This window comes from Pseudomonas sp. GW821-FHT12A04, from assembly GCF_058807755.1.
Window position 1 is genome coordinate 104,484 of the sequence record NZ_JBXAQZ010000001.1, and the last position, 230,686, is coordinate 335,169.

189 protein-coding genes, 2 tRNA genes, 2 pseudogenes and 1 riboswitch (1 of these 194 running past the window's edge) are annotated in these 230,686 nt (G+C 60.7%); of the genes and pseudogenes, 85 read left to right on the forward strand and 108 right to left on the reverse strand.

Annotation, left to right across the window (positions count from 1 at the left end; translation table 11 throughout):
• The first annotated feature begins 37 nt into the window (after window positions 1-37).
• From urtA to ureC, 11 genes are all read left to right on the forward strand, one after another.
• Complete coding sequence (gene urtA / locus AC1RS8_RS00440) at window positions 38-1,303, forward strand: urea ABC transporter substrate-binding protein (protein WP_489339669.1); 1,266 nt, start codon at window positions 38-40, stop codon at window positions 1,301-1,303.
• Window positions 1,304-1,466: 163 nt separating this feature from the next.
• Window positions 1,467-2,969: an urea ABC transporter permease subunit UrtB gene (gene urtB, locus AC1RS8_RS00445; RefSeq protein ID WP_340312279.1), complete on the forward strand. Its 1,503-nt coding sequence runs from the start codon at window positions 1,467-1,469 to the stop codon at window positions 2,967-2,969.
• The gene (urtC, locus tag AC1RS8_RS00450; RefSeq protein WP_057712188.1) at window positions 2,969-4,048 is read left to right on the forward strand and encodes an urea ABC transporter permease subunit UrtC; all 1,080 of its coding nucleotides are present in this window, start codon (window positions 2,969-2,971) and stop codon (window positions 4,046-4,048) included. Before urtB ends, urtC begins: the two co-directional genes overlap by 1 nt.
• Window positions 4,045-4,914 (forward strand): urea ABC transporter ATP-binding protein UrtD, encoded by an 870-nt coding sequence (gene urtD, locus AC1RS8_RS00455; RefSeq protein WP_489339668.1) that lies wholly within the window; start codon window positions 4,045-4,047, stop codon window positions 4,912-4,914. Before urtC ends, urtD begins: the two co-directional genes overlap by 4 nt.
• Window positions 4,915-4,960: 46 nt before the next feature.
• Window positions 4,961-5,659 carry an urea ABC transporter ATP-binding subunit UrtE gene (urtE, locus tag AC1RS8_RS00460; RefSeq protein ID WP_489339667.1) on the forward strand — a complete coding sequence of 233 codons (699 nt, stop codon included), beginning with the start codon at window positions 4,961-4,963 and terminating at the stop codon, window positions 5,657-5,659.
• A gap of 161 nt (window positions 5,660-5,820) precedes the next feature.
• The gene (locus tag AC1RS8_RS00465; protein ID WP_090452878.1) at window positions 5,821-6,660 is read left to right on the forward strand and encodes an urease accessory protein UreD; all 840 of its coding nucleotides are present in this window, start codon (window positions 5,821-5,823) and stop codon (window positions 6,658-6,660) included.
• Window positions 6,661-6,816: 156 nt separating this feature from the next.
• A complete protein-coding gene (locus AC1RS8_RS00470; RefSeq protein WP_057712192.1) occupies window positions 6,817-7,119 on the forward strand; it encodes an urease subunit gamma in 303 nt (100 codons plus the stop codon).
• A 9-nt stretch (window positions 7,120-7,128) separates the two neighbouring features.
• Window positions 7,129-7,662, forward strand: a complete 534-nt coding sequence (locus tag AC1RS8_RS00475; RefSeq protein WP_489339666.1) for a GNAT family N-acetyltransferase — start codon at window positions 7,129-7,131, stop codon at window positions 7,660-7,662.
• A gap of 6 nt (window positions 7,663-7,668) precedes the next feature.
• Complete coding sequence (locus AC1RS8_RS00480) at window positions 7,669-8,202, forward strand: GNAT family N-acetyltransferase (protein ID WP_489339665.1); 534 nt, start codon at window positions 7,669-7,671, stop codon at window positions 8,200-8,202.
• A complete protein-coding gene (locus tag AC1RS8_RS00485; protein WP_489339664.1) occupies window positions 8,202-8,507 on the forward strand; it encodes an urease subunit beta in 306 nt (101 codons plus the stop codon). Before AC1RS8_RS00480 ends, AC1RS8_RS00485 begins: the two co-directional genes overlap by 1 nt.
• Before the next feature lie 138 nt (window positions 8,508-8,645).
• A complete protein-coding gene (gene ureC, locus AC1RS8_RS00490; protein WP_489339663.1) occupies window positions 8,646-10,346 on the forward strand; it encodes an urease subunit alpha in 1,701 nt (566 codons plus the stop codon).
• Window positions 10,347-10,412: 66 nt separating this feature from the next.
• Here the strand turns inward: ureC and AC1RS8_RS00495 are convergent, their stop codons facing one another.
• Window positions 10,413-15,671 carry an NEL-type E3 ubiquitin ligase domain-containing protein gene (locus tag AC1RS8_RS00495; protein ID WP_489339662.1) on the reverse strand — a complete coding sequence of 1,753 codons (5,259 nt, stop codon included), beginning with the start codon at window positions 15,669-15,671 and terminating at the stop codon, window positions 10,413-10,415.
• Window positions 15,672-15,917: 246 nt separating this feature from the next.
• On the opposite strand from AC1RS8_RS00495, the gene AC1RS8_RS00500 reads away from it, so the two are divergent.
• Window positions 15,918-17,045: a sensor histidine kinase gene (locus AC1RS8_RS00500; RefSeq protein WP_489339661.1), complete on the forward strand. Its 1,128-nt coding sequence runs from the start codon at window positions 15,918-15,920 to the stop codon at window positions 17,043-17,045.
• A 21-nt stretch (window positions 17,046-17,066) separates the two neighbouring features.
• Here AC1RS8_RS00500 and AC1RS8_RS00505 read toward each other — a convergent pair whose 3' ends face one another.
• Entirely contained in the window at window positions 17,067-17,372 is a 306-nt protein-coding gene (locus AC1RS8_RS00505) for a chaperone modulator CbpM (RefSeq protein ID WP_057712199.1), read from the reverse strand.
• A gap of 27 nt (window positions 17,373-17,399) precedes the next feature.
• Complete coding sequence (locus tag AC1RS8_RS00510) at window positions 17,400-18,347, reverse strand: DnaJ C-terminal domain-containing protein (RefSeq protein ID WP_057712200.1); 948 nt, start codon at window positions 18,345-18,347, stop codon at window positions 17,400-17,402.
• A gap of 298 nt (window positions 18,348-18,645) precedes the next feature.
• On the opposite strand from AC1RS8_RS00510, the gene AC1RS8_RS00515 reads away from it, so the two are divergent.
• The gene (locus AC1RS8_RS00515; protein ID WP_057712201.1) at window positions 18,646-19,920 is read left to right on the forward strand and encodes an Hsp70 family protein; all 1,275 of its coding nucleotides are present in this window, start codon (window positions 18,646-18,648) and stop codon (window positions 19,918-19,920) included.
• Between the two features lie 124 nt (window positions 19,921-20,044).
• Here the strand turns inward: AC1RS8_RS00515 and AC1RS8_RS00520 are convergent, their stop codons facing one another.
• The 4 genes from AC1RS8_RS00520 to AC1RS8_RS00535 form a co-directional block, all read right to left on the reverse strand.
• Window positions 20,045-21,058: an AI-2E family transporter gene (locus AC1RS8_RS00520; RefSeq protein ID WP_056725372.1), complete on the reverse strand. Its 1,014-nt coding sequence runs from the start codon at window positions 21,056-21,058 to the stop codon at window positions 20,045-20,047.
• A gap of 249 nt (window positions 21,059-21,307) precedes the next feature.
• On the reverse strand, window positions 21,308-21,616 hold the full coding sequence (locus AC1RS8_RS00525; RefSeq protein WP_340312286.1) for a PsiF family protein: 309 nt from the start codon (window positions 21,614-21,616) through the stop codon (window positions 21,308-21,310).
• Between the two features lie 90 nt (window positions 21,617-21,706).
• Entirely contained in the window at window positions 21,707-26,134 is a 4,428-nt protein-coding gene (locus AC1RS8_RS00530; protein WP_489339660.1) for a dermonecrotic toxin domain-containing protein, read from the reverse strand.
• A gap of 101 nt (window positions 26,135-26,235) precedes the next feature.
• Window positions 26,236-27,018, reverse strand: a complete 783-nt coding sequence (locus AC1RS8_RS00535; RefSeq protein ID WP_057712203.1) for an AraC family transcriptional regulator — start codon at window positions 27,016-27,018, stop codon at window positions 26,236-26,238.
• A gap of 97 nt (window positions 27,019-27,115) precedes the next feature.
• On the opposite strand from AC1RS8_RS00535, the gene AC1RS8_RS00540 reads away from it, so the two are divergent.
• Entirely contained in the window at window positions 27,116-28,003 is an 888-nt protein-coding gene (locus AC1RS8_RS00540; RefSeq protein ID WP_057712204.1) for a DMT family transporter, read from the forward strand.
• Window positions 28,004-28,117: 114 nt separating this feature from the next.
• Here AC1RS8_RS00540 and AC1RS8_RS00545 read toward each other — a convergent pair whose 3' ends face one another.
• The 3 genes from AC1RS8_RS00545 to AC1RS8_RS00555 form a co-directional block, all read right to left on the reverse strand.
• On the reverse strand, window positions 28,118-29,008 hold the full coding sequence (locus AC1RS8_RS00545) for an alpha/beta fold hydrolase (protein WP_489339659.1): 891 nt from the start codon (window positions 29,006-29,008) through the stop codon (window positions 28,118-28,120).
• Between the two features lie 96 nt (window positions 29,009-29,104).
• Entirely contained in the window at window positions 29,105-29,410 is a 306-nt protein-coding gene (locus AC1RS8_RS00550; RefSeq protein ID WP_046039891.1) for a DMT family transporter, read from the reverse strand.
• On the reverse strand, window positions 29,411-30,049 hold the full coding sequence (locus AC1RS8_RS00555; RefSeq protein ID WP_489339658.1) for an FMN-dependent NADH-azoreductase: 639 nt from the start codon (window positions 30,047-30,049) through the stop codon (window positions 29,411-29,413).
• Between the two features lie 109 nt (window positions 30,050-30,158).
• Here AC1RS8_RS00555 and AC1RS8_RS00560 point away from each other — a divergent pair, with 109 nt between their 5' ends.
• The 3 genes from AC1RS8_RS00560 (at window position 30,159) to AC1RS8_RS00570 (ending at window position 32,815) form a co-directional block, all read left to right on the forward strand.
• Window positions 30,159-31,073, forward strand: a complete 915-nt coding sequence (locus tag AC1RS8_RS00560; RefSeq protein WP_489339657.1) for a LysR substrate-binding domain-containing protein — start codon at window positions 30,159-30,161, stop codon at window positions 31,071-31,073.
• Window positions 31,074-31,278: 205 nt separating this feature from the next.
• Window positions 31,279-32,049, forward strand: a complete 771-nt coding sequence (locus tag AC1RS8_RS00565; RefSeq protein ID WP_057712208.1) for a hypothetical protein — start codon at window positions 31,279-31,281, stop codon at window positions 32,047-32,049.
• A gap of 82 nt (window positions 32,050-32,131) precedes the next feature.
• Entirely contained in the window at window positions 32,132-32,815 is a 684-nt protein-coding gene (locus AC1RS8_RS00570) for a hypothetical protein (RefSeq protein WP_489339656.1), read from the forward strand.
• Between the two features lie 72 nt (window positions 32,816-32,887).
• Here AC1RS8_RS00570 and AC1RS8_RS00575 read toward each other — a convergent pair whose 3' ends face one another.
• On the reverse strand, window positions 32,888-34,957 hold the full coding sequence (locus tag AC1RS8_RS00575) for an AsmA family protein (RefSeq protein WP_340312294.1): 2,070 nt from the start codon (window positions 34,955-34,957) through the stop codon (window positions 32,888-32,890).
• 387 nt (window positions 34,958-35,344) lie between these two features.
• Between AC1RS8_RS00575 and AC1RS8_RS00580 the strand changes: the two genes are divergently transcribed.
• From AC1RS8_RS00580 to AC1RS8_RS00610, 7 genes are all read left to right on the forward strand, one after another.
• The gene (locus AC1RS8_RS00580; protein WP_057712211.1) at window positions 35,345-35,815 is read left to right on the forward strand and encodes a hypothetical protein; all 471 of its coding nucleotides are present in this window, start codon (window positions 35,345-35,347) and stop codon (window positions 35,813-35,815) included.
• A gap of 172 nt (window positions 35,816-35,987) precedes the next feature.
• Window positions 35,988-36,620 carry a TetR family transcriptional regulator gene (locus tag AC1RS8_RS00585; protein WP_057712212.1) on the forward strand — a complete coding sequence of 211 codons (633 nt, stop codon included), beginning with the start codon at window positions 35,988-35,990 and terminating at the stop codon, window positions 36,618-36,620.
• Between the two features lie 285 nt (window positions 36,621-36,905).
• Window positions 36,906-37,406, forward strand: coding sequence for an urease accessory protein UreE (ureE, locus tag AC1RS8_RS00590; RefSeq protein WP_057712213.1), 501 nt, complete (start codon window positions 36,906-36,908; stop codon window positions 37,404-37,406).
• Window positions 37,403-38,077 (forward strand): urease accessory protein UreF, encoded by a 675-nt coding sequence (locus AC1RS8_RS00595; protein WP_489339655.1) that lies wholly within the window; start codon window positions 37,403-37,405, stop codon window positions 38,075-38,077. Before ureE ends, AC1RS8_RS00595 begins: the two co-directional genes overlap by 4 nt.
• 23 nt (window positions 38,078-38,100) lie before the next feature.
• Window positions 38,101-38,715 (forward strand): urease accessory protein UreG, encoded by a 615-nt coding sequence (gene ureG, locus AC1RS8_RS00600; protein ID WP_090452850.1) that lies wholly within the window; start codon window positions 38,101-38,103, stop codon window positions 38,713-38,715.
• 29 nt (window positions 38,716-38,744) lie between these two features.
• The gene (locus tag AC1RS8_RS00605; RefSeq protein ID WP_349734536.1) at window positions 38,745-39,317 is read left to right on the forward strand and encodes a HupE/UreJ family protein; all 573 of its coding nucleotides are present in this window, start codon (window positions 38,745-38,747) and stop codon (window positions 39,315-39,317) included.
• A 173-nt stretch (window positions 39,318-39,490) separates the two neighbouring features.
• Complete coding sequence (locus AC1RS8_RS00610) at window positions 39,491-40,624, forward strand: AGE family epimerase/isomerase (protein ID WP_349734538.1); 1,134 nt, start codon at window positions 39,491-39,493, stop codon at window positions 40,622-40,624.
• Between the two features lie 23 nt (window positions 40,625-40,647).
• Here the strand turns inward: AC1RS8_RS00610 and AC1RS8_RS00615 are convergent, their stop codons facing one another.
• From AC1RS8_RS00615 to amaB, 10 genes are all read right to left on the reverse strand, one after another.
• Window positions 40,648-41,553 carry a cation diffusion facilitator family transporter gene (locus AC1RS8_RS00615; protein WP_154861115.1) on the reverse strand — a complete coding sequence of 302 codons (906 nt, stop codon included), beginning with the start codon at window positions 41,551-41,553 and terminating at the stop codon, window positions 40,648-40,650.
• Window positions 41,554-41,771: 218 nt separating this feature from the next.
• Window positions 41,772-42,533, reverse strand: a complete 762-nt coding sequence (locus AC1RS8_RS00620) for an SDR family oxidoreductase (protein WP_056725413.1) — start codon at window positions 42,531-42,533, stop codon at window positions 41,772-41,774.
• 297 nt (window positions 42,534-42,830) lie between these two features.
• Window positions 42,831-43,079: a hypothetical protein gene (locus AC1RS8_RS00625; RefSeq protein WP_489339654.1), complete on the reverse strand. Its 249-nt coding sequence runs from the start codon at window positions 43,077-43,079 to the stop codon at window positions 42,831-42,833.
• A gap of 293 nt (window positions 43,080-43,372) precedes the next feature.
• On the reverse strand, window positions 43,373-44,089 hold the full coding sequence (locus AC1RS8_RS00630; RefSeq protein ID WP_057712220.1) for an ABC transporter ATP-binding protein: 717 nt from the start codon (window positions 44,087-44,089) through the stop codon (window positions 43,373-43,375).
• A complete protein-coding gene (locus AC1RS8_RS00635; RefSeq protein ID WP_090452841.1) occupies window positions 44,086-44,958 on the reverse strand; it encodes an ABC transporter ATP-binding protein in 873 nt (290 codons plus the stop codon). The genes AC1RS8_RS00630 and AC1RS8_RS00635 overlap by 4 nt, the downstream gene beginning before the upstream one ends.
• The gene (livM, locus tag AC1RS8_RS00640) at window positions 44,955-46,238 is read right to left on the reverse strand and encodes a high-affinity branched-chain amino acid ABC transporter permease LivM (RefSeq protein WP_057712222.1); all 1,284 of its coding nucleotides are present in this window, start codon (window positions 46,236-46,238) and stop codon (window positions 44,955-44,957) included. The genes AC1RS8_RS00635 and livM overlap by 4 nt, the downstream gene beginning before the upstream one ends.
• Before the next feature lie 3 nt (window positions 46,239-46,241).
• Window positions 46,242-47,156 (reverse strand): ABC transporter permease subunit, encoded by a 915-nt coding sequence (locus tag AC1RS8_RS00645; protein WP_007979705.1) that lies wholly within the window; start codon window positions 47,154-47,156, stop codon window positions 46,242-46,244.
• A gap of 240 nt (window positions 47,157-47,396) precedes the next feature.
• Complete coding sequence (locus AC1RS8_RS00650) at window positions 47,397-48,530, reverse strand: ABC transporter substrate-binding protein (RefSeq protein WP_008048115.1); 1,134 nt, start codon at window positions 48,528-48,530, stop codon at window positions 47,397-47,399.
• A 362-nt stretch (window positions 48,531-48,892) separates the two neighbouring features.
• Window positions 48,893-50,176: an L-pipecolate oxidase gene (gene amaA / locus AC1RS8_RS00655; RefSeq protein WP_057712223.1), complete on the reverse strand. Its 1,284-nt coding sequence runs from the start codon at window positions 50,174-50,176 to the stop codon at window positions 48,893-48,895.
• 154 nt (window positions 50,177-50,330) lie between these two features.
• Window positions 50,331-51,821: an L-piperidine-6-carboxylate dehydrogenase gene (amaB, locus tag AC1RS8_RS00660; RefSeq protein ID WP_057712224.1), complete on the reverse strand. Its 1,491-nt coding sequence runs from the start codon at window positions 51,819-51,821 to the stop codon at window positions 50,331-50,333.
• 174 nt (window positions 51,822-51,995) lie between these two features.
• Here amaB and AC1RS8_RS00665 point away from each other — a divergent pair, with 174 nt between their 5' ends.
• The 3 genes from AC1RS8_RS00665 to nadE all read left to right on the forward strand — a co-directional run bounded on the left by AC1RS8_RS00665 (window position 51,996) and on the right by nadE (window position 55,172).
• Window positions 51,996-52,907: a LysR family transcriptional regulator gene (locus AC1RS8_RS00665; RefSeq protein WP_489339653.1), complete on the forward strand. Its 912-nt coding sequence runs from the start codon at window positions 51,996-51,998 to the stop codon at window positions 52,905-52,907.
• 206 nt (window positions 52,908-53,113) lie between these two features.
• Entirely contained in the window at window positions 53,114-54,340 is a 1,227-nt protein-coding gene (pncB, locus tag AC1RS8_RS00670; protein WP_489339652.1) for a nicotinate phosphoribosyltransferase, read from the forward strand.
• 4 nt (window positions 54,341-54,344) lie between these two features.
• On the forward strand, window positions 54,345-55,172 hold the full coding sequence (nadE, locus tag AC1RS8_RS00675; RefSeq protein ID WP_489339651.1) for an NAD(+) synthase: 828 nt from the start codon (window positions 54,345-54,347) through the stop codon (window positions 55,170-55,172).
• 176 nt (window positions 55,173-55,348) lie between these two features.
• On the opposite strand, the gene azu is transcribed toward nadE, so the two are convergent.
• On the reverse strand, window positions 55,349-55,795 hold the full coding sequence (azu, locus tag AC1RS8_RS00680; RefSeq protein ID WP_489339650.1) for an azurin: 447 nt from the start codon (window positions 55,793-55,795) through the stop codon (window positions 55,349-55,351).
• 344 nt (window positions 55,796-56,139) lie between these two features.
• On the opposite strand from azu, the gene AC1RS8_RS00685 reads away from it, so the two are divergent.
• Complete coding sequence (locus tag AC1RS8_RS00685; protein WP_057397746.1) at window positions 56,140-56,727, forward strand: cytokinin riboside 5'-monophosphate phosphoribohydrolase; 588 nt, start codon at window positions 56,140-56,142, stop codon at window positions 56,725-56,727.
• Between the two features lie 68 nt (window positions 56,728-56,795).
• Window positions 56,796-56,975, forward strand: a complete 180-nt coding sequence (locus AC1RS8_RS00690) for a hypothetical protein (protein WP_007973286.1) — start codon at window positions 56,796-56,798, stop codon at window positions 56,973-56,975.
• A 213-nt stretch (window positions 56,976-57,188) separates the two neighbouring features.
• Here AC1RS8_RS00690 and AC1RS8_RS00695 read toward each other — a convergent pair whose 3' ends face one another.
• From AC1RS8_RS00695 to rnr, 11 genes are all read right to left on the reverse strand, one after another.
• Complete coding sequence (locus tag AC1RS8_RS00695) at window positions 57,189-58,079, reverse strand: transglutaminase family protein (protein ID WP_489339649.1); 891 nt, start codon at window positions 58,077-58,079, stop codon at window positions 57,189-57,191.
• Entirely contained in the window at window positions 58,079-60,565 is a 2,487-nt protein-coding gene (locus tag AC1RS8_RS00700; protein ID WP_340312314.1) for a circularly permuted type 2 ATP-grasp protein, read from the reverse strand. The genes AC1RS8_RS00695 and AC1RS8_RS00700 overlap by 1 nt, the downstream gene beginning before the upstream one ends.
• Window positions 60,566-60,653: 88 nt before the next feature.
• Window positions 60,654-63,926 (reverse strand): transglutaminase family protein, encoded by a 3,273-nt coding sequence (locus AC1RS8_RS00705; protein ID WP_493162098.1) that lies wholly within the window; start codon window positions 63,924-63,926, stop codon window positions 60,654-60,656.
• 367 nt (window positions 63,927-64,293) lie between these two features.
• Entirely contained in the window at window positions 64,294-66,597 is a 2,304-nt protein-coding gene (locus AC1RS8_RS00710) for a YgiQ family radical SAM protein (RefSeq protein ID WP_007994999.1), read from the reverse strand.
• 188 nt (window positions 66,598-66,785) lie between these two features.
• Window positions 66,786-68,183, reverse strand: a complete 1,398-nt coding sequence (gene dnaB, locus AC1RS8_RS00715; RefSeq protein WP_007915846.1) for a replicative DNA helicase — start codon at window positions 68,181-68,183, stop codon at window positions 66,786-66,788.
• A 122-nt stretch (window positions 68,184-68,305) separates the two neighbouring features.
• Window positions 68,306-68,752: a 50S ribosomal protein L9 gene (rplI, locus tag AC1RS8_RS00720; protein ID WP_007973276.1), complete on the reverse strand. Its 447-nt coding sequence runs from the start codon at window positions 68,750-68,752 to the stop codon at window positions 68,306-68,308.
• Window positions 68,753-68,771: 19 nt separating this feature from the next.
• Window positions 68,772-69,665: a YybS family protein gene (locus AC1RS8_RS00725; protein ID WP_056725445.1), complete on the reverse strand. Its 894-nt coding sequence runs from the start codon at window positions 69,663-69,665 to the stop codon at window positions 68,772-68,774.
• Window positions 69,666-69,701: 36 nt separating this feature from the next.
• Window positions 69,702-69,932: a 30S ribosomal protein S18 gene (rpsR, locus tag AC1RS8_RS00730; RefSeq protein WP_002551829.1), complete on the reverse strand. Its 231-nt coding sequence runs from the start codon at window positions 69,930-69,932 to the stop codon at window positions 69,702-69,704.
• 28 nt (window positions 69,933-69,960) lie between these two features.
• Window positions 69,961-70,383 (reverse strand): 30S ribosomal protein S6, encoded by a 423-nt coding sequence (gene rpsF / locus AC1RS8_RS00735; protein ID WP_008048087.1) that lies wholly within the window; start codon window positions 70,381-70,383, stop codon window positions 69,961-69,963.
• Window positions 70,384-70,688: 305 nt separating this feature from the next.
• Window positions 70,689-71,456: a 23S rRNA (guanosine(2251)-2'-O)-methyltransferase RlmB gene (gene rlmB / locus AC1RS8_RS00740; RefSeq protein ID WP_007973273.1), complete on the reverse strand. Its 768-nt coding sequence runs from the start codon at window positions 71,454-71,456 to the stop codon at window positions 70,689-70,691.
• Window positions 71,453-74,080, reverse strand: a complete 2,628-nt coding sequence (gene rnr, locus AC1RS8_RS00745) for a ribonuclease R (RefSeq protein WP_056725446.1) — start codon at window positions 74,078-74,080, stop codon at window positions 71,453-71,455. Before rnr ends, rlmB begins: the two co-directional genes overlap by 4 nt.
• A 225-nt stretch (window positions 74,081-74,305) precedes the next feature.
• On the opposite strand from rnr, the gene AC1RS8_RS00750 reads away from it, so the two are divergent.
• The 4 genes from AC1RS8_RS00750 to AC1RS8_RS00765 all read left to right on the forward strand — a co-directional run bounded on the left by AC1RS8_RS00750 (window position 74,306) and on the right by AC1RS8_RS00765 (window position 77,494).
• A tRNA-Leu gene (locus AC1RS8_RS00750) sits at window positions 74,306-74,392 on the forward strand.
• 167 nt (window positions 74,393-74,559) lie between these two features.
• Window positions 74,560-74,646: transfer RNA gene (locus tag AC1RS8_RS00755), tRNA-Leu, on the forward strand.
• A 272-nt stretch (window positions 74,647-74,918) separates the two neighbouring features.
• Complete coding sequence (locus AC1RS8_RS00760; protein ID WP_150811888.1) at window positions 74,919-75,929, forward strand: extracellular solute-binding protein; 1,011 nt, start codon at window positions 74,919-74,921, stop codon at window positions 75,927-75,929.
• Window positions 75,929-77,494, forward strand: coding sequence for an ABC transporter permease (locus AC1RS8_RS00765; RefSeq protein ID WP_489339647.1), 1,566 nt, complete (start codon window positions 75,929-75,931; stop codon window positions 77,492-77,494). Before AC1RS8_RS00760 ends, AC1RS8_RS00765 begins: the two co-directional genes overlap by 1 nt.
• A 120-nt stretch (window positions 77,495-77,614) precedes the next feature.
• On the opposite strand, the gene AC1RS8_RS00770 is transcribed toward AC1RS8_RS00765, so the two are convergent.
• The 12 genes from AC1RS8_RS00770 to AC1RS8_RS00825 form a co-directional block, all read right to left on the reverse strand.
• Window positions 77,615-79,549: a methyl-accepting chemotaxis protein gene (locus AC1RS8_RS00770; RefSeq protein ID WP_340312317.1), complete on the reverse strand. Its 1,935-nt coding sequence runs from the start codon at window positions 79,547-79,549 to the stop codon at window positions 77,615-77,617.
• Window positions 79,550-79,699: 150 nt separating this feature from the next.
• Complete coding sequence (locus tag AC1RS8_RS00775) at window positions 79,700-80,989, reverse strand: adenylosuccinate synthase (RefSeq protein WP_057712238.1); 1,290 nt, start codon at window positions 80,987-80,989, stop codon at window positions 79,700-79,702.
• A gap of 54 nt (window positions 80,990-81,043) precedes the next feature.
• Complete coding sequence (locus tag AC1RS8_RS00780) at window positions 81,044-82,231, reverse strand: ATP phosphoribosyltransferase regulatory subunit (protein ID WP_007973265.1); 1,188 nt, start codon at window positions 82,229-82,231, stop codon at window positions 81,044-81,046.
• Window positions 82,232-82,543: 312 nt separating this feature from the next.
• Window positions 82,544-83,413 (reverse strand): protease modulator HflC, encoded by an 870-nt coding sequence (hflC, locus tag AC1RS8_RS00785; RefSeq protein WP_057712239.1) that lies wholly within the window; start codon window positions 83,411-83,413, stop codon window positions 82,544-82,546.
• The gene (gene hflK, locus AC1RS8_RS00790) at window positions 83,413-84,588 is read right to left on the reverse strand and encodes an FtsH protease activity modulator HflK (RefSeq protein WP_057712240.1); all 1,176 of its coding nucleotides are present in this window, start codon (window positions 84,586-84,588) and stop codon (window positions 83,413-83,415) included. The genes hflC and hflK overlap by 1 nt, the downstream gene beginning before the upstream one ends.
• A 96-nt stretch (window positions 84,589-84,684) precedes the next feature.
• The gene (hflX, locus tag AC1RS8_RS00795; protein WP_057712241.1) at window positions 84,685-85,986 is read right to left on the reverse strand and encodes a ribosome rescue GTPase HflX; all 1,302 of its coding nucleotides are present in this window, start codon (window positions 85,984-85,986) and stop codon (window positions 84,685-84,687) included.
• A gap of 12 nt (window positions 85,987-85,998) precedes the next feature.
• The gene (gene hfq / locus AC1RS8_RS00800) at window positions 85,999-86,259 is read right to left on the reverse strand and encodes an RNA chaperone Hfq (protein ID WP_003221112.1); all 261 of its coding nucleotides are present in this window, start codon (window positions 86,257-86,259) and stop codon (window positions 85,999-86,001) included.
• A gap of 93 nt (window positions 86,260-86,352) precedes the next feature.
• A complete protein-coding gene (gene miaA, locus AC1RS8_RS00805) occupies window positions 86,353-87,324 on the reverse strand; it encodes a tRNA (adenosine(37)-N6)-dimethylallyltransferase MiaA (protein WP_150812098.1) in 972 nt (323 codons plus the stop codon).
• Complete coding sequence (gene mutL, locus AC1RS8_RS00810) at window positions 87,324-89,234, reverse strand: DNA mismatch repair endonuclease MutL (RefSeq protein WP_423502387.1); 1,911 nt, start codon at window positions 89,232-89,234, stop codon at window positions 87,324-87,326. Before mutL ends, miaA begins: the two co-directional genes overlap by 1 nt.
• Window positions 89,231-90,661 (reverse strand): N-acetylmuramoyl-L-alanine amidase, encoded by a 1,431-nt coding sequence (locus tag AC1RS8_RS00815; RefSeq protein WP_150811893.1) that lies wholly within the window; start codon window positions 90,659-90,661, stop codon window positions 89,231-89,233. The genes mutL and AC1RS8_RS00815 overlap by 4 nt, the downstream gene beginning before the upstream one ends.
• Window positions 90,662-91,132, reverse strand: a complete 471-nt coding sequence (gene tsaE, locus AC1RS8_RS00820) for a tRNA (adenosine(37)-N6)-threonylcarbamoyltransferase complex ATPase subunit type 1 TsaE (RefSeq protein WP_007973252.1) — start codon at window positions 91,130-91,132, stop codon at window positions 90,662-90,664.
• Window positions 91,120-92,619, reverse strand: coding sequence for an NAD(P)H-hydrate dehydratase (locus AC1RS8_RS00825; RefSeq protein ID WP_489339646.1), 1,500 nt, complete (start codon window positions 92,617-92,619; stop codon window positions 91,120-91,122). The genes tsaE and AC1RS8_RS00825 overlap by 13 nt, the downstream gene beginning before the upstream one ends.
• A 63-nt stretch (window positions 92,620-92,682) precedes the next feature.
• Between AC1RS8_RS00825 and queG the strand changes: the two genes are divergently transcribed.
• Window positions 92,683-93,762, forward strand: a complete 1,080-nt coding sequence (queG, locus tag AC1RS8_RS00830; protein ID WP_057712246.1) for a tRNA epoxyqueuosine(34) reductase QueG — start codon at window positions 92,683-92,685, stop codon at window positions 93,760-93,762.
• Here the strand turns inward: queG and AC1RS8_RS00835 are convergent.
• Together AC1RS8_RS00835 and orn are read right to left on the reverse strand one after the other, a co-directional pair.
• Complete coding sequence (locus AC1RS8_RS00835) at window positions 93,744-94,355, reverse strand: trimeric intracellular cation channel family protein (protein WP_090452809.1); 612 nt, start codon at window positions 94,353-94,355, stop codon at window positions 93,744-93,746. The genes queG and AC1RS8_RS00835 overlap by 19 nt on opposite strands.
• A 194-nt stretch (window positions 94,356-94,549) precedes the next feature.
• Window positions 94,550-95,092: an oligoribonuclease gene (orn, locus tag AC1RS8_RS00840; RefSeq protein ID WP_008035288.1), complete on the reverse strand. Its 543-nt coding sequence runs from the start codon at window positions 95,090-95,092 to the stop codon at window positions 94,550-94,552.
• 107 nt (window positions 95,093-95,199) lie between these two features.
• Between orn and rsgA the strand changes: the two genes are divergently transcribed.
• The 5 genes from rsgA to AC1RS8_RS00865 all read left to right on the forward strand — a co-directional run bounded on the left by rsgA (window position 95,200) and on the right by AC1RS8_RS00865 (window position 99,100).
• Window positions 95,200-96,231, forward strand: coding sequence for a small ribosomal subunit biogenesis GTPase RsgA (gene rsgA / locus AC1RS8_RS00845; protein WP_007978809.1), 1,032 nt, complete (start codon window positions 95,200-95,202; stop codon window positions 96,229-96,231).
• A gap of 199 nt (window positions 96,232-96,430) precedes the next feature.
• The gene (locus tag AC1RS8_RS00850) at window positions 96,431-96,838 is read left to right on the forward strand and encodes a TIR domain-containing protein (protein WP_057712249.1); all 408 of its coding nucleotides are present in this window, start codon (window positions 96,431-96,433) and stop codon (window positions 96,836-96,838) included.
• A 2-nt stretch (window positions 96,839-96,840) separates the two neighbouring features.
• Window positions 96,841-97,800: a caspase family protein gene (locus AC1RS8_RS00855; RefSeq protein ID WP_057712250.1), complete on the forward strand. Its 960-nt coding sequence runs from the start codon at window positions 96,841-96,843 to the stop codon at window positions 97,798-97,800.
• On the forward strand, window positions 97,800-98,291 hold the full coding sequence (locus AC1RS8_RS00860) for a toll/interleukin-1 receptor domain-containing protein (RefSeq protein ID WP_102669283.1): 492 nt from the start codon (window positions 97,800-97,802) through the stop codon (window positions 98,289-98,291). Before AC1RS8_RS00855 ends, AC1RS8_RS00860 begins: the two co-directional genes overlap by 1 nt.
• A 374-nt stretch (window positions 98,292-98,665) precedes the next feature.
• Window positions 98,666-99,100: a hypothetical protein gene (locus tag AC1RS8_RS00865; RefSeq protein ID WP_489339645.1), complete on the forward strand. Its 435-nt coding sequence runs from the start codon at window positions 98,666-98,668 to the stop codon at window positions 99,098-99,100.
• Window positions 99,101-99,209: 109 nt separating this feature from the next.
• On the opposite strand, the gene motB is transcribed toward AC1RS8_RS00865, so the two are convergent.
• Both motB and motA read right to left on the reverse strand, forming a co-directional pair.
• The gene (gene motB, locus AC1RS8_RS00870; protein WP_154861130.1) at window positions 99,210-100,250 is read right to left on the reverse strand and encodes a flagellar motor protein MotB; all 1,041 of its coding nucleotides are present in this window, start codon (window positions 100,248-100,250) and stop codon (window positions 99,210-99,212) included.
• Window positions 100,251-100,253: 3 nt separating this feature from the next.
• On the reverse strand, window positions 100,254-101,105 hold the full coding sequence (gene motA / locus AC1RS8_RS00875) for a flagellar motor stator protein MotA (protein ID WP_015093220.1): 852 nt from the start codon (window positions 101,103-101,105) through the stop codon (window positions 100,254-100,256).
• Between the two features lie 167 nt (window positions 101,106-101,272).
• Here motA and AC1RS8_RS00880 point away from each other — a divergent pair, with 167 nt between their 5' ends.
• The 3 genes from AC1RS8_RS00880 to asd are packed head-to-tail and all read left to right on the forward strand — an operon-like array spanning window position 101,273 to window position 104,547.
• On the forward strand, window positions 101,273-102,811 hold the full coding sequence (locus tag AC1RS8_RS00880) for an HDOD domain-containing protein (protein WP_489339644.1): 1,539 nt from the start codon (window positions 101,273-101,275) through the stop codon (window positions 102,809-102,811).
• A 41-nt stretch (window positions 102,812-102,852) separates the two neighbouring features.
• The gene (gene rhdA / locus AC1RS8_RS00885) at window positions 102,853-103,668 is read left to right on the forward strand and encodes a thiosulfate sulfurtransferase (protein ID WP_057712254.1); all 816 of its coding nucleotides are present in this window, start codon (window positions 102,853-102,855) and stop codon (window positions 103,666-103,668) included.
• An 18-nt stretch (window positions 103,669-103,686) separates the two neighbouring features.
• Entirely contained in the window at window positions 103,687-104,547 is an 861-nt protein-coding gene (gene asd / locus AC1RS8_RS00890; RefSeq protein ID WP_095964686.1) for an archaetidylserine decarboxylase, read from the forward strand.
• Window positions 104,548-104,675: 128 nt separating this feature from the next.
• Here asd and serB read toward each other — a convergent pair whose 3' ends face one another.
• Complete coding sequence (serB, locus tag AC1RS8_RS00895) at window positions 104,676-105,890, reverse strand: phosphoserine phosphatase SerB (RefSeq protein ID WP_057395688.1); 1,215 nt, start codon at window positions 105,888-105,890, stop codon at window positions 104,676-104,678.
• A 135-nt stretch (window positions 105,891-106,025) separates the two neighbouring features.
• On the opposite strand from serB, the gene AC1RS8_RS00900 reads away from it, so the two are divergent.
• A complete protein-coding gene (locus tag AC1RS8_RS00900) occupies window positions 106,026-107,543 on the forward strand; it encodes an AhpA/YtjB family protein (RefSeq protein ID WP_154910352.1) in 1,518 nt (505 codons plus the stop codon).
• 252 nt (window positions 107,544-107,795) lie between these two features.
• On the opposite strand, the gene AC1RS8_RS00905 is transcribed toward AC1RS8_RS00900, so the two are convergent.
• From AC1RS8_RS00905 to AC1RS8_RS00945, 9 genes are all read right to left on the reverse strand, one after another.
• A complete protein-coding gene (locus tag AC1RS8_RS00905; protein ID WP_102669292.1) occupies window positions 107,796-108,509 on the reverse strand; it encodes a PqiC family protein in 714 nt (237 codons plus the stop codon).
• Between the two features lie 175 nt (window positions 108,510-108,684).
• Window positions 108,685-110,952, reverse strand: a complete 2,268-nt coding sequence (gene parC, locus AC1RS8_RS00910) for a DNA topoisomerase IV subunit A (RefSeq protein ID WP_057712258.1) — start codon at window positions 110,950-110,952, stop codon at window positions 108,685-108,687.
• A gap of 7 nt (window positions 110,953-110,959) precedes the next feature.
• Complete coding sequence (locus AC1RS8_RS00915; protein WP_057712259.1) at window positions 110,960-111,484, reverse strand: retropepsin-like aspartic protease family protein; 525 nt, start codon at window positions 111,482-111,484, stop codon at window positions 110,960-110,962.
• Window positions 111,481-112,470, reverse strand: a complete 990-nt coding sequence (locus AC1RS8_RS00920) for an esterase-like activity of phytase family protein (RefSeq protein ID WP_489339643.1) — start codon at window positions 112,468-112,470, stop codon at window positions 111,481-111,483. Before AC1RS8_RS00920 ends, AC1RS8_RS00915 begins: the two co-directional genes overlap by 4 nt.
• Entirely contained in the window at window positions 112,470-114,374 is a 1,905-nt protein-coding gene (gene parE, locus AC1RS8_RS00925; protein ID WP_090452794.1) for a DNA topoisomerase IV subunit B, read from the reverse strand. The genes AC1RS8_RS00920 and parE overlap by 1 nt, the downstream gene beginning before the upstream one ends.
• A gap of 50 nt (window positions 114,375-114,424) precedes the next feature.
• Window positions 114,425-115,033 (reverse strand): YqiA/YcfP family alpha/beta fold hydrolase, encoded by a 609-nt coding sequence (locus tag AC1RS8_RS00930; protein WP_057712262.1) that lies wholly within the window; start codon window positions 115,031-115,033, stop codon window positions 114,425-114,427.
• Window positions 115,034-115,305: 272 nt separating this feature from the next.
• Window positions 115,306-116,121: a 3',5'-cyclic-AMP phosphodiesterase gene (gene cpdA / locus AC1RS8_RS00935; RefSeq protein WP_057712263.1), complete on the reverse strand. Its 816-nt coding sequence runs from the start codon at window positions 116,119-116,121 to the stop codon at window positions 115,306-115,308.
• A gap of 112 nt (window positions 116,122-116,233) precedes the next feature.
• Entirely contained in the window at window positions 116,234-116,686 is a 453-nt protein-coding gene (locus tag AC1RS8_RS00940; RefSeq protein WP_007977461.1) for a DUF1249 domain-containing protein, read from the reverse strand.
• The gene (locus AC1RS8_RS00945) at window positions 116,677-117,294 is read right to left on the reverse strand and encodes an NUDIX domain-containing protein (protein WP_489339642.1); all 618 of its coding nucleotides are present in this window, start codon (window positions 117,292-117,294) and stop codon (window positions 116,677-116,679) included. Before AC1RS8_RS00945 ends, AC1RS8_RS00940 begins: the two co-directional genes overlap by 10 nt.
• Window positions 117,295-117,519: 225 nt before the next feature.
• On the opposite strand from AC1RS8_RS00945, the gene AC1RS8_RS00950 reads away from it, so the two are divergent.
• Window positions 117,520-118,266 carry an RsiV family protein gene (locus AC1RS8_RS00950; RefSeq protein WP_102669298.1) on the forward strand — a complete coding sequence of 249 codons (747 nt, stop codon included), beginning with the start codon at window positions 117,520-117,522 and terminating at the stop codon, window positions 118,264-118,266.
• On the opposite strand, the gene cytX is transcribed toward AC1RS8_RS00950, so the two are convergent.
• On the reverse strand, window positions 118,235-119,527 hold the full coding sequence (gene cytX, locus AC1RS8_RS00955; protein ID WP_489339641.1) for a putative hydroxymethylpyrimidine transporter CytX: 1,293 nt from the start codon (window positions 119,525-119,527) through the stop codon (window positions 118,235-118,237). The two genes, AC1RS8_RS00950 and cytX, sit on opposite strands and share 32 nt — an antisense overlap.
• 152 nt (window positions 119,528-119,679) lie before the next feature.
• Window positions 119,680-121,569 carry a phosphomethylpyrimidine synthase ThiC gene (gene thiC / locus AC1RS8_RS00960; protein ID WP_008063536.1) on the reverse strand — a complete coding sequence of 630 codons (1,890 nt, stop codon included), beginning with the start codon at window positions 121,567-121,569 and terminating at the stop codon, window positions 119,680-119,682.
• A gap of 165 nt (window positions 121,570-121,734) precedes the next feature.
• Window positions 121,735-121,840, reverse strand: a riboswitch (TPP riboswitch).
• 205 nt (window positions 121,841-122,045) lie between these two features.
• Between thiC and AC1RS8_RS00965 the strand changes: the two genes are divergently transcribed.
• A complete protein-coding gene (locus tag AC1RS8_RS00965) occupies window positions 122,046-123,479 on the forward strand; it encodes a TolC family outer membrane protein (protein ID WP_150811905.1) in 1,434 nt (477 codons plus the stop codon).
• A 119-nt stretch (window positions 123,480-123,598) separates the two neighbouring features.
• Here AC1RS8_RS00965 and waaA read toward each other — a convergent pair whose 3' ends face one another.
• Window positions 123,599-124,891, reverse strand: coding sequence for a lipid IV(A) 3-deoxy-D-manno-octulosonic acid transferase (gene waaA / locus AC1RS8_RS00970; RefSeq protein ID WP_489339640.1), 1,293 nt, complete (start codon window positions 124,889-124,891; stop codon window positions 123,599-123,601).
• Window positions 124,892-124,902: 11 nt separating this feature from the next.
• Window positions 124,903-125,805, reverse strand: a complete 903-nt coding sequence (locus AC1RS8_RS00975) for a LysR family transcriptional regulator (protein WP_191622243.1) — start codon at window positions 125,803-125,805, stop codon at window positions 124,903-124,905.
• 102 nt (window positions 125,806-125,907) lie between these two features.
• Between AC1RS8_RS00975 and AC1RS8_RS00980 the strand changes: the two genes are divergently transcribed.
• The 4 genes from AC1RS8_RS00980 to AC1RS8_RS00995 all read left to right on the forward strand — a co-directional run bounded on the left by AC1RS8_RS00980 (window position 125,908) and on the right by AC1RS8_RS00995 (window position 129,424).
• Complete coding sequence (locus tag AC1RS8_RS00980) at window positions 125,908-126,240, forward strand: DMT family transporter (protein WP_150811907.1); 333 nt, start codon at window positions 125,908-125,910, stop codon at window positions 126,238-126,240.
• A gap of 201 nt (window positions 126,241-126,441) precedes the next feature.
• Complete coding sequence (locus AC1RS8_RS00985) at window positions 126,442-127,617, forward strand: NAD(P)/FAD-dependent oxidoreductase (protein ID WP_057712272.1); 1,176 nt, start codon at window positions 126,442-126,444, stop codon at window positions 127,615-127,617.
• On the forward strand, window positions 127,614-128,426 hold the full coding sequence (locus tag AC1RS8_RS00990; protein WP_057712273.1) for an aldo/keto reductase: 813 nt from the start codon (window positions 127,614-127,616) through the stop codon (window positions 128,424-128,426). Before AC1RS8_RS00985 ends, AC1RS8_RS00990 begins: the two co-directional genes overlap by 4 nt.
• A gap of 32 nt (window positions 128,427-128,458) precedes the next feature.
• Window positions 128,459-129,424: a hypothetical protein gene (locus tag AC1RS8_RS00995; RefSeq protein WP_057712274.1), complete on the forward strand. Its 966-nt coding sequence runs from the start codon at window positions 128,459-128,461 to the stop codon at window positions 129,422-129,424.
• A gap of 182 nt (window positions 129,425-129,606) precedes the next feature.
• Here the strand turns inward: AC1RS8_RS00995 and hldE are convergent, their stop codons facing one another.
• Both hldE and msbA read right to left on the reverse strand, forming a co-directional pair.
• On the reverse strand, window positions 129,607-131,031 hold the full coding sequence (gene hldE, locus AC1RS8_RS01000) for a bifunctional D-glycero-beta-D-manno-heptose-7-phosphate kinase/D-glycero-beta-D-manno-heptose 1-phosphate adenylyltransferase HldE (protein WP_057712275.1): 1,425 nt from the start codon (window positions 131,029-131,031) through the stop codon (window positions 129,607-129,609).
• Window positions 131,032-131,241: 210 nt separating this feature from the next.
• The gene (msbA, locus tag AC1RS8_RS01005; protein WP_057712276.1) at window positions 131,242-133,044 is read right to left on the reverse strand and encodes a lipid A export permease/ATP-binding protein MsbA; all 1,803 of its coding nucleotides are present in this window, start codon (window positions 133,042-133,044) and stop codon (window positions 131,242-131,244) included.
• 154 nt (window positions 133,045-133,198) lie between these two features.
• On the opposite strand from msbA, the gene AC1RS8_RS01010 reads away from it, so the two are divergent.
• Both AC1RS8_RS01010 and AC1RS8_RS01015 read left to right on the forward strand, forming a co-directional pair.
• The gene (locus tag AC1RS8_RS01010) at window positions 133,199-135,061 is read left to right on the forward strand and encodes an O-antigen ligase family protein (protein ID WP_493162149.1); all 1,863 of its coding nucleotides are present in this window, start codon (window positions 133,199-133,201) and stop codon (window positions 135,059-135,061) included.
• Window positions 135,061-136,284: an acyltransferase family protein gene (locus AC1RS8_RS01015; protein WP_057712278.1), complete on the forward strand. Its 1,224-nt coding sequence runs from the start codon at window positions 135,061-135,063 to the stop codon at window positions 136,282-136,284. The genes AC1RS8_RS01010 and AC1RS8_RS01015 overlap by 1 nt, the downstream gene beginning before the upstream one ends.
• Window positions 136,285-136,350: 66 nt before the next feature.
• Here the strand turns inward: AC1RS8_RS01015 and AC1RS8_RS01020 are convergent, their stop codons facing one another.
• The 15 genes from AC1RS8_RS01020 to glnE all read right to left on the reverse strand — a co-directional run bounded on the left by AC1RS8_RS01020 (window position 136,351) and on the right by glnE (window position 154,434).
• A complete protein-coding gene (locus AC1RS8_RS01020; RefSeq protein WP_102669306.1) occupies window positions 136,351-137,235 on the reverse strand; it encodes a glycosyltransferase in 885 nt (294 codons plus the stop codon).
• Window positions 137,232-138,386 (reverse strand): glycosyltransferase family 4 protein, encoded by a 1,155-nt coding sequence (locus AC1RS8_RS01025; protein ID WP_150754789.1) that lies wholly within the window; start codon window positions 138,384-138,386, stop codon window positions 137,232-137,234. The genes AC1RS8_RS01020 and AC1RS8_RS01025 overlap by 4 nt, the downstream gene beginning before the upstream one ends.
• Window positions 138,383-139,825, reverse strand: coding sequence for a PIG-L deacetylase family protein (locus tag AC1RS8_RS01030; protein ID WP_489339637.1), 1,443 nt, complete (start codon window positions 139,823-139,825; stop codon window positions 138,383-138,385). The genes AC1RS8_RS01025 and AC1RS8_RS01030 overlap by 4 nt, the downstream gene beginning before the upstream one ends.
• An 8-nt stretch (window positions 139,826-139,833) precedes the next feature.
• Entirely contained in the window at window positions 139,834-140,730 is an 897-nt protein-coding gene (locus AC1RS8_RS01035; protein WP_340312339.1) for an antimicrobial resistance protein Mig-14, read from the reverse strand.
• On the reverse strand, window positions 140,730-141,860 hold the full coding sequence (locus tag AC1RS8_RS01040; protein WP_489339636.1) for a glycosyltransferase: 1,131 nt from the start codon (window positions 141,858-141,860) through the stop codon (window positions 140,730-140,732). The genes AC1RS8_RS01035 and AC1RS8_RS01040 overlap by 1 nt, the downstream gene beginning before the upstream one ends.
• Window positions 141,844-143,601, reverse strand: a complete 1,758-nt coding sequence (locus AC1RS8_RS01045; RefSeq protein WP_057712283.1) for a carbamoyltransferase family protein — start codon at window positions 143,599-143,601, stop codon at window positions 141,844-141,846. Before AC1RS8_RS01045 ends, AC1RS8_RS01040 begins: the two co-directional genes overlap by 17 nt.
• 166 nt (window positions 143,602-143,767) lie before the next feature.
• Complete coding sequence (locus AC1RS8_RS01050; protein ID WP_489339635.1) at window positions 143,768-144,103, reverse strand: YceK/YidQ family lipoprotein; 336 nt, start codon at window positions 144,101-144,103, stop codon at window positions 143,768-143,770.
• Window positions 144,104-144,331: 228 nt separating this feature from the next.
• Entirely contained in the window at window positions 144,332-145,783 is a 1,452-nt protein-coding gene (locus AC1RS8_RS01055; protein WP_489339634.1) for a lipopolysaccharide kinase InaA family protein, read from the reverse strand.
• A complete protein-coding gene (locus AC1RS8_RS01060) occupies window positions 145,783-146,535 on the reverse strand; it encodes a lipopolysaccharide kinase InaA family protein (protein ID WP_090452769.1) in 753 nt (250 codons plus the stop codon). The genes AC1RS8_RS01055 and AC1RS8_RS01060 overlap by 1 nt, the downstream gene beginning before the upstream one ends.
• Window positions 146,532-147,266 (reverse strand): lipopolysaccharide kinase InaA family protein, encoded by a 735-nt coding sequence (locus AC1RS8_RS01065; RefSeq protein ID WP_218495204.1) that lies wholly within the window; start codon window positions 147,264-147,266, stop codon window positions 146,532-146,534. Before AC1RS8_RS01065 ends, AC1RS8_RS01060 begins: the two co-directional genes overlap by 4 nt.
• Window positions 147,266-148,072 carry a lipopolysaccharide core heptose(I) kinase RfaP gene (rfaP, locus tag AC1RS8_RS01070; protein WP_489339633.1) on the reverse strand — a complete coding sequence of 269 codons (807 nt, stop codon included), beginning with the start codon at window positions 148,070-148,072 and terminating at the stop codon, window positions 147,266-147,268. The genes AC1RS8_RS01065 and rfaP overlap by 1 nt, the downstream gene beginning before the upstream one ends.
• Window positions 148,073-149,194, reverse strand: coding sequence for a glycosyltransferase family 4 protein (locus AC1RS8_RS01075; protein WP_046039743.1), 1,122 nt, complete (start codon window positions 149,192-149,194; stop codon window positions 148,073-148,075).
• Complete coding sequence (gene waaC / locus AC1RS8_RS01080; protein WP_046039742.1) at window positions 149,194-150,255, reverse strand: lipopolysaccharide heptosyltransferase I; 1,062 nt, start codon at window positions 150,253-150,255, stop codon at window positions 149,194-149,196. The genes AC1RS8_RS01075 and waaC overlap by 1 nt, the downstream gene beginning before the upstream one ends.
• A 1-nt stretch (window position 150,256) precedes the next feature.
• Window positions 150,257-151,291, reverse strand: a complete 1,035-nt coding sequence (waaF, locus tag AC1RS8_RS01085; protein ID WP_489339632.1) for a lipopolysaccharide heptosyltransferase II — start codon at window positions 151,289-151,291, stop codon at window positions 150,257-150,259.
• Window positions 151,292-151,494: 203 nt separating this feature from the next.
• Window positions 151,495-154,434 (reverse strand): bifunctional [glutamate--ammonia ligase]-adenylyl-L-tyrosine phosphorylase/[glutamate--ammonia-ligase] adenylyltransferase, encoded by a 2,940-nt coding sequence (gene glnE, locus AC1RS8_RS01090; protein ID WP_493162157.1) that lies wholly within the window; start codon window positions 154,432-154,434, stop codon window positions 151,495-151,497.
• A gap of 383 nt (window positions 154,435-154,817) precedes the next feature.
• Here glnE and aceE point away from each other — a divergent pair, with 383 nt between their 5' ends.
• The 5 genes from aceE to msrA all read left to right on the forward strand — a co-directional run bounded on the left by aceE (window position 154,818) and on the right by msrA (window position 164,906).
• On the forward strand, window positions 154,818-157,463 hold the full coding sequence (gene aceE / locus AC1RS8_RS01095) for a pyruvate dehydrogenase (acetyl-transferring), homodimeric type (protein WP_057712293.1): 2,646 nt from the start codon (window positions 154,818-154,820) through the stop codon (window positions 157,461-157,463).
• A gap of 11 nt (window positions 157,464-157,474) precedes the next feature.
• Window positions 157,475-159,439 (forward strand): dihydrolipoyllysine-residue acetyltransferase, encoded by a 1,965-nt coding sequence (aceF, locus tag AC1RS8_RS01100; RefSeq protein ID WP_489339630.1) that lies wholly within the window; start codon window positions 157,475-157,477, stop codon window positions 159,437-159,439.
• A gap of 275 nt (window positions 159,440-159,714) precedes the next feature.
• Window positions 159,715-161,109: an alkaline phosphatase D family protein gene (locus AC1RS8_RS01105; RefSeq protein ID WP_489339629.1), complete on the forward strand. Its 1,395-nt coding sequence runs from the start codon at window positions 159,715-159,717 to the stop codon at window positions 161,107-161,109.
• A gap of 234 nt (window positions 161,110-161,343) precedes the next feature.
• Window positions 161,344-164,037 carry a putative bifunctional diguanylate cyclase/phosphodiesterase gene (locus tag AC1RS8_RS01110; protein ID WP_090452761.1) on the forward strand — a complete coding sequence of 898 codons (2,694 nt, stop codon included), beginning with the start codon at window positions 161,344-161,346 and terminating at the stop codon, window positions 164,035-164,037.
• A gap of 218 nt (window positions 164,038-164,255) precedes the next feature.
• Window positions 164,256-164,906: a peptide-methionine (S)-S-oxide reductase MsrA gene (gene msrA / locus AC1RS8_RS01115; RefSeq protein WP_090452759.1), complete on the forward strand. Its 651-nt coding sequence runs from the start codon at window positions 164,256-164,258 to the stop codon at window positions 164,904-164,906.
• A gap of 110 nt (window positions 164,907-165,016) precedes the next feature.
• Here the strand turns inward: msrA and AC1RS8_RS01120 are convergent, their stop codons facing one another.
• Together AC1RS8_RS01120 and putP are read right to left on the reverse strand one after the other, a co-directional pair.
• Window positions 165,017-165,856: a 23S rRNA (adenine(2030)-N(6))-methyltransferase RlmJ gene (locus AC1RS8_RS01120; protein ID WP_057712298.1), complete on the reverse strand. Its 840-nt coding sequence runs from the start codon at window positions 165,854-165,856 to the stop codon at window positions 165,017-165,019.
• A gap of 179 nt (window positions 165,857-166,035) precedes the next feature.
• Window positions 166,036-167,520, reverse strand: a complete 1,485-nt coding sequence (gene putP, locus AC1RS8_RS01125; protein WP_057712300.1) for a sodium/proline symporter PutP — start codon at window positions 167,518-167,520, stop codon at window positions 166,036-166,038.
• Between the two features lie 461 nt (window positions 167,521-167,981).
• On the opposite strand from putP, the gene putA reads away from it, so the two are divergent.
• Both putA and AC1RS8_RS01135 read left to right on the forward strand, forming a co-directional pair.
• Window positions 167,982-171,932, forward strand: a complete 3,951-nt coding sequence (gene putA, locus AC1RS8_RS01130; protein ID WP_489339628.1) for a trifunctional transcriptional regulator/proline dehydrogenase/L-glutamate gamma-semialdehyde dehydrogenase — start codon at window positions 167,982-167,984, stop codon at window positions 171,930-171,932.
• A 257-nt stretch (window positions 171,933-172,189) separates the two neighbouring features.
• Window positions 172,190-173,992 (forward strand): acyl-CoA dehydrogenase, encoded by a 1,803-nt coding sequence (locus tag AC1RS8_RS01135; RefSeq protein ID WP_489339627.1) that lies wholly within the window; start codon window positions 172,190-172,192, stop codon window positions 173,990-173,992.
• Between the two features lie 142 nt (window positions 173,993-174,134).
• Here AC1RS8_RS01135 and AC1RS8_RS01140 read toward each other — a convergent pair whose 3' ends face one another.
• From AC1RS8_RS01140 to AC1RS8_RS01155, 4 genes and pseudogenes are all read right to left on the reverse strand, one after another.
• The gene (locus AC1RS8_RS01140; RefSeq protein ID WP_493162327.1) at window positions 174,135-174,980 is read right to left on the reverse strand and encodes a methyl-accepting chemotaxis protein; all 846 of its coding nucleotides are present in this window, start codon (window positions 174,978-174,980) and stop codon (window positions 174,135-174,137) included.
• Window positions 174,981-174,998: 18 nt separating this feature from the next.
• Window positions 174,999-176,072 (reverse strand): annotated as a pseudogene (locus AC1RS8_RS01145) (HAMP domain-containing protein); the annotation flags it as partial.
• Window positions 176,073-176,172: 100 nt separating this feature from the next.
• Window positions 176,173-176,475, reverse strand: a complete 303-nt coding sequence (locus tag AC1RS8_RS01150) for a cell division protein ZapA (protein ID WP_057712304.1) — start codon at window positions 176,473-176,475, stop codon at window positions 176,173-176,175.
• Complete coding sequence (locus AC1RS8_RS01155) at window positions 176,472-176,702, reverse strand: hypothetical protein (protein WP_090452750.1); 231 nt, start codon at window positions 176,700-176,702, stop codon at window positions 176,472-176,474. The genes AC1RS8_RS01150 and AC1RS8_RS01155 overlap by 4 nt, the downstream gene beginning before the upstream one ends.
• Window positions 176,703-177,103: 401 nt before the next feature.
• Here AC1RS8_RS01155 and AC1RS8_RS01160 point away from each other — a divergent pair.
• From AC1RS8_RS01160 to trxC, 6 genes and pseudogenes are all read left to right on the forward strand, one after another.
• Window positions 177,104-177,859, forward strand: a pseudogene (locus tag AC1RS8_RS01160) (MCP four helix bundle domain-containing protein); the annotation flags it as partial.
• Complete coding sequence (locus AC1RS8_RS01165; RefSeq protein ID WP_371318461.1) at window positions 177,851-178,714, forward strand: methyl-accepting chemotaxis protein; 864 nt, start codon at window positions 177,851-177,853, stop codon at window positions 178,712-178,714. The pseudogene AC1RS8_RS01160 and the gene AC1RS8_RS01165, both read left to right, overlap by 9 nt.
• A 218-nt stretch (window positions 178,715-178,932) precedes the next feature.
• Window positions 178,933-180,675: a potassium/proton antiporter gene (locus AC1RS8_RS01170; RefSeq protein ID WP_057712307.1), complete on the forward strand. Its 1,743-nt coding sequence runs from the start codon at window positions 178,933-178,935 to the stop codon at window positions 180,673-180,675.
• 34 nt (window positions 180,676-180,709) lie between these two features.
• Complete coding sequence (gene mscK / locus AC1RS8_RS01175) at window positions 180,710-184,078, forward strand: mechanosensitive channel MscK (RefSeq protein WP_489339626.1); 3,369 nt, start codon at window positions 180,710-180,712, stop codon at window positions 184,076-184,078.
• 48 nt (window positions 184,079-184,126) lie between these two features.
• Entirely contained in the window at window positions 184,127-185,590 is a 1,464-nt protein-coding gene (gene selO / locus AC1RS8_RS01180; RefSeq protein WP_489339625.1) for a protein adenylyltransferase SelO, read from the forward strand.
• 73 nt (window positions 185,591-185,663) lie between these two features.
• The gene (trxC, locus tag AC1RS8_RS01185; RefSeq protein WP_489339624.1) at window positions 185,664-186,098 is read left to right on the forward strand and encodes a thioredoxin TrxC; all 435 of its coding nucleotides are present in this window, start codon (window positions 185,664-185,666) and stop codon (window positions 186,096-186,098) included.
• A gap of 129 nt (window positions 186,099-186,227) precedes the next feature.
• Here trxC and AC1RS8_RS01190 read toward each other — a convergent pair whose 3' ends face one another.
• The gene (locus AC1RS8_RS01190; protein ID WP_015093167.1) at window positions 186,228-186,998 is read right to left on the reverse strand and encodes a ParA family protein; all 771 of its coding nucleotides are present in this window, start codon (window positions 186,996-186,998) and stop codon (window positions 186,228-186,230) included.
• A gap of 355 nt (window positions 186,999-187,353) precedes the next feature.
• Between AC1RS8_RS01190 and AC1RS8_RS01195 the strand changes: the two genes are divergently transcribed.
• From AC1RS8_RS01195 to AC1RS8_RS01290, 20 genes are read left to right on the forward strand one after another with little or no spacing between them, the layout of a single operon-like run.
• A complete protein-coding gene (locus AC1RS8_RS01195; protein ID WP_090452742.1) occupies window positions 187,354-188,079 on the forward strand; it encodes a beta-ketoacyl synthase chain length factor in 726 nt (241 codons plus the stop codon).
• Entirely contained in the window at window positions 188,055-188,867 is an 813-nt protein-coding gene (locus tag AC1RS8_RS01200) for a lysophospholipid acyltransferase family protein (protein WP_057712312.1), read from the forward strand. The genes AC1RS8_RS01195 and AC1RS8_RS01200 overlap by 25 nt, the downstream gene beginning before the upstream one ends.
• Window positions 188,845-189,120 (forward strand): phosphopantetheine-binding protein, encoded by a 276-nt coding sequence (locus AC1RS8_RS01205; RefSeq protein WP_057712313.1) that lies wholly within the window; start codon window positions 188,845-188,847, stop codon window positions 189,118-189,120. The genes AC1RS8_RS01200 and AC1RS8_RS01205 overlap by 23 nt, the downstream gene beginning before the upstream one ends.
• 9 nt (window positions 189,121-189,129) lie before the next feature.
• Entirely contained in the window at window positions 189,130-189,384 is a 255-nt protein-coding gene (locus AC1RS8_RS01210; protein ID WP_007992314.1) for an acyl carrier protein, read from the forward strand.
• Window positions 189,381-189,926 (forward strand): COG4648 family protein, encoded by a 546-nt coding sequence (locus AC1RS8_RS01215; protein ID WP_218495221.1) that lies wholly within the window; start codon window positions 189,381-189,383, stop codon window positions 189,924-189,926. The genes AC1RS8_RS01210 and AC1RS8_RS01215 overlap by 4 nt, the downstream gene beginning before the upstream one ends.
• A complete protein-coding gene (locus tag AC1RS8_RS01220; RefSeq protein WP_489339623.1) occupies window positions 189,923-191,602 on the forward strand; it encodes an ApeI family dehydratase in 1,680 nt (559 codons plus the stop codon). Before AC1RS8_RS01215 ends, AC1RS8_RS01220 begins: the two co-directional genes overlap by 4 nt.
• Window positions 191,595-192,329 (forward strand): glycosyltransferase family 2 protein, encoded by a 735-nt coding sequence (locus AC1RS8_RS01225; RefSeq protein WP_057712316.1) that lies wholly within the window; start codon window positions 191,595-191,597, stop codon window positions 192,327-192,329. The genes AC1RS8_RS01220 and AC1RS8_RS01225 overlap by 8 nt, the downstream gene beginning before the upstream one ends.
• Window positions 192,326-193,267 carry a lysophospholipid acyltransferase family protein gene (locus AC1RS8_RS01230; protein ID WP_218495224.1) on the forward strand — a complete coding sequence of 314 codons (942 nt, stop codon included), beginning with the start codon at window positions 192,326-192,328 and terminating at the stop codon, window positions 193,265-193,267. Before AC1RS8_RS01225 ends, AC1RS8_RS01230 begins: the two co-directional genes overlap by 4 nt.
• The gene (locus tag AC1RS8_RS01235) at window positions 193,248-194,792 is read left to right on the forward strand and encodes an HAL/PAL/TAL family ammonia-lyase (protein ID WP_489339622.1); all 1,545 of its coding nucleotides are present in this window, start codon (window positions 193,248-193,250) and stop codon (window positions 194,790-194,792) included. Before AC1RS8_RS01230 ends, AC1RS8_RS01235 begins: the two co-directional genes overlap by 20 nt.
• A complete protein-coding gene (locus AC1RS8_RS01240) occupies window positions 194,785-195,210 on the forward strand; it encodes an acyl-CoA thioesterase (RefSeq protein ID WP_057712319.1) in 426 nt (141 codons plus the stop codon). Before AC1RS8_RS01235 ends, AC1RS8_RS01240 begins: the two co-directional genes overlap by 8 nt.
• Window positions 195,207-195,911, forward strand: coding sequence for an outer membrane lipoprotein carrier protein LolA (locus AC1RS8_RS01245; RefSeq protein ID WP_218495226.1), 705 nt, complete (start codon window positions 195,207-195,209; stop codon window positions 195,909-195,911). Before AC1RS8_RS01240 ends, AC1RS8_RS01245 begins: the two co-directional genes overlap by 4 nt.
• The gene (locus tag AC1RS8_RS01250; RefSeq protein WP_489339621.1) at window positions 195,895-198,234 is read left to right on the forward strand and encodes an MMPL family transporter; all 2,340 of its coding nucleotides are present in this window, start codon (window positions 195,895-195,897) and stop codon (window positions 198,232-198,234) included. The genes AC1RS8_RS01245 and AC1RS8_RS01250 overlap by 17 nt, the downstream gene beginning before the upstream one ends.
• Window positions 198,231-199,391 (forward strand): sodium:proton antiporter, encoded by a 1,161-nt coding sequence (locus tag AC1RS8_RS01255; protein WP_489339620.1) that lies wholly within the window; start codon window positions 198,231-198,233, stop codon window positions 199,389-199,391. Before AC1RS8_RS01250 ends, AC1RS8_RS01255 begins: the two co-directional genes overlap by 4 nt.
• Window positions 199,378-200,625 carry an NAD(P)/FAD-dependent oxidoreductase gene (locus tag AC1RS8_RS01260; RefSeq protein ID WP_489339619.1) on the forward strand — a complete coding sequence of 416 codons (1,248 nt, stop codon included), beginning with the start codon at window positions 199,378-199,380 and terminating at the stop codon, window positions 200,623-200,625. The genes AC1RS8_RS01255 and AC1RS8_RS01260 overlap by 14 nt, the downstream gene beginning before the upstream one ends.
• Window positions 200,622-201,347 carry a class I SAM-dependent methyltransferase gene (locus AC1RS8_RS01265; RefSeq protein WP_340312382.1) on the forward strand — a complete coding sequence of 242 codons (726 nt, stop codon included), beginning with the start codon at window positions 200,622-200,624 and terminating at the stop codon, window positions 201,345-201,347. Before AC1RS8_RS01260 ends, AC1RS8_RS01265 begins: the two co-directional genes overlap by 4 nt.
• Window positions 201,347-201,964: a hypothetical protein gene (locus tag AC1RS8_RS01270; protein ID WP_489339618.1), complete on the forward strand. Its 618-nt coding sequence runs from the start codon at window positions 201,347-201,349 to the stop codon at window positions 201,962-201,964. Before AC1RS8_RS01265 ends, AC1RS8_RS01270 begins: the two co-directional genes overlap by 1 nt.
• Window positions 201,961-203,157, forward strand: coding sequence for a beta-ketoacyl-[acyl-carrier-protein] synthase family protein (locus tag AC1RS8_RS01275; protein WP_489339617.1), 1,197 nt, complete (start codon window positions 201,961-201,963; stop codon window positions 203,155-203,157). Before AC1RS8_RS01270 ends, AC1RS8_RS01275 begins: the two co-directional genes overlap by 4 nt.
• Window positions 203,154-203,612 (forward strand): hotdog family protein, encoded by a 459-nt coding sequence (locus AC1RS8_RS01280; protein WP_057712326.1) that lies wholly within the window; start codon window positions 203,154-203,156, stop codon window positions 203,610-203,612. Before AC1RS8_RS01275 ends, AC1RS8_RS01280 begins: the two co-directional genes overlap by 4 nt.
• On the forward strand, window positions 203,612-204,340 hold the full coding sequence (gene fabG, locus AC1RS8_RS01285; RefSeq protein WP_489339616.1) for a 3-oxoacyl-ACP reductase FabG: 729 nt from the start codon (window positions 203,612-203,614) through the stop codon (window positions 204,338-204,340). Before AC1RS8_RS01280 ends, fabG begins: the two co-directional genes overlap by 1 nt.
• Entirely contained in the window at window positions 204,340-205,566 is a 1,227-nt protein-coding gene (locus AC1RS8_RS01290) for a beta-ketoacyl-ACP synthase (protein WP_090452718.1), read from the forward strand. The genes fabG and AC1RS8_RS01290 overlap by 1 nt, the downstream gene beginning before the upstream one ends.
• A 139-nt stretch (window positions 205,567-205,705) precedes the next feature.
• On the opposite strand, the gene AC1RS8_RS01295 is transcribed toward AC1RS8_RS01290, so the two are convergent.
• The 3 genes from AC1RS8_RS01295 to AC1RS8_RS01305 all read right to left on the reverse strand — a co-directional run bounded on the left by AC1RS8_RS01295 (window position 205,706) and on the right by AC1RS8_RS01305 (window position 208,062).
• Window positions 205,706-205,969, reverse strand: a complete 264-nt coding sequence (locus AC1RS8_RS01295; RefSeq protein WP_489339615.1) for a DUF6124 family protein — start codon at window positions 205,967-205,969, stop codon at window positions 205,706-205,708.
• A gap of 708 nt (window positions 205,970-206,677) precedes the next feature.
• Entirely contained in the window at window positions 206,678-207,061 is a 384-nt protein-coding gene (locus tag AC1RS8_RS01300) for a type II toxin-antitoxin system PemK/MazF family toxin (RefSeq protein ID WP_057712330.1), read from the reverse strand.
• A gap of 98 nt (window positions 207,062-207,159) precedes the next feature.
• On the reverse strand, window positions 207,160-208,062 hold the full coding sequence (locus AC1RS8_RS01305; RefSeq protein ID WP_057712331.1) for a LysR family transcriptional regulator: 903 nt from the start codon (window positions 208,060-208,062) through the stop codon (window positions 207,160-207,162).
• A gap of 118 nt (window positions 208,063-208,180) precedes the next feature.
• On the opposite strand from AC1RS8_RS01305, the gene AC1RS8_RS01310 reads away from it, so the two are divergent.
• Entirely contained in the window at window positions 208,181-209,461 is a 1,281-nt protein-coding gene (locus AC1RS8_RS01310; RefSeq protein WP_150811946.1) for an MFS transporter, read from the forward strand.
• Here AC1RS8_RS01310 and AC1RS8_RS01315 read toward each other — a convergent pair.
• From AC1RS8_RS01315 to aroB, 18 genes are all read right to left on the reverse strand, one after another.
• Window positions 209,454-209,885, reverse strand: coding sequence for a type II secretion system protein M (locus AC1RS8_RS01315; RefSeq protein ID WP_489339614.1), 432 nt, complete (start codon window positions 209,883-209,885; stop codon window positions 209,454-209,456). The two genes, AC1RS8_RS01310 and AC1RS8_RS01315, sit on opposite strands and share 8 nt — an antisense overlap.
• Entirely contained in the window at window positions 209,882-210,988 is a 1,107-nt protein-coding gene (gene gspL / locus AC1RS8_RS01320) for a type II secretion system protein GspL (protein WP_489339613.1), read from the reverse strand. The genes AC1RS8_RS01315 and gspL overlap by 4 nt, the downstream gene beginning before the upstream one ends.
• Complete coding sequence (locus tag AC1RS8_RS01325) at window positions 210,985-211,836, reverse strand: type II secretion system protein GspK (protein ID WP_489339612.1); 852 nt, start codon at window positions 211,834-211,836, stop codon at window positions 210,985-210,987. The genes gspL and AC1RS8_RS01325 overlap by 4 nt, the downstream gene beginning before the upstream one ends.
• Window positions 211,833-212,375 (reverse strand): type II secretion system protein GspJ, encoded by a 543-nt coding sequence (locus AC1RS8_RS01330; RefSeq protein WP_489339611.1) that lies wholly within the window; start codon window positions 212,373-212,375, stop codon window positions 211,833-211,835. The genes AC1RS8_RS01325 and AC1RS8_RS01330 overlap by 4 nt, the downstream gene beginning before the upstream one ends.
• Complete coding sequence (gene gspI, locus AC1RS8_RS01335; protein ID WP_489339610.1) at window positions 212,368-212,751, reverse strand: type II secretion system minor pseudopilin GspI; 384 nt, start codon at window positions 212,749-212,751, stop codon at window positions 212,368-212,370. The genes AC1RS8_RS01330 and gspI overlap by 8 nt, the downstream gene beginning before the upstream one ends.
• Window positions 212,744-213,211, reverse strand: coding sequence for a type II secretion system minor pseudopilin GspH (gene gspH, locus AC1RS8_RS01340; RefSeq protein ID WP_154910322.1), 468 nt, complete (start codon window positions 213,209-213,211; stop codon window positions 212,744-212,746). Before gspH ends, gspI begins: the two co-directional genes overlap by 8 nt.
• A 3-nt stretch (window positions 213,212-213,214) precedes the next feature.
• The gene (gene gspG, locus AC1RS8_RS01345) at window positions 213,215-213,670 is read right to left on the reverse strand and encodes a type II secretion system major pseudopilin GspG (protein WP_057712339.1); all 456 of its coding nucleotides are present in this window, start codon (window positions 213,668-213,670) and stop codon (window positions 213,215-213,217) included.
• Between the two features lie 3 nt (window positions 213,671-213,673).
• The gene (gspF, locus tag AC1RS8_RS01350; RefSeq protein ID WP_057712340.1) at window positions 213,674-214,879 is read right to left on the reverse strand and encodes a type II secretion system inner membrane protein GspF; all 1,206 of its coding nucleotides are present in this window, start codon (window positions 214,877-214,879) and stop codon (window positions 213,674-213,676) included.
• Between the two features lie 3 nt (window positions 214,880-214,882).
• On the reverse strand, window positions 214,883-216,355 hold the full coding sequence (gene gspE / locus AC1RS8_RS01355) for a type II secretion system ATPase GspE (RefSeq protein ID WP_489339609.1): 1,473 nt from the start codon (window positions 216,353-216,355) through the stop codon (window positions 214,883-214,885).
• Window positions 216,356-216,359: 4 nt separating this feature from the next.
• Window positions 216,360-218,279, reverse strand: coding sequence for a type II secretion system secretin GspD (gene gspD, locus AC1RS8_RS01360; protein WP_489339608.1), 1,920 nt, complete (start codon window positions 218,277-218,279; stop codon window positions 216,360-216,362).
• An 8-nt stretch (window positions 218,280-218,287) separates the two neighbouring features.
• Window positions 218,288-218,830 carry a hypothetical protein gene (locus tag AC1RS8_RS01365; RefSeq protein ID WP_407515045.1) on the reverse strand — a complete coding sequence of 181 codons (543 nt, stop codon included), beginning with the start codon at window positions 218,828-218,830 and terminating at the stop codon, window positions 218,288-218,290.
• A gap of 4 nt (window positions 218,831-218,834) precedes the next feature.
• Entirely contained in the window at window positions 218,835-219,383 is a 549-nt protein-coding gene (locus AC1RS8_RS01370) for a cytochrome b (protein WP_057712344.1), read from the reverse strand.
• Between the two features lie 77 nt (window positions 219,384-219,460).
• Entirely contained in the window at window positions 219,461-220,927 is a 1,467-nt protein-coding gene (gbpA, locus tag AC1RS8_RS01375) for an N-acetylglucosamine-binding protein GbpA (protein WP_057712345.1), read from the reverse strand.
• A 290-nt stretch (window positions 220,928-221,217) separates the two neighbouring features.
• A complete protein-coding gene (gene hemE, locus AC1RS8_RS01380) occupies window positions 221,218-222,285 on the reverse strand; it encodes a uroporphyrinogen decarboxylase (protein WP_057712346.1) in 1,068 nt (355 codons plus the stop codon).
• Between the two features lie 253 nt (window positions 222,286-222,538).
• Entirely contained in the window at window positions 222,539-223,957 is a 1,419-nt protein-coding gene (locus AC1RS8_RS01385; protein WP_007997363.1) for an FAD-dependent oxidoreductase, read from the reverse strand.
• Window positions 223,958-223,989: 32 nt separating this feature from the next.
• Window positions 223,990-228,435, reverse strand: coding sequence for a glutamate synthase large subunit (gltB, locus tag AC1RS8_RS01390; protein ID WP_057712347.1), 4,446 nt, complete (start codon window positions 228,433-228,435; stop codon window positions 223,990-223,992).
• Window positions 228,436-228,784: 349 nt separating this feature from the next.
• Window positions 228,785-230,386: an AAA family ATPase gene (locus AC1RS8_RS01395; RefSeq protein ID WP_489339607.1), complete on the reverse strand. Its 1,602-nt coding sequence runs from the start codon at window positions 230,384-230,386 to the stop codon at window positions 228,785-228,787.
• Window positions 230,387-230,396: 10 nt separating this feature from the next.
• Window positions 230,397-230,686 carry the 3' portion of a 3-dehydroquinate synthase gene (gene aroB / locus AC1RS8_RS01400; RefSeq protein WP_057712349.1) on the reverse strand. The gene runs 811 nt beyond the window's last position, so the window shows 290 of its 1,101 coding nt (coding positions 812-1,101); its start codon lies beyond the right edge, outside the window — the gene reads right to left on this strand; it ends in the stop codon at window positions 230,397-230,399.

The window sequence follows — 230,686 nt, forward strand, 5'->3', positions numbered from 1 at the left end:
CAACCAAGAAAACTCATAAGTTCATGGAGATCGCACAATGAAGCGTCGCAGTTTGATCAAGGCTTTCACACTCTCGGCATCCATTGCCGCGATGGGCATGACCTGGACTGTCCAGGCCGCCGAGACCATCAAGGTCGGTATTCTGCATTCGTTGTCCGGAACCATGGCGATCTCCGAAACGTCGTTGAAAGACATGGCGCTGATGACCATCGACGAGATCAACGCCAAGGGCGGCGTGAACGGCAAGATGCTCGAGCCGGTAGTGGTCGACCCCGCCTCGAACTGGCCGCTGTTCGCCGAGAAGGGTCGTCAATTGCTGACCCAGGACAAGGTCGCCGTGGTGTTTGGTTGCTGGACTTCCGTATCGCGTAAATCGGTACTGCCGGTGTTCGAAGAACTCAACGGCTTGCTGTTCTACCCGGTGCAATACGAAGGCGAAGAGATGTCGCCGAACGTCTTCTACACCGGCGCTGCGCCGAACCAGCAGGCGATCCCTGCCGTTGAATACCTGATGAGCGAAGAAGGCGGCAGCGCCAAGCGCTACTTCCTGCTCGGCACCGACTACGTCTATCCGCGCACCACCAACAAGATCCTGCGTTCGTTCCTGCACTCCAAAGGCGTGGCCGACAAGGACATCGAAGAGGTCTACACCCCGTTCGGTCACAGCGACTACCAGACCATCGTCGCCAACATCAAGAAGTTCTCGGCAGGCGGCAAGACGGCGGTCATCTCCACCGTCAACGGCGACTCCAACGTGCCGTTCTATAAAGAACTGGCCAACCAGGGCCTGAAGGCTACCGACGTGCCGGTCGTGGCGTTCTCGGTGGGCGAAGAAGAACTACGTGGCATCGACACCAAGCCATTGGTGGGCAACCTCGCGGCGTGGAACTACTTCGAGTCGGTTGAGAACCCGGCGAACAAGAAATTCGTCGCCGACTGGAAAGCCTACGCGAAGAAACACAACCTGCCGGGCGCCGACAAAGCGGTGACCAACGATCCGATGGAAGCCACCTACGTCGGCATCCACATGTGGGCGCAAGCGGCTGAAAAAGCCAAGTCCACCGACGTCGACAAAGTTCGCGAAGCCCTGGGCGGCCAGACCTTTGCCGCGCCGTCCGGATACACCCTGACCATGGACAAGACCAACCACCACCTGCACAAGCCGGTGATGATCGGCGAGATCCAGGCCGACGGTCAGTTCAATGTGGTGTGGCAGACCGAAGGCCCGATCCGCGCCCAGCCGTGGAGCCCGTTCATTCCGGGTAACGACAAGAAACCGGACTACGCGATTAAGAGCAACTAAGCCACTGGATGTCGGCGCCAGGCTCAGTGCCTGAGGCCGACACAACTCCCTGTGGGAGCGAGCTTGCTCGCGATGAGGTCGGCACATTCGACATCTCTTTGACTGGGCCACCGCTATCGCGAGCAAGCCCGCTCCCACAATGTCCGCGTCAAGGCGACTGTCTATGCCCACTGCCCTTTACCGCATCATTTTCGCCATCGCACTCTTGCTGCCGATGGCCACTTTCGCCGGCGACGCCGAAGACTTCGTCGCCGCCAATCCCGTGCAGCAAGCCAGGCTGCTGGAAGCCTGGGCCGCGCAGCCCGATCCGGCCCGCATCGAATTGATCAACGCCCTGCAACAAGGCGAATTGACCGTCGACGGCCAGCCGAAAACCTTGCGCCTGAACAATCGCTTGCGGGGCTTGATCGACACCGCCCTGGCCAGCCACCAACTGCTCGCCGCCGACGCCAAACTGCGTCTGGCCGCTGCGCAGCAACTACAGAAAAGTGCCAAACCGGCGCAGTTGAAATTCCTCGACCAACAGCTGGCGGGCGAAAAGGACGAAGGCGTCCACAGTGCCCTGAGTCTCGCCCTGGCCAACCTGCAATTGGTCGACAGCGACCCGGCCGTGCGCCTCGCAGCCGTCCGCCTGCTCGGTGAAACCGGTGACCCGCTGGCCCGCACCCGTCTCGAAGGCTTGCTCGAGCCTGGCGTTGAAGCCGATGCCACCGTACGCACTGCGGCCGAAACCAGCCTCGCTCAAGTCAAACGCAAACTGCTGGTCGGCGAGATGCTCGGCCAGGCATTCAGCGGTATGTCCCTGGGCTCGATTCTGCTGCTCGCGGCCCTGGGACTTGCGATCACCTTCGGCCTGCTCGGTGTGATCAACATGGCCCACGGCGAGATGCTGATGCTCGGCGCCTACTCGACCTACGTGGTGCAACTGATGTTCCAGCGCTTCGCCCCGCAGGCCATCGAGTTCTATCCGCTGATCGCGCTACCGGTGGCGTTTTTCGTCACCGCGGCCATCGGCATGGCGCTGGAGCGCACGGTGATTCGCCACCTCTATGGCCGCCCACTGGAAACCCTGCTCGCCACCTGGGGCATCAGCCTCATGCTGATTCAACTGGTTCGTCTGGTGTTCGGCGCGCAGAACGTCGAAGTGGCCAACCCCGCGTGGCTGTCGGGCGGCATTCAAGTGCTGCCGAACCTGGTGCTGCCGTACAACCGCATCGTCATCATTGCCTTTGCGCTGTTTGTGGTGGTGCTGACCTGGCTGCTGCTGAACAAGACTCGCCTGGGCCTGAATGTTCGCGCCGTCACCCAGAACCGCAACATGGCCGCCTGCTGCGGCGTGCCCACCGGACGCGTAGACATGCTCGCCTTCGGTCTCGGTTCGGGCATCGCCGGTCTTGGCGGCGTGGCCCTGAGCCAGATCGGCAACGTCGGCCCGGACCTCGGCCAGAGCTACATCATCGACTCGTTCCTGGTGGTGGTGCTCGGCGGTGTCGGTCAGTTGGCCGGTAGCGTGCTGGCGGCGTTTGGCCTGGGGATCGCCAACAAGATTCTCGAACCGCAGATCGGCGCCGTACTCGGCAAGATCCTCATCCTCGCGCTGATCATTCTGTTCATCCAGAAACGTCCGCAAGGCCTCTTCGCACTCAAAGGACGGGTGATCGACTGATGAACCAGCCCCTGCTCGTTACCGCGACCCAAAAAGCCGGCCCTAAAGCCTCGATTGCCGTCGGTGCAGTGATTCTCGCTCTACTGTTGGCGCTGCCGCTCCTGTCGTTGTTACCGGTAGACAGCACGCTGCATGTTTCAGCTTATACGCTGACCCTGGTGGGCAAGATTCTTTGCTACGCCATCGTCGCACTGGCGCTGGATCTGGTGTGGGGTTACGCCGGCCTGCTGTCCTTGGGGCACGGCCTGTTCTTCGCCCTCGGCGGCTATGCCATGGGCATGTACCTGATGCGCCAGGCCTCGGGCGATGGCTTGCCGGCCTTCATGACGTTCCTGTCGTGGACCGAAATGCCGTGGTTCTGGACCGGTACCAGCAGCTTCCTCTGGACCCTGTGCCTGGTGGTTTTGGCGCCGGGGTTGCTGGCCTTGGTGTTCGGCTTCTTCGCCTTCCGCTCGCGGATCAAGGGCGTGTATTTCTCGATCATGACCCAGGCCCTGACCTTCGCCGGGATGCTGCTGTTTTTCCGCAACGAAACCGGCTTCGGCGGCAACAACGGCTTCACCAACTTCCGCACGATTCTCGGCTTCGGCATCACCGAGCCGGGCACCCGCGCGGTGCTGTTTTTCGCCACGGTGCTGTTGCTGGTGGCGAGCCTGTTTATCGGCTGGCGCCTGGCGCAAAGCAAATTCGGACGGGTACTGACTGCGCTGCGCGATGCAGAAAACCGCCTGATGTTCTGCGGCTACGACCCGCGCGGGTTCAAGTTGTTTGTCTGGGTATTGAGCGCGGTGTTGTGTGGCCTGGCCGGTGCGCTGTACGTGCCGCAAGTGGGGATCATCAACCCGAGTGAGATGTCGCCGACCAATTCTATCGAAGCAGCGGTGTGGGTGGCCCTTGGCGGTCGCGGCACCTTGATTGGTCCGTTGCTCGGTGCCGGTGTGGTCAACGGCATGAAGAGCTGGTTCACCGTCGCGTTCCCCGAATACTGGCTGTTCTTCCTTGGTGCGCTGTTCATCGTCGTGACCCTGTACCTGCCCAAGGGCGTGATCGGTCTGTTGAAGAAAAGAGGTGAGCAATGAGAGTCACTGCAACCGCTGAATTCATGCTCGAACCGGCGTTTTTTCCTGTGGAGCCCAACAAGGACGCCGGCAGCAGCCGCGATGCCATCGGCCTCGGCCAACGTGCCGGCAAAGGCCTGAACACGCGCCACGGCACCATCCTGACCCTGGAAGACATCAGCGTCAGCTTCGATGGCTTCCGCGCATTGAACAATCTGAACCTGTACATCGGCGTCGGCGAACTGCGCTGCATCATCGGCCCCAACGGCGCGGGCAAGACCACCCTGATGGACGTGATCACCGGCAAGACGCGCCCCAGTCACGGCAAGGCCTGGTTCGGCGAAACCCTGGACCTGACGCAAATGAGCGAAGTACAGATCGCCCAGGCCGGTATCGGCCGCAAGTTCCAGAAGCCCACGGTGTTCGAAGCCTTGAGCGTGTTTGAAAACCTTGAGCTGGCGCAGAAAACCGACAAATCCGTTTGGGCCAGCCTGCGGGCGCGCTTGATCGGCGAGCAGAAAGACCGCATCGCCCAAGTGCTGGACACCATTCGCCTGACCTCGTCGGTCAATCGCCCGGCTGGCCTGTTGTCCCACGGCCAGAAACAATTCCTGGAGATCGGCATGCTGCTGATGCAGGACCCGCAATTGCTGCTGCTCGACGAACCGGTCGCGGGCATGACCGACGCCGAAACCGAATTCACCGCCGAGCTGTTCAAGAGCCTGGCCGGCAAACATTCGCTGATGGTGGTGGAACACGACATGGGCTTCGTCGGCTCGATTGCCGACCACGTCACGGTGTTGCATCAGGGCAGCGTGCTGGCCGAAGGGTCGCTGGAGCAGGTGCAGGACAACGAGCGGGTGATCGAGGTGTATCTCGGTCGCTAAACCTGCAAACACCTATCCAACTGTGGGATCTGAGGAGAATCTGGAAATGCTGCAAGTCGAAAAGCTGCACCAGTACTACGGCGGAAGCCACATCCTGCGCGGCCTGACGTTTGACGTGAAGGTCGGCGAAGTCACCTGCCTGCTCGGCCGAAATGGCGTGGGCAAGACCACCCTGCTCAAATGCCTGATGGGTCTGCTGCCAGCGAAGGAAGGCTCCGTGAACTGGGAAGGCAAGCCGATCACCACGTTCAAGCCACACCAGCGTGTGCATGCCGGCATCGCCTACGTGCCACAGGGCCGGGAGATCTTCGGTCGCCTCACCGTGGAAGAGAACCTGCTGATGGGCCAGTCGCGGTTTCCCGGCAGCGAGGCGAAAGAAGTCCCGGCGTTCATATATGAGCTGTTCCCGGTACTGCTGCAAATGAAACAACGCCGAGGGGGTGACCTGTCCGGAGGCCAGCAACAACAACTGGCCATCGGCCGTGCACTGGCCAGCCGCCCTCGCCTGCTGATCCTCGATGAGCCCACCGAAGGCATCCAACCCTCGGTGATCAAGGAGATCGGTGCCGTGATCAAAAAACTCGCGGCCCGGGGCGACATGGCTATTCTACTGGTCGAGCAGTTCTACGATTTCGCCGCCGAACTGGCCGATCAATACCTGGTGATGTCCCGGGGCGAAATCGTGCAACAGGGTCGCGGCGAGAATATGGAAGCTGAAGGGGTGCGCGGGCTGGTCACGATCTGAGCTTCTGTCCACAGCGGGCTCGAAGCACTATTTTGTCGCACCATCTTCCACGCCGCGCCCCCAACTGGTGCGCGGCGACGTTCAACGGCGCTCTCCTTCCAGTGATGCCCTGCGGCACAGCCTTTGCAACCCTCCTGAGGACCTCTCGATAAGCACTGACCATGACTCTTCCTGCATCCGGCGTTTTGTTTACCCCCAGTTGGCATGCCGAACTGGAACTGGGCTACGCCCGATTCGACAACACCACTCGCCCGGTCCAGCGCCGTCACAAAGGTCCGTTGCGGGTGCAAAAGCACCTGTATGCAGAGGGGCCAGAGGTCTGCCAGCACATCATCGTCCACCCTCCCGGCGGAATAGCCGGCGGTGATCGGCTGGACATTTCGGCCAGCGTCGAGCGTGATGCCTGGGCACAAATCACCAGCCCCGGCGCGGCCAAGTGGTATCGCGCCGCCGGCCCCGCCTATCAGCAGCTGAAGTTGAAGGTAGCGGCCGGTGCGACACTGGAATGGTTGCCCCAGGAGACGATCATTTTCAGTGCGGCGCAGGCTGAACTCAGCACCGGGATTGACCTTGAAGGCGATGCCCGTTTGTTCTATTGGGACGTCGTGGCCCTGGGCCGTCCGGCCAGTGGCGAACGCTTCGACCTCGGGCATTTTCAGGCGCAACTGGATATCCGCCGCGACGGCCAGTTGCTCTGGCACGAACGCCAGCGCATTGTCGGGGCGGACGGTTTGCTCGATTCGCCGATTGGGCTGGATGGGCAACCGGTGTTTGCGACATTGCTGGTGACGGGTGAAATTGATAGCGAACTGCTGGAGCGCTGTCGCTCGCTGAGCCATGACGTGCGCGGGGATCTGACGCAGTTGCCGGGGTTGTTGGTTGCCCGATGCCTGGCCAGTGAGGCGCTGTTGGCGCGAGGGTGGTTGATTGAACTCTGGAAGTTGTTGCGTCCAGTCTTGCTTGGCCGTGAAGCCTTGCCACCCAGAATATGGAACACCTGAATTGCTTTTCTGTAGGAGCGAGCCTGCTCGCGATAGCGGTGTATCAGGCGCCATTTATGTTGAATGTGCCGACGCCATCGCGAGCAGGCTCGCTCCTACAGGGGTTCTGTGCAAGCAGATCCCACTCTTTTTAATCTGCCCGAATGGATGTCTACGATGGACCTGACCCCACGCGAAAAAGACAAGTTGCTGATCTTCACCGCCGGCCTGGTGGCCGAGCGGCGTTTGGCTCGCGGCGTGAAACTCAATTACCCGGAGGCCATGGCCTACATTTCCGCCGCGCTGCTTGAAGGCGCCCGCGATGGCCAGACCGTGGCCGACCTGATGCACCTGGGCACCACCCTGCTGAGCCGCGAACAAGTGATGGAAGGCATCCCGGAAATGATCCCGGAAATCCAGGTCGAGGCCACGTTCCCCGACGGCACCAAACTGGTCACCGTCCACCAACCCATCGCCTGAGGCCGCGCCATGATCTACCACATCCGCGATGCCGTGCATGCCGACCTGCCAGCCATCCGTGACATTTACAACGACGCGGTACTCAACACCACGGCGATCTGGAACGAGCAGGCGGTCGACCTCGGCAACCGCCAGGCCTGGTTCAGCGCCCGGCAATCCCAGGCTTATCCGATTCTGGTGATTGTCGATGCCGACGACACAGTGCTCGGGTACGCCTCGTTCGGCGACTGGCGCCCGTTCGACGGCTTCCGCCACACCGTCGAGCATTCGGTCTACGTGCGCAGCGACCAGCGCGGCAACGGCCTCGGTCCGCAACTGATGGAAGCACTGATCGAGCGCGCCAAAGGCTGCGGCAAGCACGTGATGGTCGCCGCCATCGAAAGCGGTAACGCTGCCTCCATTCGCTTGCATGAACGCATCGGCTTTATCACCACCGGGCAAATGCCTCAGGTCGGCACCAAGTTCGGCCGTTGGCTGGACCTGACTTTCATGCAACTGACCCTCAATCCTGGCGCACAGCCACCTGCCGCCAACAAGGAGTGATTGCCCATGAACCCCGCCCAACTGCGACGCGTCAATGTAGAAAGTTTCGCGCACTACCGTCAGGGCCTGATTGATCTGCTACTCGACGCCGTCGGCTATGGCGCCAGCGTCGGCTTCATGGCCGATCTCGATGCGACGCAGGCACACGCCTATTTCGATGAGGTTCAGGACAATCTGATCAAGGGCAATCTGTTGCTGTGGGTAGTGGTCAAGGACGAACAGGTGCAAGCCAGCGTGCAATTGGGGTTGTGCCGCAAAGCCAACGGTTTGAACCGCGCCGAAGTGCAGAAACTGCTGGTGCGCGAGCATGCCCGGCGGCGTGGTCTAGGCCAACAGTTGATGAGTGCGCTGGAACAGGCCGCCCTGCAACACAAGCGCGGCATGCTCTTCCTCGATACTGAAGCAGGCTCGCCCGCCGAAGATTTCTACAAAGCCCTGGGTTACACCCGCGCCGGGGAAATTCCCGATTACGCCTGCGACCCGAGCGGCCGCTACAAGCCCACTGCCTTCTTCTACAAGATTCTCCAAGGAGCCCATTGATGATTCCCGGTGAATACCAGATCCAGCCCGGCGACATCGAACTTAACGTCGGCCGCCGCACGATCAGCCTGACGGTGGCCAACAGCGGTGACCGGCCGATCCAGGTCGGTTCGCATTACCACTTTTTCGAAACCAATGACGCCCTGAACTTCGACCGCGCCGCCAGCCGCGGCATGCGCCTGAACATCCCCGCCGGCACCGCCGTGCGTTTCGAGCCGGGGCAGAGTCGCCAGGTCGAACTTGTCGAACTGGCGGGGCATCGTCGGGTGTTCGGGTTTGCCGGGCGGATCATGGGCGATCTCTGATTAATGCGTTGTCAGTACCGCCCCCATCGCGAGCAAGCTCGCTCCCACAGGGGAACGCGATCAACTGTGGGAGCGAGCTTGCTCGCGATGTGAGCGCAGCGAACGGTTTCAAATTCAATTGAATCTCAAGGCGAACACATGAAGATTTCCCGTCAAGCCTACGCCGACATGTTCGGTCCCACCGTCGGCGACAAGGTGCGCCTGGCCGACACCGAGTTGTGGATCGAAGTGGAACAGGACTTCACCACCTACGGCGAAGAAGTGAAATTTGGCGGCGGCAAAGTCATCCGCGACGGCCAGGGCCAAAGCCAGCTGCTCGCCGCCGAAGTGGTCGACACGGTGATTACCAACGCACTGATCATCGATCACTGGGGCATCGTCAAAGCTGACGTCGGCCTCAAGGACGGACGGGTCGCCGGCATCGGCAAGGCGGGCAATCCGGACGTGCAACCGAACGTGACCATCGCCATCGGCGCCAGCACCGAAGTCATCGCTGGCGAAGGCATGATCCTCACCGCCGGCGGCATCGACACCCATATCCACTTCATTTGCCCGCAGCAGATCGAAGAGGCATTGATGAGCGGCGTCACCACCATGATCGGTGGCGGCACCGGACCGGCCACCGGCACCAATGCGACCACATGCACCTCCGGACCGTGGCACCTGGCGCGCATGCTCCAGGCCGCCGATGCCTTCCCAATGAACATCGGCCTCACCGGCAAAGGTAACGCCAGCCTGCCCGAGCCGTTAATCGAACAGGTCAAGGCCGGCGCCATCGGCCTCAAGTTGCATGAGGACTGGGGCACCACGCCGGCGAGTATCGACAACTGCCTGAGCGTGGCCGACCGGTTCGACGTGCAGGTGGCGATCCACACCGACACCCTCAACGAGTCCGGTTTCGTCGAAGCCACCCTCGCCGCCTTCAAGGGCCGCACCATTCACACCTATCACACCGAAGGTGCCGGTGGCGGTCACGCGCCGGACATCATCAAGGCCTGCGGTCTTGCCAACGTGCTACCAAGCTCCACCAACCCGACCCGGCCGTTCACCCGCAATACCATTGATGAACACCTGGACATGCTGATGGTCTGCCACCACCTCGACCCAAGCATTGCCGAAGACGTGGCCTTCGCCGAAAGCCGAATCCGCCGCGAGACGATTGCCGCCGAAGACATCCTCCACGACCTCGGTGCGTTCTCGATGATCAGCTCAGACAGCCAGGCCATGGGGCGGGTCGGCGAAGTCATCACCCGCACCTGGCAGACTGCCGACAAGATGAAAAGACAACGCGGGCCGCTACCCGGCGATGGTGCAGGCAACGACAACTTCCGCGCCAAACGCTACATCGCCAAGTACACCATCAACCCGGCGATCACCCACGGCATCAGCCATGAAGTGGGCTCGGTCGAAGTGGGTAAATGGGCCGACCTGGTGCTCTGGCGCCCGGCGTTTTTTGGCGTGAAACCGACGCTGATTCTCAAGGGTGGTGCCATCGCGGCCAGCCTGATGGGCGACGCCAATGCCTCGATCCCGACGCCACAACCGGTGCACTACCGCCCGATGTTCGCCAGCTACGGAGGTTCGCTGCACGCCACCAGCCTGACCTTCATCAGCCAGGCGGCGCAGGATGCAGGCTTGCCCGAAGCCCTGGGTTTGAAAAAGAAAATCGCAGTGGTCAAAGGTTGCCGCGACGTGCAGAAAACCGACCTGATCCACAACGACTACCTGCCGAACATCGACGTCGATCCGCAGACCTATCAGGTCAAGGCCGACGGTGTGTTGCTGTGGTGTGAGCCAGCGCAAACCTTGCCGATGGCCCAGCGTTACTTCCTGTTCTGAGCCGTTTGTTGCACCCCACACAAAGGCCTCGCACCCAGGGTGTCGAGGCCTTTGTTTTTTCCGTGATTATTGATCGGCCCCAATCCGCAGTCGGTCCAGCCTGGCCCGCGTCATCGCTTCTCGGGTCAGGTTTTTCAGCTGCTGCGTGATCTGTCGGTCGATGTCATTCAAGGCTTGACCATACGCCTCTTCAGTCATCAGCCGGCCATCCGCAAAGTCAGTTTCAGGTTTGTCCAATTCGCTGCACAGCCCCTTGATTTCCAACTCCACTGCAGCCTTTTCCTCGGTGGTGAGCCGCGTACCTTCAGCCCTGCGCTGCAACGCGTCCTGCAAATCGGTGGTGGCGTCGATCCGGCGTTTCAAGCCATTCAATTCCTCGCGGTAAGTAGACTCCAGCCAGGACTTCCAGAGCGGTTGCTCAAAGACCCGGTCGATCAGCAGATCACCCTCCTCCAGCGCCTTGATCCGCTGGAGCGCTGCCTCGATCATCTCTTTGCTGACCTCGGCGATGCTGCGAAACTGCATGCCCCGTGCCTGCCACGGCAAATCCAGGCGCTGCGCCAGATCGGTCATGTAGGCCAGGTGTACTTCCACTTCATCGATAGTGCCGGTCACTTCGCCATCGGCACCGGTCCGACGGAACTGTTCTCCCTTCGCCAATCGCTCAGACACCCGGTGACGGGCGATGGCGCCGAGTTCATCGAGCCGGGATTTACCCAGGGCCAGCTCAAGCAATTGCGTCTCGATCAGATCCGCGCGCACGAGGGCGTAGGCCTCGTGAACCATCACCTGCACGCCCATGGCATTGAACAGTTGCGTCCCGCCATCCACGCATTCGGTGGGGGTTGCGGCTTCGTTGAACAACTTGATGCGCAGTTCAGTGTCGCTGGCCATGGCCTCAAGCATGCGCCAGACCTTGGCCGTCAGTTCCGACTGATAGGTATCGCCGGCCTTGAAGTCGGCGGATTGGGTGAGTTTGCGGACTTCGTTGAAAAACGGCACCGAATCGAATTCATCCTCGACGGCGTTCCAGACTTCCTGTTTTTCCTGCCATTGCCGCTCGGTCATGCCCGCCGCCCATTCCGAGCTGTCGAGCAGGCCACGGGGTGGGTAAGGGCGGTCCGGGTCCATGCCGACCGACTCGATGTAAAACTTGAGGGTGTCGAGGTTTTCCGGCGAGATCCAGTGCGGCCCCCGACTGATCACCGTGCGCGCCAGCAACTCGGCGCGAAACGATCCGGGTGCGACTTCCGGTATCCGGCTGATCGGATTGCGGCTCAGATCAATGAAAATACTGCGAGGCCGCGATTGGGAAAACAGTCCGACAGGCCAACTGTCCAGACCGGCGTCACTCAGCATCAGCACCTGCAAATGCGGCATCCGGCTGACATCAGGAATGAGCTTCAGCGGGTTGCCGCGCAGCCCCAACGACCTCAAGCGTGTCAGATTCTTCAGGCGATCCACCGCCAGCACATCCATCTCAATGCGGTTGTCGTTGAGGAACAGGTCGGTGAGATGACGCATGTCCTTCAGCCCTTGCGGAATGGCCGTCAGCAGATTGTCTTGCAGATTGAGGTAGCGCACCTGATGGAACGAGTCGAGGAACGACATGTTCCCGGAACGCAACTGCCCACCGCGCAGGCTCAGGCTGGTGACATGATCGAAGTTGGCCTCGAGCCTCGGCAGGGTTTCAAGCAGCTGGCTCAACTTGGGAATGTTGTCCAGTTTCAACGCTTGGGGCCGCACGATGCCGGAAGCCTCGATGCCCTCCGGCCCGGTGCGCTGCCAGCATTGCCTGAGCGCTTTGTAGATGTTGTTTCGCGCATGCCACTGCGCCACGCCCGCCGGGCTAAAACGAAAGGACTCGGTCGGCGAGTTCATCCAGCGTTGCATGGCACGGTTCAACTGATTGAGCTCGGCCTCCAGCGCGGCCAGGCCTTCATGGACCGAACCACCGTTTTGGCTGAACCCGGTCAACAGCGTTTCGATTTCCTCCGGGGTGAAGGCCGGATACAGCGAGCGAGCCCGCCGGCGCAACCCCATGCCGCGCGGGACCTGTTGCGCATAACCCGGCATGCCGCCGCGCAAGCGCATGACGGTCGGGTCGTAGGACGGTTTGAGCACCGGGTTGTCGCGCAGGATCGGCTCGAGCACAGCTCGATCCAGTGGCTTTGTCTTTACTGCCTGCTCAAGGCCTGCCGCGTCATGAATTTCAAAACCCAGGGCGACACGCTGGGAGTCGGGCAATGCGTGCAGCACGGCGGCATACAGATTGTCCAACCCGTGCAGGTGTTGATCGCCCGCGTCCCGTGCTTCATATCGGAGATCCGAACTCTGGATCAACACTCTGCGGATGGGCGCGTCCTGCGGGCCGAGGCTGTCGTACAGCGTCCCTGAAAAAGAATATTCACGGATTTCCAGACGCAGGTCCGAGGGCCAGCCCGGCAGGGCTGCCAGTGAGTGCAACTCCAGGCGCTCGGTGTCGGTGTTGTGCAGTTCGCCGAGGTACAGGCCTTCATACGCTCGCGCCACTCGCAGCTGGTGCGCCGCTTCCCAGGCCTGTTGGGACAACCTCAAGGGCACGCGCTGTTTCTCGGCCCAATGTTGCAGGTCCGAGGGGTGTGCGTGTTCCACAAGCGCTTGCGCCACACTGGTCGAAAGCGACGACTCGTGCCCCTTGAGCAAGCTCACACGGGGATCGTCTGCACGCTCCCGACGCTCGTACAACTTGTCGAACAAACGCCTTTTGCTGCCCCGCGCCTGCTCGGCCAGGCGATCGCGCAAGGCCTTGGTGCGCGCCGTTTTGTCTCCGGAAAACCACTTCCCCAGCATCTCGCGAAGGGCCTGTTCATCCAGGAACCCGACCACACGTGCAGGCAGCGCACCGGCGAGCAAATCCTGCCAGGTCATCTGCAAGGTATCGGCGGGCAACGCGCCGGCATAGCCCTCCTTGAACGCCGCCCCCGACAGGCCCGGCCCCTGGAACACTTCGATGGCCTTGCCCTCGGGCCAGCCCGGCAACTCAGTCATGAAGCGCACGGCAAGATCGGCCCACTCCTGGCCGACCCGGTCGGCCAGGATCTGCTCTGCGCAAGCCTCGGCGTCGGCGTACGCCTTGAAGCGCTTGAGGGTATCGGTCAGCAGCGCGGGCGGGGTTTCGTGCTCCACGTGGAGCCGGCGCAATGCATTTTCGTGAACGCCACTGACGGTCAGGATCTGCTCCAGTGTTTCATCGGTGAACCCATCCACCGAGGCGCCCAGACGCTGGAGCAATTGACGCCGATCCCATTCCAGCGGTTGATCGAGTTCAGTTTTCCACAGGCCGGTGCCGTTGTGTTCCAGCAAGGGCTGGTAGGCATCGGCTCGCGAGGGGTGTTGCAGGCGATGCTGGCCAGTGTTCGGGTCCTGTTTGACTTCGTAGCATTTGTCGTCGAGATGCAGCAGGTCCTGATCCTGGTGCCGGTACAAGCCTTTTTCACCGACGACGCCATCCCTGGGCAAGGTGACCGATTGTTGATATGACGTCAGGTCCGGATTCCACAAACGCTGCTTGCCGGCGACCTCCACAGGCTTGAGCCCTTCGACAAAGGGCGAGACCTTGATCGGCGTCAGCTGGCCGCCTGGCAACCCGTGACCGGCGCCCATGAGCGCCAACTGCGCAAAGTTGATCAGCACGCCATTGAAATAGGCAGAGGCCTCTTCCTTGTCGCCTTTGCTCCAGTCTTCGATGCCTTCGGCAACCTCGGCGAGCATCTGAGCAATCATGATGCCCAGCATCGCTTCGCCCAGACCGGGCACCAGCATCGCGGCGAAATTGAACAGGTTCCAGCCAATGTTCAGGTAACTGGTCAGGCGCTTGAAGCGGGCGCTGGCGTCCTCGTCGCCGGTCGGCACCGCGATGCGTCGGGCATCGACGATGGCCTTGTCGCGGCGTTCAACGAACAATGTCACCCACAGGTCGCCCGTGATCTGATTGGTAACGGGTTCTGCATCGGGATTCTCTACCGCCGTTTCACGCCACCATGGCCCCATGTCCAATGGCTCGCGTTGCTGCCAGGTAAACGTCTTCAGACGTTCGTTGACCCGGCTGAAAAACAGCCCCTTGTCCTTTTGCGCCACGAACCGGCTGAAAAACGCCTGGTATTGCGTGTCTCGCAGCTGACCGATCAGGGTTTTCATGAACGCGGCCAGCGAGGGGTATTCCTTGAGCGGATGTTGCGGATCATCCGGTACATAGGCGATCACGTGGCCGGACAAACGACTCTGATGGTAGATGTCGTCGCGGCGCAAAAGCTCATCGTTGAGCCCCTGCGGCCCATTGGCGAAAAACGCCTGCAGTAATTTGAACCGCTCGTACTCCGCACCAGGCAATATCGAGAGGCGCTGCGACCATTCGCTCCAGAATTTCACTGAGTCGGGGGTCAAGGCATCTATCGCCTGCTTGATCTGCGACGGATCGCTGACGGCACTGAACAGTACGATGCCCGTCAACCGAAAGCCCATCAGCGACAATCGGTGGCCATGCAGCGGCCGGTCGTACAGCGTGGTATCGGCCTGGCTTTCGCGCATCTGCCCGAGTTTGCCGTAGGCATGGTCGCTGATATCGCCTTTCAATCGGGCGACCAGTGAAGCTACCTGAAAAGCGGCTTTTTCACTGGCCACCGACTCGTCCTGCAAGGCGCGTCGCGCTTCAGCTGTGGTCGGCAGCAGGATGGATTTGATATGCCGCTGGTACTGTCCGCCAATGTCGAGGCTGCGGCACATCGATGTAAACCTGGGTAAGGAAATCGCGGTCTCAAGCGCAAGGCTGCCGCGCTCATCCTTGCGATAGATACCGGAGCTGCTGCGCCAGGCGTCTTCGGTAGTTTCTGCCTCCTCGAAATTGTGCAACGCCGCTTCCAGCAACGTGGACTGTCGAACGCGACTGGCCCCGGTATCAATGACAAAGGCAATTTTACTGGGTACTTCAAGTTGCACGCTGAGTGCGTCGAAGTTCTCCACAGTATTGAAGTTCGCCTGCATCGACGCACTGAGCAGCGGTTTGGCGAAGGCATTGATGTCGTGTTGCAAGTTGCCCAGGGTCTTGTCCAGAGTGCCTTGCAAGCGTCCCTGTTCTTCAATCAACTCCTTCAGGTATTGACGGTCGATTTCCCGTGCAGCGCTGTACCACTCGGGGATCTTGGGCCTTAGTGTTTCGAGGGTTTTCATTCTCGACATCGACGCCTTTTTTATCGCGTCGGGTATGGCGCCCAGTACACGCTCGTAATGAACGCCGTTGTTTGGGGCGGGCGTTTCCAGCGAGTTGCTTCCATGCAAATCAGACACTGTTTTTTCACCTTGATGGCTGGGTTGGAGCTAACAGACTTATCCACCCGCGCCTGAAACAAAAGTCCAAATTACTGTTGGGCCAAGGCTGAAAAAAGGCCCGCAAGGTTCGAAAATCAAGGAGCCATCGATAGATATGTACCACCAGAAATGCCTGCGGTTATGCCGCTGCATGAGCGGTCGTGTTTTTTCCGGCAAAGGGACTACTATTCGAATCGCTGTCCCCGATTTGCTCAGGTAACCGCCATGCGTCTTTCCGAATTCATCGTGTTACATGTTGATCGCATCGTCGATGAGTGGGAGCAGTTCGCCATAACCATCACCCCGGCCGCCGAAACCATGGACAGCGCTGCCTTGCGCGACCATGCCCGGTCGATCCTGCTGGCCTCGGCGCGGGACATGTGCAAGCCCCAGACACCTGCCGAACAGGCGGCCAAGTCGCGCGGCGAAGGACCGGAGAAAACCCCCAGCCTCGACGTGGCCGGTGCCAGCCACGGCGAACTGCGCCATACCGTGGGTTTTGATCTGGTGCAAATGACCAGTGAGTTCCGTCACTTGCGCGCCTGTGTCATCCGCCTGTGGGTCAACAGCCTGCAATCGTCTGACCTGACCTACTTCCAGGACATGATCCGCTTCAACGAAGCCATCGACGAAGCCTTGGCGGAGTCCACGGCCACTTATGCCGAGCAGGTCAATCGCTCTCGGGACATTTTTCTGGCGATCCTCGGCCACGACCTGCGCGCGCCCCTGCAGGCGGTGAGCATGTCCACCGAACTACTGCTGCGCAAAGCCGTGCTCGAAGGTGATGCGCTCAAGTGCGCGGTCAATATCCAGCGCAGTACCGGGCACCTGGCGGTGATGGTCGGGGACTTGCTTGAACTGGTGCGCAGCCGCCTGGGCAAGCGTCTGCCGATCGAGCCGGCGCCCATGGACCTGGCCGAAGCGGCGCGCGAAGCGATTGCCCGGGCCAGTGCCGGTCAACCGGAATGCGAACCGACCCTGGATGTACAGGGTGACACGCGTGGCACCTGGGACCAGCGCCGGCTCGATCAGATGCTGCAGAACCTGATCGGCAATGCCTTGCAGCATGGTTCAAGCAAACGCGAGGTGAAGTTGACTCTCAAGGGGGAGATCGACAGTGTCCGACTGACAGTGCACAACGACGGAGCCCCGATCCCCTCCGATGCGATCCCGACCATTTTCGACCCGCTGGTGCGCAGCGCCAGTGAAGGGCTCGGCGAACCTACTACCAGCCTTGGGTTGGGGTTGTTTATCGTCAAGGAAGTGGTCGACGCCCATGAGGGGACAATTGAAGTCAGCTCCCATGAGCTTGATGGCACGACGTTTACCGTGGAGTTGCCCAGAAAGGTCTGATGCTTTTGTGCTTGTTGGAAATCATTCGACCACCAACCGCCCCAATCGCTGCTTGAGCATGCGGTTCTCGGCCCGCAATTGCTGGACTTCTTCAAGCAGGTCCAACGCCAGGGCGACGCCTTCCCATTCCAGGTCCAGATCGCGCCGCAGCTTGGCGGCGCGCTTGGCCAGGGTCAGCTCGTAGTCGTTGAAAACCCAGTCCTTGGGCTGAGCGCCCTGAGGTTCGAGGATGCCGTGCTCGACGATTTCGATCACGTAGACGTCCGACAACTCGGTCGCCTCACAGAATTCGGCCATGTCCAGTTGAACGATCAGGGGACTGCTCATAGTCAGTGACTCCTCGGTTCCAAGGGATCAGAAATGCTCTCGCGGGTCGAACGCGGCTTTTTTCGCCAGCTCCTGCCACAGGGCCTTGATGTCATCGTCGGATTTCTTCGGCATCACAGCCTTCAACTGCACGAACAGGTAACCGCGCTCACCGGCCTTGTTCATCAGGCCATGGCCCTTGGCGCGCATGCGCTGGCCGTTCTGGCTGCCGGCCGGGACCTTGAGGTTGATCTTGCCGGTCAGGGTCGGCACGGCGACTTCGGCGCCCAGCGCCAGCTCCCACGGTGCCAGTGGCAAGGTGATGATCAGGTTCTCGCCTTCGACGTCGAACTTCGGGTGCGGCGCAAAACGGATCGTCAGGTACAGGTCGCCATTGGCCCCGCCACCCACGCCCGGAGCACCCTGCCCCTTGAGGCGAATGCGCTCACCGTCGCTCACACCGGCCGGAATCTTCACGTTCAGGCTTTTGCTGGTGTTGCTCACATGCTGGCCGGCCGCGTTGTACTGAGGTACCTGGAAGGTCACCTTCTTCGACTCGGTCGACAGCGTTTCTTCGAGAAAGACCCCAAGTTCCATTTCCACGTCCTGCCCTCGACGTCCGGTGCTGCGACGCGACTGTCCACCACCACCAAAACCTGGCCCACGGTTACCGAAGATCGAACTGAAGAAGTCCGAGAAATCGCCCGTGTCCTGGCCACCGCCACCGAAGCCACCACGGCTCTGCCAGCCCGGAGGTCCCTGGAACGGTTGGCCGTGCTGGCCATAGCGACGCAAGTCATCATATTCGGCACGTTTGTCGGCGCTTTTCAGCGCTTCATAGGCTTCCGAGGCATCCTTGAACCTGGACTCGGCATCCTTTTCCTTGCTGACGTCGGGGTGGTATTTGCGCGCAAGCTTGCGATAGGCGGCCTTGATCGCCTTGTCGTCTGCGGTCGGCTCCACACCGAGAATCTTGTAATAGTCTTTGAAGTCCATCGAGGGAATCACCATCCGTTATCAGAATCGCGCCACAGGCCACAGCATGCGCTTGTTTGCAGCCATTGGTTTGACCGATCTCAAGTTTGTGACCGGGCGGCGCAGCAGAAGTTTATCGGCAGCAGGCGGGGCTTCTTGCGAGCACTCCCGCGGCTGTCCGGTTGATGCAGGGTAGTTTGGGGGGGATGCCCCATCTTTCAAGGCATTGTCTGCGAAGAATTAGCAGATAACCGGCCTTCGAATCTGGCGCGCTCTGACATACACTGCGCGGCCGTTTTTTAACCGGAACCTGAAAGACATGAACAACGCATCTCCAGCCCGTGCCTTGGGTATCGACTTTGGCACGTCCAACTCCACTGTCGGCTGGCTGCGCCCCGGCGTGGAAACGCTGATCGCGCTGGAGGACGACAAGATCACCCTGCCGTCGGTGGTCTTCTTCAATATCGAAGAACGTCGCCCGGTGTACGGCCGGCTGGCGCTGCACGAGTACCTGGAAGGCTACGAAGGCCGCCTGATGCGCTCGCTCAAGAGCCTGCTGGGTTCCAAGCTGATCAAGCACGACACCAGCGTCTTGGGCACGGCGATGCCGTTCAAGGACCTGCTCGGGCTGTTCATCGGTCAACTCAAGAGCCGCGCCGAAGCCGCCGCTGGTCGGGAATTCGAAGAGGTGGTACTGGGTCGGCCAGTGTTCTTCGTCGACGATGACCCGATGGCCGACAAGGAAGCCGAAGACACCCTGGTAGACGTGGCGCGCAAGATCGGCTTCAAGGAAGTCTCGTTCCAGTACGAACCGATTGCCGCCGCGTTCGACTACGAGTCGACCATCGAGAAAGAAGAGCTTGTCCTGATTGTGGACATCGGCGGTGGTACATCAGACTTCTCGCTGGTGCGTCTGTCGCCGGAGCGTCGGGGTGTGGATAACCGCCACGAGGACATCCTCGCCACCGGCGGTGTGCACATCGGCGGAACCGACTTCGACAAACAGCTGAGCCTGCAAGGCCTGATGCCGCTGTTCGGCTACGGCAGCCGCATGAAGAGCGGCGCCTACATGCCGACCAGTCACCACATGAACCTGGCGACCTGGCACACCATCAACTCGGTGTACTCGCAAAAGTCGCAACTGGCCCTGGGCAGCATGCGCTATGACATCGAGGACACCGGCGGCATCGATCGCCTGTTCAAGTTGATCGAACAGCGCGCCGGACACTGGCTGGCCATGGAAGTGGAAGAAACCAAGATCCAGCTGACCCACGCCGACAATCGCCACGTGCCGCTGGATCGCATTGAAGCGGGCTTGAGCGTGGACCTGAGCCGTGCGCTGTTCGAGTCAGCCATCGAGAGCTTGCTGGAGCGGGTGCGCAACAGCGTCACCCAACTGCTGGCAGACGCCGATGTGCGGGTCGATCAGGTCGATACGGTGTTTTTCACCGGCGGCTCGAGCGGGATTCCGGCGCTGCGCAACAGTGTTTCGGCGATGTTGCCGAATGCACGGCATGTGGAAGGGAACATCTTTGGCAGTATCGGTAGCGGTCTGGCGATTGAAGCGGCCAAGCGTTACGGCTCTATGGACTGATCCAGAACCGAGGTGCCTCTATCGCGAGCAAGCTCGCTCCCACATTAGTCCTGCGAGCACAGGTCCATTGTGGGAGCGAGCTTGCTCGCGATGGGGCCAGATCAGCCAACAAAGATCCAGCGGATCAAACCATCCCCACCTGCTTCAACTCACTCTTGAGATACGCGTAGTAAATCGGCCCCGCCACCACCCCCGGCAGGCCGAACGCGGCCTCGAACACCAGCATCGCCAGCAGCAACTCCCACGACTTGGCACTGATCTGCCCGCCGACGATGCGCGCGTTGAGGAAGTATTCGAGTTTGTGGATAACAATCAGGTAACCCAGCGCCGCCACAGCGACCCAGATCGACAACGACAAACCGACGATGGTGATCAGGGTGTTCGACATCAGGTTGCCGATCACCGGCAGCAGGCCGAGCAGGAACGTCAGCACGATCAGGGTTTTGGTCAGCGGCAGCTTGATACCGAACATCGGCAAGATTACCGCCAGGAAAATCCCGGTGAAGACGGTGTTGAGCAGGGAAATCTTGATCTGAGCGAACACGATGTTGCGAAACGCCTGAACCAGCAGGTGCAGACGTTCGAACAACGCCGCGGCCAGCGGTTTGCGCTTGGTCAGGTCCGGAACGCGCTGCAAGGCAATGATCGCCCCCAGCACCATGCCGATCAGCAAGGTCACGAACATGTGCGCCGCGTCCTTGCCCACCAGTTGCAAATCACTGAGGTGTTTGCTGACCCATTCGCCAATCGCCACGCGGAACTCCGCGGCACTGGCCGGCAGATAGGCGTCGATGAACGGCGGCAATTGCCCGCGCGCGCGGTCGACCACTCCCATGAACTTGTCGAGGGACGCGCCGGGGTTTTCCGCCTCGTGCAGCAGGAAGCTGAAGGCACCGGCAAAGATCAGCGACAGCACGCTGACAATCAGAGTCCCCAGCAACGCCACCGCCAGCCAGCGCGCACGCCGGCCTTCGATCAGCCGTTGCAGTTGCGGGGTGAGCATGTTGACCAGTTCGAACACGAGCAACCCGGCGAGCAGGCTGGGCAGCAACCGCAGCGGCAGGACCAGCAGCAGTCCGCCAAAAATGATGACCCAGCTGATGACCAGCAAGACTTGACGCTGAGAAAACGTTGGCATACAGCCTCAAAAACGAACGGCGTAAAAAGGATTGGCAGTCTGCCAGCGATCCGGTGCGAGCACTAGGGATTGTGTGGGGCGACCTTAGTGGTGGTTCAGGATTTCTTGCAGCGCCTTCTGCGGCCCCATCGTCGGAGCGCCGCCCGGAGCAAGCTCGCTCCCACAGTGGAACTGAGTACACCGGACAAATGTGGGAGCGAGCCTGCTCGCGATGGAGCCAGCACAGCCACCACTGCCCTTGAACCGATCTTATTTCTTCTTCAGGCAATCACTCATGAACGCCTTGCGCTCGTCACCCTTGAGGGCTTTGGTGGCGGCGTCGGCGTTGCATGTCTTCATCTTCTCTTGCTGTGGGGTCAAGGCTTTGCCGGCATCGTTGGCCGCCGGGGTGGCCTTGAGGCAATTGCTCATGAAGGCTTTGCGCTCATCGCCCTTGAGGGTTTTTGCAGTCGCCTCGGCGTTGCAGGTGGTCATCTTGTTCTGTTGGTCTGTGGCGGCGAAGCTTTGGGAACAGAGCAGCAAACCGATCATCAACAAAGGGGCACGCATTATCTTCATGGAGTTTTCTCCGTGTCGCCGCATCGAGAGATGCGGCCTCCACGAGGAGTGTAGTCAAGCCTTGTTACACCTTCCTCCAGACATAAACGATCATTGCGCCGGGGACGTAGCCGCAGACTCTTCAGCCAACACATCCTTGAATGCCTGCTTATAGCCCGCCAAGGCTGAAATCCGTTTTTCGATCACGGATACGGGCAATCGCTCGAACGACACTCCGACTTCCCCCGACAAACAAAATTGTGTTCCCAATAGCTTCAATGACGTGAATTGGGCATAAGCCCCCGACTTGTACAGTTTATTCATTTTTATTTGCCTGAAGGTGTTGTCCCGGGAGACCTCCGGCAACGCCGCCCGTCCCGCCGGCACGTCGTTGATAAAGGCAAAGTCTGCGCTGGCGGGGCCGGGTTCAAGTGTTGCAATGGCCGGCAGTTCGAACTCGAAATAGCCCTTGTCCGCCGTATGGGCGGCTGGAAACTCCGGCCACGAATCGGCAACCACCAGTTGCTTGAGATCGGTCAAGTCATCGCCAATGACCACGTACTGATGATCGAATGCGGTGGCTTTGACGAGGTGGATCCGCGAGGTTCTCGGTTGGCTGGCCAGCAGCGCGAAGGTCACCTTGGAGTTTTCCGAACAATTGCCTCCCTTGATTTCAATGGCTTTACGCGCATGTTCGGCGAGAGACATCCGTGCTGTGAATTGACCTTCCTGCAGATCCAGTCCTCGTAGCCCCTTGATTTTCGCGATCGCTGAACCGCCGTTTTCCCAGATGCTCGGCAGCTGGTTGCCCGACAGAGGCAACAGCTCCTTGGATCGATGGATGGCACGCTGTGCCTGTCGCAGATTGGCCATGACCTGGGGTGTCACTTCGATTGGCTGCGCGGCCGTCGTGACGTCGCTTTCAAGGTCAGCGGCATACTTCTGCAATGGCACCCATCGGTCGCTGGACACCGGGAGGTTTTCCCTCACGGCGCGTTGCAGCGCCTGATATTCATCGAGACGCCCGGTTTGCTCGAGATCGCGCGCGCGGGCGCCCAGATTGCGCTCGGACTCCGTGAGCTCCACCAGGCCCTGTTTGGTGAACAACCGTTCGACCACTGCATTGAACTGCTCAGGCGACATCAGCTTTTGCAGATCGGGCAATACTTCAATACTTTGTACCGTTCGCAGATTGGCCTCGGAGCCATCGGTATTCGCCTTGTTGAGTCCATTCCAGAGTAATTTCCAGCAATCGTCGGGCAAGCTTTCTTCCATCAACTTGAGCCCGCGCAGATAGTTGTATCGTTCGAACGAGGGGACGCTCGGATGGAACGCACCATCGACAAAAACCAAGCCGCGTCGCTCGACGTCCTGCAGTTGCGCAATCTCACCGGTCACGGTGGGAGCACCTCCGCGCAGGCGCATGATTGCCGGATCGAATGTCAGAATTTTCAGTTCCGGCAAACCGGAAAGAACACTTAACAGCCTGTAGGGTTTCAGGGCATGGTCGCGCAATGCAGCCTTCAGGACCGGGCCCTGACCGATATGAATCCGCAACGCATCACGCTCGACATCGGGTAATGCCTGCAGGATTGAGGTAAACATATCACCGCCCGAATGCAGGGCATTGCCTTGCTCGTCGCAAGCCTGGAACACCCCGTTTTCGCTTAAGACGAGCGTACGCCGGATGGCGGCATCCTCGGGGCCGATGCTGTCCAGTTGTTGGCCATCGAAACGGTAGTGACGCAGCTCGATCCTAACATTGGCATTCCAGCCCGGCAGGTTTTCCAGGGAATGCAACGCCAGGGCGTCGAAGTCCGGATTGTCGACCGACTCCAGATAAAAACCCTCGTACGCACGGCTGATCCGCACGTCCCTGAGCGCCCAATCGGCGCACCCTTGCAGTCGCTCGGGAAGCCTGCGCAGCTTGAGCTCCTGCAACTCCTCCGGGCGCGCCAGCGCGACCAGCTCTTGTGCAACGACACCGGGAATTCCTGGCACCTCACCCTGGATGAACCTTGCCTCGGCACTGACGGCTTGCCCGACATCCCGGTAACGTTTGTCGAACAACGAGGCCTTGCGCCGTTCTGCCAATTGCGCGAGTTGCCCCCTCAAACGCGTGGCATTTTGTGTGCGGCTGCCGACCGGTACATCTGGCTCATCACCCAGCAGTTGTCGGGTCTCGGCATCATCGAGAAACAACAGCAAGGTGTCGATCAGGTCAGTATCCGCCAGTTGGTTCACAGAGAAAGAGACAGGTTCGTCATCGACCCCGATGGTGTACAGCACTCGTCCATCGGCCCCCTTGAGCTCAATCGCTCTGCCAGGCCACAAGCCGTCCAGCAATTGAAACTGCCAGAGCGGGTCGGCCTGCAAATAATCCTGTGCACGGGCGCTGCCGATGTTTTGGATGAAGGTGTGGATATCCCGGTCGATCCGGAACCGGGTCACCGTATCGCTGAGCAAAGGGATCGCCCGCTCGTTATCGGCGTACATGCGTACCAGCGCACCGACATCGGCACGGCTGACAGTGCGAATGTCGCCGAACTTGTCGGTCAACCCCTCCACCGACGGACCGAGTCGCTTGATCAGCGCATCGGCATCCCAGGTGTGAGGTGTTTCACCCTCGATTACAAAAGCGCCAGTACCGTTACTCTCCGCCACCGGCTGATAGGCCTCGGGACGGGTCGGATGCTGAACCCGGTGTTTGCCGGTTTGCGAATCGAACCTGAGTTCGAAATGATCATCGTCCAAAGACAGAATCTGCCGGCCCTGATGCTGATGCAGACCGTAAAGGTCAGGTTTGGAATCCGTCGCCAGACGCAGGTTTTGTTGCAGGTACGGCTGCAGATTTTTCCCCCATAGCCGCTGCTCACCGTTTCGGAGCGTGACTTGACGGGCGCCTTCGAGGAAGGACGACAACCTGGGCTTCACCACTTGAGTGGCGATAGCACCGCCCACGGCAAACGTGCCCAACTGAACCAGGTTTTCAGCGACGCCGACCAGATGCTCCGCCGCTTCAACGTACTCGCCCTGGGTGAGTTCAACGACACCTTCCACGACCCCATCTACTAGTTGATAGGCGATATACCCCAGCATGAGCTCCCCGAGCACCGGGACAAAGGGGGTCGCGACGAGCAAGGCAACCTGCATGATGTCGGAGAGCATTTTTTCCAGGTTTTCGATCCACGCCCAACGTGCGGCACTGTCCGCATCGGCGGTGGTCACGGCCAGCGCGCGCCCGTCGGCAAAAATCTTGTCAACTTGCTGCTGATAGAGATAAACCCACGGATCGCCGTTATAACGGCTGACGGTATCGTTTTCGAACGATACCGCGGCTATCCGCAAATCGGGGCGATCTACTTGAGTTTCGCGCCAGGCAGGCAGATTGGAGCCCGGTTGTGTGCCGTGGTAAGTGATTTCCCACAGTTTCGCGTTGAGCGCGGCGAAGAAATGACCACGCTGGTAATGATCCACGAATCGACTGAAAAACGCCTGATAGCTGCGCCGGGTAGCGCCGGATGCCTGATCGTTGCCCCGTAGCTGGTGAGTCAGTTCGAGCGCGAACTCGGCCGTCGAGGCATACTCTTTCAGCGGATGCTCGGGATCGTGCGGTACGTAGGCAATGACGCGCCGGACATTCGCACCGGGGATATCGAGATCGGCGGCGATCAGTACAATCCCGGTCAGACGGGTGTCGAGCATGCTCAAGTGGTAGAAACGCACGGGACCGCCATCCCACACCAGTCCCTTTTTACCCAGGACCATGTTCAACACGGTCAGGTAGGCCGCTGCCCCGATGTCCTTCTTCATCAATGCCAGATGTGCTGCAGCTTTCATGGCGCTTTTCTGACTGGCGACGATGCGGTGCTGCACCGCCTCCCGGACCATGGCACCTTCGGGAGCCAGATAACTTTCCAGATACTTTTTATATTGGGACCCAATATCCAGAGTTCGGCACAGCGTCTTGAACTGTTCGATCGTTATTCCCAACTTCTTTATTTCAAACCGCCCGATGTCGTCGGGCCTGGTGATAAATGCAGAGTCGCTGGTAAATACTTCGCCCTCGGCAAAATTTTGCAGAGACGCGTTAAGTAACGAGACAGTTCGACTGCCGACACCGCCGGTGACATTGAATGCCCAAGCGGATGTTTTAGCCGAAAAATACAACCGCAGAAAAATTTCACGAACATCGACCACTACACCGAATTGCTTCTTGAGGGCATTGGTCAGCAGTGGCTGGGCAAAGGATTCGGCATCTTGCAGCTTCCCGAGCATCCGGTCGACCTGGTTCTGCGCCTGCCAACTGACCTTTGTGGCTTCTTTCGCTGCCACATGCTCCGTATGGGACGCCGCTTTGCTCCAGGCGGGAATAACTTTGGGTGTGTTACGTAAATCACCCACCCGCTGAAGCGAAGAATCGACAATCCAGTCGGGAATGGCGCTTTTGATAAAGTTGTAGTGAGTACTGTGCTCTTGGTTTATATCGAAATAATCTTGGCTACTCGCAGACTTCAACAAAAAATTTTTCACAATCATTACTCGCAAACTTAGAGAGAGGATCGAAGCCTACAGCGCCCCAATTCTGTCCCATGAAGTTTGTTTCGGATAATGCTGTATGAAAATTCTTAACGAGTGCGTTAAAACTTCTTGTTGCGTCGATAGTAGTCGGGCGTGCACCCGGCCTGACGCTGGAACATCGCGATAAACGCCGAACCGGTGCTGTAGCCCATGTCGAAGGCGATTTCCTGAATGCTGCGATGGCTGTCCAGTGCTTCAATCGCGGCCAGGAATCGCAGACGCTGACGCCACTCACCAAAACTCATGCCCAACTCGCGGACAAACTGCCGCGCCAGGGTCCGTTCACTGACGTGAACCTGCGCCGCCCAATGCGCCAAGGGCCGGTTGTCACCGGGTTCGGCTTGCAGGGCCTCGCATATGCCCAGCAGTCCCGGTGTGCTGGCATAGGGCAGGTAACACTCATGCACCGGCGCCTGTTGCAACTGATCCACCAGAACCTGAGCCAGGCGTTTATCCGCGGCCTGCTCGGGAATCTTGACGTCACGGACGGCGAAGTCCTTGAGGATCGCCTTGAGGATGTCACTGATGGCGAGCGTGCAGGCCTGTTGTGGCAGATCCTCGCAGACCGCCGGCGCCAGGCAAACGGCACGGTAGTTGATCGGCTGGTGGCTGTAGAAACTGTGCTCGATTTCGGGGGGCACCCACACCGCGTATTGCGGCGGCGAGAGGAAACGGCTGCCGTCGACATCCATGTGCAACACCCCGTGGGCCGCATACTCCAGAGTGCCCCAGGGATGACGGTGCGCAGCGGCGAATTCGTGGGTATTGAAATCGGCGTAGCGGAAGTACACCGCCGAAGGCAATTCGCTGAAATCCAGCAGATCGATGTGTTTACTGCGCATGCTGTCCGTCATCAGGGGCCGGTTGTCTGGATCGAAGTATAGGCTTGCATCCAGACAAGCGGATAATTGCCCTTCATTAACGTTCTGGTTTTTCCCGATGCAATACGCTTATCCCCTGCTGGCCATTTTTATCTGGGCCGGCAACACCGTGATCACCAAAATGTCGGCCGGGGCGATCTTCCCCGCCGAGATCGGCTTCTACCGCTGGCTGCTGGCCGGGTTGCTGTTCACGCCCTTCATGCTCAAACCGGTGCTCGCCCATTGGTCGCAGATCCGCCCGAAACTGGGCAAGATCTTTGTCCTCGGTGTGCTCGGCATGGCGGTCTATCAAAGCCTGGCGTACTTCGCCGCGAGCCTGACCTCGGCCACCAACATGGGCATCATCCTGTCGCTGATGCCACTGATGTCGCTCGCCATGGCGATCATCAGCCTCGGCCAGCGCCTGACCATGGGTGCCCTGGCCGGTGCGGTGCTGTCGTTTGCAGGTGTACTGGTGGTGGTGTCGTCCGGCAGCCTTGGCACATTGCTCGAACACGGGGTCAACCTGGGCGATGCGATGATGCTGATCGCCACCCTGGCCTACGCGGTCTACAGCACCCTGTTGAAAAAGTGGCAACTGAAACTGCCGCCGCTGGTGCTTCTGTATCTGCAGGTGCTGGTGGCCGTGGTGGTGCTGTTCCCGCTGTTCATCGCCTCACCGAAAGTCGGCCCGACCCTGCAGAACATTCCACTGGTGCTGTACGCCTGCCTGCTGGCTTCGATGGTCGCGCCGCTGGCGTGGATGCAGGCCGTGGTGCGTTTGGGACCGAGCCGGACCACGCAGTTTTTCAATTTGCTGCCGCTGATTACCGCATTGATTGCGGCGGTGGTGCTGCATGAGCAACTGGCGATGTATCACCTGGTGGGCGGGGTGTTGACCTTGGGCGGGGTGATCGTTTCCGAGCGTTGGACGACGGTGTTGGGGCGCAAGGTCAGTGTTGCCTGATCTGACGCCATCGCGAGCAAGCTCGCTCCCACAGGTGTTGTGTCGAACCCGTCTGTTGCGAACGACCGAAAACCTGTGGGAGCGTGGCTTGCCCGCGATGAACGATAACGCGGACTAGAGCCCCGCCGCATTCAACCGCGCCGCATGCTCGACAAACAACCGGATCGGCTCAGCCCCCTTGCCCACCAGCCCTAGCGACTGGTTGACGATATCGAAGTGATCCAGCGGATACTCATCGCCAATCACCGTGCCCAGGTGCGAGCTGTAGCGCCCGACCATGCCGTCGCAATGCCCGGCTTCGCGGACGAAGGTTTTAGCGAACAGCCGGCAACTGCGGTTGGTGCCGTCCAGCAGGTTGCGCCCGCGATCGGTAATGCCCGGTTGCAAGGTGCCAGACCAGGAGTAATAGCGCACGCCGTTGACCTCCTCCGGCCCATGACCGCCCCAAGTGTCGGGCAGCCCCTGTGGATAACGCTGGTTGAACAGCGCGACGCCTGCGCTGGTGAGGGAGTGATGGGATGCATGGATATCCACCGGCAGCTTCGGCCCGCGGTAACCGGTATCCAGCCACCCTATCAGCGCGCCGACGATCCGCAGCAAAAAGCACAGCAGACGACCACGGACGCTCTCGTGGGGATAATGTTCGTGCAGGTAATCGGCGAGCTCCGAACCATGGTTCGGCCCCGCCACCGAGGTCACCGATGCCACCAGGTCCGGGCGCTTGGCCGCTGCATAACGGGCGGTCAGCGAGCCCTGGCTATGGCCGATCAGGTTGACCTTGTCGGCCCCGGTTTCCCGCAGGATTTCTTCGATACGCGCCAGCAATTGCTCGCCCCGCACTTCGTTCGAGTTAAGCGGCGAGACCTGCACCGCGAACACCACCGCACCGCCATGGCGCAACGCCTCGACGATCCCGTACCAATACGGATAAAGCACCAACCGGATGAACCCGAGCATTCCCGGGACCAACACCAGCGGGTAGCGCGGGGCAGAACCTTGCGACATGGGCGGACATCCTTGTGGTCGGGCGGTGACGCAAGGCTGGATGCAAGACATCCGCCAAGCATCACCAGCGAAGATGACAAGTCTATGTCATCCGCCCTACTTCAACCCTACCACGCCCGCCACGATCAGCCCGACCGAGACCAGTTTGATCACGGTCAGGCTTTCACCCAGCAGCGCGAAACCGAGAAACACCGTGCCCAGCGAACCGATGGCGGTCCAGATCGGGTACGCAATGCTTACCGGGAGCTCGCGCATGGCCAGGGTCAGAAAATAGATCCCGCCCACAGCGGCCACTACGGTGACCAGCGAAGGCCAGAGCCGGGTGAAGCCCTCGGCGTACTTCATGCCCATGGCGAAGGTGACTTCGAACCCGGCGGCGACCAGCAGAAACAGCCAGGCCATCTAGAACTCTCCGGCCAGCGCCAACAAGCGCTGCTCAGCCTCGGCGGCAGAGATTTGAAAGCTGCGCTCGGCGGACTCCTCGCCCTCGGCAGCCACCACGGTGACGTCCGTGATGCCAATGAATCCAAGCACCGTACGCAGTAGCGTGTCGGCATGGTTCATGGCTTCCAGCTCGCCGCCCGGGCCAAAACCGAAGCCGCCACGGCTGGTGATGATCAGGGCCTTTTTACCCAGCACCAACGGCTCGTACTGGGCCACACCATTGTCCAGGGTGTGATCGAAGGTCACCCCCACCCGCACGATCTGATCGATCCAGGCTTTCAAGCCGCTGGGGACGCAGAAGTTGTGCATCGGCGTGGAAATCACCAGCACATCATGGCCAAGCAGTTCGCCGACCAGTTCGTCGCTGAACGCCAGATCGGCCTGCATCGACAGCGGCCGAGCGGCGGGCTCAGGGTAAAACGCGGCGGCCACGAATGCCTCGGTGACCGGCGGAATCAGCGCCCGACCGACTTCGCGTCGGGTCAGTTGCGCGTGTGGATGACGGGCCTGCCAGGCCGCCAGAAACACTTCGGCCAAACGCCGGGAGTGCGAACGATCACCACGGGGGCTGGCATGAACAGCAAGAATTCTACTCATCTGTCTCTCCTCAGGGCTAAACTCAAACGGCTTGTGGTTTGCAGCTTGAGGCTCACTACCGTCCTCGCTCAAATGAGCAGAAATCAGTCTGGATGAATCCATTTCATCCATGGAGTGTTCAATGTTCGCCTCGTTGCCGCTGACCGCCCTGCGCGCTTTTGAATCAGCCTCACGCCTGCTGAGCTTCAAGGCTGCTGCCGAAGAACTCTCGGTGACGCCGACGGCGGTGTCCCACCAGATCCGCTCACTGGAAAGTTGGCTCGGCGTGCCATTGTTCGAGCGTCTGCCACGCCAGGTGCGCCTGAACGAATGCGGCGAACGGCTGTTCCAGAGCCTGCATGGGGCTTTTCTGGAAGTGGCGCAAAGTGTCGATACACTGCGTCCGCAACGCAGTGGCGCCAGCCTGACGGTCTCCACTACCGCCGCCTTCGCCGCCCTATGGCTGGTGCCAAGGTTGGGACGTTTCTACGCCCGACACCCGAACATCAACGTGCGCCTCGATACCCACTGCGAAGTCATCGATCTGCATCAGGACGCCAGTGTCGACCTGGTGCTGCGCTACAGCCTCGATGATTACCCCAACCTTTACGGCCAGTGCCTGTTCGATGAGTCCTTTGGTGTCTACGGTTCGCCTGAACAAGTGGCCCTGGCGTCGAGTCGCGCTCCGACGCTGATCAGCGTGCGCTGGCACAACTCCAAACTCTATGCCCACGGATGGGAGGCCTGGTTCGCTCGCTCCGGCGAAACCTGGCTGGGCGGTCGGCCGGCCATGCGCGAATACGACGAAGAGCATTACGCCCTGCAAGCGGCGATTGCCGGCCAAGGCCTGGTGCTGGCAAGCAATATTCTGGTGTCGGAAAGCGTGGCCAGTGGTCTGTTGTTGCCGTACCGGGGGGAAATCCAGGTCGATGGAGCCGGCTACAGCGCACTGTGCGTGCCGGGGCGTGAGCGACATCCACCGGTTCGGGCTTTTTTTGCGTGGTTGCGTGAGGAGGCATTGTTGTCCGGGCATGCGGTGCGCTGATCAGCGCCTCGACAACAGTTCAAGTGTTTCAAGTTTAACGACTGCTTAAGTTCACCACTACGAATTAGAACAATCACAAACGCCGAATAACAAACACAACTAAAACCTGAAGTTACAAACCAAAACTAGACTTTTAAATCTATAAACCTACTCTAACAACCACAGCCAGCCGGCTGCTCACACCAATAAGTAAAGGATTACTTTCATGCTACTTGAACAACGACTCGAATTTATTGATTCCCTGCCAGCATTACCTATCATCACGCAGCGCTCGGCACCTGTATTTTCTACGCTCTTGAACAAACCTGAACATGATATCAACAAACCAACTGCCAGCGTCATGCCTGATACTATCGATGCCTTCCTGCCCGGCGTTTCGCAGGAAATCATCGACGACGTCAATTTGTGCAAACTGGTCATGCAAAACGCCGCCACCAAACTCTACCCCGAAGATGAAAAACTCTTCGAGTGGTATCGCTACTATGTTGACGGCCTGAGCAAACTGGGCTGGGTGACTCAAAACCGGAACATCCAGGAGGTCACGATCAAGAGAGTTGGCCTGACGATGGATCAGGTTGCCCTGGAAGTGGCTGCAGGATTGATTGGCGGTAATGCGGCTCAAATACTGAGCAACGTTGCGAAAAAAGCAGTTGAGATGGTGCAAAACAATCCGGGTGCCATCACCATTTTTGAGAAAAACAAAAAGCTTGGCACTCAGGCAAAATTCGATATCGCACCCATCTGGGTCGATAAAAATGGGCAACCCAACATGATCCTTAACTGCATATCCCTCGATGCGAGGGAAAGCACGCGCGGTATCCTGTTCTGGAAATCGACCCGACAGTCCACCACTATCAAAACAGGTGCTGTTCGTACTCACCTTGATATTAAAACGTTCTCCGGGATACGCAACGCCGTATATAAAAAATATCAGGCAGACGGACAAAAATTCATCGAAAACCTGCCGGACTTCTAATCGCTTTACCACATATTTAAATCGGCAATAAAATTGCCGATTTAAATATGCTACCGCGCAAGCCTCTGCGCAGGAAAAACTTATGAAAAAAGCACCGTTCGATATTTACCTAGTCAATGGAAACATCACGATCTTTTGCGGCTCGCACACGGACAGCTTTAAGAAAGACATACTAGCCTCCAGCCTGCTGGGCGATCTGGTGGCCTCAAAGAAAAGTGGCAACCGTGAAATATCGTGGCCAGCTTATACAGATACCGTTCAAAAAGTCGGCTGGGCTGTTGGCAGCCGAACGACTCAGCAACTCAAGTTTGAAAACAGCAGCCTTTTAAATATTGTTGAGCAAAGCACCGGGAGTGCCCTGCCACAAGATGAACGGCTAGCGCTGGCCAACGCATTTGAGCAACTGACAAGACTCCAGCCTGACTCACTAGCGGTCAGGGCAATCGTCGAGAAACTCCAAAGTAACGCCACCGTGAGCAATGCCTACGCAGACATAGCGGCTTCCACGGCCGCATTACTGACGATCATTCGCAACAATAAGACCGTGGTAACCCTGCAAATGGCGTTCAAAACAGCTCAGGAGATTGCAATCGATATTCTCGACCAGCCGGTTTTGAGCGTCACCCACGAACACAAGACCAACATTTGGCTGATGAGTAGCGTCCTGGATGGGCGCTTTTACAATCAGGTAAGAGATGACGTTCTCAAGAAAGTGGGGCTTAACATCGAAACAAAGCTGCTGCATATCCCTGCCCCCCCGGCTTGAATTGAATGATCCAGCCTTGCAAGACGTTCAAGCGCCCCTGAATCGGAGCGTTTGAACTGTCTCCGGCAACCTTCAGTTTTTTACCGTCTTCGGCGCCTTGCCCGCCTTCATCTGCTCCAGCAACGGCGCGCACTGGTTCGGCTCGCCGCCACTCGGCGCTATCAGCGCCAACAACCCTGCCGCCGGTGCGGCGATCACGCCCAACGCGACCATCCCGGCTCCACGCAACATCAACGGCACGGCCTTGACCCCGGCATCGGGCTTGATGAACTTGCCCCGCACGTACAGCGGCGAACGCAACGAAATCAAACGCCAGCCCTTTGATTCCGGGGTGATGGTCAGGTCCAGTTGTTCGGTCGCCATGTTCGCCGTGCCATCGATGTAAACAATGGCGTTCTCGGTGTCGAACACAAACAAGCGGGTACTCGCCAGGCCGGACTGGATGCCGAAGTCGGCGGCGGCGCAGTTGATCTTCACTTCCTTGTCGCCAAAGATCTTGCCGACCACGTAGTTGCCGACGTTCAGCCCGGCCAACTCCATCAATTCGCGACTGATAGCGCCATCGTTGATCAGCATTTTCAGATTGCCATTGGCGCTGCCCAGCAGTTTAGCCACCGAATTGCCGTGCCCGCTGATATCACCGTCGCCGTTGAGTTCGCCGAAACTGGTTTTCATCGGTTCAAAGCCGGGGAACAACTGCTTGAGCTTGAAGCCTCGCGCCGTGAGTCTGGCATGGCCCTCCAGCGGATCGGTGTGGCCGTTCAGGCGAATCTGCGCATCCAGCTTGCCGCCGGCCACGCCGAAACGCAGCGGCTCGAGGCTGAGCACGCCATCGGTGAGTACCAGATGGGTATAGAGATCGTTGAACGGCAGTTTTTCGCTGTGCACGATGCGCTTGCCGGTGAACTCGACATCGGCGTCCATATCGCGCCAGCGATCGGTCTTGAACTCTTCGACCGGCAGCACTTTGTCCGCCGGTTGTTTGCTGTCACCGCCTCGGGCCTTCTGCTCGGCGTTGGAGTCGGCACCAATCAGCGGTGCCAGGTCAGCGAACAGCAATTGATTGGATAACAGCGAACCGCTGAGCTTTGGCCGTGGCTGGCTGGCCACGTAGGTCAGGTTGCCATGGATGTCACTTTCACCGATCTTGCCGTTGAATTCTTCATAGTGGAATACCGCGCCACCCGGCTCGTGTAACTTGGCGATCAGATGGCCGTCGGTGGCATAGGGTGGCGTGTCCGGCAGGATCACGCCGGTCAGCGGGTAGAGATTGCCCAGACTGGTACCGGCCAGTTTCAGGCGCAGGTCCAGGGCGCCGAGGTTCAGCGGATCGGTCAGGGTGCCGGCCAGTTCGACGCTGGAATCGGCGATTTTTACCTGTGCCTGAAGCGGAAACGGCCGTGCCGCGTCCTGCAACGCCAACAGCCCGCCAATCTTGCCCTGGCCCGCGAGTTTCTGGCCGTGGTACTGGCCGTTGACCTTGAGGGCGAATGCATAGTCCTGGGGTGACGAACCCTTCTTCTGCGCGGCCTTCGCCGCTTTGTCGCCGACGATATCGCTGAACGGAATCGGCTTGCCCAATGGATCGATCAGTACGTCGAGTTGGGTCTTCAGGTTCTGGTCGTCGAGGGTGACATGCCCCTTGTCAAAGCCGATCGCTCCGATATCCACCACCCAGCTCGAAGGCTCGGCGTCCGGGTCCTTTGGGTCGAGTTTGAAGGTCCAGTTGGCGCGCCCGTCAGCCAGGCGTTGCAGGTGGGCATTGGGCTCGGTGAGATCGATACGCGGGATCACCACCCGCTGCGCCAGCAATGCCAAGGGTGAAATACGCAGCTCCACCCGTTTGAGGGTGACCATCTGCGGCTGTTTCGACCAGTCGGGATTGCCCAGGCTCAAGTCTTCGGCCACCACATGAGGCCACGGTACCCAGGCGCGCCAGCCGCCTTCATCGGGCTCGGGTTGCCAGACCACCGACAGATTGCCGTTGATGGCGAAAGCGCGGTGCAGCTCTTCGGAAACTTTGGCGTTGAGCGGCGCTTTGATCCGGTTCCAGTCGAAGAACACGATGATCAGCACCAGCATCACCAACAAGGTAAGGAAAGTGGAAAGGGTCCAGACCAACGTCTTTTGAGTGCGCGTCATTGCACAGGGCTCCTGATACGACCGGGCGCCCCGACTGCGACGCACATGTGAAACGGTGAGCCGCAAACGGCTCGCCATGCAAATTACGACTGATAAAAACCCGACAGGTTTAATCGGTAGACCGATTTCGCCGATTTCGCCCAGTCCAATACTGACCAGTCGGTCGACCTGCGTTACCGGACCTGCACTTTTGCACAACACAGGTGGGTCGAAAACACCCACAAAAGTGCAAGACAACTCGCCGAAAACGCCCGGCCTAGGGCCTCCGCAGCAAACAATCAATTCCGTTGATTATTACCATTGCGTTTATGAACTTTCATATCGATTTATCGAGAGTAGCATTGCTCTCGTACCCACTTATTCGCACCCCCACGGAGCAAAACAATCATGAAACGCCAACTACTGCTTAGCCTTACACTTTCGATGCTGGCCAGCACTGCCTTTGCCCTGCCAGCAGCTGACCAGGCCACCCCACAAGTGAAACAAGACCACTCGGTGTTCAGCCAGACCGTCGCCGCCGATGGTTCCGACCGCACCCCACAAGGCCAGACCCTTGCCGAAGGCGGTAATGATCGCCTGAAAGAAAAAGGCCTGATTACTCAGGATGGCTCGGACCGTACTCCACAGGGCCAAACCCTGGCTGCCGATGGTTCCGATCGTACCCCACAAGGCCAGACCCTTGCCGCTGACGGTTCGGATCGCACCCCACAAGGTCAAACCCTGGCTGCTGATGGTTCCGACCGTACTCCACAAGGCCAGACCCTTGCCGCCGACGGTTCGGATCGCACTCCACAAGGTCAAACCCTTGCTGAAGGCGGTGGTGACCGCGTGATCGAACGCAACAGCGCCGTGAGCTAAGCTCCATGGCCGCCTTGAAAAAAAGCCCAATCCCCGGATTGGGCTTTTGAATTTTCATAGGCCCACTTGATAGATTCCACACATCCCCGCGTGATCCCCCCACAGTCGTTCGACGCCGGCAAAGCCGATTTGCTAGAGTGCGCCGCGTCCCTGTCCAGAAAACGCCCTTGCGATGCTGCCCCGCGCCGAACAGAAACAACAAACCCGTAACGCCCTGATGGACGCTGCCCGGCGCCTGATGGATGGCGGCCGAGGATTCGGCAGCCTGAGCCTGCGCGAAGTCGCGAAAACCGCCGGCATCGTACCGACCGGTTTCTACCGCCATTTTGCCGATATGGATGAATTGGGCCTGGTACTGGTCAGCGAAGTCGGCCAGACATTCCGCGAAACCATTCGCCTGGTACGACACAACGAATTCGTGATGGGCGGCATCATCGATGCCTCGGTGCGGATCTTTCTCGACGTGGTTAGCGCCAACCGTTCGCAGTTCCTGTTTCTTGCCCGTGAGCAGTACGGCGGTTCAGTGCCGGTGCGCCAGGCCATCGGCCGTTTGCGTGAAAACATCAGCTCGGACCTGGCGGCGGATTTGTCACTGATGCCGAAACTGCAGCATCTGGACATCGCCGACCTGAGCGTCATGGCGGATCTGATCGTCAAGAGCGTGTTCGCCACCCTGCCGGACATCATCGATCCGCCAGCCGAAGCCTTGCCAGAGCACCTGACGCCCCAGGCGAAAATCACCCAGCAGCTGCGGTTTATCTTTATCGGCCTCAAGCATTGGCAAGGGCTCGGCAGCACTGAGTAACTTTCTGTGGATGAAATCCCTGTGGGAGCGAGCCTGCTCGCGATTAGGGCATGACATCCACCATCGATGTGACAGTTCCACCGCCATCGCGAGCAAACTCGCTCCCACATTAAACCTCGCCGCTTTAACTTGGTGCGCAAACCAAAAACAACGCACCAACTTCAACCAAAATACTCACTCCATCGATACCAGTCCTACGCCACCGTCAGGCATTTCCTACACATCATGCCGATTGGCAAGCCCCTTGCTCTAGCCTGAGCATTGTCCATTGCTGGAAGCCTTCCGATGCTGGTGATTCATCGCAGAATCGACCCTCAACCCGTTTGGGCCGCCGAACTGCACCTGACGTTCGAAGCCCGCAGCAAAAGCCGATTGCGCTGTTTCAGTGCCGAGGGTGAAGACGTCGGGTTGTTTTTGGAGCGCGGCCAGCCGCCGTTGCGTGACGGCGAATGCCTGCAAGCCGAAGACGGGCGAATCGTGCGTGTCTGCGCCCGCCCCGAACAATTGCTGCACGTCACCTGCGCCAATGCCTTCGAACTGACTCGCGCGGCCTATCACCTGGGCAACCGCCATGTCGCCCTGCAAGTCGGCGACGGCTGGTTGCGCCTGCTCGACGACTACGTGCTCAAGGCCATGCTCGAACAACTCGGTGCCGTTGCCGTGAACATCGAGGCGCCGTTCCAGCCGGAACATGGCGCCTACGGCGGTGGTCATCATCATTCGCGTCACGGCGATGAAGACTTCAACTACGCGCCGAAACTGCACCAGTTCGGCGTACGCACATGAACCCGGCCTGGGCGCTGTTGCGCCTGGCCAGTCCGCAGTTGCCGATTGGCGGCTACAGCTACTCCCAGGGGCTGGAAATGGCTGTGGATAACGGCCGTGTTCACGACCCCGACAGTGCGCGACGCTGGATCAGCGATCAGTTGCTGCTGAATCTGGCACGCTTCGAAGCACCCTTGCTGCTCGCCCATTGCTTGGCCGCCAGCGAGGAAAACTGGGACGAATTGCTGCAACGCTGCGAGGAACACCGCGCCAGCCGCGAAACCCGCGAGCTGCATCAGGAGAGCCGGCAGATGGGCTACTCGTTGCAGCAATTGCTCAATGGCTTGCCGGAGCTCGACGCCCCCGCCCGCGCCTTCCTCGAACAGCGCAGCGAGCCACATCTGGCCCTGGGTTGGGCGTTGGCCGCGCGCGCCTGGCAGATCAGCCCGCAGGACGCCCTGGCCGCATGGCTCTGGAGCTGGCTGGAAAACCAGTTGGCGGTGCTGATGAAGACCCTGCCCCTGGGTCAGCAAGCCGCCCAACGCCTGACCAGCGGACTGTTGCCGCTGCTTCAACAGGCTCAACAGAACGCCACTCGAATCGATCCCGATCATTACGGCAGCGCCGCTTTCGGCCTGTCCCTGGCGTGTATGGCCCACGAGCGCCAGTACAGCCGTCTGTTCCGTTCCTAGGGCCATTTATTTTGGAGAATCACATGAACGCACAACCCCTGCGCGTCGGTATCGGCGGCCCGGTCGGCTCCGGCAAAACCGCCCTGACCCTGGCCCTGTGCCTGGCCCTGCGCGAGCGTTACAACCTGGCCGTCGTGACCAACGACATCTACACCCGCGAAGACGCAGATTTTCTGGTGCGCAACGAAGCCCTGGCACCGGAGCGCATCATCGGCGTGGAAACCGGCGGCTGCCCGCACACGGCCATCCGCGAAGACGCCTCGATCAACCTCGAAGCCGTGGATCAGCTCAACCGCCGTTTTCCGGGGCTGGACCTGATTCTCGTGGAGTCCGGTGGCGACAACCTCTCCGCGACCTTCAGCCCGGAACTGTCCGACCTGACCATCTACGTGATCGACGTCTCGGCCGGCGACAAGCTGCCACGCAAGGGCGGGCCGGGAATCTGCAAATCCGACCTGCTGGTGATCAACAAGATCGACCTGGCACCTCTGGTCGGCGCCTCGCTGGAGATGATGAACAGCGACACCCAACGCATGCGCAACGGCAAACCCTTTGTCTTCAGCAATCAGAAAACCGGCCTGGGCCTGGAAGAGATCATTGCCTTCATCGAACGCCAGGGTTTGCTGACCGCGGCCTGATCACGACTTATCAACAAGGAAGCTTATCCATGACACTCAAACGCATTTTCGGCGCCCTGGCCCTGCTGCTGACTCCGACCCTCGCCTTCGCCCATCCGGGACACGGCGACAACGGCTTGATCGCCGGTATCAGCCACCCACTTGGCGGTCTCGATCACTTGCTGGCAATGCTCGCGGTCGGCCTGTGGGCAGCACAGCAGCAAGGCGCCGCACGCTGGGCGCTGCCATGTGCCTTTGTCGGCACTATGTTGATTGGCGGGCTGTTGGGTTTTGAAGGATTGAACCTGCCGGCACTGGAGAGCGGGATTGCCGCTTCCGTGTTGGCTTTGGGGCTGGCGGTTGCCCTGGCAGTGCGTCCACCGTTGGTGATGGCGGTGGGTGCGACTGCGTTGTTTGCGCTGTTTCATGGTGTCGCGCACGGGCTGGAACTGCCGGAAATGTCGAGCCCCTGGACCTACGCCGCAGGCTTTGTTGCGGCGACGGCGGTGTTGCACGCGGCGGGTTATGCGCTGGTGCGGGTGTTGCCGCAGGCCGCAGCGCCCCTGGTGCGACTGGCGGGCGCGGCTTCGGCGGCGACTGGCGTGTGGTTGCTGGCAGGTTGACTCTCTAGTGTCTGACCCGGCCTCTTCGCGGGCAAGCCCGCTCCCACATTGGAATGCGTACACCTGTGGGAGCGGGCTTGCCCGCGAAGGCGGCCTGACAGACACAGCCTCTCTCAGCCCAGCCTCTCTGCTAACATGTCGCGCAATCGCCCCTGCCGTGACGACGCCAGCCAATGCCGCCTGTTTCCCGCTCTGCCTCTCAGCCTGAACTGACCGCCCTGTTCGCCTCGGTGCAACAGCATTTCCTGAACGTCATCGTGCCGCTCTGGCAAGGTCCGGGCTGGAACGCCGATATGGCGTTGCCCTACGAGGCGCTGGATGCCGCACACCAACCACTGCCACCGCAACGCTACCGGGCCATGGCCTGTGCGCGGCAGTTGTATCTGTTTGCCAGCCTGATCGGTCAGGTGCCGGGCGCCGAAGAGCGTGCCGCCGCGTTGTTCCGCTCCTTGCAGCGGCACTTCCACGATGCCGAGCACGGCGGCTGGTTCTACAGTGTCGATGCACAAGGTGCGCCGCTGGATCAGCGCAAGGATCTCTACACCCACGCCTTCATCCTGTTCGCCTGCGCCCATTACTGGGACAAGGTTCGCGAGCCGCTGGTGGAGTCGGTGCTCAACGCCTCGCTGGAAGTGGTCGCGCAGCGTTTCGCCACGGACGACGGTCTGTACGAAGCCACGCTCGACCGCGACTGGGCATCGCTGGACAGCGGCCCTTTGCAAAACCCGCTCATGCACCTGGCCGAAGCTTTCCTCGCCACCCTGTCGGTGCGTGAAGACCTCGACGTGCAACAGGCGCTCGTCGGGTTATGCACAGCCATGCACGCGCGCTTCATCGATCCACAGCACGGCGTGTTGATGGAAAAACCGCTGGGGTCTGTGGATAACTGGTTTGAACCGGGGCATCAGTTCGAGTGGTACTTCCTGTTGGAATCTTCGGCACTGTTGCGCAATTCGACGCTGCATGCCGATCTGGAGCGGGCCTTCGCCTTTACCGAGCAAGTGGGCGTTGATCAGCAGACTGGCGCCGTGCGGGCGATGCTCGATTTCGCAGCCGATGGCGGTACCCGGGACGCCACGCAACGCATCTGGGCCCAGGCCGAGTACCTACGTGCATTAACGCTGCGCCCGGACAGCGAAGCGGCTGTACTGCGTCAATTGCAGGCATTGCAGCAGCGCTCGCTGCATGACGGCGGCTGGTACGAGTGCCGTGACGAGCACGGAGAAGTCAGCCGCCGCGACATGCCGTCGACCACGCCTTATCACCTGGCGACCTGTTATCGCGGGTTGGCGCAGTATCTCGGCTGACTGAGTGGCAAGAGGAAATCCAATCACTCAATCCACTTGCGGTCCCCGGTAAAGCTGATGGTCAGCCATCGTGCGGCATCCGGCTCGCCAAGCTTCGTGGAGATTTCCTCGCGCAAACTGTCCAGTTGCCCCACACCATCCAGCCAGTAATCCTTCGGCAATACGATGTGAATCTCGATAAAACAGGCCCTGCCGTGTTTCTGCACGTAGGAAATGTAATCGTCGAAACCATGCTCGGCCTTCGCCACTTCCATCACCTGACGCACCTTGTCGTCCAGTTGATCCGGGACGATCCCCAGCACATCGCGCAAGGCCGGCCCGAGGATTTTGAACGCTGGGGGGAGCATGCCCAAGGCCAGCAGAATCAGGATCATCGGGTCGACATACACCGCCCACTTGTCGTAACCCTGAGTCTTGAGCAGCAGCGCGATGAGGAAGCTCACCAGCAGTCCCGCCGACAGCATCGCGTCCACCAGCCAACTGATGTTGTCGAACTGGATCAGCGATGAGTTGAGCGTGCGATTGCGTTGGCGGACGTAGAAGAAATAAATGAGCTCAACGACAGTGAAGAAGGCCGCGTAGAAAATCACCAGACCGAGTTCGACTTCCCGGCCACCACTGATGATGCCGAACACTCCGTTGAGAAAGGCATAAACGGCCACCAGGAATATGAAACTGCCTTCGATCACCAGCACCATGGGCTCCAGGTGCCAGGAACCGAACTGAAAGCGCTGGTTGCTTTCCTTGGCGATCAGCCGGGCGGTGATCAGCATCAGGACCTTGATGAAGGCCGCGATCAACGAAAAGAAGCCATCGAACAGAATGGATTGGGCGCCCGAAACAAAACCGGTGATGATCCCGGCGAATGTCACGGCGAGCATCAGGAAGGTCGATTGTTTGAGCAGCGCCTGCTCGCCTCGATTACTCACTTGATCTCCTCAGATACCTCTAGACCGCCGGGTGCGGCGGGTTGCTTGAGGGAGGAGTCTAGCTGATGTCCGGTTTTGACCGCTCTTGTAGCGAGGGGGCTTGCCCCCGTTCGGCTGCGGAGCAGTCGCAAACCGGTGGATGAAGTACATCTGAAAATTGAGCGCTATGGTTTCGGGGCTGCTCCGCAGCCCAACGGGGGCAAGCCCCCTCGCCACAATTAAGACTTACGCTCGATTGCAAAACCAGCCCAGGTCTGGCTCACCGGCATCAGCTCCAGGCTGTTGATGTTGATGTGCGCCGGGGCATTGAGCACCCAGAAGATTGTCTCGGCGATGTCTTGCGGCTGAATCGGCTCGGCGCCAGCGTAAGTGGCGTTGTAGCGCTCCTGGTCACCGGCAAAACGCACCAGCGAGAACTCGCTCTCGCACAGGCCCGGCTCGATGTTGCTGACCCGCACGCCCGTGCCTTGCAGGTCGCAGCGCAGGTTCACGGAGAACTGTTTGACGAACGCCTTGGTCGCGCCATACACATGGCTGCCCGGGTACGGGTAGTTGCCGGCGATGGACCCCAGGTTGACGATACCGGCACCTCGACCGTGGGCAATCAGGCGCGGCAACAGCAGACGGGTGCTGTACATCAGGCCTTTGACGTTGGTATCGACCATGGTGTCCCAATCGTCCAGGTCGCACTTGGGCGCCGGATCAACCCCCAGGGCCAGCCCGGCGTTGTTGATCAACCCGCGCAGTTTTGCAAAGGATGGCGGCAGATTGGCAATCGCCTCCTCCATGGCCTTGCGATCACGCACATCGAGCACCAGGCCATGGACTTCGGTCTGCTTCGACAGCTCGGCGCACAACGCATTGAGGCGCTCTTCACGACGGCCAGTCAGCACCAGTTTCCAGCCGGCCTCGGCAAAACGACGGGCACAGGCTTCACCAAAACCGGAGGTCGCGCCGGTAATAAACAGGGTGTTGGACATCGTGTTCTCCTTGCTTCGGCTGATCGCCAGCCATTGGAATAGAAAATCAGCAGGCAGCATGCCCGGCCTTGTTCACAGCGGCAACCACCGTTCAATCTGTTCAAAAAACGCTCAATCCCGGCAACCCCTTGACCAGCGTGGCCTACAGCCATGTGCGCGCACGTTATCCACAGGCCGGTCCACAGTCTTTGGGGGCAAGTGGAAAAGCTGCAAGCCGCTATCCACAAGGCTTTGCGCGGGGTTTTGAAACTTTTTTGCTTGACCCTCAACCGCCTGCTGTGTAGCCCTTGGCCATTTTCATGACTGACGGGTCAAACCGGCGATGGCGCCAAGCCAGTAACCACGGCCTTCAGCCGAGTCTTTCCAGAGTTTAGTCACAGACTTATCCACAGGCTTGTCCACGCCGATTACATGCATTTTCATCCCGAACAAAAAGGTTGACAAAGCGGCCTGCAAGCTGCGCAAAAACACCTGATCAAAAAACAACCACACCTCTGTAAGCCACGGTTTAAAAGGCCTGCAGCCAGCTACTCCCACGTTATTCACAGCCGGTTCCACAGCAAACGGGGACAAGTCAAAACCGTGACAAAACAACTATTTGCAGCGGCTTTATGTCGCGCTTTGCGAGCTTGGGAATATTGTTTTCCACAATTTCCCAGAGGCATGCCAAAAACCTGTGGGAGCGAGCTTGCTCGCGATGACTGCGGCACAACTTGCATCGTGGAGACTGACACACCGCTATCGCGCGCAAGCTCGCTCCCACAGGGTTCAGTGGTGTTTTGAAGATGTAAAAAAGCCCCGGCGATTGCGCGCCGGGGCTTGTGTACAACCACTGAAACTCAGTGCCCGCCGAGATAGGCGCTACGCACATCCTCGTTGACCAACAACTCCTTGCCGGTGCCGGTCATGCGGATTTCGCCGTTGACCATCACGTAAGCCCGGTCAGACAACCGCAGGGCGTGGTTGGCGTTCTGCTCCACCAGGAAGATGGTCATGCCGGTCTTGGCCAGTTCCCGCAGGGTGGCGAAGATCTGCTTCACCACGATCGGCGCCAGGCCCAGGCTTGGCTCATCGAGCAACAACAACTTGGGCCGGCTCATCAGGGCCCGGGCGATGGCGAGCATCTGTTGCTCGCCGCCGGACATGGTCATCGCCCGCTGGGTACGCCGCTCTTCGAGCCTGGGGAACAGCTCGAACATGCGCTGCATGTCCTCCTTGGCGTACTTGTCGCCAATGGGGATAGTGCCCATCAGCAGGTTTTCTTCGACGGTCATGTCGGGGAACACCCGCCGTCCTTCCGGCGATTGCGCAATGCCGTTGGAGGCGATGTAGTGGGACGACTTGTGGGTAATGTCCACGCCCTGATAGAGGATCTGCCCGTCCGCCGCCCTTGGCTGGCCGAAGATCGACATCAGCAGGGTCGACTTGCCGGCACCGTTGGAGCCGATCAGGCTGACGGTTTCCCCTTCGTTGATGTGCAGCGAGACACCTTTAAGAGCCTGGATCGGCCCGTAAAACACGTCCAGTTCCTTGAGCTCGAGGATGGGTTTACTCATACCACCTCCTCTTCTTCCGCGCCCAGATAAGCGGCGATCACTTTCGGGTCGTTGCGGATGTCGTCGGGGCCACCCTCGGCGATGACGATGCCGTGGTCCAGCACCACAATGTGGTCGGAGATACTCATAACCATGCCCATGTCGTGTTCGATCAGCACCACGGTCAGATCGTGCTCGTCGCGCAGCAGCCGGATCATCGCGCTCAGCGCTTCGGTTTCCTGAGGGTTGAGGCCGGCGGCCGGTTCGTCGAGGCAGATGATCTGCGGACGGGTGCACATGGCCCGGGCGATTTCCAGGCGGCGTTGCTGACCGTAGGACAGCTCACCGGCCAGGCGGTTGGCGCAGTCCACCAGATCCACCACTTCCAGCCAGTAGAACGCGTGGTCCAGCGCATCGCTTTCGGCCTTGCGGTAGCCCTTGGTGTTGAGGATGCCGGCGAGCATGCTGCGATTGACCCACATGTGCTGGGCCACCAGCAGGTTTTCCAGCACCGACATTTCCTTGAACAGGCGAATGTTCTGGAAGGTCCGTGCCAGGCCGGCGCGGTTCACCAGGTGGGTGCCGCCGAACATCTTGTAGCGCATCCGGGTGATGAAGCTTTTTGGCGAAACGAAGTCGGTCGGCTTGAACGATTCGCCGAGCAACTGGATGACATTGGTCTGTTGCCCACGCACGTTGAGTTCGATCTTGCCGCCGGAGGCCTTGTAGAACCCGGTCAGGCAGTTGAACACGGTGGTCTTGCCGGCGCCGTTGGGGCCGATCAGGGCGAAGATCGAGTTGCGCTTGACCTTCAGGCTGACATCATTCAACGCCTTGATGCCGCCGAAGTGCATCATCAGTTTTTCTACACTGAGTACGACTTCGCTCATGGCGCTACTCCTTTACGCGGGGTCACACCGGTACGGCTGATCCGAATCAGGCCGCGCGGTCGCCAGATCATCATCAACACCATCAGGATGCCGAACAGCAGCACGCGGTACTCGGCGAAGCCACGCAGCAGCTCCGGGGCGACGGTCAGCACGAAGGCTGCAATTACGACGCCTATGGTCGAACCCATGCCACCCAGTACCACGATGGCGAGGATCAGTGCCGATTCGAAGAAGGTGAACGAGGTCGGGTTGACGAAGCCCTGATAGGTGGCGAAGAACACCCCGGCCAGACCTGCCGTCGAGGCGCCAATGGTGAATGCCGAGAGCTTGACCAGCACGTGGTTCAGGCCCATGGAGCGACAGGCGATTTCGTCCTCACGCAGCGCTTCCCAGGCACGGCCGACCGGCATGCGGGTCAGGCGATGCTTGATGTGCAGCACGGCCAGGACCACCAGGAACAACACGGCGTAGATGAAGTAGTACTTCACGTCAGGGTTGTAGGCGATGCCGAAGAACTCATGGAACGGCACCCCGCCCTCTTTCGCCCTTTTTCCGAACTCGATGCCGAAGAAAGTGGGCAACGGCGCTGCCATGCCATTCGGGCCGCCGGTCAGGGTCAGCCAGTTATTGAGGATCAACCGAATGATTTCACCGAAGCCCAGGGTCACGATCGCCAGGTAATCACCGTGCAGGCGCAGCACCGGGAAACCGAGGATGCAACCGGCCAGTCCGGCGGTAATCGCCGCCAACGGCAACACCGTCCAGAAGCCCAGCCCAAGATATTGATAACCGAGCGCCAGGCCGTAGGCACCGATGGCGTAGAACGCCACGTAACCAAGGTCGAGCAGGCCGGCCAAGCCGACCACGATGTTCAGCCCCAGCCCCAGCAGCACGTAGATCAGCCCGAGGATGACCACGCCCAACAGGTACGAGTTGGAGAAAAACGGGAACACCACCGCGATAACAATCATCAGCGGGATGATCCAGCGCAGCCGGGATTTGTAATCAGGCGGCAGTACATGGACCCCGGACCCGGTGGTTTCAAAACCCTCGAGGATTCTCAGGCCCTTGGGGGTTTGCAGGAACAGGCTAAGGGCAAAGCGACCGGCCATGACGATGGCGACAATCCAGGCCACCCGGCTCGTTTCCATATTGAAGCCATAGCCATCGAGGACTACGCCGACAATCGGGCCGAACACAATCAGGGCAACCAGGCCGGCAAGAATCGCGTCAACCAGGCTTCTTTTGAGATCAATGGTTTTTTTAGTGGTTGAAGACATCGCTTACACCTTCGACACAAGAGGACGGCCGAGCAGGCCTTGAGGCCGAAAGACCAGAACGAGAACGAGCAGCGAGAAGCTGAAAACGTCTTTGTAGTCCGAGTTCACCAGACCGGAAAACAGCGACTCGGAAATCCCGAGAATGATCCCGCCGAGCATCGCGCCAGGCAGTGAACCAATCCCGCCGAGCACCGCGGCAGTGAACGCCTTGATCCCGATGATGAAGCCGGCATAGAAGTCGAATGTGCCGTAGTTCATGGTGATCAGCACGCCGGCCAGGGCCGCCATCGCTGCACCGATGATGAACACGTAGGAAATCACCCGATCGGTGTTGATCCCCAGGATCGAAGCCATCTTGCGGTCTTGCTGGGTTGCACGGCACATGCGGCCGAGCTTGGTGTACTTGATGACGTAGGTCAGCAGGCCCATCCCGACGAACGCTGCGACCAGAATGAAGACCTTGGTGTAGGTCAACTGAACGAAACCGGTACCGATATCAACGCGCCAGGCACCCGAGAGCAAAGTCGGAACGCCTTGTTGCTTCGCGCCCTGGGAGATCTGTGCGTAGTTTTGCAGGATCAGTGAGATACCGATCGCACTGATCAGCGGGGCGAGTCGAGTGGAGTTACGCAGGGGTTTGTAGGCGACACGCTCGATGACCCAGCCATACACCGCCGTGACGACGATGGTGAAGATCAGTGTGCCAAGCATCAGCAGCGGGAAAGATTCGATACCGAAGTAAGCCAGCAGAGCCAGACTGATTGCCGCGAGGTAAGCGGAAATCATGTAAACCTCGCCGTGGGCGAAGTTGATCATGCCGATGATGCCATAGACCATTGTGTAGCCGATGGCGATCAGGCCATAGACCGACCCGAGGGTCAGGCCGTTGACCAGTTGCTGCAGGAAAATACCATCCATAACGCAATCTCACGCAATGAGAACCTGCACATGTGGCTGTGCGGTTCCTCTAAGGAAAATACAGATATACGTCGGAGCAATGTCAGCCACGATCAGGCAGGCCACCACGGCCCCCTGTAGGAGCGAGCTTGCTCGCGATTGCGGTTTAACATTCAACGAATGAGTTGCCTGCAAGTCCGTCATCGCGAGCAAGCTCGCTCCCACAGGGGAACCGTGGGGTTCACCCAATTGAGTCAGCCCTTACTTCTGTTTTTCCAGCTGGTGGTATTTGCCATCCTTGTCCCACTGGTAAACCACGTAGTCGGAGATTTTCAGGTCGCCCTTGCTGTCCCAGGTCTTCTCGCCCATGACGGTCTTGACCGGGTTTTTCTTCAGCCATGCAGCCGCTTCTTCGCCCTTGTTGGACTTGGCGCCGTTGAAGGCTGCTGCCAGGGTCTGGACCGAAGCGTAGGCGTACAGGGTGTAGCCTTCAGGCTCGGTACCGGCCTTGCGGAAGGCGTCTACCACGGTCTTGCTGTCTGGCAGCAGGCGTGGGTCGGCGCCGAAGGTCATCAGCACGCCGTCAACGAATTGCGGGCCGCCAGCGGTGGTCACCAGTTCGTCGGTCACGATGCCGTCGTCGGACATGAACTTGACGTCCTTGAGGCCTTGTTCACGCAGTTGACGCACCAGAGGACCGGCTTCCGGGTGCAGACCACCGAAGTAGACGACGTCAGCGCCGGCGCCGCGGATCTTGGTCACGATGGTGCTGAAGTCTTTCTCGCCACGGGTCAGGCCTTCATACAGCACAGGCGTTACGCCGCGCTTGACCAGTTGAGCCTTGGTAGCATCCGCCAGGCCCTGGCCGTAGGTGTCCTTGTCGTGCAGCACGACAACTTTCTTGCCCTTGAGCACGTCGACGATGTAGTCGCCGGCCACGATGCCTTGCTGGTCGTCACGCCCGCACATACGGAACATGGCGCTCAGGCCGCGCTCGGTAACGGCCGGGTTGGTGGAACCCGGGGTGATGGCGATGATGCCTGCTTCGTCGTAGATCTCGGAGGCCGGAATGGTCGAGGAGGAGCAGAAGTGACCGACTACGCCGGCGACTTTCTGGTTGGTCAGGTCCTTGGCGACCGTCACAGCCTGTTTCGGTTCGCAGGCGTCATCGCCCTTGACCAGTACGATTTTTTCCCCGTTAACCCCGCCAGCCGCGTTGACCGCATCGGCCGCGGCCTGTGCACCCTTCATGTACTGTTCGCCAAATGCCGCGTTGGCGCCCGTCATTGGTCCCGCTACGCCGATCTTGATGTCAGCCTGAGCAAACGCAGAAACACCCAGCGCAGTTGCCACTGCGAGGGCCAGAAAGCCTTTCTTGTAAAACGTCTGGGACATGAGGTGGTGCTCCATGGTTTTTTTAATTGGCACTGCGACTTCACTGAATGCTCAGAGCAAGGGCCGTGCCATCGGTTTTTTATTCTGAAAAAAGTCGCTGCTTTCTTGTTATTTCGACTGTTTCGGTCCCATTTTCATTGGGCGTGCAACCGTCTAAACCGCGGAAGGTAAAACCATTTTTTATTTGAGGCGCAACCCTACTGCGCCATCATTGCAACCGCGGCTTTAAACAACGTGCAACCAGCCTGTAACAACGTGCGTCACCGAAGTGCACACTGCTGGTGCGGGACTGCTACAACCCGCACCACTACAGGCTAGCCGCAGATCGAAAAAGCGCCGCCTCCCACTGCAAAAATCAACATTCAGATCACGATCCGCAGGCACTGGCCCGCGTGATACAGCGAGAATCCCGCCTCATACAGACAGCTGCGCAACCCCACCCCGGCCAATGGCTGCATGGGTGCAAAGGGAATCGGTAGCGCTTGAGGATTTCCGTTACACAGGTAATCGGCAAAGGCCTTGCCGACCACCGTGCCCGTGGTCACGCCCCGGCCGTTGTAACCGGTGACTGCCACCAAACCGGGCGCCGGCTCGAACAGGCGCATCAAATGATCGGGGGTGAAGGCGATGCAACCGGTCCAGGTGCACTCCCATTCCACCGGTTTGAGGTACGGGAAATAGTGCTGCTGCACGCGGTCGGCCCAGGCCTTGAGGAACCAGGCCGGTTTCTGATTGCCATTACCGAGACTGCCAAGCAGCAGGCGACCGTCTTTGTCTCGACGGATACTGCTGAGCACCTGGCGGGTGTCCCAGGAACCCTGGCCACCGGGCAGAATTTGTCGGGCGGCTTCTTCGGTCAGCGGCACCGAGGCCACTTGATAGTAATAACCGGGGAAGAAATTGCGCCGCAGCTCCGTCCAGTCGCCTTCGGTGTAGGCATTGGAGGCAATCACCACTTTCTCGGCCATGACCGAGCCCTGGGCAGTCTGTACTGACCAGCGCTGCCCCTGACGTTCGAGTCGGGTGACCGGGGAATGATCGAACAATTGACCGCCCAGGCCGATGGCCGCTTTGGCCAGCCCCGTGGTGTAGGCCATCGGGTTGAGTGTGCCGGCGCGGCGATCGAGCAATGCCGCGGCGATCTTTTTCGTGCCGGTGGCTTGCTCGCAGGCCTGACCGGTGAGCAGCTCTACGGGCGCACCGCGACGTTTCCATTGTTCTTCACGACTGCGCAAGTCGGCTTCGCCACGGGCGTTATGCGCCATGTGCAGCGTGCCTTCGCGGCGCAACTGGCAATCGATGTTGTACTTGTCCACAAGGCTGAACACCAGGGAAGGCGCCGCCCCCAGCATGCGGTTGAGCTGGCTGCCAACCGCCTCGCCAAACCCGGCTTCGATCTCGTCCGGGGGAATCCACATCCCGGCATTGACCAGCCCGACGTTGCGCCCGGAACCACCATGACCGGCGCGATGGGCCTCCAGCACGCAAACAGTCTTGCCTTGCTCCAGCAGATGCACCGCCGCCGACAAACCGGTAAACCCGGCGCCGATGACGCAGACATCCACCGTGACCTCGCCCTTGAGGGCCGAATTGTCCGGCCTTTGCGGCGTCAGTTTTTCCCACAGACACTCTTCGCGTAACGGCATTGCCAGACTCCAAGCAGAAACCTAACAAACACATACTTCAAATGTGGGAGCGGGCTTGCTCGCGAAAAACGTCAGGGCAACACGGTTATGCAGCAAACACGCTTTATCGTTGACGTCCATCGCGAGCAAGCTCGCTCCTACAGGAAGGCACCTGTCAATCGAACGTGATGCCCTGCGCCAACGGCAACTCCAGCGAATAGTTCACGGTGTTGGTCTGGCGGCGCATGTAGCCGCGCCATGCATCGGAGCCGGACTCACGACCGCCGCCGGTTTCTTTCTCGCCACCAAACGCGCCGCCGATTTCCGCGCCGCTCGGGCCGATGTTGACGTTGGCAATGCCGCAGTCGCTGCCCACCGCCGACATGAACTGCTCGGCTTCACGCACGTCGGTGGTGAAGATGCACGAGGACAGGCCTTGTGGCACGGCGTTGTTCAGGCGCAGGGCTTCCTGGAAATCGCTGTAGCCAACCACGTACAGGATTGGAGCGAAGGTTTCGTGGCAGACCACATCGCTTTGCTCCGGCATTTCGACGATAGCCGGCGACACGTAGTAGGCATTCGGGAACTTGTCTTGCAGCTGACGCTCACCGCCAAACACCCGGCCGCCCTCACTCAAGGCCTGCTCCAGAGCGTCCTGCATGTTTTCGAAGCTGTGCTTGTCGATCAGCGGACCAATCAAATTGCCTTCCAGTGGGTTGCCGATACGCACTTTGGAGTAAGCGGCTTTCAGGCGAGTGACGATTTCTTCTTTCACCGATTCATGGGCAATCAGGCGACGCAACGTGGTGCAACGCTGACCGGCGGTGCCGACGGCGCTGAACAGAATCGCGCGAACGGCCATGTCCAGGTCGGCGCTTGGGCCGAGGATCATCGCGTTGTTGCCACCCAGTTCGAGGATGCTGCGGGCGAAACGCGCGGCGATTTTCGGTGCCACTTCACGACCCATGCGGGTGCTGCCGGTGGCGCTGACCAGCGCGACACGCGGATCATCGACCAGGGCTTCGCCGGCATCGCGACCACCAATAATCACCTGGCTCAGGTGCGGTGGTGCATCGCTGAAGTTCTTCAGCACGCGATCGAACAGCGCCTGGCAAGCCAGTGCGGTCAGTGGCGTCTTTTCCGACGGTTTCCAGATCACCGGGTTGCCGCAGACCAGCGCCAGCGTGGCGTTCCAGGCCCAGACCGCCACCGGGAAGTTGAACGCACTGATCACCCCGACAACGCCCAGCGGGTGCCAGGTTTCGCGCATGTGGTGGCCAGGACGCTCGGAGGCGATGGTCAGGCCGTACAACTGACGGGACAGGCCGACGGCGAAGTCGCAGATGTCGATCATTTCCTGAACTTCACCCAGGCCTTCCTGGGTGATCTTGCCGGCCTCCCAGGACACCAGCTCGCCGAGGTCGGCCTTGTATTCACGCAGGATGTCACCCAGTTGCCGCACCAGCTCGCCACGGCGCGGTGCCGGAACCTTGCGCCACAGTTCGAACGCATGATCTGCGCGACTGATGTGTTGCTCGACTTCAGCAGCGCCTTCCCAGTTGACGGCGGCGATCCTGCTGCCATCGATCGGCGAATGCACCGGCACTTTGCCGTTCTGGTACAGGGCCGGGTTCACACCTAGACGATCAAGCAATGCGGCAACCATGGGTCACTCCTCAAGCAAAAGACAGAACACGTGCAGCCGGAAAATCACGGCTGATCAGACCTGTAGTTTTAGCTGCCCGGAGGTTACTCAACAAACGACCTTTAAGAGAGATATCATTCCGTTTATTCATGCTGTGCATTGCTGGCAATAAGAAACAAGAACCAAGGACCGCCCATGCTGAATAAACGCTACTTGCCATCGATCGCTGCATTGCAGTGCTTCGAGGCCGTCACCCGGCATTTGAGCTTCACCCGGGCCGCCGAAGAGTTGAACCTGACCCAAAGCGCCGTGAGCAAACAGGTCGCGCAACTCGAAGAGCTGTTGCAGCACCTGCTGTTTCGCCGGGTGCGCCGCCGCCTGCAGATGACGCCGGCTGGCGATCTGTACCTGGTTGAGGTGCGAAAAATCCTCACGCAGGTCGAGATGTCGACCCATTACCTGCGTTCCTACGGTGGCGAAACAGAAGTCCTGCGGGTTTCGACGCCCCCCACTTTCGGTGCACGCTGGCTGGTGCCGCGCCTGAAAGGCTGGCGCCTGCGGCATCCGTCGATCCATCTGGACCTGTGCAGCGAGCAGGAAGCCGACGACCTGCTGCAAGGTCGCAGCGACCTGGCGTTCTACTTCGGCCAGGGCTCACGGCCCGGCACCGAATGCCTGAAGCTGTTCGGCGAAGAGCTGGTGCCGGTGTGCGCCCCGGGCAGCCTGCCGGACACACCGTTTACCGATCCGACACAACTGACTGACCTGGTCCTGCTGCAAAACGCTTCCCGCCCCCAGGCCTGGCATGACTGGTTCGACCATCAGGGCTACCACACCGAGCACAGCTACCACGGACCGCGCTTCGAAACCTTTTACATGTGCATCCGCGCCGCCCAGGTCGGCTGCGGCGTGGCGCTGTTACCCCGTTTTCTGGTGGAAGAGGAACTGGCCGACGGCAAGCTGGTCATTCCCTGGCAGCATGCAATGCCCAGCAGCGATGCCTACTACCTGGCCTACCCGGAGCACTCGGCGGAAGTCCCCAAGGTGCGGGACTTTGTGAAGTGGATGCTGGAGCAGATCGATAGCCCGGATGTGATGCAACATTAAACCCTTGCACAACCCCTGTGGGAGCGAGCTTGCTCGCGATGGCGTCATCACATTCAACATTTATATCGCCTGACCGGTTGCTATCGCGAGCAAGCTGGCTCCCACAGGGGAATTGCAGCGGTCAAAAAACTGCTGGCAATCCTGCCCAGTGATATGCGCCACTAGCGCCACTGATCAATACCGCTGCAACGCCGGAGATTCCCGTTATGAGCGAGAGTGTGTTTGCCGATCACATCGTGCAGAACCTGCTCGACACCGACTTCTACAAGCTGACGATGATGCAGGCGGTGCTGCACAACTACCCGAACGTCGAAGTCGAATGGGAGTTTCGTTGCCGTAACAGCGAGGACTTGCGCCCGTACCTGGCGGAAATCCGATTCCAGATCGAGCGCCTGGCCGAACTGAGCCTGAGCGCCGACCAGTTGAGCTTTCTGGAACGCATCAGCTTCCTGAAGCCGGACTTCCTGCGCTTTCTCGGGTTGTTTCGCTTCAACCTGCGTTACATCCACACCGGCCTCGAAAACGGTGAACTGTTTATCCGCCTGCGGGGCCCCTGGCTGCATGTGATCCTGTTCGAAGTGCCGCTGCTGGCGCTAGTCAGCGAAGTGCGCAACCGCTATCGCTACCGCGAAGTCGTGCTGGAACAGGCCCGCGAGCAGCTCTACCGCAAGTTCGACTGGCTGAGCGCCAACGCCAGCAGCGACGAATTGTCCGAATTGCAGGTGGCCGATTTCGGCACCCGTCGTCGCTTTTCCTACCGCGTGCAGGAAGAAGTGGTGAATGTGCTCAAGCACGATTTCCCCGGACGCTTCGTCGGCACCAGCAACGTTCACCTGTCCCGGGAGCTGGACATGAAACCCCTGGGCACCATGGCCCACGAATGGATCATGGCGCACCAGCAACTTGGCCCGCGGCTGATCGACAGCCAGATCGCCGCACTCGATTGCTGGGTCCGTGAATACCGTGGCCTGCTGGGGATTGCCCTGACCGACTGCATCACCATTGATGCCTTCCTCGGCGATTTCGATCTGTTTTTCGCCAAGCTTTTCGACGGTTTGCGCCACGACTCAGGCGATCCGGTGGTTTGGGCGGAAAAAGCCATCGCCCACTATCACAGGCTCGGCATCGACCCGATGAGCAAGACGCTGACTTTCTCCGACAGCCTGACCCTGCCCAAGGCTCTGGAGATATTCCGGGCGCTGCGCGGTCGGATCAATGTCAGCTTCGGCATCGGCACCAACCTGACGTGTGATATTCCGGGTGTCGAACCGATGAGCATCGTGCTTAAAATGACCGCCTGCAACGGCCAGCCGGTGGCGAAGATCTCCGACGAGCCAGGCAAGACGCACTGTAAAGACCCGAATTTCGTCGCTTACTTGCGACACGTTTTCCAGGTTCCTGCCGCCCTTTCAAGTACATCAAGCAAGGAGTGAATTCATGCAAGCCGTACAGCGTGAGATTGCTGAACAGCTCAAGGTCCAGCCGCCATTCGCCGACGAAGCCGCCCTTGAGGCCGAAGTCGCCCGGCGGGTGACCTTCATTCAGGACTGCCTGGTCAATTCCGGGCTCAAGACCCTGGTACTGGGCATCAGTGGTGGTGTCGACTCCCTCACCGCCGGCCTGCTGGCCCAACGGGCCGTCCGTGAACTGCGCCAGCGCAGCGGTGATGCCGCCTACAAATTCATCGCCGTGCGCCTGCCCTACGAAACCCAGTTCGATGAACATGACGCCCAGGCTTCAGTGGATTTCATCAAGCCGGACGAGCGCCACACCGTGAACATCGGTCCGGCGGTCAAATCCCTGGCCAATGAAGTGGCGGCCTTCGAAGGCAAACATGCGGTGTCGGTGGACTTCGTGCTCGGTAACACCAAGGCGCGCATGCGCATGGTCGCCCAGTACACCATCGCCGGCGCGGCCCATGGCCTGGTGATCGGCACCGATCACGCGGCGGAAGCGGTGATGGGTTTCTTCACCAAGTTCGGTGACGGCGCCTGCGACCTGGCGCCACTGAGTGGCCTGGTGAAAAATCAGGTCCGCGCCATCGCCCGCAGCTTCGGCGCGCCGGAGTCGCTGGTGGAGAAAGTCCCGACCGCCGATCTGGAGGACCTGTCGCCCGGCAAACCGGACGAAGCGTCACACGGCGTGACCTATGCCGAGATCGATGCGTTCCTGCACGGCAACCCGGTGCGTGAAGAGGCGTTCAAGATCATTTGCAATACGTACAACAAGACCCATCACAAGCGGGTGATGCCGTTTGCGCCTTGAGGCGTGAGTGAATGAAAAGGCCCGCTGAAGTGTTGAGCTTCAGCGGGCTTTTTCTTTGGCCAGAACAGGCATCGATGCTTCTGGCCCCTTCGCGGGCAAGCCCGCTCCCACAGGTACGGTGGCGGCCCTGTGGGAGCGTGGCTTGCCCGCGATGAACGATAACGCGGTGGTCAGTCTTACTTCAGAGTCACGGTGCCTTTCATCATCGAGATGTGGCCCGGGAACGAGCAGAAGAAACCGTACTTTTGAGCGGCATCGAGCTTGGACACATCGAAGGTCACCGAATCGGTTTCCTTGGCGCCGATGATCTTGGTGTGGGTGATCACGCGGGCATCGCCTTCCTTCAGGTAGTTCTTGTCGATACCGGCGCTCAGGCCGTCGGTGGCGATCGGCTGCATGTCGGCTTCTTTACTCAGCACCCAGTTATGGCCCATGACGTTCTTCGGCAAGCTGCCGGAATGCTTGAGTTCCACGGTAAACGTCTTGCAGCTCTTGTCGATTTCAATGGCCTTCGTGTCGAAAGACATCTGGTCGGTGGAGTCGACGGTGACTTTGCACTCTGCAGCCATCAATTGGCTGCTGGCCAGTGTCAACAGGGATACCGCAACAAGTTTGGCAAACATGGTGAATCTCCAAGGCAGGGTTAAGGAAATCGCGAATAAACAGAAGACTGCCTGAAAACTTCGCAAGTTCATATGACTTGAATCAAAAATTGTATACAACTTTCGCGCTATGGCACCGATGCGAAATATCTACCGGCCAAGTGTCTGGCCCGGGCCTATCATCAGGCCGCCCCCCTTCAATTGGAATGTCTGTCATGTCGATCAACAGCTTGTTGTGCAGTTTGCTGGCCGCCTACGCCTGCGGCGCCAGCGGCACGTACGAAACCCCGGAACACCAAGTCTAGCCCTTGGAGTGCCGTGCGCCTGCCTTTACTCTGTGGCCCTGATCGACCAAGGAGCAAGGCATGTCTTTAACATCCGTTTGTGTATTTTGTGGTGCCAGCACCGGCACCAACCCGGCTTACCGCGAAGCAGCCGTGGCCCTTGGCCGGGCGTTGGCCGAGCGCAAGCTGACCCTGGTGTATGGTGGTGGCGCCGTGGGCTTGATGGGCATCGTCGCCGATGCGGCCCTGGCGGCCGGCGGTGAAGTGATCGGCATCATCCCGCAAAGCCTCAAAGACAAGGAAATCGGCCACAGCGGCCTGACTCGCCTGGAAGTCGTCGATGGCATGCACGCGCGCAAGGCGCGGATGGCCGAGCTCAGCGATGCCTTTATCGCACTGCCCGGCGGCCTTGGCACCCTCGAAGAGCTGTTCGAAGTCTGGACCTGGGGCCAGCTCGGCTACCACGGCAAACCGCTGGGTTTGCTGGAAGTGAATGGTTTCTACAGCAAATTGACGTCTTTTCTTGATCACATCGTCGGCGAAGGCTTCGTTCGCGGGCAGCACCGTGACATGCTGCAAGTGAGCGAATCGCCGCAAACCCTGCTCGATGCTCTGGATGCCTGGCAACCGTCCATAGCGCCAAAATGGGCCGAGCAAAAACCCAGCTAACGGCTCGGCACCGATACAGGGCAGAATATGCGCCGCTCAACCTCACCTTCGACCCCAGAGGATCGCCCATGGCTAAACCTAATTATTCCTTCGCCAAACGTCAGAGAGACTTGGCCAAGGAGCAGAAGAAAGAGGAAAAGCTTCAGCGCAAGAAAGCTACAGCTGAAGAAGCGGCACTGAACCCTGAGGGTGAAGTGGCGGCAGAAGACGATGTTGATGCACCGAAAGACTCGGCTCCCGACGCCTGAGAACCTCCGGGCCGGTTGATCTGATCCGGCCCACCGGATCTGTGTAAAGGGTTGGCAGCTTTGCTGCCGACCCACACAGGCCAATCGAATGACCCAAACACACCGTAATTCCCTGTGGGAGCGAGCTTGCTCGCGATGACGGCCGCACATCCAATATCAAATTGACTGACACACCGCTATCGCGAGCAAGCTCGCTCCCACAGTTGATCTTCGTTAATCCAGTGGCATCACAGTGACGCGAACTTCCGGGTCGTGGTTCCCTCCCCCAAGAATCACCCCCCGCAACGGCGACACATCGGAAAAATCCCGGCCCCAGGCCAGGGTGATGTGCTCCAGTGCCGGTTGCACATTGTTGGTCGGATCGAAATCCACCCAACCCAGCACCGGGCAAAACACCGAGACCCAGGCGTGGGATGCATCGGCACCAATCAGCCGTGGCTGGCCAGGTGGCGGCTGGGTCAGCAGGTAGCCGCTGATGTAGCGCGCGGCCAATCCACGGGAGCGTACACAGGCGAGCATCAGGTGGGCAAAATCCTGGCAGACCCCGCGTCGGCGTTCCAGCACTTCCACCAGCGGCGTCGCCACCTGAGTCGCTTCGGCATCGAAGGTAAACTCGCTGAAGATTTTCTCCATCAAAGCCTGAACGCCGAGCAACAGCGGCCGCCCCGTCGGGAAGCAGCTCTCGGAAAATTCGACGAAGTTGCGCTTTAGATGCACGTAAGGTGATTCGAAACGGTAACGGCAGGCTTCAAGCAATTCGGGCGACAGTGACTGACTGCTGTAAGTCAGCGCGCTACGGGTGTCTTCCCATGCGGGTGAAAGATTGAAGTCCAGCACGGGCCGGGGAAGTACCTCGATCGTGAGGCTGGCATTGACCAGCAGCTCATCATGAGGACGTTCAAACGCCAGCCGGGTCAGCGGATTGCCGAATACATCCAGTTCATCGCGGCGCGAGGTCGGCTGCGGACTGATCTGCAATTGCCGGTCGGTGCAGCGCTGCCAGGCGCAAGGCCGCGGCCACAAATGCGCCAGTTGCTGGGCCAGGGACACCGGGCTGTCGTAGTGATAATGGGTGTCGTGGAAAATCTGGTAGTGAGCGCTCATCAGACGGACACCGTGCGCTGGCTGACATCATCGACATGGGCGAAATGCCGCAGCGCCAGGCGATCGGAAACTTGCCCGCTGGCGTCGGCGATCTCTTGCAGCAGCGCGGCCAGCCCCTCGATGGCAGCGCGAACACTCGCGTCGCCGAACAGCGGGTTTTCCAGGCAGCCCAGATCGAATCGCGCCAGACGCTCGACCAATTGCGGCAGCGCTGCTTCACGCGGCGCGCCAAAGTCATCGTTGAGGCGTTTGAGTGTGCGGGTCACCAGTTTCAATTGGAACAACACGGCGTGAGGGTTCTGCTCATCGAGCAATAGCAGGTCGAGCACCGGGATCAGCTGCGCCACCGCCAGGTATCGAGAACGGTAAGTGATGCTGCTGTTGCCCAGTTCCAGCAACCACTCCAGCCCGGCCTGATCGAAAGCCCCGGCGCCCCGCAGGAACGCCGCCAGGCTGCCGCTGAGAAATTGCAGGCGTTCGATTCGCCGACCAATCATCAGGAAACGCCAGCCTTCATCCCGGGTCATGTCGTCCAGGGCAAAGCCGGACAGCGCCGCCAGGGACATCACCAGACGATTGAGAAAATCCAGCAACTCACCGAAATCCGGCTCTTCGGTTTCCAGCTCCATGGCTTCGCGCTGCAACTCCACCAGCGCCTGCCAGTTTTCCCGCGAGAGCTTGCCGCGCACCTGCGAAGCAGCCCACTGCAAGCGTTGCAGGTTGGAACGCAGACTGAACGGCCAGTCATCGCCGAGCAGCGCCGCCAACAGGCGTTCCGGCAACTCGCCCTCATCGGGCAACAGCATCAGCCGCTCGCCGAGGTCCACCGCTGCCTGCAGGGCTTGTGGGTCGTCGCCGTCGACATAGCGCGCCAGCATGATGCGCAGCAAACGGGCGCTGTCGTCGCAACGCTCGCAATAACGACCGAACCAGAACAGGTTTTCCACCACCCGCGATGGCAGGTACGGATCGCGCCGCACCAGGTCATGCACACCGATGTTGCGTTGGGCCTTCCATTGTTCGCCGCTAGGCGCACGATCGCCCAGCACCCAGGTGTCTTTACTGGCGCCGCCGCGCTGCATCGACACCACTTCGGCATCGGCTTGGGCGGCGACCCGGGTCAAGCCACCGGGCAGTACCCGATATCCCTCGCGGCTGGCCACTGCATACATACGCATGCCGATGGCACGGGGTTGCAGTTGACCGTCTTCGGCTTGCCAGATCGGCGCCTGGGACAATTGAGCAAGTTCTTGCGCCACATAGGCATAAGGACGCGCCTGCATGCGCTCTGCGAGCTCCTTGCGCTGTTTTTCACTCAAATCACGGCCAAATACCGGTGCAAAGCTCTGGGACGGAAACGCCGGCTTGATCAGCAACTCTGGAAGTTTCTCCAGGGCCTGGGCCAGAACCGGCGCTTCACCGCACCACCAAGTGGCGATGGACGGCAGGATCAGTTCTTCGCCAAACAGGAATTGATTGATCTTCGGCAGAAAACCCAACAAACCCGGCGATTCCAGCACACCGCTGCCGAGGGCGTTGGCCACCAGAACCCGCCCCTGCCGCACAGCCTCAAGCAGGCCAGGCACGCCGAGGGCGGAGTCGGTTCGCAGCTCCAGCGGATCGCAGAAGTCATCGTCGAGCCGGCGCATGATCGCGTGGACCCGACGCAGGCCACTCAGGGTCTTCAGGTAGACCGTGGCATCGCGCACCGTCAGGTCACCGCCCTCCACCAGCGGATAACCGAGCTGACGAGCCAGATACAGATGTTCAAAATAGCTTTCGTTGAAACGCCCCGGTGTCAGCAGCACCACCAACGGTGCGTCTCCGTCACTCGGGGCCTGACGGACCAGGGTTTCCTGCAAGGTGCGGAAGAACCCGGCCAGGTGCTGCACCTTCAGATCGCGGTACAGCTCGGGAAAGGCCCGGGACACGATCGTGCGGTTTTCCAGCGCATATCCGGCCCCCGAAGGCGCCTGGGTACGATCCGCCGTCACCCACCAGCGGCCATCGGGTGTGCGCGCCAGATCCACGGCATACAGATGCAGAAAGGCTCCGTCAGGCGGACTGATGCCCTGACAGGGCCAAAGGAAGTTGTTGTGACCGAACACCAGCTCGGCGGGCAGCAGACCTTCGGCAATCAGCCGTTGCGGACCGTAAAGGTCAGCCAGCACGGCATTGAGCAACCGCGCCCGCTGAGCGATGCCGGCCGACAACTGTTGCCACTCGTCAGCCGCGATGACATGGGGCAGCAGGTCCAGCTCCCACGGCCGATCCGCGCCCTTGGGGTCGGCATAGACGTTATAGGTAACGCCGTTTTCCTGAATCTGCCGGGTCAGCAGGGCCTGACGCTGCACCAGTTGTGCCGGCGTGCTGCGTTGCAACTGTTCGAACAGCCGGCGCCAGTGCGGGCGCACGGCGCCACTGTCGTCGAGCAGTTCGTGATAGGTGCCCGCCGTCAGCGGGTAGCGGTCTAGCAGGTCAGGCATGGAAAGCTCGGCAGACAGCAATGAACGGTCAGACTAACGCAGGCTCGTGACGCCCGGATATACGAAAAACCCGAGCGTCGCGTACGGTTTAGAAACGTCGCAAATCGAGTGTCATCGGCAACTCGTCGCTGATTTCCAGATTGGGTACAGGAAACTTTCCCGGCGTGTGTCCGAGGCGAAAGAAGCGCGCCATTCGCCGGCTCTCCGCTTCGTTGGCATTCACCGGCAAACTGTCGTAGTTGCGCCCGCCCGGATGGGCGACGTGGTACTGGCAACCGCCCAGCGAGCGCTGCATCCAGGTGTCGAGCAGGTCGAACACCAGGGGCGCGTGGACCGCAATGGTCGGTTGCAGGCAGTTAGCCGGTTGCCAGGCACGGAATCTCACGCCCGCGACGAATTCGCCTACACGCCCGGTGGGCTGCAATGGCACCGGAATGCCGTTGCAGGTCAGCAGATATCGCTGGGGCGGCAAGCCGCTGAGCTTGACCTGCAAACGCTCCAGTGACGAATCCACGTAGCGCACCGTACCGCCCATGGCGCCCTCTTCGCCCAGCACGTGCCAGGGCTCGAGCGCCTGGCGCAGTTCCAGCGCAATGCCGCTGACGGCGTAGTCGCCAACCTTGGGGAAACGGAATTCCAGATGCGCGGCGAACCATTCGGCCCGCACCGGATAACCCGCGGCGTTGAGATCGACGATGACATCGGCGAAGTCTTGCTCGATAAAGTGCGGCAACAGGAAGCGATCGTGCAGCTCCGTGCCCCAGCACGCCAGTTTCGGCGGCGCATAGGGCTCGCGCCAGAACCGCGCAACCAGCGCCCGCAGCAACAATTGTTGCGCCAGGCTCATGCGCGCATGGGGCGGCATCTCGAACGCACGTAGCTCCAGCAATCCGAGGCGCCCGGTGGCACCGTCCGGCGAATAGAGTTTGTCGATGCAGAACTCGGCGCGGTGGGTGTTGCCGGTTACATCGATCAGCAGGTTGCGCAGCAGTCGATCCACCAGCCATGGCGGGCACTCCTCACCCGCTTCAGGCATCTGCGCGAAGGCGATTTCCAGCTCGTACAAGGCATCGTTGCGCGCCTCATCGACCCGCGGCGCCTGGGACGTCGGGCCGATGAACAATCCGGAAAACAGGTAGGACAGCGACGGATGGTTATGCCAGTAGCTGATCAGGCTGCGCAGCAGATCCGGGCGACGCAGAAACGGTGAGTCCCCCGGTGTCGCGCCACCCAGCACGAAATGGTTACCACCGCCCGTGCCGGTATGCCGGCCGTCGATCATGAATTTCTCGGTGGTCAGCCGAGTCTGGCGCGCCTCTTCATAGAGGAATTCGGTGCGCTCGACCAGCTCATCCCAGGTCGCGGACGGCTGCACGTTGACCTCGATCACCCCCGGATCCGGGGTGATGCGCAAGTTGCTCAGGCGTGGATCGCTCGGCGGCTCATACCCCTCCAGCAACACCGGACACATCAGCTCTTGCGCGGTGGCTTCGATGGCAGCGACCAGCTCGAGGTAATCCTCGACCCGTTCCAGCGGCGGCATGAACAGGTACAAACGGCCTTCCCGCGCCTCGGCACAGAGCGCCGTGCGGGTCAGCCAGTCGGCGGATTCGTCGATGTTTGGCGCACGGTCTTCTGCGACGCCAGCGCCTTGGCTCTGAAGCTGCCCTGTGTCGGGCAGCGGCGGGAAATCCTGATTCGGGTCCTGCGGATAAATGAACGGATACTCCGCCGCCTTCACCCAAGGCTGCGAACCCAGCGGCAAGCGATATCCGAGTGGAGAATCCCCCGGCACCAGACGGCAGTGCTCGTCGCGCAGATACCAGCGCCCGCTCTGCCATTGGTCGCCCTTGGCGGTGCGCGCCAGCGGCAGAACCTGGCCGATGACCTTGTCCAGGCCTTGACTGAAGACCTTGCGCAGACGCGCACGCTCCAATGGCTCTTCCAGGCGTGAGTCTTCGGCGCTGACGTTTTGCGGCAACATGCCTTCGCGCCAGAGGTAATAGAAATTGTCTTCGTAGGCCGGGAACACAAAGCGTGTCGGAATCTTCAAGCGTTCGGCGACACTCGCCAGAAAACGCCCGGCAAGCGCACCGTCGGCGCCATAATCCTCCTGCTCGTCGGCGATCAGCGCGCTGTTGTGCCAGATCGGTACGCCGTCACGGCGCCAGTAGCAATTGAGCGACCAGCGCGGCAGTTGCTCGCCGGGATACCACTTGCCCTGCCCGAAATGCACCAGCCCCTGGGGCGCGTAGTGCTTGCGCATGCGCTGGAACAGTTCGGCGGACAACCGTCGTTTATCCGGCCCCAGCGCCGCGGTATTCCACTCGGCGCCGTCCGGGTCATCGATGGAAACAAAGGTCGGCTCGCCGCCCATGGTCAGGCGTACATCGCCTTCCAGCAAGTCGGCATCGATCCGTCGGCCCAGGGCCTGGATCGCCAGCCACTGATCGTCGCTGTAGGGCTTAGTGACCCGTGGTGCTTCCCAAATCCGCTCCACGGACATTTCGTGGCTGAATTCGCACTCGCAGGGTTCCACCAAACCACTGATCGGCGCCGCAGAGGACGGATCGGGACTACAGGCCAATGGAATATGTCCTTCACCGGCAAACAGCCCGGAGGTTGCATCCAGGCCGATCCAGCCTGCGCCGGGCAGGTACACCTCGCACCAGGCGTGCAGGTCGGTGAAATCCACGTCGGTGCCGGACGGACCGTCGAGACTTTTGACGTCGGCGGTCAGCTGGATCAGGTAGCCCGACACGAAACGCGCCGCCAGCCCCAGGTTGCGCAGCAGTTGCACCAGCAACCAGGCGGAGTCGCGGCACGAACCGGAGGCCTGGTCGAGGGTGTGCTCAGGTGTTTGTACGCCGGGCTCCATGCGGATCAGGTAGTCGATGTCTTCGCTCAAACGCTGGTTGAGCGCGACGAGAAAGTCCACGGCGGGTAACGGTGTGCGGTCGATGCCGTCCAGGTAGGCCTTGAACTTCGGCGTCAGGGGCAGGGTTTCCAGGTACGGCGCCAGCTCCTTGCGCTCATCCTCGGCATAGGTGAAGGGGATTTTTTCCGCGTAGGGTTCGAGGAAGAAGTCGAACGGATTGAAGATCGCCATTTCGGCCAGCAGATCGACTTCGATTCGCAATTCTTCGGTTTTTTCCGGGAACACCAGCCGCGCCAGGTAATTGCCCTGAGGGTCCTGCTGCCAGTTGATGAAGTGCTGTTCGGGGGAGACTTTCAACGCATAGGACAGAATCCGCGTGCGGCTGTGGGCGGCGGGACGCAGGCGAACGATCTGCGGGCCGAGTTCGACAGCGCGGTCATAGCGGTAATGCGTGACGTGGTGCAATGCGACATGAATCGACACGGCGTGCCTCCTGCGAGCCTTGAGCGTATTGGAAAGCGCGCAAGACTTATGCCATCCAGCAGCGCTGGCGCTTTCTTCGGTTGCCTGAGGCAGTACAGCACCAAAATCGGGCGATGCGGGAAAATGGTTTGGCACAGGTGCACGTAAATGTGGCAACCAGCCAGAAATTGGTTGGCAATTCCGGCCTCTTCGCGGGCAAGCCCGCTCCCACAGGGTTTTGCTGTGAACACAAAACTGCGGACAACCCCAATAACCTGTGGGAGCGGGCTTGCCCGCGAAGAGGCCATTGGTTCCAGCACAAATGGTTGAACCCTGAAACGCAGAACGCCAACCCGAAGGTTGGCGTTCTGTTCAGTTCAAGCGAGGCTTAGCGCGGCACGACCGGCTTGCGGGTCGGCTTTGGCCCCTTGCCTTTGGCCGCATCCTTGCGTTCCTTGGCCGCCTGCTGGTTGCGGGCGAACGCCGCAGCCTTGGCCTGTTCGCGCTTGTCCCATGGGTTGCCGCCATCGCTGGCACGTGGTGGCAGGCCGGTGTGCTGGGTCAGGATCTTCGTGGTCTTTTCCCCTGCCACCTTATGGCTGCCGGCCGGCGTCGAGTTCTTGCGACGGGCGCTCTGGTAGCTGTCAGTCGACGGCTGATGCAAAGGAATCAACTGGTTCTTGCCCGGCCCGATCAGGTCGGCGCGGCCCATGCGGGTCAGTGCCTCACGCAGCATCGGCCAGCCTTTCGGGTCGTGATAACGCAAGAACGCCTTGTGCAGTCGGCGCTGCTCCTCGCTCTTGACGATGGTCACCGCGTCACTCTTGTAGGTGACCTTGCGCAGCGGGTTCTTGCCCGAGTGGTACATCGCGGTGGCGGTGGCCATCGGCGACGGGTAGAACGCCTGCACCTGGTCGGCACGGAAGCCGTTGCCTTTGAGCCACAGGGCCAGGTTCATCATGTCTTCATCGGTGGTGCCCGGGTGGGCGGCGATGAAGTACGGAATCAGGTACTGCTCCTTGCCCGCTTCCTTGGAGTACTTCTCGAACATGCGTTTGAACTTGTCATAGCTGCCGATGCCCGGTTTCATCATCTGGTTGAGCGGACCTTCCTCGGTGTGTTCGGGGGCGATCTTCAGGTAGCCACCGACGTGGTGGGTCACCAACTCCTTGACGTACTCCGGCGACTCGACCGCGAGGTCATAGCGCAGGCCGGAAGCGATCAGGATCTTCTTCACACCCGGCAATTCACGGGCGCTGCGGTACAGCTGGATCAGCGCCGAGTGGTCGGTGTTCAGGTTCGGGCAGATGCCAGGGAACACGCACGATGGCTTGCGGCAAGCGGATTCGATTTCCGGGCTCTTGCAGGCAATGCGGTACATGTTCGCGGTCGGGCCGCCGAGGTCGGAAATCACGCCGGTAAAGCCCGGAACCTTGTCACGAATTTCTTCGATTTCGCGAATGATCGACTCGTGGGAACGGTTCTGGATGATCCGGCCTTCGTGCTCGGTGATCGAGCAGAAGGTGCAGCCGCCGAAGCAGCCACGCATGATGTTCACCGAGAAACGGATCATGTCGTAGGCCGGGATTTTTTCCTTGCCATACGCCGGGTGCGGAATGCGCGCATAAGGCATGCCGAACACGTAGTCCATTTCTTCGGTGGTCATCGGAATCGGTGGCGGGTTGAACCAGACGTCGACTTCGCCGTGTTTCTGCACCAGCGCACGGGCGTTGCCCGGGTTGGTTTCCAGGTGCAACACGCGGTTGGCGTGGGCGTAGAGCACTGCGTCATTACGGACCTTTTCCACCGACGGCAGACGAATCACGGTCTTGTCACGGGTCATGCGCGGGCTGGCCAGGATCTGCACGACCTTGGCTTCCTGCGGATCTTCAACCGGACCTTTTTCCTGCTCGATGGCGCAGGCCTGGGTGTCCTGAGTGTTGACGTACGGGTTGATGATCTTGTCGATCTTGCCCGGACGGTCGATGCGCGTGGAGTCGACTTCGTACCAGCCTTGCGGTGTGTCACGACGAATGAACGCGGTGCCGCGCACGTCGGTGATGTCTTCGATCTTGTGACCGTAGGACAGGCGCTGGGCGACTTCGACAATCGCACGCTCGGCGTTACCGTAGAGCAGGATGTCGGCGCTGGCGTCGATCAGGATCGAGTTGCGTACACGGTCCTGCCAGTAGTCGTAGTGGGCGATGCGGCGCAGGGACGCTTCGATGCCGCCGAGCACGATCGGCACGTGCTTGTAGGCTTCCTTGCAGCGCTGGCTGTAGACCAGGCTGGCGCGGTCCGGACGCTTGCCGGCCAGGCCACCCGGCGTGTACGCGTCGTCGGAACGGATTTTCTTGTCCGCTGTGTAGCGGTTGATCATGGAGTCCATGTTGCCGGCCGCGACACCGAAGAACAGGTTCGGCTCGCCGAGCTTCATGAAATCGTCTTTGGACTGCCAGTTCGGCTGGGCAATGATCCCGACGCGGAAGCCCTGGGACTCCAGCAGCCGGCCGATGATCGCCATGCCGAACGACGGGTGGTCGACGTAGGCATCACCGGTGACGATGATGATGTCGCAGGAATCCCAGCCGAGCTGATCCATCTCCTCCCTGCTCATGGGCAGGAACGGCGCTGGCCCGAAACATTCGGCCCAGTACTTGGGATAGTCAAATAACGGCTTGGCTGCTTGCATGTCGATAACCGGTGTTGGCTTTCATTGGATTTCGCGGGCGCGGAATATAGCACAAATTTTGACCAATTCCGACGGCCATGGTCGGAAATTGCGGTGACCCCATCGCGAGCAAGCTCGCTCCCACAAGTTCGGCGTGATCCTTGTGGGAGCGAGCTTGCTCGCGATGAGGACCGATCAGACGCTACAAATTACTCGTCATCGTCGAAGTTATAGCTACCCGGCGCCAGGTTCTCGAAACGGGTGTACTTGCCGATGAACGCCAGGCGGATAAAACCGATCGGCCCGTTACGCTGCTTGCCGATGATGATTTCGGCGATGCCCTTGTGCTCGGTCTCCGGGTGATACACCTCGTCGCGGTAAACGAACATGATCACGTCGGCATCCTGCTCGATCGCTCCGGATTCCCGCAAGTCGGAGTTCACTGGGCGTTTGTTTGGCCGTTGCTCGAGGGAACGGTTGAGCTGCGAGAGCGCCACCACCGGACAGTTGAATTCCTTGGCCAGGGCTTTCAGGGATCGGGAGATCTCGGAAATCTCGTTGGTTCGGTTGTCACCACTGGAGCCCGGGATCTGCATCAGTTGCAGGTAGTCGATCATGATCAGGCCGACATCGCCGTGTTCACGCACCAGACGGCGGGTCCGGGCGCGCATTTCCGACGGGCTGATGCCGGCGGTATCGTCGATGAACAGCTTGCGGTCGTTGAGCAGGTTGACCGCCGAGGTCAGGCGCGGCCAGTCGTCATCTTCCAGCTGGCCGGAACGGACCTTGGTCTGGTCGATACGCCCCAGGGAAGACAACATACGCATGATCAGCGATTCGCCTGGCATCTCGAGGGAGTAAACCAGGACGGCCTTCTCGCTGCGCAACACGGCGTTTTCCACCAGGTTCATCGCAAAGGTGGTTTTACCCATGGATGGACGGCCAGCGACGATGATCAGGTCGGACGGTTGCAGGCCGCTGGTTTTCTCGTCGAGGTCGGTGTAGCCGGTGGACAGGCCGGTGATGGCGTTGTCGGTGTTGAACAGGGTGTCGATGCGGTCGATGGCCTTGGTCAGCAGGTCGTTGACGCCCACCGGGCCACCGGTTTTCGGTCGGGCCTCGGCGATCTGGAAGATCTGCCGTTCAGCCTCGTCGAGAATCTCGGCGGCAGTGCGACCTTCAGGGTTGAACGCGCTGTCGGCGATTTCGGTACTGATACCGATCAGCTGGCGCAACGTCGCCCGTTCGCGAACGATCTGCGCATAGGCCTTGATGTTGGCGACGGACGGGGTGTTTTTCGCCAGTTCACCGAGGTAACCGAGGCCACCGACTTGCGAAGTCTGACCTTCCTTGTCCAGTTGCTCGGACAGGGTCACGACATCGATCGGCATGTTCTGATCGGCCAGCTTGGCGATCGCACGGAAAATCAGGCGGTGGTCATGTCGATAGAAATCGCCGTCGGAGACTTGATCGAGCACACGCTCCCAGGCGTTGTTGTCCAGCATCAGACCACCGAGTACAGCCTGTTCGGCTTCGATGGAATGCGGCGGCACTTTCAGCGCGGCGGTTTGCAGATCGTATTGCTCAGGAGCGGAGATATCGTTCATGGCCACTTGGTTCTTGGTGATAAAAAGCAGAAGTTTCAGAAAGACAAAGGGCACGACCTGTAAACAGGATCGTGCCCGATGTTACCGGCAAGCACCCGAGGGTGCCAGCCGACAAGTGCTGCTTAAGCTGCTACCACGACAACGCGTACGGTGGCTTCAACTTCGGCGTGCAGGTGCACGGCTACGTCGAATTCGCCTACGTTGCGGATGGTGCCGTTCGGCAGACGAACTTCGCTCTTCTGCACTTCAACGCCGGAGGCGGTCAGTGCGTCAGCGATGTCGTGAGTACCGATCGAACCGAACAGCTTGCCTTCGTCGCCAGCGGTGGCAGTGATGGTCACTTCCAGCTCGGCCAGTTGGGCAGCGCGGCTTTCAGCCGATGCTTTGCGATCTGCTGCAGCTTTTTCCAGCTCAGCGCGACGCTCTTCGAACGCAGCCAGGTTGGCTGGGGTCGCAGCGGTAGCTTTGCCGTAAGGCAGCAGGTAGTTACGACCGTAACCAGCCTTAACGTTCACTTTGTCACCCAGGTTGCCCAGGTTGGTGACTTTTTCCAGAAGGATCAGTTGCATGTGAAAATCCTCTTAACTTTTAACCTTCACCGTTCGCGTTATCGGCATCTTTCGGTGCCGAACGACCGCGAAAATCAATCAGGCTGTCGACGATGGCCAGGACCACCAGCAACGGATAGATCAGTTGCATGAACAGCAACAGCGTCACGTACAACCCCACCAGCCAGAACCTGGCCAGTCGCTTCTGCGCCACCAGCCCGTGAATCAGGGCCAGCCCGGCGAACACCAGCGGTACGCTGCACAACGGCGTCAACATGGCCATCTGTGAACCGAGATTCGGCCCCAGAAGCATGCACGCCAGCAGCAACATCGCCGGCAACAGCGGGATGCGGATGGCGCGAAACTCGCGACCAAAACCGCCCGGGTTGTACAACAACGCCTGCCAGTAACGCCCGACAAGCAGGCTCAGCAAGCTGACGATTTGCAACAACGCCGCAATCAGGCCGGTCAGGACCGGTGCAATCAGGGACGCGAAACGCGCTTGTTCGTCTACCGACAACTTCTGGTAGACATCACCGAGTAACGACGGCATGACTTTGATCAAAGCCTGCGCCAGCATCTCGATCTGGGGAGCAAAAGCTGTCCCCAACACCACTGAAAACACCACTCCCATCGCTATGCTGACCAGCAGCACGCGGTTCCAGGACTCGCTTGCGCGCAAAACCAACGCAAGGCTCGCAGACCCCAGCAGCACCAGAAGTGCCCGTGGGTCGTCGGAGTAAAGCCACCAGGCCAATGCCGGCAGCAGTCCCAGAGCAAGAACGCCCAGGGCGTCCCTCAATCCGCGCCGCAGGAGCACAAGGCATCCGGCGGCAGCACCCAACCAATACAACAACGGCAATGCCGCGCATCCAGCCACTACCAGAGTGGCCTGCATACGGCCGCGCATGATGAACTCAGCTATGGCCCGCATGCATTCAATCCTTTGCTACGTGTCGACTGCCCGGTCTCAGCGGCCGTGGCTGTCGGTGTAGGCCAGCAGGGCCAGGAAGCGGGCGCGCTTGATAGCGGTGGCCAGCTGACGCTGATAACGAGCTTTGGTACCGGTGATGCGGCTTGGAACGATTTTGCCGGTCTCGGATACGTAGGCTTTCAGAGTGTTGAGATCTTTGTAATCGATCTCTTTCACGTCTTCAGCGGTGAAGCGGCAGAATTTACGACGACGGAAGAAACGTGCCATGTAATTGGCTCCTTAAAAGGTCCGTGGATTACTCGTCAGCGTTATCGCTGTTGTCGCTGTCATCACTATCAGCGCTTTCAGCGCCTTCGTGCTCAGGACGGTCGCGACGCTCACGGCGCTCACTGCGGTTTTCTTCAGCCTTGAGCATCTCGGACTGGCCGGTAACGGCTTCGTCGCGACGGATGACCAGGTTACGGATCACTGCATCGTTGTAGCGGAAGTTGTCTTCCAGCTCGGCCAGGGCCTTGCCGGTGCACTCAACGTTCAGCATCACGTAGTGAGCTTTGTGAACATTGTTGATTGCGTAGGCCAGTTGACGACGGCCCCAATCTTCCAGACGGTGGATTTTGCCGCCGTCTTCTTCGATCAGCTTGGTGTAACGCTCAACCATGCCGCCGACTTGCTCGCTTTGATCCGGGTGGACCAAAAAGATGATTTCGTAATGACGCATGAATGCTCCTTACGGGTTGTAGCCTGCCGCTCAAAAGCGGTCAGACAAGGAGTGAATGACACTTATGGACTTGCGGACGCTAGACACGTTGGTGCCTGCCATCACAGCAAGGGGCGCAATTGTAGAGAAGGGGCGAGGGAGGCGCAAGGTAATTGGTGATTATTTAAACAACCCCAATCTTTCCCTCACTACAAAAACACTGTGGGAGCGAGCCTGCTCGCGATGGGGTCGCAACATTCGACATTAATGCTGAATGTTACACCGCTATCGCGAGCAGGCTCGCTCCCACAGGGACTGCAACTGGATCAGGATTTCTTGGCAGCAGCCTTGGCTTTGACACTGCGCTGACGCTGGGCTTCGAACAGGCAGACACCCGTCGCCACGGAAACGTTGAGACTGCTGACGCTACCGGCCATCGGCAGGTTGACCAGGTAGTCGCAATGCTCGCGGGTCAGGCGACGCATGCCCTTGCCTTCGGCACCCATGATCAGGATGGTCGGGCCGGTCAGATCCTGGTCATACAGGCTGACCTCAGCTTCACCGGCCGTGCCGACAACCCACAAGCCGCGCTGCTGGAGCTTTTCCAGGGTGCGCGCCAGGTTGGTCACGGCAACCAGCGGAATCACTTCCGCCGCACCGCAGGCGATTTTTCGTACAACCGGAGTCAGAGTCGCCGACTTGTCCTTCGGCACGATCACGGCCAGCGCGCCCGCCGCATCGGCGGAGCGCAGGCAGGCGCCGAGGTTGTGCGGATCGGTCACACCGTCGAGCACCAGCAACAACGGTGCGCCGTCGGTGCGATCGAGCAGCTCGTCGAGCATCGCCTCGCCCCAGACCTGGCTCGGACTCACGTCCGCGACCACACCCTGGTGCACGCCTTCAACCCAGGCGTCCATTTCACGGCGCTCGGCCTGGCCGACCTGGACCCGGTTTTCGTTGGCCAGTTCGATCAGTGTCTGGACCCGAGGGTCATTGCGACCTTCGGCCAACCAGATCTGCTTCACGCGTTTCGGGTGGTGACGCAACAACGCTTCTACAGCATGTACGCCGTAGATCTTTTCCAACTGACTCATGGCTTGGCCTTAGGTTTACGCGCCCCGCCACTCTTGGCTGGAGCCGAGCCCGCTTTTGGCGGGCCTTTACGATGTTTGCTCGGTTTGGCTGGTTTGCCGCCGACAGCCTTGTCAGGCGTCGACCGACTGGTCTTTCCCCCAGACGCCGCTTTACCGCCGCTTTTCGCACCGGCGAGCAACGCCTGTTTCATTTCACGACTTTTGCGCACTTCGGCGTTTTTCGCCGCCGCATCGCTCGGGCGATAGGCCTCTACAGCCTTTTCCTTGGCAGGACGACGACCGGTTTTCGCCGGGGCCGGTTCTGCTTCGACTTTCGCAGCGGGTGCCGTGCTTTCGGTACCACGCTTCTTGCGGCCGATCGGCGCGCTGATGGTTTTCTCGGCCATCTCGAAGTCGATCTTGCGTTCGTCGAGGTCGACGCGCATGACGCGCACTTCCACGGTATCGCCCAAGCGGAAGCTGCGACCGGTACGCTCACCGGCCAGGCGGTGGTGCACAGGATCGAAGTGGTAGTAATCGCCCGGCAGCGCGGTGACGTGCACCAGGCCTTCGACGTAGATATCGGTCAGTTCGACGAACAGGCCAAAACCGGTCACGGCGGTGATCACACCCGGGAACGACTCGCCAACGCGATCTTTCATGAACTCGCACTTGAGCCAGTTCACTACATCGCGGGTCGCTTCGTCGGCACGGCGCTCGCTCATCGAGCACTGCTCGCCGAGTTGCTCCAGGGCCGCTTCGTCGTACGGATAGATGCGCGCTTTCGGAATGGTCATCGCACCGGCACGGCGAACGTGCGGGGTGTTCTGCTTCGAATGGATCACGCTGCGAATCGCCCGGTGCGTGAGCAAGTCCGGGTAGCGGCGGATCGGCGAAGTGAAGTGGGTGTACGCCTCGTAATTCAGGCCGAAGTGGCCCTGGTTATCGGCGCTGTACACCGCCTGGCTCAACGAACGCAGCATGACAGTCTGGATCAGGTGGAAATCCGGACGATCCTTGATGCCGGCCAGCAGTGCCTGGTAATCCTTCGGCGACGGACCGTCCTTGCCTTTGTGCAGGGACAGGCCGAGCTCGCCGAGGAACGCGCGCAGCTTTTCCAGGCGCTCCGGTGGCGGGCCATCGTGAACGCGATACAACGCCGGAATTTCGTGTTTCTTCAGGAATTCGGCGGTGGCCACGTTGGCCGCCAGCATGCACTCCTCGATCAGTTTGTGCGCATCGTTGCGCACGGTCGGACGAATTTCGGCGATCTTGCGCTCGGAACCGAAGATGATCCGGGTTTCCTGGGTTTCGAAATCGATCGCGCCACGTACGTGACGGGCCGCCAGCAACACCTTGTACAGCGAGTACAGCTGCTTGAGGTGCGGCACCACGTCGGTGTATTCACCGCGCAGCTTGCGCCCTTCGGTGGCTTTCGGCGTTTCCAGCATCGCGCTGACCTTGTTGTAGGTCAGGCGCGCATGGGAGTGAATCACCGCTTCGTAGAAGCAGTAGTCGGTCATTTCACCGGACTTGGAGATGGTCATCTCGCAAACCATGGCCAGGCGATCGACTTGCGGGTTCAGCGAGCACAAACCGTTGGACAGCTGCTCAGGCAGCATCGGAATCACGCGCTCGGGGAAGTACACCGAGTTGCCGCGAACCTGCGCTTCGGCATCCAGCGCCGAACCGAGTTTCACGTAGCTGGATACGTCGGCAATCGCCACGTACAGCTTCCAGCCGCCCGAGAACAGGCGCAGCTTGCCCGGACGGGCTTCGCAATAGACCGCATCGTCGAAGTCGCGGGCATCTTCGCCGTCGATGGTGACGAACGGCAGATGACGCAGGTCGATGCGCTTCTCTTTGTCTTTCTCTTCGACTTCCGGCTTGAGCTTGCCGGCTTCCTTGAGCACGGCGTCAGGCCAGACGTGAGGAATGTCGTAGGTACGCAGGGCAACATCGATTTCCATGCCCGGCGCCATGTAGTTGCCCACGACTTCAACCACGTCGCCTTGCGGCTGGAAGCGTGGCGTCGGCCAGTGAGTGATCTTCACTTCGACGAACTGACCGATCTGCGCGTTGGCGTTACGACCCGGCGTCACCAGCACTTCCTGCTGGATCTTCGGATTGTCCGCAACCACGAAACCGATGCCGCCCTCTTCGAAGTAGCGGCCGACGATGGTTTCGTGAGCGCGGGACACCACTTCGACGATCATGCCTTCGCGGCGACCACGACGGTCCAGGCCGGATACCCGGGCCAGGGCACGGTCACCATCGAACACCAGACGCATCTGCGCCGGGCTCATGAACAGGTCGTCACTGCCGTCGTCCGGCACCAGAAAGCCGAAGCCGTCGCGGTGACCGCTGATGCGACCCAGGATCAGGTCAAGCTTGTCCACCGGTGCATAAGTGCCGCGACGGGTATAGATGAGTTGAGCATCGCGCTCCATGGCGCGCAGACGGCGGCGCAGGGCTTCGATCTGGTCTTCTGTGGTCAGACCAAACTCTTCGACCAGTTGCTCGCGGTTAGCAGGCGAACCTCGATCAGCAAGGTGCTGAAGGATCAGTTCGCGGCTAGGAATAGGGTTTTCATATTTTTCCGCTTCACGAGCGGCCTCGGGATCGAGGGACTGCCAATCGGCCATTAGAGAGTTTTCACCTTGTCTATATGCGGGTTAGTTTGGCATAGGCGTAATGAAACGGGAAATTTCAAGCTAAGACGACCCATCTAAAGCCCTGTATCGACACCTCAAAGCTGAATTGCAGACCGTTGGTGAATTTTTTCAGGTTTTTTTGAGGCCGGGGGTTTACAGTTAAAAAGACGCTCCGTATAGTGCGCGCCATCGACGACGGACAACGTTGCCGATACTGCCCAGATGGTGAAATTGGTAGACACGCCAGCTTCAGGTGCTGGTGACCGCAAGGTCGTGGAAGTTCGAGTCTTCTTCTGGGCACCAATTTCGAGCTTGAGATTAGTTCAATTTCAAGGCTCACACAAAAACCCGCGAAAGCGGGTTTTTGCATTTTTGACCACTGGTTTATTAATTTTAAAATCAGGGGTTTACAGATCAAAACGCTCTCCGTATAGTGCGCCACATCAACAGCGGCAACGCTGAAGATGAATGCCCAGATGGTGAAATTGGTAGACACGCCAGCTTCAGGTGCTGGTGACCTTACGGTCGTGGAAGTTCGAGTCTTCTTCTGGGCACCAATTCAAATTCAAGGTTACGACCTTGGATTTCACAAAAACCCGCGAAAGCGGGTTTTTGCGTTTCTGGCATTTGAAAACATCCCCTCTCCCTTGTAGGAGCGAGCTTGCTCGCGATGGATGTACAGGCGACGCATTTCTCCAGACACCCCTCGTTTTCGTTCACGCCCATCGCGAGCAAGCTCGCTCCTACAGGATTTATCGGCGCATTTGAGAAACAATATCGTTTATCATTGTTACAAGTTTTTGCAATGTGACAGTGAGGAACCCTGCGAATGATGTTTCGAAATACCCTGCGCCGCGGCCTGATCACCACCCTCCTCGGCCTGGCACTCGCCACTCCCCTCACCCAAGCCGCCGATCCGGTTGCCCTGACCCTCTACAACGGCCAGCACAAAGAAGTCGGCGATGCGGTCGCCAAGGCCTTCGAAGCCAAGACCGGGATCCACGTCAATGTGCGCAAAGGCAGCAGCAACCAGCTCGCCAGCCAGATCGTCGAAGAAGGCGATCGCTCCCCCGCCGACGTGATCTACACCGAAGAATCGCCACCCCTGAACAAACTCGGCGAACAAGGCCTGCTGGCCAAGACCGATGACACCACACTGGCCGTTCTGCCCAAGGAATACGTCGCCGGCAACGGCACCTGGATTGGCGTGACCGCCCGGGTGCGCGTCGTTGCGTTCAACCCCAAGCTGATCGATGAAAAAGACCTGCCGACCTCGGTGATGGAATTTTCCGATCCGAAATGGCAAGGCAAGGTCGGCTTCGTACCCACCAGCGGCGCCTTCCAGGAGCAAGCGGTCGCGATCATCAAGGTGCACGGCATGGACGCAGCCGAAGAGTGGCTGACCGGTCTGCGAGCATTCGGCAAGACCTACAGCAACAACATGGTTGCATTGAAAGCGGTGGAAAATGGCGAAGTCGCCACCGTACTCGTCAACAATTACTACTGGTTCGCCCTGCAGCGTGAAAAAGGCCAGCTCGACTCGAAACTGCATTACTTCAGCGGTGGCGATGTCGGCGGACTGATCACGGTTTCCAGTGCTGCGGTGCTCAAATCCAGCAAACATCCCAAGGAAGCACAACAGTTGCTCGCCTACATGGCCAGCGAGGAAGGCCAGCGAGTGATCACCCAGACCACCGCCGAATACCCGCTGCACAAAGGCATGGAGTCTGATCGCGGACTCAAGCCATTCAGCGAGTTGCAAGCGCCGAAAGTCACGCCAGCCGACCTCGGCAATGCCGAAGAGGCCCTGGACCTGGAACGTGACGTTGGCTTGAACTGATGAGCGCATCGCTATCTGCCACCAGCCTGCGCAGTAACAACGTGCCCCGCCGCAAGCGTCCTCCCATAGGGTTGGTGTTGCCGGTATTGCTGCTGGTCGTACTCAGCTTCCTGCCGCTGGCCTATGTCGGACTCAAAGCCTGGCAAGCTGGCTGGGCAGAAGCACTGCATTTGCTTTGGCGACCTTATGTGTTCGGCTTGCTGCGCAACACACTCGCACTGATGATTGGCGTCACCATTGTTTGCGGGGTGATCGGCTTGTCGCTGGCCTGGTTGCTCGAACGCAGCAATCTGCCGGGCCGACGATTGTGGGGCGTGATTCTCTGCCTGCCGTTTGCCGTACCGGCCTTTGTCAGCAGTTTCACATGGGTTTCCCTCAGCGCTCATTTCGAAGGACTCGGCGGGGCGATCCTGGTGATGAGCCTGTCCAAGTATCCGTTGATCTTTCTGCCCGTGGCGGCAACCTTGCGTAATCTCGATCCGTCCCTGGAAGAGTCGGCTCGCACGCTGGGGCAAAATCGCTGGGGCGTGTTCTTTCGCGTCACCCTGCCCCTGCTCTGGCCTTCGCTGCTGGCGGGTTCGTTGCTGATTGCCCTGCACATGCTGGTGGAGTTCGGCGCCTTGTCGATCATCGGCCTGCAAACCTTCACCACGGCGATCTATCAGCAGTTCGAGCTGGAGTTCAGCAATGCCAACGCGGCGATGCTCTCCGCCGTACTGCTGATGTTGTGCCTGGCGCTGCTGTGGCTGGAGCTGCGTGTGCGCGGCAAGGGTCGACACGTGCGCACCGGACAGGGTGCGGCGCGACGCGCGGAACAGGTTCAACTGGGACCCTGGGCTGTGGCGGGACAGCTTTATTGCCTGTTGCTGGCAATCATTGGCAGCGGGATTCCGCTGGGGATGCTGGTCTACTGGTTGGCGGTAGGAACATCGGCAGCCTTTCCCGTAGCGGCAATCGGCGAAGCATTGCTGTCGTCCCTCGCTCTGTCGCTGGGTGGCGCTGCTCTGTGCCTGGTGCTGGCGGTGCCGGTCGGCCTGCTGGTCGTGCGCTACAAAGGCCAACTGGCGATCTGGGCCGAGCGCCTGCCCTATCTGCTGCATGCGCTGCCGGGGCTGGTCATTGCCCTGACCCTGGTGTATTTCGCCCTGCACTACGTGCCGATGCTTTACCAGACTTCGACATTGCTGCTGATCGCCTATGCCCTGCTGTTTCTGCCGCTGGCCCAGGCGCCGATCCGCACCGCCCTGAACAAGGCGGCACCGCAGCTTGAGGAGGCGGCGCGCACGCTGGGAGCCTCGTCATTCAGTGCCTTCTGCCGAGTGACACTGCCGATTATTTTCCCGGCGCTGGGGGCGGCTTTTGCCCTGGTGTTCCTGGATGCGATGAAGGAGCTGACGGCGACCTTGCTGCTGAGCCCCACCGGGCTCAATACACTGGCGACGGAAGTCTGGGCGCATACCGCGAATGTGGAGTTTGCGGCGGCGGCGCCTTATGCGGCGTTGTTGATATTGGTGTCAGGGTTGCCGGTCTATTTGCTGACGACCCGGATGTATCTGAGTCGCTAAGACCGTCATCGCGAGCAAGCTCGCTCCCACAGGTTTCGATGGTGGACACAAAGTTTGTGAACACCCCGGATCAAATGTGGGAGCGAGCTTGCTCGCGATGAGGCCATCCCTGAAACAGTATTAAGCCCTGAACTGCCCCAGGCTCGCCTTCAACTGCGCCGCCAGACCATCGAGCACCTTGCCGCTCGCCGTAGTCTCCACGACAGCTTGCGCCGCTTTCTCGGCCTGGGCATGAATGGTCTGCACCCGCCCCCGCACTGCCTGCGCGCCCTGCGCCTGATGCGCTGCAGCCTGGGTAGCCAAACCGATCGCCGCATGGACCTGCTCGACAGATGCCTGCACCGACTGCTGCAACCGTGCACTGTCACGCAGCACCAGTAAACCCTCACTGGCCTGGCGCCCGGCCTGACCAATCGCCGCCACCGCCTCACGCGCACCTTGCTGCAAGGCCACGATGTGCGCCTGAATATCGCCGGTGGAGCTTTGCGTCTTGCTCGCCAGCGCCCGCACCTCATCGGCCACCACGGCAAACCCGCGTCCGGTCTCGCCGGCACGCGCCGCCTCAATCGCCGCGTTCAGCGCCAGCAGGTTGGTCTGCTCGGCGATGCCGTGAATCACCGTCAGCACCACCTCAATTTGCTCACTTTGCTGCGCCAGGCGCTCGATCACTTGCGCGCCAGTGTTGACCTGACCCGCCAGCTCCTCGATCAGGCTGCCGACTTTCGCCGAGGTCCGGGTGTTTTCATCGGTGGCCTGACGAATGTCCACCACCTGCTTCAGCGCCGCCTGCATGGCATGGCTTTCCGACTGCGCCTCATCAGCCATTTGCGACAAGGCGCGCAAACTTTCCGCCACCTCGTCGCGCTGCATGCCAGCCGCCGCGTCCGCACCGGCGTTGCGCAAGGTCATGGCGCCGATCTCCACGCCGGTACGCTGGGCGACATCCCCCGCCTCACGCACGATCGGCTGCAACTTATCCACAAAGCGATTGACCGCCGAGGCCATGTCGCCGATTTCATCCTTGCTGTTGATCTGCACACGCTTGGTCAGATCACCCTCGCCCGCCGCCAGGTCATCCATGGCAACGATCAGCATTTTCAGGCGATTGACCACTCGGCGACCGAGCACCACCGCCAACAACAGCAGGACACCGAAGCCCACCACCGCCAGACACACGCCGATGCGCCAGCGCAATGTCGTAGCAGCCTCCTGCACGGTGCTGGTGGTATTGGCCTTCATTTCCGCCGCCGTGGACTGCGCCGACTGCAGACGCGAGCGCATGGCCGTTGCGCTGTCAGCAGCCGCACCCTTGAGGCTGTCGCCCACCAGTTGATCGCTGCTGGCGATCAACGCCGAGAAGCGCTTGTCGAGGGCCGCCAGATCAGTCTCCACGGAAGCCGTCGAGACCCCCATCAGGACCTTGCCGATTTCTACGCCGTTAGGATTGATCGGAGCCTCGATGTAGAACACCGAAGGATCGTTCTTCGCCGCATCCAGCACCTTGTCCAGCGCACGCTCGCCCTGGCCTTTTTCCAACAGCGCCTTGTTGATCGGATTTTCCCGATTGAGGTAGCGCGTCAGGTGCTGGCCGGTGGCGTCGTCATACACCACGAACAGCACATTGGGATTGCGCTGGGCCCGGCGGGCGAACTCGGAAAGTGTCGGAATGTCGTTGTCCCACATGGCGCGAGGCGCGACGGAAGCCAGAAGCTGCGCCATGTCGCTGGCGGAGTCCTTCAGGTCCTTTTCCAGGGTCGAACGCAATTGCGCCTGCTCCTGCTCAAGACGCGAGGACAAACCGGCGGTCAGGCGCTGACGCGTACTGGTAGAGAGACTGTCGAGGCTCGACGTGACTTCGCGTCCCGCCTGCTCAAGCTCAGCGGAAAGCTTTTGACTGTCCGCGCCCAGGCGCAGGCCCAGATCGGCTTCCAGCGCGGTCACCGTGCTCCGGGTCAGAGCGACAGCTACCAGCACCTGCACCAAAAGGGCGATACCAAGGGTAACGAACACGGGCCGCAACAAACGGCTCTGTAACAATGAGAGAACGGCCGACACTTGATATCCCTCTGCAAAAGCGCCATTAAATTGATGGCACGCCAAAAGTGACGTTTTAGGCAAAGCTAATAGCAAAGGTCATGCCGTCCAGCAGGCATAAACGACAAAGGCCCCAATGAAGGGGCCTTTGTGTTTTACATCAACGACTTATCAAGCAAACGGATGGCGCAGGACGATGGTTTCGTTGCGGTCCGGGCCCGTCGAAATAATGTCGATCGGCGCGCCGATCAGCTCTTCGACGCGCTTGATGTAAGCACGGGCGTTAGCTGGCAGCTCTTCCAGGGTTTTGGCACCCACGGTCGATTCGGTCCAGCCCGGCACTTCTTCGTACACAGGCTGCAGGCCTACATAGCTGTCAGCATCAGTCGGGGCAACGGCCTTGCCTTCTGCATCTTTGTAGCCGACGCAGATGTTGATGGTTTCCAGACCGTCGAGTACGTCCAGCTTGGTCAGGCAGATGCCCGAGATGCTGTTCACATCGATAGCGCGACGCAGGATAACGGCGTCGAACCAGCCACAACGACGGGCACGGCCGGTAGTCGCGCCGAACTCGTGACCTTGTTTAGCCAGGTGCGCACCGACTTCGTCGAACAGCTCCGTCGGGAATGGACCCGAGCCTACACGGGTGGTGTAAGCCTTGGTGATGCCCAGGATGTAGTCCAGGAACATAGGGCCGACACCCGAACCGGTAGCAACGCCGCCAGCGGTGGTGTTGGAACTGGTCACGTACGGGTAGGTACCGTGGTCGATGTCCAGCAACGAACCTTGAGCACCTTCAAACATGATGTCTTTGCCAGCACGACGCAGGTCGTGCAGCTCGGCAGTCACGTCCAGCATCAGCGGCTTGAGCAGCTCAGCGTAGTCTTTGCACTCGGCCAGGGTCTTGTCGAAGTCGATGGCTGGCTCTTTGTAGTAACCAACCAGCATGAAGTTGTGGTAATCCACCAGTTCACGCAACTTGTCTTCAAAGCGCGGCATGTTGAGCAGGTCGCCAACACGCAGGCCACGACGTGCAACCTTGTCTTCGTATGCCGGGCCGATGCCACGACCGGTAGTACCGATCTTCAGCTCGCCACGGGCCTTTTCACGGGCCTGGTCCAGCGCTACGTGGAAGGACAGGATCAGCGGGCAGGATGGGCTGATACGCAGGCGCTCGCGCACCGGTACGCCCTTCTCTTCCAGCTTGGTGATTTCCCGCAGCAGAGCGTCGGGTGCAACCACCACGCCGTTGCCGATCAGGCACTGCACGCCTTCGCGCAGCACGCCCGACGGAATCAGGTGCAAGACGGTCTTCTCACCGTCGATCACCAGGGTGTGGCCAGCGTTGTGGCCACCCTGGTAGCGCACTACGGCGGCAGCATGTTCGGTCAGCAGATCAACGATCTTGCCTTTGCCCTCATCACCCCATTGGGTGCCCAGGACTACGACATTCTTACCCATAACACTTGTCCTCATTCGCGCAAACTTGGTGCCGGCGGCAGCCGGCAGGAAAACTCAAGAAGCCAGTGGCGATACTTGCCAAAGCCCGTTCTGCTGAATCAATTGCCGGTCGCAGTCCGCTTCACGGGCGGCGGCCAAAGGTTGTCCAGGCAAAGCCTGAACGACACGCTGACCCTCACTGCGCAACTGGCAAACCTGCTGCCAGAGTGCCGCATCCGTACTGTCAGGCATCCAGATACCGCCAGACGGTAGCTCGATCTCAGCACGCCCCAGGGTCACCAGGGTTTTCAAATCGGTGGAGAAGCCGGTCGCCGGACGGGCGCGACCGAAGTCGGCGCCGATGTCGTCGTAACGACCGCCCTGGGCAATGGACTGGCCAACACCCGGTACGAACACAGCGAACACCACACCGGTGTGGTAGTGGTAGCCACGCAGCTCGCCCAGGTCGAAATACAGCGGCAGCTCAGGGAAACGCACGGACAGCCGCTCGGCAATCGCCAGCAAATCGTCCAGCGCTGCCAGAACAGGGGCCGGCGCCTTGGCCAGACGCTCGCGGGCCGCAGCCAGCACTTCACGACCGCCACACAGGTCGACCAACGCCCGCAGCATGCCCGACAGATCGGCAGGCAAGCCTTCGGTCAAGGTAATGACCTCGTCGATGGCCTTACGTTGCAAGGCATCGAACAACTGCTGCTCGACTTCACCGGACAAACCGGCCGCACGGGCCAGGCCGCGATAGATGCCAACATGACCGAGGTCCATGTGCACATCCGGCACATCGGCCAGTTGCAGCATGGCCAGCATCAGGCTGATGACTTCGACGTCGCTGCTCGGACTGCCGTCGCCGTACAACTCGGCACCCAGTTGAATCGGGCTGCGCGAGGACGACAGGGCGCGAGGCTGAGCGTGCAGGACACTACCGGCATAGCACAGGCGGCTTGGGCCTTCACGACGCAGGGTATGCGCATCGATGCGCGCCACTTGCGGCGTGATATCGGCGCGGAAACCCATCTGACGGCCCGATTGCGGGTCGATGACCTTGAAGGTGCGCAGATCCAGGTCCTGGCCCGCGCCGGTCAGCAGGGATTCCAGGTACTCGATATGGGGAGTCACGACAAACTCGTAACCCCAGCTCTGGAACAGATCCAACACCTGACGACGCGCGACTTCAATACGCGCAGCTTCCGGTGGCAGTACTTCTTCGATGCCATCTGGCAGAAGCCAGCGGTCTACCGTTGCCATTACGCCTTCCCCTATCTCCGGGCGACCAGCCTGTCGGCGAGCCTTGAGTGAAGCAGAAAATGGTCGGCTTGCGCACAAACCACGCGCATGAGCGACGGAGCGAAAAGCCCTTCTACCGGCTTCGCCAACCACTTTCCTCGAAAAACTGTCGAGCCAATCGGCCCGGCATCTGCTTGAACACAGCAATCAAACATGCAGACGCAAAAAAGCCGGGAATTTCCCGGCTGCCGCATCATACACACGTTTTCCCAAAGGATCACCCCGCCAGAGGTTTTAGCCGCCCGGCGGGGGATAATTCAGGTCAACGCCGTATCAAGGCTTGGCTTTTTCCAGGTAATGGAAGAAGTCGCTGCTTGGGTCGAGGACCATGACGTCGGATTTGTTCGCGAAGCTTTCACGGTAGGCGCGCAGACTACGGTAGAACGCGTAGAACTCCTGATCCTGACCGTAGGCCTTGGAGTAGATCGCAGCAGCCTGGGCATCGCCGTCACCGCGAACCTCTTCGGATTCACGATAGGCTTCAGCCAGCAGCACGCGGCGTTGACGATCGGCGTCGGCACGGATGCCTTCGGCCAGTTCGTTACCCTTGGCGCGGTGCTCGCGAGCTTCACGCTCACGCTCGGTGCTCATACGCTCGAACACACTGCGGTTCACTTCTTTCGGCAGGTCGATGGTCTTGACCCGAACATCGACCACTTCGATGCCCAGCTCTTTCTCGGCCATCTTGTTCAGCGATGCCGTGATATCCGCCATCAGCGCATCACGCTCACCCGACACCACTTCGTGCAGGGTGCGCTTACCGAACTGGTCACGCAGGCCCGACTCCAGACGACGGGACAAACGCTCGTCGGCGATCTGCTTGAGGCCGGAAGTCGCGGTGTAGTAACGCTCCGCGTCCTTCACGCGCCACTTGGCGAAGGCATCGACCATCACGGCTTTCTTTTCCAGCGTCAGGAAGCGTTGTGTCGGTGCATCCAGCGTCATCAGGCGTGCGTCAAATTTACGCACCTGGTTAACGTAGGGCACTTTCACATGCAGGCCTGGCTGAACATCGGTCTGGACCACGCGACCGAACTGCAGCAACACCGCACGCTCGGTCTGAGCCACGATGTAGAAGCAGTTCCAGGCAGCGATCGCCACGACGACGCCGACAATAAGGGCGATCAGCGATTTATTGCTCATCAGCGACTCTCCCTGGTACGTGCTGGCTGTTGCTGCAGATCAGCTGCCGCACGCGCATTCGCTTCATTGCTGGTGGCTGCCGCACTGCTCACCTGGGTGCTGGTGCTGCGACCACTTTCGACCATCTTGTCCAGAGGCAGGTACAACAGGTTGTTCTGGCCGTTCTTGTTGCCGGTCACGAGAACCTTGCTGGTGTTGGTGAAGACTTCCTGCATGGTGTCCAGATACAGACGCTGGCGGGTGACTTCAGGGGCCTTGCGGTACTCGGCGACCAGCTTGGTGAAGCGATCGGCCTCACCCTTGGCGCGCGAGACGGTCTCGTCACGGTAACCATTGGCATCCTCAAGGATGCGCTGGGCCTGACCACGAGCTTCCGGCACGACGCCGTTGGCATAGGTTTCGGCCTGGTTGCGCGAACGCTGCTCGTCTTCCCGGGCACGGATCACGTCATCGAAGGCTTCCTGGACTTCACGCGGTGCCGCTGCGCTCTGAACGTTGACCTGGGTGACGGTGATACCGGTGCGATAGGTGTCCATGAAGCGTTGCAGACGCTCCTTGATCTCGCTGGCCATCAACTCACGACCTTCGGTCAGCACCTGGTCCATCGCGGTGGAACCCACCACATGGCGCAAGGCGCTGTCGGTCGCGTGCTGCAGGCTGATTTCCGGCTGATCGACGCTCAGCACGAAATCCTGCAGGTTGCTGATCTTGTACTGCACGGTCAGCGGCACTTCGACGATGTTCTCGTCTTCGGTCAGCATCTGGCCCTGCTTGGTGTAGGCACGCTCACGCGTGACGTTCTCCATGTACTTCTTGTCGATCGGCGGGAAGTAGATGTTCAGGCCCGGACCCACGGTTTCGTAGTACTTGCCGAAGCGCAGCACCACAGCTTGCTCCTGCTCGTCGACGACATAGACCGCGCTGTACAGCCAAACGGCCGCCAACACGACCAGACCGATGCCGAGCAGGCCGCCAAAGCCGCCACTCTTGCCCGGACCACCGCCGTCGTCGCCACCACGTTTCTTACCACCACCGAACAAACCGTTCAGGCTTTCCTGCAGCTTTCGGAAGGCCTCGTCGAGATCCGGTGGCCCCTTGCGGTCGCCGTTGTTACGACGCTTGCCACCCCAAGGATCCTGATTATTCGAGTTGCCACCCGGCTCATTCCAAGCCATAGCGCTCTCCATCTGATAAAGCAAAGACGCACCCACGGCGCGCCGACCAATGCTACAGAATGCCTGTCACCACGGCACAACCGCTTTCTCAGGCTTTTATTGCAAAGTGTGTTGCTCGATGAACTCCATCGGTTGCAAACCTTCGCGACTCACCAGCCGATTCAATTCGGCCCGTGGCAAACGAACGGCCAGCAAGCTGATGCCTTCGTCATCGTGTTCTTCCTTTTGTACCGCACCGAGTTCGAAAAACTGCGCACGCAGTCGAGCAAATCGGTTCGGCAAGCGCAAGGTGCCAACAAACAATTCATCGCCAAGCAACTCGGCCACGGCCTGCTTGAGCAGATCAAGACCTGTGCCATCTTTCGCCGAAAGCCAGACCCGCTGCGGTTTGCCATCGGCATCGCGCTGGATCTGCGGCTCCACGCCCTCGAGCAAATCGAGTTTGTTATAGACCTCCAGGATCGGCAAGTCTTGAGCCCCGATCTCTCCAAGAACCACCATGACCTGTTCAATCTGGGCCATGCGCTCAGGCTCATGGGAGTCGATCACGTGCAGCAACAGGTCGGAGTTGCTCGACTCTTCGAGCGTAGCCCGAAATGCCTCGACCAGCTTGTGCGGCAAGTGACGAATGAAGCCCACGGTGTCAGCCAGCACGATCGGACCGAGGTCATCAAGCTCGAGCCGGCGCAAGGTCGGGTCGAGGGTGGCGAACAACTGGTCAGCCGCAAAGACGTCGGAGTCGGTCACCGAGTTGAACAGCGTCGATTTGCCGGCGTTGGTATAACCCACCAGCGAAACCGTCGGAATGTCAGCCCGTTTTCGGCCACGGCGCGATTGCTCACGCTGGCTGCGGACCTTTTCCAGGCGCCCCTTGATCTGCCGCAGGCGAACCCGCAACAGGCGCCGGTCGGTTTCCAGCTGGGTTTCACCCGGACCGCGCAGGCCGATACCGCCTTTCTGCCGTTCAAGGTGAGTCCAGCCGCGAACCAGCCGCGTACTCATGTGCTCAAGCTGGGCCAGTTCGACCTGGAGCTTGCCTTCATGGGTGCGGGCGCGTTGGGCGAAAATATCGAGAATCAAACCCGTGCGGTCGATCACGCGACACTCGAAAATACGTTCGAGGTTACGTTCCTGACTGGGCGTGAGGATGTGATTGAAAATCACCAGATCGACCTGTTCGGCCTGGACCAGGTCGCGCAACTCTTCGACCTTGCCGCTGCTGATCAGGGTTTTGGCGGTTGGCCGATGACGCGGCACGTTGAAAAACGCGACGGTCTCGGCGCCAGCCGAAATTGCCAACTCCTGAAACTCCTGCGGATCTTCGCGCGCCTCAGGGTCCTGACCATCCAAGTGAACGAGAATGGCTCGTTCACCACCACCGTGGCGCTCAAAGAACAAAGGAGACTCCTATCAGGCGTTACCTGGCTCAGCATCACCTGCATCGGATTCGGTTGCGCTAGGCAGACGAATTGGACGAACCGGCACCACTGTAGAGATGGCGTGTTTGTAGACCATCTGGCTGACGGTGTTTTTCAGCAGGATAACGAACTGGTCGAAAGACTCGATCGTGCCTTGCAGCTTGATACCGTTGACCAGGTAGATGGACACCCCAACTTTCTCTTTACGTAAAGTATTCAAGTAAGGGTCTTGTAGCGAATGCCCTTTTGACATGTGCCGCACTCCTTTAAGGATTCAATATAAAAAATAGGTAATCAGATGGCTTTGGCCGTCACACCCCCAAGGATAGACGGCAATTGCAAGGACTCAGCTCAATATGGAGATGGTCCCAAGGTATTTCAAGGCGCGCGGCAGATTGTCGCAATCCAGACTGTCCAGCCAATGCAGATCAGTCCAACTGCGCAGCCAGGTGAACTGGCGTTTCGCCAATTGGCGCGTGGCAATGATCCCACGCTCCTGCATCTCGGCTGACGTCAGCTTGCCATCCAGGTAGTCCCAGACTTGGCGATAGCCTACTGCACGTATAGACGGCAACCCGGTATGCAGGTCTCCTCTATTACGCAGGGCTACGACCTCGTCAATGAATCCCTGTTCCAACATTAAAGTGAATCTTTGTTTAATTCGCTCGTGCAGTACCTGGCGATTTGCCGGAGCAATGGCCAAGTTCGCGACAGTATAGGGCAATTGTTGCAGTCCCGAAGCGGCTGCTTCAGTACTTTGCGCAGATTGTTGCAAACGCAGGGCGGTCATGCTTTGACCGCTGACACGATAAACTTCCAGTGCTCGACTCAATCGCTGGGGATCGTTCGGATGTATTCGAGCCGCGGACTCCGGATCGATCACCGCCAATTGTTCGTGCAAGGCTTGCCAGCCAAGGCGCGCAGCCTCTTCTTCGATTTGCGCACGGACCTCGGGATCGGCGGCCGGCATATCTGCCAGACCTTCAACCAAAGCCTTGTAATAGAGCATGGTGCCGCCCACCAGCAGCGGAATTTTTCCGCGTGCGGTGATATCGGCCATGGCTTCCAGGGCGTCACGGCGGAAATCCGCAGCCGAATAGCTCTCGGCCGGGTCGAGAATATCGATCAGACGATGCGGATATTGCGCCAGCAGCTCTTTGGAAGGCTTGGCGGTGCCAATGTCCATGCCACGGTACACCAGCGCCGAATCGACACTGATCAACTCGCAAGGCAGGACCTTGGTGAGCTCGATGGCCAGGTCGGTCTTGCCGGCGGCGGTCGGGCCCATCAGGAAAATCGCAGGTGGGAACTGGCTCATCAACGACCGCGCAAGAACAGTTTGTCCAGATCGTCCAGGCCCAGTTGGGTCCAGGTCGGTCGGCCATGGTTGCATTGACCACTGCGCTCGGTGTTTTCCATGTCACGCAGCAGACCGTTCATTTCCGGCAGGGCCAACCGCCGATTCGCACGAACCGCGCCGTGGCAGGCCATGGTCCCGAGCAATTCGTTCAGGTGCGCCTGAATGCGGTCGCTGGTGCCGAACTCCATCAGATCAGCCAGGACGTCAGCGACCAGCCGGTTGGCTTCGGCCTGCTTGAGCAGTGCCGGAATCTGCCGTATCGCCAGGGTTTCCGGGCCCAGACGCTGCAATTCAAAACCCAGGCGCTGGAACCAGGCGACATGCTCCTCGGCGCAATCGGCTTCACGCTGACTGACGGCCAGAGACTCCGGCACCAGCAACGGCTGGCCGCTCAGGCCCTCACTGGCCATCGCCACCTTCAGACGCTCATACATGATCCGCTCGTGGGCGGCGTGCATGTCCACCAGCACCAGGCCCTGAGCGTTTTCCGAAAGAATGTAGATGCCCTTGAGTTGTGCCAGCGCATAACCGAGCGGCGGGATGTCGTCCTGCCCGGCCGGCAGCGCGACGGCATTGGCCTCGGGCAGCGGTGCAAAAAACTCGCGATAGGCGGCCTGCGCTTCGGCGACAGGTGCACCGGACTGCGGTCGCGGCGTGTATTGATATTGATAACCCGCGCCTGCCCCCGAACCCGCCGGCGTATTGAACGACGGCTGAGCCTGAGGCTGTTCCAGCAGCGCATTGGCGGCCAGGCGCATTTCGCCCTGGGGTCCGAATTCACCGGCTTCGAGGCCGGTAGGCCGGACGATGGCCGTGGCAACCGGCGCCGCCAGTTGATCGTCGGGGCGCACATCGCCCAAGGCGCGATGCAAGGTGCCGTAGAGAAAGTCGTGAACCATGCGCCCTTCACGGAAGCGCACTTCGTGCTTGGTCGGGTGCACGTTGACGTCGACACCAGTCGGATCGACTTCGAAAAACAGCACGAAGGTCGGGTGCCGACCATTGAACAGCACGTCGCGATAGGCCTGGCGTACCGCGTGGGCCACCAGTTTGTCGCGCACGGCACGGCCATTGACGAAGAAATACTGCAAGTCGGCCTGGCTGCGGTTGAAGGTCGGCAGGCCGACCCAGCCCCATAGATGCAGGCCGTTGCGCTCGATTTCGATCGGCAGCGCCTGCTCCAGGAAACCCGGCCCGCAGATCGCCGCCACGCGCCGGGCACGGGCCGCATCATCATGGGCCTCGTGCAGGCTGAGGATGGTCTTGCCGTTATGGCGCAGATGGAACGCCACATCGAAGCGCGCCAGGGCCAAGCGCCTGATCACTTCTTGCAGGTGATCGAATTCGGTTTTTTCAGTCTTGAGAAACTTGCGCCGCGCCGGCGTGTTGAAGAACAGGTCGCGCACTTCAACCGAAGTGCCCACCGGGTGGGCCGCAGGTTGCACACGGGGCGCCATGTCACGGCCCTCGGTCTCGACCTGCCACGCCTGATCGGCGTCGCGGGTGCGGGAGGTCAAGGTCAAGCGCGCGACGGAGCTGATCGACGCCAGGGCCTCGCCGCGAAACCCCAGGCTCATGACCTGTTCGAGGTCTTCCAGGTTGCGGATCTTGCTGGTGGCGTGACGGGCCAGGGCCAACGGCAGGTCATCGGCGGAAATGCCACTGCCATCGTCGCGCACCCGCAGCAGCTTGACGCCGCCCTGCTCCACATCGACGTCGATGCGTTTGGCGCCGGAGTCGAGGCTGTTTTCCAGCAGTTCCTTGATCACCGAAGCCGGGCGCTCGACCACCTCACCCGCGGCAATCTGGTTCGCCAGCCGCGGGCTGAGCAGCTCGATGCGAGCGCTGCTGTTCACGACCTGATTCATTCTTTGGCCGCCAGTTCAGTGCCCGGAATGGTCAAGTGTTGACCAACCTTGAGTTCATCGCTCGACAGGTTGTTGGCGCTGCGCAGGGTGGCCGGCGCAACCTGATAACGAACGGCGATCATCGCCAACGTCTCGCCAGGGTTTACCCGATGGTCACGTGGACCTTGGGCGATTTTTCCGGAATCACGCAGCCAGGCAATGTAAGTGCCTGGCGGCGGGTTCTGCTGGAAGAACTGGCGCACGCCGCTGCTGATCGAACGCGCCAGCGCCTGTTGATGGCTTGACGCGGCAAGCTTCGAGGCTTCGTTGGCGTTGGAGATGAACCCGGTTTCCACCAGGATCGACGGAATATCCGGCGACTTCAGTACCATGAACCCGGCCTGTTCAACCCGCTGCTTGTGCAGTGGCGTGACCCGACCGATGTTGCTCAAGACTTTCTGGCCAACGTTCAGGCTGGAGGTCAGGGATGCCGTCATCGACAAGTCGAGCAGCACGCCGGCGAGCATGCGGTCTTTGTCATCGAGGCTGACATTGCCAGCACCGCCGATCAGGTCGGAACGGTTTTCGCTGTCGGCCAGCCAACGGGCGGTCTCGGAAGTCGCGCCGCGATCGGACAGGGCAAATACCGAGGCACCGAAAGCGGCGGCAGAAGGCGCGGCGTCGGCGTGGATCGAGACGAACAGGTCGGCGCCTTTCTTGCGGGCGATTTCGGTACGGCCGCGCAACGGAATGAAGTAGTCACCGGTACGGGTCAGTTCGGCACGGAAGCCTTTCATGCCGTTGACCTGGCGTTGGGTTTCGCGGGCAATCTGCAGCACCACGTCTTTCTCGCGCTGGCCTCGGGAGCCGGAAGCCCCCGGATCTTCGCCACCGTGACCGGCGTCGATCACCACAATGATGTCGCGTTTGCCGGCCGGAGCCGGTGGCAGCTTGATCGCCGGTTCCGCAGGCGTGACCGGCACGGCAGGCACCGTGGCGACCGACGGTGTCGGCGCAGGCGGTGGCGCGGCGTCGGCGGCGTTATCGAACAGGTCGACCACCAATCGGTTACCGTACTGAGCGTTCGGCGCCAGGGAGAAGCTTTTCGGCGTCACGGCCTTTTTCAGGTCGATGACCACCCGCAGGTCCGTCGGCGTGCGCTGGGCCGAGCGCATGGCGGTAATCGGGGTGTTCGAGGTGTTGACGTTGAGCGGCGCACCGAGGGTCGCGCCATTGATGTCGATGACCAGGCGGTCCGGAGCCGTCAGGGTAAAGACGCTGTGTTGCACCGGGCCGGTCAGGTCAAACACCAGTCGCGTGTTGTCCGGTGCCCGCCACAGACGAACACTGTTGACCTTCGAATCGGCCACAGCGTCGACGGTCACCGCCAAGAACAACACCCCTACGGCAGCCACCAACGCGCGAAAGCGCATACCTAACCCCATCATCTATTTGGATTCCAATGCCAAAGCGGCACACCAGGCCTCGCCACGCGAGCCCTGGGATAAAATTTTCAGCGAACGCCCGCTGTCTTGCGGGCTAATGGTAATGGTCAGGTCAGGCTTTGGCAAAAAGCCTGCACCTTTATCGGGCCATTCGATCAGACACAGGGCATCGTCTTCGAAGTAGTCACGGATACCGAGGAACTCTAGCTCTTCCGGATCGACCAGACGGTACAAATCAAAATGGAAGGCGCGAATGTCGCCGATCTCGTAGGGTTCGACCAGGGTGAAGGTCGGGCTTTTGACTGCCCCGACATGCCCCAGACCGCGAATGATGCCTCGGGACAACGTGGTTTTGCCCATCCCCAGGTTGCCCTCAAGGAAGATCAGGCCATGGCCTTGGGTGATTCGGGCAATGCGTGCGCCAAAGTCGCTCATGGCCTGTTCATCGGCCAGGTACAGGGTTACTTCAGACACGGTGCTTGCTCCTCCAACAACTGACGAATGGCTGGGATCAGATCACTGGCCGCCAGCCCACGGCCCAATTTTCCTTGTCGCTCGCCGGCATTGGCGTGCAGCCAGACCGCCAGGCAGGCCGCGTCGAACGGCTCCATGCCCTGGGCCAGCAATGCACCGAGCAAACCGGCCAGCACGTCGCCCAAACCGGCGGTGGCCATGGCCGGGTGCCCCTGATGACACAGCGCCAGACGTCCATCGGGATGGGCGATCAGGCTACCGGCACCTTTCAGGACGACGACAGCTGTATATTTTTTACTCAATGCATGGGCTGCGGCGGGACGGTCAGACTGAACGTCGGCAGTGCTCACCCCAAGCAGTCGCGCAGCCTCTCCTGGATGCGGGGTGATCACACACCCCCTGGGCAGATCGACCTGTCCACCCGCCAACAGATTCAAGGCATCGGCATCCCAGACTTGCGGCAAAGGCGCATTGGCCGTAGCCGACAGCAGGCTGCGCCCCCACCCTGCCTGACCCAGGCCCGGCCCGACCACCAACACCGATACCTTCTCAAGCAACCCCATCAGTTGATTGGCCGACGACGTGCCCAGCACCATGGCTTCCGGAATTCGAGAAAGCGCTGGCGAAACGTGTTCCGGACGGGTGGACAGCGAAACCATGCCCGCGCCGCTGCGCAGAGCACTTTGTGCACTCAGCAAAATTGCCCCACCGTAACCGCGATCACCGCCAATGAGCAGCACATGGCCGAACTTGCCTTTGTGGGATGCCGGAGCCCGGGACACCAGACGAGGCAGGTTAGCGATACACAAGCGCCGAGCCGTGAACGCAGTACCGTCCAGCAACTGCGGATCTGCCTGCAGATCGTTGAACACCAACTCACCCGTCACATCCGCGGCATCACCGGTGAACAACCCCACCTTCAAGCCAATGAACGTGACCGTCAGGTCGGCATGCACTGCATGACCAAGGATGCGCCCCGTATCCGCGCACAACCCTGACGGAATATCCACCGCCGCAACCGGCAGTCCGCTGGCATTGATCGCGGCGATGGCGCTGACATAGGGATCACGCACGTCACCGCTCAGACCGGTGCCAAGCAAAGCATCCAGCACAATGCCGCGCAATCCGGATTGTGCCGTCCAGGGCTCGATGAGCACCTGTTCAGACACCGCCTCGGCATGGGCCGACGCCGCATCACCCTGCAAGCGCTGCGGATCGCCCACCGCCAGCACCCGCACCGACCAACCGGCACGCTGGGCCAGTACGGCCACCAGGTACCCGTCGCCTGCGTTGTTGCCATGTCCGACAAGCACGCTCAGCTCGTTTGCCGTCGGCCATTGCCGCACCAGCGCCCGCCACGTCGCCCGCGCCGCGCGCTGCATCAATTCGAAGCCCGCCGTGCCGGCGGCGATCAGGCTCGCGTCGAGTGCTCGCACCTGGGCGGCGCTATACAGCACGTCGGGTAATTCATCTTTAGTGTGCGGCATGCGTCTTCGGGCTCCGATGTCTGGCAGAATTATACGCATCTCAGCCCCGGTTTCTCTCGTCTCATGCCCGCTATTACCACAGATCTGCCCGCCCTCGCCCAATCCATCAAGGACTGGGGCCGCGAGCTGGGCTTTCAGCAAGTCGGCATCAGCGGCCTCGACCTGGCCGAGCATGAGCAGCACCTGGAGCGCTGGCTCGAAGCCGGCTACCACGGCGAAATGGATTACATGGGCGCCCACGGCAGCAAACGCTCGCACCCCGAAGAGCTGGTGCCGGGCACTTTGCGCGTGGTGTCCCTGCGCATGGACTACCTGTCCGGCGACACGCAGATGGCAAAAATGCTCGCCCAACCGGAAAAAGCCTACGTCTCGCGTTATGCCCTGGGTCGCGATTACCACAAGCTGATCCGCAAACGCGTGCAACAACTGGCGGAAAAAATTCAGGCGCAGATCGGCCCGTTTGGCTACCGCGCCTTCGTCGACAGTGCCCCGGTGCTGGAAAAAGCCATCGCCGAACAGGCGGGGCTTGGATGGATCGGCAAAAATACCCTGGTCTTGAACCGCAAGGCCGGCAGTTACTTTTTTCTCGCCGAACTGTTCGTCGACCTGCCGCTGCCGGTCGACCCGCCCCATGCCACCGAACACTGTGGGCGGTGCAGTGCCTGCCTCGACATCTGCCCGACCAACGCCTTCGTCGGCCCCTATGTGCTGGATGCCCGACGCTGCATTTCCTACCTGACCATCGAACTCAAAGGCGCGATCCCTGAAGACCTGCGGCCACTGATCGGCAACCGGGTGTTCGGTTGCGATGACTGCCAGATTGTCTGCCCGTGGAACCGCTTCGCCCGCCCCTCCGGTGAAAGCGACTTCAAGCCGCGGCACAATCTGGACAATGCCGGGCTGGCGGAACTGTTCATGTGGGATGAAGAGAAATTCCTGAGCAGCACCGAAGGCTCGCCGCTGCGCCGGACGGGCTATGAAAACTGGTTGCGCAACCTGGCGGTAGGCCTGGGCAATGCGCCTTCAACGATCCCGGTGCTGGAGGCGCTGAAGGCGCGACGGGAACATCCTTCGGAACTGGTACGTGAACATGTCGCGTGGGCGTTGCGGCAACACGCCGAACGTCAGGCTTCGTCGTTATAGACGAACTTGGGCATTTCCCAATGAAAACGGATCGCCAACAAGCGCAGCAGAAAACCGCCGAACAAGGTGATCAGAATCGATTGTTCATCGGGTAATTGCAGATAGATGCAGAGCATGTAGCACCACGCCGCGGCGAACGAAACGCTGGCATAAAGCTCACGCCGGAAGATCAGCGGAATATCGTTGCAGAAAATGTCCCGCAGGATGCCGCCGAAGACGCCGGTGATCACGCCGCTAACGGAGGCGACCAACATGCCATGGCCCATTTCCAGGGCGGTGATGCAGCCGATCAGGGTGAACGCCACCAGGCCCATGGCGTCGAGCACCAGGAACAGTGAGCGCAAATGCCGCATCCAGCGCGCCGTGAACACTGTGATCATCGCGGCTGCCGTGGTCAGCACCAGATATTCCGGGTGTTTGACCCACGTCAGAGGGTAATGCCCGAGCAGCACATCGCGCACCGACCCGCCACCCAGCGCCGTGACGCAAGCGATCAGCACCACACCAAACCAGTCCATGCCCCGTCGGCCCGCAGAGAGGGCGCCAGTCATGGCTTCGGCGGTGATGGCGATCAGGTAGAGCATCAGCAGCATAGTGGCGGTCCTTGCAGAAAGGCGCGCAGTCTACTCAGTTCACCCTGGCACCAAAAGAGGGCGCCTGAGATTCGCTCCAACCATCTAAGGTGACTGAACTGACGCCATCGCGAGCAAGCTCGCTCCCACAGGGGCGGCGTTGTACCTGTGGGAGCGAGCTTGCTCGCGATGGGGCCGGAACGGACGACCGTGAATCAGAACTTGATGAAATGCTTGCGGTAGTGCTGCAGCTCAGCGATCGATTCGCGGATGTCGTCCAGGGCCAGGTGCGTGCTGCCCTTCTTGAAGCTGTCACGCACATCCGGTGCCCAGCGCGCAGCCAGCTCTTTGAGGGTCGACACGTCGAGGTTGCGGTAGTGGAAGAAGCTTTCCAGGGATTTCATGTGGGTATAAAGGAAGCGACGATCCTGGCAGATGCTGTTGCCGCAGATCGGCGACTTGCCCTTCGGCACCCACTTCTCCAGGAAGGCGATGGTTTCGGCTTCGGCTTCGGCCATGCTGATGCGGCTGTCGCGAACCCGCTGGGTCAGCCCGGAACCGCCATGCTGACGGGTGTTCCACTCGTCCATGCCGGCAAGGATTTCGTCGCTGTGGTGAATGGCGATCACCGGGCCTTCGGCCAGGGTGTTCAGGTCACTGTCGGTGACGATGGTGGCCATTTCGATGATGACGTCGGTGTCCGGGTTCAGACCGGTCATTTCCAGGTCGATCCAGATCAGGTTCTGTGGGTTTTGCATGTGTCGGCTCCTAGGCAATGCTGCGCAGTTTAGCCTAGGCCGGTGGCCGGGCGTGCTAAACTCGCGGCCGTTTTACCTAATCGCTGCATTCTTGATACGGAACACCCATGGCCAAACGCCAACTCAATCGTCGTCAAAACTGGCGCATCGAAAAGATTCAGGGCGAACGCGCTGCCCGCGCCGCCAAACGCGAGTCCTCGGCCGTCGAGGCACTTGAGGGCGGCGATCTGGGCCCGGAACAGCACGGCCTGGTGATCGCGCACTTCGGTGTGCAGGTCGAGGTCGAGGCCCGCGACGGCGAACTGGCCGGCCAGGTATTCCGTTGCCACCTGCGCGCCAACCTGCCAGCGCTGGTGACCGGCGATCAGGTGGTCTGGCGTGCCGGCAACCAGGGTATCGGCGTGATCGTGGCGCAACTGCCGCGCAACACCGAGCTGTGTCGCCCGGACAGCCGCGGTCAGCTCAAGCCGGTTGCGGCCAACGTCGACATGATCGTCATCGTGTTTGCACCGCTGCCCGAGCCCCATGCCAACCTGATCGACCGCTACCTGGTGGCGGCCGAGCATGCAGGCATCAAGCCACTGTTGCTGCTGAACAAATTCGACCTGATCGACGAAAACAACGCTCCTGCACTGAATGCCTTGCTCGCCGTATACCGCACCCTGGGCTATCCGGTGCTGGAAGTGTCGGCGCACCACGGCAACGGCATGGAGCAATTGCAGACACAGCTGGACGGACGCATCAGCGTATTCGTCGGCCAGTCCGGCGTCGGCAAGTCGTCGCTGGTCAACAGCCTGCTGCCGGATGTCGAAACCCGCGTCGGCCCGTTGTCCGAACTGTCCGGCCAGGGCACCCACACCACCACTACCGCGCGGTTGTTCCACTTCCCCGGTGGCGGTGAGTTGATCGACTCCCCGGGTATCCGCGAATTCGGCCTGGGCCACGTCAGCCGTGCCGACGTCGAAGCCGGCTTCATCGAGTTCAACGACCTGCTTGGCACCTGCCGTTTCCGTGATTGCAAACATGACCGCGAACCCGGTTGCGCCCTGCTCAAGGCCCTTGAAGACGGCCGCGTGCAGCAACAGCGGATGAACAGCTACCGCTCGATCATCGCCAGTCTGCCGGAAAACGGCTACTAAACAGACGTGTCGACCACCCTGCCATCAGCGGGGTGGCCGGCGGCTGGATCTTCCCCCCGCTTAAACATCAGACCTTTCTGTAAGACCTGTGCACGCTCGCTTGTAGGGCATTTCTCTTTCCGCGCCGCCCCCTTGTAGCCGCCCTGTATTCGCCTAAGTTCTAGCCCTCTTCGCACTCCAGCGACTCCGAGGGACACCTATGCAAACCTACCACCTGTTCATCAGCCACTCGTGGAACTACTCCGACGCCCACGACAATCTCGTGCGCCTGCTCAACGCCAAGCCTGGTTTCACGTACAAGAATTTTTCGGTTCCACCGGACAACCCGATTGTCGGCGCGAAAACCGACAAACAACTTGAGGAGGCCATCGAAAACAAGATTCGCCCGTGTTCGGCGGTGTTGATCATGGCCGGGATGTACTCCACCTACAGCAAGTGGATCAACAAGGAAATCGAAATCGCCAAGCGCATGGGCAAGGTGATCATTGCGATCAAGCCGTTCGGTGCCGAGCGCATTTCCACGGTGGTACGTGACGCGGCACATGCCGAATGTGCGTGGAACACCAACAGCATCATCAGCGCGATTCGCCAGCATACGGCGGTGTAACCATGCGCAAGGGACTGTTTATAGGCATCAACGACTACACCCATGTGTCGCGCCTGAGCGGTTGCAGCAATGACGCCATGGCCATGGCCTCCGTGCTGAAAACCGACGCCAATGGCGATCCGAACTTCAAGAACATCGTGCTGACTTCCGCCGAGGACTTCCTGAGCAGGGAAAAACTCGAAGACCAGATCCGCGAGCTGTTTTCCGGTGACTGCAACGTCGCGCTACTGTATTTCGCCGGCCACGGCAGCTTCGACACCGACACCGACGAAGGCATGTTGATCCCGCAGGATTACAAGAGCGCCAAGGACGGGATTCGCCTCAGCGACATCCTCAACTGGGCGAGCAAGGCCACCAAGATCAAAAACAAAGTGATCATTCTCGATTGTTGCCAGAGCGGTTCGGCCGGCGAACTGCGCGCCTTGCGCAGCGAAGGCAGCGTGGTCGGCGAAGGCATGACCATTCTGACCGCCTGTAAAAAGGAAGAGCCGGCGATGGAGGGCATGCAGCACGGCGTGTTCACCGGATTACTGCTCCAGGCCCTGCACGGCGGAGCCGCGAACATCCTGGGCAAGATCACCCCCGGCAGCCTCTATTCGTTTGTCGACAATGCCCTTGATGCCTGGGAACAGCGTCCGGTGTTCAAGACCAATGTCTCGCAGTTCATTTCCCTGCGCGAAGTGTCCCCGCTGATCCCCAAGGAAATCCTGCGCAAACTCCCCGAATGGTTTGCCGAAGCAGAATCGGTGTACCCCCTCGCCCCCAGCTTTGAGCCCACCGAGCCCGAGTTCAACCCGGAACAGGGCGAGGTCTTCGCCCAGCTGCAAAAGTGCAACCGCCACAGCCTGGTCGAACCGGTGGACGCCGAACACATGTACTACGCCGCCATCCACTCCACCGGCTGCCGCCTCACCGCCCTCGGCGCCTATTACCGCGAACTCGCGATCAAGGGACATTTCTGATGCCAGTGTTTATCAGCTACCGCCACATGGACCGCGCCCACGCGATCAACATCAACACGCGCCTGATGCAGGCCAACATCAAGACCTACCTCGACGTACTGGATGCCGAATCCCAGACCACCGACGACATCACCGGGGTGATCACCCGCAACATCAGCGAATGCACACACCTGCTGGCGGTGGTGTCGGAGAAAACCGCACTGTCCTGGTGGGTGCCGTTCGAAATCGGCGAAGCGACCATCACCAACCGGCGCATCTGCTCGTTCAAGACCGGCCCGACAGAGCTGCCGCTGTACCTCGACAAATGGCCGAAGCTGACCAGCGACCGGGACATCGAGTTCTTCATCGATGCCTATCGCAACGAGTCGATGCTCAAGCGCTCGATGTCACTGGATTCGGTGACCGGTAGCGAGTCGGTGCGTAGCGTTAACAGGACTAACGCTGATCGATTCCACACGGATCTCAAGTCCAGGATTATTCGTGGCTTCTGAGTTGCCCACCTAAAAAACCATATCGCCAGATATGGTTTTTTGGCACTGCAAAACGAGCCTTCACCTTTTAGTTACTTGAGTCATGAAACTGCCGCAAAATCGAAGCCTTTTATTCAATCAAAGAAAATCACTTAGAGCCAATGAGCAAACTAAAGCTATTGCTTATTATCCTTAGCTCTAAAAACCTGTCAGATATGACAGTAGATCAAAGCAAAAAAAACACTGACCATATTGCCTGAGGCTGAGCACTTGAAAAGTTCGGATGGAGCGATAACCCCGACAATTCACCGCGCTTTCTTCTCTGAGGTTTTACGAGCTGAGGTTGACTGATCACAGCCAGCCTGGCTGACGCCTTCAACACCGAGAACCTATATATGAATATTAAAAAACCAGATCAGAAGCACGATAAACAACCAATGAACGGGAAGGTAGCTGCAGTGATGCGACTGGTACACGCAGAACGCACATTCGAGTCATATTTTTTGTATGGCGATAGCAATCCGGAGCATCGCTACATTAACGCTTCATCCCAAAATAGCGACTACATTGTGTTTATAATCCCGGCAACCTGGGGATTAGGCCGTCATGATTTAAAATCTCACCCAGGGGTTATTAGATTTGAGCCCAGCGCGGGGTTTCCGAACGATTGGCCGTGGAGTGCACAACGAGGGGAAATATTTATTACTGACATTAGCGATAAAAACTTTGAAGGCCGGTTTGTTTGTTATGAAAGCGCTGACGATAGTGAGGACAAACCTGGATTAATAGGTGGAAACTTTAAGATAGATTTCACTTCAGCCAATAAATAACTTATATTTTTATAGAGTCCGCATTCACACACAGTGCACCCTGCTGAAAAAATGCCCGTATCGCTAGATGCGGGCATTTGTCTTCCGCGCGAGATCTATGGCAGGGAAATCACTGCTTCACGGCCGGAGCACCGGGGCCACCCGTTTTCGGCGCTGGATCATCGAACAGGTTCAACCGTTCACGAAGCTCGTGAGCCGGCAGCGGTTCCTTGTCCGCCGGCAGCGCGTTCGGGTCGACCGGTGCAGCCGGTGCGGCTCCCGGCGCAGCCGAACCTTGCGGTGCATCAGGAGCAGGTTCAGCACCTTGCGAACCTTCGATGGCACGCTGTGCTTTCTTGGTCAGGACGACGATGTCGATACGACGGTTCACCGGGTTGAACGGATGCTCGCGATCGAACAGGGCCGACGAGGCATAACCGACCACGCGCGCCACCTGCGCATCCGGATAGCTGCCCGCCACCAGCGCACGCCGTGCGGCGTTGGCACGGTTGGCCGACAGTTCCCAGTTACCGAAATCACCGGTGCCGGTGTATGGCTTGGCATCGGTGTGGCCGCTGATACTGATCTTGTTCGGCACCGCCTTGATGGTGTCGGCCATGGCCAGCAGGATGTCTTCGAAATACGGCTTCAAGCGTGCTGAACCTGAATCGAACATCGGGCGGTTTTCCGCGTCCATGATCTGGATTCGCAGGCCGTCCGGCGTGATTTCGAACAGGATCTGATCCTTGAACTTCTGCATCTGCGGGTTTTCTTCGACCTTGTTCTGCAGTTCTTGCAGCAACAGCTCGAGGCGCTCTTTTTCGACCTGCTCGGCCATGCCTTCGACCTGATCGGTATCGATGGTGACCTTGTCCGGCTGCGGCTGGGACTTCACCTCGGGGTTGAGAGTGTTTTCCGGCGCCAGGGTCGGCGTGCCGCCCAGATCGATGATGTAGGGCGTGCCACTTTCGGAAAAGCCGATCGGGTCCTTGAAGTAACCGGCGATGGCAATTTTCTGTTCCGGCGTGGCGGTGGACAACAGCCACAACACCAGGAAGAACGCCATCATCGCCGTGGCGAAGTCGGCGAAGGCGATTTTCCAGGCGCCCCCGTGATGCCCACCGGCGATGCGCTTGACGCGCTTGATGATTATCGGCTGGTTATTTTCCATGGCTTAACGACCGCGAACCGCTTGTTCCAGCTCGGCGAAGCTTGGACGATGCGCCGGATACAGGACCTTGCGCCCGAACTCCACGGCCAGCGATGGCGGCATGCCGGAAGCCGAAGCCACCAGCGAGGCCTTGATGGCCTCGTAGACGTTCAGCTCTTCCTTGGCATCATGGGCCAGGGAATGGGCCAGCGGGCCGAAGAAGCCGTAGGCGGCGAGAATACCGAAGAAGGTACCCACCAGTGCCGCACCTACGTGCAGGCCGATGGACTTCTGGTCGCCTTCACCCAGCGAAGCCATGGTCACCACGATACCCAGTACCGCCGCGACGATACCGAAACCGGGCATGGCGTCGGCGATGCCGTTGACCGCGTGGGATGGGTGTTCGAGGTCTTCCTTGAGGCTGAACAGCTCCATGTCGAACAGGCCTTCCAGCTCGTGGGGAGCCATGTTGCCGGAAGACATGATGCGCAGGTAATCGCAGATGAACGCGGTCATGCGCTCGTCCTTGAGTACCGTCGGGTACTTCGCGAAGATCGGACTCGCAGCGGCATCTTCGATGTCGCCTTCGATGGCCATCATGCCTTCGCGGCGGCTCTTGTTGAGGATCTCGTAGATCAGGCCCAGCACTTCAAGGTAGAAGGCGTGGTTGAAACGTGAACTGAACATGCTCAGGGACTTCTTGAGCACGTGCATCGTCATGTAGCCGGGGTTGGCCTGCAAGAAGGCGCCGAGGGCAGCACCGCCAATGATCATGACCTCGAAAGGTTGTATCAGGGCGGCAATCTTGCCGTGGGAAAGCACGTATCCGCCGAGCACGCTCGCGAATACGACGATGATGCCGATAATTTTAGCCATAGGTTAGGAGAGCACTTACTGAGTCGGGTTCAAGGTCATATTCGGAAGTTAAAAAATCTCTTCTTCTACTTATCGGCAAAACTGCGCCAGACTATAGCCCGTTCAGGCGAAAAGCTAATTTGACCCCATCCGGGCACAGGTAATGTTGACGATGATCGCCTCCCACCATGGTTAACGAAACGAACGTTCCAACGCCAAAACCAACGACCCTCGAAGGCTGGGTCAAGCTGCTCGATGGCGTACGTCTTCCCGTCCCGCAAGCCAGCCATGACCGTGTCTGCAAGGCCATCCGCGACAATCGCAGCTCGCTGCGCGACATCGCCGACCTCATGCAAGGCAGCCCGGCCCTGGCCTTGAGCGTGATTCGCGAAGCCAACCGGCATACCCATGGCAGCATGACCGAGCCTGCGGAAAACCTTGAAATTGCAATCAACCGCCTCGGTTTGACGCGCACCGAAGAGCTGCTCGCGCGGCTACCCGCCGAACCCGAGCTCGAGATTCCCAAAGCCCTGCGTCAGTTGCAGATGATCAGCCAGCACGCCACGCAACAGGCCAACGGTTTTTTTGCCAGCCGCCTGGCGCGCCTGTGGCAGGACATCCACTGGGGCAGCCTGCTGTTTCTTTCGCCCCTGTGGCCGCTGGCACTGACCCATCCGAAACTGCTCGAAGACTGGGAGCTGCGGGTCATCCATAAAGGCGAGTCGGCACGCAAAGTCGAGCAGCAACTGTTTGGCGTACGCCTGCTGGATATCGGCCTGGCGCTGGTGGAAGTCTGGCGCTTGCCGATCTGGGTGCAGCAAGGCTATCGATTGCTGCTCACCGAGCAGCGGGAACTGGTGAAAGTCCTGCGCATCGCCCGTGACAGCGACCATCCACTGCGCCAGCAGAATCGCCTTGACGACGATCCGACCCTGCGCCGCTGGCTCAATCAACCGGCCAATACAGTGCTGCTGGCCAATGGGCTGGCGCTGTCGGCGCAACACGCCTGGGACAGCCCCCACAGCGAGCGCTGGCAGTACCTGACCAGCCTTTACCTGCAAATGCCGATGGACGAACTGCAGCAGCAATTGCACCAGCAAGCCGCCAACAGCGCACGCCAACACGCCATGCCCGACCTCTGGCACCCTGCCGAGTCGCTGATCTGGCCGTGGGGCATGAACCGTGTCCACGCAGGCTTGCTGCCGGCAGCGGCACCTACCGCCGAAGACCTGGCGAAGTGGCGCAAGCAATGCGCCGAATTGCTGGTCGAGCCGAGCCGTTTCACCAACGCCATGCACCTGACCATCGCCGCCCGTGACGCCCTCGTGGCCTGCGGCATGCGCCGGGTGATGATCCTGATGGCCGATCGCACCCACGCCAACCTGCGCGTGCACCAGACGGCTGGCCTGCCGAAGGAAGCGGCCGGGTTGAATTTCGTGGTCAGCCAGAGCAACGTGTTGCAACGCCTGCTCGCGCAGCAGGCCCAGGTGCGCCTGACGCCTGCCAACAACGCGCAATTCTCGGCCATGTTGCCCAATAGCCTGCGCTCGCAGTTCAGCGGTGAACACTTGCTGCTGCGTTCGCTGATCAACAATGGCCGGGTGATCATGATCGTCGTGGCGGATCAAGGCGGCGGGCCGTTTTCGGAAATTTCCGTACAGGCCTTCGGCAAAACCGCACAGTGCATCGAGAAAGCCCTGCACAGCTTTAGCCACCGTGGCCAATAAGCTGCGTTACAATCCTCCCTTTTGTGCTCTGGAGACCTCACATGTCTGACTTCTCTGGCTTGCCGCTGGTGATCGAGCCGAGCGACTTGCTCCCTCGCCTCGACGCCCGCGAACTGATTCTGGTGGACTTGACCAGTGCCGCCCGCTACACCGAAGGGCACATTCCCGGCGCGCGCTTTGTCGATCCAAAGCGTACGCAGCTCGGCCAGGCCCCCGCCCCGGGGCTGATGCCCCCGCAGGCAGCACTCGAAACGCTGTTTGGTGAGCTGGGGCACAACCCCGATGCGGTCTACGTGGTGTATGACGACGAAGGCGGCGGTTGGGCCGGACGCTTCATCTGGCTGCTGGATGTCATCGGCCACAGCAAGTACCACTATATAGATGGCGGCCTGCCGGCCTGGCTGGCGGAAGGTTCGCCCATGTCGATCCAGGTCCCGCCACCGGTGGGCGGCCCGGTTCCACTGACCTTGCACGATGAACCCACCGCCACCCGCGAATACCTGCAAAGCCGTCTCGGCGCCGCCGACCTGGCAATCTGGGATGCGCGCGGGCCGCTGGAGTACTCCGGCGAGAAAGTCCTGGCAGCCAAGGGCGGACACATTCCCGGCGCGATCAATTTCGAATGGACCGCTGGCATGGATCGGGCACGCCAGCTGCGCATCCGCACCGACATGCCGCAGATCCTCGAACAACTCGGGATCAGCAAAGACAAAGAAGTGATTACCCACTGCCAGACACATCATCGTTCTGGTTTCACCTATCTGGTGGCCAAGGCTCTCGGTTATCCGCGGGTCAAAGGCTACGCCGGCTCCTGGGGCGAATGGGGCAATCATCCCGATACCCCGGTAGAAATTTAAGATTTTTAAGGACCGTTAATGAACAAGCGTCTGTTTCTCCTCGGCCAGTACCTGCTGCCCCACAACTTGCTCTCGCGACTGGCCGGCTGCATCGCCGAATGCCGCGTGCGCTGGTTCAAGAATGCCTTTACCGCCTGGTTCGCCAAGCGTTATCAGGTGGACATGTCCCAGGCGCTGGTCGAAGACCTGACCGCCTATGAGCACTTCAACGCGTTCTTCACCCGCGCACTGAAAGACGGCGCCCGTCCGCTGGACGAAACCCCGGGCGCGATCCTCAGCCCCGCCGACGGCGCGATCAGCCAGCTCGGCCCGATCGAGCACGGCCGCGTGTTCCAGGCCAAGGGCCACAGCTTCAGCGTGCTGGAACTGTTGGGTGGCGATGCGGCAAACGCTGCGCCGTTCATGGGTGGCGACTTCGCGACCATCTACCTGTCGCCGAAGGACTACCACCGCGTGCACATGCCCCTGGCCGGCACCCTGCGCGAGATGGTCTACATCCCGGGCCGTCTGTTCTCGGTCAACCAGACCACTGCTGAAAACGTTCCGGAATTGTTTGCCCGCAACGAGCGCGTGGCGTGCATTTTCGACACCGAACGCGGCCCGATGGCTGTGGTACTGGTGGGTGCGATGATTGTGGCTTCGATTGAAACCGTGTGGGCCGGTCTGGTGACACCGCCGAAGCGCGAGCTGAAAACCTTCCGTTACGACGAAGCCGCACGCGCGCCGATCCACCTGGAAAAAGGTGCGGAACTGGGTCGGTTCAAACTGGGTTCGACCGCCGTCGTGCTGTTCGGGCCGGATCAGGTGAAGTGGGCTGAAGAAATGACCGCCGGTACAGCGGTGCAGATGGGTCAGGGCATGGGCGCACCGAAGGCCTGATCAACGCACATACCTGTAGGAGCGAGCCTGCTCGCGATGGGCGTTAACGATGACGCGGGCAATCTGAATGCCCGCGTCGCCTCGCCGCTCATCGCGAGCGAGCTCGCTCCTACAGTTGTTTTGCGGTGTTACAGCTGGCCGTCGCGATCGCGGAAACCCAGCAGGTAGAGCACACCATCCAGCCCCAATGTGGAAATCGCCTGCTTGGCCGACTGCTTGACCAGCGGCTTGGCCCGGAACGCCACGCCCAACCCGGCAATCGCCAGCATCGGCAAGTCATTCGCACCATCGCCGACCGCAATGGTCTGCTCCAGGCGCAAGCCTTCCTTGTGTGCCAGTTCCTTCAGCAAATCCGCCTTGCGCTGTGCATCGACAATCGGCTCGACCGCCACGCCGGTGACTTTGCCGTCGACCACTTCAAGCTCGTTGGCGAACACGTAGTCGATACCCAGTTTGGCCTGCAATTGCTTGGCGAAGTAGGTGAAGCCGCCCGACAGAATCGCGGTCTTGTAGCCCAGGCGCTTGAGTTCGGCGAACAGGGTTTCGGCGCCTTCGGTCAGGCGCAGCGAGGCACCGATGGAGTCCAGCACATTGACGTCCAGACCTTTGAGCAAGGCCAGGCGCTCCTTGAAGCTGGCGCGGAAATCCAGCTCACCGGCCATTGCCCGCTCGGTGATTTCCGACACTTTGTCGCCGACGCCGGCCGCCTTGGCCAGCTCATCGATCACTTCGGCTTCGATCAGCGTTGAATCCATGTCGAACACCGCCAGGCGACGGTTGCGACGGAACAGCGAATCTTCCTGGAAGGCGATGTCGACGTTCAGTTCCTGGGCGACGCTGAGGAATTCGGCACGCAGCGCCTGCGGATCAGCCGCCTCGCCACGCACGGAAAACTCGATGCAGCCCTTGCCCTTGTCGGCCGGGGTGTCCAGCGGCATGCGCCCGGACAGGCGATCGATGTGGTCAATATTCAGGCCATATTTGGCGGTGATCGAGCTCACGGCCTGCAACTGCCCGGCTGTCACCTTGCGGGTCAACAGGGTCACAATGTGGCGCTTTTTGCCCTGATTGCCGACCCACTGCTGGTAATCCTGTTCGGACACCGGCGTGAAACGCACTTGTTGATCGAGTTCATAGCCCTTGAACAAGATGTCCTTGAGCACGGACTTGCCTTGCTCGGTGTCGGGAATTTCAACCAGGATGCCGAACGACAAAGTGTCGTGGATCACCGCCTGACCGATGTCGAGAATGTTCACACCACCCTGGGCCAGAACGCCGGTAATGGCCGCAGTCAGACCCGGACGGTCGACTCCCGTGATGTTTATCAGGACGATTTCGCGCAAGGCGCACCCCCGCAAGTGGAAAAAAACCGCATTCTACCCACTTTCAGTGACCATCGGGCACCGTGAGCGCTTTGACGGTCTAGGGCCTGTCGCTATACTGCGCGTCAACTTCACGGACAAAAGAGCCGAGCTCAAGTGAACCGGCCCACGCCAGTAAAAACCGACAACTTCTTCCTGCTGATCTTCCGGGCACTGCGCCACCGCCGTGTACCGATTGCATTGCGCATCGCCAGCCATAACGTGATCCTGGTCGCCCTGGCCCTGGTCATCTATGCCGGTGTGATGGGCCTGCAGTTCAAGCAGGCCATGCACGAGCAGGCGGATGCGCTGGGCGAAAGCCTGACTACGCAGACGGCCACCTCGGCCACCGAGCTGTTGGTGTCCAACGACATCCTCAGCCTGAACGTGCTGCTCAACAACCTGACCAAGAACAAGCTGGTGGCCCACGCCGCCATCTACAGCCCGGACAACCGCATCCTCGCCGAATCCGGCCAGCGCCCCAAGCATGGCCTGCTGGGCGAAGCCGAGGGCATGTACCAAAGCAAGATCACCTTCCAGGACGTGACTGCCGGGCAATTGCGCATCAGCCTGGACATGGACCAGTTCCAGCAGCCGATGACCATCAGCCTGCAAAGCATGGGCATTCTGAGTGCAATCCTACTCGCCCTGTCCCTGGCCCTGAGCCTGCGCATGGGGCGTTATCTCTCCACGCCGCTGCTGCAATTGCGGGTGTGGCTGCGCAATATCGATGAATTCACCCCGGCCACCGACCGCCAGGACGAAATCGGCGACCTGGCGCGCCAGCTGCACGCCAACTTCGCCCCGGAGCCCGCCCCTGTGCCAGAACCGGAACCGGAGTTCGACGACATGGATGACGAGGCCGACCCGGCCTTCGAAGTCCGTAACCTGCGCGATCCGAGTTTCGACGAGAGCCGCCCGGTAGCGGCGCTCAAACCAGCGCCACGACAGATCGTCAGCACCGTTGAAGACGACGATGACGAAGACCCGTTCGCCGATCTGCGCGACGAGTCGCTGGACAGCACCCCACAACCGGTGATTCGCAAAGCCACGCCGAGCGTGCCGCAACACAGCGCGGTGCTGGCGGTGCAACTGGGCTCCCAGGAGCAACTGCGACGCCTGCCGCGGGCGCGTCTTGAAGAACTGCTCGAGCGCTATCGCGATTGCCTAGACCAGGCAGCTTCCCTGTATCAGGGCGAAGTAGAGACCTTGAACGATGGCAGCACGCTGATGCTGTTCCACACCGAAGACAGCGGCGACGATTACCTGACCAACGCCATTTGCTGTGGCGAGCTGCTGCGGGCCCTGGGCCACCAGTTGCAGATCGAAGTCGCGGACAGTGGCATCACCCTGCAATTGCAGCTGGGGCTGACCCTGGGCGACGAACTGTTTGGCCTGAGCCAGATCGATTTGCTGCTGACCGACCCTGCCCAGGACGCCCTAGCCCTGTCGCAACACAGCCGCAACCTGCTGCTGGTGGAGCGCAAGATCAGTGACGACGTGTTGATCCGCCAACGTGCACGGATCCGCCCGATCGCCAGCCCTGAAGGTGCATGCTGCGTAGAGCGGTTGATGGAGCCGTATCCGTCGATGCTTGAACGGCAACTGGCGCGGATGCATGAGCGTCGCGCTTAAGCCTTAACCTCGATATGAAGAAGCCCGCAGATGAGTGATCGTCTGCGGGCTTTTTTGTTGCCTGTTTTGGCCTCATCGCGAGCAAGCTCGCTCCCACACTTGATCCGGGTTAGCCCAAGGGTGTGCTCACTGAAGATCCCCTGTGGGAGCGAGCTTGCTCGCGATGAGGCCAGAACAGGCGCTAGATATCTCCAACCTGTAAAAACAACAAAGCCCGCATCAATGCGGGCTTTGTATGGATTCAGTCCACACTTAGAAGCGGAACACTTCCATATCCGTACGAATAGGCGCGGCCATCGGGATCTTCGGCTGCTTTTCCTGTTCTACCGCAGGTGCTGCCGCCTTGGCTGCCGGCTTGCGTGGGGCTTCGGCGATCGGCGGCTGATTGGCCAGGGGCTTGAGCGCCACCGACAGTTGTTCGGCCAGGCGTTGCAACAACACACCCTGTGCCTGGACCTGAGCTGCCGTGGTACCGGCATGCTGTTCCTGCAAATGGATGATGCGGTTGTCGCGGACCTGCCCGCGACGGTCGATCAGGCGCCATTGCGCGTCGAGGATCGCCGGTTGTTTTTCACCCGAATCCAGGCGCGTGATGGTCAGCAGTACCTGAACGTCCGGGGTGAAGCCCAATGTCGCCGGGGCCAGCACAACGCGCTGGCTGTCCAGGCGACCCGCGACCTGGCGCAGCAGTAGCTGATCGATATCCGACGAAAGGCTGCCAGCCCAACGACCGTCGGTCGAGGCTTGCAGGCTGCCATCCGGCTGACGCTGCAACAGGGTTTCGCGTTGCAGGTAGTCGGCCACGGTGACCGGCCCCAACAATACCGCCATGCCCGCGTTCTGTGCGGGCTGTACCGGACTACCAGCGTCCAGTTGATACAACGACACCGGCTGGTGAACGCTGCAACCCGCCAGGCCAAGAACGCCGGCGAGCAAAAGAATAAAAGGAAGGCGCAGAGCAGTCATCGTCCCATCCAGGTGGTCGCTAAAAGGCTGACCACAGTGAAAATACTCAATAAATATGAAGAACGCGCGGCAATGCCGGCGCTTGAAAGGCCATATCATCCGTGAATATGCGTTCCGACTCCAGCGCAAAGCGCCGAACTACGGGTTAATTCGTAGTTCGGCGCTTCTAAGTCGCCTAATTGAGGTTTTCGACGAGCAGCGCATCGACCCTCTGGAAGCCACGCGGCAACTTGTTGCCACGACGACCACGTTCACCCTTGTAGTGTTCAAGATCGTCCGCTTTCAGTGACAAGGTACGTTTCCCGGCCTGCAACACCAGTGTTGCACCGTCCGGCAATACGGCGATGTCCGTCACATACTCTTCGCGACTGGCCACTCGCTCACCGGGAATCCCGATGATCTTGTTGCCTTTGCCTTTACCTAATTGTGGCAGGTCGCTGATTTTGAAGATCAGCAGGCGACCTTCGGTCGTCACCGACGCCAGCCAGTTCTGCTCACGATCGGCCACAGGGCGTGGCAGCATGACCTTGGCGTTGTTCGGCAGGCTCAACAGGGCCTTGCCTGCCTTGTTCTTGGCCTGCAGGTCTTCACCCTTGACCACGAAGCCGTAGCCGGCGTCGGAGGCGATCACGTACAGCGCATCGTCTTCCGGCATCAGCACGCACTCGAAACTCGCCCCTGGCGGCGGCGTCAGGCGACCGGTCAGCGGCTCGCCCTGGCCACGGGCCGACGGCAAGGTGTGGGCGGCCACCGAATAACTGCGGCCCGTGGAGTCGATAAACACGGCAAACTGGTTGGAGCGCCCGGCTGCCAGTGCCTTGAAGCCGTCCCCGGCCTTGTAGGAAAGCCCGGTGGCGTCGATTTCGTGGCCTTTGGCGGAGCGAATCCAGCCTTTTTCCGACAGCACGACCGTCACTTTCTCGTTCGGCAGCAGGTCGTGCTCGGTCAGGGCCTTGGCTTCGGCGCGCTCGACAATAGGCGACCGGCGGTCATCACCGTAGGTTTCAGCGTCCTTGATCAGTTCGCTGCGCACCAGTTTTTTCAACTTGGCTTCGCTGCTCAGCAGGGCTTGCAGCTTGGCTTGTTCCTTGAGCAGTTCATCCTGCTCGGCACGCAGCTTCATCTCTTCCAGTCGCGCCAACTGACGCAGACGGGTGTCGAGGATGTAGTCGGCCTGGATTTCGCTAAGGGCGAAGCGCTCGATCAGCGCGGCTTTCGGCTGCTCCTCGGTACGGATGATGTGGATCACTTCATCCAGGTTGAGGTAGGCAATCAGCAAACCGTCCAACAGATGCAGGCGACGCTCGACCTTGTCGAGGCGGAATTGCAGGCGACGACGCACGGTCTGCACCCGGAACTCCAGCCATTCGACTAGCAGCGCCCGCAGGTTTTTCAGCTGCGGCTTGCCGTCCAGGCCGATGATGTTGATGTTGACCCGGTAGCTCGACTCCAGCTCGGTGCTGGCGAACAGGTGCTGCATCAGCGCATCGTGGTCGAAGTTTTTCCGTGCGCCCGGAATGATCACGATCCGGCACGGGTTTTCGTGGTCGGATTCGTCACGCAGGTCGGCAATTTGCGGCGCCTTGGACGGCTTGGCCTGCATCATCGCGGCGATCTGCTCCAGCACCTTGGCGCCCGAGACCTGATGCGGCAGCGCGGTGACGATGATGTCGCCGTCTTCGATGTGATACACGGCGCGCATGCGCACAGAACCGCGACCGGTTTCGTAGATTTTCAGCAGGTCGGCGCGCGGTGTGATGATTTCCGCTTCGGTCGGGTAGTCCGGGCCCTGGATGTGTTCACAAAGCTGTTCGACCGTGGCCTTGGGCTCATCGAGCAAACGCACGCACGCCGTGGCGACTTCCCGCAGGTTGTGCGGCGGCACGTCGGTGGCCATGCCCACGGCGATACCGGTGGTGCCGTTGAGCAGGATGTTCGGCAGGCGGGCCGGCAACACCAGCGGCTCGTCCAGCGTACCGTCGAAGTTCGGGCCCCAATCCGCCGTGCCCTGGCCCAGTTCGCTGAGCAGCACTTCGGAGTAACGCGACAGCCGCGCTTCGGTGTAACGCATGGCGGCGAAGGACTTGGGATCATCCGGCGCACCCCAGTTGCCCTGGCCGTCGACCAGCGTATAGCGATAGCTGAACGGCTGGGCCATCAGCACCATGGCTTCGTAGCAGGCCGAGTCGCCGTGGGGGTGGAATTTACCGAGCACGTCACCGACGGTACGCGCCGACTTCTTGTGCTTGGAATCAGCGTCCAGCCCCAGCTCGCTCATGGCGTAGACGATACGCCGCTGTACCGGTTTCAGGCCGTCGCCGATATGCGGCAGGGCACGGTCCATGATCACGTACATGGAGTAGTTGAGGTAGGCATTTTCGGTGAAGTCAGCCAGTGACCGGCGTTCTACACCGTCCAGGCTGAGATCAAGGGAGTCGCTCATGCGGGCCTCATCGGTTCGTTGTCTGGCGCAGCAGCATGGTGCCACCGCGCTGGGTAAATTCAAGTTTGTTCAGTGCGCTCATGCCGAGCAACACTTGATCGCCATGCAGCCCCGGGGCCACCAGTGCGCGTACATCCCGCAGCACGATGTCGCCCAGTTGCAGGCGTTCAATACGGGTGCGATAGCCCTGGCTCAGGCCATTGGCCGTGCTCAGGGTCACGCCGAATCCTTCTTCGAGCTTCAAACGCTTGGCAAGGTCCGCCGGAATCGACACATCGGTCGCCCCGGTATCGAGCATGAAGTCCACCGGATGGCCGTTGATCTGACCGCTGGCGACAAAATGCCCCTGCGCATTGCTCACCAGTTTCACCTCAATGAAACCCTCGCCCTGCTCCGAGCTGACCACCACGTTCGGATTTTGCTGACGCGCTTCCCACTGGCCGAAAAAACGCGTGGCCAGAAACAACGCGGCACACCAGGCCAGTACCATAAACACCCGGCCGATGCGCTGCCCCGGGCTTCGTTGTCTCATGACTTGGCACTCCAGCCACCTTCCGGTGCAGCAAAACGCCAGACCACCGGACGGACTTCGCCATCGGCGCGAGCACCGTTGTTGTTATCGATACCGATCCAGACACCGTCAGCTTCCACTACCAGCGCTTCCGCGAGGCCATAACCCTGTGGATAACGCCGATTTTCCTGCAATGCCTCTTCGGCAAACGACCAGCAACGCTCGACTTCGGCGGTCAGCGCGTCTCGGCGGCAGATCTCGAACGCTTTGCGCTCCAGGGTAAACAGCTTGCCGTTGAACAATGACAGATCGGCAAAATCCCGAGACATCGCTCTGGCGTGGGGAAACTGTGCGGGTTGCATTTCTTTCCCGGCTTCACTCAGCAGCACGCATCCACCATCGCAGTCCCACACCAATTGCTTGCGCTTGATCAGCAGCAACCCGCGGCTCTCGCGCTCGGCAGCCAACCACAACTGGTCACCTTCAGGATTGATCGCCAGGCCTTCGAACAGTGCATTGAAACGCAACAACATGCCGCTGGCCCGGGCTTCACGCGCCATGAGCGGCGAAATCTTCAGCCAGGACGTCGGCCCGGTTGGCGGTATTTGCAACACCGCTGCATGGGATTCGCTGACCACGTAACGATTGCCGGCGCGGTCACAGGTGATGCCTTCGAAATCCAGATTGCCGCCACGCACGAACGAAGCGGCCCAGGTCCGCGAACGCAATCCCCAGGGCAACCCGCTGTCAGGTACTTCAGGTACGCCGATGCCCACGGCCTCTGCGCGCCAGACGTTGGCCCGGGTATCGAGACGATAGATCTGATCATCGTCACGGTCGGAGACCGTCCACAGCTCCTTGCCGCACTGGGCCAGCCCGGACAGGTTGCCGCCGCGCATGCCATCGACGGCATGCTCGGACAACAGACGCAGTTGCGGTGTCGGTTCGCCAGACACCGTCATTGAGGTCAGCAGCAACGCACACGCCAGGGCAAAGCCCAAGCGCATCAGCCCAGCACCTCGGCCAGGTTGCCCTTGGACTCCAGCCAGGTCTTGCGGTCACCGGCACGCTTCTTCGCCAGCAGCATGTCCATCATTTCCGAGGTAGCCTCGAAATCCTCCAGGGTCAACTGCACCAGACGCCGGGTGTTCGGGTCCATGGTGGTCTCGCGCAACTGCGGCGGGTTCATTTCGCCCAGACCCTTGAATCGGGTGACCTGCGGCTTGCCGCGCTTCTTCTCGGCCACCAGGCGATCGAGAATCCCGTCGCGCTCGGCTTCATCGAGGGCGTAGTAGATCTCTTTGCCCAGGTCGATGCGGTACAACGGCGGCATCGCGACGTAAACGTGACCGGCATCGACCAACGGGCGGAAATGCTGGACGAACAAGGCGCACAGCAAGGTCGCGATGTGCAGACCGTCGGAGTCGGCGTCGGCGAGGATGCAGATCTTGCCGTAGCGCAGCTGGCTCATGTCCGCCGCGCCCGGATCGACACCGATGGCCACGGCGATGTTGTGCACTTCCTGGCTGGCCAGCACTTCGCTGCCGTCGACTTCCCAGGTATTGAGGATCTTGCCGCGCAACGGCAGGATCGCCTGGAACTCCTTGTCCCGCGCCTGCTTGGCCGAACCGCCGGCGGAATCACCTTCGACCAGGAACAGCTCGGAACGCATCGGGTCCTGTCCGGCACAGTCGGCCAGTTTGCCCGGCAGCGCCGGGCCTTGGGTAACGCGTTTGCGCTCGACCTTCTTGCTGGCCTTGAGGCGACGGCCGGCGTTGTTGATCGCCAGTTCCGCCAGCAGCATGCCGGTTTCCGGGTTGGCATTGAGCCACAGGCTGAACGCATCCTTGACCACACCGGAGACGAACGCCGCCGCTTCACGGGACGACAGGCGCTCCTTGGTCTGCCCGGAGAATTGCGGTTCCTGCATCTTCATCGACAGAACAAAGGCGATGCGTTCCCAGACGTCTTCCGGTGCCAGCTTCACGCCGCGCGGCAGCAGGCTGCGGAATTCGCAGAACTCGCGCATGGCGTCGAGCAGGCCCTGACGCAGACCGTTGACATGGGTACCGCCCTGGGCCGTCGGGATCAGGTTGACGTAGCTTTCCTGCACCGCATCGCCGCCTTCCGGCAGCCACAGCAGCGCCCAATCCACGGCTTCCTTGTTACCGGCAAAAGCGCCGCAGAACGGTTCGTTCGGCAGGCGCTCGAATTCGCTGACCGCGTCCACCAGATAGGAACGCAGGCCGTCTTCGTAATGCCATTCGACTTTTTCGCCGGTGGCCTTGTCTTCAAAACTGACCAGCAGGCCCGGGCACAGAACGGCCTTGGCCTTGAGCACGTGCTTGAGGCGGCTGATGGAGAATTTTGGTGAGTCGAAGTATTTCGGGTCCGGCGCAAAGAACACGCTGGTCCCGGTATTGCGCTTGCCGACAGTACCGACGACTTCAAGCTCGGTGGCCTTGTAGCCATCCTTGAAGGTCATCTGGTATTCGTTGCCGTCACGTTTTACACGCACCCGCACTTCGGTGGACAAGGCGTTGACCACGGAAATACCCACCCCGTGCAAGCCGCCGGAGAACTGGTAGTTCTTGTTGGAAAACTTGCCACCGGCATGCAGCTTGGTGAGGATCAACTCGACGCCCGAAACACCTTCCTCGGGGTGAATGTCCACCGGCATGCCTCGGCCGTCATCGCTGACCTCCAGGGAATGGTCGGCATGCAGGATCACCTGCACCGATGTGGCATGCCCGGCCAAGGCTTCGTCGACACTGTTGTCGATGACTTCCTGGGCAAGGTGGTTCGGCCGACTGGTGTCGGTGTACATGCCGGGGCGTTTGCGCACCGGGTCGAGGCCCGAGAGGACTTCGATGGCGTCTGCGTTATAAGAGCTAGCGCTGGGAGTGGCCATGGGGTCTCGTCGTCAGTGTTCGGTGAAAAAAGAATTCATGGGGCTATCGCTCACAGTGCGGTGAAATCGATTGCCTGATACAAATCGGCGCCAATGCCGGCAAAACTCAACATGGCCGGCAATTGCCCGGCAAAACCCTGGAAACTGTGGTCGCCGCCGGCCTGGATACGCAAGGCGCATGCCCGGTAATACTGCTGGGCGAGGCGATAGTCCAGCGTTTCGTCTGCCGTCTGCAACCATACCTGATAACGCTGTGGATCCCGGGGCGCCGGCACTTCCAGTTCGGCCAGGGCCACCACGTGGTCGTGGGTCATTTCCCAGGTCTCTTCGGTATACAGGTTTTTCTGCGTCCCCAGATAGCCGTCGAACATCCGGTGCGGGCTGACGGCAGGGTTGATCAACAGGGCTTTCAAGCCATGGCGCTCGGCCAGGTGAGTGGCATAGTAGCCGCCGAGCGAGCTGCCGACCAGCAGTGGCCGCCCCAGCTCGGCAATCGCTTGCTCCAGCTGCTCGATAGCCTGGCGCGGGTGATGGTGCAATGCCGGAACGCGCAAGTGTTCGCTCAGGCCCAGACGCTCCATCACCTCGACCAACTGACAGGCCTTCTTCGACAACGGCGAGCTGTTGAAGCCGTGGATATAAAGGATCGAACCGGACATTTGAGCTCCCTGTGCGTCGGCTAAAGAGGCGGAGTTTACTGTAGGAGCGAGCTTGCTCGCGATGGTCGTCAACGATAACGGTGCAAACCTGACGCCCCGCGGCGCTCTCAGGCTAATCACGAGCGAGCTCGCTCCTGCAAGGGATTTATGAACAACGCAGATCCAATGTGGGAGCGAGCTTGCTCGCGATGGTCGTCAACGATAACGGTGCAAACCTGACGCCCCGCGGCGCTCTCAGGCTAATCGCGAGCGAGCTCGCTCCTACAGGGGGGTCAGTAGCCGTTGGAACCGTAATCCACGGTGAAATCAAACCCGGTGACCCGCTCGACACCCGTTTCCAGCCGCCCATCGGGCAGCAACCGCAGCCAGCGATATCCGGGGGCCTGTTCCCCGACCTTGAAATCCTCACTGCCGGGCTCGAACTGGATGCAGGTCGAGGGCGAGGCGATCAAACGTACGCCGTTGCGCATCCGGTCGATTTCCTGGTGCACATGCCCCCACAACACCGCGCGTACCTGCTCGAATCGATCCAGCACGGCGAACAGCGCCTCGGGATTGCGCAAGCCGATCGGTTCCATCCATGCACAACCGATGGACACCGGGTGATGGTGGAAGCACACCAGATGATGGCGTTCCGGCGCTTCGCTCAATGAGCGGGCGAGCAACTGCAGCTGTTCATCCTGCAAATAACCCGGCACCGAGCCTGGCACCGCCGAATCGAGCAACGTGACCCGCCAGTTGCCGATATCCACCACCGGTTCGAGCAAAGCGCTCTGCACCGCTGCCTCGGCCATGATCTGCGGCTCATCGTGATTGCCGGGAATCCAGCGCGCCGGCGCATCGAGCTGACGCGTCATGTCGCGAAATTGTTGGTAGGACTCCAGCGTCCCGTCCTGGGACAGATCACCCGTGGCCAGGATCAAGTCAATCCGCGGCTGTTGCGCGCGCACCAGCTCGATGACCTTTTGCAGGCTGTCGCGGGTGTTCATGCCCAGCAACGCGCGGTCCGCTTCGGCAAACAGGTGACTGTCGGAGAGTTGCACCAGCAACGCCGGATCGGCGGTGGTCAATGTGGATACGCTCGGCAAGGCGTTCTCCCAGGGCGTGATCACGGGGATGGGTAAGTGCCGCAATTATGCTGGGGGACGATCGAAAGGGGAAATCTGTGAACCTGACGCAGTTCACAACTGCTGATCACAATTAACGTACCACTTCGTACTCATGCCCCAGCGCCAGGCAATGGCTCAGCCACTCGCCCAGAAACATGTTCAGCTGGGCCTTTTCGTCCGGCTGGTGCATCGAGGCGTTCGGGTAAGGATAGATGCCGCGAAAGCGTCGTGCATGTTCGGCGCTGACCACTTCGGCCATGCGCGCGTCGTGATAGACCTGCACTTCCAGTTGCGGCACCGGCAGCCAGGGCAGGCTGTGTTCCTGACGCACTTGCAGGGTCGTGGTGTAGGGGCAGGTCAGCAGGACTTCCAGGGCCAGCACACCGAGCATCTGGTCGCCATGGGTCACGGCGATGCGCCGCGCGGCGGGCTCGCTGCGCATGTCCGGCAGCAGTCGCATCAAGCGCGCGTAGTTCGCCTCGCAGGACGCTTGCAGCCCCACCAGGTCCACCCGATAGCGATCGCGCAGCTTGTTTACGACCATAACCCCCTCACTTCAACGCGGTTCAAAGCCAGCCATTGCAAGGCAATGATGCTCGCCGCGTTGGCAATACGCCCGTCGCGCACGGCTTGCAGGGCATCTTCGAAAGCCCAGACCGTGACGCGGATGTCTTCTGCCTCTTCCTCCAGCCCATGCAGGCCGCCAACCCCGGTAGTGTCGCAACGCCCCAGGTACAGATGCACGAATTCGTTGCTGCCGCCCGGCGATGGAAAGTATTTGGTTATCGGCCAGAGCGCCCCGATTTCAAGCCCAGCTTCCTCCTGCGCTTCGCGGTGAGCAACTGCTTCCGGCACTTCATCCTTGTCGATCAGACCAGCGACCAGTTCGATCAGCCACGGGTTGTCGGCCTTGCCCATGGCGCCGACGCGAAACTGCTCGATCAGCACCACTTCATCGCGTTGTGGATCGTAAGGCAGCATGCATACCGCGTCATGGCGAACGAACACTTCACGATTGATCTCGCGACTCATGCCCCCGGCGAACAATTCGTGGCGCAAGTGCACGCGTTCGAGTTTGTAGAAGCCCTCGTAGCACTTTTCGCGCCGCACGATATCAACGGCGGTCGGAATGGCGTTGGCAAAATCCGTCATGACTATCCTCTTTTACTGCAAATCCTGTTCGAGGCTGCTTTTTTTCCTGGGCCTCGACTTCGCGCCATCCTAACGCGCCCGTGACGTTTGATGCAGCCCCTTTCCCGTCAGCGGGATGGACGGTGAGGGCGAAACCCACTCTAATTAGCTTAGTGGCGAACTGACTGCTTTGTTGAGAGTCGAAGCCGGTAACTTTTTGCCTTCCCTGTTTCAGAAAGGACGCTCATGTCGCTTTTCAAAATCGCCTCCGTGGCCGCTATCGCCCTGACCCTGGGCGCTTGCGCGAGCCTGTTCCAGCCCAACTACCGGACGCCGCTGGAAACCACCCGCGACGCCTCCGAGCAACTCAAGCCCGGTTGCAGCAACCCGGATTGCCCGCTGGTCAACATCGACACCCTGCACTTCCCGGACGAGCCTGCACTGGACGGCATCATCGAAAAGCGCCTGCTGCAAATGACCCGCACCTCGCCCGACGCGCCGGTCGCCCCGACCCTGGCGGCCTATCGCGAAGAGTTTTTGCGCACCGCCGGCCCGCGCTTCAGCAGCTATCTGCAGGCAAAGGTACGTGAGCAGCATGACGGCTTGGTGATCGTCGAATTGTCCAGCTACCTGGACACCGGCGGTGCCCATGGCACCCCAGGTCGAGGGTTCATCAACTATTCACGCCAACAGCATAAAGTGCTGACGCTGTCGGACATGCTGGTGCCAGGGCAGGAAGACGCGTTCTGGAAAGCCGCGCAAGTGGCACACAACAGCTGGTTGATCAGCACCAAGCTCGATCAGGAGCCGGAGTTCGTGAAGAGCTGGCCGTTCCAGAAAACCCAGAACGTGGCGCTGACCTACGGCGGGGTAATCCTCAAATACGAAACCAGCACCATCGCGCCTTACGCGCTGGGCCATGTCGAGCTGAAGATCCCCTACCCTCGCCTGAACGGCATCATCAAGCCCGAGCTGTTTCCCGGCCGTAACTGAAGGCCCGGCCCAGCACTAGCTGGAGCAACCCTGCCACTACCAGTGCCGGCAGGGTTGCGCCGACATCCGGATACAGGTTGGCCAACAAGTGATAGGTGCTGACCCCGCCCAGCCAGGCGAGCAGCGCCGGCCAGCGCAACGCGGGTGACGCCACCTGGCCACTGCGTTTGCGCAGGATGAAGTGATCCACCAGCACCACGCCGAACAACGGCGCAAACACCGAACCGATCAGCAGCAGGAAGTTCTGGTACTGGGCCAACGGCGCCAGCAGGGCAATCAGCGTGCAGATAACGCCGATGGCCAACGCCAGGTGCTCGACTTTGGCGCGCAACAGAATCCCGCTGGACACCGCCGCCGAGTGAATATCGGCAAAGGCGTTTTCCGATTCATCCAGCAGAATCAGCAACAGCGGAATCCCCAGGCCGGCGCCGGCCAGCGCCAGCAGCAAGGCATTGACTTCACCGCTCGGCGCGAACGCCAGGGTGTAGGCCACGCCCAGGCTCATCAGCCAGAAATTGCCGATGAAGAAACCGATGGCGGTGCCGCCGAAGACGTTTTTCGCCCGCTTGCCGAAGCGCGAGTAGTCGGCGATCAGCGGCAACCACGAGAGCGGCATGGCAATGGCGATGTCGAAACCCACGGCGAACGGCATCGAACCGTCACCGGCCTGGGCCCACAATGCGGCCAGGTCAGCCTTGGCGAACAGGTTCCAGGTCAGCCAGACACACGCGGCCAGCAGCAGCCAGATACCCCATTTGCGCAGGATCTGGCGCACGAAAGTCAGCGGACCGCTGACCGCGAGCAAGGTCGCAAGGGCGCCGAAAAACAGCGTCCACAGCACGGGATTGGACAGCAGGCTACCTTCGTTGAAGGCCTTCGCGCCCAGCAGGCTGGCAGCATCGCGCATGACGATGATTTCGAACGAACCCCAGCCGATCAATTGCAGCAGGTTCAGTACCGCCGGCAGGCTTGCGCCTTTGGCGCCGAGGCTGAGCTTGAGCGCAGCCATCGACGACAGGCCGGTGTCGCTACCGATCACACCGACGGCGGCCAGCAGCAGAACGCCGACCAGGGTGCCGAGAAAAATCGCCAGCAACGAACCGGACAGGCCAAGGCCTGGCGCGAGCAATGCACCAGTCTGCAGGACCATCAGGCCGATGCCGAGGGAGAACCACAGGGAAAACAGATCGCGGCCGCCGAATACACGCTTGTCGGTCGGCACCGCGATATCGGGGGAGTAAGTGCTGGGTTGAATGCTCAAGGGTGTTATCTCAGAGGGACATTTGTTGTTTGTATGATCGTCATCGCGAGCAAGCTCGCTCCCACAGGGGACTTGCGGCGCTCACAAATCCCTTGTGGGAGCGAGCTTGCTCGCGATGGCGGCGGTGCAAGCACCGCCGCCCTCAGCTCAGATCAAACTTTCTGATACAGCTGACTGCCTTCCTGCTTGAAGCGCTCGGCCTGTTCGGCCATGCCTTGGGCGACGTCCACGTCGACCGCTTCGATCCGCTGGTTGGCCGCATACTCGCGGACTTCCTGGGTGATCTTCATCGAGCAGAATTTTGGCCCGCACATGGAGCAGAAGTGCGCCACCTTGGCCGAATCCTTCGGCAGGGTTTCATCGTGATACGAACGCGCGGTGTCCGGATCGAGCCCCAGGTTGAACTGGTCCTCCCAACGGAATTCGAAGCGCGCCTTGCTCAAGGCATTGTCGCGGATCTGTGCGCCCGGATGCCCCTTCGCCAGATCGGCGGCATGCGCGGCGATCTTATAGGTGATGATCCCGGTCTTCACGTCATCCTTGTTCGGCAGGCCCAGGTGCTCCTTCGGCGTCACGTAGCAGAGCATGGCGCAACCAAACCAGCCGATCATCGCCGCACCGATACCGGAGGTGATGTGGTCGTAGCCCGGCGCAATGTCGGTGGTCAGCGGGCCTAGGGTGTAGAACGGCGCCTCGTCGCAGCATTCGAGCTGCTTGTCCATGTTCTCTTTGATCAACTGCATCGGCACGTGGCCCGGGCCTTCGATCATGCACTGCACGTCGTGTTTCCAGGCAATCTTGGTCAGCTCGCCGAGGGTCTCCAGTTCGCCGAACTGCGCTTCGTCGTTAGCGTCGGCAATCGAGCCCGGACGCAGGCCATCGCCCAGCGAGAAGCTGACGTCGTAGGCCTTCATGATTTCGCAGATGTCTTCGAAATGGGTGTAGAGGAAGTTCTCTTTGTGGTGCGCCAGGCACCACTTGGCCATGATCGAACCGCCACGGGAGACGATGCCGGTCACGCGCTTGGCGGTCATCGGCACGTAGCGCAACAGCACGCCGGCGTGGATGGTGAAGTAGTCGACGCCCTGCTCGGCCTGCTCGATCAGCGTGTCGCGGAACAGCTCCCAGGTCAGGTCTTCGGCCACGCCGCCGACTTTTTCCAGGGCCTGGTAGATCGGCACCGTACCGATCGGCACCGGCGAGTTACGGATGATCCACTCGCGGGTTTCGTGGATGTGCTTGCCCGTGGACAGGTCCATGACCGTGTCCGAACCCCAGCGAATGCCCCAGGTCAGTTTCGCCACTTCTTCTTCGATGGACGAACCCAGTGCACTGTTGCCGATGTTGCCGTTGATCTTCACCAGGAAGTTACGGCCGATGATCATCGGTTCCAGTTCGGTGTGGTTGATGTTGGCCGGAATGATCGCGCGGCCACGGGCGATTTCGTCACGGACGAATTCCGGGGTGATGATTTTCGGCACACTGGCGCCGAAGCTGTGGCCGGCGTGTTGCTGGTCCAGCAGGCCGGCGGCACGGGCCACTTCCAGCTTCATGTTTTCGCGGATGGCGACGTATTCCATCTCGGCGGTGATGATGCCTTTGCGCGCGTAGTGCATCTGGCTGACGTTGGCGCCCGGCTTGGCGCGGCGCGGGTTGTTGACGTGGGCGAAGCGCAGCTTGGTCAGCTCCGGATCGGCAAGTCGCTCCTGGCCAAAATTCGAACTCAGGCCGCTCAGGCGCTCGGTGTCGCCACGGGATTCGATCCACGGCGAACGCACATCGGCCAGGCCTTTGCGCACATCGATGATGACATTGGGGTCGGTGTACGGACCCGAGGTGTCATACACAACCACCGGTGCGTTGACCTCGCCACCGAAGTCGGTCGGCGTCACGTCCAGGCTGATTTCGCGCATCGGCACGAGGATGTCCGGGCGAGTGCCCTGAACATAGATTTTTTGCGAGCGGGTAAACGGCTGAACCGATTGCTGATCGACCTTGGCCGAATCACTCAGGTTGGTGGCGATTTTTGCTTTTGTAGTCATCACGGGCTCTCCAGACACACATCCAGGCAGTGGATTTTTGTCGGAGCGAACCTGTAAACGAATGGACGCACGGGCGCTGGGAAAACCAGCTGTGCTGTGCTCAGTGCTCGAGGGGTGTTCGATTGTCGAACAACATCCCGGACGAAGCACAAGAGGACTCGCCGGGTGACGAGAAATCTTGTTCCCTACGCAGGCGCTAACCTGATCAGGTTCAACGGGATCCGAAATTATTCGATCTCAGCCTCAAAGCAAGGCACCCCGACAAGAACCCGGCCAGTCTAGACACAACTGGCAAAGAACGCCAACCCCACGGCAAACACCATGATGAATGGCGTAATTACACGCAGTATCAGGATTGTTGCCGTCCGAATGCACAACTACACTCGCTACGCTGAGCCGCGCATTGACGCTGTCAAAGCAGGGCCTTAGCCTTGGCGCTCAAATTACCTCTGTAATATCAATTCTAGGGATCGTCTATGCTGCGCAAACTCTCACTGGCCCTCGCCGTGTCTTGTGCGTCCAACGGAATGGCCTGGGCAGCAGATGTGCCCTTATCGGCCAAGACGGACCTGGTCAGCGTTTATCAAGAAGCCGTCAACAACAACGCCGACCTGGCGGCTGCCATCGCCCAATATGGCGCGCAGAAAGAAGTCGTGCCCCAGGCTCGCGCCGGGCTGCTGCCGAACCTCTCGGGCGGCGCCAATGTTTCCGAGGTGCGTACGTCGCTCGATCAACCTTCGGGCACGACCAACCGCGACGCTCATTCCTACCAGGCCACTTTGGCGCAGCCGTTGTTCCGCGCCGATCGCTGGTTCCAGTTCCAGGCCGCCAAGGAAGTCAACGAACAGGCCGCCCTGCAACTCTCGGCGACCGAGCAAAACCTGATCCTGCAAACCGCTGACAGCTATTTCAACGTGCTGCGCAGCCAGGACAACCTGGCTTCGACCAAGGCCGAAGAAGCGGCGTTCAAACGCCAGCTCGATCAATCCAATGAGCGTTTCGATGTCGGCCTCTCGGACAAGACCGACGTATTGAACTCACAGGCCAGCTACGACACCGCTCGCGCCAACCGCATCGTTGCGCAGCGCCAGGTGGACGACGCCTTTGAAGCATTGATTACCCTGACCAACCGTCAGTACAACTCGATCTGGGGCATCAGGCATGACTTGCCGATCCTGCCGCCAGTACCGAACGACGCCAAGGCCTGGGTCGAAACCGCGGGCAGGCAGAACCTCAATCTGTTGGCCAGCAACTATGCCGTCAGCGCCGCCGAGCAAACCGTCAAGCAGCGCAGGTCCGGGCACTTGCCAACGCTTGACGCGGTCGCCAAGTACGAGAAAGGCGACAACGATGCGCTGGGCTTCAGCAATCCGGTTCCCTTGGGCCAACCCTACGGCGGCAACGTCGAGCAAACGACCGTGGGCCTGCAACTGAACATCCCGATCTACAGCGGTGGCCTGATCAACTCCCAGGTGCGTCAGTCCTATGCACAACTGGACCAGACCGAACAGCAACGCGAATCCCTGCGCCGCAGCATCGTGGAAAACACCCGCGACCTGCACCGCGCGGTGAACACCGATGTCGAGCAGGTACAGGCGCGCAAGCAATCGATCATCTCCAACCAGAGCGCGGTGGAAGCGACTGAAATCGGCTATCAGGTGGGTACGCGAAACATCGTCGACGTGCTGGATGCGCAGCGCTCGCTCTACACCTCGGTGCGCGACTACAACAACACCCGCTACGACTACATCCTCGACAACCTGCGCTTGAAGCAACAGGCCGGCACGTTGAATCCGGGGGACCTGCAAGTCCTGGCACGCTGGCTCAACCCGAACTACAACCCGGACAAGGACTTCCTGCCTCCGGATCTGGCCAAGGCGGCAGAGGAGCAGTTGAAAGCGCGGCCTTGACCATCAGTTCAAGGCAGCACAAACCTTGTGGGAGCGAGCTTGCTCGCGATAGCTGACTGACAGGCACCTTAGGTGTTGGATGTACAGCCGCCATCGCGAGCAAGCTCGCTCCCACAGGATCAGCGGCGAATTGAAGACTTGTCGATCAACCGCCCCAACCCATCCAGCAACCGCTGCAACGCCCCCTGATTGGTGCGCATCACCGTCAACCCGGCCTCAGCCATGCGCTGCGCATCTCGCGGCAGTTCGAACAGTCGCTGCACCGCCACCGCCAGCCCTTCGGCATCTTCCACTTCCTGCAACGCCCCGGCACTGCGCAACTGCGCGGCGATTTCGAGGAAGTTGAAAAGATGCGGACCGCTCAACACCGGTTTAGCCAGGGCCGCCGGCTCCAGCAGGTTATGCCCGCCATTCGGCACCAGGCTGCCACCGACAAATGCGCTGTCCGCCAGGGCGTAGAGAAACAGCAACTCGCCCATGGTGTCGCCCAGCAGCACTGAAGTATTCGCACTGACCGCATCGCCGCTGGAACGCCGGACCGTGGCAAACCCTTGTTGCTGGCACAACCCGAACACCGAATTGAAGCGCTCAGGATGACGCGGCACCAAAATCAGCAGGGCATCGGGGTGACTGGCCAACAACTGACGGTGGGCCGCCAGCACCACCTCGTCTTCGCCGTCATGGGTACTGGCCGCGATCCACACCGGTCGTTCCAGCGCCTGCCATTGCCCGCGCAACTCAACGGCGCGCTCCAGCAGTTGCGGGTCGATGGTCAGGTCGAACTTGATCGACCCGGTCACTTCGACGGTTTCCGTCCGCGCGCCCAGGTCGCGCAAGCGCTGGGCCTCGGCTTCGGTCTGCACCGCGAACAGACTCATCTCGGCCAGCATCGGCTGGGTCAGCCTGGGAAACCGGCCGTAACCTCGGGCCGAACGCTCGGACAGCCGCGCATTGGCCAACGCCACGGGGATCCCGCGCTTGGCACATTGATGGATGTGGTTGGGCCACAGTTCGGTTTCCATGATCACCGCCAATTTCGGCTGGACCCGATCGAGGAAGCGCCGGGCAGCGCAAGGCAGGTCATAGGGCAGATAGCAGTGCTGGATGCGCGGCTCATTGGCGAACAGCGCATGGATGCGTTCCGAACCGGTCGGGGTCATGCAGGTCACGGTGATCGGTAGATTCGGATAACGCGCCAGCAAGGCGCGAATCATCGGTGCGGCCGCAATGCTTTCGCCCACCGACACGGCGTGCACCCAGATGCCGCCCGGTTTCATCGTCGGTATCCCGTAGGAAAAGCGCTCGCCGATGCGCCTGGCATACGCCGGCGCCTTGCGCGCGCGTAGCCAAAGCCGAATCGCTACCAATGGCAGCCCCAGATAAAACAGCGCGGTGTAGAGAGTTCTATTCATGGCGGCGGAGTTTATCGGCTTTTTTCGCCTATCGTCTGCAAGTGCACGGCAAAACGTTCGGCGAGCCAGCGCGCGGCCGGACCGAGCGGTTCATCCCGGCGCCATACCAGTTCCACCACAAGGGCCGGCGGGGTCCATTCGCTGACCAGTTCGACCATCTGGTTCTGATAGGTCGGGTACTGCACCACGTGGCGCGGCAACCAGGCCCAGCCAAGGCCGCGCACCAGCCATTCGGCCATCACATAGAAGCTGTCGGCGCGCCAGACCTGCGGGCTGGCCGGATCACTGCCGGGATAAATGCTCGACTCTGTGGACATCAGCAACTGCCGATGTTGCGCCAGTTGCTGGCCGTCCACTGCGCCCTTGCGCGCCAACGGATGATCCTTGCCGCACACCGTGACCATTTCCACGCTGCCCAGCACCCGCCGCTCAAGTGCCTCGGGAATCTGATCGTGAAAGAACAGCAACCCCAGATCGGCGCGCCGCTCCACCAGCTTGCGCGCGACATCGCCTTGGGCGGCGCTGGTCAGTTGCACTTCAAGGCTGGGGAATTTTTCCGCCAGGGCTTCGAAGCTTTCGATGATCGGCTGATAAGGCATCGCCTCATCCTGTGCCACACGCAGTCGAGCTTCCTGCCCGCGCATCATCGCCAGCGCCCGGCCATTGAGCCGTTCGCACTGGCGCAACACTTCCCGCGCTTCGTCCAGCAAAGCCGTGCCGGCTTCAGTGAGTTTCGGCTGACGGCCGCTGCTGCGGTCGAACAGGCTGACGCCCAGGTCTTCTTCCAGCAACGCTATCGAACTGCTGACTGCCGACTGCGCCTTGCGCTGATCGCGCGCCACAGCAGAAAACGAACGCTGCTCCGCTACGCTCACAAACAACCGCAGCTGCTCCAGATTCCATTGCATGCTCATGGCCAACCCATCTCTCAAACAGATAGGTAATGACTTTACCGCATCTGGCGAATCTCTAGAATGCCGACCTCAGAGAGCAACACTTCACACGAGGATTGACCCATGACCGCTTACTACTACCTGGCCATTGCCATCTGCGCCGAAGTGATTGCCACTGTTTCGATGAAAGCGGTCAAAGGCTTCAGCACCCCGCTGCCACTGGTGCTGGTCATCGTCGGGTACGGGATCGCCTTCTGGATGCTGACCCTGGTGGTGCGCAGCGTTCCGGTGGGCGTGGCGTACGCCGTGTGGGCCGGCATGGGAATCGTGATGGTCAGCGTCGCGGCCCTGTTTATCTATGGGCAGAAGCTGGACGTGCCGGCGATGATGGGGATGGCGCTGATTGTGCTGGGCGTTGTGGTCATCCAGCTCTTCTCCAAGACTGCCGGGCACTAGAGCTCGAAACACGATCCCCTGTGGGAGCGAGCTTGCTCGCGATGACGGCATGGCATTCAGCATCAATGTTGACTGACCCACCGCTATCGCGAGCAAGCTCGCTCCCACAGGGTTACTCGTTGGCTCGAGAGCACTGGCATCAGCCCCTCCAATCTTCGAGTCTGTATACTGCGCCCTCGTCTTGAACACAGAGGTCGCCGAATGCCATCCGTTATTTCCACCGACGTGCTGATTGTCGGCGCTGGTGTCGCCGGCCTCTGGCTGAATGCGCGCCTGCGTCGCCAGGGTTTTTCGACCGTGCTGGTGGAAAGCGCCAGCCTCGGCGGCGGGCAGAGTGTCAAGTCCCAGGGCATCATCCACGGGGGCGCCAAATACGCGCTGCATGGCGCCCTGACCGGTGCCTCGGAAGCCATCGCCGACATGCCGCGCCGCTGGCGTGAAGCCTTGGCTGGCGACGGCGAACTGGACCTGTCCGGGGTGCGCCTGTTGTCCGAAGCCCATTACCTCTGGTCCCCTGGCACCCTCGCCGGCAACCTCACCAGTTTCTTCGCCAGCAAAGCCGTGCGCGGCCGCGTCGATCAGGTCAAGGGCGAGCAATTGCCGCCAGCCCTGCAAGACAAACGTTTCAAGGGCAAGGTCTATCGCCTGGCGGAACTGGTGGTCGACGTGCCAAGCCTGATCCAGCGCCTGGCCGATCTGGCCGGAGATGGCTTGCTCGCCGGGCAGAAGATCGAGCCGCTGCTCGAAGGCGGCGTGCTGGTCGGCCTGAAGGTGGACGAGCGCGAGATCCGTGCCCAACGCATCGTCCTGAGCGCCGGCGCCGGAACCGCGGCATTGCTTGAAACGCTGGGCCTGAGCCAGCCCGCCATGCAGCGCCGCCCGTTGCACATGATCATCGCCAAGGGGCCAAGCCTCAAACCGCTGTACGCCCACTGCCTGGGTGGTGGCACCAAACCGCGCATCACCGTGACCACGCACCCGGCGGCAGATGGCCAATGGGTCTGGTACCTGGGCGGAGATATCGCGGAATCCGAAGGCGTGACCCGTGAGCCCGCCGAGCAGATCGCCACCGCACAGAAAGAACTAGGTCAATTGCTGCCATGGATCGACCTGAGCACAGTGCAATGGGCGACCTTGCGCGTGGATCGCGCCGAACCGCTGCAATCAGGCCTGACCCGTCCCGACAACGCCTTTGTGGCCGAGGAAGGCCGACTGCTGGTGGGCTGGCCGACAAAACTCGCCCTGGCGCCGGACTTCGCCGACCGGGTGATCGCCAGCCTGACCCGCGACGGTATCCAGCCAAGCCACCCGGCAGCACTGCCTGAACTGCCAAAGCCGCCGATGGGCGTACCGGCCTGGGAGCAACTGCTGCCATGAGCCAACCGACCCTGCACGACCTGCATCGCCCGTTGGGCAGCACCGGCCTGCTGGTTTCACCCCTGGGCCTGGGCACCGTGAAACTGGGCCGCGACCAAGGGGTGAAGTACCCCAACGGCTTTCAGATTCCCGATGACGATGAAGCACGCAGGCTGCTCAAACTCGCCCGCGACCTGGGCATCAACCTGATCGACACCGCCCCGGCCTATGGTCGCAGCGAAGAACGCCTCGGCCCGTTGCTGCGCGGTCAGCGTCAGGATTGGGTGATTGTCAGCAAGGTCGGCGAGGAGTTTGCCGACGGCCAGTCCCGTCACGATTTCAGCGCCGCACACACTCGAATGTCGGTGGAACGCAGCCTGCACCGCCTGGAAACGGACTTCATCGACCTGGTGCTGGTGCACTCCGATGGCAACGACCTGGCGATCCTCAATGACTGCGAAGTCTACGACACCCTCGCTGCGCTCAAGGCCGAAGGCAAGATTCGCGGTTTCGGGTTTTCCGGCAAAACCGTCGACGGTGGCCTCAAGGCACTGGAGCAAGGCGATTGCGCGATGGTCACCTACAATCTGAACGAACAAAACGAGAAGGCCGTCATTGACTATGCTGCTGCACACGGCAAAGCCATTCTGGTCAAGAAAGCCCTCGCCAGTGGTCATGTCTGCCTGAGTCCGGGCGTGGATCCGGTGCGCGCCAGTTTCGAGTTGTTGTTTGAACATCCGGGTGTTGCCAGTGCTATTGTCGGGACCATCAATCCGCTGCACCTCGCCCACAATGTCGCGACCGTTGCCCAGGTCCTACGTAGCCACTGACGCCGCCCACGCGGCCTTAAGCAGGAGCCGACATGTCGCGTACGCTCATCAGAAAGAACCCGAGCAACTTCAAGACCCTGCCGTTATTCGTCGAAGCGACCCCCGAAGGCCTGGCTTATCAGAGCGTCGGCAGGCCGCTGAATTTTTCCCAGACTCTGCAACGTCGTCGGCCGGTGACGGTTGGCGACAGCGAACGGTTTGCCCTGGAGTTGGCCAACCTCGGGGTTTCGGTGCGCCTGACCCTGCATTGGCAGAATCGCGACTATTGGGTGCTGGTGCGCCAACGCCGGCAGGACCGTGGCGATGTGGTGCTCAAGCTGATCTCCGGTTACGTGCCCGCCCATGAACTGAATCTGCCCTTGCACACGGCGATCCAGGAGATAGCCGAAGAATGCCTGCTGGAAACCCCGGAAGGCTGGCTCGGTGGGCGGTTCAACGACACCTGGCTGCCAGCGCCCTACTCGGCCGCCCTGCATTACCGTGAAGCCCTGCCGTTTCGCTTGTCGCCACTGTCTGGCTCGGCGCGACCGGTACGTTGCGCCAACCTGATGCTGATGGAGCGTCCGCGGGCTTACGTGCATTTGCCAACAGCGTCACTGCAACTGATCTACGACTTGCGCCTGGACGTTCCCAAGGAAGCCAAATCCCTGAGCCTGTTCCATGTCGATGAACGACTGGAAGGCGATCAACTCGTCGCCCGCCTCGACCGCAAGCGCCCCGATCTGTACTTGATGCCCCTGCAGGACGGCCACCCGATGGCTGAGCTCTACACCTTGAAAAAGGATCAGCTGTGTCCCGCCAGCACGCGCGGACTGTACCTGGCCGAGAGTTTTGCCCGACAGGAAGGCTGGCTGGTTCGCGACGAGCGAATTCGCTGGAAGGACTGGGTGAGGCAGCAGGGCCTGACCCCGCCGGGGAAGGATTCAGGTCTGGCGCGGTTACGCGGGAAGGCCAAGCTGTTGCTGAAGAAAATAGTGCCGCGTAAAGCGGCACGATAGGAAGATCACGTGGATTTTTGTGGCGAGGGGGGCTTGCCCCCGTTCGGCTGCGAAGCAGTCGGAGAACCCGTGCATGCGGTGTACCTGATACCCCGCAGTTGCAGGTTTTAGGGTCGCTTCGCAACCCAACGGGGGCAAGCCCCCTCGCCACAGCAAGCCCCCTCGCCACAGGTGGCCGCAGATTATTCAGACTTGCGGATCTTCTCGACAATCGCGGTGGTCGAGCTGTTTTCCACCAGCCCCAGCACTTTCACGGTACCGCCATAGGCCGTCACGATGTCCGCGCCGACCACCTGGTCGATGCCGTAGTCGCCGCCCTTGACCAGCACGTCCGGTTTGACCGCGCTCAGCAGGTTTTCCGGGGTGCCTTCCGAGAAGCTGATCACCCAGTCCACCGCACCCAGGCCGGCCAGTACGGCCATGCGCCGGTCGACACTGTTGATCGGACGGCCTGGCCCTTTCAGGCGGCTGACCGATGCATCGTCGTTGATCGCCACGATCAGGCGATCGCCCTGGGCCCGCGCCTGCTCCAGATAGGTCACGTGACCGGCGTGCAGGATGTCGAAGCAACCGTTGGTGAACACGATCCGCTCGTTGTGCGCACGGGCATCATCGACCGCCAGCAACAGTTGCTCAAGGCCCAGCACTCCACGCTCGGAACCTTCCTCGCGCTGAATCGCACGACGCAGTTCAGGCGCACTGATGGCCGCCGTACCGAGCTTGCCGACCACAATACCGGCCGCCAGGTTGGCCAGGGCCACCGCGTGGGGCAACTCCTCACCCGCAGCAATCGCGGCCGCCAGGGTGGAAATTACTGTGTCGCCGGCACCGGTCACGTCAAACACTTCACGGGCCCGGGCCGGCAAGTGCAGCGCTGGATGATCCGGGCGCAGCAAGGTCATGCCGTGCTCGCCACGGGTCACCAGCAAGGCACCGAGGTCCAGGTCGTGCATCAGTTGCGCGCCCTTGCTCACCAATTCGTGCTCATCGGCGCAACCACCGACGATGGTTTCGAATTCGTTGAGGTTTGGCGTGATCAGGCTCGCACCACGGTAGATCGAGAAATCCTTGCCCTTGGGATCGGCCAGCACCGGAATGCCTCGGGCACGGGCAGCCTGGATCAGCGTCTGATGGTTTTTCAGCGCGCCTTTGCCGTAGTCGGACAGCACCAGCACCTTGATGCCTTCGAGCAACTCATCGACCTGCGCGGCCAGCGCCAGTGCGTCGGTGGCGAAGGGTTCTTCGAAGTCGATGCGCAGCAATTGCTGGTGACGGCTCATGACCCGCAGCTTGACGATGGTCGGCTGGTGCGCAATGCGCTGGAAGATGGCCCGCACGCCGGCGCCCTTGAGGCTGTTGACCAGGCTGTTGGCGGCTTCATCGTCGCCGGTGACACCGACCAGCGAAGCCGGAGCCCCCAGGGCGGCAATGTTCAAGGCAACGTTGGCAGCACCGCCCGGGCGGTCTTCGATGTGATCGACCTTGACCACCGGCACCGGTGCCTCAGGAGAAATCCGTGAGGTACCACCATGCCAGTAACGGTCGAGCATGACATCGCCGACTACCAAGACAGGGGCTTGATCGAATCGCGGCATGGACAACTTCATGGTGCAACCCACATACAGAATGAACAGGGGCGCGATATTAACACAGGGTTGGTGTCGGCTAGTGCGGTGGCTGCAACGGGATGATTCGCCAGCATTTTTTGCTCATTTTTTGAGCAATAAACCCGCTAGGCGAAATCATCAAAGTCACGGTAGTGGCTGGCCGGTTTCGACGGGAGTGCGAAAGGGCGAGCCAGGCTCGCCCTTTCGGGATCAGGCGATGTCTTCGGCCGGGGCGTCGAGGCCCATCGCGTTGAGGCGCGAGTAGTAGCCGTTTTGCGCCAGCAGTTGTTCATGGGTGCCGCGCTCGACGATTTTCCCCTGATCCATGACCAGGATCAGGTCGGCCTTCTCGATGGTCGACAGGCGGTGAGCGATCACCAGCGTGGTGCGACCTTTCATGACCTGGTCCAGGGCTGCCTGAATATGCCGCTCGGACTCGGTATCGAGCGCCGAAGTCGCCTCATCGAGGATCAGCAGCGGAGCATTCTTCAACAGTGCCCGGGCAATCGCCAGGCGCTGGCGCTGGCCACCGGACAGCAGCACGCCGTTTTCCCCGACCTGGGTGTCCAGGCCTTCAGGCAATTGAGCGATGAAGTCCATCGCGTAGGCATCCTTGGCCGCCTTTTCAATGTCTTCACGGGGTGCGCCAGCCAGGTCGCCATAGGCGATGTTGTTGGCCACGGTATCGCTGAACAGGGTCACGTGCTGAGTCACCTGGGCGATATGCCGACGCAGGTTCAACAGCTTGTACTGCTCCACTTCGACGCCATCGATCAGGATTTCGCCCTTGTCGTGGTGATAGAAACGCGGAATCAGGTTGGCCAGGGTCGACTTGCCGCTGCCCGAACGTCCCACCAACGCCACCATTTGCCCGGGCTCGACCGAGAAACTGATGTCATTGAGCACCTGACGCTCGGTGTCAGGGTAGGTAAAGCTGAGGTTGCGCACATCCAGGCGACCGCTGACCACATCACGCTCGACGGTGCCGGTATCGACTTCAGGCTGGACATCCAGTTGCTCGAAGATACTTTCAGCGCCGGCCACACCCTTCTGGATGGTCGAGCTGACTTCGGACAGCTGGCGAATCGGCTTGGGCAGCAGGCCAGCCAGGGTGATGTAGGCCACCATGTCGCCGGCCGACGCATCGCCCCGCAGGAACAGCACCAGGAACATCAGCACGGCCATGGCGGTGTAGATCACCAGTTGCAGCAACGGCGTGTAGATGGCGCCGGTGCGGGTCATGCGCAATTGCTTGTCGGTGTTGCCCTGGCTGGCATCGAAGAAGCGTTTCTCTTCGTACTTTTCACCGCCGAAGCTGCGCACCACGCGATAGCCCTGGATTGTTTCGGACGCCACATGCGTCACGTCCCCCATGGCCAGCTGGATTTTCTTGCTCTGCTTGCGGAATTTCTTGCTGGCCGTGCGCACCATCAGGGCGATCAACGGCAGGATGGCGACCATGACCAGCGTCAGGCGCCAGTTCATGTACAACAGCGAGGCAAACAGGAAGATCACCGTCATGCCTTCACGGATTACGACCTTGATCGCATCTGTTGCCGCCCCCGTGACCATGGTCACGTTGAAGGTAATACGTGAAATCAGGTGCCCCGAGTTATGCTTGTCGAAATACCGGTTTGGCAACACCAGCAGGTTGTTGAACAACTGGACCCGCAAGTCATGGACCAGGCCCAGGGAAACCTTGGCCAGAAAGTAGTTGCCCAGGTACGACCCCAACCCCTGCCACGCGGCGATCAGGATGATCAACAATGGCACCGCCTGCAGCAGTTGCAGATCCCGCAGGTAGGGCACTGTTGGAAACAGCACCGCTTCAGGATTGGATAGACCGTCGACGAAGTACTTGAGAATGTAGCCCAGCATTGGCTGTGTCGAAGCGAAAATCAGAAAACCGACGATGCTGATCAGAAACAGGCTGATATACGGCCGGACATAGCCGAGCAGGCGGAAGTAGATTTTCAAGCTCGATGGGCTTGCGCAGAGACTGGAGTCGGTCATATCACGCGAATGTCGATGAAAAGGACGCTGACTTTACCACAGCTTCCCCAGGGTTCTGGCAATCGCATACAGTCTGTGTATTGTGGCGCGTCAAACAGCCACCAGATGTCCCTGCCTTGGTATGATCGCTCAATTCAGGAATAAGTTACCCAGCATGCAATTAAACGTTTTGAACAGCACGTCCAACAGAATCTTCGATTTCATTTGTTTGTGGATCCTTCCGCTCGGTTATTTGTTCCTGCTTTGTGCGCTGTTTTTCCTGCCGGGGCGCAGTGTGCATCACAAGCTTTATTATGGCCTGTTCAGCATTCCGGCACTCTTTGCACTGTGCCTGCGGCCGCGGCTCGGCAAAGAGTTGCTGCGCGAGCCGATCGTCATTGCAGCCCTGCTATTTATGGCGTGGGCACTGCTCAGCCTGTGCTGGAGGCCAGACGACGACATCGACTTTGGCCAGTTCAAACCGCCATTGCACACCTTGTTGCTGTTCGTAGGCTGCTACCTGCTGGTGCGCTTTCGCAGCGAAATCATCCAGCCCCTGCTGTTCTGCGCCGCAACGGTGGCACTGGTCATCTCTGCCTACAACCTGTACAGGTTCGACCAGATCTACCAACCGGAAATGCGCTTGATCGGTGTAGGCGCATTCGACAATCCACTGCTCAGCTCCCACGTTTTCGGCTTTTTTTGTACCTATTGGCTGAGCCTGAGCATGACCTGCAAGCGACGCCAGGTACTTTGGCTGAGCGTACCGGCGATGGCGATCATGTTTGCCGCAGTGCTGGCCACCGGCTCCAGGACCCCACTGGTTGCACTGACGCTGGCGGCGCTATGGCTGTGTTTCATCTGCTGGAATCGACGCTCGGTCTTCATGCTTGGCGCCATGTTCTTCGCCGGTGCGGCGACTTTCGCGTTGTTTGCGGACAAAATCTTCGAAAGAGGCAGCTCCTTCCGCATCGAGCTCTGGCAATTGACCCTGAACCGGATCGCTGAACACCCATGGATCGGGCACGGTTACAACGCCGCACTGAGACTGGACCCCGGCGTAGGCTACAACCTTCAGGAACCCCATAGCTTTGCCCTGGGCGTGCTCTACTACGTCGGCATTATCGGCCTGCTGCCATGGCTGTTCTTTGTTGTATGGAGCTTCATCAGCAGCCGGCGCCATCGTGTGCAACCGCTGTTTATCATCGCCTCAGCCTGGCTGGCCTTCGGTATCGGTGCAGGCCTGACTGAAGGTGGCGGGATCATCTCTCGCCCCAAGGAGCACTGGTTCCTGCTATGGATCCCCTTGGCGCTGATTGCCGCATTGAGCATCAATCAACGTGCCCGGCGCCTGCTGGACACGCCGATCAAGACGGCGACACCAAGCGCCCTGCAACAGCTGACTGCCGATGCCAGGGTCATCGAAGAGGATGGTCTGGGCCCAAAGGTCCTGCGCCTGACCGATGGCAGTTTTCTCAAGCTGTTCCGTCGCCGTCGCTGGTATACCTCGGGCAGTTTCACGCCCTACTCCGATCGGTTTGCCGTCAATAGCGTGCAACTGCGCGGCATGGGCATCCCGACACCGCACATCCTCGACCTTTACCGGTTCGAAGACGGCAGCACCGCCGTGCATTACTCCCCGTTGCCAGGCAACACGCTGCGCCAGATCCTGCAAGGCATCACCGCCCCGGCGGTGCGCCAGGCACTGGTGGAGCGCTTCGGTAAATTCATGGCTCAACTGCACCAGCAAGGGGTCTACTTCCGCTCCCTGCACCTGGGCAATGTGCTGGTGCTGGAGGACGGCGAGTTCGGCCTGATCGACCTGGCCGACCTGCGAATTTACCCCTCGGCATTGAGCCCTTCCCTGCGTCGGCGTAATCTGCGCCACATGCAGCGCTATGCATCGGATCGGCATTGGTTGTTCGAGGATCACTTCGAAGCACTGCTGCTGGGATACGCCGCGACGGCCTCGAAAGCCGACGTGGATAAATTGCACAGGCACGTGCTGGCCGGTAGTCCTCCGGCCCAGGCTCACTGATGACAGAAACCAACCCGCTTATCGCGATGGCGGCCTACCTGCTCGCCATCGCGACCGCTGCGCTACTGTTGCGCAGCGTGCCGAAAATCCCCCGAGAGCTGGAGCATTGGGGCGAAAGCCGCTTTGCCGGCATCGACGGCTTACGCGGGTATCTGGCCTTCGGCGTGTTCGTGCACCACTCGATCATTACCTGGATCTTTCTGAAAACCGGCGTGATCGACTTTCCACCGAGCAACTTCTACTCGCAGCTCGGCCAGGGTAGCGTCGCCCTCTTTTTCATGATCACCGGCTTTCTGTTCTGGAACCGCTTGCTCACCCACGGACGGCAGCACGACTGGCTGGCATTTGCGGTATCCAGGCTGTTTCGCCTCTACCCGCTCTACCTGCCGCTGATGTTGACCGTGTTTGTCTGTGTGTTCTATTTGCAGGACTGGGAACTCAAGGACTCCGGCACCCAACTCATTGGCCAGACCCTGGCCTGGCTGATCTTCGACCGGCCAGACGTCAACCAGTACCACCAGACCGGCATGCTGATCTCCAACGTCACCTGGACGCTGGGGTACGAGTTGTTTTTCTACCTGGCCCTGCCACTGGCCGCCATGGTGTTCATTTATCGCGGCGGCTGGATGCAGACGGTGCTGTGCCTGATCGGCATCTATACCCTGTACCAGGTTGTCGGCTGGGAACACTCGCTGAAGAAGCACTTCCTGGCCAGCTTCCTCGGCGGTATCGCTGCGGCGTACTGGATTCGCCGTCCACAATGCGTCGCCTGGAGCCTGTCTCCACTGGCGGGCATCGTCGCCCTGCTCGCGCTGGCGATCGCCTTTACGGCGTTCAACCGGGCATTCAACCTGGGGGCGCTGCTGCTGCTTTCACTGTTCTTTGTGATCGTGGCGTCCGGCAATACCTTGTTCGGCGCCCTGAGACCACGCAGCATCCGCTGGCTGGGGGAAATCAGCTACAGCACGTATCTGCTGCACGGTTTCGTGCTCTGGGTACTGGTGCAGCGACTACCGCCGATTTTGCACCTTGATGTCCGGCAAGCCTGGGTCTTCCTGCCGTTGCTGGCCGTGTGCAGTTGCCTGCTGATCATCATCAGCAGCCTGGCTTACCTGTACATCGAAAAGCCCGGTATCAATGCCGGCAAGAAAACCCTGCACTGGTTGCGCCAGAACAGGAAGCCGAGGAAAGAACTTCCAGAGGAAACAGCTCAACAACGTTGAGCCGTTTCCGGGGCATGCCTCCGAGGACAATGCCCCGCCTTCCCCCCCTTGAATCCAGCCTCCGGCTCAGTCTTTCTCCAGCCGTGAGAAATACATCCGGCCCAGTCCACGCCAGGTTTTCTTGTTCCAGGCCTTGAACGGAATCTGCGCCAGCAACTCCCGCGCCAGCTTGCGATCACGGTTGGCGGTCTTGAGGAACATGGAATTGAGGAACTTGTAGCGCACCTCGTCATACAGCGGGTGATCGCTGAAGAGCGCGTAGGTGCGCAGGATGCTATCGATCATGAAACGGTGGTTCTTGTAGGAGTTGGTGGCGTGCTTGCGATAGCGCGCCATCAACACATTCAGACCATCGATGAAGTAACCGGCATGGGTCACCTTCAGCTCGATCAGCAAGTCTTCCAGGCGAATGGTCGGGTCGAAACCGCCCACCTTGTCCAGCGCTTCGCGGCGGATCATCAGGGTAGGCGCCGGAGGATAGGGCTTGCGCTCAAGGAACATGTCGTCGAAATCCAGACGACGGAACGGCACATCCCGACGCTGGCGCTTCTCGGGGTAGAGATTGCCGTCGGCATCGATCAGTTCGATGTTACCGGCGCAAATGCCGACCTCGGGCTTGCCCTCCATATGCGCGACCTGAGTGGCGATTCGCTCCGGCAGCATGATGTCATCCGAACCGAACGGCACGATCAGGCTGCCCTTGGCCCGGGCAATTGCACCGTTGAGGGTGTTGGTCAGCCCCTGGTTTTCCTGAACCCGGAAGTCGAAGCCATGGATGGCCTGCAATGCCTTGATCCGCTCGACGCTGTCATCCTTCGAGCCGTCGTCGACCACCAGCAACTCGATGTTCCGATAGGTCTGGTTGAGGACGCTGAGAATGCTTTCCTCGATGTAAGGAGCGTGGTTGTACGACGCGATGATGACCGTGACGATGGGTTGCGCGTCGTTCATGGCTGCTCCTTGCGGGCCTGTTCCAGGCCGGAATCGATCAGATTGAGGTATTCGCGACGGAACTCCTCAATGTCATGGTGTTGCTGCAGATAACGGAAGGACTGCTCGCCCTTGGCCTTGAGCTCGTCATCCGAAAGGCCAAGGTAAGTGTCCAGCGCCGCCTGCAGCGTCGGCACATCCTTCGGCGTAATCGCCAGGCCACCGGCCCCCTCGATGAGCGGCAACATGGCCGGCACGTTCGAGGCGATCACCGGCAAATGCCCGCTCATACCTTCGAGCAGCGCCAGCCCGAGGCCTTCGGCCAAAGAAGGCATGGTCCAGATGTCGAAAGCTCGAATGTACTGCAGGGCAATTTCCTTGAACCCCAGCAAATGGGCGCGACCGCTGAGGCCGAGGCGGTCGATTTCCGCGGCCAGGCGCGACTCTTCTCGGCCGGCACCAATGATCGCCAGTTGAGTATTGGGGTATTTGTCCTTGAGTGCCGCGAAGGCCTGCAGCAAATAGATATGACCCTTGACCGGCACCAGTCGCCCCAACGCACCGATCAGCCGCACCGACGGATCGATGCCCAGCATTTCACGGGCCTTTTCACGACTGTGTTGCAGACCTTCGGCCTGCTCGATGTCGATGGCATTGGTGATGGCATAGGTATTCTGATCGGTGAAGCCACAGTCACAGTCCAGCAGATACTGTTTCACCGCTGGCGACACGCCGACGAAGCGCCAGTGACGATCAATCAGGCGCTGGGTCTGGCGGCGCCGGTAAAAACGGTCGTACTCGCCAAAGCCGTGGGAAATACCGATGCACAGCGGCACTTTCAACCAGCGGTTGAGCGCCAGCATCATGTTCACCGGCTTGAAGCGGTTGCAGATCACTACATCGAATTTTTCCCGACGGCAGAACTTGTACAGCTGCCACATGGCCCGCAGGCGCATGCCCTTGAGGGATTTGTCGGAAAATTCGAAGTACACCGAACGGTCGGCTCGGCTCACTGCTTCGCCCGGCCCGGGTTTGCCGCGCAGAAACGCGGCGGTCACTTCATAGCGATCACTGGGTAGGGCCTTGACGATTTGCTCCGCGAGGTCGGCGAAATCATGGGCTTTGACGTTGTAGTCAGGCTGCAGCTGCAGGACCTTTGACCGCTGACTCATAACTCTCCCCGCTGAGAAACATTGCCTGGTGTGTGCTTGATGGACCACAAAAGCTCGTGGCGCCGGACTGCCTTACGAAAGAATTCGTTCTGACCATAGGTGGACGGCAACCGGCCGGCCAACAAACGTTGTATCAACCGACGCAAGCGACGCTTGAACGGCATCGCCGATTGCAGGTCGTGCATCATGCCCAACGCCATGGCCTTGTCTCGCTGCTGCTCCAGCGGCAAGGGCAGGCAATAAGGCTGCATCGGCTGGGCCGGATCGAAGGCCGGCGGCAAGGCGATGCCATCACCGGTATCACCCATCGGCCAGCGGTCGTTGTCGTGCAGGTGGTTGGCATAGCCCAATAGCGTGGTCGGCTGCCAGTCCAGGCCTTGCAAGGCTTCGAGAACTGCCGCCTGGGCGCAGACATGGTCGGGATGCGGATCGAGGGTCGGATGCGGCAGGACGATGACCTCGGGGCGGGCCCGCAGCAGCAACTCACGCAGATCCGCCAGCAGATTGTTCCAGGTCGGCGCGCCATCGGCATCGCCCGGCAGCGTGAAAGGATTCAACTGACGGAACAGCCGGGTATCGTCCAGGTCCGCTTCCCGCGATCCCGCGGCCACCGCAGGCGCGGCCTGCATGCTCGCCAGTTGCAGACAGAAATAACCCAGTTGTACGCAGCGGGCCTCGGGTACACCGGCCCAACGTGGCACGGTGATGCTGTCCCAGGTGCGCAGGCGGCCTTTCAAGCGGGCCGCATCGACCTTGTTCAGTCCCATCTGCCGGTAGTGTTCGGCTTCGATTTCGCCCGCTGTCAGCGTGACGATCCAGGTTTCGTCGGCCTGGCTGTACAAACCGTAGGCTGCCAGCTCGGCATCATCGGCGTGGGGCGCGATGACCATCACCCGTTGACGCCGATAATCCGGATGTTCCAGTGCCCACAGCACAGGCTCACCGAACACACGACAGAAACGCCCGCGCAAGCGCAGCTCGCCACGCGACAGCGCCTGAGCCTGACCACTGAGATTGAGATAACGCAGGCCGTTTACGCCTCGTTCGAAGGTTTGTCGGTCAGGGTTTTCGCCCCCCACCAACTCGACCACTGGATCGATAAAACGTCCCAGCCATGTGCTTTTCACCCGCAGGGCCAGCACCAGCGTCGCATCGTCGACCAGCATCACGCCCTCGTCCAGCCGCAAATGTTCACCGTTCAGGTGCACTTTGGGCTGGGGCGTGTAGGGCGGAAAGCTGTACTGGTAATCGTCTTTCGGTGAGTAGAACAGGTGGTCGGCAAACCAGGCTTCGTGGGCAACCCAACCCAGAACCGCCAGCACCAGCGGCAACCACCAGGCCACCAGCACACCCATGACGATCAACAGCACCAGCGCAATCAGCAGGCCGATACGTTTATTGCGCCGATGGCGCTTGAGCAGTTGCTGTTTGCGGTTCATGGTTTGGCTCATACGGTGAAGACCGGCACGGGGTTGCACCAGCGATCCTTGTATTCACGGTCGGCGCGACCGAAGGAAAAGCGCAACGGTTTGTCCTGCGCCCGGGCATGCTCCCAGGCGCTTTGCGTATTGATGAAGCTCAATACGCTACCGGGGCTGAATTCGCGGGTTTCGGGATCAACGCCGCCGTTGATGTACTCGACGCTGATCCATTCCGGTGCTTCGACGCGGTACACCAGTTGAATCGCAATCGGCGCATCGTTGAGGAAGATCACCGAACCGATCAGCAACTCGCGCAGCAGTTCGAGGACTTCGGCCATGCGCGCAGCGCCGGTAGCCGGGAACCCCCAACGACGCTGGAACAGATCACAGTAGATCGCCGCCAATTCAGCGCTGGAAAATTCGCCGACCGGACGCACCACACCGCCCGCCTCTTCCAGCAGACGCAATTCGCGGCGCTGGTTGTAGCGAAACTTCTTCGACAGCTCTTCCGGGGTACGGGCCATGGCCAGTTGTTCTGTCTGCAACTTCATGCCGCTGAAGCGGGTTTCGTTGAGTGCCGACAAGTAGCGTGCACGATGGCGCAGAGGGGCCTGAACATCAGCGGCGGCCGGCAAAATCAGCTCGGCATTGCCGAGATCGAACAGGCCTTTTTTGCCGTTGCGCTTGAGCACATCCTTGGACAGCGCCACATCGCGGCCCCAGGTCGGGATCGCGGCCTTGACTTCGCCCTGTTGCTCCCAGGCCAGGTATCGCACCGGGATGCCGGCAAGATCCGCCAGACGTTCCACCACCAGAGGGTGAGTCGCGACGCTTCCGCCAAATTGCTGCCAGGCTTTTGCGTAGGTAGAGGCGTCAACGGGCGACCAGCCACGTTCGCGCCAGCCTTGAAGTCGGTTGAGCATCAGCCCCTCGGTGCCAGATCGGTAACTTGCGGCAGACGCCAGAAGGTGTCGCGCACCGCACGGTCGGAGAAACGCTCACGCAAGCGTTCGAGCATCATCTCGGCGCATTGACGGCGCTGTTGATCATCCATACCCGCCAAATGTTGCAGGCCTTGTGCAAGGTGTTCAGCATCGCTGAGCGGGAACAGAATGCCCACGCCTTCGACCACTTCCTTCGCCCCGCCACACGCTGTGGCGAGCAAGGGTACGCCAGCGGCCATTGCCTCCAGCAGCACCATGCCGAACGGTTCGTGATCGGAACTCAGGGCAAATACATCAAAGGCGCGGAAATAATTGCGCGCGTCCGGCACCTGACCGAGGAACAGCACCCGATCACCGATACCCAGCTCCCGAGCCAGCTCCTTGAGATCCTGCTCCAGACGCCCCTTGCCGAGAATCACCAGTTGGCTGTTACCCGGAAGCCCCGGCAACGCCGCAGCAAAACCGTGCAGCAGAGTAGCCTGATCCTTGTCCGGGTGCAGTCGGCCAACGTTGCCGACAATCCACGCATCAGCCGAGAGACCGAGGGTTTCCCGAGCTTCGCGAGCGGAAACCTGACTGGCTTGCAGCGCAGGCACGTCAATGCGGTTGTAAAGGGTTTGAATACGCGTCGCCGGCCACTTCGGCAGGCATTGGCGCATGTCGTCGCGCACCGCATCGGACACCCCGAGCAGGCTCAGACGCTTGCGGAAAATATGCGCGAACAGCTTGCGCGTGCCGCGTTTGTAATCGTCAAACGCGTGGTGCACGCCAATCACCGGCAACGAAGTGCCGAGCAAGGCGATGTAGATCGGCTTGAAGCGATGGGCGATGCAGAAACTGAAGTTGCGCGACGCGGCGATCTTGCGCAGATCGCCGATGGCACCCAGCTTCAGGCCACGAATGGCCTTGGAGCTGTATTCCATGAACAACACTTCATCGGAAGCACACGCTGCGGCCACCTCGCTATCGGCAGCCCCGGTCAGAAAGACCGTGGTCACCCGATAACCGGTGCCCGCGAACAGGCTGGCGTACTGCCGTGCGCAGTCCAGGAACGGCCCGTCATAGCCGTGGCAGAACTGCAGCACATGGCGTTCAGCCGAGCGAGTCATAAGCGTTTGCGCCCTCTTTGACCACCAGGATGTCTTCCATGATCAGGTACTGCAGATCCGAGCCGAAGAACATATTCAGCGCATCGGTCGGCGAGCAGATCATCGGTTCGCCGCGACGGTTGAGCGAAGTGTTGAGCGACACGCCGTTGCCGGTGAGCACTTCCAGCGCTTTCATCATGTCGTAGTAGCGCGGGTTGTATTCGCGCTTGAGCACTTGGGCGCGGGAGGTGCCGTCTTCGTGGACGACTTCCGGCACGCGGGTTTTCCACTCTTCAGCCACTTCGAAGGTGAAGGTCATGAACGGAGCCGGGTGATCGATCTTGATCATCTGCGGCGCCACAGTGTCGAGCATCGACGGGCAGAAAGGCCTCCAGCGCTCGCGGAACTTGATCTGGTGGTTGATGCGGTCGGCCACGCCCGGCACGCTTGGGCAACCGATGATCGAACGCCCGCCCAGTGCACGCGGACCGAACTCCATGCGGCCCTGGAACCAGGCCACCGGGTTGCCATCGACCATGATTTTGGCGATCTGCTCCGGCATGTTGTCGAGCTTGCGCCACGTCGGCTTGTTGGCGTGACGGGCGCAGGCTGCGATCACGTCTTCGTTGCTGTACGACGGGCCGAGGTAGACGTGTTCCATCTTCTCGACCGGCACGCCGCGGGCGTGGGACACATAGGCTGCCGCGCCGACTGCGGTACCGGCATCGCCGGACGCCGGCTGTACGAACAGCTCTTTGACGTCGTCGCGGGCGATGATTTTCTGGTTCAGCTTGACGTTCAACGCACAGCCACCGGCATAGGCCAGTTTGCCGGTTTCCTTGAGCACGTCGCCCAGGTAATGGTCGATCATCTGCAGCGCAATCTTTTCGAACAGCGCTTGAATGCTGGCGGCGTAGTGGATGTAAGGCTCGTCGGCGATGTCGCCTTCGCGCTTTGGACCCAGCCACTCGATCAGCTTCGGCGAGAAGTAGTAACCCTTGCCCTTTTCTTTGTAGCGACGCAGGCCGATGACGTTGGCGTAGTCGGTGTTGATCACCAGTTCGCCGTTTTCGAACGAAGCCAGGCGCGAGAAATCATATTTGCTGGCGTCGCCGTACGGCGCCATGCCCATGACCTTGAACTCACCGTCGAGCATATCGAAACCGAGGAACTCGGTGATCGCGCCATACAGGCCGCCGAGGGAGTCCGGATCGAAGAATTCCTTGATCTTGTGGATCTTGCCATTTTCGCCATAACCGAAGAAGGTCGTGGCGTACTCGCCCTTGCCGTCGATGCCCAGGATCGCGGTTTTCTCTTTGAAACCGGAACAGTGATAAGCGCTGGAGGCGTGGGCAAGGTGGTGCTCGACCGGCTCGATCTTGATCTTCTTCGGATCAAAACCCAGCTGCTCCAGGCACCAGACGATCTTGTTGCGATAGCGCTTGTAGCGACGATTGCCCATCAGGATCGCGTCGAGTGCACGGTCCGGGGCGTACCAGTAACGCTTGGCGTACTGCCAGCGGGCCTTGCCGAACAGACTGATCGGTGCGAATGGGATCGCGACCACGTCAACGTCGGACGGCTTGATACCGGCCTGTTCCAGGCAGAATTTCGCCGATTCGTAGGGCATGCGGTTCTTTGCATGTTTATCGCGTACGAAGCGCTCCTCTTCAGCCGCCGCGACCAGCTTGCCGTCGATATACAGGGCTGCGGAAGGATCATGGCTAAGGGCGCCGGACAGGCCAAGAATCGTCAATGCCACAGGGGTCTAGCCTCTTTAGTCTGCATGCAGGCGCAAGCGCCTCAAAAATTAATGTGCCCTCGCAATGAGCGAGAGACAGCTAAAGGGCGGGATTATAGCGTAAAAGCGGCGGCAAACCTCTAGCAGCAAGCGGCATGCAACCACGGCCGGGACCTCACGGCATTTTTTATCCGCGCGCAGGCCGCCAATAGATGGAGATACTGCCGTCCACGCTTTGCCGGTAAATCGTGTACGGCAAGACAACGGTATCCAGCGCGCCAGACACGGCCAGGTCCACCAATACGAGCGGCACAAGGACACCCGTAGGGTCTGGCGGTGCATTCAAGACACAGAAGTCGTAGGCGAGGCCGCTGTAGACCCGTGGAATGGATTGGCAATAGGTCTTTTGCCGACGCAGCCCCTGCGCGGCTTGGGCTTCATCCTGCAGGACGGTGGCGGCGGTCCCGCAACCCGTTAGCGACACTGATAAAACACCCGCTGAAACTGCCATTTTGATCGTCACTGCCTGCCCTCCGAGAACGTCAGGCAAACTAGCATCCGGGCGATTTGGGCCACAGTTCATGACTTCCCAAGATCGCGTAGGACGGTTCACAAGAACTTGTCTGCTTTCCCGGTTGGCAGTACCGGCCTCATCGCGAGCAAGCTCGCTCCCACAGTGGTTCTCGGTCGCACACAAAATATGTGCCCGACAAAGATTCAGTGTGGGAGCGAGCTTGCTCGCGGTAGCGGTTTAAGCCGCGCTGGAGATGTCCTTGGGAAGACGCTGATCGATGACCTGATAAAGGGCACTGCCTTCAGGCCAATTGCGCATGAACCGCGCGCGATCCCTTGCATACGCCGGGGAGAAACTGCCGAGGGAGCCGTGCTGGCACATCGAATCGAGGTCGATCAACGCCCAGCGACCCTGCTGCCAGAACAGGTTATGCCCCTTGAAGTCGCCATGGCTGATGCGTAGACGAATCAACTCGGCGAACAGATGATCCAGTGCCGCCAGCTCGGCTTCCGGCGCATCACCACGCTCCACATACGGCGCAAAACGCTCGATGATGTCCGGCCCCGGCAGGTACTCGGTGATCAGGTAAGCCCGGCTACGCAGCCACAGGAAACGCTTTTCCAGCAACGCCAGCGGCTTGGGCGTGGCAATCCCGAGGAACGCCAGGCGGTTGCCTTCGCGCCATGAATGCCAGGCTCGGCTCGGACGCCAGAAGCGCTTGAGCCAGTGGGCAAAACCCTTGATGTTGTAGCGCTTGATCACCAGCGTGCGGCCATCCACCTCGACCTTGCCGACGCTCGCCGCACCGCCGGTCTTGTACAGGTGCCCCTGATCGAGCAAGGCATCGGCCTGCTCCAGTACAGGCACCATCGACGGCACTTCCTCGCGGCGAATCGCCCGTAACCCGAAGGCTCCGCGCTGGACGCTGAACAGCGTGCACTCGCGGCCGACCTTGATCAGGAAGTCCTTGAGGCGCCAACTGCGGACCTTGTCGATCTGCTTCTGCAACGCCTCCATGGGTAAGGCGTGTTCGCCGTTGCTAAGCAGGTAATACACCAGCAACTCTTCAATGAAGGGTTCAATCGACTTCGGCAACTGGGCGAAGAACACCCCGAGGTTTTCCAGGACCTTCTGCCGGGACAGCGGCTGGCCAGGTGTCTCGCAGCAGATACCTGCGCCATCGATCAGGTACAGGCGACCGCCCTGGCGCAGCAAATTGTCCAGGTGCAGGTCTTCCTGCCACAGGCCCTTGCGATGCATCTGGCCGATCGCGCCCAACGCCTCGGCCAGCACCGCCCCTTGCCCATCGGACAGTACGGGCTGCTGCTCCACCTGTTTCCAGGTGTCGCCCAGGCTTTCGGCATGCTCAAGGAAATCAAACAGCAGCCAGCCACCCTCGCCGTCCTTCAGGCCATCGGCCAACAGCTGCGGCGTGGTCAGCCCCTGGGCAGAGAGCAGGCGCACGCCATCCAGTTCGCGCTGAAAATGCCGTGCAGCCTTGCTGCCGACCAGCAATTTGGCCAACACCGGCCGGCCACGCCAGACGCCGGCACCGACATAACGCTGCCCCGGCAACACCCGCAACAGGCTCAGCAGTTGCAGCTCGGCAGGGCCGGCGGCGTCGGCCAGCGAAATGCTCAGCGGCAAAACGGGATTGCGGCCTGCGGTCTTCAGTTCGGATAAACGCATCAGCGCGGCCTCTTTTGGCTGCGCCGCGCAGTCAATCGCTGCAGCCAGCTATCGATCAGCGAGCTGTCCTGCGGCTGATCCAGATAGGCGGCCAGCAATTGCCGCAGTTGCGACTCGCCCCACTCGGGCGCACGGCGCGTCAGCGGCTCCAGGTCCTTGATTCGGTCACGCTGCCCGTACAGCAGCGGCCGGGTCTTTTCCAGGTCGATCAATTGAGCCTGATAGCCGTTGCCGGTGGCGCGCATGAAAATGTGCTTGGGATAGAAGCACCCATGCACCTGGCGTGCGGCGTGCAGCTGCCGGGCCAGTTCGCCACTGGCCTTGAGGATTTCCGAGTGCTGCTCAGGGCTCAATTGAGTCCAGCGCTGCAACAGCGAGTCGAGGTCGTCCCAACCGTCCAGCGCACGGGTCAGCAGGATCGCGCGGACCTCGCCATTGACCTTGCGCTCCCCGTAGAACACCGCTTCGAGCGCCGGAATGCCCATCTTCCGGTAACGGGAGATGTTGCGAAACTCGCGAGCGAAACTCGGCTCGCCGAACGGTGCGCGCAAGGTGCGGGTCAGGTAGTTGCTTTGACGCTTGAGGTAGAAACCATGACCTTCCAGGTCCAGCCGAAACACGCTGCTCCAGCCGCCGCCACCGGTGTTGGGTTCGTCCACCGCATCGAGCTGTTTGGTCCAGAGTGCCTCGAACGTGCCGAGGCCATGGCGCTCAAGCAGCGCACGGTCTTCAGCGGCCAGAAAGTCAGTCATTCGCGTCCCTCGAAAAATCTCACCACGTGCCGGATGCGTTTTTTGTCCGCAGCGTTGAGCCGGGTCCGGTTGCGGTATTGCAGGTAAAAGCGCAGGCGCTGTGTAGCCGACAATTGATATTTGGCGACCTTGTCCAGGCACGCCAGATCCTTGGTAATACGGTACTTGAGCCAGAAACCGCGCCAGAAATCGCCGTTGGGGCAATCGATCAAAAACACTCGAGCCTGATCGTCGATCAGTAGGTTGCGCCACTTCAAATCATTATGGGTGAAGCGGTGGTCGTGCATGGTCCGGGTGTATTGGGCCAGCTGACGACTGACGGTATCGACCCAGGCGCGGTCCGACAGCTTCGGGTCGTGGCGCTCGGCCAGTGCCGACAAGTCCTCGGTACCCGGCAGCTCCCGGGTAATCATCGCGCCGCGAGCGTAGGCCGCACCGCGCCGCTCCAGCCCCCAGGCCACCACTTCGGCAGTGGGGATACCCCACTTGGCAAAGCGCTTGAGGTTCTGCCATTCCATCTTCACCCGAGGCTTGCCCAGGTAACGCCGCAAGCCTTTGCCGGCGCCCACATACCGTTTGACGTAATAGTTGACGCCATTGCGCTCGACACGGATGACCTCCGAGAGCGCGTCACGGGTCAAACGCTCGCCTTGCAGCGCAAACACAGCCTCAAGGCTGCCGAAGTCATCGGCCAGCTCGCTGTAGGCCGGTTCCAGCTTCCAACCCGACATCAGAGCGCATCCCCGTATCGCTGTTTACGCTCGTAGAGCTTGTTGGCCTTGCCGTCGAGCCATGCCAGCAAAGCTGCCTCTTCACACAGGATCTGTCGTAGCGGTAGCTGGAAATAGCCTTTGAGGAAACGCAGCTTGTCGCGGCGGGTCAGGCCGATGTCCAGCGCGGAAAAGTACAGGGCAGCCAGGTCCTTGTTGCGCCAGCGCAAGGTGATCGCCGGGCGGGTCTGGGCACGGTGCAAGTCGATCACCGAAAGCTTGAAGTCGTCGGCGGTCACCGGTTTGTCGGTGTGCAGCAGGAAATGGCAGATGTAGCAGTCGCGGTGGTTGACCCCGGCGCGGTGCATCATGCCGGTCATGCGCGCGACTTCGGCGACCAGTGCGCGCTTGAGTTTTGGCTCCGGTGGCTGCCGGGTCCAGTTGATGCTGAAATCTTCCAGGCTGACCGTTGGCGCCAGCTCTTCGGTGACGATGAACGAATGTTGATCGGCCGGGTTACGGCCCTTCTCGCCATATGCGACAGCGGTCATGGTCGGCACGCCCACTTCCTGCAGGCGCTGAATCGCCTTCCACTCCTGACCGGCACCCAGTACAGGAAGCTTGGCCGTCAGCAGGTTCTTGAATATTTCGCCCCAGCCGATGCCACGGTGGATTTTCACGAAAAACCCGTTGCCGTCGACTTCCGTGCGTAATGTCCGGCGTGCTTCCAGCTCGCGGTACACCTCGCCCTTGAGCCCCTCGACTTCGGCGAACGGGTCGCGTCCGGCCCAGAGGCTCTTGAACGGTTCAGCCAGCATCAACTTCATTTAAGCGTGCTCCGCCAGAATCACATCCGCCGCGTGCTGCGGCATGCTGTAGAGGTCGGCCGTTTCGGCGAAGGCCAGACCATTGCGGCTCCAGGCCGCCCTTGCTTGAGCGTCGTTCAACATGCCGGTCAGGTACTGCGTCAGCTGTGCCTGATCGAACGGTTCGTCCAGCACCAGGCCAGCATCGGCCTCGGCGATGTAATGGGCGTAACCGCACACCGCGCTCACCAGCACCGGCAAGCCGGCCACCAGGGCTTCGAGCAGCACGGTGCCGGTATTTTCGTTGTACGCCGGGTGGATCAACAGATCGGCACCCAACAGGAAACGCGGAATGTCACTGCGCCCTTTGAGGAACGTGACGTTGTCACCCAGCCCCAAGGTCGCGCTCTGCATCTGGAATAACTTGGGGTCATCCTGGCCAATTACAAACAGCCGGGTGCGCTTCTTAAGATCAGCGGGCAATGCCGCCAACGCCTTGAGGCTGCGATCGACGCCCTTGGTCTTGAACCCGGAGCCGATCTGCACCAGCAGCAGTTCGTCGTCCTTGAGATTGAATTCAGCGCGGAACCCGGCACGAATTTCATCGGCATCGGCCGGCCGACGACGATCCTGGGCGATACCCGGTGGCAGCAGGTGAAAGCGCTCCAGCGGCGTGTCGTAATGCTTGATGAACAGCGGTTGCTGGACCTCGGAAATCATCAGCACTTCGGTCTTCGCCTCTTTGGCAAACACCGCCCGCTCGTATTCGGCGAAGTGGCGATAGCGGCCCCAACGGCGATACAGCGAGTTACGCAGGTTCTGCGCCTTGTCTTCGAAACAGCCGTCGGCGGCGTAGTAGACGTCCAGGCCCGGCATCTTGTTGAAGCCGATCAGGCGGTCGACCGGGCGCTTGGCCAAGTCCGCTTCCATCCATTCGCTGAGCTTTTCGTTGCGCCGATGGTTGAAGAACGCCTTGACCGGCGCCACCAGCACTTCGAAACCCGGCGGTACGTCGCCTTCCCAAATCAGCGTGTAGACGCGAATCTGATGGCCGCGCTTCTGGCACTCCAGGGCGATTCGCATGAAATCGCGCTGCAAGCCGCCAAATGGAAAATACTTGTACAAGACAAATGCCAATTGCATCAGCGCAGCTCCTCAGCCATTAACAACGTGCTCAGTCGGCTCGCGACACGCTCGGGATTCAGACGCGTGAAGCACAACGGCCACTCGCGTTTCAGGTCAAACTGACGGGCATCTTCAGCCGTCGGTTGATAAGTGCATTTCTTTTGCAGGCACGGCGCACAAGGGAAGTCGCTGGCCAGGTGAATCTGCACCTTGCCATAGGCGCCGGTCAGGCCCGGATTGGTCGGGCCGAACAGCGACAGCGTCGGCACATCCAGCGCGGCGGCCAGATGACCCAGGCCGGTGTCCACCGCCACGCAGGCTTGCGCGCCCGCCAGTACCTTGCCGACACCGGCCAGGTTCAGTTTGGGCAACACCTCGGCGTGTTTGAAACCGGCTGCGATGCGCTCGGCCCGGGCTTTCTCCAGCGCATTGCCCCACGGCAGTTTCACCCCTACGCCCAGGTAGCCGACCCGCTCGGTCAGCTCACGCCAATAGGCTTCGGGCCAGTGCTTGGTGTCCCAGGTGGTGCCGTGCAGAAACACCACGTACGGATTCTTGCGCGGCAATTCCACCAGGCGCTCGATATTCAGGCCGTAGTCGCCCAAGCCTTTGGGCAAGTCATAACCCAACGCGATGGCGAACAACTGACGCACTCGCTCCACCGCGTGCTGCCCACGGGCAACGGCCAGGCGTCGATCGTAAAAGCGCGCAGCGATGGGTTCGCGTGCAGAGTTTTTATCGAGGCCGGCCACCGGCGCCTTGACGTAACGGGTCAGCCAGGCGCTTTTCAGCAGGCCCTGAGCGTCGATCACCAAGTCATATTTCGTGGCGCGAACGCTTTGCTTGAAGCGCTTCCACTCACCGCTCTTGATGGTCTGCCAGATGTTTTTGCGCCAGCGACGTATCGCCACCGGAATCACCTTGCCCACCGCCGGATGCCAGGTCGGGATCTCGGCAAAGCCTTCTTCCACCACCCAGTCGAATTTGATGCCGGGGATCGCCCGCGCCGCGTCGGTCAACGCCGGCAACGCATGAATGACGTCGCCCAGCGAAGAAGTCTTGATCAACAGAACCCGCAAGCTATTTGACCTCGACCGGAGTGCCTTGCAACCGCTGCAGGGCTTCGTTCACCGCTTGCGGCATGAGTTGGCGCAAGCAGTTGTAATGGCCGAAACGGCAGGTGCGGTCGAAGCATGGACTGCACTCGATGCCCAGGCGAACGACTTCGACGTGCTCGGCCAACGGTGGCGTGAAACCTGGCGACGTCGAGCCGTAGACCGCCACCAATGGGCGATTCAGGGCGGCGGCAACGTGCATCAGGCCGGAGTCGTTGGACACCACCGCATCGGCGCAGGACATCAGGTCGATGGCTTCGGCCAGCGAGGTGCCGCCGCTGAGGTTGACCGATTCTTCACGCAGGCCGGGAATCAGCCGCGCGCGGATGTCTTCGCCCACGGCGTGGTCGTTTTTCGAACCGAACAGCCAGACTTGCCAGCCTTCGCGGATCTTCGCTTCGGCAACCTTGGCGTAATGCTCGGACGGCCAACGCTTGGACTCACCAAACTCGGCGCCGGGGCACAGGGCCAACACCGGGCGGTCGAGGGTCAGGCCGAACTTGGCAAGCGCCGCTTCGCGGGTAACCGGGTCGATCTGCAGGCTCGGACGTGGATACGGCTTTGGCAACTCAAAGCCCGGCTCATAAGCCAGGGCCATGAAGCGCTCAATCATCAGCGGATAACGATCCTTGTCCAGCGTGCGCACGTCATTGAGCAGGCCATAGCGAAACTCGCCACGCCAGCCGGTGCGCTTCGGGATGCCGGCAAAGAACGGCACCAGCGCCGACTTCAGGGAATTGGGTAACAGGATCGCCTGGTCGTACTGGCCAGCCAGGGATTTGCCGATGCGCCGACGCGTTGCCAGTTCCAGGACACCGTGACCGAGCGGAAAGCTCAAGGCCTGGCGAACTTCGGGCATGCGTTCAAGAATCGGCCGGCTCCACTCGGGGGCCAGCACGTCGATTTCGCATTGCGGGTGGCGTTGTTTCAGACACTGGAAAAGTGTCTGCGCCATCACCATGTCACCGACCCAACTGGGCCCAACGATCAGAATTTTCATGTGGTTTCCATAAACGAACCGGGGAGGCCTACGCCTCCCCGCCTCGAAAATTCTACAGAACAACGCAAATCTACTGTAGGAGCGAGCTTGCTCGCGATGAACCTGAGAACTCCGCGGGGTGTCAGGCTTGCCGCGTTATCGTTAACGACCATCGCGAGCAAGCTCGCTCCTACAGGGAATATTGGCGTATCAAATATCCCGTTTCAGCTTAGCCCCAGCTCACGCCAGATCCGCATGACCTGCCGCCGTTCGTCCGCGAACTGATCGCCCGGAATCACCCCGGGGTCCTTCTGCAAGGCCTGCCGGTGGGCGGCGGAACGGTACGCTTTATACGCTTCACGCAACAGGCTGGCATCTTCGACGGGCATCAACCCTTCATGCTCCAACTCTTCCAGAATGCGGATGTTGTCCGTCCAGCGTAGCAATGGCGGGTGTGTTTCGGACCACGCCAGGGCCGCGTATTGCACCATAAATTCAATATCGACGATACCTCCGGCGTCCTGCTTGATATCGAACGGCGCCGTGGCTTCGAAGGCATTTGCCCCGGTGCCGGCCGCGGTGCTCTTGCTGCCGAGGTTATCGCGCATCTTGGCACGCATCTCGCTGACTTCCTGGCGCAGGGTCGGCAGATCACGTGTTTTGCCCAATATCGTGGCACGGACTTTCTCGAAGGCCTGGCCGACATCCTGACTGCCCACCAACACCCGCGCGCGCACCAATGCCTGATGCTCCCAGGTCCAGGCCTCGTTTTCCTGATAGCGGGCAAACGCACCCAGGGAACTCACCAGCAAGCCCGACACGCCGGACGGTCGCAGACGCATGTCCACTTCATACAACTGCCCGGAGTTGGTCTGCGCCGTCAGCAAGTGAATGATCCGCTGCCCCAATCGGGTGAAAAATTGCGCGCCATCGATGGGTTTGGCTCCATCGGTTTCAGTTTGTGGATCGCCATCGTGGATGAACACCAGGTCCAGGTCCGAACCATGCCCGAGTTCCAGGCCGCCGACTTTCCCATAACCGACAATGATGAAGCCGGGATCGCACAAGGTGCCATCGGTGCGCAGCGGCGTGCCGTACTTGGCCACGGTTTGCCGCCAGGCCAGTGCCAGCACTTGCTCCAGGATCGCCTCGGCGAGCCAGGTCAGGTAATCGCTGACTTTCATCAGCGGCAGGCTGCCGGCGATTTCCGAGGCGGCCACTCGCAAGCGGTGCGCCAGCTTGAAATGGCGCAGAGCTTCCATTTGCTGTTCGAGGTCGTCCTCGGGAATCCGTGTCAGGCGCTCGCGCAACTCTGCCGCCAGTTCTGGCGCCAGTGGCGGCTTGAACAGCCGGCCTTCGTTGAGCAATTCGTCGAGCAGCAGCGGGAAGCGGGTGATTTGCTCGGCGATCCAAGGGCTCGCCGCGCACAGCGTCAGCAAACGCCGCAACGCACTGGGGTTCTCGGTCAACAGCACCAGGTACGCGGAACGACGGGCCACGGCTTCGACCAGCGGCAGCACCCGTTCCAGTACCAGATCCGGATTGTCATGTTCCACGGCCTGTGCCAGCAAACGCGGAATAAAAGCATCGAGACGTTCGCGACCCAGACGCTGCATCGCCCTCAATTGCGGGCTGCCGCGCAAGCCAGCCAGGGCTTTCAAGGCTTTTGGGGCATCCTTGAAACCACCCTCTTCCAGTTGACGGCAGGCGGCCTCATCGTCCTGGGCCTCTTCCCACAGCGGCAACCACTCACCGCCGACCACCACTTCGCTTTCGGCGCCCTGCTCTTCATCGGGATCGGCGATCACCTGCCCGAAGTGCCAGGCCACTCGGCCGCGCCAATACATCAGTTGTTCGTGGAACGCCGTCCAGTTCGCGAAGCCCAGCATAAAGGCAATGCGCGCCTGATCCTGCTCGCCATCGGGCAACATTTGCGTCTGGCGATCGGCAATCGCCTGAATCGCGTGTTCGGTGTAACGCAGGAATTCGTAACCTTCACGCAGCTCGCTGATCACGTTCGGCGGCAGGTACCCCTGACCTTCCAGCGTGCTCAGCACCTTTAATAGTGGGCGCTGCTGCAAGCTCAGATCGCGGCCGCCGTGGATCAACTGGAACGCCTGGGCAATAAACTCGACTTCGCGAATACCGCCGGAACCGAGCTTGATGTTGTCGGCCATGCCCTTGCGCCGCACTTCCTGCTGGATCAGCTGCTTCATGGTGCGCAGCGCTTCGATGGCGGAAAAGTCGAGGTAACGCCGGTAAACGAATGGCCGCAGCATCTCTTGCAGTTGCGCGCCGGCCACTTGATCCCCGGCCACCACCCGCGACTTGATCATCGCGTAGCGTTCCCAGTCGCGCCCCTGGTCCTGGTAATACTGCTCCAGCGCGTTGAAGCTCAGCACCAGCGCGCCCGCCGAACCGTAAGGGCGCAAACGCATGTCGACGCGAAATACAAAGCCGTCGACGGTCATCGGGTCCAGGGCCTTGATCAGCCGCTGGCCCAGACGGATGAAGAACTCCTGGTTATCCAGCGGGCGTTTGGCGCCAACTGTTTCGCCACCCTCGGGATAGGCAAATATCAGGTCGATGTCCGATGACAGGTTCAGCTCCACGGCACCGAGCTTGCCCATGCCGAGAATGACCATCTGCTGCGGCTCGCCGCTGCGCCGCCCGGTCGGCACGCCGAACTGCTGGCAATGCCGCACGTACAACCATTGATAGGCCTGATCGATGCTGGCATCGGCCATGTCCGAAAGGTCGCGGCAGGTCTGGATCAAATCGGCCTGGCGGGTCAGGTCGCGCCAGATGATCCGCACCTGATGGCGTGCACGCTGGCGGCGCAAGGCGCGGCCAAGCTGATCATCGGTCTCGGCCACGTTCGCGGCGGCCGCGATCTGCCCGCACAACTCACCGGGAGCGAAGCCGCGGTCCAGTTCGCCGGACTGCACCAGCCCCAGCAACATCAAAGGGTCACGAACACACTGTTCAATCACGAAATCGCTGGCGGCGGTGACGCGGGAAAATTGCGCCCAGCGTTCCGGCGTCCAGGCGGACAGCCCGTGGTCATCGTCCAGAGCGGCGACGGCAGCCCGGAACGACTGCTCGGCACGGGTGACAAACGGCAGGAGAATGGCGGGCAGTTCGGCAAGCGAGGGGAGGCTCATGGTCTATCCTTGATCGGCGTGCAACGGGCTGCATGTAGTGGTTTTCGAAAACCCACTACCTGAGGGAGTGTCGAACAAAAGTTAGAAATAGCTGAAATTTCTTTTATTTTGGCAGCCAGCATCAAGCTTTTACCTTTTGTAGTTGGAAAAAGACCAACCTTAACGATTATTCTCACAACGCAGCCGGGGGCCACAAGCCGCTCTTCTGTAGTTTTACTACTCGTATATACATTAGACGGGCTGAAATGCCGGATGATTTGTAGTAAAACTACACGCCGCCGGAACAACCTGTCGGCAATCCAAGAATTCATAACGTCTGCCCACAAGGCCAGTCGCTAACTCAGGCAACCGATTCTGGTAGCCTTTCCGCCCTGGAGCAAGCCATGCAAGACCTCGATCCCGTCGAAACCCAGGAATGGCTGGACGCCCTGGAATCGGTTCTCGACAAAGAAGGCGAAGACCGTGCTCACTATTTGATGACCCGTATGGGTGAACTGGCGACCCGCAGCGGTTCGCAGTTGCCTTACGCCATCACCACGCCTTACCGCAACACCATCCCGGTAACCCACGAAGCACGCATGCCTGGCGACCTGTTCATGGAACGCCGCATTCGCTCGCTGGTACGCTGGAACGCGATGGCCATGGTAATGCGTACGAACCTGAAGGATTCTGACCTCGGCGGTCACATCTCCAGCTTCGCCTCCAGTGCGACCCTGTATGACATCGGCTTCAACTACTTCTTCCAGGCCCCGACCGAAGAACACGGCGGCGACCTGATCTACTTCCAGGGCCACACCTCCCCAGGCGTTTACGCCCGCGCATTCATGGAAGGCCGCATCACCGAAGACCAGATGAACAACTTCCGCCAGGAAGTCGACGGTCAGGGCCTGTCGTCCTACCCGCACCCTTGGCTGATGCCTGACTTCTGGCAGTTCCCGACCGTATCCATGGGTCTGGGCCCGATCCAGGCGATCTACCAGGCACGCTTCATGAAGTACCTGGAGCACCGTGGTTTCATCCAGCCAGGCAAACAGAAAGTCTGGTGCTTCCTGGGCGACGGCGAGTGCGACGAGCCGGAATCCCTGGGCGCTATCTCCCTGGCCGGCCGCGAGAAGCTGGACAACCTGATCTTCGTCATCAACTGCAACCTGCAGCGCCTCGACGGCCCGGTTCGCGGCAACGGCAAGATCATTCAGGAACTCGAAGGCGTGTTCCGCGGTGCTCAGTGGAACGTGACCAAAGTCATCTGGGGCCGTTTCTGGGACCCACTGCTGGCCAAGGACGTCGACGGCATCCTGCAACGCCGCATGGACGAAGTCATCGACGGCGAGTACCAGAACTACAAAGCCAAAGACGGCGCGTTCGTACGTGAACACTTCTTCAACACGCCAGAACTCAAGGCGATGGTCGAAGATCTGTCCGACGACGAGATCTGGAAACTCAACCGTGGCGGCCACGACCCGTACAAGGTCTACGCGGCGTACCACGAAGCGGTCAACCACAAAGAACAACCGACCGTCATCCTGGCCAAGACCATCAAGGGTTATGGCACCGGTGCCGGCGAAGCGAAGAACACTGCGCACAACACCAAGAAAGTCGACGTCGACAGCCTGAAGTTGTTCCGCGACCGCTTCGACATCCCGGTCAAGGACGATGAACTGGAAAACCTGCCATTCTTCAAACCGGAAGAAGGCAGCGCCGAAGCCCGTTACCTGAGCGAGCGCCGTACCGCACTGGGCGGCTTCGTACCTCAGCGTCGCGCCAAGAGCTTCAACATCCCGACCCCGCCACTGGAAACCCTCAAGGCGATCCTGGACGGCTCGGGCGACCGCGAAATCTCCACCACCATGGCCTTCGTGCGGATCCTCGCGCAACTGGTCAAGGACAAGGAAATCGGTCCACGCATCGTACCGATCATCCCGGACGAAGCCCGTACCTTCGGTATGGAAGGCATGTTCCGTCAGCTGGGCATCTACTCCTCCGTCGGCCAGCTCTACGAGCCAGTCGATAAAGACCAGGTGATGTTCTACAAGGAAGACCAGAAGGGCCAGATCCTCGAAGAAGGCATCAACGAAGCGGGCGCCATGAGCTCCTTCATCGCTGCCGGTACTTCGTACTCCAGCCACAACCAGCCGATGCTGCCGTTCTACATCTTCTACTCGATGTTCGGCTTCCAGCGTATCGGCGACCTGGCCTGGGCCGCTGGCGACAGCCGCACCCGTGGCTTCCTGATTGGCGGCACCGCCGGCCGTACCACCCTGAACGGTGAAGGCCTGCAACACGAAGACGGTCACAGCCACCTGCTGGCCGCGACCATCCCGAACTGCCGCACCTACGATCCAACCTACGGCTACGAGCTGGCGGTGATCATTCAGGACGGCATGAAGAAGATGACCGAAGAGCAACAGGACGTCTTCTACTACATCACCGTGATGAACGAGTCGTACCAGCAGCCAGCCATGCCGGCCGGTGCCGAAGAAGGCATCAAGAAAGGCATGTACCTGCTCGAAGAAGACAACCGCGAAGCGGCGCACCACGTTCAGCTGATGGGCTCCGGCACCATCCTGCGTGAAGTCCGTGAAGCAGCGAAGATCCTGCGTGAACAGTTCAACGTCGGCGCCGACGTGTGGAGCGTTACCAGCTTCAACGAACTGCGTCGCGACGGCCTGGCCGTTGAGCGCACCAACCGTCTGCACCCTGGCCAGAAGCCTAAGCTGAGCTATGTGGAAGAGTGCCTGAACGGCCGTCAAGGTCCGGTCATTGCCTCTACCGACTACATGAAACTGTTCGCCGAGCAGATCCGTCAGTGGGTACCGTCCAAGGAATTCAAAGTCCTGGGCACCGACGGTTTCGGCCGCAGCGACAGCCGCAAGAAACTGCGTCATTTCTTCGAAGTCGACCGTCATTTCGTGGTGTTGGCAGCCCTGGAAGCACTGGCTGACCGTGGCGATATCGAACCTAAAGTGGTGGCTGAAGCCATCGCCAAGTTCGGGATCGACCCGGAAAAACGCAACCCACTGGACTGCTGAGGAGAGATTCTGTGAGCGAACTCATTCGCGTACCTGACATCGGCAGCGGTGAAGGTGAAGTAATTGAACTGTTTGTGAAGGTCGGCGACCGTATCGAAGCCGACCAGAGCATCCTGACACTTGAGTCGGACAAGGCGAGCATGGAAGTGCCTGCGCCGAAGGCCGGTATCATCAAGAGCCTGAAAGTGAAGCTGGGCGATCGCCTGAAAGAAGGCGACGAACTGCTGGAGCTGGAAGTCGAAGGTGCCGCTACTGCGGCTCCTGCGGCTGCCGCACCGGCGGCCAAGGCTGAAGCCAAACCGGCTGCTGCACCTGCCGCCGCTCCTGCTCCTGCTCCTGCTGCGCCGGCTGCTGCCAGCGTTCAGCAAGTGCACGTGCCGGACATCGGTTCGTCGGGCAAGGCCCAGATCATCGAGATCCAGGTCAAGGTCGGCGACACCGTCGCGGCTGATCAGTCGCTGATCACCCTGGAGTCCGACAAGGCGAGCATGGAAATCCCGTCGCCTGCCGCTGGCGTGGTCAAGGCCATCAGCGTCAAGCTCAACGACGAAGTCGGCACCGGCGACCTGATCCTGGATCTGGAAGTGGCGGGTGCTGCTGCACCGGCTGCTGCTCCGGCCCAGGCTGCCGCTCCGGCACCCGCCGCTGCACCTGCTGCCGCAGCCCCGGCCGCTCCAGTGGCCGACAGCGTTCAGGACATCCATGTTCCGGACATCGGTTCGGCGGGCAAGGCCAAGATCATCGAAGTCCTGGTCAAGGCCGGCGACACCGTTGTGGCCGACCAGTCGCTGATCACCCTGGAATCCGACAAGGCGAGCATGGAAATCCCGTCGCCAGCCGCTGGCGTGGTGGAAAGCGTTTCCATCAAGCTCGACGACGAAGTCGGAACCGGCGACCTGATCCTGAAACTGAAAGTCAAAGGCGCCGCTCCTGCTGCACCTGTTGCTGCGACCGCACCTGCCGCTGCTGCTCCGAGCGCTCCGGCTCCAGTCGCTGCTGCTCCGGCTGCCGCTGCTCCTGCTGCTGCCCCGGTTGCTGCTCCAGCCAAGCCAGGCGCCAAAGTTCACGCCGGCCCTGCCGTGCGTCAACTGGCCCGCGAATTCGGCGTCGAGCTGAGCGCCGTTGGCGCCAGCGGCCCGCACGGTCGCATCCTGAAGGAAGACGTGCAGGTTTACGTCAAAGCCATGATGCAGAAGGCCAAGGAAGCACCGGCCGCTGCTGCTGGCGCAACCGGTGGCGCGGGCATCCCGCCGATTCCGGTCGTGGACTTCAGCCGCTTCGGTGAAATCGAAGAAGTGCCGATGACCCGTCTGATGCAGGTCGGCGCCGCCAACCTGCATCGCAGCTGGCTGAACGTACCGCACGTGACGCAATTCGACTCGGCGGATATCACCGAGCTCGAAGCGTTCCGTGTTGCCCAGAAAGCCGTTGCAGAGAAGGCCGGCGTCAAGCTGACCATCCTGCCGTTGCTGCTCAAGACCTGCGCGCACCTGCTCAAGGAACTGCCGGACTTCAACAGCTCGCTGGCGCCAAGCGGCAAAGCGATCATCCGCAAGAAATACGTGAACATCGGCTTCGCCGTCGACACCCCGGATGGCCTGCTGGTACCGGTCATCAAGAACGTCGACCAAAAGAGCCTGCTGCAATTGGCCGCCGAGGCTGCTTCCCTGGCTGAAAAAGCCCGGACCAAGAAGCTCTCGTCGGACGAGATGCAAGGCGCCTGCTTCACCATTTCCAGCCTCGGCCACATTGGCGGCACCGGCTTCACGCCGATCGTCAACGCGCCGGAAGTGGCGATCCTCGGTGTTTCCAAGGCAACCATCCAGCCAGTCTGGGACGGCAAAGCCTTCCAGCCGAAACTGATGCTGCCGCTGTCGCTGTCCTACGATCACCGTGTGATCAACGGCGCCGCTGCTGCACGCTTCACCAAGCGTCTGAGCGATCTGCTGGGCGACATCCGCACCATGCTCCTGTAACACCGACCGGCCCTCCTTCTCCGGAGGGCCTGTTGCGTTCCACGTTTCCGAGCGCCACGCTCGTACCTCAACCCCGCCAATTTGGCGGGGCTTTTTTTTGCCTGAAGTTATTACTTAAAACGTCTTCCTACATTTGTGGCTGATACCGCCCACAACTCGAGTCCATTTCTGCCAGATATTTTTTCGGGCCAAATAACTAGTCTTGGCTGGAAGACTACTTATTACATCCGAAACAACCATCTGACTAATTCATTAGCAGCCGAATGGACTCAAACATGTTCAAACCCACTGTCGGCCCGATTATTGGCCACACCACAACTAATCACGCCCGTATTTTTTTACGCGGCGAACACAATAAAGACACCTTGGTATTTGCTGGAATTCGCTATAGACGACAAGGTGAAGATCACTGGTCAAAAGGTAACTTTGCGAAACTCGAACCCGAGCACGACATGTGCGAAGTCATCGTGCTGAACAACCTGTCCGCCGACTCCGACTATGAATATCAGGCCGGGTGGTTCAGCCTGACCAGCCCGGCGCACACCGTCGACACGGTGAAGGAACTGCCGCTGCAATGGTCACGGCAGGTTTATCACTTGCGTACCCGTTCCAGCCAGTCCAGCCTGCCAAGGGCCTACATTGTCGGCTCTTGCCGATACCTGCGCATGACCGCAGGCATAGCATCCGCCCCTCACCTGGGCGACAGAGTCTTTGCTTCGATTTCACGTTTGGTGGAGCAAGCCAATCCTCCCGTCAGCGCGCTGGTGATGACGGGAGACCAAATCTATGTCGATGACTTGAACATTATTGCCCCTGATCGGGAACTCAAGGAAATCCTCCATAAATATCGCGTGGCGTTTTCGCAGATAAATATCGCCAGGTTAATGTCCAATCTGCCCACTTACATGATCCTTGACGACCATGAAATAGAGGACAACTGGCCGGCCAACAAGAGCAAGTCCGATGAGTACTTATATGCAAACGCAATCAGGGCCTATGAGTTGTATCAGGCCAGCCATAGTCCGGCCCACGCACTAACTGATGATGGACTGACAAATAAACGACTGGACAAATACTGGTATCAATTTACTGAAGGTGATATCGAATGGTTTGTTACCGACAGTCGAACCCGACGCAATCTGTCGGCCACTGACCGACGCATTCTCGACGCAGCCCAGGAACAAGCCTTGTCCGACTGGCTGATCCACAGCCCGGCACGGGTCAAATTCGTGGTCACCAGTGTCATGCTCTACCCTGACCGCAAACGCACGGATGATGACGCTTGGCAGGCCTTTCCAGAACAACGGCTACGGTTGCTGGAGACCATTCGCACACACCGCATCAAGAATGTCTTCTTCATTTCCGGCGATGTCCACGGCTCGCTGACCAGTCGACTGAGCCACAGTGAGGATCCAGACTTCGAGGTCCACACCATCGTCTCGTCACCGCTGTGCAACAGCAAAATGCTGCCCTATGCCACGACGGCCACATTCGTCCTCGATCACCCCCTGGTCCGCACCGCCGCAGGCGACTATCGACATGAACTGACCAGCAAGGTGATCAGCCAGGATAATTTTGCACACCTGGTCGTCGATGCCGGGCAGCTTCAGGTGAATTTCCACGACCGGGAGGGCAAGCATTTGCAGTCCATTGGCATCCCGATTCGCTGACCCGGAAACAGATCGCAGTCACTGGCAATACTTGCAAAACTGCGATTTTTCAGCGACTGGCAATACTTTCTGCCACGGACTGAAGAAAACTTGTCGTCTGCCGACATATTCTTATAGCACTTGGCCTTCATCTCTCTTGTCAGTCGGTGTCGCAATGATGCAACCTTGCCGCAGGCAACAGTAAAGAGGGCGAGAGCCCAGCGCGTTCAGCATATTCGAAGCGAGTTTCCCTCCATGAAAAGCCAGCCCGATGCCGCCAGCCGTATGGTGGCCGAGGTAGTGACGCAGTTGCCTGTGCCCTCGCGGCTCGGCATGCTGCGTTTCGAACGGCTTAATGAACCCAGCTGGGCGCTGCTGTTTCTCGATCCCAATTGCGAACGCCAGTTCGGCCTGCCAGCCGTGGAACTGTGTGCGCTGGTTGGCTCGCCCTACGCCAGCCTGATGGAGCCGCTAGCGCGCTATCAACTGCACGACGCAGTCCAGCAACAGCTGACTGAAAGCCCGCACTACCTGATCCGCTATACCCTGCACACCGCCGCTGGCTCCCTGACTCTGCTGGAGCTGGGCGAAGCCTACAAACAACACAATCGACACCTGTTGCGCGGCTACCTGCTGGTCATCGACGGCCTGTTCGAGGATGACCCGCTGCAACCGGCCATGGACCTTGAAACCCAGAACTCGCGCCTGCAAATCGCCCTGGAACTCAATCAGCGCGCCCAGCAGGAGCAACTGCTGCATCTGGAGCGGGTGCGGGCCCAGCAGGATCTGATCCTGCTGCTCACCCGTCAACGCTACAGCAGCAACAACTCCTTGCGCGAAGCCGCCGAGCTGATCACCCGCAGCGCCTGCGACATCTACGAAATCGACAGTGCCAGCCTGTGGCACCTCGAAGGCTCGATGCTGGTGCCGATCTCGGCCTATCACCGCACGAATCAGGAATACCTGCTGCCGCAACCGATCGACGTCAGTCTTTTCCCCGATTACCTCGACGCCCTGCACACCGGCCGCGCCATCGACGCCCATAACGCCATGCGCGACCCACGCACCCGGGAGATGGCCGAAAGCCTGCGCCCGCGGGACGTCAACGCAATGCTCGACGCCAGTATCCGCGTCGATGGCCAGGTGGTCGGCGTTTTGTGCCTGGAGCAAACCGGGGCAACCCGCGCCTGGCAGTCGGATGAAATCGCGTTCGCCGGAGAACTGGCGGACCAGTTTGCCCAGGTCATCAGCAACCACAACCGGCGAACCGCCACCAGCGCCCTGCACCTGTTCCAGCGTGCGGTCGAACAAAGTGCCAACGCCTTTTTGCTGGTCAACTGCGATGGTGTGGTGGAATACGTCAACCCGAGCTTCACCGCGATCACCCAATATTCCACCGAAGAAGTGCACGGTCAGCGGCTGTCAGAACTACCGGCCCTGGAGAACCTCAGCGAACTGCTGTTCGATGCACCTTCGGCGCTGGCCAAGAGCAACAGTTGGCAAGGTGAATTCAAGAGCCGCCGGAAAAACCTCGAACCCTACTGGGGCCAATTGTCGATCTCCAAGGTTTACGGCGACAACCGCGAGCTGACCCACTACATCGGCATCTACGAAGACATCACCCAGACCAAGCTCGCCCAACAACGTATCGAGCGCCTGGCCTACACCGACAACCTGACCAACCTCGGCAACCGCCCGGCGTTCATCCGCAACCTCGATGAACGCTTCGCCCGGGACAGCGACGCGCCGATCAGCCTGTTGCTGGTGGACATCGACAACTTCAAGCGGATCAACGACAGCCTCGGCCACCAGACCGGCGACAAACTGCTGATCAGCCTGGCCCGGCGCCTGCGCAACAGCCTGATCCCGAGCGGCAGCCTGGCACGCTTCGCCAGTAACGAATTCGCCGTATTGCTGGACAACAGCGACCTCACGACGGGCCAGCAAGTGGCCAACCAGTTGCTGGCGACCCTCGACAAACCGATGTTCGTCGACAACCAGTTGATCAGTGTCACCGGCTCCGTGGGCCTGGCCTGCGCGCCACTGCACGGGCGCGACCCGCAAACCCTGATGCGCAATGCCGGGCTGGCGCTGCACAAGGCCAAGGCCAACGGCAAACATCAGGTGCAGGTGTTCACCGAAGCGCTGAACGCCGAGGCCAGCTACAAGCTGTTCGTCGAAAACAACCTGCGCCGCGCCCTGACCCAGAACGAACTCGACGTGTTCTACCAGCCCAAGCTGTGCCTGCGCAGCGGTCGCCTGCTGGGGATGGAAGCCCTGCTGCGCTGGGACCATCCGGAAAAGGGCATGATCCGCCCGGATCAGTTCATCAGCGTCGCCGAGGAAACCGGGCTGATCATTCCGATCGGCAAGTGGATCGCCCGCCAGGCCTGCCGCATGAGCAAAGCGCTGACCGCCGCCGGCCTGGGCAACCTGCAAGTGGCGATCAACCTGTCGCCCAAGCAGTTTTCCGACCCGGACCTGGTGGCCTCCATTGCCAACATCCTCAAGGAAGAAGCCCTGCCGGCGCATTTGCTGGAGCTGGAGCTGACCGAAGGCCTGCTGCTGGAGGCTACCGAAGACACCCACTTGCAGCTCGACCAGCTCAAGCGCCTGGGCCTGACCCTGGCCATGGACGACTTCGGCACCGGTTACTCGTCACTCAGTTACTTGAAAAAATTCCCCATCGACATCATCAAGATCGATCGAAGCTTTATCCACGAAATCCCGGACAACCAGGACGACATGGAAATCACCTCCGCGGTGATCGCCATGGCCCACAACCTGAAACTCAAGGTCGTGGCTGAAGGCATCGAAACCGCCGAGCAGTTGTCGTTCCTGCGCCGTCACCGCTGCGACGTCGGCCAGGGCTACCTGTTCGACCGTCCGATCCCGGGCAATGAGCTGATCGACAAGCTCAAACGCTACCCGCGTGGCCCAATCGCCTGACAAACACAGAACCTGTGGCAGACATAAACTCTGTGGCAGGCAAAAAACCTGTGGGAGCGAGCTTGCTCGCGATAGCGGTGCACCGGTCAGCACCCATGACACCGACACACTGCTATCGCGAGCAGGCTCACCCCTACAGGGGTAGTGCGTATCGGGCAGGTATTGGGCACACTGACGGTCTGTTTATTTACAACCCAACCTGACTGAGAGGACTGATCATGGTTCTGCGCTCGGAAATTCTGGTGAACAAAAACGTGCTCCCTACTAAAGAACAAGCTCTGCCTGGCCGCGAAACCGCGATGACCCTGCCTGAAAAGCACTTTGTGTTTAAAGACACCCCCTTGCTCGGCCCGTTCTTCGAAGATGTCGACTTCGCAATCTTCGGCCTTGGCTGCTTTTGGGGCGCGGAACGCCGCTTCTGGCAGCGTGAAGGCGTGGTCAGCACCGTGGTCGGCTACGCCGGCGGTTTCACACCGAACCCGACCTACGAAGAAGTCTGCTCGGGCCTGACCGGTCACGCCGAAGTGGTGCTGGTGGTGTATGACAAGGCCAAGGTCAGCTACGAAGGACTGCTGGCGATGTTCTGGGAACTGCACAACCCGACGCAGGGCATGCGCCAGGGCAATGACATCGGCACCCAATACCGTTCGGTGATCTACGCCACTAGCCCGGAACAACTGGACGCGGCGCTCAAGAGCAAGGAAACCTACCAGGCCGAGCTGTCCAAGGCCGGTCTCGGTGAAATCAGCACCGAAATCGACCAGGCCCCGACCGTCTACTTTGCCGAGACGTATCACCAGCAGTACCTGGCGAAAAATCCGGAAGGCTACTGCGGAATTGGCGGCACAGGCGTGACCTGCCCGATCTGACAACTGACTGTAGAAGCGAGCCCGCTCGCGAAAAACCAAAGGACGCCGCTGGGCATCCGGTTTTACGCGTTAACGTTCACGACCTTCGCGAGCAAGCTCGCTCCTACAGATCAACTCTCGGCAATCAACCAATCCATCCGCCACCCACCCTGGGTCTGCCCAAGCTTCTCGGACAACCAAGGCAGCAGCTCACGCAATTCTTCCTCCAGCCCCCACGGCGGATTGGCGATCGCCAGCCCGGAACCGTTCAGGCTGTTGGGCGTATCCAGCGGATGCACCAGCAACTCCACCCGCAACAACTTCGGCGCACCGGTACCGGCCAGGTCCTGATAGAAGCGGCGCAGCGCGCGCTGATCCTTCACCGGGTACCAGATTGCCGCCACGGTCTGACGCATCCGGCCAATCGCTTCCTTCAACGACGCGGCACAGCGCTGCATCTCGTCGAGCTTCTCGAACGGCGGATCGATCAACATCACCGCACGCTTCTCCGGCACCGGCAGCAAGGCCCGGGACACGTGCCAGCCTTCACCCAGGTGTACCTTGACCCGGCGATCACCGGCCATGTTGTCCTTGAGCAGCACGCCATCTTCCGGGTGCTTCTCGTTGAGCAACACGCGATCCTGCGGACGGGTCAGGCGCCGCGCCAACTCCGGCGACCCCGGGTAATAGCGCAACTGGCCATCCGGGTTCATCTCGTGCAGCACCTGCATGTAATCAGCGGTCAGGATCGGCAGATCCGGCTGATCCCACAAACGCGCAATGCCTTCCAGGTACTCACCGGTACGATTGGCCTGATCACCCTGAAGGTCATACAGACCGATGCCGGCGTGGGTATCGAGATAGGCAAACGGCTGCTCCTTGCGCGACATCAGGGCGATGAGGCGGGTCAAGGTCAGGTGTTTGAACACATCGGCGTGATTGCCGGCATGGAAGGCGTGACGATAATTCATGGCTGCTCCTGCGAAGGCCGGGAAGTTTACCTTTTACCGGGCGGCAAGTCAGGGGTTGGCGGCTGAGCGGGTCAGCCGCGGAGAACACTGCAGTGAAAATGCAAAAAAAATGGCCCGCGTCCAAAAGGACGCGGGCCATTTTTTTCAAGTCATCGGGTCAGCGCATGCACTCATCCCGATCACTTGTTCAAACGATAGTCCGCCTCAGCAGCAGCAAAACGCTGGAACATGCCAGCAGTCGGCGTGCCCATTTTGCTGACGAAGTAGATCGCCAGGCTGGCGAAGATGAAACCAGGGATGATTTCGTACAGGCCCAGCAGTTCGAAGTGTTTCCAGACGATCACGGTGATCGCGCCGACCAGGATACCGGCCAGTGCGCCGTTGCGGGTCATGTCTTTCCAGATCACGGAGATCAGCACGACCGGACCGAATGCGGCACCGAAACCGGCCCAGGCGTAGCTCACCAGACCCAGTACACGGTTTTCCGGGTTGGACGCCAGCGCGATCGCCACCAGGGCAACCAACAACACCATGGCACGGCCGACCCACACCAGTTCCAGCTGCGAAGCGGATTTACGCAGGAAGGTCTTGTAGAAGTCTTCGGTCAGGGCGCTCGAGCACACCAGCAACTGGCAGCTCAGGGTGCTCATGACGGCAGCCAGAATGGCCGACAGCAGGATACCCGCGATCCATGGGTTGAACAGGATCTTGGCCAGTTCGATGAACACACGCTCGTGGTTCTCGGTGACTGCGCCAGCCACGTCCGGGTGCGCCGAGAAGTAGGCGATACCGAAGAAGCCGACTGCCACGGTGCCGCCCAGGCACAGGATCATCCAGGTCATGGAAATGCGACGGGCGTTGGCGATCGATTTAACCGAATCGGCAGCCATGAAACGCGCCAGGATATGCGGCTGGCCGAAGTAGCCCAGACCCCAGCCCATCAGCGAGATGATGCCGATGAAAGTGGTGCCCTTGAGCATGTCGAAGTTGCTTGGATCTTGCGCTTCGATGGCCAGGAAAGTGGTGTCGACGCCGCCGGTGGCCAGCAACACGATAACCGGCGTCAGGATCAACGCGAAGATCATCAGGGTGGCTTGTACGGTATCGGTCCAGCTCACGGCCAGGAAACCACCGATAAAGGTGTAGGCAATCGTCGCCGCAGCACCGGCCCACAGCGCAGTCTCGTAGGACATGCCGAAGGTGCTTTCGAACAGACGGGCGCCGGCTACGATGCCGGAAGCACAGTAGATGGTGAAGAACACCAGGATCACGACCGCGGAGATGATCCGCAGCAGGCCGCTTTTGTCTTCGAAACGGCTGGCGAAGTAGTCCGGCAGGGTCAGTGCATCACCGTTGTGCTCGGTCTGCACACGCAGACGGCCGGCGACGAACAGCCAGTTCAGGTAGGCGCCGACGATCAGGCCGATGGCGATCCAGCTTTCGGACAGACCGGACATGTAGATCGCGCCGGGCAAGCCCATCAACAACCAGCCGCTCATGTCGGAGGCACCGGCGGACAGTGCGGTCACGACGCTGCCCAGGCTACGACCGCCCAGAATGTAGTCGGAAAGGTTGTTGGTGGAGCGATAGGCCATCAAGCCGATCAGCACCATTGCTGCGATGTAGATCACGAACGTGATCAGGGTTGGATTGCTTACGCTCATTAAGTTACGCCCTGGCTTTGTTTTTATGTAGCTGCGGCTGGTGAACCGCTCGCAAACGCATACGTTTGACAGACGATCCGGATTCCCGCGCATTTATGACTGATGTTTCCCCAGGAAAGCCATCAGCCGGAGCACCCGGGTTTCGACCGGGTTGCACCTTGGGCGCGAATGCTATTCAACAAAGCAAATAAGGTGCAACCAGTTTCTTGAGAATAAGTTGCACCCAGTCGGAAATAAATTTCAAACCCGGTTTTTTGCTCCTTTTCGGAGCAAGAACTCGGGCCAACCACCCTAAAAAGCACCAAGCAAAGGCAGCACCGCCGTACCAGAATTTATTTCCTGACGAGCTGCGTAATATTCCGACAAAAAAAGGGTTGCACCCGGTTGCACCTCAACAGTCGCACGGCTAATCTTGCCGCCAGCTGATGCCACGCAGTCGTGGCAAACATGAGGATAAAAACATGGCTACCACCACCCTTGGGGTCAAACTTGACGACCCGACCCGCGAACGCCTCAAGGCCGCCGCGACCTCGATTGATCGCACGCCGCACTGGCTGATCAAGCAGGCAATCTTCAATTACCTGGAAAAACTCGAGGGTGGTGCAACCCTGTCCGAGCTGAACGGTTCGACCAAGGATTCCGACGACTCCGTCGACGCGCCTCTGGATCACGCCCACCAGTGTTTCCTCGAATTCGCCGAAAGCATCCTGCCGCAATCGGTACTGCGCGCCTCGATCACCGCCGCCTACCGTCGCCCTGAGCCGGAAGTCGTGCCGATGCTGATCGAGCAGGCTCGCCTGCCGGCACCGATGGCCGAAGCCACCAACAAACTCGCCGCCTCGATTGCTGAAAAACTGCGCAACCAGAAGAGCGCCGGCGGCCGTGCCGGCATCGTCCAGGGCCTGTTGCAGGAGTTCTCCCTGTCGTCCCAGGAAGGTGTGGCGCTGATGTGCCTGGCCGAAGCGCTGCTGCGCATCCCGGACAAAGGCACCCGCGACGCCCTGATCCGCGACAAGATCAGCACCGGCAACTGGCAGCCGCACCTGGGCAACAGCCCGTCGCTGTTCGTCAACGCCGCCACCTGGGGTTTGCTGCTGACCGGCAAACTGGTGTCGACCCACAACGAAGCCGGCCTGACTTCGTCCCTGAGCCGCATCATCGGCAAGAGCGGCGAGCCGATGATCCGCAAGGGCGTCGACATGGCCATGCGCCTGATGGGCGAGCAGTTCGTGACCGGCGAAACCATCGCCGAAGCCCTGGCCAACGCCAGCAAGTTCGAAACCAAAGGTTTCCGCTATTCCTACGACATGCTGGGTGAAGCCGCACTCACCGAGCACGACGCGCAGAAGTACCTGGCCTCGTACGAACAAGCCATCCACTCGATCGGCAAAGCCTCCCACGGTCGCGGGATTTATGAAGGCCCGGGCATCTCGATCAAGCTGTCCGCCCTGCACCCGCGTTACAGCCGCGCCCAGTACGAGCGCGTGATGGACGAGCTGTACCCGCGCCTGCTGTCGCTGACCCTGCTGGCCAAGCAATATGACATCGGCCTGAACATCGACGCCGAAGAGGCCGATCGCCTGGAGCTGTCACTGGATCTGCTCGAGCGCCTGTGCTTCGAGCCGCAACTGACTGGCTGGAACGGCATTGGTTTCGTGATCCAGGCTTACCAGAAGCGTTGCCCGTACGTGATCGACTACGTGATCGACCTCGCTCGCCGCAGCCGTCATCGCCTGATGATCCGCCTGGTAAAAGGCGCGTACTGGGACAGCGAAATCAAGCGCGCCCAGGTCGAAGGCCTGGAAGGCTACCCGGTCTACACCCGCAAGGTGTACACCGACGTGTCCTACATCGCTTGCGCCCGCAAGCTGCTGTCGGTGCCGGAAGTCATCTACCCGCAGTTCGCCACGCACAACGCCCACACCCTGTCGGCCATTTATCACATCGCCGGTCAGAACTATTACCCGGGCCAGTACGAGTTCCAGTGCCTGCACGGCATGGGTGAACCGCTGTACGAACAGGTTGTAGGCAAAGTTTCCGAAGGCAAGCTGAACCGTCCGTGCCGCGTGTACGCTCCAGTCGGCACCCACGAAACCCTGCTGGCCTACCTGGTGCGTCGCCTGCTGGAAAACGGCGCGAACACTTCGTTCGTCAACCGTATTGCCGACCAGTCGATTTCGATCCAGGAACTGGTGGCCGATCCGGTAGCCAGCATCGAGCAAATGGCGACCGTGGAAGGTGGTTTCGGCCTGCCGCACCCGCGCATTCCGCTGCCGCGTGACCTGTATGGTTCCGAGCGCGCCAACTCCAGCGGCATCGACATGGCCAACGAACATCGTTTGGCATCCCTGTCCTGCGCGCTTCTCGCAACCGCACACAACCACTGGAAAGCGGCGCCGATGCTCGGTTGCGCTTCCAGCAGCGAAGCCCCGGCACCGGTCTTGAACCCGTCCGATCTGCGTGACGTGGTCGGTCATGTGCAGGAAGCGACCGTCGAAGACGTCGACAACGCGATCCAGTGCGCCCTCAACGCTGCACCGATCTGGCAGGCCACGCCGCCCGCCGAGCGCGCCGCGATCCTGGAACGTGCCGCCGATCTGATGGAAGCCGAGATCCAGCCGCTGATGGGCCTGCTGGCCCGCGAAGCCGGCAAGACTTTCGCCAACGCCATCGCCGAAGTGCGTGAAGCCGTGGATTTCCTGCGTTATTACGCGGTGCAGGCACGCAACGATTTCACCAACGACGCTCACCGTCCGTTGGGCCCAGTCGTATGCATCAGCCCGTGGAACTTCCCGTTGGCGATCTTCAGTGGCCAGGTGGCTGCTGCGCTGGCCGCCGGTAACCCGGTATTGGCCAAGCCTGCCGAACAAACGCCGCTGGTCGCCGCTCAGGCCGTGCGCCTGATGCTCGAAGCCGGCATCCCGGAAGGCGTGCTGCAACTGCTGCCGGGCCGTGGCGAAACCGTCGGTGCCGGCCTGGTCGGCGATGATCGCGTCAAAGGCGTGATGTTCACCGGTTCCACCGAAGTCGCGCGCTTGCTGCAACGCAACATCGCCGGCCGCCTGGACAGCCAGGGTCGTCCGATTCCGCTGATCGCCGAAACCGGTGGCCAGAACGCGATGATCGTCGACTCCTCGGCTCTGACCGAACAGGTTGTGATCGACGTGGTGTCCTCGGCCTTCGACAGCGCCGGTCAGCGTTGCTCGGCTCTGCGTGTACTGTGCTTGCAGGAAGATTCCGCCGACCGCGTCATCGAAATGCTCAAAGGTGCCATGGCTGAAAGCCGTCTCGGCAACCCTGAGCGTCTGTCCGTGGACATCGGCCCGGTGATCGACGCCGAAGCCAAGGCCGGCATCGAGAAGCACATCCAGGCCATGCGCGACAAAGGTCGCAGCGTGTACCAGGTGGCCATCGCCGACGCCGAAGAAGTCAAACGCGGCACCTTCGTGATGCCGACACTGATCGAACTGGAAAGCTTCGACGAACTGCAGCGGGAGATCTTCGGCCCGGTGCTGCACGTGGTTCGCTACAAGCGCAAAGACATCGATCAACTGATCGGTCAGATCAACGCTTCCGGCTACGGCCTGACCCTGGGCGTGCACACCCGCATCGACGAGACCATTGCCAAGGTGATCGACAACGTCAACGCCGGTAACGTCTACGTCAACCGCAACATTGTTGGCGCAGTAGTAGGCGTGCAGCCATTCGGCGGCGAAGGCCTGTCGGGTACCGGCCCGAAAGCCGGCGGTCCGCTGTACCTGTACCGCCTACTGTCGACCCGCCCTGCGGATGCGATCGAACAATCCTTCGCTCGTGGCGATGCTGCCGCAGCACCGGACCTTCGTCTGCGCGACGCCATGAGCAAGCCGCTGACCGCCTTGAAAGCCTGGGCCGACAACCACAAGTTCGCCGACCTGAGCACCCTGTGCGTGCAGTTCGCCGCACAATCGCAAAGCGGCATCACCCGCCTCCTGGCCGGCCCGACCGGCGAACGCAACAGCTATGCGATCCTGCCACGGGAACACGTGCTGTGCCTGGCGGAAGTCGAAGGCGACCTGCTGACGCAACTGGCGGCGGTATTGGCTGTCGGCGGTTCGGCGGTATGGCCGGAAGCTGACATGACCAAAGCCTTGTTCGCACGCCTGCCGAAGGACATTCAGGCGCGCATCAAGCTGGTTTCCGACTGGAACAAGGACGAAGTGGTGTTTGATGCGGTTCTGCATCACGGCCATTCCGACCAGTTGCGTGCGGTGTGCCAGCAGGTTGCCAAGCGTGCCGGCGCCATCGTTGGGGTTCAGGGCCTGTCGCAGGGCGAAACCAACATTGCGCTGGAGCGTCTGGTGATTGAGCGTGCATTGAGCGTCAACACCGCTGCGGCGGGTGGTAATGCCAGTTTGATGACCATCGGCTAAAACCGATAAGCCGGGCTGCCGCATTGGCCGCCCGGTATGCAATCCCCCTGTGGGAGCGAGCTTGCTCGCGATAGCGATCCATCAGTCACCTTCCATATTGACTGATCTGCCGCCATCGCGAGCAAGCTCGCTCCCACAGTTGTTTTGTAGTTCCTGCTAAGGCTCTGCTCTGCCCCACCATCACGCTCATCAATCATGCTATTCAGCATAAATTCACAAGCCTAGACTCGGTCCACTCCAACAAAAGGTAGGCCGCCATGTCCGAGACGTTGCTCAGTTCCCGTAATCTGGCTTTCGAGCTGTATGAAGTCCTTGATGCCGAGGGCCTGACCCAGCGTGAGCGTTTCGCCGAGCACAACCGCGAAACCTTCGATGCCGCCATTGGCACCGCCCGCAACATCGCCGAGAAGTTCTTCGCCCCGCACAACCGCAAGGGCGACGAGAACGAGCCGCGCTACGAGAACGGTCAGGCGATTCTGATTCCGGAAGTGAAACCGGCGGTAGACGCCTTCCTCGAAGCCGGCTTCCTCAACGCCGCGCGCAGTTTCGACGCTGGCGGCATGCAGCTTCCTACGCTGCTGTCCCAGGCCTGCTTCGCGCACTTTCAATCGGCCAATGCTGCTTCGACGTCCTATCCGTTCCTGACCATGGGCGCGGCGAACCTGATCGAGAGCTTCGGCACTGAAGAGCAGAAGCGCCGCTTCCTGCAACCGATGATCGATGGCCGTTTCTTCGGCACCATGGCCCTGACCGAACCCCACGCGGGTTCGTCGCTGTCGGATATTCGTACACGCGCAGAACCTGCGTCTGACGGCACCTATCGCCTCAAGGGCAACAAGATTTTCATCTCTGGCGGCGATCATCCGCTGTCGGAAAACATCGTGCACATGGTGCTGGCCAAGCTGCCGGACGCACCGGCCGGGGTGAAGGGCATTTCGCTGTTCATCGTGCCCAAGTTCCTGGTCAACGATGACGGCAGCCTGGGCAAGCGCAATGACGTGCTGCTGGCTGGGCTGTTCCACAAGATGGGCTGGCGCGGCACCACCTCCACCGCACTGAATTTCGGCGATAACGGTGAGTGCGTCGGCTATCTGGTGGGCAAGCCGCACCATGGCTTGAGTTACATGTTCCAGATGATGAACGAGGCCCGGATCGGCGTCGGCATGGGCGCGGTGATGCTTGGCTACGCCGGCTATCTGTACTCGCTGGAATACGCCCGCGAGCGTCCGCAGGGCCGCGTGCCAGACAGCAAGGACCCGAACACTGCACCGGTGGCGATCATTCAGCATGCCGACGTGAAACGCATGCTGTTGACGCAAAAGGCTTACGTCGAAGGTTCGTTTGACTTGGGTCTTTATGCGGCGCGGCTGTTCGATGACACCACCACGCTTGCGACCGAAGCCGAACGCAAACAGGCCCATGAACTGCTGGATTTGCTGACACCAATCGTCAAATCCTGGCCGTCGGAGTTCTGCCTGAAGGCCAACGAACTGGCGATCCAGATCCTCGGCGGCCACGGCTATACCCGTGAGTATCCGGTGGAGCAGTACTACCGCGACAACCGCCTGAACCCGATCCACGAAGGCACCCACGGTATTCAGTCGCTGGACCTTTTGGGCCGCAAACTGGCGCAGAACGGCGGCGCGGGGCTCAAGCAACTGATCCGCCTGATCGCCGACACTGGCGAGCGAGCACAGGCGTTTGATTCATTGACGCCGCTGCGCGAGCCGCTGGAAAAACTGGTTACCCGCTTGCAAACCGTGACCATCGGCCTACTGACTGATCTGGCCCAAGGCAAGGTCAACAGCAGCCTGGCGAACTCGGCGCTGTACCTGAAAGTGTTTGGTCACACGGTGATCGGCTGGCGCTGGCTGGAACAGGCGATTCGTGCCGAGGAAGGTTTGGCCAAGGGTAATGCGGCGGATGTGGCCTTCTATAAAGGCAAGCTGCAGGCGGCGCGTTATTTCCTGACATGGGAAGTGCCGGGCTGCCACCATGAGCTGGCGATTCTTGAGGCTCGGGATGATGTGTGCCTGGGCATGCAGGATGAGTGGTTCTGATCCAACCTTTGTGGTGTAGCTGAAAACCAATCGCGAGCAAGCTCGCTCCCACAGGAATCCCTGTTGGCCACAAATCTTGTGTTCAACACACAAACCCTGTGGGAGCGAGCTTGCTCGCGATGGCGTCAGCACTATCAATACATCAACTCAGCTTGAACCCACCCATCTGCCGCGCCAGATCATCCGCCAACCGCTGCAACGTCTGACAATCCTCCCGACAGGCCCTGACCTCCCCCGCCGTCGCCCGCGCCAGGTCGGAGATGCCCTGAACGTTCCGGTTGATCTCCTCGGTCACCGCCGATTGCTCTTCCGTCGCCGTCGCCACCTGATGGTTCATGTCGCTGATGCGTTCCACTTGCCCGGTAATCGCGGTCAACGAAGCCCCGGTACGCTGGCTGGACTCGACACCCGTGCCGGTCGCGGCTTGCCCGGAATGCATCGACGACACCGCATTCTCCGCTCCCTGCTTGAGGCTGCCGATCATCTGCTGGATTTCATCGGTAGATGCCTGCGTACGCCGCGCCAAAGTCCGCACTTCATCGGCCACCACGGCAAACCCGCGCCCCATGTCCCCGGCTCGCGCAGCTTCGATAGCGGCGTTGAGCGCCAGCAGGTTGGTCTGCTCGGAAATCCCCCGAATCACCGCCAGCACCTGGTCGATCGACGCCACTTGATGGGCCAGTTCACCCACCGCTGTAGCCGCGACGCCGATTTCGTCAGACATGCTTTCGATATGGCGGATCGAGCCACCCACCACTTCCCGTGCCTGCATTGCCTCATCCCGAGCCGCTTGTGATGCGAGCGCCGCATTACCGGCGTTATGGGCGATTTCCTGAACGGTCAGGCCCATTTCATGGACAGCGGTTGCCACCATGTCGGTCATTTCCTGTTGGCGGCCGGAGCGCTCAGCGGTGTTATCCACCACCCGTGCAACCTGGCCGACAGCGGTGCGCAGTCGCTCGCTGGTGGTCAGCACCTCGCCGATCATGTCACGCTGGCTGTCGAGAAAGCGATTGAAGCCGCGCGCCAGGTCGCCCAGCTCATCGGCGCGACTGGAATCTAACCGCTGGGTCAAATCTCCACCACCGCTACCAATGGCAACCAATGCCGCTGTTACCTGACGAATCGGGCGTACCAACCCACGGGCCAGCACCACCACCAGCAACAGACACACAATCGCCACCGCCAGGCCGATACCGCTGCTCATCCACATGGCGCGCCGGGCTTCGGCGTAGATCTGCGATTGCGGCACTTCGGCCACCAGCGTCCAGCCGAGATCGCGCAAAGGCAGACTCAACGCGAGAAAGTCTTCGCCATCACGCTGGAAGCTGCTGCTGGTGGCAGTTTTTTGACCCATGACCGCTTGCGCGGCTGACTCGCCAATCTGTTCGGCCAAGGTGCGCTTGCCGCTGAATTGCGCCTCTGGGTGAACCTGGATCAAACCGTCGGAACGCACGAGATAGACCTTGCCGCGCTCTCCGAAGCTGAAATTGTGAATCAGCTCCGACAGCTCTTTCATGCTCAGGCCAAGCCCGGCAACGCCCACTACTTTGCCGGCCTGCTCGACCTTGAGGTCGATGAACAGCGCCAGTTCTCCGGTGGCCGTGTCGATGTCGATATTGAGGGTGCGCGGCTGGTTGCTGTCGAGGAACGAGTAGAACCAGGCGTCTTTGGGATTGGAACGACTGAGGGTGCGGTCCAGGCCTTTTTCGGTAATGTAATGGCTGGACGCGGTGCCGATGATCAGCGCGGTAAAGGCTTTGTGCTCGGCGCGAATGCCTTCCAGATACTGCGCGAAGCTGGCGGTCTTGGCGCTGTCCTCACCCCCGGCCAGCCAGTCGCGCACCATGCTGTTGCTGGCGATGTCCTTGGCGGCGGTAAGGGGTTGGACGAGGATCCGCTCGATGTCGTTGCGCATCGCTTCGATGCTCGACGGCAAGGCTTGCTCGACCAGATAGCTCTGGGCGAGGCGGTTGACCACCAGGGTATAAATGCCAACCACGATCAGGATACTGACCAGCAGGGCGGTGCCCATGCTCAGGATCAACTGCCATTGAATACTGCGTTGCCAGAACTGCATGGAGCACCCCCAAAGAATAAGAGGCTGAAACACTGCAACAGCCGTGCCGATTGTATACAAACCAACCGACAATCTATTCTTTGGTTGTGCGCAAAGCCGATCAGGCCTGATTGATCGTCTTGGAAATCACTTCAACCGTGGCGCTGACTTGCTCTTGGTAACGGTCAAGGTCGAGCTTGTGCTGCTTCTGCATTTCGATCTGCTGGGAGCACAGATTCATCGCCGCCAGCACCAGCAATCGGTCACCGATCAGCGTCGGGTACTTCCTCTTGGTTTCGGCCAGGGCTGCCTTCAACATCATCGCGGCGTCCAGCAGGGTCTGTTCTTCCCCGGCCGGTGCCTTGATCGAATAGTCCTCCCCCAGGATCGAGACGACTTTTACCCCTGCGGCGTTGTAACTCATGCGCTGACAGGGCCTGCGCTGACGCGCTCAACCAGGGCCTGGATGCGAGCCGCCGTGGCGCCTTGCTTCTCTTCCTGCTCCATCAGATTCAGTTGCAGGCTTTCGTTTTCATCCTTGGCCTGGGCCAGTTCTGCGGTCAGGGTCTGGTTGGTGCCGAGCAACGTCTGGTTCTGTTGCACCAGGTCACTGACCAGTTGTTCCAATTGGCTTAGGGATGCTTCCAACATTTTGATTTTCCGGGCTTTTTCAAAGGGCGCGTACGATAAAGAAAAGTCACCCTGGATGCCAGGGTTATACAGGCGCAAAGCCTTGATTTTGCTGACGAGTGACCTTTCTCGCGAACTGTAGAGACTGTGATACCCCGATCTGGTTCCTGCACTTCGTCGCCCGCCTATGCAGGAGCGAGCTTGTTCGCGATGGACGCGAACGATATCGCGCCCTGTCTGAATGATTGCATTGTCCATGCGTTTTTCGCGAGCGGGCTCACTCCTACAAGGTAACCACCCGGTCGCAGTAAAAACGCGCAAGGACTCAAGACTTCAGTCCGGCGACCGATAAGCCATCCATACAGCAGCCTCAGCCCCGCGCGGATGCGCTCTTCTCGGTGATTGCCATGTCCCTTCGTAATATGAATATCGCCCCTCGGGCGTTCCTCAGCTTTGCCCTGATTGGCGGCTTGATGATGGTTCTGGGGGTGTTTGCCTTGAATCAGATGAGCAAGATCCGCGGCGCGGCCGAGAACATCACCAACAACAGTGTGCCGAGCATCAAGAGCCTGGACGACTTCACCCAGCTCACCTTGCGCCTGCGGGTGTTGTCCTATCGCTTGCTGGTGAACCGCGAGCCTGATGTGCAGCAGAAAACCATGGAACTGCTGGAGACGCGCAACCAGCAGATTCGCACGGCCCAGGCAACCTACGAAAAGCTGATCGCCAGCCCGCAGGAACGTGCGGCCTACGATCAATACGTACAGCTGCTGGGTCAATACCGCCAGATCGAAGACCGGATGAAGACCCTGTCGCGCAACAATCAGGTCGATGAATTGCGCAGCCTGCTCAACACCGATTTGCTCAACAACTCCGAAGCGGTCAACACCGTGTTGAACCGCCTGCTGGAGATCAACACCCAGCAGAGCCACGACACCAACCAGCAGTCGGCGGATCAATACGATTCGGCGTTCAACCTGGTAATCACCCTGTTGGTGATCGCCACCGCCTTGACGCTGCTGCTCGCCTGGTTGCTGACCAACAGCATCACCCAACCGATCGCCAATGCCCTGGGCGCCGCCGAACAGATTGCCGAAGGCAACCTGACGCGCCCGATCACCGTTGACGGCCAGGATGAAGCCGGCCGTTTGCTGCTGGCCATGTCGAAGATGCAGGAAAAGCTGCGCGACACGCTGCAGCGCATTTCCGGCTCGGCCACGCAACTTGCATCCGCTGCCGAAGAACTCAACAGCGTTACCGACGAAAGCGCCCGTGGCCTGACCCGGCAGAACAACGAAATCGAACAGGCTGCCACCGCAGTCAACGAAATGACCAGCGCCGTGGAAGAAGTCGCGCGTAACGCGGTCAGCACATCCGAGGCCTCGAAGAACGCCACCACATCTGCCGGTGACGGCCGTGACCTGGTGCAGGAAACCGTCAGCGCCATCGAACGCATGAGCGCCGACGTGCAGAGCACCGCGACCCTGATCGGCGACCTGGCCAACGAGTCCCGTGACATCGGCAAGGTGCTGGATGTGATCCGTGGCCTGGCCGACCAGACCAACCTGCTGGCCTTGAACGCCGCCATCGAGGCCGCGCGCGCCGGTGAGGCCGGTCGTGGTTTTGCGGTGGTGGCCGACGAGGTACGAGCCCTGGCTCACCGCACCCAGCAGTCGACCAGCGAGATCGAACGCATGATCGGCAGCATCCAGAGCGGCACCGAGCATGCGGTGGATTCGATGCGCAACAGCACCGAACGCGCCGAATCGACCCTGAACATCGCCCGCGGCGCCGGGATGTCGCTGGACACCATCAACAGCGCCATCGTCGAAATCAACGAGCGCAACCTGGTGATCGCCAGCGCCGCTGAAGAACAGGCACAGGTGGCCCGTGAAGTGGATCGCAACCTGGTTAACATCCGTGACCTGTCGGTGCAGTCGGCCACCGGGGCGAATCAGACGAGTGCGGCGAGCAATGAGCTGTCGCGCCTGGCGGTAGACCTGAACACCCTGGTTGGGCGGTTTAGCCTGTAATCCGCCAACACCGCCCCCTGTAGGAGCGAGCTTGCTCGCGAAGGCATCAAGGACAACGCGCTGATCCAGACAGTACGCGTTATCGTTGACGTCCATCGCGAGCAGGCTCGCTCCTACAAAGCTTTTTGACAGCATCACATTTCAACAGGTTAGAATCGCTGGCACGCAGACTGCATGGTCAGTTTGCGCCCGCCTTTCAGCTTTCTGGAGTACTGCCTTTGAATGCGACGACCATCAACAGCCTGTTCTTGATCGGCGCGTTGCTGGTAGGTGCGAGCATTCTGGTGAGCTCACTTTCGTCCCGTCTCGGCATCCCGATTCTGGTGATCATCCTGGCCGTCGGCATGGCGGCCGGTGTCGATGGCGCCGGCATTCTTTTTGATAACTACCCCACGGCTTATCTGGTAGGTAACCTCGCGCTGGCGGTGATCCTGCTCGACGGCGGCTTGCGCACGCGGGTGTCGAGTTTCCGCGTGGCGTTATGGCCGGCGCTGTCGCTGGCGACGGTCGGGGTGTTGATTACCACCGGGCTGACCGGCATGGCGGCCGCGTGGCTGTTCGACTTGAACCTGATTCAAGGCCTGCTGATCGGCGCCATCGTCGGTTCTACCGACGCCGCCGCGGTGTTCTCGCTGCTGGGCGGCAAGGGCCTGAACGAACGGGTAACCGCCAGCCTCGAGATCGAATCCGGCAGCAACGACCCGATGGCAGTGTTTCTCACCGTCACCCTGATCGACATGCTCGCCAGCGGCCAGACCGGCCTGCACTGGAGCCTGCTGACCCACTTGCTGCGCGAGTTCGGCATCGGCGGCGTCATCGGCCTGGGCGGTGGCTGGCTCATGCTGCAACTGGTCAATCGCATCAACCTGGCCACCGGCCTGTATCCGATCCTGGTGATTGCCGGCGGCCTGGTGGTGTTTGCGCTGACCAACGCCCTGCACGGCAGTGGCTTCCTGGCGGTATACATCTGCGGCCTGGTGATCGGCAACCGTCCGGTGCGCAGCCGCCACGGCATCCTGCACATGCTCGACGGCATGGCCTGGCTGGCGCAGATCGGCATGTTCCTGGTGCTGGGGCTGCTGGTGACGCCCCACGACCTGCTGCCTATCGCCTTGCCGGCACTGGCCCTGGCGCTGTGGATGATTCTGTTTGCCCGGCCACTGTCGGTGATAGTTGGCCTGCTGCCGTTCAAGGCGTTCCATGGTCGCGAGAAGGCATTCATTTCCTGGGTCGGCTTGCGCGGCGCGGTCCCGATCATTCTCGCGGTGTTCCCGCTGATGGCCGGCCTGCCCAACGCTCAGCTCTACTTCAACCTCGCGTTCTTTATCGTGCTGGTATCGCTGCTGGTTCAGGGCACGAGCCTGCCGTGGGTCGCCAAGCTGCTGAAGGTGACGGTGCCCCCGGAGCCTGCACCCATCTCCCGCTCGGCCCTGGAAGTGCACGTCACCAGCGAGTGGGAACTGTTCGTCTATCGCCTGGGCGCGGAAAAATGGTGCATCGGTTCGCCCCTTCGCGAGCTGAATATGCCCGAAGGCACCCGTATCGCCGCCCTGTTTCGTGGCCAGCAATTGCTCCATCCGTCGGGTAGTACAGTGCTGGAAGTCGATGATTTGTTGTGTGTTATCGGCCATGAACACAACCTGCCGGCCCTCGGAAAACTCTTCAGCCAGGCGCCACAACGGGGCCTCGATCTGCGCTTCTTCGGCGACTTCGTACTTGAAGGAGACGCCCAGCTGGCCGCGGTTGCGGCCCTCTATGGCCTGAAGGTCGAAGGCATCGATCCGGACATGTCCCTGGGCCACTTCATTGCCCAGAAGGTTGGCGGCGCGCCGGTGGTGGGTGACCAGGTGGAATGGAACAACACCATTTGGACCGTGGCCGTCATGGACGGGAACAAGATCGGTAAAGTGGGCGTCAGATTCCCCGAAGGAAGTCGCCCGGGTCCCGGACTCTTCCTCTAAACTGCTTCCACTATCACTTGCTTGACCGGTCTTTATGCCTAATCTGCGCTCCATTTTCGCCGTCGCCCTGCTGGGCTTGAGTCTCTCTGTCAGCACCCTTGGTTTATCGCAAGCGGCGCAAGCGGCCGAACCGCCTTCCAGCGAAGCCGTGCAAGCGAGCCTGGACAAGATCGCCGACCGCAAACTGCCGGAAGCCGATCTGAAGGCCCTGCAATCGGTCCTGCAAGGTACGCTGAGCCAGCTCAACAACAAGCGTGACTACGAGCAGAAGCTGGTCGCGCTCAAGCAGCAATTGAGCAATGCGCCCAAACAGACCATCGAGAACCAGCGTGAACTGACCCGCCTCAAGGCCAGTGCCGTGGTGCCGGTGGCGCAGCGTTTCGCCAAGGAACCGATCCAGCAGCTTGAACAATTGCTCACCGAGCGCTCCACCCAGCAAAGCGACCTGCAAAAGGCCCTGGCCGATGCCAACAGCCTGATCATCACCGCCCAGACCCGCCCCGAGCGCGCCCAGGCGGAGATATCCAGCAGCCAGACGCGCATTCAGCAGATCAACACCATCCTCAAGAACGGCAAGGACGCCGGCAAGACCCTGAGCGCCGAGCAGCGCGACCAGCTCAATGCCGAGTTGGCGGCGCTGAACGCCCTGATACCGCTGCGGCGACAGGAACTGGCCGGCAATACCCAATTGCAAGACCTCGGCAACAGCCAGCATGACTTGTTGTCGGAGCGATCCGACCGCCTGGATAAGGAAATCCAGGAACTGCAAACCCTGATCAACCAGAAGCGTCTGGCGCTGTCCCAGGAAACGGTCACCCAGCAATCCATCGAAGCGCAGAAGGCCGGCGGCAGCAGCCTTTTGGCCACCGAAAGCGCGGCCAACCTGAAGCTCTCGGACTACCTGCTCAAAAGCACCGACCGCCTCAACGAAGTCACCCAGCAGAACCTGCAGACCAAGCAGCAGCTGGACAGCCTGACCCAGAGCGATGCGGCCCTGGACGAGCAAATCAACGTGCTCAAAGGCAGCCTGCTGCTCTCGAAGATTCTCTACAAACAGAAACAGGCGCTGCCGCGCCTGCGGCTCGACCGCAACCTGGCCGATCAGATCGCCGACATTCGCCTGTATCAGTTCGAAGTCAGCCAGCAACGGGAATTGCTGAGCAATCCGACCACCTACGTCGAAAACCTGCTGTCGACCCAACCCCCCGAGCAAGTCACGTCGCAGCTGCGCAAAAGCCTGATGGAACTGGCCACCACCCGCGCCGACCTGCTGGAGCGACTCAACCGCGAACTGAGCGCGGTGCTCAATGAATCCATCACCCTGCAACTGAACCAGAAGCAATTGCTCAGCACCGCGCAAAGCCTGCGGGCGACCCTCGATGAACAGATGTTCTGGATTCCCAGCAACAAGCCGCTGGACCTGGAGTGGATTCACAGTGTGCCGGATCGCCTCCAGCGGCAAGTCGATACGCTGCCGGTACTTTCAAGCCTGAGCGAACTGACCGACGGCCTGACCCAGCGCCCGCTGCTGTTCCTGCCACTGGCCTTGCTGATCGGCGCACTGCTGTGGCGGCGCAAGAGTCTATACGCGCGACTGAACAAGGTTCACCAGGACATCGGTCACTTCAAACGCGATAGCCAGTGGCATACGCCGCAGGCAATTCTGATCAACATTCTCCTGGCGATGCCGGTTTCACTGGGCCTCGCATTGTGCGGGCTGGCCCTGCAAATCGACGCCCGTGGGCAGAACGCCAATATGGGCGCGGCGCTGCTGCAAATGGCCGGGGCCTGGCTGGTGTTCTACACCGCCTACCGGATCCTCGCGCCGGGTGGCGTGGCAGAACTGCATTTCCGCTGGGAAAAGCCCCAGGTGGAATTCCTGCGCAGATGGATCCGCCGCCTCGGCATCGTGGTCATGGCACTGGTGACCGTAGTCGCCGTTGCCGAACTGCAACCGGCGGCACTGGCCGATGACGTGCTCGGCATGCCGGTGGTGCTGATCTGCTACGCCTTGATGACCTTGCTGCTCAGCCGCCTGCTCATCAGCAGCCCGACCCACGAAAACGCTTCGCTGTTCCGCAAACTGGTGGGGATCCTGTTCACCGCCCTGCCCGTCGCGTTGTTCGTGGCGGTGTGCTTCGGCTACTACTACACCGCACTGAAACTCAGCGACCGTTTGATCAACACCCTGTACCTGCTGATGTTCTGGCTGGTGATCGAAGCCACCTTCGTGCGCGGCCTCAGTGTGGCGGCCCGGCGCCTGGCCTACCAGCGCGCCCTGGCCAAACGGCTGGCCGCCAAAGAGGCCGGAGACGGCGAAGCGGTGATCGAAGAGCCGAGCATGGACATCGAGAAGGTCAACGAACAGTCCCTGCGCCTGATCCGCCTGGCGCTGCTCGGCGGCTTCATGGCGGCACTGTATTGGGTCTGGGCCGACCTGATCACGGTGTTCTCGTATCTGGACAACGTCACCCTCTACGAATACACCAGCGGTACCGGCGCCAACATGAGCATGGTACCGATCAGCATCGGCGACATGCTCGGCGCACTGATCATCATCGGCATCACCTTCGCCCTGGCGCGCAACCTGCCGGGCTTGCTCGAAGTGTTCGTGCTGTCGAAGCTCAACCTTGCCCAGGGCAGCGCCTACGCGACCACCACGTTGTTGTCCTACGTGATCGCCGGCGTCGGTTTCGTCTCGACGCTGTCGACCCTCGGCGTGAGCTGGGACAAGTTGCAATGGCTGGTGGCGGCGCTGTCGGTCGGCCTCGGTTTCGGCATGCAGGAGATCTTCGCCAACTTCATTTCCGGCATCATGATCCTGTTCGAACGTCCGGTGCGGATCGGTGACACCATCACCATCGGCAACCTGTCGGGCACCGTGAGCAAGATCCGCATCCGCGCCACGACCATCACCGACTTCGATCGCAAGGACATCATCGTCCCGAACAAGACGTTCATTACCGGACAACTGATCAACTGGTCACTGACCGACACCATCACCCGGGTGACCCTCAAGCTCGGCGTCGACTACGGCTCGGACCTGGATCTGGTGAAAGAGCTGTTGCTCAAGGCCGCACGCGAAAACCCGCGCGTACTGAAAGACCCGGAGCCCCACGTGTACTTCCTGAATTTCGGCGAAAGCACCCTCGACCACGAGTTGCGCATGCACGTGCGCGACCTCGGCGACCGCAACCCGGTGCTCGACGAGGTCAACCGCTTCATCAACCGCGAGTTCAAGAAGCAGCACATCAACATCTCGTTCCGGCAGATGGAGGTCTACCTCAAGAACCTGCACGGCCAGGAATACAAGATGGTGCCGATCGAGCCGGAAGCGAAAACCATCGTGCCGATCGTCGACGGCAGGCCCGCGCAAGAACCGCCCGCCGCCAAACTCGACTAACCGGCCTTTCCCCAGCAGAATGCTCGGACATTCTGCTGGAGCCGGCCCTTGAAAGCCCTCGACGAACTCACCTTCGATAACCGCTTCGACCGCCTGGGCGATGCGTTTTCCGCCCATGTGCTGCCCGAGCCCATCGATAATCCACGCCTGGTCGTGGCCAGCCCCGCCGCCATGGCGCTGCTGGACCTCGACCCGAGCGTGGCCGAAACCCCGGAGTTCGCCGAACTGTTCAGCGGCCACAAGCTCTGGGCCGACGCAATCCCAAGGGCGATGGTCTATTCCGGACATCAGTTCGGTTCCTACAACCCGCAATTGGGCGACGGTCGCGGCCTGTTGCTCGGCGAGGTGTACAACGAGGCCGGCGAACACTGGGACCTGCACCTCAAGGGCGCCGGCCAGACGCCATTTTCACGCATGGGTGATGGCCGGGCGGTACTGCGCTCGTCGATCCGCGAATTCCTCGCCTCCGAAGCCCTGAACGCACTGAATATCCCGACCACCCGCGCCTTGTGCGTAATCGGCTCCGACACCCCGGTGTGGCGCGAAAAGCAGGAACGCGCAGCCATGATCCTGCGCCTGGCGCCGAGCCATGTGCGCTTCGGACACTTCGAATATTTCTACTACACCAAGCGCCCCGAGCAACAGAAAGAGCTGGGTGATCACGTGCTGGCCATGCACTTCCCGCAGTGCCTGGAACAACCGGAGCCGTACCTGGCGATGTTCCGCGAAGTGGTGGAGCGCAACGCCGAACTGATCGCCAAATGGCAGGCCTATGGCTTCTGCCACGGGGTGATGAACACCGACAACATGTCGATCTTGGGCATCACCTTCGATTTCGGCCCATTTGCGTTCCTCGATGACTTCGACGCCAACTTCATCTGCAATCACTCAGACGACCAGGGCCGTTACTCCTTCAGCAACCAGGTGCCGATTGGCCAGTGGAACCTCAGCGCCCTGGCCCAGGCCCTGACACCGTTCATCAGCGTCGAGGCCCTGCGCGAAACCCTCGGCCTGTACCTGCCACTGTTCCAGGCCCATTACCTGGACCTGATGCGCCGCCGCCTCGGCCTGACCACCGCCGAGGATGACGACCAGAAACTGCTGGAGAACCTGCTACAACTGATGCAAAACAGCGGCGTCGACTACAGCCTGTTTTTCCGCCGTTTGGGTGATCAAACGCCGGAACAGGCCATCACCCGCTTGCGTGATGACTTCGTCGACCTCAAGGGCTTTGACGCCTGGGGCGAGCTCTACGTCGCCAGGGTTTCCCGTGAAGGCACGCTTGATCAAGAGCAGCGCCGCCAGCGGATGCACGCGGTCAACCCGCTGTACATCCTGCGCAACTACCTGGCGCAAAAGGCCATCGAGGCAGCGCAGAACGGCGACTACTCGGAAGTCCGTCGACTGCACGCGGTGCTGAGCAATCCGTTCGAGGAACAACCGGGGATGGAAAGCTACGCCGAGCGGCCGCCGGAATGGGGCAAGCATCTGGAGATCAGTTGTTCGTCGTGAGGCACTGCACGATTGAAAATCTGGAGTCATGTCTCCAGATATGGATCATTCGCTTTCGATTGGACGATTTGTCATGACCGACCCACTCCTCATCCCCTGCCCTCTCTGCAACGGCCTCAACCGCATCCCGGCCGAGCGCCTCAACGACCACCCGAAATGCGGGCGCTGCAAGGCCGAAGTCCTGTTGAGCAAACCGTTTGAATTGAAGCAAGGCGACTACGCCAGCCAGATCAAGGGCGATCTGCCGCTGCTGGTGGATGTGTGGGCGGACTGGTGCGGGCCGTGCAAGTCGTTCGCACCGGTGTTCGAGCAGGCAGCCGGGCAACTGGCGGGCAAGTGTCGCCTGGCCAAGCTGGACAGCGAGGCGAACCAGCAGTTGTCGGCGCAGTTGGGAATTCGCTCGATTCCGAGCCTGATCCTGTTCAAGAACGGCCGGGAAGTCGCCCGGCAGAGCGGGGCGTTCCCGTTACAGCAACTGATGAGCTGGTTGCGTAGTCAAGGCATCTGAAACAACACGGAACCATGTGGGAGCGAGCTTGCTCGCGAAGGCGGGCTGACATTCAAAAGAGGTGTCGCCTGATACACCGCTTTCGCGAGCAAGCCCGCTCCCACAGGGGTTCTGTGTTATCCGCCAGAATCAGGCGTTTTCCAGCAGATTGTGCAGCTCGACAAACTGCTGGGTCAGTTTGTGCCGCGGGTCGAGATGGATCAGCGGCGTATTGGCCTGGTGGGATTCACGCATGCGTACCGAGCTGGCCAGGTACACCGGCAGCACCGGCAGGCCTTCGGCGATCAGCTCATCGAGAATTTGCTGGGGCAGGCTGGCGCGGGCCTGGAACTGGTTGACGACGATGCCTTCGACTTCCAGGCCTTCGTTATGGTCGTCCTTCAACTCTTCGATTTCCGCCATCAGGCCGTACAGTGCCTGGCGTGAAAAACTGTCGCAATCGAAGGGAATCAGCACACGATCGGCGGCAATCAACGCTGAAACCGCATAGAAATTCAGCGCTGGCGGGGTATCGAGGTAAATCCGGTCGTAGTCTTCGCTCAGCTCTTCAAGCAACTTACGCAGCTTGTTGATCTTGTGCTTGGCTTCAAGCTTTGGCTGCAAGTCCGCCAGCTCGGCGGTGGCGGTAATGACATGGAGGTTATCGAACGGGGTTTCGTAGATGTCGACCTGATTCTTTTTGGAGAACGGCCCGGAAGACAGCGTCTGCTTGAAGAAATCGGCGATGCCCATCGGGATATCGCTACCGGTGAGCCCCGTCAGGTACTGAGTGGAGTTGGCCTGGGCATCGAGGTCCACCAACAAGGTGCGAAAACCCTCGCTGGCACTGACTGCCGCCAGATTGCAGGCAATGCTGGATTTGCCAACGCCACCTTTCTGATTGAACACCACGCGCCGCATGTCAAAACCTCCGTGTATCAAAGAATGACCGAGTGTAGTGGTCCACGGTATGGCTACGCTACCTCACCAGTGCAAGGACTACACAGTCAGTTGCCTTCTCTTGCATGAAAAGCCCTGAGCGGCCCGGCGGTTCGACGCCAGAACCGACAGACGGGGTAATAATTCTGTGAATAGTTGCCAATCATTCAATTTTTGCGAACCAGCCGCTTCATCTTCTGAGCAAAATGTAACCAGCATTTGCTACACGTTCCCGGCACCGGGATAATGCGCGCCACTCGGCGCCAAACGCCACGCAGGGTAAGTCTCGGCCCTCGGCCACTCCCCCGCGTCAAGTAAGCCCGTGAGGGTGGGATGAATGTCTGTGATCAACTTCAACATCGCCCAATGGCGCGCCTGGGCCCCGGGGCTTGATAGCGTGTCCGATTGGCAGGCCTGGTGCCGACAACCGGTCGTGCTGCCGGACAGCGATGCCGCTCCCGACGTTTCCTTTCTGCCGGCCATGCAGCGTCGACGGCTCAGCCGTCTGGCGCGCATGGCATTCAGTGTCGGCTGGCCTTTGGCCGAAGGTCGGCAGGATCTGCCATTGGTCTTTGTTTCCCGTCACGGCGAAACGCCCCGCACCGTCGATATTCTCAGTGATCTGGCCGCCGACCAGCCGCTGTCGCCGACCCGGTTCAGCTTGTCGGTGCATAACGCGATCATTGGCTTGTGGTCGATCATGCGGGGTGAAACCAGCGAAATGACCGCCCTGGCCGCCGCAGGCGATGGCCTGGAACACGGCATGCTTGAAGCTGCCGCGCTGCTGGCTGAAGGCGCTCGCGCGGTACTGCTGGTGGTCACCGAAGAGAAGCCACCCGAGGCTTACTCGACCTGGATCGACGACGTGCCGTTCCCTTATGCCGTCGGCTTGCTGATCACACCCGGTACCGACTGGCAGTTGTCCCTGAACAGCCCCTCGGATGCGTTGTCCAAACCCCGCTGGCCTCACGCGCTGAATCTGCTGTGTGCGCTGCTCGGCCAGCAAACCACCTGCCAACATGCCTGGAAAAATCGTGTATGGACCTGGCAACGCAACCCATGACCGAGAAAAACCGCGACGCCTATTACTGGCGTTTGCTGGCCACCGCCGCGAGCTTCGCCCTGTTCGGGCTGGGCGGGCTGTGCCTGCGCCTGGTGATTTTCCCTGTACTGAACTGGCTGCCGGGCGACGCCCGAACCCATCGGCTGCGGGCCCGGCAAACGGTCAGCCGCTGTTTCTGGATTTTTGTGCGTTTCATGGCCCGTACCGGGGTACTGACCTATAACATCGAGGGTGCGGAAAAACTCGGTCGCCCCGGGCAAATGATCATTGCCAATCACCCATCGCTGATCGACGTGGTGTTTCTGATCGGCCTGGTGCGTCACGCCAACTGCGTGGTCAAGCAAAGCCTCTGGGAAAACCCCTTCACCCGCGGGCCGCTGCGCTGCACCGAATACATCAGCAACGACGGCAGCATGGACATGCTCGACGCGGCTGCCGACGCGCTGAAAGACGGTCAGACCCTGATCATTTTCCCGGAAGGTACGCGCACTCAGCCCGGCCAGCCGCCGGCCTTTCATCGGGGCGGCGCGGCAATCGCCCTGCGTGGTGCGAAAATCCTCACCCCGGTCATTATCAAGGTCAGCCCGACCACATTGACCAAGGCCGAACCCTGGTATCGCATCCCCAAGCGGCGCGTGCACTTCAGTTTCCGGGTCGGGGCCGATATAGACCCAAAGACCTTCGCCACGCAGGGGCCGGCTCCGCAGGCCTCGCGCAAGCTCAACGATTATTTGCATTCTTACTTCATCAAGGAGCTCGCCGAAGATGAGCGATCTGAACACCCCTAGCCTGGTGCTGGAAATCAAAGAACTGATCATCGACGCCCTGGGCCTCGAAGACATCAGCGCCCAAGACATCGGCAACGAGCAGACGCTGTTCGGCGAAGGCCTGGGCCTGGACTCGGTGGACGCCCTGGAACTGGGCCTGGCCATCCAGAAAAAGTACGGCATCAAAATCGACGCCGATGCCAAGGACACACGCAACCACTTCAGTAACGTGGCGAGCCTTGCGGCGTTCGTCAGCGCAAAACAGGCAGCTTGAGACCGGACCATGCAAACTCGTGACGACATTTTCAACACCCTGCGCGATGCCTTGGTCGAGCTTTTCGAACTGGACCCTGAGCGTGTGAGCCTGGAATCCAACCTGTATCAGGACCTGGAAATCGACAGCATCGACGCGGTCGACCTGATTGATCACATCAAACGTCAGACCGGCAAGAAAATCGCCGCCGAAGAATTCAAATCGGTGCGTACCGTCAGTGACGTGGTCGAGGCGGTCTACCGTCTGGTTCAACCCGCCGCATGAATCGACTGATTGGCCTCGGCCTGCTGCTGGCAGGCCTTTTGTATCCCTTTGCGGTGTATTTCGGCATGGAGCATTTCGCCCCGTGGCAGTTCGGGCTGTTGCTGGGCGGGCTGTGGCTGGCCCGGGCGCTGACCGGCAAACGACGGCCTGGCAGCCTGTGGATGGCCACGGTGGCCATTGTGTTCTGCCTGTTGCTGGCACTGTTCGACAGCCCGGTGTTGTTGCGCTGGTATCCGGTGTTGATCAGCAGCTTCATGTTGGTGCTGTTCGGATCGAGCCTGACATTCGGCCCACCGATCGTTGAACGCCTGGCCCGGGTACGCGAGCCGCAATTGCCGGCCGAGGGCATTCGCTATACCCGTCAGGTGACCATCGCCTGGAGCGTTTTTTTTCTTTGCAACGGTTTGTGTGCCGCCGCCCTGACCCTCTGGGCGCCGCTGAGCTGGTGGACGCTGTACACCGGCCTGATTTCCTACGGATTGATAGGCCTGATGTTTGCCATTGAATGGCTCATACGAATAAGGGTACGAGGCCACCCATGAATTGGATAAAACTTGAGCACCTGCTGCTCAAGGCTCAGCCGGAGCGCGCCGTAACCACTGCTCCGGCACTGGATCACGCCCGACTGTGCGAACAGGCGCTGCGCCTGGCCGCCGGCCTGCAAGCCCGGGGTGTCCGGCAGATGGCCGTGCACCTTGAGGATGCCGCCGACCTGGCGATTGCCCTGTTCGGCGCCTGGCGTGCCGGGGTCAGTGTGCTGCTGCCGTCCGACCTGCAACCGCAGACCCGCCAACGCTGGTCGGGTGATGTTGATCTGTGGCTGAGCGATCAGCCCGACGATGCGCACCTTGGCGACCTCCAACAGCCGCCGCTTAGTGCCGCCGCGCTGGACCTGGATAACTGCCGACTCAGCCTGTGCACATCCGGCTCCAGCGGCGAACCCAAGCGCATCGAAAAAAACCTGCGCCAACTGGCCAATGAAGTCGAAGCCCTGGAACAGCTGTGGGGCGCCGACCTGGGCCCGGCGTGCATCATTGGCAGCGTCGCTACCCAGCACATCTACGGCCTGCTGTTTCGGGTGCTTTGGCCACTGTGCGCCGGGCGCCCGTTCCTGCGTCGGCAGTTGGCCTTTCCGGAAGACCTGCAACGCGCCAGCCGCGAATACCCGGCCTTCACCTGGGTGGCCAGCCCGGCGCTGCTCAAGCGCATGGGCGACAACCTCGACTGGCCCGCCTTGAGCGCCGTACGCCGGGTGTTTTCCTCCGGCGGCGCATTGCCGGTCGAGGCCGCACAGAGCCTGCATGAGCGTCTGGGGCAATGGCCAACGGAAATCTTCGGCAGCTCGGAAACCGGCGGCATCGCCTGGCGTCAGGGCGCGGAACTGTGGCGCCCCTTTGCCGATGTCACGCTGACACAAGACAGTGAAGGAGCGCTGCTGATCGCTTCGCCGTACTTACCCGTCGGTCAAATCGAACACACGGCCGATTCAGCACGCATCGCCATCGATGGTCGCTTCGAGTTGCTTGGGCGACTGGACCGGATCGTCAAACTGGAAGAAAAACGCATCTCGCTGCCGATGCTGGAACAGGCGTTGACGGCCCATGAATGGGTCATCGAAGCTCGGCTCGGCGTCGTTCAGGAAAACCGTGCCTCCCTGGGGGCGTTGCTGGTGCTGAGCGAGGCCGGGTTGCATGTACTGCGCAATCACGGTCGACGCAGCCTCACCGAGCAACTGCGCCAGCACCTGAGCCAACACTGCGAAGCCCTGGCCCTGCCAAGACGCTGGCGCCTGCTGCGACAACTGCCACTGAACGCTCAGGGCAAACTGCCCCAGGCCGACGTCGACGCCCTGCTGTTGGCGCCGCGCCCCAAAGCGCCCGAGGTGCTGGAGCAAGTCGAAAGCAATGGCGAGTGGAGCCTGCAACTGGCCGTGCCACCGGACCTGGCCTATTTCAGCGGTCATTTCCCCAAGGCGCCTGTGTTGCCTGGCGTGGTGCAGGTGGACTGGGCGCTGAGCCTGGGCCGGCAACTGATGAACCTGCCGAAAAAATTCGCCGGTATGGAAGTCTTGAAGTTCCAGCAACTGGTGCGCCCGGGCGACGAAATCCAGCTGCACCTGCGCTACGACCCGGCGCGCGGCAAATTGTATTTCGCCTATCGCAACGAAACCGCCACCTGCTCAAGCGGGCGGATCTTGCTGGAGGCGGAGCATGCATAGCCCCTGCGCCGTCGTCCCCGTGTACAACCACGAAAGCGCCATCACCACGGTGGTCGATGCCCTGATCGCCAGCAACCTGCCGTGCATTCTGGTGGACGATGCCAGCAGCCCGAGCTGCGCCCGGGTGCTGGATCGCCTGGCCCAGCGTGAAATGGTTTACCTGATCCGGCTGGCCGAAAACCAGGGCAAGGGTGGCGCGGTCATGACCGGTTTGCGCGAAGCTTCGCGCCTGGGTTTCAGCCATGCCTTGCAGGTGGATGCAGATGGCCAGCACGATTTGCAGGACGTCAGGCGTTTCATCGAACAATCACGCCGCTACCCACGAGCGTTGATTTGCGGCTATCCGCAATATGACGCCAGCGTGCCGAAAGGCCGTTTGTATGCGCGCTACCTGACTCACGTCATGGTCTGGATCAACACCCTGTCATTGCAGATTCGCGACTCCATGTGCGGTTTCCGGGTTTACCCATTGCCGCCGGTCCTGGCGGTGATCGAGTCAGCGAAAATCGGCAAGCGCATGGACTTCGACTCGGACATCCTGGTGCGCCTGACCTGGCGCAATCAGCCGATGCAATGGCTGCAAACCAAAGTCCATTACCCGCTGGACGGCGTTTCGCATTTTCGGATGTTCCACGACAACGTCCTGATTTCCAGCATGCACACGCGGCTGTTCTTCGGCATGTTGCTGCGCGCGCCAGTGATCCTCTGGCGACGGTGGCGGGCATGAGTTCAGACAAGCAGCATTGGGCCGACCGCGAAGAACGGGGCAGTTTCTGGCTGATGAAGCTCACCGCGTTCGGTGCCAAAGTGCTGGGCCGTCGAGTACTGAGCCCAGTGTTGTACGGCATCGTGTTGTACTTTTTCCTGTTCGGCCGCAGCGCCCGACACAGCGCCTGGCAATACCAGCAACGCCTGGCCGACTGGAGCGGTCGCAGCGAACTGCGCCCGAGCCACTGGCGAGTGTTCGGCCAGTTCATGGCTTTCGCCGATTCCATGCTCGACAAACTCGACGTATGGAACGGCAAGCTGAGCATCGAACAGATCGAAATCATCGACCCGGCGCTGCTGCGCGACCAGTTGCGCGGCGCCCGCGGGCAAATGCTGGTGGGCGCGCACCTGGGTAATCTGGAAGTCTGCCGCGCACTGGCGGAGCTCGGCGAGAAAGTCACGATGAACGTGCTGGTGCACACCAAGCACGCCGAACAGTTCAACCGTTTGCTGGGCGAAGCCGGGGCGACCAATTTGCGCCTGATCCAGGTCAGCGAACTGGACCCCGGGATCATGCTGCAACTGAGCGAGCGCCTGGAACGCGGCGAGTGGCTGGCGATTGCCGGCGACCGAGTGCCGCTGCATGGCGGGCGCTGCGTGACCGTGGACTTTCTCGGTCATCCGGCCAGGTTCCCCCAGGGCCCGTGGCTGCTGGCCGGCCTGCTGAAATGCCCGGTCAACCTGCTGCTGTGCCTGAAAAAGCCCGACGGCGACTATCGACTGACCATTGAACCCTTCGCTGACGCAATCACCTGGAAGCGCAGCGACCGTGAACAGGTCATTCATCAGTGGGCCTCCCGCTACGCCGAACGCTTGGGTCACTATTGCCTCGAAGCGCCCCAACAATGGTTCAACTTTTACCCTTTCTGGAAGACCGATGACGACGCCAACGCTTGAGCCGGTAACCTTCGGCGAACGCCCTTTGCGCATTGAAGATGTGCTGGCACTGGCCAACCGCAAGGTGCCGACGCAGTTGCAAAGCGACCCTGCCTACCGCGAGCGCATCGCCAAGGGCGCGCGTTTTCTGGACTCTCTGCTGGACAAGGAAGGCGTGATCTACGGCGTAACCACCGGCTATGGCGATTCCTGCGTGGTCGCGGTGCCGCTGCATCACGTCGAGGCGCTGCCCCGTCACCTGTACACCTTCCACGGCTGCGGCCTGGGCAAACTGCTCGACGCCCAGGCCACCCGCGCGGTACTGGCGGCGCGTTTGCAGTCGTTGTGCCACGGTGTTTCCGGGGTGCGCGTGGAGCTGCTGGAGCGCCTGCAGGCGTTCCTTGAACACGACATCCTGCCGCTGATTCCGGAGGAAGGTTCGGTGGGCGCCAGTGGTGACCTGACGCCGCTTTCGTACGTTGCCGCCACGCTGTCCGGCGAACGCGAAGTGATGTTCCGCGGCGAGCGCCGGCAGGCTGCCGATGTGCACCACGAACTCGGCTGGCAGCCACTGGTGTTGCGTCCGAAAGAAGCCCTGGCGCTGATGAACGGCACCGCGGTGATGACCGGTCTGGCCTGCCTGGCGTACGCCCGCGCCGATTACCTGCTGCATCTGGCCACGCGCATCACCGCGCTGAACGTGGTCGCCCTGCAAGGCAACCCGGAGCACTTCGACGAGCGCCTGTTCGCGACCAAGCCACACCCGGGGCAGATGCAGGTCGCCGCGTGGTTGCGCAAAGACCTGGCCATCGACGCGCCGACCGCACCACTGCATCGCCTGCAAGACCGTTATTCCCTGCGCTGCGCACCCCATGTGCTGGGCGTACTGGCCGACAGCCTGAACTGGCTGCGCTCGTTCATCGAGATCGAGCTCAACAGCGCCAACGACAACCCGATCATCGACGCCGAGGCCGAGCGCGTGCTGCACGGTGGGCACTTCTACGGCGGGCACATCGCGTTCGCCATGGACAGCCTGAAAAACCTCGTGGCCAACGTCGCCGACCTGCTGGATCGGCAACTCGCGCTGCTGGTGGACGAGCGCTACAACCATGGCTTGCCGAGCAACCTGTCGGGCGCCACGGCCGACCGCGCCATGCTCAACCACGGCTTCAAGGCGGTGCAGATCGGCACCAGCGCCTGGACTGCCGAAGCGCTGAAGAACACCATGCCGGCCAGCGTCTTCTCGCGCTCCACCGAATGCCACAACCAGGACAAAGTGAGCATGGGCACCATCGCCGCCCGGGATGCGATCCGCGTGCTGGAACTCACCGAACAGGTGGCGGCAGCTACACTGCTGGCGGCCAATCAGGGCGTCTGGCTGCGCGGCCAGGCCGAAGATGCACGCCCCCTGCCACCCGCGTTGGCCACCATGCATGAAGCCTTGGCCAAGGACTTCCCACCGGTCATCGAAGACCGCGCACTGGAAGGCGAATTGCGCCTGTGCCTGCAACGCATCGCCGAACAACACTGGAGGCTGCATGCGTAGCAAGGGATTTCTCTACACCGACACGGAAATCGTCGTACCGTTCTTTGACGTCGACAGCATGCACGTGGTCTGGCACGGCCATTACGTCAAATACCTGGAAGTCGCCCGCTGTGCGCTGCTGGACAAGATCGGCCACAACTACACGGCGATGAACGAATCCGGCTATGCGTGGCCGGTGATCGACCTGCAACTGCGCTACGTGCGCGGGGCGGTGTTCGGCCAGAAACTCAACGTGCGCGCCAACCTGGTGGAGTGGGAGAACCGCTTGAAGATCAACTACCTGATCAGCGACCTGCAAACCGGTGAGCGCCTGACCCGGGCCATGTCGGTACAGGTCGCCGTCGACATTGCCAGCCGCGAGATGCAACTGGCCTCGCCGAAGGTCTTCACCGACGCTGTCGAGAAGGCCCTGCCATGATGTTCTGCCATCCCCGTTCCCCTGTAGGAGCGAGCCTGCTCGCGATGGTCGTTAACGATAATGCTGGGTATCTGACACCCCGTGGCGCTCTCAGGTTTTTCGCGAGCAAGCTCGCTCCTACAGTGTTCTGCGTGCTACTGGGTATTCCAGGGCTGGCCAGCGCCTTCGATCTGCAACAGCTCAGCGATCAACTGGCCAGACCCGAGGTGATCCACGGCAGTTTCATCCAGGAAAAACACCTGCGCGCCCTGCCCCAGCCGCTGACCAGCAAGGGCACGTTCGTGCTGGCAAAAAACCACGGCCTGTTATGGCTGTTGAAAACGCCCTTGCAACAGGACTATCGCATCACCGCCAAAGGCATTGCCCGACGTGACGGCAGTGTTTGGCAAATGCTGCCGGGCAAAAGCGCCGGTGCCGAGCAGAACCGTTTGTTCCTCGCCGTGCTGCAAGGCGATAGCAGTGGCCTGCAACGGGATTTCGAGCTGTCCCTGAGCGGCGACGCGCAGAACTGGAAGCTCACGCTGCTGCCACGCTCGATGCTGCTCAAGCAGGTGTTCAACCAGATCAACATTACCGGCGCAGAACTGGTACACAGCATTGAGCTGCTCGAGACCCAGGGCGACAGCACGTTGTTGCGCATGCAGGACAGCACCAGCACCCAACCGTTGAGCGACGCGGAGCAGCATGACTTTGCCGAGTGAACGGTGGTTGCCACGGCTGTTTCTGATCCTGCTGCTGGCAGTACTGGCGCTCGCCGGTTGGCAATGGCGTGACGGCGCGCCGCTGTCGGCCAACCTGATGGATCTGGTGCCCGGCACAGCGCCCGATGCCCTGGAACTGCGCGCCGAACAACGCATGCAAGAACCGCTGAACCGCGAAATGCTGGTGCTGGTCGGCCACAGCGATCGCCAGCGGGCCGTCGCCATGGCGCAGACACTCGGCGAACAATGGCAGGCCAGCGGCTTGTTCGAAAAGGTCCAATGGACCCTGCAAGCCGACTTGCCGGCGCTGCGCACGCAGTTGCTGCAAGGTCGCCTGGCGATGCTCCAGGCGGCGGACCGACAACTTCTGATCGAGCACCCCGACACTTTTATCCAGCAGCGGGTGCAGGCGTTGTTCGACCCGTTCAACGGTTACAGCCTGGTGCCGAGCCAGGACGACTGGCTGGGCCTGACCGGGCGCATCCAGAACAGCCAGCCGCAACGTGGTTCGGTGCAACTGGACATCGGCAGCGGCGCCCTGGTCGCCGATGCCGATGGCAAGAGCTGGGTGCTGCTGCGCGCGCGCACCACCGGCAACGCCTTCGACATGAACCTGCCGCTGCAAGTGGCCGACCTGCTCAAGCACAGCCGCGAAGAAGCCGCCCGGCACGACGTGCAACTGCTCGCCGCCAGCGGCCTGTTGTACGCAGCCAGCGGGCAGCAGCAGGCCGCCCGGGAGATGACCTGGGTCGGCGGCGGTGCCACCGTGGGGATTTTGTTGCTGCTGCTGTTGGCCTTCCGGCGCTGGCGCGTTTTGCTGGCCTTCGTGCCGGTGCTGGTGGGCATGCTCTTCGGTGCGGTGGCCTGCGTTGCGTTGTTCGGCCATATGCACGTGATGACCCTGGTGCTGGGTTCGAGCCTGATTGGTGTCGCGGTCGACTACCCCCTGCATTACCTGTCCAAGAGCTGGAGCCTCAAACCCTGGCGCAGCTGGCCAGCCCTGCGCCTGACCCTGCCGGGCTTGACCCTGAGCCTGATCACCAGCGGCATCGGTTACCTGGCCCTGGCCTGGACACCCTTCCCGGCACTGACCCAGATTGCCGCGTTCTCTGCCGCAGGGTTGCTCGGCGCCTATTTGTCCGCCGTGTGCCTGCTGCCGGCATTGCTCAAGGGCGTAGACCTGCGCCCGGCGCAGTGGCCATTGCGCGTTTGCGAGTTTTTGCTGGGTTGTCGTGAAGCGCTGCTCAAACAGCTGAAAACGCCAGTCTTGCTGGCGCTGCTGGTCGCCTTTTGCGTGGGCGGCCTGTTGGAGCTGAGCAGCAAAAACGACATCCGCCAGTGGATCAGCGCACCGCAACAATTGACCGACGAAGCCCAGGCCATTGCCCGAATCACCGGTTATCAACCCACCAGCCAGTTCTTCCTGATACGCGCCGCCAATCAGCAGCAACTGCTCGAACGCCAGACCGCTCTGAGAGAACGACTGGATCAATTGACAGGCCTGGAAAAGCTCCAGGGTTATCTGTCGCTCAATCAACTGGTCAGCCCGCCGAACGAACAGCAACAGGTGCGCGCAGCGTTGAGCAAACTGTCTTCGTTCTGGCAACCCTTGCTCGAAATCGGCGTACCGGTCGAGGCGCTGCAAGCCGAGCTGACAAAGCTTCAGGCATTGCCGACCGTGGACATCGAAGCAGCGCTCAGCGGCCCGTTGGCAGAACCCTACCGGGCCCTGTGGCTGGGGTCGACCGAAGACGGCGTGGCGGCAATGGTCAGCCTGCAAGGCATCAACAACACGGCCCTGCTGCGGCTCCAGGGCGAGGATTTACCCGGCGTGACACTGGTGGATCGACTGGGTGAATTGAACAACGTCTTCGCGGCCACCCAAATCAGTGCCGCGGAACTGAAACTCGCCTCCTGTGTGTTGATCGTGCTGGTGCTGATCCTGCCATTCGGCCTCGGCGGCGCGTTGCGCATCGTGTCCCTGCCCCTGCTGGCGGCGTTGTGCAGCCTGGCCAGCCTCGGCTGGCTGGGGCAGCCGTTGACCCTGTTCAGCCTGTTCGGCCTGCTGCTGGTGACGGCGATCAGCGTCGATTACGCGATCCTGATGCGCGAACAGGTCGGCGGCGCAGCCGTGAGCCTGCTGGGCACCCTGCTGGCGGCATTGACCACCTGGCTGTCGTTCGGCCTGCTGGCGGTATCGAGCACCCCGGCGGTGAGCAACTTCGGACTGTCGGTGAGCCTGGGCCTGATCTTCAGCTTCCTGCTCGCACCGTGGGCCGGTCGCCAGGTGCATGAGCCCACGGCCGTGGAGCGGGCAACATGATGGTCGTTCTGTTCTGGGCGATGGCACTGGTGTTGTTCGCCTTGGCGACCCGTGTCGGCCGGCATTTCGGCCTGATTCCCATCGTCAGCCAGTTGTTGCTGGCGACCCTCGGCTTGCCGCTGTTGATGTATTTCTGGATCGAGCCCCAATGGCAATTGAGCGGTGCGCAGCTGGTGTCGCCGGGCTGGCTGAAGAACCTCTACAGCCTGAGCTTTGCCCTGTTGCTGGGCTACATCCTCAGCGATGTGATCGACCTGCAACTGGATCGCCAAAGCCTGAAAATCGCCCTGCCCAGCTTTTGCATTCCGTTTGCCTGCGGCCTGGTCACGGCCGTCTGGTTGTTGCCGCCGCAACCGTGGATCAGTTCGCTGGCCGTCGGCCTGTTGTTCGCCATCACCGCGATTCCGGTGTTGTACCTGTACCTGCGGCACATCGATTACCCGCCCACCGCCACCCGGCGACTGGTGCAAACCGCGATCCTCATCGACCTCGCCTGCTGGACCCTGTTCGGTATCGCCCAGGGCAGCCTGCACCTGAGCAGCCTGTTGCTGCCCCTGGCCGGCGCGTGCCTCCCGGTGCTGCTGCGGCTGCTGGGCCTGCGCCAGACGTGGCTTTACAGCCTGAGCTTTTTCGCCCTGCTGGTCGTCGCCGAACACTTCAAGCTCAATGCACTGATTTTCGGTATCGGCTATGTGTTGATCATGGCCGCGCTGAAAGCCCCACTGGTCCTGCCGTTGCCGGCCATCTGGATGAGCCGCTTGCAGACATACATCGCCATCCCGCTGATCCTCACGTTCGGCATCGTGCAGATCAACGTGCACAGCGCGATGGACAGCCTCGGCTGGATGCAACTGGTCGCCCTGCTGCTGTTGCCGATGCTGAGCAAACTGCTGGGCAACTGGCTCGGCCTCGGCTGGGCCGGGGCCTCGTTCCAGGGTGCCAGCCGCTGGCGGGAAAGTGTGCTGCTGAACATCCGTGGCTTGAGCGAGATCGTTTTTCTCAACCTGCTGCTGCAACAGCAACTCATCAGCCCGCCGCTGTACTTTGCCCTGATGCTGATGGGCCTGATCGCTACACTGCTGCCAGCCCTGACCGGCATGCACCGTATCCCACTGAAAGCCGCTGTCCCCGCAAGGAGCCCCCATGCCAACCGTTGAGATGGAATGCCGCCAGGTCGTGATCATCGGCGCCGGACCTTCCGGCGCCATCGCCGCCGCGTTGCTCAAGCGCAAGGGACACGATGTGCTGGTGATCGAGCGGCAGCATTTTCCACGGTTTTCCATCGGCGAAAGCCTGTTGGCCCATTGCCTGGATTTCGTCGAAGAAGCGGGCATGCTCGACGCCGTCAACGCCGCCGGCTTCCAGCTGAAAACCGGTGCCGCGTTTGCCTGGGGCGAGCGCTACAGCGCCTTCGATTTCGGCGAGACGTTCAGCCACGGCAAATCGACGACGTTTCAGGTCCAGCGCGCCGATTTCGATAAGCTGCTGGCCGATCAGGCCGCGCTGCAAGGCGTGGAGATCCGCTATGGCGAAACCATCGTCAGCGTCGACATTGCCCCGGGAAAACCGCAGCTCGGCGTGCGCCGCGAAGACGGTAGCGAGTACCGCATCGAGGCTGACTTCCTGCTCGATGCGAGCGGTTACGGCCGCGTGCTGCCGCGCTTGCTCGACCTCGAGGCGCCGTCGAACTTCCCGGTGCGCCAGGCCGTGTTCACTCACGTCGAAGACCGTATCGACCACCCGGGCTTCGACCGCAGCAAGATCCTGGTGACCACTCATCCGACCCAGCGCGACGTGTGGTTCTGGACCATCCCGTTCAGCAACGGGCGCTGCTCGGTCGGCGTGGTCGCCGCAGAGGAGCGTTTCGCAGGCCGCAGCGACAATCTGGACGAGTGCCTGCGCGGCTTTATCGCCGAGACGCCAAGCCTGGCCCGCGTGTTGCAAAATGCGCAGTGGGACACCGAGGCCCGAACCATCGGCGGTTACTCGGCCAACGTCAAAACCCTGCACGGCCCGGGCTTCGCGCTGCTGGGCAATGCCGCGGAATTCCTCGACCCGGTGTTTTCCTCCGGCGTGACCATCGCCATGCGTTCGGCGAGCATGGCCGCTGGGGTATTGCACCGTCAGCTGCAAGGCGAAGCCGTCGACTGGCAAACCGAGTTCGCCGAACCGCTCAAGCGCGGCGTCGACACGTTCCGCTGCTATGTCGAAGGCTGGTACGCGGGGACATTCCAGGACGTGATTTTCCATGAGAGCAGTTCACCGGAAATCCGCGGGATGATCAGTTCCATTCTTGCCGGATATGCCTGGGACCGACGCAATCCGTTCGTCAGCGAAGCCAGGCGCCGGTTGAAGGCGATTTCAGAGTTCTGTGCAAGGGATGCGTCATGAACTACTTGAGCGACAACTACGTCGAAGAAACCCGTTTCGGTTTGTGGTTCCTGCGCAGCCAGATCTGGCAACACTATGTGCTGCGGTTGGCGATCAACGACTTGCACAACCTGTTCAGCGAAGCGCTGCCTGTCAGCCCGGTGCTGCTGGATGCCGGTTGCGGCCAGGGCAAGTCATTCCCGCTGCTGCGCCAGGCCTTTGCGCCCGGTCGCCTGATTGGCGTCGATGCTGATCCACAAAGCCTGATCCAGAGCCGCGAAGAAGCGGCCCGCCAGGGCATGGAAGTGGAGTTGATCGGCGGCGACTGCGCCAGCCTGAACCTGCCGGACGCCAGTATCGACCTGCTGTTTTGTCACCAGACCTTCCATCACCTGGTGGAGCAGGAACAGGCACTGGCCGAGTTCTACCGCGTACTCAAACCCGGCGGTTATCTGCTGTTCGCCGAATCCACCGAGGCTTACATTGATACCTGGGTGATCCGCTGGTTGTTTCGCCACCCCATGCACGTGCAGAAAAGCGCTGCGCAGTACCTGCAAATGATTCGCCAGCAAGGTTTCGAATTTACCGCGCAAAACGTGTCTTATCCGTATCTGTGGTGGAGTCGCGCCAAGGATTTCGGCCTGCTCGAATACTTGGGTGTGTGCAAGCCAAAACCCTTTGGCCAACGGGAAGAAACCCTGGTCAATGTGGTGGCGCGCAAACCGTTTGAAGGAACTGAGTGATGTTCATTGCCAACCGCTTGAAACACCAAACCTGTGGGAGCGAGCTCGCTCGCGATAGCGGTGGGTCAGTCAATATCAATGTTGAATGTATCGCCGCCATCGCGAGCAAGCTCGCTCCCACAGGGGTAACCGGCGTTATGCGATTTCTGTTACTTGCCGTAGCCCTGCTGTTGAGCGCCTGCGCCGGCCGGGCGCCGCTGCCCGAGCAAAACCCGGATCTGCCGTTGCCGCTGCAATTGCACATCCAGCGCGGGCTGGCCGACGAACGCCAGGACTGGGTGCTGGTGATCCAGCGTGAAGAGACGGGTATTCGCTGGTCGATGATGGACCTGTTGGGCATTCCCCAGGCCCGCCAGAAATTGATCGATAAAACCTGGGAGTCCGATGGTTTCCTGCCGCCCAATCCGCAAGCCCGGGAACTGTTCGCGGCGCTGCTGTTTGCGCTGACGCCGCAAGAGGAACTGGCGGCCAACTATCCCGGCGCCTGGCAGTACGGCAGACAACGGTCCCTGCCCGAGCGCTGGGACATTCGCTACGCACAACCGCAGAATTTTGAATTGAAGCTACCGCATGGTCCGAGCTATCAAGTCACGCCCCTGAGCGGTGAAACGCCATGACGGCTTACCTCAATGCCCTAGGATTGGTCTGCGCGCTGGGCCGTGACAGGCAGGAAGTCGCCCGCAACCTGTTTGCCGGCGACTGCGGCGGCATGCGCGAACAAACCGGGTGGGTGCCGCAGCGCACGCTGCCGGTCGGTGCGGTCCTGGGCAAACTGGCAAGCATTCCGGCCGACATGTCGCGCCATCACAGTCGCAACAATCAGTTGTTGCTGGAGGCCACGCTGCAAATCCGCCCGGACATCGACAGCGCGATCCAGACCTACGGCCGCGACCGCATCGGTGTCGTGCTGGGCACCAGCACCTCGGGTATCGACGAGGCCAGCCAGGGCCTGGCGCATTACCTGCGTGAAAAGCAGTTCCCTGCCGAGTACGACTATCAGCAACAGGAACTCGGGGCGCCGGCGAACTTCCTCGCCGAGTGGCTGCAATTGAGCGGGCCGACCTATGTCATTTCCACGGCCTGCACCTCCAGCGCCCGGGCCTTGATGAGCGCCCAGCGCCTGTTGGACCTGGGCATGTGCGACGCGGTGCTGTGTGGCGGTGTCGACACCTTGTGCAAGCTGACACTCAACGGTTTCTCGGCGCTCGAAGCGGTCTCGGAACAACGCTGCAATCCGTTTTCGGTGAACCGCAATGGCATCAACATTGGCGAAGCGGCGGTGCTGTTCCTGATGACCAGACGTGCAGCCGACAGCCAGGCGATTGCCTTGCTCGGCAGCGGCGCCAGTTCCGATGCGCATCACATCTCCGCCCCAGAGCCGACTGGTCGTGGCGCCCTGCAAGCGATGCGCAAAGCCCTGGGCCGCGCCAACCTGCAACCGGAACAGATCGCTTATCTGAACCTGCACGGCACCGCCACCCAGCACAACGACGCCATGGAAAGCCAGGCCGTGGCGACCCTGTTCCCGGCTGGCGTACCCTGTTCGTCGAGCAAACCCATGACCGGTCACACCCTCGGTGCCGCCGGGGCGCTGGAGGCGGCGTTCTGCTGGTTGAGCCTGAGCCCGGACAATCACGAGCATGCCCTGCCGCCTCACGTCTGGGACGGACAGCCCGATCCCGAATTGCCGCCGCTGCAATGGGTGACCCCGGCCACTCGCCTGACGTCCATTGCACCCCGCTACCTGATGAGCAATTCCTTTGCCTTCGGTGGCAACAACGTCAGCCTGATTATCGGAGACGCCCCATGATTGACTGGCCGATCGCCGAACTGCTGCCCCACGCGGGTGACATGATTCTTATCGATCAGATCCTGGCGTTCGATGAAGAGCAGATTCACACGCGCCTGACCGTCAAACCCGATGGCCTGTTCAATCTCCCCGACGGCAGCCTGCCGGCCTGGGTCGGCATCGAACTGATGGCCCAGAGCGTGGCCGCCTTCGCCGGTTGCCATGCGCGCCAGCGCGGTGATGAGGTGGAATTGGGCTTCCTGCTCGGCAGCCGAAAATTCGAATGCAACGTCGAAAGTTTTCCGGCCGGCACCGAGTTGACCATCCACGGCATTCGCTCCCTGGAAGACGATAACGGCATGGGCGTGTTCGAATGCCACATCAACGCCCCCGGCATTCACGTTACCGCCCGTCTGAATGTGTTCCGCCCACCCCAGGCCGCTCAATATCTCCATGAACCCGAAGGAGTCCAGTGATGACTGAATCCGTACTGGTCACCGGTTCCAGCCGTGGTATCGGCCGCGCCATCGCCTTGCGCCTGGCCCGGGCCGGGCACGACATCGTGTTGCATTGCCGCAGCGGCCTGGCCGACGCCGAAGCCGTCAAGGCCGAAGTCGAGGCCTTGGGCCGTCGTGCGCGCATCCTGCAGTTCGACGTGGCCGACCGCGCCCGCTGCAAGGAAATTCTCGAAGCCGACGTGGAAACCCATGGCGCCTATTACGGTGTGGTACTCAATGCCGGCCTGACCCGCGACGGTGCCTTTCCCGCCCTTAGCGAGGAGGATTGGGATGTGGTGATGCGCACCAACCTCGACGGTTTCTACAACGTGCTGCACCCGGTGATGATGCCGATGATTCGTCGTCGCGCCGCCGGGCGGATTGTCTGCATCACCTCGGTGTCGGGTTTGATCGGCAACCGTGGCCAGGTCAACTACAGTGCTTCCAAGGCCGGCTTGATCGGCGCGGCCAAGGCATTGGCGATCGAGTTGGGCAAGCGCAAAATCACCGTTAACTGTGTCGCACCCGGCCTGATCGACACAGCCATGCTCGACGAGAATGTGCCGGTGGAAGAACTGATGAAAATGATCCCCGCACAACGCATGGGCACCCCTGAAGAGGTGGCTGGCGCGGTGAATTTCCTGATGTCGGCGGAAGCCTCGTACATCACCCGGCAGGTTCTGGCCGTCAACGGAGGCCTGTGCTGATGAAGCGCGTCGTCGTCACCGGCATGGCCGGCATCACCTCACTGGGCAGCGACTGGGACACCATCGCCGGCAACTTCGCGGCCAACCGCAGCGGCATCCGCCGGATGGACGAGTGGGATCGTTTTACCGAACTCAACACGCGCCTGGCTGGCCCCATCGATGACTTCAAGGTGCCAAGCCACTGGACCCGTAAGCAACTGCGCAGCATGGGCCGAGTTTCGCGGCTTGCCGTGGGTGCGGCGGAGATGGCGCTGGCCGATGCCGGGCTGTTGGGCGACGAATCGATCAAGGACGGGCGCATGGGCGTCGCCTGTGGCTCCTCCACCGGCAGCACCGACGAGATCAAGGCGTTCGGCAACATGCTGCTCAACTCAGTGGCCGAAGGCCTGAACGCCAACTCCTACGTGCGGATGATGCCGCACACCACCGCGGCCAATATCAGCATCTTCTTCGGCCTCACCGGTCGCTTGATCCCGACGTCCAGCGCCTGCACCAGCGGCAGCCAGGGCATCGGCTATGCCTACGAGGCGATCAAGTTCGGGCGCCTGCCGCTGATGCTCGCCGGCGGTGCCGAGGAACTGTGCCCGACCGAAGCCATGGTCTTCGACGCGCTCTACGCTACCAGCCTGAAAAACGACACCCCACAACGCAGCCCGCGCCCTTACGACACCGCACGCGACGGCCTGGTGATCGGCGAAGGCGGCGGCATGCTGGTGCTCGAGGAACTGGAACACGCCCTGGCCCGTGGCGCCCGCATCCATGCCGAGATTGTCGGTTTCGGCAGCAACGCCGACGGCCAGCACACCACCCGTCCCGAGCAAATAACCATGCGCCGGGCCATGGAACTGGCCCTGGAGGACGCCGGGCTGAAACCTTCGGACATCGGCTACGTCAACGGCCACGGCACCGCCACCGAACAGGGCGACATTGCCGAAACCCTGGCCACCAGCAGCCTGTTCGGCGAACACATGCCGATCAGCTCGCAAAAGAGCTTCCTCGGCCACACCCTCGGCGCCTGCGGTGCGCTGGAGTCGTGGTTCAGCATTGAAATGATGAACCGCGACCTGTACGCCCACACCTTCAACCTCGACGAAGTCGACCCGCACTGCGGCAAGCTCGACTACCTGCGCGGCGAGTTTCGGCAGATGAGCAACCGGTACGTGATGAACAACAACTTTGCGTTTGGCGGGGTTAATACGTCGCTGATTTTCAAGCGCTGGCCATAACCTGAAATATTTCCCCTGTAGGAGCGAGCCTGCTCGCGAAAAACGTCCGGGCACCGCGTTAATTCAGGCTGCCCGCGTTATCGTTGACGTCCATCGCGAGCAGGCTCGCTCCCACAAGGGTTCTCGCCTCCCCGGACGATCACGGTGGATCAAGGTTATCCAGCACCCGATTCACCGCCAGCTCCCCCAACATGATCGACTGCTGAATCCCCAACAATGTATTGCTCTGCGCTCCGTTCAGACTCCTCGCGAAATCACTTGCCATGACATTGGCTGATGCCAGCGACACGCAGGCGTATTCCAGCAGGGTGTGGTTGTCGATATCGGGGGCGATGAGGAAGAGGGTACTCGGTTGGCGTGGCGCGTCCGGATCGGTGTCCGGTGACTTTGGCGTCTTGGTCATGATTCAGCGTCCTGAAAGTGGCGGCCACACCGAATCACGACGGATCAAAAGGGTGGCAGCTGTACGCAGGTTAGTAGACCGGGCAAACCGAAAACCGGCGCGCCCGAAGGCGCCCTGCGCACAGCCACCATCAAAGGCAGGTATGGACATACCTGCCTATCAGGAACGCATATGCGCTTCGGTTTACTACGGGCTACTAAACCCGATCACTGACCATCAGTGACGCGAATCAAGTTAGCGATAGCCCTCAAAGCGCACAAGCCGGCGGATTCTGGAGTAGTTTTAGGCAGAGCCGCAAGGCGCTGTAGCCTCTCTGGGATAGTTCAGAAATGTCCCACAAACAGTGGTAAAGCTTCTGATCTTCTGTAGGAGCGAGCTCGCTCGCGATGGTCGTAAACGATGACACGTGTTTCCTGGATGCACGCGGCGCTCTTTAGTCCATCGCGAGCAGGCTCGCTCCTACAGTGACTCACCTTCCTCGGATTCAACGTTTTCAGAAACACCAGAAACGACAAAGGACGCCTTTCGGCGCCCCTTCACAAACAGGTCGGCTTGTCATCGCCCTGTACCTGCCTGGCTCTGCGATGGCTGGTTGCCCAGGATCCTCAGAGTCTCACAAGCCCCTTTCGGGAACATTGGCAGTATTGCCCGAATGGGCATCGTAGACAACAGGTGGCAACTCGCCTGTCTGTGTCAATTTCGTTGCCATCACAGTCCCAGCGCCCTGCGCACCGCGACTTTGATTGCGTGGAACTCATCTGTTTCAAGCTGTGAAATGACGTAAACACGATTTCCCCTTCGATCTCGACTCTTGATTCGGTCAAGCCTGGAGAGACTCACTGTCGCGACCATATCGCATTTTGCCCAACAGGTCGGGGACGCTCCTTGTAAATAACTGGGTAGCTCCAAATGGTGTTCAAGAATACAGTCCGGAGCGGTGGTACTCAGCGGCACGACCGTAACCAACAAGCTGTTGGTCCTGTGTTTGCGAATCACAATGACCGGTCTGATCTTGACCATTTCAGGAATCTCATAGCCCCTGAAATCACAAATCAGCACGCTGCCTTCCTTTGGTTGATATAGAAGTGGCATCCATGGCACTCGGCTAAAAAGATCGATTCTGCGCAAGTTTCCGGAAAACCACTAAGCTCGATCCATTACTTTAAATGTCCTGCGTAATGATCAGTTTCTCACGCCACCACGCCTTCAACCTTCCTCGTCAACAACTCCACAAACGCCCGCGCCATCGGCGACTTCTGATCCTTGCGCTGCACCAGCCACACCGCCGACACCGCCGCCGGATCGAGCAAGGGCCGATAGACCACACCATCAATGCGCATCCGCTGATAAGACGCCGGCAGCACCGACACACCCAACCCCGCTGCCACCAGCCCGATAATGGTCATCGCCTCGCCGGCCTCCTGGGCGAAGTGCGGGCTGAAGCCGGAGTCCCGGGCCAGGCTGAGCAGTTGTGCATACAGGCCACTGCCGTAGCTGCGCGGAAAAAACACAAAGGGCTCAAGCGCCAGGGCTGACAGGAACAAGCCTTCTTCGCTGCCCTCGACCAGCGGATGCTTGGAACTGAGCACCGCGACCAGCGGTTCGCGCATCAGTTCGACCACGCTGAGGCAGTCCGGCAGCCCGAGCGGGCGCATGATCCCGACTTCAATCGACTCGTCCACCAGCGCATCGGCCACCTGGGTGCTGCTCATTTCCCGCAGGTTCAGGTGCACCGCCGGGAAGCGCTGGCGGAAAGAGAAAATCGCCTGGGGAATGGTCGAGTTGAAGGGGGCCGACGAGGTGAAGCCGATTTTCAGCTCACCCAACTCGCCCAGTTGCGCCCGTCGCGCGACATCCGCCGCTTTGTCGACCTGCGCCAGCACCAGCCGCGCCTCCTCCAGGAACAGCCGACCGGCCTCGCTCAGCTCGACCCGACGATTGGTACGTTCGAACAACCGGGCGCCGACTTCCTGTTCCAGCGCCTGAATTTGCTGGCTCAGCGGTGGCTGGGAGATACCCAGCACTTGTGCGGCGCGGCCGAAATGCAGTTCTTCGGCGACGGCGATGAAGTAGCGCAGATGACGCAATTCCATGGAAACCCCATTAGGTCGTAAAAGCTATCAAACAGGTCGAACAATATATTGGATTGAATCATTAGCCAGCTATATGCTTTTTTCACTGCCTGACCGGCTGCGCCCTCCGAGGTCCCACGTGAAAACTGCTGTCGCCCCACTCGCCCATGAAGTTTCACCTTCAGCGCCGGACGCTATCGCCGCTGAGCTGGCGGAGATCTACATCGAAAAAGGCACCCCGGCGTTCATGCGCACGGTGCTGGCGTTGTTCTGCGGCGGCTTCGCGACTTTCGCCCTGCTCTACTGCGTGCAGCCGATGATGCCGCTGCTGTCCGACGAGTATTCCATCAACGCGGCGCAAAGCAGCCTGATCCTGTCTATCGCCACCGGCATGCTTGCCATCGGCCTGCTGATCACTGGCCCGATTTCCGACCGTATCGGGCGTAAACCGGTGATGGTGGCAGCACTGTTCGCCGCTGCGCTGTGCACCATGGCCAGTGCGATGATGCCGAGCTGGCACGGTGTGTTGCTGATGCGTGCGCTGATCGGATTGTCGTTGAGCGGTCTGGCGGCGGTCGCCATGACCTACCTGAGCGAAGAGATCCACCCACAGCACATCGGCCTCGCCATGGGTTTGTACATCGGTGGCAACGCGATTGGCGGGATGAGCGGACGCTTGATCACCGGGGTATTGATCGACTTCGTCAGCTGGCACACGGCGATGCTGGTGATCGGTGGCCTGGCGCTGATTGCCGCGGCGGTGTTCTGGAAAATCCTCCCCGAATCGCGCAACTTCCGCGCCCGCTCACTGCACCCGCGCAGCCTGCTCGACGGTTTCACCATGCACTTTCGCGACGCCGGCCTGCCGCTGCTGTTTCTAGAAGCCTTTGTGCTGATGGGCGCGTTCGTCACGCTGTTCAACTACATCGGCTACCGCCTGCTGGCCGCGCCGTACCACATGGAACAGGCCTTCGTCGGGTTGCTGTCGGTGGTGTATCTGTCGGGCATCTACAGCTCAGCGAAAATCGGCTCGCTGGCCGACAGACTCGGCCGCCGCAAAGTGCTCTGGAGCACCATCGCGCTGATGATCGGTGGTCTTGCCCTGACGATGTTTACGCCATTGCCGCTGGTGATCATCGGCATGCTGATCTTTACCTTCGGCTTCTTCGGCGCCCACTCGGTGGCCAGCAGCTGGATCGGCCGCCGCGCCACCAGGGCCAAGGGGCAAGCATCGTCCTTGTACCTGTTCAGCTACTACGCCGGGGGAAGCATCGCCGGTACGGTGGGTGGCGTGTTCTGGCACCTGGGCGGCTGGAACGGGATCGGGTTGTTCATCGGCACGCTGCTGGTGATTGCGCTGCTGATCGCGTTGAAGCTGGCGAAGCTGCCGTTGTTGCCGCAGAACACCTCGGCTACTTGAGCACCACCCGCGCCTCGAGGACGTCGTCACGCTTCTCCAGCGTCAGGGTTTGTAGCGCGACGCCATCGCGCTCGATCCCATCGAGCCACTGCATCAAGGGTTGCGCGTTGCCATTGAGGGTCACGCGCAGCAGATCGCTTTCACTCTCCATCTGACGGATTTCCAGCCCCGCCGCCGTGGCGCTTTCGCTGATGCGCAGCGATAGCGGTTTTTCGCTGTCGACGGGGACATGGCTGCGCGGTAACGCCCGCTGCAGTTGCGCGGCCAGCCCCGCCTGCTGTTGATACTGTCGCTCGACTGTTTCCAGCCGCTGCCGGGTCGGTTGCCAGATCAGGCTGAAAGCCACAACCGCCAACAAAAAAGTCCCCGATACCTGCAACAGCCGCTGTTCGCGCACGGAAATGCGCCGCCATGCCTGCTTCATGCCTCGTCCTCCACGGTGAGGGTGGCGTGCACCCGGTCAGCGGCTTTGTTCGCGCTATCGAGCCTCACGGGCATGCCTTGTTGTCGTCCGCGCTCCCGCAACTGCTCCAGCTCGGTAAAGCCGCTGGCGGTCAGCTGGATTTTCCAGCCTTCGCCTGCTCGAAACTCGATGCGCTGGACCTCGACCGGGCTGGCGCCAATCACCTGCTCAATCAACCGGACCAGCCCGGCAATGCGGGTGTTTTGCGATTCGACAGGCTGGCTTTGCAGGGCCTTGAGTTGCGCGGCCATGTCGACGATGCGGCTTTGCTCCGGGTAGAGCGTCTTGAATCGCAGTTCATTCTGGACTGCGAGGCGGCTGGCTTCGCTGTCGAGGAAGCGGATCCGCGTCTCGCTGGCCCCCCAGGTCAACAGCGCCAGCATCAACAGCGCCCACCCGCCGGCACGCCAGGGCAGACGCTTGCCTCGTGGGGCGAATGCGCCTTGCAGCAGGTTGATGGCCCGGGTCGGGCGCTGAGTCAGGCATTGGTCGATGACGGCGGGGGACTCACGCTCATCCAGCCATTGCATGTCGTTGGGCAATGACGGAGTGAGCAACGTCAGGTCGTCTTGCGACATCGCCAGGCGCGCCGACAGGCCTGCACCCAACAACCAGCGACCGAACCACCAGGCGCCGCACGGCTGATCGCCGGACAACAGATCGGCATCGACGAACACCCCGCGCACCTCAATACCCGCTTCGCGCAGCAAGTCGAGCACGGCGGCCAACCGCTCGCGGCCAATGACCATGACCGGGTAGCAGCCGTCACGATCACGAGCGCCAACGCTCAGATGCACAACTTCCAGCGCTTCACTCAGTTGATCTTCCACGGCGTAGGCCATGGCCTGGGTTTCGGGTCTGCGTCGCGAAGGCCATGGCTCGCTGCGAACCCAACTGCACAGTTCCATGGGCAGCAGCACATCAACCGCCTGCCCCTGCAATGCCGAGGCCGCCTGATTCAGTGGCATCGGCTGACGTCGACAGGTTGGCGACCACAGGACGCAGGGCCAGAGGCCGGATTGCGCGTCCTGCCCCTCGGCGGTCAGGTAAAGCCAAGTGTTCATCGCGGTCTCTCGTGGCTACTCATGGGAAGAAAACGTCGTTGCAGCACCGTCAGTTGTCGAGCCTTGGGGTCGTGTCCGACATCCGTGGCCAGGTGCAGTTCGCGCCCGTCCCGGGTCACCTGCACCCTTATCCGATACCAGCGGCTTTGGGTACCAAGTCCGTGATTGCTCAGGCCCTGCCCGGAGAGCAACGGGTCCTGGGTAAACGCCTGGACGCTCGCCCAGGGCGTGGTTGCCGCCTGACGCGCCAGCGCATCGGCGGTCGCGGCGTCCACCTCGCCGAGTGTTCTCAACAGCAGCGCCGGCGCGGTGTTGATGTTCAAGGCAGTGTCGGTGGGCAGCAGCGTCACCCAGGGCTCCAGCCGCTGCAGCAGGCGAGCGTCAATGCCAGGCAGCAAGCGCAGCTGGCTCAGTTCCCCCAGCGGCCCGACCTGGCTCAGTTGCAGAGGAGGCAGTTCAAGCAGTTCGAGCAGGCGCGCCCAACGGTTGAGGGTGACCTGATCCACCTGCCCCTGGCGTAACAACGCATTGAGATTGAAGCGCCCGGCGAGGTCATCGATATCGATTCGGATCTGCGCATCTTCAACGTCGAAACCCGGCGCCATGGCCGTCCAGCCTTGAAACCGCTCGACGGTTTTTTCAGAGTCCTGTAACGCGTCGCGCAACAGCAACAACGCCCAGGTTTCCCCGCCCGATGCGAGCTGCCGCAGCTGTATCTGCAGCAACTGTTGCCCACTGCTTTGCAGCGAAAGGTGATGGCTGCGCAACAAGCCGCCGGTGATCAGCAGCGCCAGGCTCATGACCAGCAATACACTGATCAACGCAATGCCGCGTTGGCGCCCGTTCATGGCAATGCACCCGGCATCGGCAACACCCGACGAATCGATTTGAAGCGCCCGGCCGAGATTTGCACCTCCAGCGCCATGAGCGCCTTCGTATCCTGCCCGGCCGACCAATGAGCGACCCAGCCGGACTGGCTGTCGAACAAACGCCAGCGCAACTCACGAACGCCTTCGAGCAGTCTTTGCCGTTGCACGAACTCCGTACCTTCGCCCTGGCTTTCGCGCCACAGCACGCTGCCTTCGAGTCGATAGGTCAGCATCTGGCGCTCACTGCGCGGTTGGTCCAGAGGATTGCGCCAGTGACTGCGCTGGAACTGAAAAAGCGGCGTTGCGAGCACCATCGGCTGCGCAGCGACGTGCAGCAGATCCCGCTCGATCACCGCCATCGCTCGTTGCAGGTTCCTCAGCTCTCGCTCGTGGGCCGCCGTGCCCTGTTGCACTCGCAGCACGCTATCGAACAAGCCCCAACTGGCCAGCCCCAGCACAGCGAAGATGGCCATGGCGATGACCAGCTCCAGCAAGGTGAACCCACGCTGCCTACTCATGGCTCGCGGGTATCCAGCCGCTGGCACGATGCAACGCGTGCGCACTGTTCGCCGGGCTGACCTGAATGTCGACCTGGAGTAAACGCAGATCGCGGGTGGCGCTGATGTGCTGTTGCAGCACCCAGTCGCGCTGATCCATGGACACGACCTGTTGTTGCTGGCCGGCCGCCAGGCCGGATTGCAGGCGTAGCTCGTTCAACCGGTTATCCGCCAGCCACGCCGCGAACAGCCGTGTCTCGACGGCGTTGCGCTGCTTCACCGCATATTGACTGACCGACAACACGGCTGCCGCCAGTGTCGCGAAGACCGCCAGGGCCACCATGATTTCCAGCAGCGTGAAGCCGCCCATGGACGACAAGGATGACCGGCTAGCCATCGATCGCCACCTCGCCGATGCCATCGCCGGACAGGCTCAACCAGGTCCTGTTGCCGGACTCGAATGTCAGCGTGAAGGCACTGGTTTCATCGTTGCTGAGCAACAGCAACTGCGGCGGGCCTTCTTCGGCGTCCAGCCCTACCGCATAGCCGTCCTGCTGCAAACGTACTCGCACGCTCAGGGGCCAGTCAGTCAGTTCCTTCACCGGCTCCCACCCACGAACTCCCAGATGCATCAGCCGGTAGCCACGGGCACTCAGCCGCAGGCCATATTCCTGGCCTTCGAACACCGCACGCTCACGCAACTGATGAATCACCTGAACCATCGCCTCGGCTTCCTGCCTGACTTCGCGCGCGGGACTGCCCCCACCGACAAAGCTCACCATGCCCAGCAAGACGCCAACCACGACAATCACGATCATCAGCTCCAATAACGTAAACCCCCGACAGCGGTAACCCACGGATCAATGGCCCCAATTGCCGATTTCGGCGGCAAACCCTTCGCCGCCCGCTACGCCATCGGCGCCCAGGGAATACAGGTCGTAAGTGCCGTCTACCGACCGTACACCCGGGTTGAGGTACTGATAAGGCGTGTTCCACGGGTCGACCGGCATGCTCTTGAGGTAGCCCTGAGGGTTCCAGCCACGCGCCACGGGCAGTCCGGAGGGACGCTTGACCAGCGCTTCCAGGCCTTGCTGGGTCGATGGGTAATGGGCGTTGTCGAGGCGATACATTTCCAGGGCTGTGGCGATGGCCTGGATATCGATTCTGGCGGCAGTGACCTTGGCTTGATCGGGGCGACTCATGAACTGTGGCACCACGATAGCCCCCAGCACGCCGATGATGACTACCACCACCATGATTTCGATCAGGGTAAAACCGCGTTGCGCGCGGGAAAGGTTTTTGCGGACAGGTTGCATGGATCAATTCACCAATTGGTTGAGGCTGAGAATCGGGAGCAGGATGGCCATGACGATCAGCAGCACGACGCCGCCCATCAACACCAGCATGGCCGGCTCGAAGAGGCCCACCACCAGCGCAATGCGCGCGGCGAGGCTGTTTTCCTGTTGTTCGGCGGCCCGGGCCAGCATGCGGTCGAGTTCGCCGGCACGTTCGCCGCTGGCGATCATGTGCAGCATCATCGGCGGGATGTCACCGCTCAGCTCCAGGCCACGGGTCAGCGTTGCGCCTTCGCGGACCGAGCGGGCGACATCGACCATCCGCGCTCGGATGCTCAGGTTGCCGATGACCGCGGCAGCAATTTCCAGGGCGTCCACCAACGGCACGGCACTTTTGCCGAGGATTGCCAGGGTGCTGGCAAACCGTGCGGCTTCCATGGCACGCAGCACTTCACCGAGGACTGGCGCATTCAGCACCCAACGATGCCAGCGCAGACGCCACTGCGGCTGCTGCCAACTCCAGCGCCACAGGCCGAACAGCGTCGCCAGCACGCTCATCAACAACAGGAAATGGTTGCGCAGGCCGTTGCTCACGCCAATCAGCGCCCGGGTCAGCCAGGGCAACGGCTGGCCGCTGTCGACGAAGATCTTCACCACATCCGGCACCACATATCCGAGCAGAAAACCGACGATTGCCAGGCTGGCCAACATCAGGATCAACGGGTACACCAGGGCCATCTGGATCTTTTGCCGCGAGGCCTGGCGGGCCTGGGTGTAGGCCGCCAGTTGCTCCAGCACATGGCCCAGATGCCCCGAGCGTTCCCCGGCGGCCACGGTGGCGCGAAACAACTCGGGGAAGGCCCTGGGAAACTGCCCCAATGCCGAGGCCAGTGCGTGGCCTTCCATCACCCGGCTCCTGACCGCCCAGAGCAAGCTCGCAACCTTGCGCTTCGAACTCTGCTTCGCCACCGCATCGAGCGCTTCCTCCAGGGGCAGTCCGGCCTGAACCAGCGTTGACAGTTGCAACGTCAACAACGCCAGATCAGCAGCACTCAGGCGTCCACCTCGCGACTGCTGACCCGCACCGCCGCCCCTGACCTCGGTCAAGACACGCGGCCACAAACCACGTTCACGTAACAACTGTCGCCCATGGCGGGGCCCATCGGCCTCCAGCCGTCCCTTGCAGGATCGTCCCTGGGCATCGCGGGCGCGGTAGTCGAAGGTTGGCACCGGTCAGTTCTCCTGGGTCACACGCAGCAACTCATCGAGACTGGTCAATCCTTCCAGCACCCGTTGGCGCCCGTCCTGGAACAGGCTGCGCGAGACCTTGCGCGTTTCGTCGACGAGGATTTGCTCACTGGCGCCCTGATGGATCAGCGCCGAGACGGCGGGTGTGACGCTGATCAGCTCGTAAATGCCAATGCGGCCGCGATAGCCGTGCTGGCACTGTTCACAGCCCGAGGCCTGGAACAGGGTGTGCGGCCTGCTCGTGTCGAGCCCAAGACGCTGGCAGGCCGCCGCATCGGCGAGGTACGAAACCTTGCAATGGGGGCACAAGGTGCGCAACAGACGCTGGGCCAGAACGCCCACCAGCGAGGACGCCAGCAGATAGGCATCGACGCCCATGTCTACCAGTCGCGTGACCGCGCCGGCCGCGCTGTTGGTGTGCAAGGTCGAGAGCACCAGATGCCCGGTCAAGGACGCCTGGACAGCGATTTCGGCGGTTTCGCGGTCACGGATTTCGCCAACCATCACCACGTCCGGGTCCTGGCGCAAGATCGCCCGCAGGCCCCGGGCGAAGGTCATGTCGACCTTCGGATTGACCGGCATCTGGCCGACACCCGGCAGGTGGTATTCGATCGGGTCTTCGACCGTCAGGATGTTGCGGGTCTGGTCGTTCAGGCTGCTCAGGGCGGCGTACAGGCTGGTGGTCTTGCCGGAACCGGTCGGCCCGGTCACCAGCACAATACCGTGGGGCTTGCCCAACAGATGGCGCAGGGCCGCGAGGATATCGTCCGGCATGCCCAGCCGGTGCAGGTCCAGGCGCCCGGCCTGCTTGTCGAGCAAACGCAGCACCACCCGTTCACCGTGGGCCGAAGGCAGCGTCGAGACCCGCACATCGACTTCATGCCCGGCCAGGCGCAACGCCATTCGCCCATCCTGGGGTACGCGTTTTTCCGCGATGTCCAGGCGCGCCATGACCTTGATCCGCGATACCAGCAGTGTCGCCAGTTCGCGCTTGGGCCTGAGCATTTCACGCAGTTGGCCATCCACCCGCATACGCACCGACAGGTACTGTTCGAAGGTTTCCAGGTGCACATCCGAGGCATGCTCACGCACCGCTTCACCGAGCAACGCGTTGATCAGGCGAATGATCGGCGCGTCGCCCTGTTGCTCCAGCAGGTCGGCGGTTTGCGGGACCTGATCGACCAGGCTGAGCAAGTCCAGTTCTTCGTCCAGCCCTTGGGCAACTTGCTCCACCGCACTGCGCCCCTCGCGATAGGCCGCCGCCAGGCGCGAGGCGTACTCATCGGCCCCGACGATTTGAAACGGCAACGCCCGTCCGCACACCCGGCGCGCTTCCGCCAATGCGGTGAGCGGCGCATCACTACGCAGGGCAAGGCGCAGGTCGTCGCCGTCATGCTCCAGCAACACACCAAAACGCCGGGCGAAGCCGAAGGGCAATTGCTCGCAGAGTTCGCTCATGGATTCACTGCGCCTTGCCGCGCAAATCGAACACTGGCGCGTCGGTGGCCGGTTCGAACAACCCGCGCGCCTCGGATGGCAGCAACAACGAGTTGTTTTCCCCCGCCCCTGATTTGCTCAAGTCACGCAGCGCGTTGTAACGCTGCTGGCTGACCTGGGACAGGTCTTCCTTGCTGCGCACGATGGTCGGGCGCAAGAACACCATCAGGTTGCTTTTGGTCTGGGTGTCGCGGCTCCAGCGGAAGATCGCGCCGAGGTAGGGAATGTCCCGCAACAGCGGCACGCCGCTTTTCTGGGTACGCACGCTGTCCCTGATCAGGCCGCCGATCACGATGATTTCGCCATCGTCGGCGAGGATGGTGCTCTTGAGCGCTCTCTTGTTGGTGATCAGGTCCGAGGAATCAATGCCCGACACCGAAGGCGCGATGTCCGACACCTCCTGCTCGACCTCCAGGCGTAACGTCGAGCCTTCGTTGATGTAAGGCTTGATCTTCAGGCTGATGCCGACGTCCTTGCGCTCGACGGTGGTGAACGGATTCTCCGCGCCGTTGCTGTTGGTGGCATAGGAGCCGGTCTTGAACGGCACGTTCTGGCCGACGATGATTTCGGCTTCCTGATTGTCCAGGGTCAACAGGCTTGGCGTGGACAGCAGGTTGCTGTGGGTGTTGCTGGCCAGGGCCGAAACCAGCGCACCGAAGCGGTCGCCGCCCAGTTGCAGGATCGCCCCTTCCGGCGCCGATCTTTTCTCGTCGAACTTCAACCCGCCGATGATCGGAATGTCGGTGCCGGGAAAGTTGATGAAGCCCTTGGCGTCACCCGTGTTGAGGTTCCACTGCACGCCGACGGCCTCGGCGATGTCGCCGGAGATTTCGACGATGGCGGCATGGATCAACACCTGGGCCCGTGGCTGGTCCAGCTGACGCACGATGTTTTCGATGGTCCGCACCTGCGCGGGTTCGGCGATCAGCACCAGCGCGTTCTGGCTTTCGTCGGCCTTGATCATGAAGCTTGCACCGCCAGACGTGTCCTTGGCGCTGCCGACGACGGAAGTCTGCTTTCTGCCCTGCCCCATCGACTCCAGAATCTCGGCCAACTGCTTGGCATCGCTGTGACGCAGGCGAATCACCCGGGCATTGTCGAGGGTCGTGGTGGCCGGCGTATCGAGACCTCGGGCCAGCTCGATCAAGCGCTGGCGGACGACCGGCGGACCAATGAAAATCAGGCGATTGGTCCTGGTGTCGGCCAGCACCTGTATGGCTGACTCGGCATTGCGCTTGCCCATGGTGGCCTCGATCACCGGCGCGACATCGCCCGCCTGGGCATGCTTGAGCTGAACCACCGCTTGCAGGTTGTTCTGTCCGGAGTCCAGTTCGCGGATCACCCGGGCGATGCGCTTCACATTGGCAGCGGTATCGGTCAGCACCAACGCGTTGGCCGACACCGAGGGGCCGACATAGCCATTGGCAGAGACCAATGGCCGCACCAACCCGGCAATATCGGTGGCGCTACCGGTGTTCAAGCCGATGACTTCGGTTACGAACTGCGACGCCGTGGTGGTTTTTACCGTGCCCTGGCCGGCCCGTGTCCTGGCCTCGGCAACCGGGGTGATGAGAATCCGGTCGCCCTCATCGATCACTGTGAAGTTATGGGCATCGAGCACCGAATAGAACAACCGGCGCACCCCTTCACGATCGAGGGCCTGCCGGGACATGACGGTGATTCGACCGGAGACTTTGGGATCCAGTACCACGGTGGTCCCCAGAATGTTGGAGATCTCTTCGACGATGTCGCGCAGCTCTGCGTTGTTCATCGCCAGTTGCCATTTTTCTTCCTCGGCCTGAAGTGTGCCTTGGGAAAGCGTTAGCGCCATGGCGACGAAAAAAAGCACCGGCCGCAGTGCTTGTGCACCGAGAAAGCTATTCATGAAGTTGATCACTCTGTCGGCCCGGCAAGCGGGCTAAAAAAACGCGGAGAAACGTTCGGCACTTGCGGCTTGCCGTGGGGGGCGAGCCGTTGCAGGAAACCCGTGACGGGAGGCTGGAGCGTCAACAATTCCTCTCGGCCCTTGCTCCACAACACCGCGTGATCGGGCTCAACGCGACGCAAGATGCTGCCACCGGGCAGGCGCTCGCCGACCTGGTAGATGCGCGCGCCTTGCGAGTCTGCCAGCAACACCCGGGACAAGCCGTGAGTGACGACGAAGCTTGCCTTCAAGGTCAGCGGTTCCGCGCTCGGCAGCAATTCGGCACCCGTCGTCAGACCGAGCACCGTTGCAACCGCCGTTGCGTCGAGTGCTTGACGGAGTGCGGGAGCGGTTCGCGAGGTTTCGACCGGTGCTGGCAGCACCAACTGTTCGCGATAGCGCCACTCCTGCCAGCCCAGGAACGCCCCATAGGCCAGCGGTACAACCAGCAGGCTCGCCTTGCTCAAAAGCAAGGCAAGTCCGGTCAAGCGTTCGCGCGAAAACATCACCATGGCCTCACTCAAGTCGCCCGGACCCAGGCTTGCCACACAGGCGCAAAGACATCCGTTGCAGCACCCGGTGGTTGCAGGCCTCATGCACGATGACGGCGCCGATGTGCGCGACCAGCAGCAGCGACAGCACCACACATACCCACGTGTGAACCGTGACGAACAGAGCGATCAGTTGTGGATCGCTTAACGGCTGACCGATCTCGATCACCCCGAATACATCGATCGGGCGATCCATCATCAACACGCCGGTCACCAGAACGGCACCGACGAAGAGGTAAATCAATGCGTGGGCAAACAATGCGAGCACTTCGACAAGCGACAACGACTTCATGCCCGAAAAACGGGTATGAGTGAAAAACAGAAACAGGCGCCACAGGTAAAACGGTATGAACACTGTCGTCAGCGAAACATTGAAGAACGCAACCGACTCCTTGATGTGCGCTGACACCTCGAAACCGGCCACAAGAAAACCAGACAGCAAGGTCCACAGGATCACCGCGGCAGACAACCAATGCAGCAGCACGCGCTGTCTGGAATAACCCGAAACAGTCATTTTCAACTCGATCAACGTCAGAAGAATAAAGCTTCAGGCGATCGGCTACCGATCGCCTGAAGTGCTACAAGGGGGACTTACAACTTGTTCCACGCCATGTGCCAGTGAGCACCGACACCTGGTTCAAAACCGTTGGCTGTGGGGCTGTACTGCTTGCAGTAACCCGACTCGGGGAATGGCTTGCACTCAAAGACTTCGTTGGTCTTCGGCTGCAGAACCTTGGTACCGGCGGTGTAGTCGCCGAGGCCTTCAGGGAACACGAAATCGTATTCGACGCCGGCGCCTTCGCCAGTCAGTTGGGTGGTCTGAGTGTCCTGACGGGTGGTGCGGCCATCCAGGGTGGTGCCGACCAGGGTCAGGGTGTGCGCACCCGGGTTGCTGCGTACATCCATGGACAGCCAGGTGGAGCCACTGGCCACTTGTGCCGACGTGGTGCCTACCGGTTTGTTGTTCTGGTCGAGCAAGGTCGCTTCGACGTTCATCGGACGGTTCGAGATCATGCTGAACTCGACCTTGGCCCGGCCTTTATCCAGAACGTATTCGGCTTGCTGCGAGGCCACCGACATGCGCGCTGCGGTGTCTTCCTTCATGTCCAGTTGCACTTCGTAGCGGGTTACACCGCTTTCTTTTTGTGCGTACAGCGTGTTGTTGCCCCGGATCGGCTCGATGTTGCCGTTTTCATCACGAATACCGGCGCGGATGAGCTTGTGGGTCGCGTTGATTTTTTCCGCCAGCTTGAAGGACCAGTCTTGCGGCGAGCCTTCCTCAGCGTTGTCGATGCTGATTTCGACGCTGTAATCCGGGTTCTCGCCATTGGCGGAGAATGCGCGGGCCTTGACCTTGTCGCCGACCAGCAGCTCGGTCGCGGCGGAAATACTGCCTACGGAAGACCAGCCACCCGGTAGCGCCGGTTCAGCGAGAATGTTCACGTCGGCGGCGTTATAAAACGCTGCATCGGTATCACCGACGGTCCAGATCGCCAGGATGACATGCTGGCCGGATTTATCTGCCGGGATAGTGCAGTTGTGCTTGTCGCTGTTAGACGGCATTTTATTGCCGCCATCGACGGTGCAGAACGGGGTACTTTCGAAGGTGGCGCGCTTGAGCGATTCGTTCGGATTCCAGCCGTTGCGGCTGATGAAGTACTCGTGTTTGGTGGCCGGATGAACTGCCTTGTAATGCCATTGGAAATCAATGTTGCGATCCTTGATTTCTGTCAGGTGCCAGCGAGTGGCGGACTGTGCGTCCATGGCAGAGAACAGCGAGTGACCACCGCTGGCGATCTTGCCATCGACCGGGCCTTGCAAGGGAGCACCGCCGACGCCTGCCGGAAAGCCCTTGAAGGTTTCACCGACACTCTGCGGCTCGTACTGGGCGCCACCGCAGTTGGTGTTCAAGCCTTTCTGGCAAGCCAGCGCGCGCGAAGGCGGCACTTCCAGATAGCCATGGGCGGAAACGGTTTGAGAGGCCAGCATTGCCGATAACAGGATCATCGATGAAGTGCAGGCGGTTAAGGCACTTCTCTTTTCAAACTTGATTTTCATGATGTATTCCAGACTGCTTATCGAAAACAGGGCGCCTTGTGGGCGCCCCTGTTCGCTTCGTGATTGTTCGGCGATACGCCGGACAAGGGCCTGGAACCTTACGGGGATGGAAGAAAATTCTATGTAGGAGTAATCGCCGCACGAGGCAGGAACAGTCTCTCCATTCCTCGGTCCGACAAAGAAAGAAAACATTCTTACAACAAGTGATGCTTTATCGATTGAGCTTTTGAACGGCACAAAAAAACCTGTCCGGCACGAGGCGGGACAGGCTTTGTCGAAACGGGCAATCGCTATTCGTGATACTGCGCCGACAGCTCATGTACCGCGCGCAGGAACGCGCCAGCATGTTCCGGATCGACTTCCGGCGTGATGCCATGGCCGAGGTTGAACACGTGGCCGCTGCCTTTGCCGTAGCTGGCCAGGATGCGCCCGACTTCCGCGCGAATCGCTTCCGGCTTGGCGTAGAGCACGGTCGGGTCCATGTTGCCTTGCAGGGCGACCTTGTCGCCGACACGGGCGCGGGCGCTGCCGATGTCGCAGGTCCAGTCCAGGCCCAGTGCATCAGCACCAGCGTCGGCGATGCTTTCCAGCCACAGACCGCCGCTCTTGGTGAACAGGATCACCGGCACCTTGCGGCCTTCGTGCTCGCGGATCAGGCCGCTGACGATTTTCTTCATGTAGGCCAGGGAGAACTCCTGGTACGCCGCCGCCGAGAGGGCGCCGCCCCAGCTGTCGAAGATCTGCACCGCTTGCGCACCGGCCATGATCTGGCCGTTGAGGTAGCTGGTGACCGTCTGCGCGAGCTTGTCCAGCAGCAGGTGCAGGGCTTGCGGATTGTCGTAGAGCATGGTTTTAGTCTTGCGGTAGTCTTTCGACGAACCGCCTTCGACCATGTAGGTGGCCAGTGTCCATGGGCTGCCGGAGAAGCCGATCAGCGGTACACGGCCGTTCAGTTCGCGGCGGATGGTGCTGACCGCATCCATCACATAACCCAGGTCTTTGTGCGGGTCAGGAATCGGCAAGGCTTCGATGTCGGCCAGGGTGCTGACGACTTTCTTGAAGCGCGGACCTTCGCCGGTTTCGAAGTACAGGCCCTGGCCCATGGCATCGGGGATGGTCAGGATATCGGAGAAGAGGATCGCCGCGTCCAGTTGTGGATAGCGGTCGAGCGGCTGCATCGTGACTTCGCAAGCGAACGCCGGGTTCATGCACAGGCTCATGAAATCACCGGCCTTGGCACGGCTGGCGCGGTATTCAGGCAGGTAGCGACCGGCCTGACGCATCATCCACACGGGGGTGACGTCTACGGGTTGCTTGAGCAGGGCGCGCAGGAAACGGTCGTTCTTCAGGGCAGTCATGTCGGCATCCGGAAAAAAAGTGAGGGCATTTTCTCAGAGCCGGGCGCAAAAGGCACGGTTGGAGGTCAGCCTTTTGTCTATCGGGTCAATTTGTCGCAATGTAAACGCGGTATTCGTTACACCACGAAACAACTGTGGGAGCGAGCATGCTCGCGATGGCGGTGTCACATTCAACATTTCTGTCAACTGATCCACCGCTATCGCGAGCAAGCTCGCTCCCACATTTGATCCCATTTCAAATTGAAATCGGGTTTTAGACGCCCAGGTAATCCAGGATCCCTTCAGCCGCATTGCGGCCTTCGAAGATCGCCGTCACTACCAGGTCAGAACCGCGAACCATGTCGCCACCGGCGAAGATTTTCGGGTTGCTGGTCTGGTGCTTGTACTGACCTTGCTCAGGCGCCACCACGCGGCCCTGGCTGTCGGTCTGGATTTCGAACTGTTCGAACCACGGCGCCGGACTCGGACGAAAACCGAAGGCGATAACCACGGCGTCGGCCGGGATGATCTCTTCGGAGCCCGGGATCGGCTCGGGGCTGCGACGGCCACGGGCGTCCGGCTCGCCGAGACGGGTCTCGACCACCTTCACGCCTTCGACCTTGTCTTCACCGACAATGGCGATCGGCTGGCGGTTGTAGAGGAACTTCACGCCTTCTTCCTTGGCGTTCTTCACCTCTTTGCGCGAGCCCGGCATGTTCGCTTCGTCACGACGATAGGCGCAGGTCACCGACTTGGCGCCCTGGCGGATCGACGTACGGTTGCAGTCCATCGCCGTGTCGCCGCCGCCGAGTACCACGACCTTCTTGCCTTTCATGTCGACGAAATCTTCCGGCGACTTTTCAAAGCCAAGGTTGCGGTTGACGTTGGCGATCAGGAAGTCCAGTGCGTCGTACACGCCCGGCAGGTCTTCACCGGCAAAACCGCCCTTCATGTAGGTGTAGGTGCCCATGCCCATGAATACGGCATCGTATTCTTCGAGCAGTTGCTCCATGGTCACGTCCTTGCCCACCTCGGTGTTGAGGCGGAACTCGATGCCCATGCCGCTGAAAACTTCGCGACGATTGCTCAGCACGGTCTTTTCCAGCTTGAACTCGGGGATACCGAAGGTCAGCAGACCGCCGATTTCCGGGTTCTTGTCGAACACCACCGGGGTCACGCCACCGCGCACCAGCACGTCGGCACAACCCAGGCCCGCCGGGCCCGCACCGATGATCGCGACACGCTTGCCGGTCGGCTTGACCTTGGACATGTCCGGGCGCCAGCCCATGGCGAACGCGGTGTCGGTGATGTACTTCTCCACCGAACCGATGGTCACCGCGCCGAAGCCGTCGTTGAGGGTGCAGGCACCCTCGCACAGACGGTCCTGCGGGCACACCCGGCCGCAGACTTCCGGCAGGGTGTTGGTCTGGTGCGACAGTTCGGCGGCCTGGAGGATGTTGCCCTCGGCCACCAGTTTCAGCCAGTTGGGAATGAAGTTGTGCACCGGGCACTTCCATTCGCAATACGGGTTACCGCAACCCAGGCAGCGGTGGGCCTGGTCGGCCGACTGCTGGGGTTTGAAGGGTTCGTAGATTTCCACGAACTCTTTCTTGCGTTGACGCAACAGTTTCTTCTTCGGATCCTTGCGCCCGACCTCGATGAACTGGAAGTCATTATTCAGACGTTCAGCCATTTTAAAACCTCATCAAACTCTTCAGGCGCATATCACTGCGGGTTGGCACGGGTGCTGGAAAGCAACGTTTTCAAGCTGGCAGCCTTCGGCTTGACCAACCAGAAACGGCGCAGGTAATCATCGAGGTTCTCGGCGAGTTCACGACCCCACTCGCTGTCGGTTTCCTCGACGTACTCGTTCAGCACGCGTTGCAGGTGGCTACGGTAGGCTTCCATCGCCTCGCCGCTGATCCGCTGGATTTCCACCAGTTCGTGGTTGACCCGGTCAACGAAGGTGTTGTCCTGGTCGAGCACGTAGGCGAAACCACCGGTCATGCCAGAGCCGAAGTTGTAACCGGTCTTGCCCAATACGCAGACGAAACCACCGGTCATGTACTCGCAGCAGTGATCGCCAGTGCCTTCCACGACGGTGTGGGCACCGGAGTTACGCACGGCGAAACGCTCGCCCGCGGTGCCAGCGGCAAACAGCTTGCCGCCAGTGGCGCCGTACAGGCAGGTGTTGCCAATGATGGCACTGTCCTGGGTGCGGTAGACGCTACCCTTCGGCGGCACGATCACCAGCTTGCCGCCGGTCATGCCCTTGCCGACGTAGTCGTTGGCGTCGCCTTCGAGGTACATGTGCAGGCCGCCGGCGTTCCACACGCCGAAGCTCTGCCCGGCCGTGCCTTTGAAGCGGAACGTGACCGGCGCGTTGGCCATGCCCTGGTTACCGTGCTTGCGTGCGATTTCGCCGGAGATCCGTGCGCCGATGGAACGGTCGCAGTTGCAGATATCCAGGGCGAATTCAGCGCCGCTCAGGTCGTTGATCGCCGAGGTGGCCATGTCGACCATTTTCTCGGCCAGCAGGCCCTTGTCGAACGGCGGGTTGCGTTCAACGCCACAGAACTGCGGCTTGTCCGCCGGCACGTGGTCGCTGCCCAGCAACGGAGTCAGGTCCAGGTGATGCTGCTTGGCGGTCTGGCCTTCGAGGACTTCCAGCAGATCGGTACGGCCGATCAGTTCTTCGAGGGAACGCACGCCCAGCTTGGCCAGCCACTCACGGGTTTCTTCGGCGACGTAGGTGAAGAAATTCACCACCATGTCGACGGTACCGATGTAGTGATCCTTGCGCAGCTTCTCGTTCTGGGTCGCGACGCCGGTGGCGCAGTTGTTCAGGTGGCAGATGCGCAGGTATTTGCAGCCCAGGGCAATCATTGGCGCGGTGCCGAAGCCGAAGCTTTCAGCGCCGAGGATCGCAGCCTTGATCACGTCGAGGCCGGTTTTCAGGCCGCCGTCGGTCTGTACCCGGACTTTGCCGCGCAGGTCGTTGCCACGCAGGGTCTGGTGGGTTTCGGCCAGGCCGAGTTCCCACGGAGCGCCCGCGTATTTGATCGAGGTCAGCGGCGATGCACCGGTACCGCCGTCGTAGCCGGAGATGGTGATCAAGTCCGCGTAGGCCTTGGCCACGCCGGCGGCGATGGTGCCGACGCCCGCTTCCGCTACCAGCTTCACCGAGACCAGCGCCTGCGGGTTGACTTGTTTCAGGTCGAAAATCAGCTGCGACAAGTCTTCGATCGAGTAGATGTCGTGGTGCGGCGGCGGCGAAATCAGGGTCACGCCTGGCACTGCGTAACGCAGCTTGGCGATCAGGCCGTTGACCTTGCCACCTGGCAGTTGACCGCCCTCGCCTGGCTTGGCGCCCTGGGCGACCTTGATCTGCAGCACTTCGGCATTGACCAGGTATTCCGGGGTTACACCGAAACGACCGGTGGCCACTTGCTTGATTTTCGAGCTCTTGATGGTGCCGTAGCGCGCCGGGTCTTCGCCGCCTTCGCCGGAGTTGGAACGCGCACCGAGGCGGTTCATGGCTTCGGCCAGGGCTTCGTGAGCTTCCGGCGACAGGGCGCCCAGCGAAATACCGGCGGAGTCAAAGCGCTTGAGCACCGATTCCAGCGGTTCGATCTCGCTCATATCCAATGGAGTGTCGAGGGTTTTGACTTTCAGCAAGTCGCGGATCATCGACACCGGACGGTTGTCCACCAGCGACGTGTATTCCTTGAACTTGCTGTAGTCGCCCTGCTGCACAGCGGCTTGCAGGGTGTTGACCACATCCGGGTTGTAGGCGTGGTACTCGCCACCGTGGACGAACTTCAGCAAACCACCCTGCTGGATCGGCTTGCGCGGGCTCCAGGCTTCGGTGGCCAGGGCTTTCTGCTCGGCTTCGATGTCGACGAAACGCGCACCCTTGATGCGGCTCGGCACGCCCTTGAAGCTCAGGTTGCAGACTTCCTCGGACAGGCCGATCGCTTCGAACAGTTGTGCTCCGCGATAGGAGGTGATGGTCGAGATGCCCATCTTCGACAGGATCTTGAGCAGGCCCTTGGTGATGCCTTTACGGTAGTTCTTGAACACCTCATAGAGGTCGCCCAGCACTTCACCGGTACGGATCAGGTCGCCCAGCACTTCGTAGGCCAGGAACGGGTAAACGGCAGAGGCGCCGAAACCGATCAACACGGCGAAGTGGTGCGGATCGCGAGCGGTCGCGGTTTCCACCAGGATGTTGGAGTCGCAACGCAAGCCTTTTTCGGTCAGACGGTGGTGCACCGCGCCGGTAGCCAGAGAGGCGTGGATCGGCAACTTGCCCGGGGCGATGTGACGGTCACTCAGCACAACCTGGGTACGACCGGCGCGCACAGCTTCTTCAGCCTGATCGGCCACGTTGCGGATCGCCGCTTCCAGACCGACGCTTTCGTCGTAGTTGAGGTCGATGATCGCCCGCTCGAAGCCCGGACGATCGAGATTCATCAGCGAGCGCCACTTGGCCGGGGAAATGACCGGCGAGCTGAGGATCACGCGCGAAGCGTGTTCCGGCGACTCCTGGAAGATGTTGCGCTCGGCACCGAGGCAGATTTCCAGCGACATGACGATGGCTTCGCGCAGCGGGTCGATCGGCGGGTTGGTGACCTGCGCGAACTGCTGGCGGAAATAGTCGTACGGCGTGCGCACGCGCTGGGACAGCACGGCCATCGGCGTATCGTCGCCCATCGAGCCTACGGCTTCGTAACCTTGCTCGCCGAGCGGACGCAGCACCTGGTCGCGCTCTTCGAACGTGACCTGGTACATCTTCATGTATTGCTTGAGCTGATCGACGTCGTAGAACGCCGAACCGTGGTCGTTGTCTTCCATGGTCGCCTGGATGCGCAGGGCATTCTTGCGCAGCCATTGCTTGTACGGGTGACGGGACTTCAGGCGGTTGTCGATCGCATCGGTGTCGAGGATCTGACCGGTTTCGGTGTCCACGGCAAAGATCTGGCCCGGGCCAACGCGACCCTTCGCGATCACGTCTTCAGGCTGGTAGTTCCAGACGCCGATTTCCGAGGCCAGGGTGATGAAACCGTTCTTGGTGGTGACCCAACGCGCCGGACGCAGACCATTACGGTCGAGCAGGCACACCGCGTAGCGACCGTCGGTCATTACCACGCCGGCCGGGCCGTCCCACGGTTCCATGTGCATCGAGTTGTATTCGTAGAACGCACGCAGATCCGGGTCCATGGTCTCGACGTTCTGCCACGCAGGCGGAATGATCATCCGCACGCCACGGAACAGGTCGATGCCACCGGTGACCATCAGCTCCAGCATGTTGTCCATGCTCGAGGAGTCGGAACCGACGCGGTTGACCAGCGGGCCGAGTTCTTCCAGGTCCATCAAGTCGTTGGTGAACTTGGTGCGACGAGCCACGGCCCAGTTGCGGTTGCCGGTGATGGTATTGATCTCGCCGTTGTGCGCCAGGAAGCGGAACGGTTGAGCCAGTGGCCATTTCGGCAAGGTGTTGGTGGAGAAGCGCTGGTGGAACACGCAAATCGAGGTTTGCAGGCGCTCATCGCTCAGGTCCGGATAGAAGGCGGTCAAGTCCGCCGGCATCATCAGGCCTTTGTAAATGATGGTCTTGTGGGAAAAGCTGCAGACGTAGTGGTCGGTGTCGGCGGCATTGGCCACGGACGAGCGACGACGGGAGGTGAACAGCTTGACGGCCATGTCCTGATCGCTCAGGCCTTCACCACCGATGAACACTTGCTCGATCTGCGGCAGGCGCTCAAGGGCGAGGCGACCGAGGACGCTGGTGTCGATCGGCACTTTGCGCCAGCCGACCAGTTGCAGACCGGCGGCCAGGATCTCGCGGTTCATGTTCTCGCGAGCGGCTTCGGCCTTGACCGGATCCTGGTTGAAGAAAACCATGCCCACAGCGTATTGCTTGGGCATTTCGACGCCGAAGGTTTCCTGGGCGATGGCTCGCAGGAACACGTCCGGCTTTTGAATCAGCAGACCGCAACCGTCACCGGTCTTGCCGTCGGCATTAATCCCACCGCGGTGGGTCATGCAGGTCAGGGCCTCGATGGCCGTTTGCAAAAGGGTATGACTGGGCTCGCCCTGCATATGGGCAATCAGGCCGAAACCGCAGTTATCCTTGAATTCATCTGGTTGGTACAGACCTGCTTTCATAGACACTTTCTCACCAGGCTGCTTCTCGCGAAGCAAATTTCTTTTCAATTCAACCACTTACCAACCGCGCCGAACGTACGCCAGCTTTGCGGGGGCAAAAGGGAGGTCATTGTACACACCGACACAGAGGCTCACAAATTTGACGACGAAATGTCGCAAATCTATGTCGCATTTGTGAAAGGTTTAAAGCGATCTGCTGTGCTAGTCAAAACTTTTTTTAATTCTGACCGCAACGACTCAAAGACTACTGTGACGCAGACACCACAAGGCACGCAGCCCGGAAGGTTGCGCGCACTTGTAGAAATTTTGAGGTGCTTGGAGAGGCGGCCTGGGTAAGGCCGCCGAATCTTCAGCGAGTTGTTGCCAGTTCCTGTTGGACGCTGGCGACAGTGCGAGGCCAAGGTTTACCAGCCTGAACCTTCGCTGGCAAGGCCTTGATGGCGGAAACGGCTGCATCACGATTGGCGAAGTTGCCGTAGGTGATCACATAGAGCGGCTTGCCATTGAGGACTTTCTTGAAATAACGGTACTCGCCGCCCTGCTCCTTGACGAAGCTTTGTGCGGCAGTTTCGGAGCTGGTGCCGAGGATTTGCACTACATAGTTACCCGGTGCCTGTCCGGCGTACCAGGTGCCGCCAGCGGCCTTGGCCGCCGGAGCCGGTTTCTCGGCAGGCTTGGCCGCCGCGGCAACGGCTGGCTTGGCTGGCGCTGGTGCAGGCTTGGCCACTGGAGGAGGCGCTGGTACAGGCGCTGGCTTGGCGGTGGCGACCTGAGTCGGCGCAGGCGTCGGCTTGGCCGCTGGTGTCGGCGCAGGGCCGGCAGGAACGCCCACAGGCGGCGCAGTGGTGGTCACGGTCGGCGGAGTGGCGCTGGAGCCTTCAACCGGCACCCCGTCGTCACCTTCGGTAATGCCACCTGCCGCTTCAGCCAGCGGACCGCGCATCACCGGTTGCGAGTTACCGACCAACGGCAACGGCATCGGCTGCGTGTTGCCAGCGAACTCTACGGCCGGAGCGCCGCCATTCGCTGTTGGCTGACCCTGGCCAAGCGGCAGTTGCGCCTGTTCATTGGCCGGCGCACCGGTGGTCGGTGCCTTGTTGCGACCTGGAATCAACCAGGCGGCAGCTACCGCGACCACGACCACGGCGGAAATCGCCAACACGTGTTTCTTCGGCATATTGAACCCCATTTTTGGACGCTTGACCGCTGAGCGGCTGGCGATCATGGCTTCGATCATTGCATCGCGGGCGACCTGATTGATGCTGCCAGGCCAACCTTCGGAGCTTTCGTGAATATCAGAGATCTGATCCGCGGTGAAAAGTTCGATACCGCGACCAGCGCCTTCGAGCCGCTGCTCCAGATATTCGCGGGTTTCCTCTTCGGTGTAGGGCTGCAACTCGATGACGTGGAAACGCTCTTCCTCGAGATGCAAAGCCTCAAGCTGAGCAATCAGCGAGGTCTCACCGAACAGGAACACATGCGGGCGGCCTTCAGGCGCACCGGCAGCCAGGACCATCAGAGCCTCAAGGGCGGACTCGTCGAGTTGTTCGGCGTCATCGACCAGCAGATAGACTTCTTGCCCGGTCAGTGCAAGCTGCACCACCTGGGCCAGAATAGCGTCGGCATCAGCCTGGCCGACGTTCAACGCCTGGGCCACCTGACGCAATACCCCGGCCGCATCGCCGGCGCCGCGGGCAGAAACCACCACGCTTTGGACCGATTGCTTGTTGGTGCTGGCGACCAGAGCCTGACGCAACAGGGTCTTGCCACTGCCTTCTGGGCCAGTGACCACTAGCAGCAACTGACTGTAACGGGCCAGGTGATGTAGTTGTCCCAGCACGGGTTTGCGCTGGGCCGGGAAAAATTTGAAGCCAGGCACCCGTGGAGCAAAAGGGTCATGACTCAACTGGTAATGGCCGAGGAAGGCCTCGTCGGCATGCAAACTAGTCATTGTGTTCTTATTAACCTTTAAGCTGAGCCAGGGCGCGGTAGTCTGCCCCCAGCGTGGCCTGTAGAACCTCTTTCGGATAATCGTCGGTCACCACCGCTTCACCCATGTGGCGCAGCAGCACCAGGCGTAAACGACCGTCGATCACTTTTTTGTCAATGGACATATGTTCGAGGAAATCGGCTTCTGTCATTTCTTCCGGCGGAACGACCGGCAGCCCCGCACGCTGGAACAGACGAATGCCGCGATCGCGCTCCTGCTCGCTGATCCAGCCGAGGCGCGCGGACATTTCCAGCGCCATTA

What these genes read in the sequence shown, in the direction of transcription:
- urtA (WP_489339669.1), top strand. Translation starts at nt 38, where the DNA reads ATGAAGCGTCGCAGTTTGATCAAGGCTTTCACACTCTCGGCATCCATT.
- urtB (WP_340312279.1), top strand. Translation starts at nt 1,467, where the DNA reads ATGCCCACTGCCCTTTACCGCATCATTTTCGCCATCGCACTCTTGCTG.
- urtC (WP_057712188.1), top strand. Translation starts at nt 2,969, where the DNA reads ATGAACCAGCCCCTGCTCGTTACCGCGACCCAAAAAGCCGGCCCTAAA.
- urtD (WP_489339668.1), top strand. Translation starts at nt 4,045, where the DNA reads ATGAGAGTCACTGCAACCGCTGAATTCATGCTCGAACCGGCGTTTTTT.
- urtE (WP_489339667.1), top strand. Translation starts at nt 4,961, where the DNA reads ATGCTGCAAGTCGAAAAGCTGCACCAGTACTACGGCGGAAGCCACATC.
- AC1RS8_RS00465 (WP_090452878.1), top strand. Translation starts at nt 5,821, where the DNA reads ATGACTCTTCCTGCATCCGGCGTTTTGTTTACCCCCAGTTGGCATGCC.
- AC1RS8_RS00470 (WP_057712192.1), top strand. Translation starts at nt 6,817, where the DNA reads ATGGACCTGACCCCACGCGAAAAAGACAAGTTGCTGATCTTCACCGCC.
- AC1RS8_RS00475 (WP_489339666.1), top strand. Translation starts at nt 7,129, where the DNA reads ATGATCTACCACATCCGCGATGCCGTGCATGCCGACCTGCCAGCCATC.
- AC1RS8_RS00480 (WP_489339665.1), top strand. Translation starts at nt 7,669, where the DNA reads ATGAACCCCGCCCAACTGCGACGCGTCAATGTAGAAAGTTTCGCGCAC.
- AC1RS8_RS00485 (WP_489339664.1), top strand. Translation starts at nt 8,202, where the DNA reads ATGATTCCCGGTGAATACCAGATCCAGCCCGGCGACATCGAACTTAAC.
- ureC (WP_489339663.1), top strand. Translation starts at nt 8,646, where the DNA reads ATGAAGATTTCCCGTCAAGCCTACGCCGACATGTTCGGTCCCACCGTC.
- AC1RS8_RS00500 (WP_489339661.1), top strand. Translation starts at nt 15,918, where the DNA reads ATGCGTCTTTCCGAATTCATCGTGTTACATGTTGATCGCATCGTCGAT.
- AC1RS8_RS00505 (WP_057712199.1), bottom strand. Translation starts at nt 17,372, where the DNA reads ATGAGCAGTCCCCTGATCGTTCAACTGGACATGGCCGAATTCTGTGAG.
- AC1RS8_RS00510 (WP_057712200.1), bottom strand. Translation starts at nt 18,347, where the DNA reads ATGGACTTCAAAGACTATTACAAGATTCTCGGTGTGGAGCCGACCGCA.
- AC1RS8_RS00515 (WP_057712201.1), top strand. Translation starts at nt 18,646, where the DNA reads ATGAACAACGCATCTCCAGCCCGTGCCTTGGGTATCGACTTTGGCACG.
- AC1RS8_RS00520 (WP_056725372.1), bottom strand. Translation starts at nt 21,058, where the DNA reads ATGCCAACGTTTTCTCAGCGTCAAGTCTTGCTGGTCATCAGCTGGGTC.
- AC1RS8_RS00525 (WP_340312286.1), bottom strand. Translation starts at nt 21,616, where the DNA reads ATGAAGATAATGCGTGCCCCTTTGTTGATGATCGGTTTGCTGCTCTGT.
- AC1RS8_RS00530 (WP_489339660.1), bottom strand. Translation starts at nt 26,134, where the DNA reads ATGATTGTGAAAAATTTTTTGTTGAAGTCTGCGAGTAGCCAAGATTAT.
- AC1RS8_RS00535 (WP_057712203.1), bottom strand. Translation starts at nt 27,018, where the DNA reads ATGCGCAGTAAACACATCGATCTGCTGGATTTCAGCGAATTGCCTTCG.
- AC1RS8_RS00540 (WP_057712204.1), top strand. Translation starts at nt 27,116, where the DNA reads ATGCAATACGCTTATCCCCTGCTGGCCATTTTTATCTGGGCCGGCAAC.
- AC1RS8_RS00545 (WP_489339659.1), bottom strand. Translation starts at nt 29,008, where the DNA reads ATGTCGCAAGGTTCTGCCCCGCGCTACCCGCTGGTGTTGGTCCCGGGA.
- AC1RS8_RS00550 (WP_046039891.1), bottom strand. Translation starts at nt 29,410, where the DNA reads ATGGCCTGGCTGTTTCTGCTGGTCGCCGCCGGGTTCGAAGTCACCTTC.
- AC1RS8_RS00555 (WP_489339658.1), bottom strand. Translation starts at nt 30,049, where the DNA reads ATGAGTAGAATTCTTGCTGTTCATGCCAGCCCCCGTGGTGATCGTTCG.
- AC1RS8_RS00560 (WP_489339657.1), top strand. Translation starts at nt 30,159, where the DNA reads ATGGAGTGTTCAATGTTCGCCTCGTTGCCGCTGACCGCCCTGCGCGCT.
- AC1RS8_RS00565 (WP_057712208.1), top strand. Translation starts at nt 31,279, where the DNA reads ATGCTACTTGAACAACGACTCGAATTTATTGATTCCCTGCCAGCATTA.
- AC1RS8_RS00570 (WP_489339656.1), top strand. Translation starts at nt 32,132, where the DNA reads ATGAAAAAAGCACCGTTCGATATTTACCTAGTCAATGGAAACATCACG.
- AC1RS8_RS00575 (WP_340312294.1), bottom strand. Translation starts at nt 34,957, where the DNA reads ATGACGCGCACTCAAAAGACGTTGGTCTGGACCCTTTCCACTTTCCTT.
- AC1RS8_RS00580 (WP_057712211.1), top strand. Translation starts at nt 35,345, where the DNA reads ATGAAACGCCAACTACTGCTTAGCCTTACACTTTCGATGCTGGCCAGC.
- AC1RS8_RS00585 (WP_057712212.1), top strand. Translation starts at nt 35,988, where the DNA reads ATGCTGCCCCGCGCCGAACAGAAACAACAAACCCGTAACGCCCTGATG.
- ureE (WP_057712213.1), top strand. Translation starts at nt 36,906, where the DNA reads ATGCTGGTGATTCATCGCAGAATCGACCCTCAACCCGTTTGGGCCGCC.
- AC1RS8_RS00595 (WP_489339655.1), top strand. Translation starts at nt 37,403, where the DNA reads ATGAACCCGGCCTGGGCGCTGTTGCGCCTGGCCAGTCCGCAGTTGCCG.
- ureG (WP_090452850.1), top strand. Translation starts at nt 38,101, where the DNA reads ATGAACGCACAACCCCTGCGCGTCGGTATCGGCGGCCCGGTCGGCTCC.
- AC1RS8_RS00605 (WP_349734536.1), top strand. Translation starts at nt 38,745, where the DNA reads ATGACACTCAAACGCATTTTCGGCGCCCTGGCCCTGCTGCTGACTCCG.
- AC1RS8_RS00610 (WP_349734538.1), top strand. Translation starts at nt 39,491, where the DNA reads ATGCCGCCTGTTTCCCGCTCTGCCTCTCAGCCTGAACTGACCGCCCTG.
- AC1RS8_RS00620 (WP_056725413.1), bottom strand. Translation starts at nt 42,533, where the DNA reads ATGTCCAACACCCTGTTTATTACCGGCGCGACCTCCGGTTTTGGTGAA.
- AC1RS8_RS00630 (WP_057712220.1), bottom strand. Translation starts at nt 44,089, where the DNA reads ATGAGTAAACCCATCCTCGAGCTCAAGGAACTGGACGTGTTTTACGGG.
- AC1RS8_RS00635 (WP_090452841.1), bottom strand. Translation starts at nt 44,958, where the DNA reads ATGAGCGAAGTCGTACTCAGTGTAGAAAAACTGATGATGCACTTCGGC.
- livM (WP_057712222.1), bottom strand. Translation starts at nt 46,238, where the DNA reads ATGTCTTCAACCACTAAAAAAACCATTGATCTCAAAAGAAGCCTGGTT.
- AC1RS8_RS00645 (WP_007979705.1), bottom strand. Translation starts at nt 47,156, where the DNA reads ATGGATGGTATTTTCCTGCAGCAACTGGTCAACGGCCTGACCCTCGGG.
- AC1RS8_RS00650 (WP_008048115.1), bottom strand. Translation starts at nt 48,530, where the DNA reads ATGTCCCAGACGTTTTACAAGAAAGGCTTTCTGGCCCTCGCAGTGGCA.
- amaA (WP_057712223.1), bottom strand. Translation starts at nt 50,176, where the DNA reads ATGCCGTTACGCGAAGAGTGTCTGTGGGAAAAACTGACGCCGCAAAGG.
- amaB (WP_057712224.1), bottom strand. Translation starts at nt 51,821, where the DNA reads ATGGTTGCCGCATTGCTTGATCGTCTAGGTGTGAACCCGGCCCTGTAC.
- AC1RS8_RS00665 (WP_489339653.1), top strand. Translation starts at nt 51,996, where the DNA reads ATGCTGAATAAACGCTACTTGCCATCGATCGCTGCATTGCAGTGCTTC.
- pncB (WP_489339652.1), top strand. Translation starts at nt 53,114, where the DNA reads ATGAGCGAGAGTGTGTTTGCCGATCACATCGTGCAGAACCTGCTCGAC.
- nadE (WP_489339651.1), top strand. Translation starts at nt 54,345, where the DNA reads ATGCAAGCCGTACAGCGTGAGATTGCTGAACAGCTCAAGGTCCAGCCG.
- azu (WP_489339650.1), bottom strand. Translation starts at nt 55,795, where the DNA reads ATGTTTGCCAAACTTGTTGCGGTATCCCTGTTGACACTGGCCAGCAGC.
- AC1RS8_RS00685 (WP_057397746.1), top strand. Translation starts at nt 56,140, where the DNA reads ATGTCTTTAACATCCGTTTGTGTATTTTGTGGTGCCAGCACCGGCACC.
- AC1RS8_RS00690 (WP_007973286.1), top strand. Translation starts at nt 56,796, where the DNA reads ATGGCTAAACCTAATTATTCCTTCGCCAAACGTCAGAGAGACTTGGCC.
- AC1RS8_RS00695 (WP_489339649.1), bottom strand. Translation starts at nt 58,079, where the DNA reads ATGAGCGCTCACTACCAGATTTTCCACGACACCCATTATCACTACGAC.
- AC1RS8_RS00700 (WP_340312314.1), bottom strand. Translation starts at nt 60,565, where the DNA reads ATGCCTGACCTGCTAGACCGCTACCCGCTGACGGCGGGCACCTATCAC.
- AC1RS8_RS00710 (WP_007994999.1), bottom strand. Translation starts at nt 66,597, where the DNA reads ATGCAAGCAGCCAAGCCGTTATTTGACTATCCCAAGTACTGGGCCGAA.
- dnaB (WP_007915846.1), bottom strand. Translation starts at nt 68,183, where the DNA reads ATGAACGATATCTCCGCTCCTGAGCAATACGATCTGCAAACCGCCGCG.
- rplI (WP_007973276.1), bottom strand. Translation starts at nt 68,752, where the DNA reads ATGCAACTGATCCTTCTGGAAAAAGTCACCAACCTGGGCAACCTGGGT.
- AC1RS8_RS00725 (WP_056725445.1), bottom strand. Translation starts at nt 69,665, where the DNA reads ATGCGGGCCATAGCTGAGTTCATCATGCGCGGCCGTATGCAGGCCACT.
- rpsR (WP_002551829.1), bottom strand. Translation starts at nt 69,932, where the DNA reads ATGGCACGTTTCTTCCGTCGTCGTAAATTCTGCCGCTTCACCGCTGAA.
- rpsF (WP_008048087.1), bottom strand. Translation starts at nt 70,383, where the DNA reads ATGCGTCATTACGAAATCATCTTTTTGGTCCACCCGGATCAAAGCGAG.
- rlmB (WP_007973273.1), bottom strand. Translation starts at nt 71,456, where the DNA reads ATGAGTCAGTTGGAAAAGATCTACGGCGTACATGCTGTAGAAGCGTTG.
- rnr (WP_056725446.1), bottom strand. Translation starts at nt 74,080, where the DNA reads ATGGCCGATTGGCAGTCCCTCGATCCCGAGGCCGCTCGTGAAGCGGAA.
- AC1RS8_RS00760 (WP_150811888.1), top strand. Translation starts at nt 74,919, where the DNA reads ATGATGTTTCGAAATACCCTGCGCCGCGGCCTGATCACCACCCTCCTC.
- AC1RS8_RS00765 (WP_489339647.1), top strand. Translation starts at nt 75,929, where the DNA reads ATGAGCGCATCGCTATCTGCCACCAGCCTGCGCAGTAACAACGTGCCC.
- AC1RS8_RS00775 (WP_057712238.1), bottom strand. Translation starts at nt 80,989, where the DNA reads ATGGGTAAGAATGTCGTAGTCCTGGGCACCCAATGGGGTGATGAGGGC.
- AC1RS8_RS00780 (WP_007973265.1), bottom strand. Translation starts at nt 82,231, where the DNA reads ATGGCAACGGTAGACCGCTGGCTTCTGCCAGATGGCATCGAAGAAGTA.
- hflC (WP_057712239.1), bottom strand. Translation starts at nt 83,413, where the DNA reads ATGAGCAATAAATCGCTGATCGCCCTTATTGTCGGCGTCGTCGTGGCG.
- hflK (WP_057712240.1), bottom strand. Translation starts at nt 84,588, where the DNA reads ATGGCTTGGAATGAGCCGGGTGGCAACTCGAATAATCAGGATCCTTGG.
- hfq (WP_003221112.1), bottom strand. Translation starts at nt 86,259, where the DNA reads ATGTCAAAAGGGCATTCGCTACAAGACCCTTACTTGAATACTTTACGT.
- miaA (WP_150812098.1), bottom strand. Translation starts at nt 87,324, where the DNA reads ATGAGCCAGTTCCCACCTGCGATTTTCCTGATGGGCCCGACCGCCGCC.
- mutL (WP_423502387.1), bottom strand. Translation starts at nt 89,234, where the DNA reads ATGAATCAGGTCGTGAACAGCAGCGCTCGCATCGAGCTGCTCAGCCCG.
- AC1RS8_RS00815 (WP_150811893.1), bottom strand. Translation starts at nt 90,661, where the DNA reads ATGATGGGGTTAGGTATGCGCTTTCGCGCGTTGGTGGCTGCCGTAGGG.
- AC1RS8_RS00825 (WP_489339646.1), bottom strand. Translation starts at nt 92,619, where the DNA reads ATGCCGCACACTAAAGATGAATTACCCGACGTGCTGTATAGCGCCGCC.
- queG (WP_057712246.1), top strand. Translation starts at nt 92,683, where the DNA reads ATGCCCGCTATTACCACAGATCTGCCCGCCCTCGCCCAATCCATCAAG.
- AC1RS8_RS00835 (WP_090452809.1), bottom strand. Translation starts at nt 94,355, where the DNA reads ATGCTGCTGATGCTCTACCTGATCGCCATCACCGCCGAAGCCATGACT.
- orn (WP_008035288.1), bottom strand. Translation starts at nt 95,092, where the DNA reads ATGCAAAACCCACAGAACCTGATCTGGATCGACCTGGAAATGACCGGT.
- rsgA (WP_007978809.1), top strand. Translation starts at nt 95,200, where the DNA reads ATGGCCAAACGCCAACTCAATCGTCGTCAAAACTGGCGCATCGAAAAG.
- AC1RS8_RS00850 (WP_057712249.1), top strand. Translation starts at nt 96,431, where the DNA reads ATGCAAACCTACCACCTGTTCATCAGCCACTCGTGGAACTACTCCGAC.
- AC1RS8_RS00855 (WP_057712250.1), top strand. Translation starts at nt 96,841, where the DNA reads ATGCGCAAGGGACTGTTTATAGGCATCAACGACTACACCCATGTGTCG.
- AC1RS8_RS00860 (WP_102669283.1), top strand. Translation starts at nt 97,800, where the DNA reads ATGCCAGTGTTTATCAGCTACCGCCACATGGACCGCGCCCACGCGATC.
- AC1RS8_RS00865 (WP_489339645.1), top strand. Translation starts at nt 98,666, where the DNA reads ATGAATATTAAAAAACCAGATCAGAAGCACGATAAACAACCAATGAAC.
- motB (WP_154861130.1), bottom strand. Translation starts at nt 100,250, where the DNA reads ATGGAAAATAACCAGCCGATAATCATCAAGCGCGTCAAGCGCATCGCC.
- motA (WP_015093220.1), bottom strand. Translation starts at nt 101,105, where the DNA reads ATGGCTAAAATTATCGGCATCATCGTCGTATTCGCGAGCGTGCTCGGC.
- AC1RS8_RS00880 (WP_489339644.1), top strand. Translation starts at nt 101,273, where the DNA reads ATGGTTAACGAAACGAACGTTCCAACGCCAAAACCAACGACCCTCGAA.
- rhdA (WP_057712254.1), top strand. Translation starts at nt 102,853, where the DNA reads ATGTCTGACTTCTCTGGCTTGCCGCTGGTGATCGAGCCGAGCGACTTG.
- asd (WP_095964686.1), top strand. Translation starts at nt 103,687, where the DNA reads ATGAACAAGCGTCTGTTTCTCCTCGGCCAGTACCTGCTGCCCCACAAC.
- AC1RS8_RS00905 (WP_102669292.1), bottom strand. Translation starts at nt 108,509, where the DNA reads ATGACTGCTCTGCGCCTTCCTTTTATTCTTTTGCTCGCCGGCGTTCTT.
- parC (WP_057712258.1), bottom strand. Translation starts at nt 110,952, where the DNA reads ATGAGCGACTCCCTTGATCTCAGCCTGGACGGTGTAGAACGCCGGTCA.
- AC1RS8_RS00915 (WP_057712259.1), bottom strand. Translation starts at nt 111,484, where the DNA reads ATGAGACAACGAAGCCCGGGGCAGCGCATCGGCCGGGTGTTTATGGTA.
- AC1RS8_RS00920 (WP_489339643.1), bottom strand. Translation starts at nt 112,470, where the DNA reads ATGCGCTTGGGCTTTGCCCTGGCGTGTGCGTTGCTGCTGACCTCAATG.
- parE (WP_090452794.1), bottom strand. Translation starts at nt 114,374, where the DNA reads ATGGCCACTCCCAGCGCTAGCTCTTATAACGCAGACGCCATCGAAGTC.
- AC1RS8_RS00930 (WP_057712262.1), bottom strand. Translation starts at nt 115,033, where the DNA reads ATGTCCGGTTCGATCCTTTATATCCACGGCTTCAACAGCTCGCCGTTG.
- AC1RS8_RS00940 (WP_007977461.1), bottom strand. Translation starts at nt 116,686, where the DNA reads ATGGTCGTAAACAAGCTGCGCGATCGCTATCGGGTGGACCTGGTGGGG.
- AC1RS8_RS00945 (WP_489339642.1), bottom strand. Translation starts at nt 117,294, where the DNA reads ATGACGGATTTTGCCAACGCCATTCCGACCGCCGTTGATATCGTGCGG.
- AC1RS8_RS00950 (WP_102669298.1), top strand. Translation starts at nt 117,520, where the DNA reads ATGTCGCTTTTCAAAATCGCCTCCGTGGCCGCTATCGCCCTGACCCTG.
- thiC (WP_008063536.1), bottom strand. Translation starts at nt 121,569, where the DNA reads ATGACTACAAAAGCAAAAATCGCCACCAACCTGAGTGATTCGGCCAAG.
- AC1RS8_RS00965 (WP_150811905.1), top strand. Translation starts at nt 122,046, where the DNA reads ATGCTGCGCAAACTCTCACTGGCCCTCGCCGTGTCTTGTGCGTCCAAC.
- waaA (WP_489339640.1), bottom strand. Translation starts at nt 124,891, where the DNA reads ATGAATAGAACTCTCTACACCGCGCTGTTTTATCTGGGGCTGCCATTG.
- AC1RS8_RS00975 (WP_191622243.1), bottom strand. Translation starts at nt 125,805, where the DNA reads ATGAGCATGCAATGGAATCTGGAGCAGCTGCGGTTGTTTGTGAGCGTA.
- AC1RS8_RS00980 (WP_150811907.1), top strand. Translation starts at nt 125,908, where the DNA reads ATGACCGCTTACTACTACCTGGCCATTGCCATCTGCGCCGAAGTGATT.
- AC1RS8_RS00985 (WP_057712272.1), top strand. Translation starts at nt 126,442, where the DNA reads ATGCCATCCGTTATTTCCACCGACGTGCTGATTGTCGGCGCTGGTGTC.
- AC1RS8_RS00990 (WP_057712273.1), top strand. Translation starts at nt 127,614, where the DNA reads ATGAGCCAACCGACCCTGCACGACCTGCATCGCCCGTTGGGCAGCACC.
- AC1RS8_RS00995 (WP_057712274.1), top strand. Translation starts at nt 128,459, where the DNA reads ATGTCGCGTACGCTCATCAGAAAGAACCCGAGCAACTTCAAGACCCTG.
- hldE (WP_057712275.1), bottom strand. Translation starts at nt 131,031, where the DNA reads ATGAAGTTGTCCATGCCGCGATTCGATCAAGCCCCTGTCTTGGTAGTC.
- msbA (WP_057712276.1), bottom strand. Translation starts at nt 133,044, where the DNA reads ATGACCGACTCCAGTCTCTGCGCAAGCCCATCGAGCTTGAAAATCTAC.
- AC1RS8_RS01010 (WP_493162149.1), top strand. Translation starts at nt 133,199, where the DNA reads ATGCAATTAAACGTTTTGAACAGCACGTCCAACAGAATCTTCGATTTC.
- AC1RS8_RS01015 (WP_057712278.1), top strand. Translation starts at nt 135,061, where the DNA reads ATGACAGAAACCAACCCGCTTATCGCGATGGCGGCCTACCTGCTCGCC.
- AC1RS8_RS01020 (WP_102669306.1), bottom strand. Translation starts at nt 137,235, where the DNA reads ATGAACGACGCGCAACCCATCGTCACGGTCATCATCGCGTCGTACAAC.
- AC1RS8_RS01025 (WP_150754789.1), bottom strand. Translation starts at nt 138,386, where the DNA reads ATGAGTCAGCGGTCAAAGGTCCTGCAGCTGCAGCCTGACTACAACGTC.
- AC1RS8_RS01030 (WP_489339637.1), bottom strand. Translation starts at nt 139,825, where the DNA reads ATGAACCGCAAACAGCAACTGCTCAAGCGCCATCGGCGCAATAAACGT.
- AC1RS8_RS01035 (WP_340312339.1), bottom strand. Translation starts at nt 140,730, where the DNA reads ATGCTCAACCGACTTCAAGGCTGGCGCGAACGTGGCTGGTCGCCCGTT.
- AC1RS8_RS01040 (WP_489339636.1), bottom strand. Translation starts at nt 141,860, where the DNA reads ATGACTCGCTCGGCTGAACGCCATGTGCTGCAGTTCTGCCACGGCTAT.
- AC1RS8_RS01055 (WP_489339634.1), bottom strand. Translation starts at nt 145,783, where the DNA reads ATGCGTTTATCCGAACTGAAGACCGCAGGCCGCAATCCCGTTTTGCCG.
- AC1RS8_RS01060 (WP_090452769.1), bottom strand. Translation starts at nt 146,535, where the DNA reads ATGACTGACTTTCTGGCCGCTGAAGACCGTGCGCTGCTTGAGCGCCAT.
- AC1RS8_RS01065 (WP_218495204.1), bottom strand. Translation starts at nt 147,266, where the DNA reads ATGTCGGGTTGGAAGCTGGAACCGGCCTACAGCGAGCTGGCCGATGAC.
- rfaP (WP_489339633.1), bottom strand. Translation starts at nt 148,072, where the DNA reads ATGAAGTTGATGCTGGCTGAACCGTTCAAGAGCCTCTGGGCCGGACGC.
- AC1RS8_RS01075 (WP_046039743.1), bottom strand. Translation starts at nt 149,194, where the DNA reads ATGCAATTGGCATTTGTCTTGTACAAGTATTTTCCATTTGGCGGCTTG.
- waaF (WP_489339632.1), bottom strand. Translation starts at nt 151,291, where the DNA reads ATGAAAATTCTGATCGTTGGGCCCAGTTGGGTCGGTGACATGGTGATG.
- glnE (WP_493162157.1), bottom strand. Translation starts at nt 154,434, where the DNA reads ATGAGCCTCCCCTCGCTTGCCGAACTGCCCGCCATTCTCCTGCCGTTT.
- aceE (WP_057712293.1), top strand. Translation starts at nt 154,818, where the DNA reads ATGCAAGACCTCGATCCCGTCGAAACCCAGGAATGGCTGGACGCCCTG.
- AC1RS8_RS01105 (WP_489339629.1), top strand. Translation starts at nt 159,715, where the DNA reads ATGTTCAAACCCACTGTCGGCCCGATTATTGGCCACACCACAACTAAT.
- AC1RS8_RS01110 (WP_090452761.1), top strand. Translation starts at nt 161,344, where the DNA reads ATGAAAAGCCAGCCCGATGCCGCCAGCCGTATGGTGGCCGAGGTAGTG.
- msrA (WP_090452759.1), top strand. Translation starts at nt 164,256, where the DNA reads ATGGTTCTGCGCTCGGAAATTCTGGTGAACAAAAACGTGCTCCCTACT.
- AC1RS8_RS01120 (WP_057712298.1), bottom strand. Translation starts at nt 165,856, where the DNA reads ATGAATTATCGTCACGCCTTCCATGCCGGCAATCACGCCGATGTGTTC.
- putP (WP_057712300.1), bottom strand. Translation starts at nt 167,520, where the DNA reads ATGAGCGTAAGCAATCCAACCCTGATCACGTTCGTGATCTACATCGCA.
- putA (WP_489339628.1), top strand. Translation starts at nt 167,982, where the DNA reads ATGGCTACCACCACCCTTGGGGTCAAACTTGACGACCCGACCCGCGAA.
- AC1RS8_RS01135 (WP_489339627.1), top strand. Translation starts at nt 172,190, where the DNA reads ATGTCCGAGACGTTGCTCAGTTCCCGTAATCTGGCTTTCGAGCTGTAT.
- AC1RS8_RS01140 (WP_493162327.1), bottom strand. Translation starts at nt 174,980, where the DNA reads ATGATCGGCGAGGTGCTGACCACCAGCGAGCGACTGCGCACCGCTGTC.
- AC1RS8_RS01150 (WP_057712304.1), bottom strand. Translation starts at nt 176,475, where the DNA reads ATGAGTTACAACGCCGCAGGGGTAAAAGTCGTCTCGATCCTGGGGGAG.
- AC1RS8_RS01155 (WP_090452750.1), bottom strand. Translation starts at nt 176,702, where the DNA reads ATGTTGGAAGCATCCCTAAGCCAATTGGAACAACTGGTCAGTGACCTG.
- AC1RS8_RS01165 (WP_371318461.1), top strand. Translation starts at nt 177,851, where the DNA reads ATGCAGGAAAAGCTGCGCGACACGCTGCAGCGCATTTCCGGCTCGGCC.
- mscK (WP_489339626.1), top strand. Translation starts at nt 180,710, where the DNA reads ATGCCTAATCTGCGCTCCATTTTCGCCGTCGCCCTGCTGGGCTTGAGT.
- trxC (WP_489339624.1), top strand. Translation starts at nt 185,664, where the DNA reads ATGACCGACCCACTCCTCATCCCCTGCCCTCTCTGCAACGGCCTCAAC.
- AC1RS8_RS01190 (WP_015093167.1), bottom strand. Translation starts at nt 186,998, where the DNA reads ATGCGGCGCGTGGTGTTCAATCAGAAAGGTGGCGTTGGCAAATCCAGC.
- AC1RS8_RS01195 (WP_090452742.1), top strand. Translation starts at nt 187,354, where the DNA reads ATGTCTGTGATCAACTTCAACATCGCCCAATGGCGCGCCTGGGCCCCG.
- AC1RS8_RS01200 (WP_057712312.1), top strand. Translation starts at nt 188,055, where the DNA reads ATGGACCTGGCAACGCAACCCATGACCGAGAAAAACCGCGACGCCTAT.
- AC1RS8_RS01205 (WP_057712313.1), top strand. Translation starts at nt 188,845, where the DNA reads ATGAGCGATCTGAACACCCCTAGCCTGGTGCTGGAAATCAAAGAACTG.
- AC1RS8_RS01210 (WP_007992314.1), top strand. Translation starts at nt 189,130, where the DNA reads ATGCAAACTCGTGACGACATTTTCAACACCCTGCGCGATGCCTTGGTC.
- AC1RS8_RS01215 (WP_218495221.1), top strand. Translation starts at nt 189,381, where the DNA reads ATGAATCGACTGATTGGCCTCGGCCTGCTGCTGGCAGGCCTTTTGTAT.
- AC1RS8_RS01220 (WP_489339623.1), top strand. Translation starts at nt 189,923, where the DNA reads ATGAATTGGATAAAACTTGAGCACCTGCTGCTCAAGGCTCAGCCGGAG.
- AC1RS8_RS01225 (WP_057712316.1), top strand. Translation starts at nt 191,595, where the DNA reads ATGCATAGCCCCTGCGCCGTCGTCCCCGTGTACAACCACGAAAGCGCC.
- AC1RS8_RS01230 (WP_218495224.1), top strand. Translation starts at nt 192,326, where the DNA reads ATGAGTTCAGACAAGCAGCATTGGGCCGACCGCGAAGAACGGGGCAGT.
- AC1RS8_RS01235 (WP_489339622.1), top strand. Translation starts at nt 193,248, where the DNA reads ATGACGACGCCAACGCTTGAGCCGGTAACCTTCGGCGAACGCCCTTTG.
- AC1RS8_RS01240 (WP_057712319.1), top strand. Translation starts at nt 194,785, where the DNA reads ATGCGTAGCAAGGGATTTCTCTACACCGACACGGAAATCGTCGTACCG.
- AC1RS8_RS01245 (WP_218495226.1), top strand. Translation starts at nt 195,207, where the DNA reads ATGATGTTCTGCCATCCCCGTTCCCCTGTAGGAGCGAGCCTGCTCGCG.
- AC1RS8_RS01250 (WP_489339621.1), top strand. Translation starts at nt 195,895, where the DNA reads ATGACTTTGCCGAGTGAACGGTGGTTGCCACGGCTGTTTCTGATCCTG.
- AC1RS8_RS01255 (WP_489339620.1), top strand. Translation starts at nt 198,231, where the DNA reads ATGATGGTCGTTCTGTTCTGGGCGATGGCACTGGTGTTGTTCGCCTTG.
- AC1RS8_RS01260 (WP_489339619.1), top strand. Translation starts at nt 199,378, where the DNA reads ATGCCAACCGTTGAGATGGAATGCCGCCAGGTCGTGATCATCGGCGCC.
- AC1RS8_RS01265 (WP_340312382.1), top strand. Translation starts at nt 200,622, where the DNA reads ATGAACTACTTGAGCGACAACTACGTCGAAGAAACCCGTTTCGGTTTG.
- AC1RS8_RS01270 (WP_489339618.1), top strand. Translation starts at nt 201,347, where the DNA reads ATGTTCATTGCCAACCGCTTGAAACACCAAACCTGTGGGAGCGAGCTC.
- AC1RS8_RS01275 (WP_489339617.1), top strand. Translation starts at nt 201,961, where the DNA reads ATGACGGCTTACCTCAATGCCCTAGGATTGGTCTGCGCGCTGGGCCGT.
- AC1RS8_RS01280 (WP_057712326.1), top strand. Translation starts at nt 203,154, where the DNA reads ATGATTGACTGGCCGATCGCCGAACTGCTGCCCCACGCGGGTGACATG.
- fabG (WP_489339616.1), top strand. Translation starts at nt 203,612, where the DNA reads ATGACTGAATCCGTACTGGTCACCGGTTCCAGCCGTGGTATCGGCCGC.
- AC1RS8_RS01290 (WP_090452718.1), top strand. Translation starts at nt 204,340, where the DNA reads ATGAAGCGCGTCGTCGTCACCGGCATGGCCGGCATCACCTCACTGGGC.
- AC1RS8_RS01295 (WP_489339615.1), bottom strand. Translation starts at nt 205,969, where the DNA reads ATGACCAAGACGCCAAAGTCACCGGACACCGATCCGGACGCGCCACGC.
- AC1RS8_RS01300 (WP_057712330.1), bottom strand. Translation starts at nt 207,061, where the DNA reads ATGCCACTTCTATATCAACCAAAGGAAGGCAGCGTGCTGATTTGTGAT.
- AC1RS8_RS01305 (WP_057712331.1), bottom strand. Translation starts at nt 208,062, where the DNA reads ATGGAATTGCGTCATCTGCGCTACTTCATCGCCGTCGCCGAAGAACTG.
- AC1RS8_RS01315 (WP_489339614.1), bottom strand. Translation starts at nt 209,885, where the DNA reads ATGAAGCAGGCATGGCGGCGCATTTCCGTGCGCGAACAGCGGCTGTTG.
- gspL (WP_489339613.1), bottom strand. Translation starts at nt 210,988, where the DNA reads ATGAACACTTGGCTTTACCTGACCGCCGAGGGGCAGGACGCGCAATCC.
- AC1RS8_RS01325 (WP_489339612.1), bottom strand. Translation starts at nt 211,836, where the DNA reads ATGAACGGGCGCCAACGCGGCATTGCGTTGATCAGTGTATTGCTGGTC.
- AC1RS8_RS01330 (WP_489339611.1), bottom strand. Translation starts at nt 212,375, where the DNA reads ATGAGTAGGCAGCGTGGGTTCACCTTGCTGGAGCTGGTCATCGCCATG.
- gspI (WP_489339610.1), bottom strand. Translation starts at nt 212,751, where the DNA reads ATGGCTAGCCGGTCATCCTTGTCGTCCATGGGCGGCTTCACGCTGCTG.
- gspG (WP_057712339.1), bottom strand. Translation starts at nt 213,670, where the DNA reads ATGCAACCTGTCCGCAAAAACCTTTCCCGCGCGCAACGCGGTTTTACC.
- gspE (WP_489339609.1), bottom strand. Translation starts at nt 216,355, where the DNA reads ATGAGCGAACTCTGCGAGCAATTGCCCTTCGGCTTCGCCCGGCGTTTT.
- gspD (WP_489339608.1), bottom strand. Translation starts at nt 218,279, where the DNA reads ATGAATAGCTTTCTCGGTGCACAAGCACTGCGGCCGGTGCTTTTTTTC.
- AC1RS8_RS01365 (WP_407515045.1), bottom strand. Translation starts at nt 218,830, where the DNA reads ATGGTGATGTTTTCGCGCGAACGCTTGACCGGACTTGCCTTGCTTTTG.
- AC1RS8_RS01370 (WP_057712344.1), bottom strand. Translation starts at nt 219,383, where the DNA reads ATGACTGTTTCGGGTTATTCCAGACAGCGCGTGCTGCTGCATTGGTTG.
- gbpA (WP_057712345.1), bottom strand. Translation starts at nt 220,927, where the DNA reads ATGAAAATCAAGTTTGAAAAGAGAAGTGCCTTAACCGCCTGCACTTCA.
- hemE (WP_057712346.1), bottom strand. Translation starts at nt 222,285, where the DNA reads ATGACTGCCCTGAAGAACGACCGTTTCCTGCGCGCCCTGCTCAAGCAA.
- AC1RS8_RS01385 (WP_007997363.1), bottom strand. Translation starts at nt 223,957, where the DNA reads ATGGCTGAACGTCTGAATAATGACTTCCAGTTCATCGAGGTCGGGCGC.
- gltB (WP_057712347.1), bottom strand. Translation starts at nt 228,435, where the DNA reads ATGAAAGCAGGTCTGTACCAACCAGATGAATTCAAGGATAACTGCGGT.
- AC1RS8_RS01395 (WP_489339607.1), bottom strand. Translation starts at nt 230,386, where the DNA reads ATGACTAGTTTGCATGCCGACGAGGCCTTCCTCGGCCATTACCAGTTG.